The organism is Oceanococcus atlanticus, from assembly GCF_002088235.1.
Taxonomy (GTDB): domain Bacteria; phylum Pseudomonadota; class Gammaproteobacteria; order Nevskiales; family Oceanococcaceae; genus Oceanococcus; species Oceanococcus atlanticus.
In genome coordinates, this window is the sequence record NZ_AQQV01000003.1 from 230,687 (window position 1) to 461,372 (window position 230,686).

The following is a 230,686-nucleotide window of genomic DNA, read 5'->3' on the forward strand; positions in this document are numbered from 1 at the left end:
CGCTGGCAATAAGCAGACTGCTGAAAATGATGGGACGCATAATGAAACTCCTGAGAAGTAGGGGATTAGTAATCCAGAGTGATGGTGACGGTGTCCCCGTAGAGACCTTCCGGTATGGAGTTGTTGAGAACGGTTCCTGCCCATTCCACGGCAAGAATGTTGAGCGACACATTGCCGACACCATTGATAGGGCCATAGACTTCACCCCAGGCATCGGAAGCGGTGCCGTCACCCCACCCGACACGACTACCATCATTGCGAACTAAGAGCAGGTCATAGCCCACGGTGTCGCCGTTGGCATTTTTCATGGCTCGGGTGCCGCCCCACGTTTCCAAGTCGGAATGCATGCCCGTGTTGGCCGAAAGCACCCAATCCACACCCTCAGGACAGCTCACGATGACGTCGACGGTACCTGAGTCATTGACTGAGTTCAGCAGCTGATCCTCGCTCATGGTGCCGAAAGGGATGCTGCTGGCAGACAGGTCACAACTGCTGGTGACCTCCATGAAAACATTCATGGTGGTGGACTCCTGTGCCGCTTGTGCGCTGCTGACAGCCAATGCGGCCACTGCTGCGAGATGATGAAGTTTCATGTGCAACCTCCTGATCCTTGGAATTGACGCAATCTGGTGCGTCGGCGGGGTGATTATTTCCGCAGCCGTGCGGGCGGGCGTCACCAGATCTGGTGATAAGGCCGGCGTTCTGCGGTCGCTTTGTGAGCGAGGTCACAGTTACTGATTTCCCGTCACCAGAACTGGTGACGGCGTTGCATCGCGAGGGCGGGATCATCGCAACCTCAACGATTAAGCGATGTGGCGGAGCATTCAGAATGTGTGGATCGACAACAATTCAGTACCGGTTCTGGCGAACTTTGCTGGTGGTGGCTGGCACGCTTGTGGGACTTGCTGCCTGCAGTGATTCCAGTGTCGATATGGAGATGCTGGAACGAGTGCGGCAGGCTCGCTTGAAGGTTGAGGATTCCGTTCGCTTCGAAGGCGACTTACGCATTCTGGCGAATGACACCATGGCGATATCCGATGGTGATGGTGATGGTCAGGTACACATCGAAATTACCGGTGATTGGGATTGTCATGGCGAGGTCTTGGTCGCCGCGACCGACACAAGGGTTCGCGTGCATGTGCGCGGTGATGCCCAGTTGAATTGCGGGGTTGAGCAGGCTGGGCGCTCGCTAAGCAACGCAGAAAACCTCACCGATAGTCGGGTGGAGATTGTTGTCGATGGCGTCATCAACGTGGCGGATGGTTTTGATCCGTTTTCCCACGGCAGCTTTGTGCTGGTGGATGACTCTGCGTTGTTGCTGGATGATGCTGAGATGTTGCGCAGCGCCTCGCGTGACGATGGCGCGGCATCGATCGGTTTCAATGCCGCGGAAACGCCAGGTGATGCGCCCAAGGCTGTCGCCACGACGACAAACTTATCGGCGAAAACCACGCGCAGTTGCCCGGGTGTTGCTCATACCTTTGTCGGGCAATGGGGGTATGACGGCCGCATGATCTCTGCATCAAACATCGGCGTTGCTCAGCCGATGATTGCGGTGCGAACTACTTGTGATCTGCATTTTGACAATAGCGTGATCGTAGCGCCCGGTTGGACGCCTTCGTCAACTCAGCTTATTGAGCGCGATTTGTCCGATGTCAAAGCGCGTTTGCCCTCCAGGCCCAGTTACGGCGCGCTGGGGAATCGTTTAAATGGCCATCTGCTGATCGAAGGGCAGGAGGGAGTATCAGGTTTCACGTTGCTGGTTGAGACGCAAGGCACCATTACATTCGCGGGGAACAACCGCTGGACACTTATGGATGGCAATGATGGTCGCGACGTCCATGTGCGCGTCGCGCCCGCCATCTCCTCGTATGCGGAAACTGACTCGGCCGCTTGGGTCTTTGGCGGGAAAGGCGGGAAGGGCGGGGATGCCGGGAAGCTTGTGTTGCGTGCGGGGCGCCCACCAATTGATATGTCCAATGCCACGCTGGAGCTGGTCTTCGGTAAGGCTGGTGACGGTGGTGATGCTCAGGCTGAAGGTTTAGCACCGACCTACTGCCGAGGGGCACAAGGCGTGTCCGTTTTTGCACAGGGAGGTTCCGGTGGTTCAGCACGTGATGAGCTGAGCGTTCAAGGCGTAACGGGGCAACAAAATCTGAACTACAACCTCGTGCGTGCAGGGGCGCCCGGTGGAGCCATGGCCAACGGCGGTGACGGTGCTGACAACTGTTCGTCCGGCGATGGTGCTCGCGGCGGCCACGCACTGGCCATACAAGGGGTTTCGGGCGCGGAGCGGAACCAGTCTTCCACCCAGAGCGTCTGGATTCGCCCCTACGATGCACCTGCTCAGGCACGGGCTGGGCAGGGTGGTAAAGGCAGCGAGAATTACGGGCCGAGCGCTGCGGGTGACGGGGGCAAAGGCGGCATGGCTTTGGTATGGCAGAGCGAAGCGAATACGACCGCTGTGCGGGCCGTGATCAGTGCTCAGGCAGGCGCGGGTGGTGAGTGTGGTGTCGGGCCATCGTCGGGTGGCCAGGGTGGTGAGGCCAACACCTATTCCTTGGGTCTGCCAACAGGCCTGCATGCCAGCCCCAACTGGGAGCATGGCAGTTTGTCGAGTTTGGACGATGCTGCGACCTTGTTAAAGATAACAGCCGCACAAGATGCTCCAGATTGCGCCGCGCCAGCGCCGGCGGAATTCGACTTGGTGGCACTGCTGCCTATATTTGAGGGTGACCAGGGCGATACCGTGGTGTCCGCCGTCGATGTGCGGCTATCCAATCCGCCGCCCGCGGAAATCACCGTTAACTGGGCAACCCGCGACGACACGGCAACCGCAGGCGAGGATTACCTCGCCGCCAGCGGCACGCTGACCTTCGGTGGCGCTCATCCTGCGAGCCAATCCATTGCGATAACCGTCCATGGCGACACAAATACCGAGCGCGACGAATATCTGCTGATTGAGTTGAGTTCGGCCAGTGCAGGCGCGGTGCTGCCGCCTGAACCGTTACGGGTGAAAATCGCCAATGATGATCGCCCGGTTATTGTGGCTGAGGGGATCAGCTATGTTGAGTATGCGCCTTACGCCAGTGTGGATATCCGCGTTGAGGGAACGCACCCCTTGGGCGTGATTGATCTCACCTACACCACGGTCTCGGGTTCAGCGATTCTGGGGCAGGATTTTCAGGCGCACGCTGGGATATTGGACCTGTCTGGTGGAATTGGTGTGATATCCATTCCGCTAATTGACGATGTGATCTCCGAGCTTGAAGAAGACTTCTTTGTTGAGCTGAGCAGCCAAAGCGATGTGCAGATCTGGAACTCGCGTGTGCGTGTCGGCGTCCTTGATGACGATAAAATCGCACAGATCAGCGTGGCGGCCAGCTCGGTTATTGAGGATGCCAGCCCGGTGATGATGACGTTCAACATAGACCTGTCACGTGCTCAGGGCTTTCCTTTGGATGTGCGCTGTTATACACGGCCGCTGGGTGGTTCCAGTCCTGCTATGGCGGCTGCAATTCCTGATCACGATTACACGCCCGTCGATCAGGTCATAAGATTTACCCCGGGTGATCTCAGCAAATCGTGCCTGGTTCCTGTTTTGGCGGATGATCTGCTTGAATTCGACGAATCTTTCGAGCTGGTTATCGAAGACGCTCGCAGTGGCGAAGTGCTGGCAAGTGCGTTTGGTGTGATTAAGGATATTGGCGTTGTTGCTGAGGCCTCTATTTCGGATGCGCAAATCACCGAAAGTAATGTTGAAGATCGCGAGATGGTGTTTATGGTCAGCTTGGCCAAGGTTGCGCTTCGGGATGTTGATATTGCGTTCGAGACACACCCTTTAACAGCAACGGAGCATCGAGCAGGGGCGGTCGGCTCGGATTTTCGCCGTACGACAGGCTTGCTGCGTTTCAAGGCCAACGGCGCCTTGAGACAAGAAATTCGGGTGCCGATTATCGGAGATTTCGATCTCGAGCCGACTGAAACGTTTGAGGTCCGTTTATCAGCACATCAGGGTAATGTGCGTTTTGTGCGTGAAAGCGCCATCGGGCGGATTGTCGACAACGACGCCTTGCGCGTTGGTGTGAGCGATGCGCGCGGCGTTGAAGGGACTCCGGGGCAGCCAGAGCCAACGCCGTTGAGGTTCCGGGTCAGATTAAGCGAGCGCTATGAGCACGACTTGACCTTGGCTTACCAAACGGTGTTTCAAGGATATACAGCGCAATCCGGCAGTGACGTCAGGGCGACATCTGGATTCGTAAGTATCCCCGCGGGCCAGATGGAAGCCTATGTCGACATTTCGACTGTTGCGGATGTTGTGCCGGAGTCAGAAGAGCGCTTCTTTCTGGCCTTCGAGAAGCGCTATCCAGGCGATGATGTGCTTGCGCCTGGGCGGTTTGAGATTATTGGCGGCGGGGGCACGGGCTACATCACCGATGACGACACAGCGGCGCTATTGAGTATCAGTGGAGGACAGGTGCAAGAGGGCAACAGCGGGACCTCTGCGATCCCGTTTACAATCAGCGCACAGCCCGCGCCGGCTGAAACTATAACGGTCCGTGTGCGGACGCGCGACGACACAGCGACCAGCGCTGACAATGACTATGTTGCTGTCGATACCATCGTGACTCTCGATGCCGGGCTTGCCTACAGTGCAAAAACTGTCGATGTGGTCGTCAATGGCGACGCCAAAGCGGAACTCGCCGAGCAATTTGAGGTGGTCATCGATCAGGTAACGGGGCCTGCTCAGGTTTCCGTTGGAAGCGCCTACGGCGTGATTGAAAACGATGAAACCCTGGATTTTGGCGATGCGCCTGCGTCCTATCCGACGCTGGCTGCTGATGGAGGTGCCTACCACGGCAGTGTTGGCCCACTACTGGGTGTACTCCGTGATGCAGAGCCCGACGGGCAACCTCACCCGCTGGCGTTTGGTGACGATCAAACTGGTGACGATGACGAAGATGGCATTGCCTTCCATGCGGATTTGCAGCAAGGGCAGGTGAGCTTTGTTGATGTCACGGTTACAGATGGTCCGGGGTTGTTGAGCGCATGGATCGATTTCAACGGCGATGGTGATTGGTTGGACGCCGGTGAACAGGTGTTTATGGATGAGCCGGTAAGCAGCGGTACGCAAACCTTGAGTTTCACGACCCCCTTGGATGCCGATGACAATTTGGTATTCCTGCGTTTTCGCCTTTCCACAATCGCCGGGCTTACGCCCGGCGGCGGGGCTTCAGATGGCGAGGTGGAAGATGTGCAAATGCAGATTTTCCCCGCAGCACCTCCTGTTGGAGACATACGTAATGGCGCGGGCGTCTACGTCTGCCCATTTGACGCATGTGTGAATCGCATTGAACTGCTTGAAGACGATGACGATACATTGATCGTGAGCGGCTCCGGTTCTGAATGTGATGCCGTTCCCAGTGGCGCGGCACAGTGTCAGACGGCTTGTGATGTGGGTGTGGCCGGTGAAGGCAGTGACAATTGTTTCAATATTAGCGCTACGTTCTTTGGTCCCGGTGGGAATCAGACTTGGGCCGACGCATTGGGGATTTCCGTTGTGGTTACGAAGCCCGACCAAAGCTTGGTCTGCAGCATCCAGTGTGAGCGTGAATGAAACCTGATGTCAGTAGCGCGTTATCTATGGCATGTTGTACGAATTAGACCTGACAGCGTGGCGTGTTTTGTATGAACGGACCCGCGCATAATCTTTAGCTAGGAGACACCATGCTCAAGCGTCGCGAAATCGACTTCCAGATCTTTGAAATGCTGGAGGCCGAGCGCTTGTGCGCGCAGCCGGCTTTTCTGTCGCAAGACCGCGAAACCATCGATGCGATTCTGGACAGCGCACAACGTGTTGCGGACGAAACCTTCGCTACGCACACCGCGCTGACAGACGCCGAGGAGCCACAGTTCGTGGATGGGCGCGTACGCATGCGCCCTGAGGTCAAAAGTGCGCTAAACGCCTTTGTTGACGGTGGTTTTATGGGCACCAGCTTTCCCGAGCGCATCGGAGGCTTGCAGCTGCCCTACATCATCTCCCAGGTCATCAACTGGATTTTTTCGGATGCCAATGTGGGGACGGCAGGTTATCCGTTCTTGACCATGGCGGCGGCCAACCTGATCCAGGCGCATGGCAGTGACGAGCAGAAGCAACGCTACATGCTGCCGCTGATCGAAGGGCGCTGGTTTGGCACCATGTGTTTGTCGGAGCCGCAGGCTGGATCGTCACTTGCCGATATCCGTACCCGTGCGGAGCCCACGGGTGAGGGTGATTACCGCATCAGTGGAACAAAAATGTGGATTTCCGGTGGCGAACATGAGCTGTCCGAGAACATCGTGCATCTGGTGCTGGCCAAGGTGCCCGGGCAAGCTGCTGGCACGCGCGGTATTTCGCTCTTTATCGTGCCCAAGTATCGGCTGGATGAGCATGGCGCGCCGGGGCCCCGCAATGACGTCAGTCTGGCCGGGCTGAACCATAAAATGGGCTATCGCGGTACGGTCAACACGCTGCTCAATTTTGGCGAGAATGACGACTGTCGCGGCTATCTCATTGGCCAGCTCAATCAAGGGCTGGCGGCAATGTTTCACATGATGAACGAGGCGCGTATTGGGGTTGGTTTGAATGCCGCCGTGCTGGCCTACAGTGGTTACCAGCACTCATTGGACTATGCCCGCAACCGACCGCAAGGCCGGCCCGCAACACAGCGTGATCCGTCTGCGCCGCAAAGCATGATCATCGAGCATGCCGATGTGCGCCACATGTTGATGCGCCAGAAGGTTTATTCCGAGGGCGCGTTGGCCTTGTGTCTGTACGGCGCCAGTTTGGTCGACCGCAAGCAGCTCAGTGCGTCGGATGAGCAGGCGGCCGAGATTGAGCTTGAATTGTCGATTCTGACGCCGCTCATCAAAGCATGGTCGTCGCATTATGGTCTCAAGGCCAATTACTGGGGCTTGCAGATCCTTGGCGGCTACGGTTATACCCGCGATTATCCGTTGGAGCGCATCTATCGCGATAACCGATTGAACCCGATTCATGAGGGCACCAACGGCATCCAGTCGTTGGATTTGCTGGGACGCAAAGTGCTCCAGAATCAGGGCGCAGCATTTCGGTTACTGATGACACGCATTGGCGAAACGGTCAGTGCTTGCACCGGGCATCCAGTGTTGGGCGAGTATGCCTCGCAGTTGCACCAGGCGCAGATGCGGGTGCTTGAGGTGACCACGGCGCTGGGCAAGCTGGCATCTGGCGGTGGTATTGCCAGCTTGCTGGCCAACTCATGGACTTATCTCGACATGCTCGGCCATCTGGTTGTGGCCTGGATGTGGTTGCGCCAGGCGGTTGTCGCCCAGGTTGCATTGGATCAGCCGGGCGGTGATCAGGCTTATTACGACGGCAAGCGTCAGGCCTGTGCTTACTTTTATCGCTGGGAGCTACCTCAGGTGCTGATGCAAGCGGATCAGCTGCTGGCTATGGATGACAGTGTACTGACGCTGCGCGACGAGCACTTCTAAACGGCCTAGGCCGCGTCATAGTATTTGGTCATCTCAATGCGGTTGCCGCGTGCGTTCCAGCTGACCTCGTCCATGGCGAAACGGATCATGGTGATGCCGCGCCCGCTGGCCCGCAGCAGGGCCTCGGGTTCCAGTGGATCGGGCAGGTTGGAGGGATCAAAGCCTGGGCCGTCGTCTTCAATCTGAATGGTCAGACGCTGCGTGTCGCAATGGGTATCTACACGGATGGAGCGCTGCGCGTAATCGGGCTCCATAAGGCGAGCGCCAATCAAGGCCTCGTAGGTGTCCCAGTCGCCCTGATCGCGCAACTCAGAGCTGATTTCCAGGTTGCCGTGAATGAGGGCGTTCTGGAGTGCCTCGCAGACGGCGGTGTTGAAATGATCGCGACTGCTGGCCGGCAAATAGGCGCCGCACACTTCGACTAGGTGACGGCTGATGGCGCCGAGTAGTCCACGACAATTCGGAATGGTCATCACGTAGTGCCCATCACGAAACTGGATCACGAATGGGCTGTTGCGCGGCACGCTGAAATCAAGTTCGCCGACACGGCTGATGAGATCGCCAACAACGTCCTGATTGGATTCAGCCAGGCCGGCGACGGTCAGATCGAAATCAGCCGCATCTTTAAGGCTGCCACGGTGGCTGACAACATGGCCAGCGTGGCTCAGTTCCTGGTCAAGGCGCTGAATGGCAGTGTTTGTGCCATCAACGATGAGTATCTTCATCGGTTGCGTGCGTTCGCGGTGGCGAGACTGTTTTCAGGAAAGGCTTCAAGCCGGGACGCCAGTGTACCGCTATTCACGATCTCCGCCCATTCATCGGCCATGCGCCGGCACTCCGCGGTGGCGACGCGCCAGTCGGCCAAAAGGCTGTCGAGATCGGAATAGCGATTGAAGTCTTTTCTGTCGGGGATTTTCTTGTTGGGCAGCCGGGCAAGCAGCTGCTCTGAAGGTGCGATCATCAGCACCCGGTCCAGGTGATGCGCATGCGGTTTGCGCCACGGCAGGAATTTGTCCAGCCAGCCGGGCACGATGCGGGTGGAGAAATGCGGGAACAACACCAAGCCATCGTCCAGCCGGTAATCAAGGTCCATGTGGTAATCGATCAGTCCGCCATCGCGGTACATCCCCGGTGGCGCGCCTGGGATGTCCGGCTCGCCTTGCATCAGCAGTGGAATCGAGGCACTGGCACGTAGGGCAGGCTTGAGGTTGTCCGCAGTCAAGGCCACTTCGTGGCTGACGAAGGCATCTCGAAAAGGCAGAAACGGGGCATGGCCATCCGGATGGCGGAACACGGTGCGCTCCATGTGCTGGGCCAAACGTGCGCGTGAGCGCAAATTGCTCACCGCAATCGCGGCCAGTCCGGCTTTAAGCTGCCGTGGCGTTTCATGGGCCGCTTTGCCAAGGCAGCGGACCGCAATGATGTTGGGGCGCAGATAGCGATGCTTGAGCAGCTGCTCGATATGCTCATCCGGCAGCAAGGTGTCGAGCAGGTTGTTACACACGCTGCTGATCTCGGCGGCGTCCGGTTTGTCGCTGTACCGCTGTTGCAGATAGGCCTGCTCAAAACGGTCGAATGCAGCGACCGGATCGTCCTGGGCTGCGGCGGCGAAGCGCCAGCTCGAAATTGACGAGCCGACCGTGAACAGCGGGCGCTTGCGTGCGGCGAAAAACTCACCAAAAAAGTAACGATCCAAGCCCGCCAGGGCGAGCCACTTGGGGCCACCTGCGGCCCCAGCCATAACCACAAATTGCTCGGGGTTGAGACCGTCTTGCTCAATCAGGCGGCGTGCTGTGGCGCCGGCACGGATTACCAGGGCGCTCATGACTGTTCTACCGGGATGTTGTCGAGCAAAGTGGAAAAAGCTTTGAGCACACGTTTCCAGTCATCCGGACTTTCCAGGCGCAGAGAGGCGAAGCGCTGATGGTGCTGATAAGCCATGCCAAGGTGAATCATCCCGGCGCTTAGCACTGAGAGCATGGGTTTGAGCTGGCTGTGCACGGGTTTGTCGTTGTGCGAAAGCGATTCGCTGATCTGATTTGCGAATTGCCCAAGTGCATCCTCCATCACCCGCGTGAGTGTCGGGTTGCCGGACATTTCCCAGGCCAGAATTGCCATGGTTTCCGGTCGTTTGCCCAGAGCTGCAGCGAAATTGAACATGACCCGCTTGATCCGTTCACGCAGCGCCATCTGAAAAAATTCGTCATCTGGCAGATCAATGATTTCAGCTCGCGTAGGCCAGAAATCTTCACTGGTCACAAAGGCATTGATGAGACCTTCAAGGTCACCGAAGTAGCGATAGATCAGTACCTTCGCCACGCCGGTTTCGTTCGCGATGCGATTGATGCCGAGCGCCGAAAACCCTTCTTCGACCAGCAGCCTCTCGACGGTTCGAAGTATCCGGCGCTTGGTATGTTCTTTGTTTTTCTTGGTGCTCTCCATGGGCGCATGTTACCGCTGGTTACCAAGCGTTAACAACGGTCCGGTGTGCGGCTTTTCAGTTATGATCAGGCATCAAGATACCGAGCGGTAACTTAAACCTCTATCCCCACCTTCAGCTGATTGATATCCATGAGCTACAACACACTTCTTGTTGAAAACGCCGACGGCGTAACCACCATCACCTTGAACCGGCCCGAAAGTCTGAATGCGCTGTCATTTGAGCTGCTGCGTGAATTGCGCGATGCCCTTGTGGCCGCGGGCAAAGATGCTGAATGCCGCTGTGTGGTCCTGACCGGGGCAGGCCGTGGCTTCACATCAGGGGCGGACTTGAAAGACACGATGATGGAGCTCAAACCGGGTGAGCGGCCCGATCTGGGCCAGCCTTTGCACACCACCTATCACCCGGTGTTGCGTGAAATTCGTCACCTGGAAAAGCCGGTGATCGCGGCGATTAATGGTGTTGCCGCTGGCGCCGGACTGAACATCGCCCTGGCTTGTGATGTCGTGGTGGCGGCCAAGTCGGCCAAGTTGATTCAGGCCTTCGTGCGTATCGGGCTGATCCCCGATGCCGGTGGCACCTGGAGCGTGCCGCGCCTGATCGGACGTGCCCGGGCCACCCGCTGGCTGATGAGTGGCGACGCGCTTGACGCGGATACGGCATTTGATTGGGGTTTGATTACGGACGTGTTCGCTGACGACGAATTGCAGGCTAAAACACAGGCTTTGGCTGCGCGAATGGCAGCTCAGCCTACGCGTGCTCTGGCTGCGATCAAGCAGCTGATGGACAGCACATTGGACCTTGATCTTGAAGGGCAGATTGCACGTGAGGCACGCCTGCAAAGCCAAATCGGCTTTACCGATGATGCGATGGAAGGCATCAGTGCGTTTGTGCAAAAGCGTGAGGCGCGGTTCAAAGGAAAGTAAGCCCTGACAGCCGCTGGTGGCGTCTCAGTCAGGCGCCTCCAGCGTGCGCTGCCAGTACCCTACGTCCAGCCATTGACCGAATTTGAGACCCACCGACGGAAAGTGGGCGACTTTGTGAAAGCCTAAGCGTTCATGCAGGGCCACGCTGGCCGCGTTGGGCAGCGTAATGCCTGCGATCACCGCATGAATGCCGTCGCGCTGCAGTTGCTCAATCAAGTGCTGATAGAGCAGGGTGCCGATGCCTTGGCCGGCGATTTTGCGGTCCAGATAAATCGCGCTTTCCACGGAATAGCGGTAGGCCGATCGGCTGCGCCATTGATCGGCGTAAGCGTAGCCCAGGACCTGGCCTTCTGCTTCGCTGACCAGCCACGGCAAGCCCTGTGCGCCCACTGCCTCAATGCGTTGAGCAAGTTGCTCAGCCTGGATCGGAACTTCTTCGAACGTGATGACCGTGTCGCGAATAAACGGGTTATAGATGTCCGCGATGGCGGCGGCATCAGCCGCGGTGGCGGGACGTATAAGCGGGCGGCGCATGAGCTGGATGTCCGGGCGCGCAGTGTCTGCGCAAAGCGTCAGGATGACACACCCGACCGGCATCGGCGTGGGTTCGTTTAAGGCCTGCATCCGGGTTTTGGAGGCCTTGGCCTGTGCGGCAAGGTTTGGCGGTGTGCGATCGCAGTGGCTGCAACGGGAAACTTTTTGTGCGTTCACCCGGTCTAGCAAATAGGGAACCTGCTGGGCCCGCAATTCGTCCATACATGCAGTAAAAACACGGGGTCCAACGTGAAAAATTCAATTCGAATATCAATGCTCATGGTGCTGGCAACGGTGCTGGCAGCTTGTGCGACAGCAACGCCTTATCAATCCATGCAGCGTGGGGAGGGCTACAGCGACCAAAAGCTGGAAAGCAACCGCTACCGCATTCGTTTTGCCGGCAACCGGCTGACCGACAAAGACACGGTCCAAAACTATTTGCTGTTTCGTGCGGCGGAAATCACGCTCGACAATAGCCACGACTATTTCGTAACGGTGAGCCTGGAGACCGATTCAGAAACCACGCAGCAACAAAGTTTCAGCTTTGGTACCGGTTTTGGACATTGGTACTGGCATCCATTCGGCGGGGTTGGGGTCACCACCACGACCGCCTCGACGGAATACGTGGCCGAAGCTCATATCATGACGTTCAAAGGCGAAAAGCCGGCCGAGAACCTCAACGCCTTTGATGCGCGTGAGGTGATCCGAAACTTGCAGACTCAGATCGTGCGGCCTGAGAAGAAGTGATGCAGGTCCAATACACGCTGACTGCGCTGCATTGACGGGAATTCGATGGCGCGCCCTGCAGGATTCGAACCTGCGACCGTCGGCTTAGAAGGCCGATGCTCTATCCAGCTGAGCTAAGGGCGCGTAAAGAGCCGCTATTGTAGAGGAGCGGCGGTGTGGAGTCCCGCTGATGTTGATCGGGTCAACGGATTTGCAGGGCCTTGCTCTTGACGCGCCCGAACTTCAGCGTGGCCGCATCGCGCAGATAGTCGTTGAGTACCGCCCAGGGCGCTTTGTTGCCCTGGCGCGGCAGGCGGTCCGCGCCACGCCGCACGTAGCCCGAGCTCAGGCTGCCCATGATGGTGTCGTCGGTGCGCTGTGCGCCATTGGCCTGAGGTGTGACGGTGCTGGCCTTGCGCTTGTCCATCAGCGCGATCAGGCGACAGTAGTGCTCGCAAACGATATCGGCTTTGAGAGTCCACGAGGCGTTGGTGTAGCCGAAAATGACCAGCATATTGGGGATGCCTTCGATCATCATGCCTTTGTAAGCCATGCGCTCGCTGATTTCGACCGGCTCGCCGTCGATGCTCATTGCGGCGCCGCCGAACAGCTGCAGGTCAAGACCGGTTGCACTCACGACCACGTCGGCGTCGAGATGATCACCGCTGTCCAGGGTGATGCCTTTGGCGTCGAATGATTTGATCGTGTCGGTCACAATCTGAGCCTGACCACGGCGCAATACCCGGAACAGATCACCGTCCGGCACCACGCACAGACGCTCGTCCCAGGGGTTGTAGGCGGGGCTGAAGTGCTTCAGATCGACCTTGTCGCCGAGCTGACGTTTGGTCAGGCGGCGTAGTAGGCGCTTGACCACGCGTGGACGTTCGCGCGAGGCCACATACAAGGCGCGCTGCATGCCGATGTTGCGCGCTCTGGTGGCCGTGTAGACCGAGCGCGCCGGCAAAAAGCGCGACAATTTCGACCACAGCGGATCAATCGCAGGCACCGAGACCACGTAGGTTGGTGAACGCTGCAGCATGGTGACCTTGGCGCCAAGTCGAGCCAGTGACGGCACCAGGGTGATGGCGGTGGCGCCGCTGCCGATCACCACAACCTTCTTGCCCGCGCAATCGAGATCTTCCGGCCAGTGCTGTGGATGCACCAGGCGTCCCTTGTAGCGTTTAAGGCCCGGGTAGTCGGGCGTGTAGCCGGCATCGTAGTTGTAGTAGCCGGTTGCGGTAATGATATGCCGCGCGGTCCACTGCTCGACCTCGTCACTGCCTTCGCGATGGGTCGTGATCGTCCACATCGACGCACTGCTGGACCATGCCGCATTCACCACTTTGCGGCCGAAGCGGATCTTCGGGATCACGTCATACTGCTGCGCGGTTTCGCTGACGTAACGCTTGATGGACGGGCCATCGGCCAGGACCTTGGGTTCGCGCCAGGGCCGAAAGTTGTAGCCAAACGTGGACATGTCCGAGTCCGAGCGGATGCCGGGGTAGCGGAACAGATCCCAGGTTCCGCCGATGGCGTCGCGACGCTCCAGGATGGCGTAACTCTTGTGCGGCAGCTTGCGGGTCAGGTGACAGGCCGCACCGATACCGGACAAGCCGGCGCCAAGGATAAGTACATCGAATTGGGGGGACTGTGTCATAAGGTTTTCCGAGCGGCCGGCCAAACGCCGCATACTAGATGAGATTGCAGGCTGGCGCCCTCACAGGCGCTCGATAAGTGGCTTGAGTTCGCGCCAGGCTTGTTCCAGGCGTTTCTCGGAAACTTTCTGACGGGTTTTCAGGGTCTGAGCGAAGACCGATACGCGGTACTCCTCGATCATCCAGCGATAGCTCACAAGGGCATCGGGAGCACGCTGCCGGCGTTGCGCACAGCGGCTGAAGGCCTCTTTGGCACGTTGCCAGTGCGGCGTGATCAGCATCTGGCGTGAGCGATCGTCGGCGGGCTGATGGCGCCAGCGTTCGGCGCGCAGGCACAGGGCCTGCAGATAACGGGACAGGTCAGCAATATCCGGGGTGCGTTCCAGCCAGCCGGGGCTGAGCAACCAGATCAGTTGCTCGTCGATGTCCTGAGCGGCCGCATCGCCCTTGGCTGGTTTTTCGCAGCTCACCCATTGGGCCCAGTTCTCAGCCACGCGGGTCATGGCCTGCCATTGACGCTGCAACTGCTCGGCCAGTGCCTGGGTCTGGCTGATGGCTTGCTCGAACTGGGCACGTGACAGGATCTGCTCGTCGAGCTGGGTGTCACGGACCACGCGGGCGGCCAGCGAGACCAGCACATCGCCATGCCGGTGCGTTGGTGCGAGCAGATCAATAAGGTGCTGTTCGGCGGCTTCGGCCTGCGGCAGGGCTGACAGGCGTAAGACGATGGTCTGCCGCTGGGGCAAGCTTTTGACGCGCTGTTGCAGGCTTTTGTGCTGGCTCAGCAGCATCAGTCGGAGCAGGCCTTCGCGATGCTGGCAGCGCGCCTCTTCGGCATCGTCGAACAGCTGCAAAGCCACGCTGTCGGTGTCATCACGCAAACGCGGAAAGGCACGCAGGCCGCCGTCAATATCGATGCTGTTCGGCAAGGTTTCGGGCAAGGGTTCAGTCCAGCGGGTTAAACCCTGAGCGCTCCAGCGGTCATCGTGATGGGCCTTGAAAGCAGTTTTGGCCTGGCTGCCCAAGGTCTCGCGCAAGGCTTGCAGGTCTCGTCCTGCGGCCAGCTGGCCACCGTTGTTGTTGCGCAGTCGGATCCGCATGTGCAGACGATCGGGCAGGGCGATTGCGCGCAGGTCATGCTCGGTCGGACTGGGCTCGCCGCAATGGCGCTGCAGCTGGCGTGCCAGTGCGGTGTAGAAGTCACCTTGTGCAAAAGTCAGGCTCGCCAGGCATTGCTCGACAGTTTGCGATGCGGGAACAAACTTTCTGCGCTGCGCTTTGGGCAGGCCTTTGATCAACTGCTCGATCTTGTCGCCCAACAAACCGGGTACCAACCAGTCAAGGCGTTGTGGGTCGAGCTGGTTGAGCTGGGCCACCGGCACATCCAGATTGACGCCATCATCTTCATTGCCGGGGGCGAACACGTACTGGATCTTGAGATGGTGTCCGTGCATCGACAAGCGGCTGGGAAAGGCCTCGCTGAGATCGTCTTGCTGTGCATTGCGTAGATCGGCCTCGCTCATGCGCAAGCGCTGATCCAGAGCATCATCAAGCTGTCTGATCAGATCCTGGCGGTTGACTACCTCGCTGGGTAGACGCGCGTCGTACCAGGCCATGATCTCATCGTCGGCACGCACAATGCCCCGCCGGCGCAACTTGTTTTCTTCGGATTGCAGGCGTTTGGCCAGGCTCTGATTGGCCTTGAGGAAAGCGGGCGCATCGCGCCGGCCCCACTGGCCCTCGATCAGGGCGTGAAGAATAAACAGCTGGCGCGCATGCGCGCGGTCATGGCTGGCGTAGGCCACCCGACGGTCGGCGGTGAGTATCAGGCCGAACAGGCTGACCTGCTCACGCGCCATCACTTCACCGCGCTGTTTGTCCCATTGCGGCTCCAGAGCCTGTTTCTGAATCAGGTGAGCGGCGGCTTTTTCGATCCACTCGGGTTGCACCTGTGCCACGGTTCGGGCGTACACCCGCCGGGTGCTGACAATCTCGGCGGCAGCCATCCAGTTGGGACGTCGTTTGCCCAGTACGGATTCCGGGTGAATGCGCCAACGCGCACCACGCGGCCCGCGAAAATCACCGTTTTCATCATGCTGGCCAATGTGATCTAACAGGCCGCACAGCAGTGATTGATGAATACGTGATGGGTCAGCGCTTTGCTGTGTGGCTGCCTGGGGATTGTCCTTGCCGGTGTTGCTGCGGCTGAGGTCATTGCCGATCTGGCGCACCAGATCTCGCCATTCCTGCATCCGCCGGGTGTGCAGGTAGTGGCTTTTGCACCAGCGCTTGAATTCGGCGTTGCTCATGTCCTTGCGCGCCTGCTCGGCGCAATGCCACAGGTTGAGCAAGGTCAGAAAATCGGATGATTTGTCGACAAATTCGCGTTGCGCCTGATCTGAACGTTCCCGTTTTTCGGGGTCACGTTCGCGCGGATCCTGCATCGAAAGGGCGGCGACGATGGGCAGCACGTCGGCCACGCAGTGGTTGCGTTCGGCCTCGAGCAGAATGCGCCCCAGACGCGGATCGACCGGCAGCCGTGCGATACGTCGCCCGCTGCGGGTCAGTCGGCCATCACTGCGCAGTGCCTGAAGTTGATCGAGCAGTCGGCGGGCATCATTCAGGTAGCGCTGGTGCGGTGGATCAATGAACGGAAAGTCGGCTGGGTCACCCAGACCCAGATCGGCCATTTGCAACAGCACCGAGGCCAGGTTGGTGCGCAGAATTTCTGCCTCGGTATAGCGAGGCCTGGCTTCGAACTCGTCGGCATCGTACAGGCGCACGCAAACCCCGGGGGCGGTGCGTCCGCAGCGTCCTTTGCGCTGATCGGCGTTGGCTTGGGCGATCGCTTCGATCTGCAGATTCTGGATTTTGCTGCGTGGGTTATAGCGCGAGATGCGGGCCAGACCGGTATCGATGACATGACGGATGCCGGGCACTGTCAATGAGGTCTCCGCCACATTGGTGGCCAGCACCACGCGGCGCTGTTTGCCGGGGTGGAATATCTTCTGCTGGCCGGCGCTGCCCTGACGCGCGAACAGCGGCAGGATCTGCTTGTCCGGCCATTTGGCAAGACGGGGATGTCGCTCCAGATGGGTCGCGGTGTCGCGGATTTCGCGCTCGCCCGGCAGAAACACCAAAATATCCCCGCCGTCGCCGCGCCACAGGCTGGACACTTGCTGGGCGATGGCTTCGGTCAGGTCTTCGTCATCCGGTGGCGCATAGCGCAGCTCGATCGGATGGCTTTTGCCCGGCACCTCGATCACCGGCGCGTTGTCGAAATGGCGGGAAAACTTCTCCGCATCCAGCGTGGCCGAGGTGATGATGATCTTGAGATCGGGGCGCTGCGCTGCGAGCTGTCTCAGATAGCCGAGCAAAAAATCGATGTTCAGGCTGCGTTCATGCGCTTCGTCGATGATGATGGTGTCATAGCGGCTCAAGCGCCGGTCATGGCGCAGTTCGTTGAGCAGCACCCCGTCGGTGAGCAGCTTGACCCGGGTTTGCGCGCTGGTGACATTCTTGAAACGCACCTGCCAGCCCACGGTCTGGCCGACCTCTTCGCCGATTTCCTCGGCCACGCGTTCAGCCAGGGCCCTGGCGGCCAGACGGCGTGGCTGGGTGTGCGCAATCTGGCCAGCACAGCCGCGGCCGACTTCCAGGCAGAACTTGGGCAACTGGGTGGATTTGCCCGACCCGGTGGCGCCGCACACGATGATCACCTGATGGGCCTTAAGCGCCGCGAGGATCTCCTTGCGTGCCTGACTGACGGGCAGCGCCTCGGGGTAGCTCCAGGTTACCGGAACTGGGTTAGGATCGGGGTTTGAGGCGGATGACATCTGCTGCAAAGTTTGGACAGTTCGTTAATCAATCACAGGGAGACACGCCACATGGCGAACAACAAGAATTTCTGGCTCACACTGAACGTATTTCTGGGGCTGTGGTACGTCGCGGTCTTCGCGTACGTGCTGTTCATGGGTGGGGCCTGGAACGAGTGGGTGCCGATGGTGACGCTGGTTATTCTCGCCGCTCATGTGCTCGAGATTCCACTGGCCATGAAGATGTTGGCGTCGCGTAATCCGGCCCTGGGGCGTCTGATCGTGATGACCACCTTGTTCGGCCTGACCTGGTGGATTCCGGCCAGCAAAGGCATTTACCCCGCGCGTTAGGCGGGCGGGCGAGCGATACTTAATTTTTACGATCGACCGGTAATAAACGGTTGTGTATCTTGCGTTGCATCGTCAGCGCTCGCTCGCTGACGTCTCATAACCGATGCCATCGCTGTCTTTTAGATGGTGAGTTTTGCCCTCCGCTATTGATCCAACCGGTTATGAGCTTGACGGGGTGCCGATTGGGGCGTCCCGTTTTTTTTGCCCGGCTTTTGTGATCAGCTGCGTGGTGCACCCAGCGCCTGTCCCATGCGCACCACCGTGCCCGGTGCCAGGTCATCGGCCCACGCCATACTGTTTTGCGGGAACAGCAGGATCACCGTCGAGCCCATATTGAAACGCCCCAGTTCTTCGCCGCGTTGCAGCCGAGGTGTGCGTTCGCGGTAATCAAAGTCGCGGATGTTGCGGCTGTGCGGTGGGGAGATTTTGCCCTCCATCACCGTTTCCATACTGCCCACGAACAGCGCTCCGACCATGACTAGGACAAATGGCCCCAGCGCGGAGTCGAAATGCAGCACCAAACGCTCATTGCGTGCAAACAGGGCGTCGATGGCCTGGGCTGTTGACGGGCGCACGCTGAACAGGCGGCCGGGCACGAAGCGCGCGTGTGTCAGGCGCGCATCCAGCGGCATGTGGATGCGGTGATAATTGTTCGGTGCCAGGTAAATGGTTGCGAACTGGCCGTTGTCATAGGTTTTAGCGGCCGCCGCGTCGGCCAGCAGTGCCGCACTGGTGTAGGAGCGTCCCTTGGCCTGGAAGATCGTGCTGTTTTCGATCGCGCCGAGCTGACTGATGCGCCCGTCGACCGGGCACAGTAGGGCAGGTTCGGGCGCCAGTGGGCGCGCGTCCGCTTTCAACTCACGAGTGAAGAACGCATTGAAGCTGCGGTAGGCATGCGGGTCTTCCTGGCGCGCCTCGGACATGTCAATGTCGAAATGCTTAAGCAGGAAATCGATACTGGCGTTCTTGATCGCCGGGGTTTCGATCTGGGTCAGACGGTGAACCAGACTGGACAGCGGGCGCGTGGGCAATATGGCCTGGCTGGCGTGTTCGATGAGTCCAGACAGGCTCATGAGTTGATCAGCACATTCAGTGTGTTTTGCAGTTCACCCAGTTTGTGGGGTGCTGAAAAATACGCCTTGATACGCGATTGCGGGTCCAGCAGGACCAGTGCCGTGGCGTGATCCATGGTGTAGCTGTCGCCCTGATCCACCTTGATAAAGGCAATGCCCACGGCGTCGGCAAAATCGGTGACGGCGCTGGTACTGCCGGTTACGCCGATAAAGGCCGGGTCGAAGTGCGCCAGATACGGTGTCATGACCTCGGGTGTATCGCGTTCAGGGTCAATGCTGACGAAAACAAAATCGAGTTTGCTGCGCAGCTCGGCCGGCAGGTCCTTGCGCAGCTGACGCATCAGAGCCAGCGTGCTGGGGCAGATGTCGGGGCAATGTGTAAAGCCGAAAAATAACAGTTGATGACGGCCCATCGCTGTGTCTTTGTTATACGGCGTGCCGTGCTGGGTGGTCAGCTCAAAATCGGGCAGGCTGCGGGCGGGATCTAAAATCAAGCCGCTGAGCGCCGGGTCACTGTCCTGCTGCATCAGGTGGCTCATGCCGATGCCGGCGAGCAGGGCGGCGATCAGGCCGGTGACAAGTAACGCGTTAAGGTGCGGTCTGCGCATGAATTCGGGCATTCAGGTGGACAAAAGGACCGGATTATTATCACATACGCGCCCCGAATGAACTTGTTCACCAACTGACCCGCATGGCCGAACTGCACGAATTGTCGCAATTGTTGATCACCCCGCGTGATCTGATTCGCTGGGCCGCCAGTCAGTTTGAAGAGCAGGGATTGTGCTACGGCCACGGAACAGACAACGCGCTCGATGAAGCGGCCTCACTGGTGTTGCAATGCCTCAAATTGCCGCACGACCTGCCAGCCGCCTATTTTGATGCCGTGCTGACGCCTGAAGAGCGCGTGCGTGTGCTGCGCTGGATTGCCCAGCGCCGCGATGAGCGTCTGCCGCTGCCCTATATCACCGGCCAGGCCTGGTTTGCAGGCATGCGCTTTATTGCGGACGCACGTGCCTTGGTGCCGCGCTCTCCCATTGCCGAGCTGATCGCCGAGGGTTTTGCGCCGTGGCTGGGGCAGACACCCGAGCGGATTCTGGATCTGTGCACTGGAGGCGGCAGTATCGCCATCGGTTGCGCCCATGTTTTCCCGCACACGCCGGTGGATGCCAGCGATCTTTCGCAGGATGCATTGGCCCAGGCGGCGGAAAACGTGGCGCTGCATCATCTGCAAGACCAGGTCGAGTTGCTCAGCGGCGATCTGTTTGCGCCGTGCGCAGGGCGCCAATACGATCTGATCGTAAGCAATCCGCCTTATGTCAGTGCTGGTGAATATGCGGCGTTGCCGCCGGAGTTTGCGCACGAGCCACGTGGTGCGTTGGAAGCACCGGAGCAGGGGCTGGCATTGGTGCTGCGCATGCTCAACGAAGCACCGACTTATCTGAAGCCCGGTGGTGTGCTGATCTGTGAGGTTGGGGCCACGGCGTCAGCCTTGCTCGATGCACGGCCACAACTGGAGCTGAGCTGGCCTGAATTTGAACACGGTGGCGACGGGGTTTTCGTCGTCACGCGCGAGCAATTGCTCGCCGCGGGAGTCTGACGCGATGTCTGGAAATACGTTTGGAAAATCCTTCTGTGTCACCAGCTTTGGTGAATCACACGGACCGGCCATCGGCTGCGTGGTCGATGGCTGCCCGCCTGGGCTGGCCATCAGCGAGGCTGACATCCAGCGCGATCTGGATCGACGCAAGCCGGGGCAGTCCAAATATGTCACCCAGCGCAAAGAGCCGGATGAAGTCCGCATTCTGTCGGGCGTACATGACGGCGTCACCACCGGCACACCGATTGCCTTGGTGATCGAAAACACCGATCAGCGCTCGCGCGATTACGCCAAGATCGAGGACGTTTTTCGGCCCAATCATGCCGACTACGCCTACATGCAGAAGTATGGCCGCCGCGATCACCGTGGTGGTGGGCGCTCCTCGGCACGTGAGACGGCGGTGCGGGTGGCTGCCGGTGCGCTGGCGCGCAAGTTCCTCAGCGAACGCTTTGGTATCGAGGTTCGCGGTTGCCTGTCGCGTATCGGCCCTTACAGTTTCGAGGCGCGTGACTGGTCTGCAGTGAACCAGAATCCGTTTTTCTGCCCGCAGCCGGAGCAGGTGCCGGAACTGGAAAACTACATCAACAAGATTCGCAAGCTGGGCGACTCGATTGGCGCGGAAATCTATGTCGAGGCGGTGGGTGTGCCGGCCGGCTGGGGTGAGCCCGTGTTTGATCGCCTGGATGCTGACCTGGCCCATGCCCTGATGAGCATCAATGCGGTCAAGGCAGTGGCGATTGGTGATGGCTTTGATGTGGTCAATCAACTCGGTTCGCAGCACCGCGATGAAATGAGCCCGCAGGGTTTCCTCAGCAACCATTCCGGCGGTGTCGCCGGGGGCATCAGCACGGGGCAGAGCGTGACCGCGCGCATGGCCTTGAAGCCCACCTCAAGCATCATCGTGCCGGGGCAGACCATCAACGCACAGGGCGAAAGTGCCCAGGTCAGAACCACGGGGCGGCATGACCCTTGTGTTGGCATTCGGGCAACCCCCATTGCGGAAGCCATGCTCGCGCTGGTGCTGATTGATCATTGCCTGCGCAACCGCGCACAAAACGCGGACGTTTCGCCCACGCCTGGCCCGATTCCAGGCCAGCTTTGAGGTGATGCTCGCTGCAGCCACGCTGCATGCGCGGCTGTCGGCCTACTACGCCGGCTTCTATGCGGTTCTGGGCGCGCTGCTGCCGTATTTTGGTTTATGGCTGGCCGCGCGTGATCTCAGTCCGACCCAGATCGGACTGATTTTCAGTGTGCATGGCGCCACCCGTGTGGCCCTGCCACTGGCCTGGGGCTGGGTGGCCGATCGCTCCGGACGGCGCATGTGGTTGATTCGTCTGGCCAGCCTGATGGCTTTGCTGGGCTTTGTCATCCTGCCGTTTGCCCAGAGTTACACGGCGATATTGCTCGCAGTGGTGGTGTTTTCAGTGTTCTGGAACGCCACCATGCCGCAGTTCGAGGCGGTCACGCTGGGGCATTTGCGGGTCACCGGCGGGGACTACAGCCGAGTGCGCCTGTGGGGCAGTGTCGGGTTTGTGGTCGCGGTTGTTGGTCTGGGCTACTTGTTCGATGTGGTCAGCATCAACTATCTGCCCTGGATCATGCTCGCGTTTCTGGCCTGGATGGTGATCTCGGCCAGCCTGATTCCCGACAGCCAGATGCTCGCGGCACACGATGAACAATCCAGCGCCACGATCTGGGATGTGCTGCGTCAGCCGGTGGTGATGGCCTTGCTGCTTGTGGTGTTCTGCTCTCAGCTCAGCTTTGCGCCGTATTACAGCTTTTTTTCGCTGTATCTGGAGCGCCAGGCCTATCCGCCAGGCCAGATCGGCTTGCTGTGGGCCTTTGGTGTGGTGCTGGAAATCTGGGTGTTCGTGTATACCGGACGGCTGATTGTGCGCTACGGCGTGCACGCGATGATGGTTCTGGCGCTGGCCTCCACCGCATTGCGCTGGACTTTGCTGCCGCCATTTGTCGATAACGTGCCGGTATTGCTGCTGTTGCAGGCGTTGCACATGTCCAGCTTTGGGATTTTTCACGCCTGTGGGATCTATTACATCGGATCGCTGTTTCCAGCTCATTTGCAGGGGCGCGGTCAGGCCCTGTATGTGACCTGCGGATTCGGCGCCGGAGGTTCGCTGGGCGCCTGGCTGTCTGGCTGGATCTGGGAGAATCAGTCACCTGATGCCATGTATTACATGGCCGGTGGTGTTGCCGCCGCTGGCGCCGTTGTGGCTTGGCGTTTCCTATTCAATCCCGATGTTGGCGGTCAGGCGCGCGTGTCAGCGGCGCGCTGACGCGCTCTTGTTCGCACCCCCTATTGGTCCTGGGCGCAGGTCGAGGCGGTGCGCATGAAGGCGCTGGCGGCGGCGGAGGTCGCCCGATCGCGATGACGCACACTGCCCAGCTCACGCTGCATAGCCAGGCCCGGCACCCTCAATGCGACGATGTCCTTGTCGATCATGGCGCGCGGCAGAACGCTCCAGCCCAGGCCGATGTTGACCAGCATCTTGATGGTTTCCAGGTAATTGGTGGCCAGGCGCACGTGCAGCTGGGTGTTCACCCGCTGCAATGCATCCTGGATGATGCGGTGGGTGTAGGTCTGGGCATCCGGCAACACCGCCGGATAACTCGCCAGCGTGGTCAGCTTCACTTCGCTACGTCCGGCCAGCGGGTGAGCCGGGCCAACAATCACATCCAGCGGGTCGGGCCACAGCAACTGCGTGGTCAGGCGTGGGTCAGGATCCGGTGGCAGGGTGACCACAGCCATTTCCAGCGCACCGTCCAGCACCCCTTCGCAGGCCTGCTCGGAATCCATGAAATGGATGTCCAGGTCAACATCGGCGAACTGCTGGGTGAACTGGCGCAGAACCGGCGGCAGGCGGTGCAAGCCGATGTGGTGGCTGGTGCCGATCGACAGCCGTCCGCTGACATTGTTGTGCAGGCGAGACAGACTGCGGGTGGCATCATCCAGGGTCATCAAGACCTGCTGGGCGTGCGGCAGCAGGTTGTGGCCAGCCTCGGTCAGCATGACCCTGCGGCCAACCCGGTCAAGCAGTTTGTGCCCGACCTGCTGCTCCAGCGCCGCGATGCGCTTGCTCACTGCCGGCTGTGAAATATGCAGACGTTCTGCGCTGGCGGAAAACGAGCCGGTGTGGGCGATGTCGACGAAAGTTTTTAGGGCCAGGGTGTCCATAGCATTCCATATGGTTATTCAATGAATAATAACGATTCATTGGAGTTATGGTGAGGGGGCTCTTAAAATGCGCGCCTGAACACGAAGGAGCGGGTTATGGCGCCACGTACGCTGTATCAAAAAATCTGGGACAGTCATCTGGTTGAGACCGATGACGCTGGCACCGGGCTGATCTACATCGATCGCCATCTGGTGCATGAGGTGACCTCGCCGCAGGCTTTTGAAGGCTTGCGCCTGGCCGGTCGGCAGCCCTGGCGTGTTGACGCCAATCTGGCTGTGCCGGATCACAATGTGCCGACGACCAATCGCGCCGCTGGTATCAGCGATCCGATTTCCCGCGCTCAGATTGAGGCCTTGCAGAGCAACACCCGCGAGTTCGGCATCACTTTGTTCGACATGGATGATGTGCGTCAGGGCATCGTCCACGTGATCGGTCCGGAGCAGGGCGCGACCTTGCCTGGGATGACCGTGGTCTGCGGCGATTCGCACACCTCCACCCACGGCGCCTTCGGCGCGCTGGCTTTCGGCATTGGCACCTCGGAGGTGGAGCACACGCTGGCCACGCAGTGTCTGTGGCAGAAGCCTTCCAAGACCATGCGGGTCACGGTGGATGGTTCGGTGGCGCCGGGTATCACCGCCAAGGACATTGCGCTGGCCATTATCGGCCGTATTGGCACCGCCGGCGGCACCGGTTATGTCATCGAATACGCTGGCGAGGCGATTCGCAACCTGTCGATGGAAGGGCGCATGAGCCTGTGCAACATGACCATCGAAGCGGGGGCGCGGGCCGGCATGGTGGCGGTGGATCAAACCACCATCGACTACATCAAGGGTCGGCCCTATGCGCCGAGCGAGGCGCAGTGGGCGCAGGCCGTGGCCTGCTGGTCCGAGTTGCATTCGGATGAAGGCGCTCAGTTCGATGCTGAGGTCGTGATCGACGGTGCAGACATCCAGCCCCAGGTGACCTGGGGCACGTCACCGGAGATGGTGATTGCGGTGGATCAGAGCATCCCTGATCCGGCTGGCCAAGACGATGAGGTGCGGGCGGCGGGCATGCGTCGCGCACTGGAGTACATGGGCCTGGACGCCGGCACCCCGATCAGTGCGGTGAACGTGGACAAGGTGTTCATCGGATCGTGCACCAACTCGCGCATCGAAGACTTGCGTGACGCTGCGCGCATCGCGCAGGGGCGCAAAGTGGCCAGCAACATTTCTGTGGCCATGGTTGTGCCCGGTTCGGGGCTGGTCAAACAGCAGGCTGAAGAGGAGGGGCTGGATCAGATTTTCCTGGATGCAGGCTTTGAATGGCGTGAGCCAGGATGCTCGATGTGCCTGGCCATGAATGCGGACCGGCTGGAGCCGGGTGAGCGTTGCGCCTCCACCTCCAATCGTAATTTTGAAGGCCGACAAGGGCAGGGTGGGCGCACCCATCTGGTCAGTCCGGCCATGGCTGCCGCCGCTGCGGTGTTTGGCCATTTCACCGATATTCGGGGGTTGTAATGCAAGCATTTACTCAACACACCGGCACGGTTCTGCCGATGGACCGGTCCAATGTGGACACCGACGCCATCATCCCCAAGCAGTATCTGAAATCGATCCGGCGCAGCGGCTTTGGCCCGTTCCTGTTCGATGACTGGCGTTACCTGGATGCAGGCGATCTGGACACGCCGGTTGAATCGCGTCGATTGAACCCCGAGTTCGAGCTCAACGATGCGCGCTATGCCGGCGCCAGCGTGCTGCTGGCACGCAAGAACTTCGGCTGTGGTTCATCGCGTGAGCACGCGGTGTGGGCGCTGGAAAACTACGGTATTCGCTGCGTGATGGCCCCGAGCTTTGCCGATATTTTCTTCAATAACTGCTTCAAGAATGGCGTTTTACCTATTGTTCTTGAAGAGAAAGTTATCGACGCCTTGTTTGAAGAGGTGCGCGACGGCGCGCAGCTGACCATTGATCTTCCGGCTCAGACCATCAATACGCCGTCAGGGCAGAACATCGCGTTCGATATCGACGCCGGGCGCAAGGCGCGCCTGGTCCAGGGGCTGGATGACATCGGGCTGACGCTGGAACGGGCTGACGTTATCCGTGCTTTCGAGAACAAACATCGCCAGTCGCAACCGTGGCTGTTCGCAGAGTAATCACAAGGACATATTCATGACATTCAAAATCACCCTGATGGGCGGCGATGGTATTGGTCCCGAGGTTGTGGCCCAGGCGGTGAAAGTGCTGGACGTGCTGCGCACACGCCACGGCCTGGAGGTGGAGACCCAGGACGCACTGGTCGGCGGTGCCGCCTATGACGCCTACGGCGATCCGTATCCGGCCCAGACTCAGGCCCTGGCCCGCGATTGTGATGCGATCCTGTTCGGAGCCATTGGCGGGCCGCAGTACGACGATCTGCCGCGCGACAAGCGCCCGGAGTCCGGGCTGCTGGCGATGCGTGCCGATCTTGGCCTGTACGCCAATCTGCGCCCGGCGATCCTGTTCGAAGAGCTGGCCTCGGCCTCGTCGCTCAAGCCGGACATCGTGGCCGGCCTGGACATTCTGATCGTGCGCGAGCTGACCGGCGGGATCTATTTCGGCAAGCCGCGCGGCATCGAGGAGCGCAATGGCATCAAGACCGGTTTCAATACGCTGGTCTACGGCGAAGACGAAATCCGGCGTATTGCCAAGACCGCCTTCGAAGCGGCGCAGCGGCGCAATGGTCGGCTGTGCTCGGTCGACAAGGCCAATGTGCTGGATGTGTCGCAACTGTGGCGCGACACGGTCAATGCCATGGCGGCCGATTATCCGGACGTCGAGGTCAGTCATATGTACGTGGACAATGCCTCGATGCAGCTGGTCCGTGACCCCAAGCAGTTTGATGTGATCGTGACCGGCAACCTGTTCGGCGACATTCTGTCCGATCTGGCGGCAATGCTGACCGGGTCCATTGGCATGTTGCCGTCGGCATCGCTGGGTGAAGGTGGCCACGGCATGTACGAACCGGTGCACGGCAGTGCGCCGGATATTGCCGGTCAGGACAAGGCCAATCCGCTGGCCACCATCCTGTCGTTGGCCATGCTGCTGCGCCACAGCCTCAATCGGGGTGATCTGGCGGAATTGGTCGAATCGGCTGTTGCCAAGGTGCTGGCCCAGGGCCTGCGCACCGGCGATATCGCAGCCGGCGGCGATGTGGTCGGCACCGCAGCCATGGGCGATGCGGTTGCCGCGGCGATCGCCTGAAGCAGACCCTCTCAAATTCATGCAGAACGGGTTGTAAAACACCCAAAGGATTCTGAAATGCAGAAATATGACGTTGCCGTACTGGGCGCCACCGGCGCTGTTGGCAAAACCATGCTTGAAGTGCTCGCTCAGCGCGAGTTTCCGATCAACAACATCTATGCGCTGTCGAGCGAACGTTCGGCTGGCACCACGGTCGAGTTCGGCCGGCGTGAACTCATCGCCCAGAATGTGGACGACTTTGACTGGTCTCAGGTTCAGATTGGCCTGTTTTCGGCCGGTGGATCGGTGTCTGAGAAATGGGCGCCGGTCGCCGCCGAGCACGGCGTGGTGGTCATCGACAACACCTCGCAGTTCCGTTATGACGACGAGATTCCGCTGGTGGTGCCGGAGGTCAATGCAGACGCGCTGTATGGCTTCCGTAAGCGCAATATCATCGCCAACCCGAACTGCTCGACCATTCAGATGCTGGTCGCATTGAAGCCGATCTACGATGCCGTGGGCATCGAGCGGATCAACGTTGCGACCTACCAGGCTGTATCCGGCTCGGGTGCGCAGGCCATGGAAGAGCTGGCCAAGCAAACCGCCGCACTGCTGAATTTCAAAGAGGCCAAGGCCGAGGTCTATCCGAAGCAGATCGCATTCAATGTGCTGCCGCATATCGATGTGTTCCAGGACAACGGCTACACCAAGGAAGAGATGAAGATGGTGTGGGAAACCCGCAAGATCTTCGGCGACGCCAACATTCAGGTGAACCCGACCGCGGTCCGCGTGCCGGTGTTCTACGGCCATTCCGAGGCCATCCATATCGAGACACGTGAAAAAATCAGCGCAGAGCAGGCCCGTGAATTGTTGGCCAAGGCGCCGGGTGTGGTGGTGATGGATGAGCGGGCCAATGGCGGCTATCCCACGGCGGTCACCGACGCGGCGGGTAAAGACGACGTGTTTGTGGGACGAATTCGTGAAGACATTTCCCACCCGCGCGGCCTCAATCTCTGGGTGGTCTCTGACAATGTGCGTAAAGGCGCTGCCACAAACAGTGTGCAGATCGCTGAAACCTTGGTTCGCGAGCATTTCTAAGGTATAAAAAGCCCTTGAATTAACGGCAGTTTGCGGGGGCAGTGTGCGCACTAATCGATTCGTCCAGTCGGGCGCAGAGGAGCAGGTCGTAATGAATTCAGCACAGAGTGGCGGGCGGTTGGGGAACCGCCCGGGCCCTTCGTGGTTGGGCCGCAGCGCTGTGCTGCTGATTGCGGGCTTGCTTCCCGGTCTGGCCTCGGCTTTGACCGCCGGGCAGATTTCAGTGCAGAGCTACCTGAATGAGCCGTTTCGCGCCCTGGTGCCACTGCGTGCCCTGCAGGTTGGTGAGGCTGCTGAACTTAAAGTCGGCCTGGCCGATGACGAGGCTTACCGTTCACTGGGGCTCGAGAAGAGCCTGTTTCTGACCAGTCTGCAGTTTGAAGTGCGTGAGGGCACCAACGCCGAACAGGCGAACCTGGTGATTACCTCGACTGAAACGGCTAAGGAGCCGTTCTTCAGCGTGCTGCTCGCATTTGATGGGCTCAGCGGCACCTTGGTGCGTGAATACACCATCCTGCTTGATCCCAACACCGGCCAACCGCGGGGCCAGAGCGCAGTAGCGCCTGAGCCGAAAGCACCGGTGACGCCTGAGCCGGCCCCACAGCCAGAGGTTGCGGCGGCACCGGTTGAGACGCCACCTCAGCGGGCAACGCAACCTGTGAGCCGTGCGCCGACACAGCCGGTTGTACGCCAGTCTGCGCCCCAAGCTGATGCGCAGCCGTTCCGCAGTGGCGACGCCGAACGCAAGGTCCCGGTACCAACGCCCAATGTGTTTGAAGGCGACACTGCGGCACCTGCGACGGCTGATCCTGTGGCAACGACGGTTGCGTTTGATAATCAACCCGTCAGCTATGCCAGTGAATTTGGGCCGGTCAAGGCGGGCATGACGCTGTGGCAAATTGCTGCGGCGGTCCGCCCGGACCCGAGCGTGACCATGAATCAGGTCATGTGGGGGCTTTACAGCACCAACCCGGATCAGTTCGACGGCAATTTGAATTTGGTCAAACGTGGCGCTGTTTTGAAAGTGCCCTCGGTGCAGGCCCTGCGTGACGTCAGCCCGGCAGAAGCCAATGCACTGGTGGCTGATGAAGCGCAGCGTCATCGTGATGGTCTGAGCGCGGCGCCGGCGGCACGGGGCGCTGCGACCCAGCAGCTCGAGCTGGAGCAGGCCAATCCTGCGGTGGCCACACCGCGGCCAGCCATACGCCAGGTACAACCGGAACGTCAGGCGGCAGCAACGGCTGCACCGCAAGTCCCTGAGCCAACCCTCGAACCGCTGGAACTGGTTGAGGACGAGGCCGCAGAGCGCGACAGCGCCTCGGTGTTGCCTGCCGCGGATGAGGCACAACGCGCTCAGGACAATAGTGCGTACGAGCAGCTGGAAGCCCTGCCGGATGACGAGGGTGAAGCGGGTGACTACGCGGAGCTGCCAAGTTTGCCGATGGATGACGAGGCATCACAGGAGTTGGCGGCTGAGGACGCCGTGGATGCCGCTTTGCCCGCACTGGAGGATGACGCCTCCACAGACAGTGGCAGTCAGGAGTATCCCAATCTCTTTGGTCTTGGACTCGCCGCATTGGGCGTTCTGATTCTTGGCTTGCTGGTGGTGTTTGGCTTGCGCCGTCGCAATCAGGGGCAGGACCAAGGACCGGTGTCTGATTTTGCGAGCGAGCGACCACCTCAGCGCAAGCCGGTGAGTGATTTTGCTCAGGCGCCTGCTGAGGCAAGCCCATCAGATGAGCTTGCTGACACCATGGCTTTCGAGGCCACCGCGACCAGCGACCTCGATGACACATTGACCCAGGAATTCGGTGATACCGCGGTCCAGGGGGAGGTCGACGACACGCACGACTTTGATATTCCTGACCTGGATGACTTCGTCAGCGGGGCGGAGCCGAAGGCCGCAGACGACACGTTCGGAGACACCGTGCAATTTGACGAGCCCCAGGGTGGGGCGGTTGAGTTCGGTGATACCGAGGTCAAACCCGCGGCTGAGGCACCCGTCGAATCGGCGCCCGAAGAGATGGATTTCTCCGAGCTGGAGATGGACAGTGGCACGCAGACGCTGGATTTGGGCTCGGAGACCGTGTCGCTCGAGCTCAATGAAGATCCGTTGTCTGAAGCGGATTTCCAGCTTGCCTACGGTTTGTACGACGAGGCTGCACTGCTGCTGAATCGTGCTATTGAAGCTGAGCCTGATCGCCTTGAGCTGCACGAAAAACTCGCGGAAACCCATTTCGCCGCGAGCGACGCGGATAAGTTCAAGCAGGCCGCAGAGACGCTCAAAGCGCGCAACCCTGACGCCGAGACTTGGCAACGCATCGCGATCATGGGCCAGCAGCTGTGCCCGGGTGACGCGCTGTTCGGTGACTTCGAAGAGGCCGGCGATGCCTCTGTCGATCTGGATATGGCGTTCGATAGCCAGGACGAAAGTGCCGCGCCAGCTGCTGACAACAGTCCTCTTGAGTTCAGCCTGGACGACGCACCGAGTGCATCAGAGGACGTCGCGCCGCAGGTTGCGGCTGAGGACGACAATGTTCTGGAATTCAGCCTGGATGAGGCGCCTGCACCAGAGGCACCTGCTGCGGCCGATCTGGATGATGACTTTGAGGCTGACTTCGGCGAGTTTGAAAGTGATGACGCCGGCGCAGACGAGCTTCCTGATCTCGACGAGCTGAATCTGGATGATCTGGAGGCGGAGCTTGGTGACGGCGCGGAGCTGGAGCCAGCCAGCACGCCCGAGGAGACCGCGACATCGGGCCCGGGCAGCGAAGCGTTGGATGATTTCGCCGACCTTACGCTCAGTGACGTGAGTGAGACCGAGTTGGGACTCGACACCCAGACTGGCGATGCCGCTGATGTGCTTGGCACCGGTACGGATTTCCAGCTTGATGATCAGGCCTCTGACGCCGACGAGAGTGACACGGCATTTGAGCTTGAATTGGATCAACCGTCACCGAGTGATAACGCAGACGAACTCAGCCTGGCTGATGTCGATGCCTCCAGCGAGCTCGCCGACGAGCTTGGCGCGGGTGATCTGACGCTTAGCAATGACGCATCTGAGCTGTCTTTGGCGGGCGATGACGAACTCAGTTTGTCGGATGACTTCGCTGGCGCGGATGACGACCTGGATCTCGGGGATCTGGAACTGAGCGCTGATGATGACGGCCAGGCCACCGATTTCAATCTGGACGACTTGAGTCTGGAGGAATCAGCGGACCGTGCTGATTTGTCTGATCTGACGCTTGATGACGAGTCCGATTTGTCCATGGACCTGGGCGCTGAGGAGACCGATTTCAATCTCGATGATCTGGGTGGAGATGCCGAAGATGTCGCTGGTGGCGATGAGTCGGCCACCAAGTTGGATCTGGCGCGTGCCTACGTCGATATGGGTGAAAGTGATATGGCACGGAGCCTGCTTGAAGAGGTTGTGGCTGCCGGGTCTGAAGACCAGAAAGCCGACGCCCAGGAGTTGCTAAGCAAACTGTAGTCACCCTGTCTGAACTCACGGTGGTGTGGCCACCGTGGGTGCGAGGTCGGGGCCCTGAGTCTGCACTGTGATGAGCATGTCCCGAGCCCTCGTGCGGTTGATCAGTTTATTGGTGGTTGCGGTGGGGCTCATCGGTCTTGCGCCGCTGAGTCTTGCTTTACTGGCGGGTATTCTGGCGCTGTGGATTGGGCTGCTGGAGCGCGGCTTGACCGGCCTGCTGGCTCAGCGCATTTGGCGGATGCGGTGGTTTTTCCTGGCCATTGCCATCCTCTACGGCTTGGGTTCGCCGCTGGCTGATCCGTGGCTTGGTTGGCAGGAAGGTGCGTACCGCGTTGCGGTATTGATCGTACTGGTGGTTACGGTGGGCTTGTGTCTTAACCAGCTTCCCGCTCGGGAACTGTCGGATGGGATTGCCAGTCTTCTGCGCCCTTTGAAAATTGTGGGCCTACCCGTTGAGGTTTTCGCCAGACGCACTGCGGCCACACTGGATGCCGTCAACGAGATGAGCGAACGCGTTCGCAGTTTGCCGCGAGGGCGCTCTGCGTTGAATGCTGTCGCGCAAATCTGTGAGCAGGCCGAACGCTATCAAGCGAATGCCCAGCCAGATCATGCGGCCGCTGCGCCAACGGCAAGAGATTGGGCCTTCTTTGTCCTCATGGTTGTGAGCGTGGGTGTACTGCAGTGGCTGACATGAGTGAGGCGACAATCCGCATGGCTGCCGGTGTGGAGTACGATGGCCGCGCGTTTTGCGGTTGGCAAAGTCAGTACGCGGCTGGTTTGCGCACGGTTCAGGGTGAGGTCGAGTCCGCGTTGTCACGCATCGCCAATCACCGGATTAAGGTCTACTGCGCCGGGCGCACGGATACGGGGGTGCATGCCCTCGGTCAGGTCATTCATTTCGATACCCACGCACAACGCGAGCTGCGGTCCTGGCTGCTCGGCACCAACAGTTTTCTGCCCGGCGACGTCAAGCTGACCTGGGCCAAGCCAGTGGCAGATCATTTCCATGCTCGTTTTCTGGCCGTCGGTCGCAGTTACCGTTACTTGGTCCACAACCATCCGGCGCGCAGCGCGTTATGGAACGGCAGGGTGTTTGAGTGGCCCACCGCACTCGACGTCGATGCGATGAGCGAGGCTGCAAACAAGCTGGTTGGCTGGAACGATTTCTCGTCATTCCGGGGCAAGGACTGCCAGGCCAAGACACCGGTGAAATTGATGCGCCATGTTGCTGTGCATAAGCACCATCACTGGGTTGCGATAGATGTGGAAGCGAGCGGTTTCCTGCACAATATGGTGCGCAACATCGTTGGCACCTTGTTGGAGATTGGTGCTGGCGCAAAACCGGTCAGCTGGATGGACGACGTGCTGCAAGCGCGTGATCGACGTGCGGCGGGGCAATCCGCTCCACCTCATGGTCTGTATTTTATGCGCGCTGATTTTCCGGATGAATTCGATCTCCCTCACATCGTCAATGACGCATTTCTGCTTTGAACGCACATTCTGATTCAGTGCCTGATCGCACCCGGGTTAAGGTCTGCGGGCTGACCCGGGCCGAAGATATTGAGGTGGCCATTGCTGCCGGTGTTGACAGTATCGGGCTGGTTTTTTGCGAACGCAGCCCGCGTCATTTGGAGCCGCAACAGGCGCGATCCTTGGTGCGGCTTATCCCGGCGTTTGTCAGCGTTACGGCATTGTTTTTGAATCCGGAGAAAGGCCTGGTTGCTGAAGTGCTAGACCAGGTTCAGCCAGAGTTACTCCAGTTTCACGGCCAGGAGCCGGCCTCGTTTTGCGAAGCGTTCGGTCGTCGCTATATCAAGGCCATTGCCATGGGCGGGCAAGACAACGAATTGGCCTATGCGCGTCAGAATTATCCCCGGGCGTGCGGGTTCTTGCTCGATAGCCATGCGCCAGGCGCAATGGGAGGCAGCGGCAAAGCCTTTGACTGGCGCCACGCCACGGCAGCAAATCTACCGCTGGTGCTTGCTGGTGGCTTGAACCCGGGCAACGTTGGGCAGGCCATAGAACAAGTTCAACCCTGGGCTGTCGATGTTAGCAGCGGGGTTGAAGAGGCCCCGGGCCTTAAATCAGCGGTTAAAATCAAACGTTTTTTGGCGGCAGTCCATGCCGCCGATGCGTATCGCATCACACGGGAAAAATAATGAGCACAGCTAAGGCAGATCCGGTTTTTGGGCCGGACGCACGTGGGCACTTCGGGCCGTATGGCGGACGCTTTGTCGCCGAAACCCTGATGGGGCCGTTGGATGAACTCGAGCAGGCCTTTCGTTCATCCTGGGCAAGCCCGGATTTTCGCGCTCAATTCGATCGTGACCTGGCCCATTATGTTGGGCGCCCGAGCCCCTTGTATCTGGCCGAGCGCCTGTCTCGGGAACTCGGTGGCGCGCAGATCTATTTCAAGCGCGAAGATTTAAACCACACCGGCGCCCACAAGGTGAACAACACCATCGGTCAGGCCTTGCTGGCTTCGCAGATGGGCAAGACGCGGATCATTGCTGAAACTGGTGCAGGCCAGCATGGTGTGGCATCGGCGACTGTCGCCGCACGTCTTGGTCTTGAGTGTGTTGTGTATATGGGCGCGGAGGACATTGCGCGTCAGGCTCCAAACGTTTATCGCATGAAGCTGCTCGGTGCCGAAGTTGTGCCGGTGACCAGCGGTACGCGCACGCTCAAGGATGCGCTCAATGAGGCGCTGCGCGACTGGGTCACCAACGTGGACGACACGTTCTACATCATTGGCACGGTGGCCGGCCCCGCGCCGTATCCGGAAATGGTCCGCGAATTCCAGACCGTGATTGGTCGTGAGGCGCGAGCACAGTGCCTGGAGATGACCGGGCGCCTGCCTGACGCGCTGATCGCCTGCGTCGGTGGTGGCTCCAATGCGATTGGTTTGTTCCATCCGTTCATTGCCGATAAGGATGTGCGCATGGTTGGTGTGGAAGCGGCAGGTGATGGACTCAACACCACACGCCATGCGGCCTCGCTGTGCGCTGGGCGTCCCGGTGTGCTGCACGGCAACCGCACCTATTTATTGCAGGACGATAACGGCCAGGTCAGCGGCACCCATTCGGTGTCGGCGGGGCTGGATTATCCAGGCGTTGGACCGGAGCATGCCTGGTTGAAAGATTGTCATCGGGCTGAGTACGTTGGTATCGACGACAAGGAAGCCTTGGCGGCATTTCATCGGGTGACCCGTACCGAGGGCATTATCCCGGCTCTGGAATCCTCGCATGCGTTGGCTCAGGCGATAAAAATGGCGCCAACAATGTCCTCTGACCAGATTTTGCTGGTTAATCTGTCCGGGCGTGGCGACAAGGACGTCAACACCATTGCCGAATTGGAGAATATCCAGCTGTGAATCGAATCGACGCATGCTTTGAGCGACTCAAGGCCGAAGGGCGGGCGGCACTGGTGCCTTATCTGACCGCCGGTGATCCGGATGCCGAGACCACCCTGGAGTTGTTGCACCGAATGGTAGAAGCCGGTGCCGACATACTCGAGCTGGGCGTGCCGTTTTCCGATCCGATGGCCGATGGCCCTACGATTCAGCTGGCCTGTGAGCGCGCCTTGGAGGGTGGTATGAGTCTGCGCGGCGCACTGGAGATTGCGCGACGTTTCCGCATGACCAATACAGAAACCCCGCTGGTGCTGATGGGCTATCTCAATCCCGTTGAAGCCATGGGCACGGCGGCGTTCGTTGCCGCAGCCAAGGAAGCAGGTGTGGATGGTGTGCTCAGCGTGGATCTGGCGGTCGAGGAAGCGGACACGCTGGTGCCTGAGCTCGATGGCGCGGGCATTGCGCCGATCTTTCTGGTCGCACCGACCACCAGTGACGAACGCATTCGCAAGATGGGTGAGGCGGGTCAAGGCTACCTTTACTACGTATCACTCAAAGGTGTCACCGGCAGTGCGCAGCTGGATGTCGCCAGCGTGAGTTCGCGCATTAATGCCATCAAATCATTGACCGGTTTGCCGATCGCCGTTGGGTTCGGCATTCGGACCCCGGAACATGCCGCCGCTATTGCCGAGGTTGCAGATGGCGTCGTCGTCGGTAGCGCACTGGTTGAGATCGTGGCCGAACATGCGGAAGATAGAGCCCGGATGTGCCAGCTTGTGCAGGAACGCGCAGTGGCACTGGCAGACGCTACGCACGGAGCCGCGCGCGCATGAGCTGGATCGAAAAAATCATACCGTCCAAGGTCGCCACCGATGCGGCCAAAAAACACAGCGTGCCAGAGGGTGTTTGGTCGAAGTGTGGCTCATGCGGGTCGGTTTTGTACCGGGCCGAACTGGAGCGCACCTTCGAGGTGTGCCCCAAATGCAATGCGCACCGCCCGATCCCGGCGCGCAAAAGGTTGGATTTACTGCTTGATGCGGAGCCTCGGATCGAGATTGCAGCCAATCTGGAAGCCAGTGATCCGCTCAAATTCCGTGACCTGAAAAAGTATCGAGATCGTCTCGCAGCGGCTGAGAAAGCCAGTGGAGAGAAGGAAGCACTGATTGCCTATCGCGGACAGATCAAAGGTCTGGGTGTGGTGGCGTCGGCTTTTGAATTCCGCTTTTTGGCGGGGTCCATGGGCAGCGTCCTGGGCGAGAAATTTGTGCGCTGTGTGGATGAGGCGATCGAACATGCGCTGCCCCTGATCTGTATCAGCGCCAGCGGTGGTGCGCGTATGCAGGAAGCGCTGTACTCCTTGATGCAGATGGCCAAAACCAGCTCTGCGCTGGCCCGCCTGGCTGAGGCGCGACTGCCTTACATATCCGTGATGACAGACCCCACAACGGGCGGTGTGTCGGCCAGCTTGGCCATGCTCGGCGATATCAACATCGCTGAGCCGGGTGCGTTGATTGGTTTTGCCGGCCCGCGTGTGATCGAGCAAACGGTGCGTCAAAAGCTGCCTGAAGGATTTCAGACTGCGGAGTTCCTGCTGGAGCATGGCGCCATTGACATGATCTGCGACCGGCGAGAAATGCGCGACAGCATTCACAATGTTCTCGCCATGCTGAGCCACAAGGCACCCGGTCATTAAAAACAGTGCAGGTGCCCCGACGGGGCAGTCGCTGGACGCTTGGTTGAGTTGGCAGCAGCAACTGCATCCACGCGGGATCGATCTTGGCCTGGAACGCATTCGGCACGTATTTGACAGCATGGAATTGCGTGCGCAGGTTCCCAAGGTGCTCACGGTGGCCGGCACAAATGGCAAAGGCACCTGCGTTGAAGCGGCACAGGCGCTTGCTCTTGCCGCTGGTAAACGTGTTGGCAGCTACACCTCGCCGCACCTCTGGCGCTACAACGAACGCATACGTATCGATGGCCAAAGTGTCACGGATGCTCGCATCGTCGCAGCCTTCGAGCGCATTGAAGCGCGGCGCGGCGCGCAGAGCCTGACCTATTTCGAGTTCGCCACCCTGGCGGCCTTTGAGATCTTTGCGCAGGAAAATCTTGACCTGTGGATATTGGAGGTCGGCTTGGGCGGGCGTCTGGATGCGGTCAATCTGATCGACGCCGATGTGGCTGTGGTGACCTCCATAGGTTTGGATCATCAAGATTGGTTGGGTAGCGATCTAGAGAAGATCGCAGACGAAAAGCTGGCCATTGGGCGTAGCGGCCAGCACCTGTTCGCTGGGCGCAGCGTGCCTGCGGCCGCATGCCAGCGCGCGCGCTCAGCGGGTGTTGATGTCAGGTCGTTGGCCGAGAACCGGCTGGAGACATCAGACTGCCCGCCGGCTTTAGTGCGTGAAAATCTGGAGTTGGCATGTCAGGCGCTCGATGCTCTGGACATGCTGCCGCCCGCACCCGGCGCAATTTTGCGGACGTTGCAGGTTCCCGGGCGTTGTGAGCGCCATGTTTTCGCCCAGCATGAGGAAATTTACGATGTTGCGCACAATGCGGACGCCATCGCCCATTTGCTTGAGTTCCTGGGTGGTTTGCCAGCCGCTGGATCAACGGTTGCGGTGTTTTCGGCGCTGGCAGACAAACCGATAGAAGAGATGAGCGCGATGCTTGACGGCGCGGTGGATGCCTGGTGTCTGGTCGGCCTGAATGAGCCGCGTGGCTTGACCGTTGGCGCGCTCCAGCAACGTATTCGCAGCGAAAAGCCAGTGCATGCGTTTGAATCTTTTGGTGGGGCTTTGGAAGCGGCAAGAGCGATGGGCCGTAGAATAGTGGTTTGCGGTTCCTTTCACACAGTTTCAGCGGGTAAGCCTCGGCATGGATGAGTTGGTCAAACAGCGTTTGGTGGGAGCGGTTGTGCTTGCGCTGATTGCTGTGGTTTTGATTCCTTGGATGTTTGGCAGTCCGAAGGATCCGCGCATGACCATCCAGCCGAGTTTCGCCGGTACCCCGGTGCCGAATGTGGCCAATCAACGCAATGAGGTGGTGTTGCTGGAGCCACAGAGCACAAGCGCACCGCGCAGCGAGCCGGAGCCTACGCCCAGGCGCTTTCTGTCAGAGCCTGCGCCGCGCGCCATGCCCAGTCCGCAGGCGACGCCAAGCGCCGCGCCAGCCGCCACTGCAAGCCAGTCGTGGTTGTTGCAGCTGGCGAGTTACAGCAACCGCGCCGCAGCCGATGATTTCCGCAGCCGCTTAAGTAAAGATGGCTATGTGTCTTACCGCGAGCAAGTCAAAGTCGGGGCCAAAACCTACTATCGGGTGCGCCTGAAAGTGAACGGCAGCAAGGAGCAGGCCGAGGCGGTCAAGACCCGCATCGAAAAGAAGTACCGCCTGCAAGCGAAATTGTTGCCAGCACGTTAAAATCCGCGTTTTCGCTGCCGCCCAAGCCCGTTTTGATCTGGATCGATTACATCATCATCGGCGCGATCGCGTTGTCGGCGATCATCAGCCTGTTCCGAGGCTTTGTGAAAGAGGTGTTTTCGCTGTTGTCTTGGATCCTTGCGTTTTGGGTTGCCATGCGATTTGGCGCCGATGTGGCCGAGCAGCTGTTCACCATGGTTTCAACACCCTCGGCGCGGTTGATGCTGGGGTATGTGGCGACTTTCCTGGTGGTGCTGATTGCCGGTGCATTGTTCAGCCATTTCATGACGATGCTGGTCAAGCAAACGCAGCTGCAGGGCACAGACAGAGCGCTGGGACTGCTGTTTGGCGGCGCGCGCGGTGTGCTGCTGGTCACGATTGCCGTGATACTGGCCAAAATGACACCGCTGGATCAGGACCCATGGTGGACTGATTCCAGCTTGTTGAGCTATTTCGAAGAGCTGGGCCTGTGGGTCCAGGATCAGTTGCCGCCCGAGGCGGCGGCCAAGTTACAGGCGGTGCAGTCTGGCGACGTGCCCGCTATCGTGCCCGAAACCAAGAGTTAGAGTTTCAAGACTATGTGTGGAATTGTCGGAATTGCCGCCAACCGTGGGATCAATCAGGAACTCTACGATGCCTTGACGGTGTTGCAGCATCGCGGTCAAGACGCCGCGGGCATCATCACCGTGGAAAACGAAGAGTTGTTCCTGCGTAAGGAAAACGGGCTGGTGCGTGACGTGTTCAATCAGAACCATATGGTTCGTCTGCGCGGCAAGATTGGCATTGGCCACGTGCGCTATCCAACCGCGGGTTGCGCCAGTTCGGCGGAAGCCCAGCCGTTCTACGTCAATTCGCCCTATGGCATATCGCTGTCGCACAACGGCAATCTGACCAATGCCGCGGAGCTGCGCCGCGCGTTGTATCAGGAAGACCGTCGCCACATGAACACCAATTCCGATTCGGAAGTGCTGCTCAATGTACTGGCCGGTGAACTGAGCCGCCTTGGCAGTCTGACGTTGCAGCCCGACGAAGTGTTCGAAGCCATCGGCCATCTGCATCAACGCTGCCGCGGTGCGTATGCCTGTGTGGCCATGATTCAGGGCTTTGGCATCGTCGGTTTTCGCGATCCCTACGGTATTCGTCCGGTGGTCTATGGGGTGCGCGAGACGGCGCAGGGCCAGGAGCACATCATTGCCTCGGAAAGTGTGGCCCTGGATGTGCTGGGTTTCGAGCTGCTCGGCGACATCGCGCCGGGCGAGGCCGTCATCATCACCGAAAACGGTCGCTTGCTGAAGCGGCAGTGCGCTGAAAATCCGGAACTGACGCCGTGCATATTCGAGCATGTCTATCTGGCCCGTCCGGACTCGGTCATGGACGACATTTACGTGTACAAAGCACGTCTGCGCATGGGTGATCGGCTGGCTCGCAAGATCCAGCGTGAATGGCCGGATCACGACATCGACGTGGTCATCCCGGTGCCCGACACCAGCCGTACCGCAGCCGTTCAGCTGGCCAACGAGCTGGGTGTGAAGTACCGCGAGGGCTTCATCAAGAATCGCTATATCGGGCGGACCTTTATCATGCCCGGCCAGGAGCAGCGCAAGAAATCTGTGCGCCAGAAGCTCAACCCGATCGATCTGGAATTCCAGGGCAAGAATGTCATGTTGGTGGACGATTCCATCGTGCGCGGCACGACCTCGCGCGAAATCATCCAGATGGCGCGTGATGCCGGTGCGGCCAAGGTGTATTTCGCCTCCGCTGCGCCGCCGGTGCGCTATCCCAATGTTTATGGCATCGACATGCCTACGGCCAGTGAACTGGTCGCGCACGGGCGTACCGAAGAGGAAGTGCAGACCTTGCTCGGCGCCGATCGACTGATCTATCAGGATCTTGAGGGCTTGGTTGAGGCGGTGAGTAAGGGCAATCCGTCGGTCAGCCGCTTCGAGGATTCGGTTTTCACCGGGCAGTATGTGACCCAGGACGTCAGCGATGCCTACCTCAGCCAGCTTGAACTGTTTCGTTCGGACGCGGCCAAGCAGTCGCGCGGTGCGGTTGGCGACAGCAAGTTCATTGACTTGCATAACCCGGTTTGAAGCGTGAGTGACGACAAGGCGAAATCTGCGCGCTGGGGCGTATCGACTCAGGGCATCCGCGCGCACGCCGTGCAATCGGAGTTTGCCGAGCACTCACCGGCGATTTTCGCCACATCAAGCTTTACCTTCGACTCGGCCGAGCAGGCTGCCGCGGCGTTTGATGAGCGTGAGGATCGCTACATCTATTCGCGGTTCGACAACCCCACCGTGCATGCTTTCGAGCAGCGTCTAGCGGCGCTCGAAGGGGCCGAATCTGGTGTGGCCACGGCCTCGGGCATGGCCGCGATACTGAGCGTGTGCCAGACCTTTCTGAAGCAGGGCGACCACGTGGTTGCGGCCAGTGGTTTGTTTGGTTCCACGATCGGTTTGCTCAACAACTACGTGGCCAAGTTCGGGATCGAGATCAGCTATGTCGCACCTGCCGACACGGCGGCCTGGGCCACGGCGATGCAGCCGAACACCCGCCTGCTGCTGTGCGAGAGCCCGACCAACCCGTTGACCGAGATCGTCGACATCGCGGCGCTGGCCGACCTGGCCCATGCGCAGGATGCGTTGCTGGTGGTCGACAACTGCTTCTGTACGCCGGCGCTGCAGCGCCCGATCGAAATGGGTGCCGACATCGTGGTGCATTCGGCGACCAAATTTCTTGATGGGCAGGGCCGCTGCATCGGCGGTGCAGTGCTGGGCAATGCGGATCTTGTTGGCAAGCAGGTCTATGCGTACATGCGTTCGGCCGGGCCATGCATGAGTCCGTTCAATGCCTGGGTATTCCTCAAGGGATTGGAAACGCTGGAGCTGCGCATGCAGGCGCATGCCCAACGTGCCTTGCAGATTGCGCAATGGCTGCAGGCTCACGCGGCGGTGGGGCGGGTTTTCTACACAGGGCTTGAAAGCCACCCGCAGCACGCGCTGGCGTGCAAGCAGCAATCCGGCCACGGTGCCATCGTGGCGTTCGAGTTGCGCGCTGGTCAGGAGGCGGCGTTTGCGCTGATCAATGCCTGCGAGCTGGTCTCAATTACCGCCAATCTGGGGGATGCCCGAACCACCATTACCCATCCGGCGACCACAACGCATCACCGCATCGGTCCGCAGGCGCGTGCCCGCGCTGGCATTGGCGATGGCCTGGTTCGCCTTTCGGTCGGGCTGGAAAACGTCGAAGACCTGATCGCAGATCTTGAGCGTGGACTGGGCTGAGGCGACGCTGCGCGCATATTGCTGCGCCGATCCTGCACAAAAATGTGCCTTGACGCTGGAGCTGCCACAGCCCGACTGTCCGCTTGATCAGGCGGTGGATTTGCCGGCTCAACCAGGCCGACCAGCGCGGCCTCAGCTGATTCATCCGGCCAAGGTGCCGCGGCGCAAGCTCGGTTCTGAGGCGGGCCGTGTAGCCTTGGTGCACGCTGTTGCGCATATCGAGTTCAATGCCATCAACCTGGCGCTGGATGCAGTCTTGCGCTTTGCCGGCATGCCACTGGCGTTCTATCAGGATTGGGTCAGCGTGGCGCGCGATGAGGCACGCCATCATCAGATGTTGAGCGAACGCCTTGGTCAGATGGGTGCGGCGTACGGCGACTGCAGCGCTCACAACGGGCTGTGGGAGATGGCCGAGAAGACCGCCCATGATGCCTTGCTGCGTATGGCCTTGGTGCCGCGCGTGCTTGAAGCGCGCGGACTGGATGTCACGCCGGGCATGATTGCGCGGCTGCGCGAGGTGGGCGATACGGCAACCGTACAGAACCTGGAAATCATTCTTGCAGAAGAGGTGCGCCATGTGGCGATCGGCAGCCACTGGTTCCGTCACCTGTGTGCGCAGCGAGGCCTGGAGGCCGATTCAACCTTCGCCGGTTTGATGGCGCAGTACATGCCAGGCAACAAGGGGGCAGCCGGTCATTTCAATGTCGCAGCGCGGCGCGAGGCCGGTTTCAGCGAGCAGGAACTGCTCGCGCTCGGCGCATAACCGGCAGATACACAAAGGCCGCCCGGTGGGGCGGCCTTGTCGGGTGTTGGTGGAGGCGGCGTCCGCTTAGAATGATACGAATTCGCACCCGATTGTTATTCATAAGTTATTGATCGGGTAAGAAATACTCTACGCTGGTGTTACTATCGGTATCGATCAATTAGTTTCCAATTGCGCCCCTGATGATGGGTAGCAGGTTGGGTAGTAATTGCCATTTGATACGCGTTTGTAATGTGGGAATCGAACCCGCGTCCAAGGAGTGCCCAGTGCCCAGAATAAGCAAGCCCTTAGGAGCAATACAGGTAAAGCGTTTGGATAGGGTGGGGCTTAACCCTGTCGGCGGCGTAGCAGGGTTGTACCTGCAAGTGACCCCATCAGGTGCCCGGTCATGGATTCTGCGGGCCACAGTGGGGCGCAAGCGGCGCGATATTGGCTTGGGTTCATATCCCGCTGTGTCCTTGGCACGTGCCCGTGAGAAGGCAGCCGACGCCCGTGATTTAATCGAACAAGGCCTTGACCCTGTAATTGAGCGGCAGAAGGCGCGGCAAGCTCTAATGCAAGAGCAAGCAAAACGCATGACGTTTGCCGATGCGGCACGGGCGAAACATGAGGCGAAAAAGGATGAATTCCGAAACTCGAAGCATCGCGCCGACTGGATAAGCTCATTGGAGCGTCACGCGTTCGCACATATCGGCGGCATGGAAGTGGCTGACATCACACTGGCTGATGTCCTTCGAGTGTTGCAACCGATTTGGCTGGATCGCACGGAAACTGCGACCCGAGTTAGGCAACGCATGGAATCCGTTTTCACTTGGTCAATTGTTAGTGGATACCGTGAGGCGGCAAACCCTGCCGTTTGGAAAGGGGCCCTCAAGGAACTCTTGCCGGAGCCAAAGAAGGTCAAGAAAACTGAGAATCATCCGGCATTGCCGTGGGGGCGTGTTCCTGAGTTCATGGCTGCGCTGGCGGAGCGTGAAGGCTCGGCGGCCCGTGCCCTGGAGTTTGGAATATTGACCGCTTCGCGCTCTGGTGAAATCCGCAAGGCGACATGGGATCAAATCGATCTGAACACTAAGGTGTGGACGATACCGGCAAAGAATATGAAGGGCGGAAAGGAGCATCGTGTGCCGCTTAGTCCTGCTGTGGTTGCTCTACTGAAAGCATTGCCAGCATCGAACAGCAACTTCGTGTTTCCTTCGCCCAAGGGCAACATGATGAGTGACATGGGCATATCGTCGCTGGTGCGCCGTATGAATAAGCCTGTCCCCGTATGGGTTGACCCAAAGCAGAACGATAAACCAATAGTCCCGCACGGTTTTCGGTCTAGTTTCAAGGACTGGGCCCGTGCCTCGGCGGTAGGTTTTGATGATGAGGTTAGCGAACTCGCGTTGGCTCATATAAACAGTGACGCCACCCGTGCCGCGTATGCTCGCGATGAACTGTTGCCGCTGCGCAAGAGGATGATGCAGCAATGGGCCGAATATTGTGCAGGGCAGGGTGAGGGGGTTCAGCGGGCGGTTTCATGACCGCATGGCTGGCGCAGCTGAAACATGGACAAGGAAGTCCGTTGCCATGTTTCGATCTATGCGTATAGAGTGCGTCGCAATGGTTTTTGCGCGAAATATGTTGCGCCCAGTTTCTGCGCTGAAAAATAAAAACACAACAAAACAATGGGTTATAGATTTTTCGGGTAGGTCACCCAGGATTGAGCCAATTACAATAGACGGAAATCAAAGTCAAATTGGTGGCAATCCGTGATTTCAAAACCCCAGTTTCCCAAGCCGGTATCGATTACACCTGGCTGCACACGGTGGCAGCTAACCACGCTTGAAGAATACGAAAATCAGCACGGCGCGAACAATGCGCAACGTAGCCCGAACGAAGAAAGTTTTCTTACCGTTGCTCAGGTGGCAGCCCGTTACAACGTCAAGCCCGCAACTGTGTGGCGTTGGGCTCGCGAGGGGCGGAGTGCAGCAGCATGAGCGCCCAACCCGTGTATTTCGTCGCGACTAAAGACGCGAACAATAACGCCCCGAAATTTATCGTCGCCGGGCCTTTCGATAATTATCTACACGCCAAGCACATAAAAGAACTGGCTAGTCAAAAACTAGCGGTGTTCGCAGAAAGAAAGCGTATTGACGGCGATTCTGATTTTATCCTGATGGCCTAATTAACTGTGCTGTTTATCACCAGTTGAAATAGGCAAAAAAATGCGCCCGACCGGATTGGATCACCGAGCGGACGCATTGCAGGGAATGGCAACTTTCTGCGCGGTAATTATAACACACGCGCAGTTTATCCAGCGGGCAAAACTGCATGATTAAACTATCGATCCAAGAGCTAATAGAAAACATTCCAGACGGAATGAAGAACGCTAAGCGGTGGGTCTTGTGGTGCGAGGAATACAAACCCGGTAACGAGAAACCTAGCAAGGTTCCCTATTACGCGGACGGCACCAAAAGGCGCGGCACGCTTGACGCACCTGAAGACGTGGCACGCTTCGCCACTTTCGATCAGGCTTTAGTGGCCTTGAAGTCTGGCAGCTACGCCGGGCTTGCCTTTGCACTCGGGCCGGACGGGACGGGCAACAATTGGCAAGGCATAGACCTGGATAATTCCAGCAAACACCCGCACCACGCTTCAATTATCGAAGACGCTCCCGCCTACATTGAAAAGAGTCCCAGCGGTGACGGCTGGCACATCATTGGTTATGGCAAGCAGTTCAAACAGTTCGTCAACCACGCTGAAGGCATCGAATGCTATTCGGAGCGCCGGTTTTTCACCGTGTCAGGAGTCGCTGAAGGTGGCGAGCCAAATGCTTGCTTAGCCGATACAGTTGAGCAATTGCGTGCGATCTACGCCCCAGCCAAACCCGCACAGACACCGCCCCGCACGCCAAAAAACGACGCATACCGCGCCACCAATGACGCAGCAATGGCGAATCTGGCCGCATGGGTGCCAGAGCTATACCCCGATGCAATACCGCAACAAAACGGCGGATACCGCGTTACGTCTGATGCACTAGACCGCCCCCTTGAAGAAGACCTTTCATTTCATCGAGACGGCATTAAAGATTTTGGCTTGCATGACATTGGCGACCCCCACGAAGGACGCCGCAGGCCGATAGATGCCGTTATGGATGCGTTTGCACGGCGCGGAGAAACGATAGACGCAGCACAAGCCAAAGCCTGGCTTGATGAGCGCCTACAGCCGCCCACGCTGAGCTATGACGAGTGTATGGCACTAGCTCAAGACCTAGGCGCCGAAAGCTCGCCAGACGCCATACAGGAAGTTGTCGAGGCTGCCCGGCACTTGCCACGGATCGCCAAGAGCAAGATTCACAAGGCGATCAATAAGGCAGCCGGAGTAACGCTGGGCGATATACGCGCAGTAGATGCGGGCGAGCGCCACAAAGACACCACGGACGACCTGACGCACGCGCAAGCAATTGTTCTGCAAATAGGAGGCTCGAACCTTCTATACGCAAACAACAACGCCTATATGTACAACGACGCTGGCCTATGGCCACGCATAGACGACCGAGAACTGAAGCAGTGGGCCGCAAACCAGCTGAGCGCGTCTGGCGAGCCAGCAACGGCAACAAGAACCGCTGGCATTGCCGACATGCTGAAGACGTGTCTGTATGTCCGCAACCATGAGTTCAATGTCGGCCCTGCCGAATGCGTCAACTGCCTAAACGGCGAGCTTGTGCTAACTGGCTCGGGCGCTTGGGAGCTTAAACCGCATAAACGCGAGCATTACCGCACCAGCCAGATTGCCGTCGAATACGACCCTAACGCCGAAGCCCCGAACTTTGAACGCTTCCTGGGTGAAATTTTCCACGGCGACCCCGACGCCGATGAAAAGGCCGAGTTCCTACTCGCGTTTATTGGCTACACGCTCATGGCGCACTGCATTTATGAATTGTTCCTGATCCTGATCGGTTCAGGCGCAAACGGGAAATCGGTAGTTCTGTACCTGCTTCAAGAGTTGATCGGGAAAACGAATGTTTGCGCGGTGCAGCCTTCGCAGTTTGGAAACCGATTTCAACGCGCCCACCTGCACGCCAAACTGGCAAATATCGTCACTGAGATTAAACAAGGCGAGCTGATAGACGATGCCGCCTTAAAGGGAATTGTGAGCGGCGAAGCAACAACCGTGGAACACAAGAACCAGCCACCGTTTGAGTTAACCCCCTACGCAACGTGCTGGTTCGGCACCAACCACATGCCGCACACGCGGGATTTTTCCGACGCCCTTTCACGACGTGCCCGCATCCTTACTTTCAACAACACTTTCACGCCAGAAAAAGGCAACGCTGATCCACACCTACGGCAAAAGCTGAAGGCTGAGTTGCCCGGCATTCTTAACCTGGCACTTGCCGCATACGCGCGCGCTGTCCGCGATGGCTTCAAAGAGCCATCAAGCTCCCGCGCCGCACGCATGGAATGGCAGACCGAAGCCGACCAGGTGGCGCAGTTTGTCCGCGATCAATGCCGTCCAAATGATTCGGCCCGCCTCACGCCCGAGCAGATATACACGCATTACAAGCAGTGGGCTCGCAGCAACTCAATAAAGAACACGCTCGCGCATTCGCCGTTCGCAAGCAGGCTTAAACGTCTGGGTTACGCCTCATCACCCTCGAATGGTCGCAGGGTTGTTAAAGGGCTGGAGATAAACCCACCCGAGACGCCGCCAATCATCCAATGACAGAGACAGCAGAGACAGCATTTTTCTTAACTATCGCGAATGGGAAAAACAAATTTCTTAGTTCCTATTTTTCTATTTGCAAACGATGGCCGATTTTGCCGTCGCTGCTGTAGGTGGTGTCTCTGCACAAGACGTAAATTCCTTGATACATAGGTGTGGCGGACCACCCCTCCACCATAGATAAATGTAAATCAAGCACTTATAGCGCTTGAATTGCAATACCCAACAATAAAACCAACAAAAAACCAAGCTAACCCGTTAAAAAGCAAACGGGAGAACAAGTGTTTTAAGTGCAAATTCGGATCGTTACGAACTACTAAGCGGAGGCAAACAAATGCCTAGACCTAGAAAAAGACTACCCCCAGGCGCACGCGACTTCATCCTGAAAATGGCCGAAGACGCAGCACTGGCCGAAACCAAGATTGCCCGAGCGCTGGGCATGTCCTTTAGGACGTGGCGCAGGATCGTGCGCGAAGACGCAGACGCTAAAGCCCTATGGGCCGAAGCCCTGGCCATTGAACGCGACGCGGTGCTGGGCCGCATGTACCAGTACGCAATCGAAGGCGACGTTCAGGCGGCTAAGTTCATGCTTGCAGCACGCCACGGGCTGAGAGAGCAAGGCGCAGGCGGTGAAGACGGGCGTTCATCCGTAACGATCAACCTACCTGGCGCGCTCACGTCCAAACAGTATGAACGGCTGATCCAGCCAGCAGACCCGCTAGAGCTTGAGGCACCCGACCATGAATGACGAAGTGACGGTCATTCAGCCCACGGACTACCAGGCGCGCGTGCTGTCTATCCCCGAAGACACGGACATTTGTTTAGCGGGGGGGCGAGGCGGTGGTAAGACTTTTGCCGAGCTATTGCTTAGCGTGCGCCATGTCGAACAGTACGGGAAGAATGCGCGCGTCTTGATTGTTCGCAAGAATTTCCCCGACCTACGCGATTTTGAAACCGAAGCCCGCCACCTGTTCACCAGTGCATACGACAAGGTTTCATTCAATGCGCAAACGCACATGTTCAAGTTCCCGAACGGTGCAACGGTGGCGTTCGATCAGATCGAAAGCGTGGCGGATTTTTCCAAGTTCCAGGGCAAGAGCTTCAGCCTGATAATTGTGGACGAAGCTGGCCAGTTCCCCGACCCCGCGCCCTTGGACTTGCTGCGATCCTGCTTGCGCTCAAAGGCGGGCATCCCCTGCCGGTTCATCCTGGCAGCTAACCCCGGTGGCGCAGGCCATGCGTGGCTGTTTGCACGCCATGTAGTCGGACAAACCCCGTTTGTGCCGTATACCGAGCCCGCTACAGGCGCACGCTTTGTTACAGCACCTTCAACGCTCGAAGATAACCCCCACCTGGATACGCGCTATGCACGCCAGATTGAAGCCGCAACAGCGACAGACGAAGCATTGCGGCGGGCGTGGCTAGACGGTGATTGGAACATTGCTAAGGGCGCGTTCTTTGGCAGCGTGTTTAGTGACGCTCACAACGTCATAGACCCGTGGTTGGAGGTGCCGACCCGTGGCAAGTGGCGCACCTGGATTGCAGGCGACCACGGCACAGCAGCACCTTGCGTGTTCTACATCATGTGCGAAAGCCCTGGCGCTGAAGGCCCGGACGGCAATTGGTATCCAGCGGGCAGCGTGGTGCTATTGGATGAGATCGCATTTGTTGAGTCCAACAGCTTGAACAAGGGCTTAGGGCTGACCATTCCAACAATGGCCATTGAGGTGGTCGAGCAGTGCAAGCAATGGGGCGTGCGCCCTGCTGGCTGCATGGATGACGCTTGCTTCTCCAACCACGGCAGCAACAGCGGCTCACTGGCCGACGAGTACAGACGTGCGGGACTAATCCTGCACCGCGCCGGAAAGGGCGATAGAGCATCACGCTGGGAGCGTATGCGGCGAATGATGCAAGCCGCTAAAGAACGCGAAGAACCAGCACTTTTTGTCAGTCGGCGGTGCCGTTACTGGCTTGAAACAGTTCCATACCTGGATCGACACCCGCAAAGACCTGAAGACGTGGACACACGCGGGCCGGATCACGGCGCAGACGCCGCCGCGTATGGAATTTTCTACAAACCAGCGACCGTTAAGGTCAGAAAAACGAAGGGCTTCTAAATAATGAAACCAGTAGATATGCACGGCAAACGTGCGAACGCAGCAATGGGCGCAGTTAGCGCAGCAGAACGGGCAGCAATTGAGGCCGCACACGCTCCACCGAAACGCTCAATTCCTGGGCGATTCCAAACCGGAATGTTCGACCACCGCGTAGGGCTTCAAGATAAGGACCGCGAAGACCACGTTTTGCAACTAGCCCGGCGCACCTACGCCAAACCCCGCGAAGCGCTAGAAAGCATCATTAGCGCTGAGAAAACGATTCGCGCAGATCGCACCAAGAACCGCGTAGACCATGACTTGCGGGTTCACAAACTGGCCACCAAAGCGAAGGACGAACATCTGGCGGCGAGCCTGAAAGCATCCGACGAGGTTAAGCGCGCCATTGACGAAATCAACGCAACGTTCGACAAGGGCTTTCGGAGCCGTCAGACGGAAAAGCAGGCCGAAGAAATTCGCCGTCATATTAAAGAACTGAAAAGCAAAGAAGACCGCCGGGCCTTTATGGGAAGTGCGGACGAAGACGTTGTCGCCGCCGTACTAAGCTCTAAGCCCTTCCTGTGCGGACTGTCGGACACGGACGTTGTGGCGATCAGGCACGCTGCGGAAAAGCGGTGGTTCCCCGACTTGGTGGCCCGTCGCCAGAAGCTCACAACTGCAAATGAAATGCTGGACGAGATCTATCACGCAGGCATTCGTGAATTGAACAACTTCATTTCACCAGACGCAGATAAGACCGAAGAACTGGCCCGCCAAGCAGACCTAGCGGCTAAAGGCTTGCCGCCCGCACCGCACTAGGCCCGCAGCAAACGAAGCCCGGCAGCTTTCACAGTGTCGGGCTTTAGAAGCGTTTTCTAGCCCCCCAGCGTGCCGCCTCGAATATCTCAGCCTTCCGTAGATTTTTGTCGTAATCATCAAATAGAACGGCACGGATGTTATCCACATCCATGAAGTCCGCGCTAAAGCTATCGTCAAGTTTCTTGTAAATTGGCTTTAGTTGCTTTTTCGGCAGGGTTCTCAAGAACTGCAAATGCCTGAAGCTCATGTAGTGGCGCGCGTCCCACCTCTTAACATGGACGTAAATTGCGAACCCAGCTAACGCCAGGGGCGGCAAACAGAGGAGGTAGGACGGGAAAAACTGAAATACAACAGCGCACGGAATCTGAGCAACCAATGCCATCATGAAACAACTGGTGGGGTCAGTAAGCGCCACCAATCTAGCCCATCGTGCTGTTGGGAAGTCCTTCCAACTGCAATAGGCGAGCGGCAATTCTTGTTCGTATGCCAACCAGTCGAACCAAGCGAGCGCATGTTCAGCGGAGAAATGCCCCCCCGTTTCGCGAGACTCAGCCCCCTGAAAAACCGTTGTGTTCGGATTCTTGTCTTGCTCGGGAATCATGTTGCGTCCTTATGAACCCTGTCCGGATTGTCGCAAAAATAGCGTAGCTGAAACCAAGCAACCTATTTTCAGGACAAGCGATGGAACGGTTTCACCTGTTTTTCGATGAGAACAAGCGCGCAATCGTGATTGAAGATCACCCCGACGCGTTAGACCTTGCGCCATACGACAGGATGGCAACCCGCGCCCGTGGCATGGCCGACGCTCTGACGGCAGAGTTTTGGCTGAAAGCTCACGGGGGCGTGGCGATATACGCAGACGGGCGGCAAGTTGAGGTCGAGCCCATTTAGCTGACGGGATAGTCAGTCGTGGTGCCACCAAATTCGAATTTTGGTCACGAGATACCAAACCAGCCCAATCATGGTCATGAGTACGGGGACAAGCATGTCGTCTTCATTCCCATTCCCACTTTGGGCCATTCCAATTGTTAGCGCCACCCCCAACCAGAATAGTATTGATGACAAAAGAGATTGCATCTTGAGCTTCTTGCTCGTGCCTTGCGTCGTTGTCAGCGCGGCCCCCGCAGCTTTTGACTCTACGGCACTTGCGATCGGAGCACCGCACCGAAGGCAAGAGGGTGCGCGGTCTGACACTTCCGCCGCGCAGTCAGGACAATTAATCAATGGCATGGTTACCCCCAGTCAGCCAGATAAGATGACACCCGAATAATTGGCGTTCGTTATTAGTCGTTATTCGGTCAGATAAAACATACCATGCACGCGTTACCTGAGGCTCACGTTCTGAGTCACGCGCCCTTTAATCTGCGCCCATGAATGAAGACTCATGGATTCCAGCAATACGCAGGCCGGACGGATCGGGCGAAGTGTTCTGTTTCATCATGCGCCACGAACACATACACGCAATCAGGGCGGAACACACCAGCGCCGTTTGCGGATACATGCCCCCCGCTGGCTGGGTGCCTCAAAGCAAGCTGTTCGACGAAGTGACCTGTAAGGCATGCCGGGACACTCTGCAACTCGGGCAGCTCCAGCTAGACCGCACGGACCCGCAATTCAGCAGCTTTCTGGTTTATGAATGAGCCGAAATTGCGCAAAACCGCATCGTGTTGTGCTTTTCGACTAAGCCGTAATGGGAGCGCTTGCTTAATGTGGGGTGGGGGGTTGGGCGGGCCGTCAGGCCCGCCGCAACTTGTTGTTTCTAAACAACATTTGGTGGAGGCGGCGGGAATCGAACCCGCGTCCAGAAGACCTCTACCTTCGGCTCTACATGCTTAGCTCACTGTGAAGTTTTTGACCTGCGCTACCCAGTCAGCGGAGAACGCGCAAGCCTAGCTTCTGTATTGATTTAACCCTTTCACAAGAAGCCAGTGTCCAGGCGATCTCATATGAGTCGATACCCTGATCCGGCACTATGAGCAATGACCGGGAGGGCACTGGCCTATTTAGGCGGCCAGAGCGTAGTTGTCGTCGTTGGCAACTATACTTAGTTTGCTTTGGTGTTTTACGAGGGCCAAAACAACCTCGGCATGCACCTCGGGCGTCGCGAATCCTGTCGAAACCATGTCGCCCCCGGTTGCTGTGCGGCTCACAGAATTTGTGAACCCGCAGCGCTGATCATTATAGACCGGACTGCACTGCGAGAGTTCATCTGCGGTGAAAATCAGCCTTGAACTTTGAGCAGTCGCTGTTTGTCACGGGCCCAATCGCGTTCTTTGATATCGGCGCGTTTGTCGTGCTGTTTCTTGCCCTTGGCCAAGCCAATGTCGAGTTTGGCTCGGCCACGTGTCCAGTGCAGATCAAGCGGAATGAGGGTGTAGCCGGCGCGTTCCACAGCGCCGATCAACTTGTTCAGTTCGGCGCGTTGCAAAAGGATCTTGCGGGTTCGCGTAGGGTCGGGGTTGACGTGAGTTGAGGCCGATTCCAGCGGAGTGATGTGACAGCCGATCAGCCATGCTTCGGCATCTTTGATCAGCACGTAGGCCTCGGCCACGTTGGCGCGACCTTCGCGCAGGGATTTAACCTCCCAGCCTTCAAGGGCCAGGCCGCCTTCGTAGTTTTCCTCGATGGTGTATTCGTGACGCGCTTTGCGGTTTTTCGCAATTATTCGCTCGCCAGCGTTGGATTTGCTCTTTTTCATCAGTTCGGTGCGGTAAGCTTCCGGGCGTGAACAGAATCGGGGGGATTCAGTCCATTGTCGCCACTACAATTGAGCTATTGTCGCAGAAGGCTGGAAGGCCTGTCTGCGCGAGCGTGTCAGCTTGCACGTTTAGCGCCTAAACGCGTCTGAATATGCGCGGACAGGGCATGTGGCGCCTGTCGAACACGCAAGCCATTTTGGTGCTTGCGGTTGCGGCGGTAGGACTTGGTGACATCTGGCGTTTGCCCTCGCTGGCAATCAACCACGGTGGTGGCGCATTCCTGATTGTCTACGTGATCGCGTTGCTGGCGCTTGGCGCGCCGGTGCTTATGGCCGAGCTGGCATTTGGCAAGCTCGCCGGGGCGCGTTTTTCTCCTGCTAGTCGCGAAACCGTGCGTGCGCTGAAATTATCGCGCCTGTGGTTGGTTTTGATTTACACCTTGCCGTTGGCGGGCGTTGCGGTCATCGCGCTGTATGGCTCAATGGCCGGGTGGAGTTTCGGCTACGTGTTCCGTGCGGCCAGCGGCGCGACGCAAAACCTCGATACCGATACCGCCCGCGCCCTGTTTCTGGATCTGGCTGCAGACCCCGAGCGCAGCCTTGTATGGCATACCTTGTTCTGGCTGTGCGTGGGTGTCGCCAGCGCCCAGGGCTGGCGTATGGGCATTTTGCGCGCATCCATGTGGTTTGGCGGGCTGATGGTGGTTCTGGCACTCAGCCTGGCAGACACTTTGCCCACACTGCAGCGCTCGGACAATGGCCTGGATGCGCTGTTTCGGGTGCGTTGGGCGGAACTCGGCATTGATGGATTCTGGGATGCATTGGCGCAGGCCTGTTTCACGTTGAGCGTGGGGCTGGGCATTGCCTACGTGGTCGGGCGGCGGCTGGAAAATACGACTCACACTGCACGAATTGCTGTGGGCGTGGTGATGCTGGACCTGGCATTTTCCCTGGTCATCGGCACAGCGGTGGCCTCAATGGTGGGCGGCGATCAGGTTGTCAGCAGCGGCGTACAGCTGGTGTTTGTTGATCTGGTTGTTGGCCTGGGGCATGACCGAGGGGCGCAGGTCCAGTTCTTCTGCTTGCTATTGCTGCTGTCGGCGAGCTCGGCGGTGCTGTTGATCGAGCCTTTTGTTCAGTCCATTCGTGAACGTTTCCGTTGCTCGCGCGTTGCCGCCGCTGGCAGCATGACGCTGCTGGCCTGGCTGGTGGGGCTGCTCGCCATTTTCAGTTTTGGTCCCTGGCAGGACTGGGAGATCTATGGGCGTGGGGCGGTTGATTGGCTGGTCTATCTTGGCGTCAATCTGCTGGTCCCGCTGAACTGTTTGTTAATCGCCAGCTTTGTTGGGCGCGCGCTGCCTCCGGGGCTGGTGCTGGCCGCCAGTGGTTCGTCGTTGGTCGCTATGGGGCCTTGGTATATCTGGTTGCGCTTTGGCGCCCGCCTGCTGCTGTTGCTGCTGTTGCTGCACACCAGCGGTATCATGGACTTCGTTTTGGAATTTTTTCAGCCTCTCGACACCGATGTCTATCGAAACCACGGGTGATTTGATCGCCGTTGAAGTGGCCTATGCCACGCCTGAAAAACAACACTTGCTGTCACTCAACGTGCCACAGGGCAGCACGGTCGAGGAAGCCGTCCGGCGCAGCGGGATTCTGGACCTGTGCCCGGAAATCGACCTGACCGTGAACAAGGTCGGTGTGTGGGGCAAGATCGGCAAGCTGGGTCAGACCCTTGAGGCACGCGATCGCGCAGAGATTTACCGGGCCCTGAAGGCCGATCCTAAAGAGGCGCGCCGCAAAAGGGCGCGCGAAGCCTAGCGTCTGAAACCTGGGCCGTTGGCCTAGGGCAGGTTGTCGGGCGTCAGATCGTCCGGTTCAGCGGCCTCTTCGTCACCGACCATTTTGGGCGGATTGCTATCGTCGATGCGCTGCAGCAGATCGCCATCGAAGTACATGCTGACCGTGCGGCGGTATTCTTCACCCGCGCCGGTGCGGAAATACACCACATAGTCCCAGCGCCCGGGCGAAAAATCGTCCTGCACCAGCGGTGAGCCCATCAGGTAGTGCACCTGCTCGCGGGTCATGCCCGTTTCCACCTGTTGCAGTTTCTCGTCGTCGATCATGTTGCCTTGTCGCGTGTTGAGCTTGAACACCGGCGAGCAGGCGGTGGTTACAACAAGAATCAAAGGGATCAGCAAACGCATGGAAGCTACACAGTATGGGAAGGCGTGCGATAATACCGGAATAAAGAATCCGGCTCATTCGGAGAGAGAAATTGGAAACCAAGGATTTGCGCAAGGCCGGCCTGAAGGTCACCTTGCCCCGGCTCAAAATTCTCGAGATTTTCGAGAATAACCCGGACGAGCACCTCAGCGCTGAAGACGTTTATCGCCACCTCATGGAGGAGGGCGACGAGAAAATTGGTCTGGCGACGGTTTACCGCGTACTGACGCAGTTCGAATCAGCAGGACTGATTGCGCGTCACAACTTTGATGGGGGGCAGGCCGTCTTCGAATTGGAGCAGGGCAAGCATCACGATCACATCGTGTGCGTGCATTGCGGCAAGGTCGTGGAATTTGTCGACAAGACCATCGAAGACCGTCAGAAGGCTATCGCCGAGGAAAACGGTTTCATTCTCACCGACCACAGCCTGGTCATGTATGGCAACTGCCAGGGCAAGGACTGCGCCGGCCACAGCAAATAGTGCCGGGCCGCAGGTTCAAGCCTGCTGCTGCCCCAAATCAAGCATCTCACGTGCGTGGGCCCGCGTCTGGTCGGTGATTTTCACCCCGCCCAGCATGCGGGCCAGCTCGTCTATGCGGGCCTCATTTTCCAGCGCAATGACGCCGGTTTGTGTTTGGCCATTGCTGACCTGCTTGCTGACCTGAAAATGGGTATCAGCCAGGGCCGCAACTTGCGGCTGGTGAGTGACACAAAAAACCTGATAGCGTGCCGCCAGCGCCTTGAGTTGGCGTCCGACGGTTTCGGCCACGCCGCCGCCAATGCCGACGTCCACCTCGTCGAAAAGCAAGACCGGCACTGGGGATTGATCCAGGCACACCACCTGAATGGCCAGGCTGGTGCGCGCGAGTTCACCGCCTGAGGCCACCTTCGACAAGGGGCCAGCGCTCTGGCCCGGATTCATGGCCACGCGCAGCTCGATACGGTCCTGGCCATGCGGGCCGGGTGGTGCGGCGGGGTTGGGGCTGACGTCCACCTCGCAGCGCGCGTGAGCCAGGCCCAGCGGACGAACAGCCTCGGTGATCGCCTGGCTGAGCGCCTGGGCGGTTTGCTGGCGGCGCTTGGACAAGGCCAGTGCCGCATCCGCGTATTCCTGTTTGGCGGTCTCGAGGCGGGCCGTGAGTTGATCGAGATCATGCTCGGATGATTCCAGCTCGGCCAGCTCGGCGATCAGCTGTTGCCAGTAAGCACCAAGACCTTCCGGCGTGGTGTGGTGCTTGCGTGCTTGACTCTGGTAGCTGTCGATACGTTGCGACAGTGCGCGCAGGGCTTGCGGATCGGGTTCGATTTCGCCGCTCAGGTCTTCGCACAAGCCCGCCGCTTCCTTGAGTTGTATCTGGGCCTGCTGGCACAGCTCGAAGGCTTCGGCAAAGCGCTTGTCGAACGCGCTGACGCTGTCCAGACCCTGAAGCACGCCCTGAATCTGATCGTACAGGCTGCTCTCGCCGGCGTAGAGCTGTTCATGAGCTGCGCCAGCCTGCTGCAGCAGATGTTCGGCTTCGGACTGCACACGGTAATCGTGCTCGAGCTGGGTAAAATCGGATTCACTAGGTTCCAGTTCGTTCAGCTCGTTGAGCTGATAGCGCAACAACTCGCGCCGCTGGCTGAGATCCTCACCTTGCGAGAGGCGCTCGATCTGCTCCTCGATGGCCGAGAGCGCCTGGCTGGCCTGTTTCACTTTGGACAGTTCAGCATCCAGCTGACCGTAGCTGTCGAGCAGTGCGCGCTGTGCTGACGGTTTGAGCAAGGACTGATGCGCGTGCTGCCCGTGTATGTCGAGCAGATGCTCTGACAAGGCTTTGAGCTGATTCAGCTTGGCCGGCGCGCCGTTGATGAACGCACGCGAGGTTCCGGCCGCTTGAATCTGGCGCCGGATGACCAGCTCGCCGCTGTCGTCATCGGGATCGTCCAGACCATGCTGCTCCAGCCACTCACGGGCAGCCGGGTTTTCGCTGACATCGAAAATCGCGGTGACATCGCTGCGGCTGGCGCCATCGCGAACCACCGCCACATCGGCACGCTCGCCCAGGACCAGACCGAGCGCATCAAAGAGTATGGATTTGCCCGCGCCGGTTTCGCCGGAGAACACGGTGAAACCGGTGGAAAACTCAACCGTGATTTCCTGAATGATGGCGAAATCACGAATATGCAGAGACAACAGGCAGGGTTTCATGCGTCGTTGCGGTTGCGGCCCCAGTGCAGTTTGCTGCGCAGAATGCCGAAATAGTCATAGTCGGTGGGGTGAACCAGGCGCATGCTCAAGGCGCTGCGCCGGATCACCAGTTTGCCGCCGGGCGGCAGGTGACTGTCTTTCTGCCCGTCACAGGTGAACAGCGCCGGGTTGTCCGGATCGTTGGCGATATCCACGGTCAATTCGGTCGAGGCCGGCAGCATCAGGGGGCGGTCGCTCAGCGTGTGCGGGGAAATCGGGACCAGGGCCATGGCGTCCAGACTGGGGTGCATCATCGGGCCACCGCTGGACAGGGCATAGGCGGTCGAGCCGGTCGGTGTCGATACGATGATCCCATCGGCGCGATGCTGGCTGATGAATGTGCCGTCGGCGTAGGTGGAAAAGTCCAGCATGCGCACATAGCGCTGATGACGCACCACCACATCGTTGATGGCGATCTGGGCAGGATGCTCGCCCGCCGCGTCGCGGGCTTCGAGTATGAGGCGCTCCTCAACCCGGTAGGCGCCATCGAGTATGCGGCTCAGTGAATCGGAAATGTCCTGCGGTGCGATGTCGACCATGAAGCCCAGCCGACCCAGGTTGACCCCCAACAGGGGCACGCCGGAGGCGGCCAGGGCGCGGCCAGCGTGCAGCAAGGTGCCATCTCCGCCCATCACAATGACCAGATCGCAATGTTGCCCAAGGTCGGCAATGCTCAAGCTTGAGGTTTGACCTTGCAGCAAGGCCGCGCTGTCGCGATCCAGGCGGGTGGGCAGGCCACGGGAGCGCAGGTCGTCCAGCAAGCGACATCCCACGCTGGGCGCCTGCTGCGAGTCGGTTTTCACCACAACCCCTATGGTCTTGAATTCGCTCACGATCGAGGCCGAGCTCAGGAAAAGTTCGCGGCAAGCTTAGCTGATCCATGGGGAAGCTGACGAACGCTTGACTTGTCGGGTGACGATCCCCATTAATGCGCCATGGGTGATCCAGACCGCAACAGCTCCGTCGATACGGCCAATCACGCCGATCTGAGCGAGCGTGCCTGCCAGATTCTTAAGCTGGTGGTCGAGCGCTACATCATGGTCGGCCAGCCGGTGGGCTCGCGTCTGTTGTCGGAAACCAGCAGTCTCAATGTGAGTGCTGCGACCATCCGCAACACTTTGTCCGATCTGGAGCGTCTGGGGTATCTCAATGCGCCGCACACCTCGGCCGGCCGCGTGCCCACGCAGCGCGGCTACCGGTTCTTCGTCGACACCCTGTTAAGCCCGCAGGCGCCCGAGCTGGGTGAATTCCATGCTTTGCGGCATCAGTTGCTGGCGCGTTTGCAAGCCGGGGAAGAAGCCGCGAGCAGCGCCTCGCATTTGCTGTCGCAGCTCAGCCACATGGCGGCGGTGGTCTCGGTTCCGCGGCGTAATCAGTGCCGTTTGCATCAGATCGAGTTTGTGCCGCTGACCGCGCGCAAGGTGCTGGCGGTGCTGGTGGTCAATGGCAGCCAGGTGCAAAACCGTATCTTCGAAGTGTCTGAGCCGGTTTCGGCTGAACGTCTGGCCCAGGCGACGAGTTTTCTCAATGAACGCTATGCCGGACGCGACTTGCTTGCCCTGCGTGAATTGCTCAGCCGCGACGTGCGTGAGCGCTGGGAAAAGATCGATCGCATCATGCGCGAGGTCGCGGTGTTTGCTGAGCAGGTGGCCAATCCGGCATCCCGCAGCAAGCTGGCGGTTTCCGGGCGCGGCAATTTGCTGGCCGGTGATGAGTTGCTCAATCCGCAATACCTGCGAGGGCTTTTTGATGCCCTGGACCGCAAGCGCGAACTGCTCGGATTTCTCGACCGTTGCCTGGATGCGGACGGCATCCGTATCTATATCGGGCGGGAGTCGGGCTACGACATCCTCGACAATTGCAGCTTGATCACGGCGCCGTACCAGGTCGATGGCGAAATGGCTGGCGTGCTGGGCGTGATCGGGCCGCAACGCATGGATTACCGGCGGCTCATACCGCTGGTTGACGCCACTGCAGCCGCGCTGGGCGGTGTACTGAACGGTGACAACACCTCGCGTCAGTGAAAACGGCACGGTGCATGCCTTGAAAGCCGTCGGAACACCCCCAAATAGGCGCCAGCCTGGCCTGTGAGGCCGTATTCACCCACTTCTATGGAGCAAGCGCGTGCAGCAAGAGCCGAACGCCAATCCGGATCAGCCAGAGGGGCCTGATCAAACCGACAACGCGGCTGATCAGAACGTCAGTGCGGCGGGAGAGCCCAGCGTCGATGAGCTCAAGGCTCAGCTGGCCGAAGCGCAGGCCAAAGCCGATGAAAATTGGGAACGCTGCCTGCGTGCCACGGCCGAGCAAGACAATATCCGCAAGCGCGCGGAGCGCGAAGTTGACGCAGCTCGACGTTTTGCGTTGGAAAAGTTCGCACAGGATCTGCTGGCAGTATCGGACAGCCTCGAAATGGGCCTCAAAGCCGCACGTGATGCCGGTGCCGATGAAAAGTACATCGAAGGTACCGCGCTGACCGCCAAAATGTTCGGTGATGTGCTGGCGCGCCACGGCGTTCAGGTGGTCGATCCCAAAGGCGAGAGTTTTGATCCTGCCCGTCACGAAGCCATGAGTGCGGTGCCCAGTGCTGAGGTCGCACCCAACACGGTGATCGATGTGATGCAAAAAGGCTACGTGCTGAATGAGCGCGTACTGCGCCCGGCGATGGTGATCGTCTCGCGCGCGGTGCCGACCGACGGCGCTGCTTGAAAGCGCCCCGGCCATCCCCAATTTAGACACCAATCGGGCGTAACGGCCCCTTTCATGAATACAAGGCGTGGCCAGCAGCCACGCAACACGGAGTAAACAAATGGCTAGAACCATCGGTATTGACCTCGGGACCACCAACTCGTGTGTCGCGGTCCTGGACGGTGAGTCCAGCAAGGTCATCGAGAACAGCGAAGGTGAACGCACCACGCCGTCGATCGTCGCCTACGCCGACGATGGGGAAGTGCTGGTTGGTCGCCCGGCCAAGCGCCAGGCTGTCACCAACCCGACCAACACGCTGTATGCGATCAAGCGTCTGATCGGGCGTCGTTTTGAAGACGACGTGGTCCAGAAAGACATCAAAATGGTGCCCTACAAAATTACCAAGGCCGACAACGGTGACGCCTGGGTAGAAGTGCAGGGCAAGCGTCTGGCACCGCCGGAAATTTCCGCCCAGGTGCTGATGAAGATGAAGAAAACCGCCGAGGATTTCCTTGGTGAGAAGGTCGACTCCGCGGTGATCACCGTGCCGGCCTACTTCAACGACTCGCAGCGTCAGGCCACCAAAGATGCTGGCAAGATCGCCGGTTTGGACGTCAAGCGCATCATCAACGAGCCGACGGCAGCGGCGCTGGCCTATGGCCTGGACAAGGTCAAGGGCGACAAGACCGTGGCCGTGTATGACCTCGGCGGTGGCACCTTCGATGTATCCATCATCGAGATTGCCGATGTCGACGGCGAGAAGCAGTTTGAAGTGCTGGCCACCAACGGTGACACCTTCCTCGGTGGTGAGGATTTCGATCTGCGCGTGATCAACTACATCGCCGACGAGTTCAAGAAAGAGCAGGGCGTGGATTTGAGTGGTGATCCGCTGGCCATGCAGCGCCTCAAGGAAGCCGGCGAAAAGGCCAAGATCGAGCTGTCCTCGACCAGCCAGACCGAAATCAACCTGCCGTACATCACCGCCGATGCCTCCGGTCCCAAGCATCTGACCATGAAGCTGTCGCGGGCCAAACTGGAGTCGCTGGTCGCCGATCTGATCGAGCGCACCATCGAGCCGTGCAAGGTTGCACTCAAGGATGCCGGCATGTCGGCGGGCGAAATCCACGACGTGATTCTGGTCGGTGGTCAGACCCGCATGCCCAAAGTGCAGGAAGCGGTCAAGAACTTCTTCGGCAAGGATCCGCGCAAGGATGTGAACCCGGATGAAGCCGTAGCCGTAGGCGCAGCCGTGCAGGGTGCGGTGCTGTCCGGTGACGTCAAGGACGTGCTGCTGCTGGACGTGACCCCGCTGTCGCTGGGTATCGAGACGCTGGGCGGTCGCATGACCAAGCTGATCGAGAAGAACACCACGATCCCGACGCGCAAATCGGAAACCTTCACCACCGCGGACGACAACCAGTCGGCGGTCACGGTCAAGGTCTACCAGGGTGAGCGCGAGCAGGCTGCCGCCAACAAGATGCTCGGCGAGTTCAACCTGGAAGGCATTCCGCCGGCGGCCCGTGGCACCCCGCAGATCGAAGTCACCTTCGACATCGACGCCAACGGCATCCTGCATGTCAATGCCAAGGACAAGGCCACCGGCAAGGAACAGTCGATCACGATCAAGGCCTCCAGCGGTTTGTCCGATGACGAAATCGAAAAGATGGTCAAGGATGCCGAGGAGCATGCCGAGGAAGATCGCAAGTTCCGCGAGCTGATCGAAGCGCGCAACCAGGGCGAAGGTCTGGTGCACGGTGTCGAGAAGTCGCTGGAAGATTTGGGCGACAAAGTCTCCGATGAGGAGAAGACCAGTATCCAGGCTGCAGTGGACGAATTGAAGGAAGCCCTCAAGGGCGATGACAAGGACGCCATCGAAGCCAAATCCAAGGCTTTGGCGGAAGCATCGTCCAAGCTGGCCGAGCAGGCTTATGCGGCGCAGGCGGGCGAAGCCGCGGGCGGTGCAGGCGATGCTGGCGCGCCGCCGCAGGATGACGTGGTCGATGCCGAGTTTGAGGAAGTCAAGGACGACGACAAGAAGTAACGCCGCCCAGGCCGCGTAACATCAAGGCGCGAAGAGTAAGCTCTTCGCGCCTTCGTCGTTTCCGGCGCACCCGTTTCATCGCCCGACCAAACCAGCCCTACGCCCATGAGCAAGCGTGATTATTACGAGGTTCTTGGTGTCAAACGTGACGCCTCGGCCGCAGAGATCAAAAAAGCCTATCGCCGCCTGGCGATGAAGCATCACCCGGACCGCAATCCGGGCGACACCAAATCCGAAGAGCTGTTCAAGGAGGCCTCGGAAGCTTACGAGGTGCTCGCCGACGAAGAGAAACGGGCGACTTATGACCGCTATGGTCATGACGGTCTCAAGGGCATGGGTGGCGGCGGTGCCGGTGGAGCCGGTTTCGGCGATGTGTTCGGCGATATCTTCTCGGATATCTTCGGCGGCGGCGGCGGCGGACGTGGCCGTGGCGGTGCACGACGCGGTTCGGATCTGCGCTACAACCTCAGCATCACGCTGGAAGAGGCGGCCTTCGGCAAGGAGGTCACGATCAAGATTCCGCGCTGGGACAACTGCTCGCCTTGTGGCGGTTCAGGGGCCAAACCCGGGACCCAGCCTCAGACCTGTCCGACCTGTCACGGGGTGGGTCAGGTGCGCATGCAGCAGGGTTTTTTCTCGGTCCAGCAAACCTGTCCGCAATGCCGTGGTCGCGGTCAGATCATCACCGAATACTGCCCGGATTGCGGTGGTGAAGGGCGTCAGCGCAGCGAGAAGTCACTCAAGGTCACGATCCCCGCAGGGGTCGATACCGGCGACCGCATTCGTCTTTCGGGCGAAGGCGAAGCCGGCGAGTTGGGCGGCCCGAACGGTGATCTGTATGTGCAGATCGACGTCAAAACGCACAGTTTCTTCAGCCGCGAAGACAGCGACCTGATCTGTCAGGTCCCGATTGATTTTGCCACGGCGGCGCTGGGCGGTGAACTGGAAGTGCCGACGCTGGTCGGCAAAGCCAAGCTGCAAATTCCGGCCGAAACGCAGAGCCACAAGGTCTTCCGCCTGCGTGGCAAAGGCGTCAAATCGGTGCGCGGCGGCGCCACCGGCGACCTGCTGTGTCAGGTTGTGGTGGAAACGCCGGTTAAACTGAGCAAGAAACAGAAAGAGTTGCTTGAAGCTTTCCGTGACTCTCTGCAGGGCGGCGGCGACAAGCACAATCCCAAGGCCAAGTCCTGGCTGGACAAGGCCAAGGATTTTCTTGAAACACATATCAACTGACGGGCTGACATGAACAAAGCATGGCGTGTAGGTGTGCATGGCGCGGGCGGACGCATGGGCCGCGCGGTGATCCAGGCGTTGCATCAGCATCCGCAGTTGTCACTGAGCGTCGCCACGGATGCGCCCGGTTCCAGCCTGATTGGCACGGACAGCGGTGAACTGGCCGGCGTGGGTCGCAATGCTGTGCTGCTGACCGATCAGCTGGATCAGGCCGCTGCCCAGTGCGACGTGGTCATCGATTTCAGTCGTCCGCAAGGCACCCTGTTGCTGGTCGAGGCGCTGGCCGCCAGTGATGTCGCCCTGGTCACCGGGACAACCGGGCTGGCGGCGGCCGAGCAGGCCAAACTGCTTGAACTGGCGCAGTCGCGGCCGGTGGTGCAGGCGGCCAATTTCAGCGTGGGCGTCAATGTCTGCGTCAAGCTGACCGAAATGGCGGCGCGCATCATGCACGGCATGGCCGACATTGAGATCATCGAAGCACACCACAAGCACAAGGTTGATGCGCCATCCGGTACCGCTTTGCGTCTGGGCCAGGCCGTGTGCGATGCGCTGGATCAGAATCTGGATGACGTTGCGGTCAAGAGCCGGGATGGCAACATCGGGCCGCGCCCTGACGGCACCATCGGCTTTTCGACGGTGCGTGGAGGCGACATTGTGGGTGAGCACACGGTACTGTTCGCGGCCGAAGGCGAGCGCGTCGAAATCACCCACAAAGCCAGTTCCCGCATGAACTTTGCCACCGGTGCGGTGCGCGCGGCGGCTTGGCTGCGCGAACAGCCTGCCGGTCTTTACGACATGACCCACGTGCTGGGGCTTGAGTGAGCGAAGCGACGCCGGTGGTCTCCCCGTGCATCGGGGTTTGCGAGCTCAGCGACGAGGAGATTTGCCTGGGTTGCGGGCGCACGCTGCAGGACATCGCGGTGTGGTCTGGCGCAGATGAGGCGCGCCGTCGTGAGATTGTCGAACAGGCCCGACGCCGCCTGATACAGGACGCCGCCACCGGCGGCATACAAGGACAAACACAAACATGAGTCGTGAGCGATCACTGCGCAGCAATTTTGATTTTGCCAAAAGTGTGGAAGTGCGCTGGGGCGACATGGACACGCTGGGCCATGTCAATAACGCCAAGTATCTGACCTACACCGAAAGCGCGCGCATTGCGTTCTTCGACGAGGTGTTTGCCGGCGATGAGAGTTTCATGAACGGGCAGGGCCCTATCCTGGCCGGTATCAGCTGCAACTACCATCAGCAGGTGCACTATCCGGCCATGCTGGAAGCGGCGGTGGGGTTCAAGCGTATGGGCACCAGCAGCTTGGTACTGGCCTGTCCGATTTTCCTGCGTGGTCAGGACGAGGCGGTGGCGGATGTCGAAACCACCCTGGTGTGGTTCGATTACAGGGCGCAAAAGCCCATGCCCGTGCCGCAACGCCTGCGTGACCGCTTCGGGGTGTAGCTAGCTGAGCTGGCGAAATTCCAGGCTGGGCACCGAGTCCAGCCAGGCGGCATCAAAATCATCGCGCAGGTTGTGGGCGCCGATTGGGTCATCTGCCGCATAGCTGCTTATCAGATTGTCCGGGTGATTGCGCTGCAAATGCGCTTTGCGATCGGCGATCCACCAGTCGTGTGTAAAACCATGCTGGCTGCTGCTCGGTTCATGCACGCTAAAGCGTGAACTCAAACGACGCAGCAGCGCAATGAACAGATCGGCATGGGGGCGCGCATGGCGCGGCTCGCTGACCAGGACTTTGACCTTCAGTCGGCGCTCGTCCAAAAGTTGGTATTTGAGCGCATCCAGCAGCTGCGGATCACGAAACAACGCGGGTTCCATGGCCATGGTGGCAATGTACAGGCTGCCGCGTGCCTGCCCAACAAGCTCGATGGCCGCATCGCGCAAGGCAATGCGGCCCTCCACAGCCTGTGTGCGCTGCGTCTCGCTCACAGCGCCTTGGCTTGCTCGACGGCGTTGCCGATGTAGCTGGCTGGAGTCATAGCTTTAAGGCGCGCCTTGGCCTCATCGGGCATATCCAGACTGTCCACGAAAGTGGCCAGCTGATCGGACGTGATGCGCCGCCCGCGGGTCAGTGCCTTGAGTTTTTCATACGGTTGTTCAATGCCGTAGCGGCGCATGACGGTCTGAATCGGCTCGGCCAGCACTTCCCAGTTGGCGTCCAGATCGGCGGCCATGGCATCGGCGTTGGCCTCCAGCTTGCCCAGGCCTTTGTTGAGTGCCTGGAAGGAGATCACCATGTGACCGATGCCCACGCCCAGATTGCGCTGCACGGTGGAATCGGTCAGGTCACGCTGCCAACGTGAAATCGGCAGTTTTTCCGCCAAGTGGCTGAGCAGACCATTTGCGATGCCCAGATTGCCCTCGGCATTTTCGAAATCGATCGGGTTGACCTTGTGCGGCATGGTCGATGAGCCGACTTCGCCTTCCACGGTTTTCTGGCGGAAGTAGCCCAGCGAGATATAGCCCCAGATATCGCGCGACAGGTCAATGATGATGGTGTTGATGCGGATCAGCGCGTGGAAGTACTCGGCCATGTAATCGTGCGGCTCGATCTGGGTTGTGCCGGGATTCCAAGTCAGCCCCAGGCTGCCTACCACCGCGCGTCCCAGGGCATCCCAGTCGACATCCGGGTAGGCGGCGTAATGCGCATTGAAATTGCCCACCGCACCATTGATCTTGCCCAGAATTTCAACCTTGGCGAGCTGTTCGCGCTGGCGTCGCAAGCGGTGTACGAACACGCCGATTTCCTTGCCCATGGTGCTGGGCGAGGCCGGCTGGCCGTGGGTGCGCGACAGCAGCGGCTGTTCGGCCAGATCATGGGCCAGCGAGGTCAGCTTGTCGATCAGGCCATCTACGTACGGCAACACGCAGTCGCGTCGCGCGGTATCCAGCATCAGCGCATAAGCCAGATTATTGATGTCTTCCGAGGTGCAGGCGAAATGGATGAACTCCATGTTCTGAGCCAGCTCCGGGATCAGTTTGATTTTTTCCTTGAGGAAATACTCGATCGCTTTGACATCGTGATTGGTGGTGTCCTCGATGGCTTTGACGCGCTGGGCGTCTTCCATCGTGAACTTGCTGAACACGTCGTCGAGTTTTTGATTGGCCTCGTCGTCGATCGCGGCAACTTCAGCAATACCAGGCGTCGCGGCCAGTGTTTGCAACCAGCGGATTTCAACCAGCAGGCGATGACGGATCAGGCCGTACTCGGAGAAGATCTCGCGCAGTTCCCAGGTTTTGTCAGCGTAACGTCCGTCGATCGGGGACAGGGCAGTCAAGGCATTCAGGCGCATGAAGAATCGTGTTGTAAAGTCAGACCCGCTATTCTAGTCGATCGGCCCGTTCGGCTGTGGCGGGAACCTTCTGCGCGTTCCTTCCCTCCAAGCTCACAATTTGTCCAAGACACCCTGCACGTGAACGAAAACACTCTGTACCGACTGCTCAGTTTGATGGGCGCATTGATCTGTGCCGGCGCGATGGGTTTCGCGCTGTACCTTCAGCACGTTCAGGGCCTGGAACCCTGTTCCATGTGCGTGTTTCAGCGTGTGGCCATGATCGCCGCCGGAGTGTTTTTTCTGTTCGGGGCCGTGTTCGGCCCGGTCGGCCTGGGGCGCATGATCTGCACCGGTCTGGCCGGTTTGTCTGCATTGGCCGGGCTGGGCATCGCGGCGCGGCATGTGTGGTTACAGTCGCTACCGGCTGATCAGGTGCCTGCCTGTGGTCCCGCGCTGAACTACCTGATGGACGTAATGCCGTTGTGGGAGGTGGTTCAATCGATACTGCGTGGTGATGGCAATTGCGCGGTGATCGACTGGTCATTTCTCGGGCTGAGCCTGCCAGCGTGGACAGGGGTGGGTTTCTTCCTGCTCGCGGACTGGGCCCTGATGTGTATCATCCTGCCCAGGATCCTGGCCCGTCGCCAGCACGCTCACGCTTAGGCTTCACCAGGTTTTCGGCCCACTTCGTACGAGTCCACGCATGTCATTCGCCACCACTGATCTTTCCGACAAATACACTCACGCCGTGCAGGTCGCGGAGCCGATTTTTCGAGATTTCGGTGGCAAGCTGGCATTTCATGGCCCGGCAAAAACGCTGAAGCTCTTCGAAGACAACACGCTGGTTCGCGCCAGCCTGGAACAACCCGGCGAAGGACGGGTATTGGTCGTTGATGGTGGCGGTTCCATGCGCTGCGCCCTGGTTGGTGATCAATTGGGCGAGCTGGCGGTTAAAAACGGCTGGGCCGGCATATTGGTGTATGGCTGCATTCGTGATTCCGCCGTGATCGCCACCCAGGCCGTTGGGGTCAAAGCGATGGCCACGCATCCGCGCAAAAGCCTCAAGAAAGGCGTTGGCGAGGAGGATCTGACGGTCAGCTTCGCCGGCCTGACGATCGTCCCCGGGGCTTGGGTATATGCCGATGCGGATGGGGTTGTGGTGAGTGCCGAGGAGCTGCAGTCGGTCTGAGCCACTGTGCCGGTAGCTCGCGCCGCACATCCACTTCGCGCCATTGGCCGGGCAACAGACTGCCCAAGGTGATCGGTCCTATGGCGGCCCGAACCAGGCGCAAAGTGGGATGCCCAAGCGCCGCAGTCATGCGCCGTACCTGACGGTTGCGACCTTCACTGATGCGTAGCTCAATCCAGCAGGTTGGAATGGTTTTGCGCTCTCGAATCGGCGGGATGCGTGGCCATAGGTCGGGCACGTCGATGCGCCGTGCCTGGGCCGGGCGCGTGGGGCCATCCTTGAGCGCAACTCCCTGGCGCAATGAGGCCAGGGCGTCATCGCTGATCTCGCCTTCTATCTGCACCCAGTAGGTCTTCTCCAGCTTGAAGCGCGGCGAGCTGATGCGATGCTGTAAACCACCGTCGTCAGTGAGCAGCATCAAACCTTCGCTGTCGTAATCCAGACGACCTGCCGGGTACACCTCGCCGAGCGTGATGAACTCAGCCAGGGTTCGCTTTTCTCCTGATTCGGAAAATTGCGAAATAACCTGGAATGGTTTGCAAAAAGCGAGGGTCGGCAGGGCGATCTCCAGGAGGTCTGCGTCTATGTATGGTTGCCCGCAAATCCGGATGTTGTCGAGCGTGGTCAGTCCGCTTGAGGCTGCAGGCGGGGTTACCAGCTGCCGGTGTTTGGCATGTCGACCCACGGTTGCTGTGGCGGCAACGGGTCGCCGGCTTGCAGCAATTCAATCGAGATGCCGTCGGGCGAGCGGACGAATGCCATGTGGCCGTCTCGCGGTGGGCGGTTGATGGTCACTCCACCGTCGGCCAGACGTTGACAGGCCGCATAGATATTTTCGACCCGGTAGGCCAGGTGTCCAAAGTTGCGCCCGCCATCGTAGTCTTCCTGTGCGCCGTTTTCATCCGGCCAGTTGTAGGTCAGCTCAACCATGGGGCCTTTTTTGTCGCGTGCGCGCTCTAGGTCGTCAGGGGCACTCAGGAACACCAATGTGAAGCGGCCCTGTTGGTGGTCGTAGCGACTGACTTCGCTCAGCCCGAGCAGGTTGCAGTAGAAGTGCAAGGCATCATCAAGATTGGCCACGCGGACCATGGTATGGAGATATTGCATGTGGCTTGGCTGTTGCGGTGCTGAAAGGGGACGCTATGGTCGCACGTCCTAGCTGACGTCGGGGCTGTCCGAGTTGTTGCTGCGACGTTGCGTATTGAGTCGGCGCACGTTGCGATTGCTGGGTTCAAGCGCACGGCAAACCCGATTGCGACCCTGGTCTTTTGCTTGGTATAGCGCCTCGTCGGCGCGTCGTAGCAAATCGGTCGGGGTGATGTCGCCCGGGTGCAAGGAGGCCAGTCCGATGGACACGGTCCAGTGCAGGGTCACGCCGGAAGCCAGTGGCAGCTCTTTTTCCTGCATGGCCAGGCGTAAGCGCTGCGCGGCTTCGACCGCTTTGTTGGCGTCGATCTGCGGCAACAGCAGAACGAATTCCTCGCCGCCGATACGTGCAGCAACATCCGTCTTGCGCATGAGTTGGCGCATGGTGTCGCCGACAATGCGCAGAACCTGATCCCCAACCGGATGTCCGTGGGTATCGTTGATCTGTTTGAAGTGGTCAAGATCCAGCATCAGCAGGGCGAGGTCCTGCTCAAAACGCAATGCGCGAGCAAATTCCTGATCCAGCTCCGCCATGAAGTGACGGCGGTTGAATAACCCGGTCAGCGCGTCTGTGCGCGCTTGCAGGCTCAGCTTATCCTGCAGTGCCTTTCGGTCGGTGATGTCCGTGAACGCGACCACAACTTGAGGATGGTCATCCTCATCGCCGGGCATGGGAAACGCATCCACCTTGACCCAGGTCGGATTGGGCTGATTAGGGTGTTCGATGCCGAGTGTGGCATCGCGGATGGGGCGGCCGCTTTTGATGACCCGGGGCACCGGGAATTCGTGTGCTTCGAGCACCCTTCGATCTTCATTCAGGAGGCGCCAGTTGCGGTTCAGGGGTACATCACGGTCGGCCTGCGACATGCCCAGCAGACGTTTGGCGGTGGGGTTGCCGTACTCCACGCTGGTGTCGTAATTGTGAACGACTACCGCCGTAGGCAGGTTTTCCAGCAATTTTTTGAACTTGGTCCGGCTGCGTCGCAACGCGGCTTCATTGAACTTCTGTTGCGTGATGTCCTGAATCATCGAGATGAAATGCAGCGGCCGATTGCTTTCGTCGCGCACGATGCTGACATCAAGCTGGATGTAGATGATGTGACCATGCCGATGGTAGTAGCGTTTCTCCATTCGGTAGGTGTCGCGCTGCCCATCCAGCAGCGCTTGAACATAAGCCAGATCTGCACCGAGATCATCAGGGTGGGTGATTTCCTGAAAGGTCAGCGCAGTCAGTCCAGCTTCGCTGTATCCGAGCATGTCGGCCAGCGCTTTGTTGACGGTCACGAATTGACCTTTGGTGGACACGGTGGCCACGCCAATCGGAGCGGCCGCCTGGGTCAGGCGAAAACGCTTTTCGCTCTCCTGCATCTTGTCCAAGGCATCTTGCAATTCATCATTGCGCGCAGCCAGCTCATCTTTCATGCGCCGGTGATCATCAATGAAGGTAGATGCTTTGGGAACCAAAAACCACAGCACCGACGCGGTCATAACAGACACCAGCGCGGTAAAGAACTTTACCCCCGCCGACGTGGCGTACATCGGCCGCCAGATGTTGATGATCTCGATGACATGAGTGACACCGCAGGCTGTGATGAACGCGCCAAACATCAAGAAGATGCCGCGGAATTTGAGGTCAGGTTGCTTTCTGGTAAACCACAGCAGGGCCATGGGAATAGAGAAGTACGACAGCGCAATGACGATGTCGGAGCCGACCAATGTCCACAACAGGCCTGGTTTCCACAGCAGGCAGTAGCCGTGCGGCAGAAATCCGGAGTTCGCTTGCATGAACTCGCTCAGTGCCATGTTGATGTCCGTTGACGGGCTCGATGGCCCTCACGGTGCCACTCCCAGCGTGAAAACAACGTGAGGATGAGGGTGGTTTGCAAAGGGCAGATGGCGCCCGATTCCGGTACAGTGCGACAGCTTTTATTCCAGATTCGTAATAAGCGAGGGCTGAGGTGTTTGACTATATCGTTGTAGGGGGAGGTTCAGCCGGGGCCGTGGTCGCCAGCCGGCTGAGTGAAGACCCGAACGTCAGCGTGTGTCTGCTTGAAAGCGGACCGGTCGACAAAAGCGTGCTGATTCACGCCCCGGCTGGCGTCGTTGCCATGATGCCGCGCAAGAACAAGCTCAACTACGCCTTCGAGACGGTGCCGCAAAAAGGCCTTAACGGGCGCCGTGGGTATCAGCCGCGCGGGCGCTGTCTGGGCGGTTCGAGTTCGGTCAATGCCATGCTCTATGTCCGCGGTCATCGCGCCGACTACGATCACTGGTCGGCGCTTGGCAATGCTGGCTGGTCGTATGCGGAGGTACTGCCGTATTTCAAACGCTCCGAGCACAACGAAAACATCCACGATGAATTCCACGGCCAGGGCGGGCCGCTGAATGTCATGAATCTGCGCTCGCCTGGTGCGCTCAATGCCGAGTTCATCAAAGCCTGTGAAGAGCAGGGCATAGCCGCGACCGCCGACTGCAACGGCGCCGAACAGGACGGGGCGCTGGAGTATCAGGTGACCCACATCAATGGCGAACGTTGCAGTGCAGCCAAGGCCTACCTGACGCCCAATCTGTCGCGCCCCAATCTCGAGGTCATGACCCAGACCCCGGTGCTGCAAATCCTGCTGGACGGCAAGACCGCAACCGGCGTGCGGGTGAAACGCGAGGGCCAGACCCTGGACCTGCGGGCCCGGCGCGAGGTCATCGTCTGCGGCGGCGCCTTCAATTCGCCGCAGTTACTGATGCTCTCCGGGATCGGTCCGGGTGCGCATCTGCAGGACCGCGGCATCGCGGTTGCTCATGATCTGCCCGGGGTTGGCGAAAACCTGCAAGACCACATCGACATCGTGCACAGCTACCGGGCACCCAACAGTGACACCTTCGGGCTGTCTTTCGGCTTCATGCCCAAGATACTGGCCGCGATGCTGCAGTGGCGACGTCAGCGCAGCGGCCTGATCACCTCGCCGTATGCCGAGGCCGGAGCGTTTTTCCGCAGCTCGGAGGCCGACGGGCGGCCGGATCTGCAGCTGATTTTAGTCCGCGCCCTGGTCGATGATCATGGTCGAAAAATGCATCTGGGCCATGGCTTCAGCAGCCATTGCACGCTGCTCAACCCGCAGGCCCGCGGCAGCGTGCGTCTGGCCAGCAACGACCCGCTGGCGGATCCGCTGATCGACCCGTGCTTTCTCGACAACGAGCGCGACATGCGGGTGTTCAAGGAAGGTGCGCGCAAACAGCTGGCGGTGCTCAACGCGGCGGCGCTGTCACCCTGGCGTGGCGACATGCTTTACCCGTTGAATCCGGACGACGATGCCGCGCTGGAGGAGGATCTGCGCAATCGCGCCGACACCCAGTACCATCCTGTAGGCACCTGCAAGATGGGCCAGGATGACGGGGCGGTGGTCGATCATCGCCTGCGCGTGCACGGCATCGCCGGACTGCGTGTGGCCGATGCCTCGATCATGCCGACGCTGGTGGCCGGCAATACCAATGCACCCACCATCATGATCGGCGAAAAAGCCGCCGATATGATTCGCGAAGATGCCGCCTAGTTAGAGCTGCGGTCCCGAAACTGGGCCGGCGACAGGCCGGTCCAGCGCCGAAATGCCTTGGCAAATGCGCTTTCGTCAGAAAAGCCCAGGTCCTGCGCGATGGCCAGGATTTTGCTGCCCCGACTCAGGGCATCTTCGGCCAGTCGCCGCAGTTCGTGCTCACGCAGACTGCGGAAAGACACCCCGTCCTCGGCCAGTCGCCGGTTCATGTGGCGGGCGCTCAGGGCAAGCTGTGCAGCGATCTCTTCGCGTGATGCGCACGGTGCCTGGCGGATGGCCTGGCTCACCTGCACGCTGAGGCTGTGTTCGCCGAGGTTGGCGAGATGTTGATCGGCCAGTGCGCGCAGCTGATCGCGTAAGGGGGCATTGGCCTGAATCAGCGGGCTGCGCAGGGTCTGCGGTTCCAGGCACAGGCGGTAGTCCGCGCATTCGAACTGCACCGGGCAACCGAGCAAGCCCGGATAACGCTGAGGGTCGTCGAGTGCGGGGTGGGCCAGATGCAAGGCCCGAATGCCGAAATGACCGCCGGTGCTCCAGCGTCCCAGATGAACGATTCCGGCCAGCACGGCCTCGGCCCGCTGGGCCCGGCATGTGGCGTATTGCGGGCGGTAGCGCAGATGCACCGCGTCAGCCTCCTGCATCAAAGTGGCGTCACCGCCTTCGCCGATGATCGGCAGATAATCGATCAGGGCCTCCAGCGCCTCGCCGCAGGTTTCGCAACTCATCAGCAGCAGACCCGCGATATCCAGGTGGCCAACTTGCAGACTCAGGCCGAGACGGATCCCGATCAGCGGATCTTCGCTGTGCGCGCACAGGTGCTGCCACAGCGCATCCTGGGTGCTGAGCGGAATACGTTCGCGGTCCAGAGCCAGCTTTGTTGCAGGCAGACCGAGTCTGTCGGCGGCCTGCAGCAAAGCCTGGCTGTAACGCAAAGTGACGGTTGCGGTGGTCATGGTCCCGTTTTGACCGAGGCTTGTCCCGAATCAGCCGTGACCGGCAGAGGCGGAGTCCGTATTGTGCATCGATCGTATCGTTCTGGTGGAGCATTATGTACGCAGTGATCGGCGCGGGCCCCATGGGTTTGAGCATGGCTCGCAATCTGGCCAAATATGGACTGGATTTCGTGGGGTTCGAAATACATGCGGACGTGGGCGGCCTGTGGGATATCGACAGCCCGACCAGCACCATGTACGCCTCGGCCCATCTGATCTCATCCAAGCGCATGACCGAGTTCGCGGAATTCCCCATGGACGAGGATGTGGCCACCTACCCGCATCATTCACAGATGCGAAACTACTTCCAGAAGTATGCACAAGCCTTTGGCTTGTATGACAAATACGAATTTGAAACCGAGGTGGTTTCGGTGGTGCGGCAGGGCCAGGGCTGGTTGCTCACCAGTCGCCACCAGGGGGTCGAAACACAGCGGCAATTCGACGCTGTATTCCTGTGCAACGGCACCCTGCACAAGCCCAATCGCCCGACGCTGCCCGGTACATTCAGTGGCGAGATCATGCATTCGGCGGAATACAAACAGGCCGACTGTTTCCGCGACAAACGCGTGCTGATGGTCGGCTGTGGTAACTCCGGGGCGGATATCACGGTCGATGCGGTGCACGCCGCACGTTCGGTCGATCTGTCGGTGCGACGCGGTTACTACTTCCTGCCCAAATTCCTTATGGGCAAGCCGATCGATACCTTTGGCGGTCTGATCAAACTGCCGCGCCGGGCCAAGCAGATGCTCGATGCGGCGTTGATTCGCGCTGCGGTTGGCAAGCCGTCGGATTACGGTCTGCCGGACCCGGATTACCGCTTGTACGAATCCCATCCGGTCATGAACACCCTGCTGCTGCATCACATCGGTCATGGTGATGTGCGCGTGCGCGGCGACATCGCCCAATGTGAGGGGCAGCGCGTCACCTTCAAGAATGGCGAGCAGGGCGAGTACGATCTGATCGTGCTGGCCACTGGCTATGACCTGGATTACCCGTTTATCGATCCGGCCGAGATCAACTGGCAGGGCGCGGCGCCACAGCTGTATCTGAACGCCTTCCATCCGCAGGCCGATGATGTATTTGTCATGGGCATGGTCGAGGCCTCCGGCTTGGGCTGGGAAGGGCGCAACAAGCAGGCTGAGCTGGCCGCCCTGTATCTGCGTCAGCTGCGTGATGGTGCGGCCTCAGCGCAGCGTTTCAAACAGCTCAAGCAGCAGCGCTGCGGCCAGCGGCTCGACGGCGGCTATGCATATCTTCAGCTTGATCGCATGGCCTACTACGTCAACAAACAGGAGTACCTGGATGCGCTGAACGGGCACATCGCCGAGCTCAAAGTTGACCTTGCCAGCGCGGTGGCGGCATGAGCGATGCACAGGCCCGGGTGCTGATCACGGGCGCCGGCGGTTACATTGGGCGCCAGCTGGGGCAGCGATTGGCGCAGACCGGATATGTGCTCGGCATTGATCTGCGCGCCAGTGATGAGGCCGGGTTTCCCATACTGGCGCTGGATATCCGTGATCCCGCTCTGGCCGAGTTGATGGCACGCGAGCAGATCACCCATGTGCTGCATCTGGCCGCGGTGCTCGAAGACAGCGGTGACCGGGCCCGCGATTACGATATTGATGTCAACGGCACGCGCAACGTGCTGGACGCCTGCGTGGCGGCCGGGGTGCAGCATGTCTGCGTCAGCAGTTCCGGCGCCGCCTACGGCTATCACGCGGACAACCCAGCCTGGTTAAGCGAAACCGATACGCTGCGAGGCAACCCTGAATTTGCCTATTCCGATCACAAGCGACAGGTCGAGGAGTTGCTTGAAGCGTACCGGGCGCAACAGCCACAGCTGCGTCAGCTGATTTTGCGCGTGGGCACGGTGCTGGGCGCCAACACCAACAATCTGATTACCGCATTGTTCGCGCGCAAGCGCCTGATCGCGGTACGTGGCAGCGTGTCGCCGTTTGTCGCCATCTGGGATCAGGACTTGCTGGGCATTATCGAGCAGGGCGTGCGCAGCTCGTGCAGCGGCATTTTCAATGTCGCTGGCGACGGCGCTCTGAGCATGCGAGAGATTGCGGACTTGCTGGGCAAGCCTTTGCTCAATCTACCGGCGCCGCTGCTCAAAACCGTGCTGGCGCTGGGCAAGCTGAGCGGGCTAGGGCGCTACGGCCCGGCGCAGGTCAATTTCCTGCGTTACCGCCCGGTGCTCGACAACACACGCCTGAAAGGCGAGTTCGGCTACACGCCACAAAAAACATCACGCGAGGTGTTCGAATACTTCATTGAACATGCGCGCCAACGGGGAGTGCTATGAGCGTCTACATCATCACCGGCGCGGCCAGCGGGCTGGGTTGGGAGCTGGCCCAGCGGGTTTTCGCCCAGGGTCATGAGCTGGTCATGACCGATATGAACGAACAGCTTCTGGCTCAGCGTGGAGATGAACTGAACGATGCGCAGCGTGTGGTTTGCGTGGCCGGTGACATCACCGACGACACGCTGCAACAGAGGCTGCTGGCCCAGACCGAGGCCAGCTTCGGGCGCCTGGACGTGTTGATCAACAACGCCGGCATTACGCATCGCTCGCGCGTGGCCGACACCGACCCGGCGGTGTTTGCCAAAGTCATGGCCGTGGATTGGCAGGCACCGGTCAAGCTGTGCTGCCAGGCCTTGCCGTTGTTGCGCGCCAGCCGCGGGCAGATCATCAACATCGGGTCCATGGCCGGCTGGATGCCGGTGCCGGGGCGGGCGGCCTACTGCGCGGCCAAGAGCGCGTTGGCGCAGTTTTTCGAAGTACTGCGTATTGAAGTCGAAGACCAGGGCATTCGAGTGCTCAATGTGTACCCGTCGTTTCTCGACACGCCGATCGAGCACAACGCGCTGGGCGCGGATGGCCAGCCCGCCAAACATGCACGCTCCACCGTCGGGGTGATGCGCGATGCCGGCTGGATGGCCGAGCGCATCCTGGATGCCCAGGCGCGCGGCAAAGCCTGGATATTCGGTGACCGCCTGTCGTGGTTCGGCAGTGTGCTGTGGCGTGTCTGGCCCGCGCGCTACCTGCGTATCGTGCGCAAGCGTTTCGCCGTGGAATTGAGCGCGTGAGTCTGGCCTATATCGTCCTCGGCGTTTTTATCCTGTTCGCCTATACCGCCGAAGCCATGACCGGCTTTGGCAGCATCGTGATCGCCATATCACTGGGCGCATTGCTGTTTCCGATTGAATGGCTGCAAGCGGTGCTGGTGCCGCTGAACATCTGCATGACCGGCTTTCTGACCTGGCGCCACCGCCGCCACATCGACGGGCGCTTGCTGCTGCGCCTGATCATGCCCTTCATGCTGGTGGGTACGCTGGCCGGCTTCTGGCTGCAGCCGTATCTGGGAGGTGATGGCCTGAAGCTCGCATTCGCGGTGTTGATCCTGTGGTTTTCGGGCCGCGAGCTGTGGCGTCTGCGGGGCAACACGGCGATCAGGGTCAAACCGCTGTGGTGGAGTCGCGGCGTTATCACGCTGGCCGGCATCACCCACGGTCTGTTTGCCTCGGGCGGTCCACTGCTGGTTTATGGGCTGGCCGCCACCGCACTGGACAAGGCGCGTTTTCGCGCAACGCTGATCGTGGTGTGGTTTTCGCTGAACAGCCTGCTCACCGTGCTGCTGCTGATGCAGGGGCGTATTCAGCAGTCCTGGTGGGCGCTGGCCGCCTATTTGCCACTGATTCCCTTGGGTATCTGGCTGGGTGAGCGCTTTCATCACCAGGTTGATGAAGCGCGCTTTCGGGTGTGGATTTACCGCATCCTGGCGCTGGCCGGCTGCGGTCTGATGCTGGCCTCCGTGCGGCGCTTGTGGATGGCTTGATCCGCTATCATCGGCGGATGACCAATAACACTTTCAATGTCGTCTGTGACGACGCTTTGGGCCGTGACGATGCCACCGCGCTGGCCGCGCGTGTGGCCGCCGGTGAGATCAGTGCGCTGGAACTGGTGGATGCGGCCATCGCACGCCTGCAAAAAGCGCAACCTGTGGTGCATGGCCTGGCCGAGCCGGCCTACGAACTGGCCCGCGCACAGGCGCGGCAAAGTTCTGCCGCTGACACCGCCCTCGCGTTTGCGGGTGTGCCTTCTCTGATCAAGGACAATCTCGATCTGACCGGGCTGCCAACCCGTCATGGCAGTCGCGCGGTGCCGCCCGCCAAAGCCGCCAGTGATTCGGAATTCTGTCGTCAGTTCAAGGCGCTGGGCCTGATCCCTCTGGGCAAGTCCAAGCTGCCGGAATTCGGCCTCACCGCAACCACCGAGTATTCGCAGGGCGAGGCGGTTCACAACCCGTGGCATTTGGGGCACTCAACCGGTGGCTCATCCGGCGGTTCGGCTGCGCTGGTCGCCGCCGGTGTGGTGCCGATTGCACACGCCAACGACGGCGGCGGATCGATCCGCATTCCGGCCTCCTGCTGCGGTCTGGTCGGCATGAAGCCCTCCCGCGGGCGGCTGGTCGACAACCCGATGGCCAAGCGTCTGCCGGTCAATATCGTGGCCGATGGGGTGGTCAGCCGCAGTGTGCGCGATACGGCCGGTTTTCTGGCGGCCATGGAAACGCAACACCGCAATCCGGCCCTGCCCGCGATCGGGCGGGTTGAAGGTCCGGGCAAGGAACGTTTGCGCATCGGTATCGTCACCGAGCTGCCCGATGGCGGCATGGCTGACGATGAATGCGTAGCGGCGGTCCAGCAGGCCGCGCGTCTGTGCGAAAGCTTGGGTCACAGTGTGGAGCCGATGGCATCGCCATTGACCCAGCAACGCGCCGACGATTTTCTGCTGTACTGGGCGATGCTGGCGGCCGGCGTCGCCTGGGCCGGGGGCATGACCGTGGCTCGTGGGCTCGACGGCGATCAACTGGAACCTTTGACCTGGCAGCTGGCCGGCCATTTCCGGCGCAATATGCACCGCATGCCCGGCGCGCTTTGGCGACTGAAACGTGGCCCGCAGTTGCATGAACGCCTGACCCGCGGTTTTGACGTGATGCTCACGCCCACGCTGGGCCATCCGCCGCCTGAACTGGGCTGGCTCAAGCCGGACATCGAATTTGACGACGCCTGGCAGCGTTTGCGTGCGTTCGCCGCTTTCACCCCCTCGGACAACGTGTGCGGCACACCCGCCATCACGCTGCCCTTAGGCGCCAGTGCCAGTGGTTTGCCGATCGGTGTGCATTTCTCGGCCGGCCCAGGCCAGGAGCGGCGCTTGTTGGAACTGGCCTTCGCGCTGGAAGAGGCCGCGCCATGGCCGCAGTTTGCGCCGAGCCCGGCCTAAGCTAAGCCCAGCGATAGCTCAGCCCGGTTTGCGCTTCGGCAATCCGCCACCACTGGGCTGCGTCATGTCGCGCCAGGGTTCGGCGGTGAGGTTTGACCTCCACCGCCGGGCCGCGAAACTGGCGCAATCCGGCGGGCCCGTAGAACCCACCGGGTGACGGCTGCGCCGTGCTTGCGGCCAGAATGATGGGCTGTGCACCGGCTCGCGCATCCTGCCCCAGATAACGCATGGCGAAATGCATGGCAGCCTGGGCCAGACGGCCGCGCCAGTTGCGGCTGGGATGCTGCTCCCAGTTGCTGCCTATGGGGGTACGGGCGATGCCGGGGTGGGCAGCAACACTGATCACAGCCGCACCGGCCGCCTGCGACTGGGCCTGCAGCTCACGGGCGAACAGCAGACCGGCCAGCTTGGAACGTGCGTAGGCCCGGGTGGCGTCATAATCCCTGAGCCCTTTGGGATCCTCGGTATCCAGCACCGCGCCGGCATGGGCGATGCTCGACAAGGTCACTACACGTGCGGTCGGCGCCGCCAGCAACAACGGCAGCAGCTGTGCTGCAAGCGCAAAATGGCCATAAAAACTGATGCCCAGGGCCAGTTCGAAACCATCATGCGTGGTGGTCCTGACATGCGGCGGCAGCAAGCCGGCGTTGTTGATCAGGATGTCCAGTTGGTGGAGTCGGCCAAGCAGCGTCTCCGCAGTCTTGGTCACGGTCGCCAGATCGGCCAGATCGAGCGCGACAAATTCGGCGCTTAGATCTTGGTCCGCAAGATCGTGGGCCAAGGCTAGGCCAGCTTCGCGATTGCGGTCAGCGATATACACCCGAGCGCCGCGCTGGGCCAGTTCGATGGCAGTCTCCCGCCCGAGGCCACTGGCGGCGCCGGTGATCAACGCGGTTTTTCCGTCCAGCCGTGTCATGCGTGAGAGAAGCCTGCTGGCACGGGCTGATCGGTCAGTGCGCAATGGGTGCCACGAGCGCTGTACATGCTGGCCACGCACAGATTGCAGGCGGTGCATCCGGAGGCGGCCTGCTCACCGGCGGCCCAGTGCCTGGGGAGATCGGGATCATGGATCAGCACGCGCCCCAGCGCGATGCTGTCGAAGCCCGCCGCAAGCACCTGGGTCACGTCGTCGGGTGAGGTCACACCGCCGAGATAGGCCAGCGGTATGTCCACCGCCGCGCGAATACGACTTGACCACGGCATCAGATACAGCGGTTGAAACGGCTTGCGCGGCTGGCGCAAAGCCATCAGCGCCGCAATCGGGCGAAACAGGCCTTTGGCGGCGGCCGTCATCGAGGCCACCGGCAAACGATTGCCAAAAATGGTCCACGGTGCTTCCACATTCATGCCCGCGGAGAGTACGAGCTGATGCGCCCCGGCCTGTTCCAGCTCGCGACAGATCTGGATCATGTCTTCGATGCTGTTGCCGCGCCGGTGGCCTTCAACCACGCTGAGCTTGCACAACACGGCGAGGTCGTTGCCGACCGCATCCAGCACCGCTTCTAACACCTGCCGTGGGAAGCGCGCACGTGCACGCGCATCGGGCTCCTGGTTGTACAAGGGGGAGAGAAACTGGCTGAGCAGATAGCCATGCCCCATATGGATTTCCAGCGCATCGAAGCCGGCTTCACGGGCGAGCCGGGCGGCGTTGACGAATTGCGTGGTGAGGTGTTCAAGATCGGCTGCGGTGGCGGCGCGCTTGAACCAGCGTCCAATCATCATGCCCGGCGGATTCAAACCGCCCCGCGCGCTCAGCGGATAGCGGCGTTCCTCCAACTGTGGCAGGAAGCAGAACGCGCCGCCATGGGTGATCTGGGCGCAGGCCGCGGCCCCTTCGGCATGCACCGCGTCGGTCAATGCGCGCAACCGGGGCAGGGTCTGTGCATCCAGGCACACCTGATCTTCAAAAGTGCGCCCATCACGGCTGACCGCGCAGTAGGCCAGGGTGGTCATGCCCACACCACCGGCGGCCATGCGCCGGTGAAACTCGATCAACCGGTCGGTAACCCGGGCGCCGTCGGCCATGCCTTCATTGGTTGCTGATTTGATCAGCCGGTTACGCAACGACAGCGGCCCGAGTCGCCACGGTGCATAGGCCGCTGCGCTCACAGCCAGTTGACGCCCGTCATGCGGGCGGAGGCCTGCCACAGTCCGGCTGCCAGCTGCTCATCCAGCGCCAGCCCCCGCGGTGCCGCGCGGTCGGGATAGCCCCAGAATTCCAGCGGTCCTTTCGGGCCGTAATATTCCCCCCCCTTCACGTCAGCAGCGCTGGCCGCATACAAGGTGGGCAAAGCCCCTTTGGCAGCCGACTGAGCCATGAAAGCGCCAACCCAGGACATCGCGTTCCAGATGCGCCGGGTCAGCGAGATCTGCGCGTCGCGGGCGTAAAACACGTTGGTGGCGGCATAACCCGGATGGGCGGCCACGCTGATCGTATCCACACCGCTGCGGCGCAAACGCCGTTCGAGTTCCAGCGCGAACAGCAGATTGGCCAGTTTTGACTGCGCGTAGGCGCCGGGCATCGAATAGGCGCGGCGCTGCCAGTTCAGGTCGTCAAGCGGCAACTGGCCGCTTTTATGCGCCACGCTGGCCACACTTACGATGCGCGCGCCCGGGGTCTGAGAGATCAGCTCGAACAGCTGCCCGGTCAGGGCAAAATGGCCGAGGTGATTGGTCCCGAACAAGGTTTCGAAGCCGTCGACCGTTTGACTCAGCGGCAAGCCCATGACCCCGGCGTTGTTGATCAGCAGATCGAGCTGGCTGTAGCGCTCGGCAACTTGCTGCGCGGCCTGGCGTACGCTGTCCAGGCTGGCCAGATCAAGCTGCAGGCTGTCGAGCTCAGCTTGCGGGAAGGTGTTGCGGATCGTTGTGGCGGCCTGCTGCGCCTTGTCAGGACTGCGGCAGGCCAGAATGACGCGAGCGCCGGCCTCGGCCAGCCCGAGAGCCGTTTCCAGCCCCAGTCCGCTGTTGGCGCCAGTGACCAGCGCCGTTTTTCCCTGCAGCGACGGCATGTCGCGTTTTGTCCATTTGCCCATCGTGCGTCGTATCCCCTGAATCTGTGCTCATTGTGGGCTGCGACGCGGACATGCAACTCGTCTAAACGGCGCAGAGCCTGTCGTGATGCCAGGCGATATGTTCGTCGATGAAACTGGCGATGAAGAAATAGCTGTGGTCGTAGCCCGGGCGCCGACGCAACTGCAGCGCATGCCCGGCCTGCTGCGCGGCGTGTTCCAGCAACTCTGGTTTGAGCTGCTCACGCAGGAAATTGTCGGCCTCACCCTGATCAACCAGGATCGGGGTCTTGGCCGCGCCGCGTTCGATCAGCAGGCTGCTGTCATAGTCCTTCCAGGTGCCGCGATCCGGCCCCAGATAACGCGACAGTGCCTTTTCGCCCCAGGCGCATCGGGTCGGTGAGGCGATCGGTGCAAAAGCCGAAATCGAGCGAAAACGTTCGGCGTTCTTCAGCCCCAGGGTGATCGCGCCGTGGCCGCCCATGGAGTGACCAAAGATGCCGCTGCGCTGCGCATCGACCGGAAATTCGGCCTCGACCAGATCAGCCAGCTCATGGCGCAGGTAATCCTCCATGTTGTAATGGGTCGACCATGGCGTCTGAGTGGCATTGAGGTAGAAGCCAGCGCCAAGACCGAAGTCGTAGGCGCCATCGGGGTCATCAGGCACGCCTTCACCACGCGGACTGGTGTCAGGCGCAACGACGATCACGCCGTGCTTGGCCGCGGCGCGCTGCGCCCCGGCCTTGGTTACGAAGTTTTCGTCCGTGCAGGTCAGCCCGGACAGCCAGTACAGCACGGGCAAGCGGCTGTGCTCGGCCTGTTCGGGCAGATAGACCGAAAAGCGCATGGTGCAGTTGACGCTTTCGGCGGCATGTTCGAAGCGCAGCTGCCGACCGCCAAAGCAGCGGTTCTCCGCCAGGGTTTGCAAAGCACTCATGATCAGTCGTAAACCACCACTGAACGGATGCTTTCGCCCTTATGCATCAGGTCGAAAGCGGTGTTGATGTCGGACAGTGGCATGGTGTGGGTGATCAGCGTGTCGATGTCGATCTTGTTGTCCATGTACCAGTCAACAATTTTGGGCACATCGGTGCGACCGCGTGCGCCACCAAAGGCGCTGCCACGCCAGCTGCGCCCGGTGACCAGCTGGAAGGGACGGGTGGAGATTTCCTGCCCGGCCCCGGCCACGCCGATGATGCAGCTCTGGCCCCAGCCTTTGTGCGCGCATTCCAGCGCCTGACGCATCACGTTGACGTTGCCGATGCACTCGAAGCTGTAGTCCACACCGCCACCGGTCATTTCGATGATGTGCTGGGTCACGTCGTCCACATCTTTGGGATTGACGAAGTCGGTCATGCCGAACTGGCGGCCCAGTGCCTCGCGCGCCGGATTGAGATCGACCCCGATGATGCGATCCGCGCCGACCATGCGGGCGCCCTGGATCACGTTCAAACCGATGCCGCCGAGTCCGAACACCGCCACGGTCGAACCCGGCTCTACCTTCATGGTGAAGGCCACGGCTCCGATGCCGGTGGTGACGCCGCAACCGATGTAGCAGATCTTGTCGAAGGGGGCGTCTTCACGCACCTTGGCCAGGGCAATTTCCGGCAACACGGTGTAGTTGGAAAAGGTCGAGCAGCCCATGTAGTGCAGCACCGGTTTGCCTTCAAAGCTGAACCGGCTGGTGCCGTCCGGCATCACGCCCTGACCCTGGGTCGAGCGGATTGACTGGCAAAGATTGGTTTTCGGGTGCAGGCAGTATTCACATTCGCGGCATTCTGGGGTGTACAGCGGAATGACGTGATCACCCGGCTTGAGTGACGTCACACCGGCGCCAACTTCGCGCACGATACCCGCGCCCTCATGTCCCAGCACGGCGGGGAAAGCACCTTCCGGGTCATCGCCCGAGAGGGTGAACGCGTCGGTGTGGCAGACCCCGGTGGCCTTGATTTCGACCAGCACTTCGCCGGCCTGCGGGCCCTGCAGGTCGAGTTCAACAATTTCCAGCGGTTTTCCGGCGGCAAAGGCCACGGCAGCCTGCGTTTTCATTGCGCGTTCCTGAATCATGAAAAGGGGGCGCAAACAGTAGCAGACCCGGGCGCCTGATAGGCACGCGCCGGCCCGCATGCACAATCAGGAAAAGCGGCCGCGCAGGGCGGCCGCCTGTTTCATTTACTTGGGCTGAACGGTGCGCAGGTAAGGTTTGATGGTCTTGAAACCCTGTGGGAACAGTTCACGGGCTTGCTCGTCGCTCACCGCCGGCACGATGATGGCTTCATCGCCCGGTTGCCAGTTCCCCGGGGTGGCAAGCTTTTCGCGGTCGGTCAGCTGCAAGGAATCCAGCACCCGCAACACCTCGTTGAAGTTGCGCCCGGTGCTGGCCGGGTAGGTGATGGTCAGCCGCACTTTCTTGTTCGGGTCGATGACGAACAAGGAGCGCACGGTCAAGGTGTCTGAGGCCTTGGGATGAATCATGCCGTACAGATTGGCGACGCTGCGCTGCGGGTCGGCAATGATGGGGAAGTTCACCGCCGTGCCCTGGGTTTCTTCGATGTCGCTGGACCACGCCTTGTGGTCCTCTACCGAATCCACCGACAGGGCGATTGCTTTGGCGTTGCGCTGGGCAAATTCATCCTTGAGCTTGCCGGTCAGGCCCAGCTCGGTGGTGCACACCGGCGTGAAGTCCTTGGGGTGGGAAAACAGGATTACCCAGCTGTCGCCGGCCCAGTCGTGGAACTGGATGGGGCCCTGCGTGGTGTCTGCGGAAAAATCTGGGGCGATGTCGCCAAGCTGCAATGCCATGAGTGTCCTCCATGGGTGGATAATCGAGGGCATGAGACCACGCTTGTAGGCGATTGCTCCACGCATGGCGCAAAATGGAATCATTGATAATTTTCTGGAATAAGCGGCATCTGTTGCCTAGCCGCCTTCAAGTACTCTTTTGCACCATGACGCTTAAAAATCTGAGTTTGATACTGATCGCGCTGACGGCCCTGACGGGCTGTCAGTCCGGTGGACGCGACACTATTGATAGCAGCCCGGGTGGTGCCGCCCTGGGCAAAACCGAGTTGGGGGCGTGTGCGCTGGCCAGCCCGTTACGCCAGTTGCATGCCGGGCATGACCGGGCCGGCGATGCGCGCCTGCAGGCAATGATGAGCGCACAACCTGCGACTGCCGGTGCTGCGCTGTATGGTTCGGCCTGTGCAGATAGCAATGCTTTTCGTATGGGCTCTGGGGTGCATGACATGACCGGGCCCGCCGGTGACAGCATTTCAGCGGGCTATGAAGACCCCACCCACGTGCTGCGTGGCATACACTTGCGCCAGTTCGCGCGGGCTTTCGCTCTGGAATCGCCGTGCAATGGCGAGCGTGTGATCCTGGCCGTCACCGAAACCGGCTTCCTGACTCAGGGGCTGCGCCAGAGCGTGCTGGAGAAAATTGCAGCCGATCCGGAACTGTCGGCTCACTATGCCGGCGAAAACATCATGATGTCGGCCACGCATACCCATTCCGGCCCTGGCGGCGAAGCTCATCACAGCGCCTACAACCTGTTCCGGCTGGGTTATGACGCGCTGGTCCACGAGATTTACAGCACCGCCTTGTTCCGCGCGATCCAGCAGGCCCATCGCAATCTGGAAGCGCATCCGGAGCCGGGGCATGTACGCCTGGCAGTGGGCGAGTTGCTCGACGTCAACACCAACCGCTCCGAGCCGGCCTACGCCAACAATCCGCAGGCCGAGCGCGAAGCCTGGCTGGATAGCGCCGGCGAAGAGGTGCGGGTTAACAAGCGCATGCTGCAGTTGCGTTTTGACCGCGCCGATGGCCGCTCGATTGGCCTGCTCAACTGGTTTGGTGTGCACACCACTTCGGTCGGCACTCATGAGCCGCTGATCAGCAGCGACAACAAGGGACTGGCGGCGATCAGCGTAGAACGCATGATGGGCACGGACTATCTGGCGCCCGACGGCGAGGATCGCTTCGTCGCCGCATTCGCGCAATCCGATGAAGGCGATTCCTCGCCCAATCTGTGCTTTCGCGAAAACCCCTATCCGGACATCAGTATCGGTTGCGGGGTGGATACGCTGGAAAGCACCGCGGCCAGCGGGGTCAAGCAACTGGCCCGGGCGATCGAATTGTATGACGCAGGTGGGGTTGAGTTGCGTGGCGGATTGCGCAGCCGGCTGACCCATGTGCGTATGGATGACATCGAGGTCGATGATCCGGTGGTGTTGGCCAGCCTTGATCATCCGGCCGAGCTGGATAGCACGATCAAACGCACCTGCACTGCAGCGCTGGGGTTTTCCATGGCGGCCGGTGCCGAGGATAATCGCGGCCCCACGCAGGAAGGCATCGCGTGCAGCGATATCGATCCGGCGGCCAATCTGGCCGGTGACATCGAGACCGTGCTGGCGACCATCGCCGGCGGCGCGACCGGGTCCGGCTATCCGGCGTTGCCGGCACGCACCGTCGGTACGCTGCTGGGCTGTGGTCTGACCGTTGGCAGTGATGTGCTGCCGGCGCTACCCGATGTGGATTACGGCTGTCATGCCGAAAAGCCCATCCTGTTCCCGATCGGTACCACCGAGCTGATCAGCAATGCAGATCTTCCGATGCAGATTATGACGCTCGGGCAGTTGGCCATCGTGGCCCTGCCGTGGGAAGTGACCACCACCTCGGCGCGGCGTATTCGTGCCACGGTGATGGCTGAACTGGCCGAGGCGGGGATCGAACATGCCGTGGTGGCCGGTTTGAGCAACGATTTCGTGCAGTACCTGACCACCCGCGAGGAGTACGCCACCCAGCAGTACGAAGGCGCCTCAACGCACTTCGGACCGTGGACGCTGGCTGCCGTGCAGCAGTCGCTGCGACCTTTGGCCATCAGCCTGCGTGACAACACCGATGCGCCCGACGGCGTGCCGGCACCGCAGACCGCGCCAGGGCTGCCACCACGATTGCCATACCTGGCTGCCGATGCATTGATGCCCGGCACAGCCTACGGTGAGGTGCTCACAGATGCGGCCGAAGCCTACACCGCGGGTGACACCGTGCAGGTGGTGTTTGCATCGGCGCACCCGCGCAATGACGCGCTGGACAAGCTGAATCAGGCCTATCTACTGGCCGAACGCGAACAAGCTGATGGGCAGTGGCAAGTGGTCGCGCGTGAGCGCGATCCGGAACTGATCATGCGCTGGCACGCCAGCCCGGAGGCGCCGGTGGCGGGGCAGCTGATTGCCTTGCGCAGTTCGCAGATTGAAGCGCTGTGGCATTTGCCACGCAATCTGCCATCCGGGCGCTACCGGATTCGTCATGAAGGCACGGCGGTACCGCTGCTGGGTAGCGACAGTCTGGGACCGCGCACGCCGTTCAGCGGCACCAGCTCCAGCTTCAGCGTGAGCGGTCCGATGGATGACTGCCCGGGTTATCCCGCATTGTTTTGAACATATCCAGCGCGGACCTTACGGCGTTACTGCTGACCCTGCGTCTGGCCGCCACCGTCACCGCATTGCTGTTGCTTGTGGGCCTGCCGCTGGCCTGGTGGCTGGCGCGCACCCGCTCGCGGTGGCAGGCGCCCGTAGCCGCGCTGGTGGCATTGCCGCTGGTATTGCCACCGACCGTGCTGGGCTTTTATCTGCTGCTGGCGCTGGGGCCGCAGGGGCCGCTTGGCCAGCTCACCGATGCTCTGGGGCTTGGGAGCTTGGCGTTCAGTTTCTCCGGGCTGGTCATTGGCTCCATGCTGTATTCCTTGCCCTTCGTGGTGCAGCCGCTGCAAGCTGCCATGGCCTCGCTGGGCGATCGTCCGTTGGAAATTGCCGCCACGTTGGGCGCCGGACCGGTCGACCGCTTTTTCAGCGTGGTACTGCCGCTGATCAGGCCAGGCCTGATCACCGCCGCGGTACTGGGTTTTGCCCATACCCTGGGCGAGTTCGGCGTGGTGCTGATGATTGGCGGCAACATCGAGGGCGAAACCCGCGTGGTTTCGGTGCAGATTTACGATCACGTTGAAGCTCTGGCTTACGCCGAGGCGCATGGCTTGTCGGCGGTGATGCTGGGGCTTTCGTTCAGCATGTTGCTGGCCTTGTATCTGCTGCAACCACGCGGCGTGCGTGTCCGCGCATGATCAAGGCCGCTGTGACATTGCGCTATCCGGGCGCTGCGGATGATGCGCTGAAGCTCGACCTGAACTTGCCGGGGCAGGGTGTCAGCGCCATATTCGGCCCATCCGGCGCGGGCAAATCATCCTTGCTGCGTTGTCTGGCGGGGCTGCAAACCTGCCGCGCGGACATCCGTATCAATGGTGTCACCTGGCAGGACGCAACAAGCTGTATGCCAACGCACCGACGCCAGCTGGCTTATGTGTTTCAGGAGAACAGCCTGCTCAGCCATCTCAGCGTGCAGGGCAACCTCGACTACGCCATGAAACGTGCTACCGCACCGGTGTCGCAAGCCCGTTACGCCGAGTTGCTGGATATCTTGCGTGTAGGTGAGCTATTGCCACGACCGGCTGCGCTGCTCTCGGGTGGTGAACGCCAGCGTGTAGCGCTGGCCCGTGCACTGGTGGTGCAGCCAAAGCTGTTGCTGCTGGATGAGCCGCTTGCGGCGCTGGATGGTACCCATAAACGTGACATTCTCGAACTGTTGGATACCTTGCGCGATCTGATCGAGGCGCCGTTGATCTACGTCACACATGCACTGGATGAGCTGACCCGGCTGGCCGATCATCTGGTTTTGCTGGAGCAGGGCCGGGTTGTGGCGCAGGGGCCGTTGCGCACGGTGCTGGCGCGCACCGATCTGGCCCATCGCCTGGGAGATCAGGCCGGTGTGGTGATCGAGGCCCAGGTCAGCGCACGTGATCCACGTTGGCGGTTGATGCAGGTGCGCTGGGACAACGGCCAGTTGTGGTTGCGCGACAGTGGCGAAGCCCTCGGCAGTGCGGTGCGTGTGCGGATTCTCGCACGCGACGTGAGCCTGACCCTGAGTGAGCATGTCGACACCAGCATCGTCAATCGTCTGCCGGTGCAGATCAGGGAGATCAACAGCAGCGCGGAAGACGCCATGGCGGTGATTCGCCTGAGCAGTGGTCAGGCCGACATCCTGGCACGCACCACCGCGCGCTCACTGGATCATCTCGGGCTTGAAGCCGGCATGTCCGTGTGGGCGCAGGTCAAGTCGGCTGCGCTGGTGCGCTAGCGGCACGCGGTGCAACGGCGAACACAGCGACGGGTTCCGGAAATCCTTTAAGACTTTCTGCTTGGCGCGGTTCAGCGTGCAAGGCCGTGGCCGCATCCAGCCCCTGCAGCGTGCGCTGATCGCACAGCACTTCCCCGGCGCGGGCACGGTCGCACAGCCGTGCGGCCAGATTGACCGCGCTGCCGACCGCGACATATTCCAGCCGCCGGGCACCGCGTATCGCACCGATGGTGGTGCGCCCGGTGGCAACGCCCACACCCAGGCCCAGCTCGGGCGTGCTCCCGGCCAGCAAGGCAATGCCAACCTGGCGTAAATCATCAGCCAGCTGCAGGGCCCGGGTGGTGTGGTCGGGCATGGCCAGTGGGGCGCCGACCAGAATCAGTACGCCATCACCGGCGTGATCCTTGACCGTGCCACCGTGGCGCGCCGCGACCTCACCGACGCTGTTGTAAAAGCGTTCGAGCAGACCCACCACCGCGTCTGAATCATGCTGGCGGGCATAGTCGGTGAAGCCGCGCAGATCGCAGATGACCACGCTGAGCACGCGACGCTGGCGTTTAAGCGCTTCATCCATGCCTTCCTGCTGGACCAGTCGAGCCACCTCAGGTGACAGAAACTGGCGCATGAATTGCCCGCGCTGGTTCTGGATCAGCAGGTAACGCACCGAGCCGGCGAGAAAGGCCAGCAAACCCAGGGTCAGGGTGATGGGCACGATGTGGTTGCCGAAAATCAGACCACCGAGCAGAAACGGGCCGGCAATGGCCAGGGCGCGCAGGCGCACGATTTCGGCGCGGTCGATGCGGCTGAAACGCAAGGTGGTGATGGCGATGCCAGCAAGCAGAATGCTGGTCCCCAGCACCGGGGCGAACACCGCAAACTCAACCCCGCGCACGCGCACATTGCCGGCCACATCGGACATCGCCTGCTCGGGGAAAATGGCCAGATAGCCCAGGCTCAGGCCCCAGTACACGATGATCAGGATCTGTGCCGCGCGAAACAGTGCGGTGGAGGTCAGACGCAATCGTCCGGGCGGGCCGGTGCGGCCGATGCGCAGTCCCCATTCCAAACCGCAGAGTATGGCCAGTGACTCCAGTGTGGTGGTCAGCGCATCGATCAGCCACAGGCCCAGCGTGACCTCGATGTGAGGCGCCAGGGTGTCGTTGCCACTCAGAAACAGACGTAACCCGATCGCCATCAGACAGGCCGAAAGCGCCCGACTGGCCGGGTTGGCGCGGTCATTGAGAAGAAAGATCAAGCCAGTACCGGCCGTCATCAGGCCGACAACCAGAAAAGCCGTCTCCGGCGTTGCGATCATGTGTTTCCCCTGGTGGCGCGCGCTGGCGTTGCGGCGGACGCGCTGCGCCCGGCCTGTTGGTATCGGCGTGCTCAGCGCCCTCGCGGCTGCTGACGCACACAGTGTAGAACAGCCGGCGTGCCCGGGCGCGGGCCTTCGATGCGGGCAATCTCACGCTTTTGTATGAGGAAGGGGCCGGCGTATGCGGTCAGACTGCGCGGCAGCTATCAAAACTTCGAGGGGATGACGATGCAGACAGCATTCATTACCGGCGCCAATGTCGGACAGGCCAACTTGTTGGTGAAATCACTGGCGTCCAGCGGCTGGCGGGTGTTTGCAGGTGTGCTGCCCGGCGCGCCGACCGATCTGGAAAGTGGCGGCAACATCACGGTGGTGGATCAGGATGTTTCATCCGAAGAATCAGTGCGTGAGAGCGCACGTGTGGTCACCGAGGCGCTTAACGGACAGGGTCTGGACCTGCTGATGAATGTGGCCGGCGTGGCCAATATTGCGGTGGGGGTGATCGAGGCGGTTGATCAGCAGCAGCTGGAGCGCATTTTCCAGATCAACACCTTTGGTCAGCTGCGTGTGGTCCAGGCCTTCTTGCCGCTGATCCGCAAGAACGCGCCGCGTTCACGCATCGCCAACTACAGTTCCGGCGCGATCATTGCCAACCCGATCGGCTCGGGCGGCTACAACATGAGCAAGCACGCCATCCACGGCATGACCTTGACGCTGCGCCACGAGCTGGCGCCCTTGGGCATTCAGGTCACCTCGATCGTGCCGGGTGGGGTGCTCACCGGTATGTCAGCCAATGCCAAGGAACAGGTCACCCGCACCTGGAACATGCAGCCGGCCGAAATCCGCGAGATTTACGATCCGCATCTGTCCAACACCATCCTCAATGTCCTGCCTGAGATGCTCAACAAAACCGGCAGCACGCCGGAGGAAGCGCTCAAAGGCACCCTGGACATTCTGGCCAAGAAAAAATGGAAGCCGATGGAGTTGCTGGGCAAGGACGTCAAACCCATGGGCATCATGCGCCGTATGTTCTCCGACAGCAGTCTGGAGAAGATGATGCGCTCAGCCTTCAAAATTCCCAGCTACAAGGGCTGATGAACATGAATGCAGAATTGCAGGACAGCGCGCAGATTCGCGCCCATTTCGAGCGCATGGCCGCACGCACGCCCGAGCTTGCGCTGACCACCGCGGATGAGCGTATCGCCAAGCTCAAAAAGCTGCTTGACGTGGTGCTGGCCAGCCGCGCCGAGATTGTTGCCGCCGGTCAGCAGGAGCTGCGGGTTCACGAGACTGACATCGACGGTCAGCTGCTGATGATCAAGGCCGAGATCGAGTTCATCAGCAAGCACCTGGCCAGTTGGATGGCACCGCAGCCGGTGCAGGGTTCCTTAATGACCCTGGGCAAGAAAAGTTACGTGCGCCACGAAGCCAAAGGCATGGTGCTGCACGTCTCGACCTGGAACGCGCCGATTGCCGAAGCGTTTGTGATGGCCGCCGGCGCCATCGCCGCGGGCAATGCGTTTGTGCTGAAACCGTCCGAGCTGGCGCCACATTCGGCCCAGGTGCTGGCGGACATCGTGGCCAAGGCGCTGCCGGATGATGAGTTTGCCGTGTTCCAGGGCGGGGCCGAAGTCGCCCAGGCGCTGTTGGCCTGTCCGTTCAACCATATGTTCTACATCGGTGGTCATGGTGTCGGGCGTTTGATCATGAAAGCTGCGGCGGATCATTTCGCCACGGTGACACTGGAGATGGGCGGCAAGAATCCGACCATCATCGATGCCAGTGCAGACGTTAAAGACGCTGCATTCAAAACCGCCTGGGGACGTGCGGCCAACGCAGGCCAGGTGTGTGTCGCGCCGGATTACGCGCTGGTGCATGAAAGCGTACAGAGCGCGTTTGTCAGCGCCATGGGCGATGCGTTCAACGAGATGTACAACCCGCAAGGTGAGGGCTTTCAAGCCTCCAATCATCTCCCGCGCATCATCAATGCCAGGCATTTCGAGCGCATCCATGCATTGCTGCAGGATGCCTTGGACAAGGGCGCCAAGGTCGAATTCGGCGGCCAGACCGATGCCGATGATCTGTTCATCGCGCCGACCATCCTGTCCGGGGTCAGCGAGGACATGAAGATCATGCAGGAGGAAATTTTTGCCCCGATCATCTGCATCGTGCCGTTTGCCGACCGGGCCGAGGTGCCAAGCATTATCCGGCGTCGCCCCAAGCCGCTGAGCCTGTACATCTTCGCCAAGGACAGCGCGGCCAAGGATTGGTATCTGGCGCGCACCAGTGCGGGCAGCACGGTGGTCAATCACAACGTGATTCAGTCGGGCACCAATCCGTGCCTGGCCTTCGGCGGCGTCAACCACAGCGGCATGGGCCGGATCGGCGGGCATGCCACCTTCCTGGAATGCTCCAATCCCCGCTCGGTGGTTGAGGACGGCCCGCCGGTTGGTGACCCCAAGCTGATGTTCCCGCCGTATTCGGACAAGTACAAGAAGATGGTCGGCGACATGCTCAAGCGCCCGATTGTGGTCCCCAATGCGGTGGTCAACACCATCAACGGCATGATCAAGCTGGGTAGCCTGTTCCGTAAATCTTAGCCGCGCTGCTGCGCCAGCGTGGCCAGAATCTGACTGTGCTGGCGCCGCGTCAGTTGATAGCGATTGAGGAAATACAGGCTCACCGCGTACAGCACCATGATGGCGGGTGCGTAAGCCGTGGCCAGGGTTTGCGCACTTTGCTCGGCCAGCTCGGGTTGCTGGCGTGGAAACGCAATCAGATCCAGAGTGACGCCAGCCAGCAAGGCCCCGACGCCTGACGAGGCTTTGACCGAAAACACGATCAGTGATGTGAACGCACCCTCCAGGCGGCGCCCGGAATCGGCTTCCCCCTGATCGGTGAGATCGGCGATCATCGATGCGGTGATAATGTTGATGCTGATCAGCGCGGCGGTCAGGATGATGGTGAAAAAGAACAGCGCGGTGACCAGGTCCCGCGTGCCGTTTTCCGGAAACCATCCGAGCAGGCGCAAGCCGATCGGTAGCGGGCCGAAAAGCACGGCGAACAGGGCCAGGGCCATGGCCGAACGTTTCTTGTCCCACAATTTGCCGAGCATCGGTGAGACGCTGGCCGCGATGATCACCGAGATCACCATGCCCAGCGTGAGTATGCCCAGCTGATCACCATCCAGCCCCCAGAAATACGTGTTCACGTAGTAGCCCACGGCGTTGATGTAACCCCAGGCGCTGGATGAAAAAATGGCGCTGATGATCAGGGCCCGAAACGAGCGATTGGCCCAGACCACGGCAAAATCGGCGCGCAGGCTGCGTCTGGCATCCGGCGCATGCGGATTGAGCCGCGCCACGTCGCGGGTACCCCAGGCGCACAGCAGGATGGCAAGGCCGGCGAAAATCGCGCAGTACAGTGCAAATTCGGCGTAGGCAGAGGCCTGCATGCGACCGTCGACGCCGCCCGGCCCCTCATTGAAAAATGCAGTGAAGCCAACCACCGCAGCGCCCAAGCCGGCCAGCCAGCCGAACAGAAAGCGGATGCCGATGATTTCGGTGCGCTCGTCGTAATCGGCCGTCATTTCGGCTGCCATGGCGTTGCTGGGTACGGCGTACAGCGTCAGGCTCACGCGTAGCAACACGGTAAAGCCGAGCAGCCAGCAGAACAGCGCCGGGTGGCTCAGATCATCCGGCGGCGCGAACAGCAGGGCGAACGACAGCGCAACCGGCAACACCGCCAGGTACATGTAGGGATGGCGTCGCCCCAGACGGGAGCGCGTATTGTCCGATATCACCCCCATCAGCGGGTCTGTAAACGCGTCGATGCACAAGGCCAGGAAGATGGCCGCGCCCACCCAGGTGCCCGGCAAGCCGAGCACGTTGTTGTAGTAGAACAGCAGGAACACGTTGAAGGCGGTTTCCTTCACGCCCTCTGCGATCGAGCCTATGCCGTAGAAAATTCGCGTTTTATTGGGAACCATCCGTGTCTCCGTGGCAAAGCTGCAACGCTGCCGCCGCAGCCCGGCTGATCAGGCGACCAGCATCTGCCCGACCAGAGCCTTGCAGCTCTGGTGGTCAAGGTAGCGCGGCACCGCATAGGTGAAACGTGCTTCGGAGAGGGCGGCGCTGGCGATGCGATCGAGATCTTCGGCGCGCAGCTTGTCGAGCTGGCTGGGAATGCCAAAGGTCTCGTTCATGGCGCGAATGCGTGCAATGAACGCATCGGCCAGCTGTGCGTCGCTGGCATTGGCCGGGCCGGTTTTGCTGGCCCGAGCCAGGTCAGCCAGGCGATGGGCGCAATGTGACTTGGAGTAGTCGAGTACATGCGGCATGACAATGGCATTGGCCAGCCCATGCGGCACGTGATACAGCGCGCCGAAGTTGTGCGCGATGGCGTGCACATAGCCGACGCCGGCCTGGGTGAAGGCGATGCCGGCAACATGCGATGCACGCGCCATGTTTTGCCGCGCCTGCAGATTGCTGCCGTCCGCAACGGCGGTTTCCAGGTTGTCCATGATCAGGCGCACCGCTTCCAGCGCGTGCGGGTCGGTCTTTTTCATCGCATTGCGGGAAATGTACGACTCGACCGCATGGGTCAGGGCGTCCATGCCGGTTGCAGCGGTGATGTGCGGCGGCAGCCCGGTCATCAGGGCACCGTCCAGCGCGGCCGCGGTCGGCATCAGTTTGAGATCCATGACCGGCAGTTTGCGTTGCTGCTCGGGATCGGATACCACCGCTGCGATGGTGACTTCTGAACCTGTGCCGGCCGTGGTCGGCACGGCGTACAGCGGCAAAATACCCCAGAACACACGGAACAGACCGGCCATCTTGACCACCGGTTTGTTGTTCTTGGCACGGGCGCCAATCATCTTGGCGGCATCGATGGACGAGCCACCACCGACCGTGAGTATGGCATCGCAGCCGGCCTTGGCCAGGGCCTGGTAACCGGCTTCGATCTGCGCCACCGTGGGGTCGGGCTCTACGCCGTCGAAGACTTCATAGGGCAGGCCCAGCTGATCCAGTTCCGCCTTCATTTTGTCGAGCAAGCCAAGCTGATTGAGCACGGCGTCGGTGACGATGAAGATCTTTTTGTGCCCTTGCTGGGCCATGTAGCGGCACAGCTCCAGCGAGGAGTCGGTGCCTTCGAACATCTTGGGCCATTTCACCGGCAGAATCGCGGTGACCGCCTTGAAGATGGTCATGTAGATGCGCAGAAAGAAAACTTGCAAGGAAAACAACATAAGTCCGTGCCCCTGTCGTGACGTTGTTGATACGGCTCTTGGCTGACGCTCGCTCGTCATTGGCCGCTAAGGAACGGGACATTATCAACCAGCACAGTATTTGGTGGTAGTCGTAGTGTTCACAGCTTGCGGCCAGGGCCTCAAAACGGCATGGTGTGAACCACCTTTTCCAAGCATGCGAGGCGTGAGCACATGGCCAACGAGGGATACCACGAGCCGATCGAGGAACTCAGCGATGAGACCCGCGACATGCACCGGGCCATCACATCATTGATGGAAGAGCTGGAAGCGGTGGATTGGTACAACCAGCGCGTCGACGCCTGCAAGGACGCCGAGCTTAAACGCATACTCGAGCACAACCGCGACGAAGAAAAAGAGCACGCCGCGATGGTGCTGGAGTGGATCCGCCGTCGCGATCCGACCATGGACAGCGAACTGCGTGATTACCTGTTCACCGACAAACCGATCGCGCACAAATAACCGGGCCGAATGGGGCAGGCTTCAGGCCTCGCCAGCGGGCTGCCCCGGCAGCGCAAAGACGCGCTGAAAATACCCTTCACTGAGACTGTTTGCGGTCGCGTCCGCGTCGTCCACCTCGTCGATACCGGCGAGGATGCGGGCCAGGCGTTTCTTGTACTCCAGTTGCATGGCGCGACCGATTTCGATGCGCTGAGCCTGTGGGCTGCCGGCTCCGTGCATGGATTCGGTCAAGTAGCCAACGGCATTGCGCCCCATGGTCATGTTCTCGATCAGGCGCAGGATGCGCACGCGTGACTCCACGCTGACGTCGTCCCGTCCCTTGAGATATTTACGCAGCAAGCGGCCGATTTCCGGATGGTTGAGGTCCTGTTCCGATGGCAGGGTGGCCACCAGACCGCCGGCCATATCCTGGGCGATGCGGGAGACGTCATAGGGCAGCTTGGTCACGTGGTGTTTGCACACATTGGCAAGCATTTCATCGCAGATGTAAGCCCCCGAACGGGTTGCGTAACCCTGATAGCTGGACGCGATGCCGGTGCCGTAGATGGTTTCGTTGAGATGCGTCATCTCGACGATTTTGTCCTTGATGTGGCTGGCCTTTTCGATCCCGTTCATTTCGACAATTTCGGCAGCGGCTCCGGCGAGAACGTCGCCGAGGCCGGTTTTGCATACGTAGGAGCGACGGTGATAGGTGGTGAAGCGCTGCACCAGCATGGCGGCGAATTCGGTCTGTCCGTCCATGAACAGATGCGCGTTGGGGATGAACACATCGTCGAAGATGACCATGGCTTCCTGACCACCGTACTGGGCGTTGCCGACATCGATCGAGCCGTTTTCCATGGCCCGGGTGTCGCAGCTCTGACGGCCGTAGACGTAGGTGATCCCGGGCGCATCAACCGGCACTGCACCCACGATCGCGAAATCGCCATCGTCGGGTGACAGACGCATGGTCGGCATGACCACCATCCAGTGCGAATTGATGCAGCCGGTCTGATGCGCCTTGGCACCACGTATCCAAACACCCTCGTCACTGCGCTTGACCACATGCACGAACATATCCGGATCGTTTTGCTGATGCGGCGACTTGCCTCGATCACCCTTGACGTCGGTCATCGCGCCGCCGACCACGAAGTTGCCCTTGTGCATGTCGGTAAGAAAGGCGCGGAAGCGCAGATGGTGATCCGTGCCATGGGCCTCATCAAGCTCATAGGTCACCGAGTACAGGGCGTTGAAGGCATCCATGCCGACACAGCGCTGAAAGCAGGTGCCGGTCAGCTGCCCCAGACGACGCTGCATTTTGTTCTGTGTGACCAGATCCTCAGCCGAGGTGCACACATGCAGAAAGCGGCTGACGCGCTCGCCGGTAAAGGGCGACACCACACTGGCCAGATCGGGTTGCTCAATCGCTAGGTCGTAGGTGCGCGCCAGCGCATTGATGGACGGCCGGATCATCGGATGATCGACCGGCTCCTCGACAAGCTCGCCGAACAGCCAGACCTTCAAGCCGCGATTGCGCAAACTGTTGATGTAGTCCTCGCCGGTGGTGATGGCGGGCGCAGCGGCAGATACAGGCTTGTTCATGGTCTCTCCAGACAAATCGCGTGGGCAGAGTCTAAGCAAGCCTCGTTCGTCGGTCGACTCTCTGCACGACGTCTGGTTGTGCATCGCTCAGGCAGCGTTGGGCAAACCCACCGCGTTTTCCAGCTCACCCAGCGCTTCGTCCAGGTAGTCGAGCAGACGTTGAACACCGGGCAGCGTCTTGCGACAGGCCAGGATGCCGAAATCGATCTTGTCGTGGCGGCTGATCAAGGTGATGTTGAGGGCAAAACCATCCAGCACCAGCGAAGCAGGGTAGATACCGTCGAGTTCGCAACCCTGCCAGTACACCGGTGTACGCGGGCCGGGCACATGCGAAATCACCACATTGGCCACGGTGCGTTGTCCGCCGATACCGGGCAGCAGTGTCATCGCGCCAGGCCCCAGCATGGCCAGGGTGTAGGCCATCATCTGCGCTGGGGTCATGCTGCGTAACATGGCCTTGGCGTAATTCATGGAGCCCTGCACGCAAGTCAGGCGCGCCATCGGGTCGTCAAGATGGGTGCCCAGATTGGCCAAAGCCAGGCAGATTTCGTTGCCGGTTTCGCTCTCTTCACGGCGTATCGATACCGGCACCGCAGCGATCAGCGGGCTGGTCGGCAGTTCATTCAGCTCGCCGAGATAGCGCCGCAGCGCCGAGCCGCACAGGGCCAGAATGACGTCATTGGAGGTGCCGCCGGTGGTTCGGGCGATGGCCTTGATGCGTGCGCTGGAGTACGACTGCGCGGCAAAGCGACGTGAGCCGGTGATCTTGCTGTTCAGAATGCAGCGTGGCGCCTGCAGACTGCCGACCACATCGGGGTTGTGATGATGCAGATCCTGCAGGGTATGGCGAATGTGCTTGGCCACCACCGGCACCGACAGGGCGCCGCTGCGCGCGGTGGCGTACAGCTGGGCCATGCGCGCCGCCGGAGACAGCTGCGCCACCGGCGTGCTCAGACGCTGGCGCCGGTGACGTGTGCGCCGCGGGCGCATCTCCCACGGCGCGGGCATGTTGAGTGAATCAAACGGGTCTTCAGACATCGATTTCAACATCAGCCGAATGCCGGCCACACCATCCACCACCGAGTGATGGATCTTGCTGTACAGCGCGATGCGATTGTCTTCCAGTCCTTCGATCAGATAGGTCCGCCACAATGGGTAGGCGCGATCCAGGTGCGCGCTGTGCACGCGCGAAACCATGGCCAGCAATTCGCGGATGCGGCCGGGCTGCGGCAACGACAGATGCACGAAATGCTGGTGCAGATCAAAGTCGTCCGTGTCATCCCACGACTTCAAGGCCCAGCGCCCCTGCAGGCGTCGATTGAACGGGCAGGTTGCACGCGTCGATTCGCGTAAGTGGTGGGCCAGCGTGGCGGCGAAATCGGCCGGTGCGCCTTCGGGACGGTGAAACAGGCACAACGCCCCAACATGCAGGGGTTGATGGCGTCGTTCGGCGAGCAGGAACAAACTGTCGACCGGGCTGAGATACTTCATAAACGTGTCTCCCTGATCGGGCAGCCCCGCAGCGTGCCCGTTCGTGTCCAGATAATAAGCGACCCTCGCTCTGATGGCGCTGGGGCCGTGGATATTTGGGGTGCTATTCGACTATGGCGCCGCGGTATCGTTTCACCGTAACGCCGCTGCGCTGATAGCTCGGCGCTTTTTTGGCCACGTCCTTAATGGCTTTAGAAAACACGTCGATCATGACGCGCGTGTGAACGGGCCGGGCAAGATCGACGGGCACACCGTTTTTGTGGCTGGAAAAACGCACCAAAACCGCGTTGTCGGGTTTGGGCGAGCGGCCATGCACGTTCACGATGCAGATATCGGCACTGTGTGGTGCAGTCCACTCAAACTGGGTGTCGAGTGCCCGGGTGCAGACGCCCAGGGCAGATTTCAATGGGCGTTGATCGCTGTCTTCGAGATCGAGAAAAGCAACTTTGATCTGGCGCATGGGGGTCAGGCCTTGTCAGTAAAGATCAGATTGGTAGGAGGGAACTGCTCGGCTTCGGGCAGGGTTTTGGCGTGCTCGACGGCCCTATAGAAGAGCTCATCGGCAGGCACCGGTCCGAGGGTGTGACACAGGGCAACGTAAACGTTGTGAACCAGGTCGGTGAGTTGTTCAAAGCTGAGTTCGGGCATCCGGCCGCCCTGGATAATCCATCCCAGTGCCGGCGCGGCCATTTCCTGCAAGCCACCTGCAGCGGATAGCAGTTGGCCCAGGTCTTCGATGAATTCGGCCGGCGGACGACCTGTACGGGCAATCAGCTTGGCACGAATGGCGGTGAGCAGCGCCACAGCAACCTTGCTCCCAGCCCGAAACTCGGGTGCAGTGGTCTGAGGCTGAGCGCTGGCGCCTGTGCGTGCGCGGTGAACTGCCGTACGCAGTGCATTCCGCTGCCGCGCATCAAACTGCAGCGCTTGCGAGACCTCGCGCATAAAGCCAATAACATTAGGGCCCGGGTCGCTGGCGTATTTGGCCAGCCACAGATCTGCCGCCTGGGCGCCAACATGAACACCCAGCTGTTCCGACAGTATGTCGGGCAAGGCCATCTGCCACGGTAGTGCCTTAGCCATGCTCAACTCCGCGGCGCAAGACTGGCCTGAAATTCGGGATAGCCAATGTCGGCGTGCTCGGTGTAATCCAGGCCGTGTTGCTCGTGCAGGGTTGATGCACGGATGCCGATGAACATCTTGAGCAGACCGAACAAAATCAGTGCGGCGCTGAACGACCAGACAAAGATGGCACCAATGCCAAGCAGCTGGATCGCAATGCGCGAAACATTAAAAGTGTCTCCAGCGTAAAACATGCCGGCTGCCAAGGTGCCCCAAGCACCCGCAAAACCGTGAACCGGGATGGCACCGACCACGTCATCAAGCTTGAATTTCTCCAGCGCCAGGCCGGACAGCACCATGACAAAGCCGCCGGTCAAGCCCGTCAGCGCCGAAAAGCCGGCGGACATGGAGCCACATCCTGCGGTGATTGAGACCAGTCCGGCCAGGCCGCCATTTAAAATGGTCACCGCTGACATGGGCCGGCGCAGCAAGGCGGCGCACAGGATTGTGCCGATCACGCCCAGGACAGCGGCGATCTGCGTATTCATCAAGACAGTGCCAACATCTTGCGATGCGGCCAGGGTTGAGCCGCCGTTGAAACCGAACCAACCCAGCCACAGGATGAAGACGCCAAGCGAGACCATGGGCAAGTTATGCCCCGGAATGGTGCGTGGCGAGCCATCTTTGGCAAACCGCCCCAGACGTGGGCCAAGCAAAATGACGCCGGCTAGTGCACACCAGGCGCCCACAGAGTGGACAACAGTGGAGCCGGCAAAGTCGACAAAGCCGCGTTGGGCGAGCCAGCCCGAGCCTTCGTAAAAGCTGCCCCAGACCCATGAGCCGGAGATCGGGTAGATCAGTGCGGTGATCACGAATGAGGCGATCAGATAAGGCCAGAAACGCATGCGCTCGGCCACCGAGCCGGCAACAATGGTTGCTGCAGTCGCCGCGAACATCGCCTGAAACACGAAGAATACGGCTTCATTTCCGGGTGAAGAATCCGGCAGGAAGTGGTCGCTACCAAACCAACCGGTCAGATTGGTGCCGAACATCAGCCCATAGCCCAGCAGCCAGAAGCCAAGGACACCAAAGCACAGGTCGGCAAAGTTCTTCAGGATGACGTTTGTGCTGTTCTTGGCCCTGGAGCAGCCACCTTCCAGCAGCGCAAAGCCAGCTTGCATGAAGAACACCAGCGCGGCGGAGACGGCGACCCAAACGATATCTGCGGATGCGGTCAAGGTATCGCTGGCGGATGCGCTCAATGGCGCTGCTAACAACGCCAGCAGCGAGAAAATGCGGGCATTTTGGGTGGCTAGACGAGGCATGGAACGGTCCGTGTTTGCGTTATGTTGCAGCGAAGCAATTTCCAAGCCAGATTTTTGACAGTTCTATGACGCGTTGTTTTTCATGTGTTTAATTGCCTCGGAGGCAAAAAAATGACCGGTGAGCTAGGTGCGGGGGGCGCTCACCGGCCAAACGGGGACAGGGTTGGATTTCGAACAGGGGATCGCGGGAATGTCCCCGATGTGCCCCAGGCGACTTAGCTTTCGCGTGACGCCGTTTGCACCTTCAGTTCATCAACAACTTTGGCCACGCCGTCGGTGTTCTCAGTGATGGCAATCGCAAGCGCTGCCTGTTCCTGGGAGTCCACGGCACCGCTCAAGGTCACTTCGCCTTGCTCGGCATTGACGTCAATCGACAAGCCCGACACATTGCTGTTCCAAAGCAAGCGGGTTTTCACACGTGCTTTGATCGCCGCATCGTTGAAGTGCTGGGCAAACCCGCCAGATTCCGCGTTGGCCATCTCGGTTTGATCACGCTCGGTGATCTGCAGTGTGGATTCAACATCCTCCAGGCCTTCGACGCCGCGGGCGATTTCAACCGCAAGATCACGTTGGATTTCGTTGCCCACTTCGCCACTTAAGATGGCTTTGCGCTCCTGCACATCGACATGGATGTCTGTGGCCTTGAGATGTTCGCTCAGGGCATAGGCCGTGATCAGTCGACCGGTGATGTAGGCGTCAACAGTGGCTGATTTGGCATCTTCATAAGCCTGAGCCATGTCTTGCTGGATACTCTCATCCGACGACTTGTCGGTGTTTTTGTCGGCCAGCACAGGTGCACTCATGCTCAAGGCAGCGGAGGTGGCTAGAATCGTCCAGGTTTTCATTCGGCTTCTCCTTGTGAAGTTCGACTTCCAAGGCGCAAAGCGCTTGCCAGATTCTAAAATATGCTTTTAAAACAAAAATATAGATTTGATCTGATTGGCTGCACAAGGCGCTGGCAATGTGCCGTTGCAGGAAAGTGTTGGCGTCTGGCGACAAACCGCCGCGCCACGCCCGACAGGCTCCAGGCAAGCGGGCTCGCGCGCCACAATCGGCGGAATGCCGGTTTGTATGTGCCTCTTTGCAGTGTCGCAGCCTGACGACATACTCCGCCCATGAACAGATCATTGAGCTCGTGGATACTGCTCGGCTACCTTGCTGTGAGCTTCCCGTTATTGCTGGGCATCGGTCTGGGTCAGTGGTCCTTGATCGAGCTAACACGGCATAGCAAGGCCCTGGTGCAGGATGGCTCGCAAGTCACTCAGCTGGGCAACCGTTTGCGCGATGACGTGACCAATCTGGAGCGCACGGCGCGTCAGTATGTTGCGCTGGGCGACAACGAACTTCTGGTGCTGTTTTATCAGCGTATTGCGCGTCTGGATGAAACCCTTAGCCTGATGCGCGATCACGGGCTTGATCGGGATTTTGGTTTCAGCCTGGTGACCATGCGTGGACAACTGGCCGAGTTGGTGCGCCAATGGAACAAGGGTTTGCAATCTGGCAATGAGCTCTCCCAGGCGATACAGGGTGTACGTCAGCTGGGCGAACAGGCCGAAAAGCTGGTTAAGGCCGGACACGCCTCGATAAAACGAGAAACCGGCAACCTGCAGCGCGCTGCAGCGACAGCGCGCCAGCGTATGCTGATCTGTGCGCTGGGCCTGGTGCCGGTAGCTTTGCTTGCGATTTGGTTGCTCATGCGTCGGTTGCGACGGGCCTTGGCCAGCTTACGCCAGGCCATCAGCGTGATCGGACACGGTCATCAGGACAGGCCAATTCGCGTTGAAGGCCCGCGTGAACTGGTCGAGGTGGGGGAACGGCTAGACTGGTTGCGTCGGCGCCTGGCGGAGCTTGAGGGCGAAAAGGACCGGTTCTTACGTCATGTGTCGCACGAGCTGAAAACGCCGCTTGCGAGCTTGCGCGAGGCGGCCGACCTGATGGGGCATGACAGCGTCGGCATTCTCAACCCACAACAGGTGGAGCTGCGCAGCATCCTGCTCGAATCGGCCGATGAGTTGCACGAACAGATTGCACATCTGCTGGCTTACGCGGCATGGCGTCGTGAGCAGAAGCGACAACGCGCGACCGACCTTACGGCTGCAGAATTTGCCGATGATTTGCACGGACGCTTTGAACTTCAGATGCAACGACATGGTCTGCAGTGGCAGCCGGACATCCGCTGCGAACTCATTCACGGTCAACCGGCTCGCTTGCAGGAAGCCGCGGAAAACCTGATCAGCAACGCCATTAAGCACGCGCCTCGCGACAGTGCGATTGAATTCGGGCTTTGCTGTGTTGATGGCCACTTTGAATTGTCGGTGCGTGACCACGGCGCGGGTGTGCCGGATAATGAGAAAGACATTATTTTTGAACCGTTTCAGCGTGGACACCAGACCCATGAGCAAGGCATTCCAGGGACTGGTGTGGGCCTGTCAATTGTCTCGGAGTGCGCACTTGCGCACAGTGGAGAAGTTTTTGTCGAAGATGCTCAGCCGGGTAGCCGGTTTGTTTTTCGTTGGCCTGATCAGTCTTGAACTGAGCGGGTGCGCCTGGATGCCGCCACAACCCCCGTCTGCTAGCGAAACGGAATCAGCAATCGATGCGGTTATTGCCGCACCACGCGAATCTCGTCAGGCGCTATGGGATAGCCTTAAAACCGATCGGGACAATGACATAGCGCTTGCTTTGCTGCGCAGCTTGCCTGGCCATGCTGGCCATGCACCGACAACGGCGCGCGAGCAGATGCAGGCGTTGCTGGATACGGCCCAGTTAGCGTTACCAGAGCAACGTCTGCTGCGCCTGCGACTTGCCGACTTGAAGCGCGAGATGCATCTGGAGAACGAATTGCAGCAACGTGAACAGCGGCTCAAATCGCTCATAGAAATCGAACGGGATTTGCAGGGGGGTGTACGGTGAATCAGGCAAACCGGATTCTGCTGGTCGACGATGACGAAAAGCTGCGTCGCGTCCTGAGCATGCGCCTGGAGTCATTGGGTTATGCGGTTGATGCGGTGGCCAGCGGTGAACAGGCGCTGGACGCTTTGAACAACCTGGAGCCCGCATTGGTGCTGACAGACCTGCGGATGCCAGGGCTTGACGGCATCGAACTGCTGGAGCGAATCCAGGTTTTGCGCCCGGGCTTGCCAGTGATTCTCATCACCGCGCACGGGGATATCCCCGATGCGGTCCGCGCCACCCAGGCGGGGGCAGTGGACTTTCTAAGTAAACCGGTTGATCCGCAGCAGCTTGAGGAGTCCTTGGCTCGTCATGCGCGCCAGACGACCACGGCAACCAATGAAGCCTGGGCTGAGCACATCGTTACCCGCAGCCGCAACATGCTCGAATTGCTGGACAAAGTGAAGCGCGTAGCGCGGACCTCATCCAGTGTGCTGATCACCGGGCCGAGCGGGGCCGGCAAAGAACTGCTGGCGCGTGCGCTGCACAAAGCCAGTCCGCGGCAGCGTAAGGAATTCATGGCGTTGAATTGCGGTGCAGTGCCTGCCGAGCTGTTGGAATCGGAGCTGTTTGGGCACAAAAAAGGCGCTTTCACGGGTGCCAGCACTGATCATGAAGGCCTGTTTCGCGCCGCCGATGGCGGCACAGTGTTTCTCGATGAAATCGGTGATATGCCGCACGACCTGCAGGTTAAGCTGCTGCGTGTGCTGCAGGAACGCGAAGTTCGTCCGGTCGGAGAGACGCGCTCGGTGCGTGTGGATGTCCGTGTGCTGTCTGCCACACACCGTGATTTGCAGAGTTTGGTTGATGAGGGCGACTTCCGCGAGGATCTTTTCTATCGCTTGAATGTTGTCCAGCTCGCGGTGCCGCCGCTGGATGAACGGCGCGAGGACATACCTCTGCTGCTGGCCCATCAGCTCAATCTGTTGGTGCGCAAGGGTTCACCACGGCGGGTGTTTGCGCCTGACGCGGTGGAATTGTTGGTCTCGGTGCCGTGGCCTGGCAACGTACGCCAGCTGTTCAATGTGGTTGAGCAATGTGTTGCGCTGTCACCCGGTCGGGTGATCAGTCTGGCTCAGGTGCAGGATGCATTGGGGCGCAAAGCCGAGGTTAAGGCGGTGCCATCCTTTGATGACGCACGGGCGGAATTTACCCGCAAATACCTCAGTGATTTGCTGGAATTGAGTGAGGGCAACGTCAGCCAGGCCGCTCGTCTGGCTGAGCGCAATCGTACGGATTTCTACAAGCTGCTGAAGAAACACGGGATTGATCCGGGCGCGTTCAAGCGCGAAGCGGCAGAGGATCGGGCATAAAAAAACCGCGCCCGAGGGCGCGGCTTTAAGCAGGCAGAGGGTTGGCAATCAGTACGCGCTGGCGTGCATGCCGTTTTGGTATTTGAGCTCGACCCGGCGATTTTCCTGGTAGGAACGCTCGCTCTGACCGTTCACCACTGGATCCTCTTCACCCAGGCTGGTGGTGCGCAGCTGCTTCCGTGGTACGCCCTGCATCAACAGCGCATCTTCAACGGTGATTGCGCGGCGTTCGCCAAGGGCCAGGTTGTACTCACGCGTTCCGCGTTCATCAGCGTGACCCTCCAGGGTGATTTGTACCTCTGGATTGGCCAGCAGGTGGCGCGCGTGTGCTTCGATGATGGCCTGATGTTCCGGGCGCAGGCCGGCGCGGTCAAAGTCGAACAGCAAACGGGTCCGGTCAAGCAAAGCTTGCTGTTCGTTGCTCAGGGCGCGCGGGTCGGGCAAGTCATTGTCAGCTTGGGCCTGGCCTTGTGGGCCGCCCGCTGCGTAGTTCTGTGCCATCGCGTCGTTGTCGGCACTTGCCGTTTCATTAGGAGTGCTTGCGCAACCGGCCAGCAGGGCAAAACTTGCTGCCAGCGCGGTCAAAGCGAAAGTGTTGGATGTCATGTTGATCTCCCAGTTGATCAGAAGTTGTAGCGCGCGCCCGCTTCAAAGCGGTCGTCGTCGCCGGTCTGCAAAGCCAGTTGCAGGTCAAACGGGCGCGTGATGGCGTAATAACCGGCCACGCGCAATGAGGTCACGCCGTCATCAAAAACTTCGAAGTGACGGATTTCAGGATTGATTTCGAAACGCGGATCCGGGGTGGTCCAGCGCAGGCCGGCACGCAGGCCGATACCGGTGTCATCAGCCGCGCCTGCGTCGACCATTTCCAGCGACACCCCGCCATACCAGTCCAGATCGTGTTGCAGCGCTTGGTGGTACATGCCACCGAAGGTGAGCTGATCCAGGTCGCCCACGTCAGAAAACTCGCCAAACAAAGCGAACTGCCGGGCAATCTCTGCAGAGCCTGCGATACGCAGCCCGCTGTCATCTTCACGTCCCAGGTCGCGGCTGATGAAACCGCCTTCGACCGTGTTGTAGTTGTGCGCATTGGCGACGACCGGTGTCGCCAATGTGGCGGTAGCCAGACAAGCCAGCGTCAATGCGTTCTTAGTGTTCATGATTGTCCTCGTATCGGGATTGAAATTGGAATTTAGGAGGCCGGTACGATGCGATTGCCCTGGACCTCAACCTCGTCGCCCACAGACAACCCGGCGATGTCCACGCGGGTCAGCTCTACGCGCTCGCCAGACGGCATGCGCACGACAACGTCGTAGTGGGTTTTGGCGTTGCGGCGGCGATCAATTTCGCTACCAGCCACGGCGCCACCAACGGCGCCCGCTGCGGTTGCAGCGTCGTTCCCGGAACCACTGCCAAACTGGTGGCCGACCACACCGCCGATGACAGCGCCAGCCAAGGCGGCACCAGCGCGCGGTTCGCCTTTGACGGTGACCGGGGTGATTGATTCGATTTCACCGCAACGCTCGCATGCCGCTGCGCTGATCTGAGTTTCTCCATCTCCATCTGACGGCTGCTGACAAGCGCTTAAAGCGATGAGCGGCACACTGATGCACACGGCCAAAGTTGCATTTTTCATCTCAGAAACTCCCATTCAGGTTCTGCTCGACAAGGGCGCGATTAGCGTGCCAATTTGAAAAATGCTTATATAAAACAGATGGATGAGATGCCTTGATATGATGCCGGCTGCACCCATGCGTCGATGCGGTTGTGAAACTGTTGCTGATTGGCGACGTGCGGGGAAAAGCCGGCAGTGGAGCCGTCACTGGCCATGGCTGCGGCACCATTCAAGCTGTTAAGTCACTGTTTTGTTGATGATTCGTGCCGTCTCTGATCAGCGACAGCTAAGGGCTATGGTCATCCGAGGCAGGGCAGTACACTTGCCCCTCGGTTTTGGGGAGCACCGTAATGCTGGGAATTGATGCCGCGCTATGGCACCACTACTTGCTGTTGTCCACGTTCGTGTTGTGTCCGGTGATACTGCTCGGGCTATTGTTCTTGCCAGCGGCGTACGGTCGCCATGCGCAGGGACGAAGCGCAATCTGGGGGCCGGGGATTCCCACACGCTGGTCCTGGGTCATCATGGAAATGCCTTCATCAGTGGGTTTTGCGCTGATCTATTTCTACGGTGACAAAGCCACTGATGTCGTGCCCTTACTGCTGTTCATGCTGTGGCAGGCGCACTATTTCCATCGCACGTTTGTGTTCCCGTTTCGTATCCGGGTCAAACCAGGACAGACAACGCCCGCCAGCATTCCATTGATGTCGGTCATGACCAACAGCGTGATCGCGTTTCTTAATGCCGCCATATTGTCTTGGAGCAGCATTCGCGCCGACTACGACTTGAGTTGGTTAAGCGACCCAAGATTCATCCTCGGTATCGTGGTGTTTGCAGCGGGCTGGCATATCAACCGTAAAGCAGATGCTTTGCTGTCAGCGCTGCGCAAGCCAGGTGAGAGTGGCTACAAGATCCCGCATGGCTGGCTTTACGAACGTGTGAGCTGCCCGAATTACCTCGGTGAAATCACCATCTGGTGCGGCTGGGCGATTGCGACCTGGTCCTGGGCGGGGCTGGCATTTGTCTTTCTCACCATCGCCAATCTGGTGCCGCGTGCGTTGCAAAATCATCGCTGGTATCAGCAGCAATTCAGTAACTATCCACGGCACCGTAAAGCGATAATTCCGTTTGTACTTTAGATCCGTCGCGGAGCTTCAGGAATCGAGCACATCGCCAACCAGACCGTGGCGGAATGCCGCGAGTGTTAGCTCCACATCGTTGGCCACGGCAAGCTTGTCGTAAATTCGCCGCCTGTAGGTGCTGACAGTATTGGGGCTGATGTGAAGCATGTCGGCTATACGCTGGGTTGTGTGGCCAGCGGTGATTTTCAAGGCCACAGACATTTCGCGTTCCGACAGCTCATCAAACGGGGAGCGTGCAACGCCACCCACCAGGCGGGCTGAAAGATCGCCAGCAATTTCAGCCGAGATGTAGCGGCCACCAGCGTGTACGCGTCGAATGGCCTTGAGCATTTCGGTCTCTTCGCAATCCTTGCACAGAAAACCTGACGCACCGGCTGCAAACGCACGTGAAGGGTAGGGCTCGTGGGTGTGTGCCGAAACGATAATGACCTCGATATGTGGATATTCCGCCGTGATGCGCTCGGTGGCTTCTATCCCGCCAATTCCGGGCATATTCAGATCCATCAGCACAATCGTCGGCCGCAGCGCTTCGATATAGTCCAGCGCTTCCTCACCAGTGCTGGCTTCTCCGACCACCACAATGTCCTGCGCCTGGCTTGCCATATGCGAAATGGCACGGTGAATGATCTTGTGATCATCCACGCTCATGAGTCGAATCAAAAGGGCTCTCCAGCTCCACTTGGCAGCGCATACGATACGCGAATTTTATGTAGTGGAATCACTACACGACTCTACCCAAAGCGCTACATACAAGCCCGTGCTTGAGCATTAGGATCGATTCTCGTTAGCAAGTTGCATGGGTCCTTGGACAGCCCATCGGCATGACGCCAAAACATGATCGCGCACGGAATGCGGTGCTGACGCCAAATTTCAATTTCAAACTGGGGAAGGTTTTGAAAGCACTTCAAAAAGCGGTGGCTGCGGCAGTGATGCTGGGAGCCTCGGCAACAGCGAGCGCGGGTCTGTTTTCCAATTCCAAAGATGTCTACATCGTGCAGTTCAATGATCAGCTTCCGCTGGGTCAGACGGTCAGTAACCTGACCGGCACCGTTCTGGGCCTGGTTGGTCTCGACAATGCACTGTTTGAGTACGACACCGTATTGCAGGGTTTTGCAGCCGCTCTGACGCCTCAACAGGTGCGCTTGCTTGAAGGCCTGCCGCTCATTAAATCGGTCGAAAAAGATCGCGTTGTGCAGGCTGGTGCGGTTCAGAACAACCCTGTTTGGGGTCTGGACCGGGTCGACGAAACCGACCGCCCCATGGATGGCGAATACGCCTACGTTGATAGCGCCGGTGCTGGCGTTCATGTCTACATCATCGACACGGGCATCAACCCTAACCATCAGGAATTTACGGGCCGCGTAGGCGCCGGTCAGAACTTTGTCAGTTCTGGTCCGCTCGATGGCCTGCTTGGCGGTTTGCTTGGTGGCCTGCTGCCGCTTGACTTGCTCGGCGGTGAAGTTGACCCGGACAACTGGGAAGACTGCAACGGCCACGGCACTCATGTTGCTGGCACCGCTGCCGGAACTCAGTATGGCGTTGCCAAGCTGGCGACTGTGCATGCCGTGCGCGTACTCAACTGCGCCGGTTCGGGCACGGGTTCGGCGGTGATCGCCGGTATCGAGTGGGTGGCCGAAAACGCTGAATACCCTGCGGTTGTGAATCTCAGCTTGGGTGGCGGCGCTTCGGATGCCGAAGACCAGGCCATTGCCAATCTGTTCAATGCGAATGTGTTGCCGGTTGTCGCCGCTGGCAATGACAATGCGGACGCGTGCAGCACGTCGCCCGCTCGCGCTCCCGAAGCTGTGACCGTTGCCTCGACGGCGAGTGACGACTCGGAATCCAGCTTCAGTAACCATGGAACCTGTGTGGATATTTATGCCCCAGGCTCCAGCATCGTTTCAGCCGACTATGCAAACAATAGCGGAACGGCGAATCTCAGTGGCACATCGATGGCCTCCCCCCATGTTGCTGGTGCAGCGGCGCTGATTTTGGGCGAAACCCCCAGTCTGAATTCAGCGGACGTAGCTGCTGCTTTGATCAGTAACGCGACGGTGGGCAAGGTTGCTCGTAGTCCAGCCGGTGCCGGCACGCCCAATCTACTGTTGAATACTTTTCCTCAAGGTACCAAACAGTAAGTCGACACCACATACTGGCCTGCGCGCCGGTGTGACACACCACTGAGATGTTTATGCCCCGCTACGGCGGGGCTTTTTTTGCCCGCTCAGGCTTGTTTTTGTCGGCCCAGGGATTATGGTTGGCGCATGAAATGTCTCATTGCGTCTGTGCTGTTTGTGGGCTCGGCATCAACGGTGTTCGCGGACACTCCACGTCAGGTCGACTACCAATTCTGGGAAAACGCCAAGTTGGCCGGGCGCGCTCTGGCCTGTGGTGACGCCGCAGGCAAGGCAAGTATCCGCAGTGCCAGCCGCAGGTTAAGTCATGCGCTGGGCAGCGAACATACTGAATCGCAGTGGATGCAACGCTTTGATGACAAAGTCAGGCTTCATCACCGCTTTGCGCTGCGCGCCAGCCCGGAGCATCGCGGTTGTGACCGCAATGCCAACGCCATTAAAGATAGCCTGCGGCGGACCCGCGTGATCGCACCGCAACCCTAGAACACCGAGCCTGGCGGCAGGCTGCTTAGCGCCCTGTGAGGGCGCGCTGGAAGAAGTCCAATTGATCGGCCAGTGCACGCTCACGATCTTTTCCGACGTAAATATCAAAGTGGCCGATGTCGTACTGCTTCAATTCGACGTTCGGTCCGGCTTTGCGCGCAAGCTTTACCGCCGCGGCGGCCGGCGCAACACTGTCTTTGGTGCAGGCCTGAATAAGGATCGGGCATGCCAGCTTACGTGCTTTGGTGATCGGTCTATAGGTGGCCAGATAAAGGGCCAGCCGTGCGCTCATTTCATTGCACCAGCCGGACGGCGTTATCGCACCGTAACCACTGAGCGCATCATGGCTGCTCATCGCCGCAAACTCACCCGGAGCGGCAACCAGGGGCACGGTGATGGGCTGCATGCCGAGCAGCCCGCGAAGTTGATCAACGCTGCCATATGCGGCCAGTTTGGCAAGGCGACCGACGCCTGCGTAACGGACCATCTCCAGCGATGCGGCCAGACCGTCAACCATGGGCCCTTGCGCAGACGCCGCTGCGATGCTGGCGTCGTTGGCTGCGGTGGTGAGCACATGGCCACCGGAGAATGAGGTGCCCCACAAACCCACGCGAGCCGGATCCACACCGGGCAACTCGCGCGCGAAAGCGACGGCGGCACGCCAATCCTGCAATTGTCGCGAGATGCTCAGCAGTTGGCGTGGCTCACCGTCGCTGGCACCGAAATGACGATAATCGAACAGCAACACCGTGAAGCCATGATCGGCAAATACGGTCGCGAAGGGCTCCAGGCCTGCGTCACGTGTTCCACCCAAACCATGGGCCATCACGATGACCGCGCGATTGGGCTCTGTCGGGGTATACAACCAGGCGCGGCATTGTGTGCCCTGGCTGGAAAACTCGATGTCGCTGCGTGCGTGCTGGGTCATGGTGCGGCCTTGCTGATGTGTTGTAGTGGGTGTCTCGTCCAGCGCGCAGTGTACTGTGCCTCGCGCGGTGGCTAAAGCGCAGGGCGTGTCGCGCCGATCTGCGCCATCAGTGCGCGCAAATCCTTGCCGAGGCGCAGCTGCAGGTCCTGCGGGTGTATGGCAATGCGCAAGGGCAGATGCCCTACCTGGGCCAGTGCCAACTGGGTGCGATTCCAGGCCCGCAGTGCATGTTCGCGGAGACTGGTGTCCGCTTCGAAGCCTAGCAGGGCCTGGTGTTCGAGCCGACCCTGGTCCACACACAATTCACCGCGGGTGATTTCGACACGTCGATAGCCCGTGCTCTTCAGCTCCGCGAAGGCGATCTGACCCAAAGCCCATGCGGGGGGTACGTAAACCTGAGGCTTACCCAGTTCCTGATCGACAAACCATTGGGCGGCATCGCGCATAAGCTGGCCGATTTCGTTTGCATCCAGCGCCAGATGCTCCGCTACGTCGCGCGACACCAAAGCGGCATGCACGCGATGGCGCCAACCTCGAATCTGCCGTGCGCGGTGAAACCAGCCATGTGCGGCCAACTCGTGACCGCTGGCTTGCCAGTCTCGCAGCACCGCAATCTGGTCGGCTGTCCAGCGCTGTCCTGGCACAACCAGAAGCCGGACGTTGCCCAGCGCATGTCTATCCACCAGGCTCAAAATATCAGCCACCTGGCGCAAGGTGTGCGGCATCACATCATGAATGGACAGTCGGGTATCAAGGCGGATCGGCGCGCTCATGTGAGGTGACGACGGACCAAGGTGATCCATTGTTCAACCGTTTCCTGATTGAGCCGTTCGGCCGCCTCGCGGGCCTGTCGGGCGCGCGTCTGCCATTGGCTGGCCGGCAACGCTTGCACCCGACGTAAGGCGCTGGTCACGCTCTCATCACGGGTTTGTACTAACAAACCGTCACGCAGTTTGGGCCAGTCATGTATGCCCGCGCCTTCGGCGACCAGTGCAGGGCGCCCCCGGGCCATGGCTTCCAGCGCGATGGTGCCAAAGGTTTCCAATGCCGATGGCAGGACCAGAAGATCGCACTCATCCATCAACGCGCGCAGTTCCGGACGGCTCAGCCAACCCCAGAACTGGACATTGGGCAGATCACGCGCCTGACGCTCCAGCTTGCGGCGCAGGGGGCCGTCGCCGGCGATGGAAAACTGAATGTGCGGTAGCTGTCGCGCGGCCGCCACCACGTCCGCGACATTTTTCTCCGGTGCAAGGCGTCCGGCAAACAGCACGTGGCGCAGGCTGGCGCGATGGGCCAGGCGCGGCACGTCGAGAAAACACGGCGCGAGCGGCGTGCCCATCACATCGGTCTGGCGTGCACCAAGCCGCTCGACCGTTTCTATCAGCGCACGGTTGTGAACCATCACGCTACGGCTATGACGGCACAGTACGCTGTTGGTCAGCGTCAGGTAGCCATTGGCGACACGGCGCGAAAGCGGGTTCCAGTAAAGCCGGGAAAGCTCTTCGAACTGGGTGTGAAACGCGCTTAGAAAGCTGCAGCCAAAACGCTTGGCCAAGGACAGGCCGAGCAAACCAAAGGGCCCCGGTGTGATGGCAATCACCACATCGGGCTGCTGGGCGGCAAACTGTGCCCACAATTTAGGCACATTGGGAGTGAGCAGTTTTTGCGTGGGATCACCGGGCAGCGGCAGCGCCATCTGCAAACGCTTTTTCAGATGGGGTTGGTACAGATCGGCCACAACACCGTGCGCGCGCAGGTGGTGGCACAGATCCTGGTAGTAGCTGCCGGCGCCGTTGCGTTCGGGCAGTGCGTCGGAAAAAAAAGCAATGCGCAAAGGACGCTGTACGCGGGCGCTGGCATGTTGAACCAGTCCCAGCGCCGGGGATGCGGGCAGGGCAAGAGGAGAGTCCATGATCAAGAGGCCTTGTTCTGCGACGGGTAGGTGGCGGCTTTGAGTGCTTGATAAGCACGATGTGTTTCGGCATCGGCGCGCAGTTTTTTGGCGTGCTGATGTGGGCTAGACGTGGCCGACGTGGCAGCGCATTGCGCTTCGAGCTGGATGAGTAACTCCGCGTCCAATGGCAGCGCCAACTCGCGCGCTAGACGGGCGATCTCAGCCGGGCCATCAAGGCGCAGCGCATCCATGTCAACCACGCTGCTGCGCGTGCCATAGCGCTGCATATGCTCAAGCAGATGTTGATATTGCTCGCGGTACATTCGGGCAAAGCGTTGCTGAATCAATCGCTCATCAGGATCGACACCGAACAGCGCCTGGCCCTCGCGGATGGCACTGAGTTGAGAGCTCAAACCGGCATCGGGATCGCGGATGCACAGCACGAAACGCGCATCGGGAAACAGTTTGGCCAACGGCTGTGCCCAGGCGCCGAATGCGGCGTTTTTGGACAGCAAACGACGCGGGTCCTGATACAGATGTTTTTGCAACATGCGGCGGTAGAAGGTGAGCAGCTCTTCGCGCTCAGCATCGGGCATGCCGCCTGGACGCGTTAAGCCCCACACGGATTCGCTGTAGGGAAACGCCAGCACCGCCAGAAAACAACCAGCGGCGGGAAGCAGGGTGAGATAGTCCTCTTCGGCCGCATCCAGGCCTATCTCATGGATATCGTCCAGCGAACCGGCCAGGCTCCGGGTGAGATAGGAAAGGGCGCGCGAGGCCAAGCCGCCCAAACGCTGATCGGCTCGGCTCAGCGCATCAATCAGCCGGCGCTGTGAGATCGATGGCGCCAGGACCGCCTGCCACAAACTGAAGGTCGACCATTGGCTCTGATCACGCGCCAGCGTGCGGTGTAAAAAGGTGGTGCCGCTGCGCGGTAACCCGAGGATGAACACGGGCTGTTCGATGTCGACATCACGATATTCGGCAAACAGCAGCTCATCCAGCGCAAAGCCGAGCCAGTGGGTCGCCTGCAGCAGCAGATACGGCGGCACACCCACGGCCAGCGCGGCAACGCGGCGGGCCGAAAGCGGGGCGCCCGGATGCTGACCGGGCCGGATGGCGCGCGCCAGCCAATCGGCGTGGGCGCGCAGACTGCGCTGAGCGTTGGCCTTCATGGGCGCGCATGTTGGCCCCGCGATGTTTCAGGCAGATGACGGCCGCACACAGCCGTCATCGCAACGACATGCTATTGACGCAATGCCGCAGGCAGATGCTTAACGATCCATTCGAAATCGCGCCGGGCTTCGGGCAAGAACGGCACTAACGTGGGCCAAATGTGCAGCAGACCATCGCGCTCAAGCAGTTCTACTGCGACGCCGCCGGATCGGGCCTGGGCAACCAATTTGACAGTATGGTCATACAGGCATTCGTCGCGACTCACGGTGATGACCAGCGGTGCACAGTTGCTCAGATCGGCCAACGCCGGTGAGGCCCGTGGATCGAGGCGACTGGCCTGTGTGGGCGTGTAGGCCATGCGGAAATGATCGATCAGGGTTTCGCTCAGCATCGGATCAATGCGGTCGTGACGCGCATGGCTGCCGCCTTCAAGGCTCATGTCGGTGGCCGGCGACAGCGCCAGGCAGGCGCAGGGCTGGGGCAAGCCCGAATCGCGTGCGCCAATCAAAAGGCTCAGCGACAGAGAGCCACCGGCCGAATCCCCGCCCACCAGGATCGATTCGGCTGGCACCCCGTCAGCAAGCAGGGCGCGATAAACCGCCAGTACGTCATCCGGGGCGGCGGGGAAAGGGTGTTCCGGGGCAAGCCGGTAACGCGGCAGGATGACTCGCGCATTGATCCGCTGGGCGAGTCGGCTGCAGAAGTTGTAGTAGGTTTCCGGCATGCCGGCGACATAGCCGCCGCCGTGGATATAAATCAGCGTGCGTGTGGTGTTGTCAGCCTCCAGGGTGGCGCACGGCACGCCACCCACATCGCTTTTTCCGATGCGGTAACCCGGCGCCAGACGCAAGGGCAAGGCCGGGCGCACCACTTTGCGAAAATGCGCCACCGAATCGGACAGCTGGGCCGGGCGACGTTTGATGGTGATCTTGGACAGTGTCCGGAAAATATGCAGCCGCAGGCTCATGAAAACGGTCTTGTTGTGGGCTCAGCCCTGCATCTTAGCCCACTGACCTGGTGCGGGTTAAAGCGTTTTCAGGTATTCGATCAAAGCACGGCGCTCGGCGTCGCTGAGCACGGCCGTGAAGGCGTGCCCGGTGTTGTCCTGCGAGTACAGATTGGTGTTGTAGACCTTGCGGTTCTCAATTTGCTGATCGGTCAAAGGCATGACGTTGAGCTCGTCCAGCGAAAGATTCCAGCTCAGGGCGATGTTCGAGTAAAGGAAATCAAGCAGCGGCTGCAACGGCGACTCCTGGGCATCGCCGGTCAGATTAACCGGTAGCGGATTGCAGCTGAGCAGCGGTGCGCTTTGGACCGCATCCTGCAGGCAGTCTAGTTCGGTGTATTTCCAGCCCAGCCGTTGATGATCGTAGGCACGTTCAAGGTCGGTATCAAATCCGCTGACCACCCGGCCTTCAAGTCCGGGGGGCGGCGGTGCCGATTGGCGTACCCAGATATCCGGACGCTCGCTGGCTGGGTCGAGCACGCCCCACACATTGGGCACCGAGGCGTTGTGGAAATAGGGTGCCGATGCCCATACGCCATACAGCGGCGGTGCCAGCATTACCGGCGTGTTGTCCGGGGTATGACCAGCCGCGCCTATGCCACAGGCCAGAAAAACGTTGTAGTCAAAAGCCGTTTCGGTGGAGCCATCGGCATTGCGCAAGGACTGCATGGCCTCGGCATAGGCCGGGTCGGTGCCGATGGTGGTCAGCGCTGTGATGTTGGCCGCCACACCTTCCAGGCGTGGATCGGGCAGAAAGGCGGGATCGTTGACGAAGCGCGGTGCGTATGCGCCATGACAGCTGGCGCAGGAACCGTTGCCGCGGTTTTGCGGTGCTGGCACCGGGTTGTCGAGCGAGTCGGCCCACAGATCTTTGGCGTGAAACAGCACCGCACCCTGTTGCGCCAGTGCTTCATCAATGGGGCCGGGGTAGGCCGGCGCCTTGAGCGACTCGGCCCAGATCTGGAAGGCATAGGCCGACTCATCAACCCAGGCCACCGCATCCGATGGACCACCAATCAGTGGATAGTAGGCCGCCATGTCGATGCGTGCCGAATCCATAGGCAGCACCGCGCCATGAAATTTCTGCGGGCGCGAGCCCATGTTCCACCACGGCGGACTTTTGATGTTGCCAATCGCCTGACTGAGCAGAATCTTGGTGTTGCTGAATTCCTGCGGGTTGCCATTGTTAAAGGCGATGAAACCGACCTGAAATTGATCAATGGCGCCGGTGCCGCGATTGGCTGCAATGGTCAGCGGCACACCCGACAACAGGCCGAAGGGCAACGCGCCAACACTAGCGAAATCGCGAAATGCTACGGTGAAATCGCCAATCGTCCCGGCACCGCCGTAAACCACCTGGCTGGCTTCGCCCTGGCCCTGAATTTGGCCGTCATGACAGAACGAGCACAGCTTCACCCCGATGGTGCCAGTCCAGTTGCCATCGTTGTCGCGCAGCTGGGTCAGCCCGATGGGCAGCTGCCCGCTGCCGCCGTTGTGATCGTTGGGGTCTTCGCCGGCAAGCGGGTAGGGATTGGGTGCCTGGCCCAGCGGAGAGCCGTAACGCTGTGCAACCAGCTCATCAAAATTGCTTGGCCGCGACAACGGCGGCTGAGCGTAACCGGTCCAGCTGCGCCACAGGTTATTGTATTGATCTGCACTGAGCGTCCAGAGCGAAGCTTCGCTGTTATATGAAGTCGGATCCAGGGGGTTGATGCCGCTGCGCGCATCACCGCTGAACATGTGCGCGGTACCGGGCTGGCCCTGGCCGCGTCCGATCAGCTCACCCTTGGCGTACAGCTGCCGGTATTCGCCGCAGGTATTTGGCCGACGTGCCTCGTTGATGCTGCAATCCATCCAGGGTGTGTTGAATACCACGGCGCCGGCCAGTTCGCTGCCCCGCTGAATCAGTGTGCGGGGATCGGCGGGCAGCGCGGTGTCATCCGGCGCGCCCTCGCAGACCTCGGCCCATAGATGGCCACCACGCTTGCTTCCGAGCAGGCCAAGATTGTCGCTGCCACTGTTGCCTGGCGTGGTCGATTCACCGCATTGCGATGCATCATCCCAGCAGGCCAGCAGATCGCGCACGGCGTTGTAGGCAGCTGAATCCACCGGCCACAGATTATCGCCACCAGAATGTGAACGCTCGCCGCTGCCTGACGGCATGGTCATGATCAGATTGCTCTCGACACCGCGCCCCATCTCATCCCAGCCGGCATAGATGCGTGCGTAATCATCTTCGCCGTCGCTGGACAGCATCAGGCGGCGACCGTCATCGACATCCGCCACGCCGCCGGGCACGTGGCATACGCGACATATCTCGAAATGCTCCTGGGCGCGTTCAAAGCGGGCTTGCGCATTGCCCCCGCCAGGGCTCGGCGAGGCACTCGGTGCTGGGGAAGATGACCCTGCACTGGGCACCTCACCGGAGTACTGGCCGCCTCCGCAGGCGCCAAGCAAAGTGCCCACAATGACAACAGCTGGTGATATACGAAACGAAACCATGATCAGACGATCCTGAGGGTGCAAACGGTTATGCATTGATGATCTGCAGGCGATAAGATTCAGACTGGATCATAAGCATGAACTGACATTAGTCAAATAAGGCTCTTATCGCTATGATGCCCGCATGAATGCGTTGACGCCTCCCGTTCTCGACCCCGCGGCCGTTGCCAAAGTGCCAACCCAGAATCGGGCCAAACTGCGCTTTGAAGCGGTGCTGCTGGAGTCGGAGCGTTTGCTCGCGCAGAGCGGGTTGGAACGCTTCTCCATTCCGGTTCTGGCGGAGCGACTCGATATCACCCGCGGCAGCATCTATGCCTATTTCCCCACTCACTACGCCATTCTCAATGAGCTGGTGGGACGCTATCTGGCGGAAATGGAAACCATGTACCGCAATCAGTACGACGATCTGATTCGCAGCCCACTGATCGAAAGCGTGCGCCGGGTTGTGCATCAGGCGGTCGAGTACCACAACAACCGACCGGTCGCCCGTCTGCTCATGCTGGGCGGGGCGGTCACCGATGCCAGCTATCGCGCCCAGGAAATGCTTCTGGCCCGACTCGGGCACATGGGGCGCGAGATCTGGGAGCAGCACGAAGGCAGCCAAGGCATACCCGAAGATGTCGACATCTTTACCGTGTCTGTGGATCTTGCGGTGGCCTGCTTCCGGCGCTCGGTGTTCCAGTTTGGCGAAATCACGCCGGCGTATCGCGATGCCGCGATCCGCGCCATGTACGGTTTTCTGGAGGCCTATCTGGACCCGTAATACGAGGCTCCGGGCCGCTTTTTAATTTCAACGGATGTCACCAGCATGACTGAATTGCAACAAGAACAATCACCGTTGGCCAGGCTCTACCACTGGGAGACACAGGCAGCGCAGGACGTTCATTTCGTCCAGCCGGTGGGGCAAGGCAAAGTTGAGGAAATCACTTGGCAGCAGGCCATGGACCAGGCGCGCCGTGTTGCCGCCTATCTGTTGTCACTGGATCTGCCGCCACGCAGCCAGATTGCATTGCTGGGGAAAAACTCGGCGCACTGGCTGATCTCGGACTGGGCCATCTGGATGGCCGGCCACGTCAGCGTGCCGCTTTACCCCACACTCAACGCGGATACGGTCGGCTACATCCTTGAGCACAGCGAGGCACGGGTGCTGATGCTTGGCAAACTGGATGACTGGGACGCCATGAAACCCGGCGTGCCATCCGACATGCCGGTGATCCGTTTGCCGTTGTCGCCGCAGACCGAAGGCCAAAGCTGGGAGGACATCGTGGCGCAGACGGCGCCGCTGAGTGGCCAACCCGATCGTGACCTGGATGAACTGGCCACCATCGTCTACACCTCGGGCAGCACCGGACGGCCGAAAGGCGTGATGCAGAGCTTTCGTTCATTCCAGGTCTGTGCGCTGCGCATGGCAGAACAATTCGAAGTGTTCGGCGTTGGCGCGGTCAGCCCCAACGACCGCATGCTGTCGTACCTGCCATTGGCCCACGTGGCCGAACGTCTGGTTGTGGGCAACAACTCCAATTATTTTGGCATGCAGGTGTTTTTCGCTGAGTCGCTGGACACCTTCCTCACTGACCTGCAGCGCGCGCGACCGACCATCTTCTTCTCGGTGCCGCGTCTGTGGACCAAGTTTCACCTCGGGGTGTGCGACAAGCTGCCGCTGAAGAAACAGAAAATCCTGTTCAACATCCCGTTGCTCGGCAAAAAGCTCAAACGCAAGGTCCTGGAGGGCCTGGGGCTGGCCGAGGTGCGTATGGCGGTGACCGGGGCGGCGCCGCTGCCGCCAGCCATTATCGACTGGTATCGCGGTCTCGGCCTGGAGCTGCTTGAAGCTTACGGCATGAGTGAAAACATGGCGTATTCGCATTTCACGCGGCCTGGGCAGGCGCGTACCGGGTATGTCGGCCACGCCAATCCCGGGGTGGAGTGCCGTATCGATGCGCAGACCGGTGAAGTGCTGGTCAAGAGCCCGGGGCAGATGATGGGCTACTACAAGAACCCGGAAGCGACGGCGCAAAGTTACACCGAAGACGGCTATTTCAAGACTGGCGACATGGGCGAGCTGGACGATCAGGGCCGCCTGCGGATCACCGGGCGAGTCAAGGATCTGTTCAAGACCTCCAAGGGCAAGTACGTGGCCCCGGTGCCCATCGAAAACAAGATGGGTGCACATCCGCGCATCGAGGTGATCTGCGTGTGTGGTGAAAATCAACCCCAGACACATGGACTGGTGCTGTTGTCGGAAGACACGCGCAATGAACTGGCCAGCGGCGCACTTGAGCGCAAAACGGTCGAGGACGATTTACTCGCCCATATGGAGCGGGTCAACAGCAGCCTCGATCCGCATGAACAAATGGCTTTTTTGGTCTTCGTGCGTGAACCTTGGACGATCGAAAATGGACTGCTGACGCCGACCATGAAAATCAAGCGCAATGTGATCGAACAAACCTACGAGCCCATGGTTGCGCAATGGAGCCAGTCCAATCAGCGCGCAATCTGGGAAGCGCAATAAGGCAATGATGAGCCGCAAGGGAGACCGGCACATGAAGCAAATCTATGCCCTGGGCACCGCCGTGGTTGTGCTGAGCTTTTTGGCTGGCTGCAGCACGCAGCCGGTCAAAGCCTGGCAGCGCGGCGATCTGGCCCGTCCGGACATGCAATGGGATGCGGCCCTGGTGCGCGAGGCGGAAATCCGCGATCACACCTATGTCAGCAAGGAAGCCGCATCGATGGGGCCGGCCCTGGGTGGCGGCGGCTGCGGGTGCAACTGATGACTCGCTTGAAGACCACACCGTCGCTCGCCGCGTTGACCGGCGCACTCGCAGCCCTGCCGGCCTATGCTCAATCTGAGGCCGACAACACGCGCGTGGGCTACCGCTACAGTCATTACAGCGAAGCCGACCTGCCGGCAGCGCGCGCAGCTGGTGGAGGCGCCAGCGAACGCTACGAAATTCGCTCGCACCAGATCGACCTTGCGCAGCGCCTCAATGCCAGCTGGACATTGGATGCCGGGTTGATGATCGAGACCATGTCAGGCGCGAGTCCGTGGTTTGTCATGCCCGGCGCACAGAACGGTGCGCCGGTTCAGGTCATGTCGGGGGCGAGCATCACCGAGGAGCGCTACGCGCTCAATCTGAAAGCCCAACGTGACGATCAGGGCATGCGCCGCTGGGCGGCGCAGCTCGGCGCGTCGGACGAGGATGACTACAACTCCGTATCGGCAGGCGTGAGCATGGAGCTGGACACCGATCAGCGCCGCCGCACCTGGTCGGCCGGCGTGGGCTTTTCCGACGACACCCTCAAACCAACCGACGGTGGCAGCGCGACCTATCCCGAACGTATCGTGCGGGCCAGCAAGCAGAGCTGGTCGGCATTTGCCGGTGTCAGCCAAATCCTGAGCCCGCAGACCGTGGCCCAGCTCAGCCTGGCCTATGGCTACGACGACGGTTTTCTATCCGATCCCTACAAGCTGGTGTTTGTGAATGGCCAAACCGAGGCTGATCGGCGACCAGATGAGCGTCATCAATGGGCCTTCAGCGCACGGGTTCGGCATTATCTGGCCAGCATGCGCAGCGTCTTGCGGGCGGACTGGCGTCATTTTCGCGATGATTGGGACATCCACTCAGACACCGTCGAGCTGGGCGCCTGGCAGCGTCTTACAGCACGCCTGCGTCTGGGCTTGTCGGCACGCTGGTACCGGCAAAGTCAGGCCGAGTTTTACGCCCCGTATTTCGAGCAGACACCGCAAAATGGCCTGATCAGCAGCGATTACCGCCTGAGTCCCTACGGCGCTGTGAGCTGGCGCGGTAGCGTGGATTACATCGGTTCGCGCTGGACGGCCAGCCTGGCCATTGAAAGCTACGACAGCGACGAGGACTACGCCTTGCGCACGGTTCGGGTGGCCAATCCCGGCTTGGTCGATTTCAGCGTGATCAGCCTGGCGTTCAGTTACAGCTTCGGCCAATCGCCAGTGGCGCCCGCCACATCCGAGGTGCAAATGGTCCCGCTGACACCCTAAAGCTTGCGATAACCAAGCGGTGTCACGCCGGTCCAATCCTTGAACGCGCGGATGAACGCACTGGATTCCGAATAACCTATGGTTTCGGCGATCTGCTCAATGCTGTAACCGGATTCGCTGAGCAAACTGATGGCAACGTCGCGGCGAGCACGGGTTTTGACCTGGGTGAAGTCCGCGCCCTCCTGATTCAGACGCCGCCAAAATGTCTGCGGGCTGAGCTCCAGTGCGCGAGCCACGTCCTGTGAGCGTGGCATGCCACGCCCATGCTCAAAGCTTTTGAGGATCACCCGTCGGGCTGCGTGACTGACACTGGTGTTGTGTATCGGTGTGAACAGATCACGCGGCGCACGGTGGATGTACGCGGTCAGGCTGCTGAGATCCTGGCGTATCGGCACCTCGAGGTGTTCACGTTTCATGACTAGGGCAATCTCGCGGCTGTCGAAACGCACCGGTGCACTGAAAAAAAGATGACGGTACTCATCCGCCCACTCGGGCGCGGCGTAATCCAGGTCCACACGCTGCAGTGGGATACGTGTGCGCCCCAGCCAGCAGAAATAGCGGTGCGCGGTCATGATCGAACTTTCGATCAGATAGGGTGCGGTGGTCTGCGGGCGCTGCTGGCGGCGCAGGCCGAATGTGACCTGATGCTCGTCGGCTTCAATAAAATGAAACAGATCGGTGGTGAGCAAGTTGGCCGAGCTGGCAAAACAGCGCATAGCTGAAAGCAGATCCGCCTCATGCAGGGTGGAGCGGGTGATCAGCTCGAAGGTGCCGAGGCGCTGCGGGCGCGACATCAGGCCTAGGCACTCATCATCCATCACGCGCATGAGCTGCTGGATCAATTTGACGAAATCATCCAGGGCCACCCGCGCACGCGAGCGTTCCAGCAGGTGAGGGGAAATGCCCGATGATTTGAGGATGCGGTTGACATCAAACCCGGCGCGCCGGGCACCTTCGGTGGCGCTGCGAACAAACGGTACCGCAATGGTGATGTCTTTCATTCCATCATGCTGTCGCACTGGAGTGAAATGTCAACATTCACAAAGGTCGCTAAAAACAGCAGACAATAAAAAAGCGGCTTAAAGCCGCTTTTTTGGGTTTGGTCGGGGAGGCAGGATTTGAACCTGCGACCACCTGCACCCCATGCAGGTACGCTACCAGACTGCGCTACACCCCGAAATAGATGCCGCCGCGTCGCGACGGGCGGGCATTATACCTTGGTTAAAGCCAGAATGGCTTCAAGTTCCGAACGAATTGCACTCAATTCGGAGGTTGGTTCGCCAGAAGCAGCGACACCGGGTTTGCCATTTTGCTTGAGCTGCTTGCGCGCACCATCAATGGTAAAGCCCTGCTCGTAGAGCAAACTGCGAATGACGCGGACGATTTCAACATCCTGGTATTGGTAATAACGCCGGTTGCCACGGCGTTTGACCGGTTTGAGCTGCGGGAATTCTTGTTCCCAGTAGCGCAGCACATGCGGTTTAACCAGGCACAATTCGCTGACTTCGCCAATCGCGAAATAGCGCTTCTCAGGAATTTCCGGAAGATCAGTTTCAGTTATTGCCGCTTGAGCGCTGTGCATCTCCGCCTTCCACTTGTGCTCGCAGTTTTTGTCCCGGACGGAAGGTGACGACACGGCGCGCAGAAATCGGAATTTCTTCGCCGGTTTTCGGATTGCGCCCGGGACGCTGATTTTTATCGCGTAATTCGAAGTTGCCAAAGCCGGAAAGCTTGACCGGTTGTCCCGCTTCCAGCGAGGTCTTCACTTCCTCGAAGACCCGGTCAACAAACTCTTTGGCTTCCCGCTTGTTCAGACCGAGCTGGAAGAACAGCGAATCAGCGAGTTCGGATTTAGTAAGCGCCACGCTAGTCCCTGATCTGTGCCCCAAATTCCCGTTCGAGTCCGGACGTCAGCTTCTGTATGGCTGCGTCTACGTCCTCGTCGGTAAGCGTGCGGGAAAAATCCTGAAATATCAAGCCCAAAGCGACGCTCTTGCATCCTTTAGGTAAGGCATCGCCGGTAAATACGTCAAACACGCGAACCTCACGCAGGATATCGCCCGCCTGTTTCTTGACATATTGAATGAGGTTTTCCGCTGCAAGTGTCTGATCGACCAGCAAAGCCAGGTCACGACGCGAACTCGGTGTTGCGGTGATCGGACTGAGCTTGGGCAGCTCCAGCGTGTCTACAACACGACGCTGAATCTCGAAAAGCAAAGGGCTGTGGGGCAGATCCAGGGGCTTTTTCAGGCGTGGATGAATCTCGCCCAGCACACCCACACACTCACCATCCAGCAGCAGACTGGCGCTGCGGCCAGGGTGCAGGGCCGGGTGCGGGTTCTGGTCGGACCATTGCAGGGCTTCGGCCTTGTCGCCCAGCAACGCCGTTACATCGGCCTTCAGGTCGTAGAAGTCGACATTACGCTTGGTGCTGGCCCATTGCTCGGGCTGAGCCAAGCCACTGATCAGACCGGCCACACATTCGATTTCTTCGATGCGGTCATCACGCTTACCGTATTTGCGCCCCAGTTCGAACAGCCGGATGCGCTCCTGTTGGCGTGCCGCATTGTGTTTCCACACGGGAATCAGACTGGCCCACAAGCTGCGGCGCATCTGGGCCATTGCCGCCGACATCGGGTTGTCGAGCATGACCGGCGCCAAGGCGCTGTCACCATTCAGCGCATCGTCGGTGCCGCTGTCGGCGAAACTGAAGCTGACCGCTTCGTGGTAGCCGCGCGCAACCAGCTCGCGGCGTATGCGGCTGGCTGCATCTGCACGTGGTGCGCTCAGGGCCACACCCACGCGACGCTCACGCCCCGGCAGATTGTCGTAGCCATGAATGCGTGCGATCTCTTCAACCAGATCAATGGCCTCGTTCAGATCGTAGCGGTGACTGGGCGGCGTAACCTTGAGCAAAGCGCCGTCGGACGTCACCGTGCATTCCAGCTTGCGCAGAATATCGACCATCGCCTCAGGTGCTACGGGGGAACCCAACAGGGCTTGCACCCGCTGCGCTGAAAGTTCAATCTGCGGCGGCGTCCATGCGGTCGCTTCTTCAATGCTGGCGGGGCCGGCCTGGCCACCGCAGATGCTGATCAGCAGATTGGTCGCACGATCCAGCGCCAGCTCCTGCAGGCTCGGATCCACGCCGCGCTCAAAGCGCTGCAGCGAATCGGAAGAGAGCTTGAAGCGGCGGCCGGTGCCAGCCACTGCTCGCGGTGTGAAGCAGGCGCTCTCGAGCAACACATCGGTGGTTTTCTCATCGACCGAGCTGTCCAACCCGCCCATGGCGCCGGCCAGTGCGACAGGCGCGCGCTTGTCAGCGATCACCAGCGATTGCTCATTGAGTTCGATGGCTTGCTCGTTGAGCAGTGTCAGCGTCTCTCCGGCGCGAGCCCGGCGTACACAGATATCACCCTCAAGCTTGCTCAGATCGAAGGCATGCATGGGCTGCCCCAACTCCATGAGTACGTAGTTGGTCACATCCACCAGCGGATTGATGCTACGCAGTCCGGCACGGCGCAAGCGCTCTGCCATCCATAGCGGGGTGGCCGCCGTGCGATCCAGGCCCCGTACTACACGCCCGGCGTAACGGCGGCAATCTGCCGCGTCTTCAATGCGAATGACTGGTTTGTCCTCAAGGGACACTAGCGGAGCGCTGGCGTCGAACGGGCGCGTCATGTCCACGCCGGTGAGGCAGGCCAGTTCGCGAGCCACACCGCGCACACTGAAGCAATCGCCGCGATTTGGCGTCAGTGCAATGTCCAGAATACTGTCATCCAGTGCCAGCGCATCACTGAGCGCGCTGCCAACCGTCAGTTCCTGTGGCAACTCAATGATTCCGTCGGTCTCATCCATGCCGAGCTCGCCACCGGAACACAGCATGCCGAAGGATTCCTGGCCACGAATCTTGCTTTTCTTGATTTTGAAATCACCCGGCAGGCGCGTTCCGATGGTGGCCAGAGCGACTTTAATGCCGGGCCGCGCATTGGGCGCGCCGCAGACGATTTGCAGCGGCTGATCCTGCCCGGCATCAACTGAGCAGACCTGCAGACGATCAGCATCCGGGTGACGTTCGGCATTGAGGATTTCGGCAACAACCACACCGTCGAGCGCAGGGGCCGCGGGCTCAAGGTCGTCGAGTTCAAGCCCGGCCATGGTCAGCACTTCGCCGGCCTGAGCCGCACTCAACTTGGTTTCGGCCCATTCACTGAGCCATTGATATGAAATTTTCATGGAGATTTACGCCTGTGCAAACGAGCGAAACTGCTTGAGGAACCTCAAATCATTCTCAAAAAACTGACGTAAATCATTGATTCCATAATAAAGCATGGCCATGCGCTCAATCCCGAAGCCGAAGGCGTAGCCGCTGTAATTGTCGGGATCGACACCCGCTTCGCGCAGCACATTGGGATGCACCAGGCCACAACCAGCCACTTCCAACCAGCTGCTTTGGCCGTCGCGCTGGACGAACTCGATATCGACTTCCGCAGAAGGCTCAGTAAAAGGGAAGAAGGAGGGGCGGAATCGAACGCGCACGTCGCGATCGAAGAACGCGTTGAGAAATTCCTCCAGATCGGCGCGCAGGTCGGCAAAACTCACATCGCGTGCCACGTACAAGCCCTCAAGCTGAGTGAACATGGGGCTGTGCGTGCGATCAGAATCGCAACGATAGACCCGCCCAGGGGCCACCACGCGCACGGGTGGCGTGCTGTTCTTGAGGGTACGAACCTGCACCGGCGAGGTATGAGTGCGCAACAAATGCGACTCGCCATCAACATAAAACGTATCGTGCATGGCCCGCGCCGGGTGATCCGGGGGGAAATTCAGGGCCTCGAAGTTGTGATAGTCATCTTCGATTTCCGGGCCTTCGGCCACCGAGAAGCCGGCGCGCTGGAAGATGTCGACCATGCGCTCACGAATCAGGGTCAGCGGATGCACGCCGCCTGCCGATTCACCACGCCCCGGTAGGCTTATGTCGATACGCTCGGATTCCAGCGCTTCGGCCAGCGCTTTCTCCTGCAAGCTGTCGCGCCGCGCATTGATAGCTGCCTGCAAATCCTGCTTGAGGCGGTTGACCTCCTGGCCCAGTGTTTTGCGTTCGTCGGGCGTTGCGTCCTTGAGGCCATGGAGCAGGGCGGTGACTTCGCCTTTTTTGCCCATATAACGGACGCGTAGCTCATCCAGCGCCTTGAGGTCCTGTGCGGCATCAACGGCCGCCAGTGCGCTTTCGCGCAGGCTGTGTGTGTTCGACATGGTGATGAGGTCTGATGGCAAGCAATAAAAAAGGGAAAGACGGCGGGCCGCCTTTCCCTTGTGAACAGCATCGCGGCAGCGCTAAAGCGCAGCGCGGTTTGGTCAGAGTGCGGCTTTGGCTTTTTCGACCAGGCCAGCAAACGCCGCAGCATCATGCAGTGCCAGATCAGCAAGTACCTTGCGATCCAGCTCGATGCCGGCTTTGCTCAAACCATTCATGAATTTGCTGTACGACAGTCCGTTGGCCTTGGAGGCAGCATTGATGCGCACAATCCACAGCGCACGGAACTGGCGTTTTTTCTGACGACGGTCGCGATAAGCATATTGACCGGCCTTGAACACCGCCTGACGGGCGGTTTTATAGGTCCGGCTGCGCGCGCCGTAATAGCCTTTTGCGGCTTTTAAAACTTTCTTGTGCCGCGCTTTGGCGGTCACTCCACGTTTCACTCTGGGCATTTTCTATTTCCTTTGGTGAGGTTGTTGTTAGAAGACGTCAAGGCAATGCCTATGGCCTTGGAGCGTCTTTGCGGGCAAGCCCGCAGCAAATCAGCTGACTGATTTACAGGTTCGGCAACATCTGTTTGACCGCGGCGACGTCGGACTTGCACACCATCGCGTTCTTGTTCAAGTTGCGCACGCGCTTGCGGTTCTTCTTGGTCAGAATGTGCCGCTTATGGCTTTGTGCACGCTTGAAACCGTTGGCCGTTTGGCGAAAGCGTTTGGCTGCGCCACGGTTGGTTTTCATTTTTGGCATTGGACTTCCTAGGGTTTATACGGGACTTCAGGATTTCCTTGGCGCCATCACCATGACCATTTGCCGACCTTCCATCTTCGGCATCTGCTCAACCTGCGCCAATTCATCCAGGTCCTGTTTCACACGTTCAAGGAGTTTCAATCCGATTTCCTGATGGGCCATTTCTCGCCCGCGGAAACGCATTGTCACCTTGATCTTGTCGCCATCCTCCACAAAGGACACTAGGCGACGCAGTTTGGTCTGGTAATCCCCTTCCTCCGTATTCGGACGGAATTTGATCTCCTTGACCTGTATCTGTTTCTGTTTTTTGCGGGCGGCTTGCTGCGTCTTGTTCTTCTGGAACAAGTACTTGCCGTAATCCATCAATTTGCAGACGGGCGGGCGGGCCTGCGGTGCAACTTCCACCAGGTCGAGACCGGCTTCGGCTGCTTTTCCTAACGCCTCTTCCAGTGAAACGACGCCCAACTGCTCTCCGTCGGCACTGACGAGCCGAACCTCCCGTGCGGTGATTTCATTATTCCGCCGGTCGTGTTTTTCTGAGCTGATGCTTTTGACTCCGTAAAAAACGAACTAAGGCCGTGATGCCTCGTCGGACAGCCTGTCAAGGAACGCGTCGACCGACATGGTTCCAAGGTCAGCTCCGTCACGCGCACGCACGGCCACTTGATTATTTTCGACTTCGCGGTCTCCCAGCACGACGACGTACGGGATACGTTGAATAGAAAGCTCGCGGATTTTAAAGCCGATTTTCTCGTTTCTCAAGTCCGCGCGGGCGCGAAAACCTGCTTGAGTCAGGCGCTCGACCACGGATTTGGCAAAATCAGCCTGCCGATCGGTGATGTTGGCCACCACAACTTGCTCTGGAGCCAGCCACAACGGTAGGGCACCGGCATGGTGCTCAATCAGTATGCCGATGAAGCGTTCCATGGAGCCCAGGATGGCACGGTGAATCATCACCGGCACCGCGCGCTCGCTGTGTTCGTTGACATATTGCGCATCCAGACGGCCAGGCATGGAGAAGTCCAGCTGGATGGTGCCGCACTGCCAATCACGCTCCAGACAGTCGCGTAAGGTGAACTCGATCTTGGGGCCATAAAAGGCGCCTTCGCCGGGCTGCAGGCGATAGTCCAGACCCTTGGATTCCAGGCAGCTTTTTAGCGCAGCCTCGGAGCGGTCCCACAGCTCGTCGCTACCCACGCGCTCTTCCGGGCGGGTCGACAGCGCCAGAGTGACGTTTTCGAATCCGAAATCCTTGTACACATCAAAGGTCAGGTCGATGAGCTCGGCCACTTCCGACTCAATCTGGCCTTCGGTGCAGAAAATATGCGCATCGTCCTGGGTAAAGCCGCGCACGCGCATCAGCCCGTGCAAGGACCCGGACAGCTCATTGCGGTGACAGGAACCGAACTCGGCCATGCGTAGGGGCAGGTCGCGATAGCTCTTAAGGCCCTGGTTGTAAATCTGGATGTGGGCCGGGCAGTTCATCGGCTTGATCGCGTATTCGCGGTCTTCTGATGCGGTCATGAACATGCCACTGGCGAATTTGTCCATGTGGCCGGACTTTTCCCACAGCACTTTGTCGATCACTTGCGGGGTTTTAACTTCTTGGTAGCCGGCCGTGCGCAGGCGCTGGCGCACGTAGTTTTCGATCACGCCATAAACCCGCCAGCCGTGATCGTGCCAGAACACCATGCCAGGCGCTTCTTCCTGGAAATGGAACAGGTCAAGGCGCTTGCCCAGCGTGCGGTGATCGCGTTTGGCGGCTTCTTCCAGCCGGTTGAGGTATTTCTTCAGCGCTTTTTTGTCGGCCCAGGCCGTGCCGTAAATGCGCTGCAGCATTTCGTTGCGTGAATCGCCGCGCCAGTAGGCGCCGGCCACTTTCATCAGTTTGAAATGGCCAAGCTTGCCGGTGGACGGCACATGCGGGCCACGGCACAGGTCAACGAAGTCATCCTGACGGTACAGGCTAATGTCTTCGTCGGTGGGGATCGAGGCGATGATTTCCGCCTTGTATTCCTCACCCATCTCACGGAAGTAGTCGACCGCCTCGTCACGCGCCATCAGCTCGCGGGCCACACTGTAGTCGGAGGCCGCGAGCTCGGCCATGCGCGCTTCGATCTTTTCCAGATCCTCCGGAGTGAACGGGCGCGAGTAGGCGAAATCGTAATAAAAGCCGTCGTCGATGACCGGACCGATGGTGACCTGAGCTTCGGGATACAGCTGTTTTACCGCATGGGCCAGCAGATGTGCGGTGGAATGGCGGATGATATCCAGGCCTTCCTCATCCCGCGTGGTTACGATGGCCAACTCAGCGTCATCTTCGATGACATGAGAGGTATCAAGGAGTTGTCCATTGATGCGCCCGGCAAGAGCCGCTTTGGCCAGCCCAGGACCGATATCCTGAGCAACCTCGGCAATGGAAACCGGACGATCGAATTCGCGACGGGAGCCGTCGGGCAGGGTGATGCTGGGCATGCTGTTTCTCGCTGTCAGTGGCGGCCCCCACGACAGGCCGCGTGATCGGGACGGATGCCCCAACGTGGAAAGGGCGCGAATTGTAAGCACAGCAGCGGCCCTCATCAAGGCAAAGCCGCGTGCCACGGTTGATGTGGCAAAGCACGTTAAGATGCGGGTTTTTCCAATAGGGGCGGAGCATGAGCGAAAAAACTCAGCGCGAATTCGATCTGGTGGTGTACGGTGCGGCAAGTTTTGTGGGGCGTTTGCTCACACGTTATTTGTGCGAAACCTACGGGGTCGATAAAGACCTGAAGTGGGCTCTTGCCGGGCGTAACGACGCGAAACTCAAGGCTGTCGCCGAAGAATTTGGCGCCCAAGACCTGCCGCGCATCATCGCCGACGCGCAAGATGGGCCGGCATTGCGTGACATGGCCGGCAAGACCAAGGTGGTCGTCACCACGGTTGGGCCTTACGCACTTTACGGTTCTGAGCTGGTTGCCGCGTGCGTGGAGCAAGGCACGGATTACTGTGATCTGACCGGCGAACCGCAATGGATGCAACGCATGATTGATGCGCATCAGGATGGCGCCGAGCGCTCCGGCGCGCGAATCGTGCACAACTGCGGTTTCGATTCGATTCCGTCCGATCTTGGCGTGTGGTTTACCCAGCAGCAGGCCCAGGCCGATTTCGGCAGCCATTGCGAACAGATCAAGATGCGCGTGAAAGCGGCCAAGGGCGGGGCCAGCGGCGGTACCGTGGCGAGCCTGCTCAATGTGGTTGATGAAATCAAAAAAGACCCGGCTCTGCGTAAAGTAATGCAGAACCCGTATGCAGTGGCGCCGCAGGGCATGCGCAGCGGCGTGCGTCAGCCCAATGTCCAGGGCCCGACATTCGACAAGGATGCCAACGCCTGGCTGGGGCCGTTTGTCATGGCCGGCATCAACACCCGCGTTGTGCATCGCAGTCACGCGCTGCTCGGGCGTCCGTGGGGTGAGGGTTTCCTGTACGACGAGGCCATGATGGTCGGCCGCGGTCCGGGCGGCGCGCTGCGCGCAACCGCTGTTGCCGGCGGCCTCGGTGGATTCATGGTTTTGGCCGCGCTCAAGCCGACGCGTGCTCTGCTCAACAAGACGGTGCTGCCGCAGCCTGGCGAAGGCCCAAGCCCGCAGGCGCAGGAAGCCGGTTTCTATGACCTGCGCTTCTTTGGCCGTACCCCCAGTGGCGAGACCCTGCAAACCAAAGTCACCGGCGATCGCGACCCTGGCTACGGCTCGACCGCCAAGATGCTGGGTGAATCGGCGGTTTGCCTGGCCCGGGATATCGGCGAGAAACCGGGCGGCTTCTGGACGCCCAGCACCGCCATGGGTGATGTGCTGATTGAGCGCCTGAATGCGCGTGCCGGCCTGAGCTTCGAACGCGTCAGCTGAACCGCGCTAACAACAACTGCGGGTGTTACAGCCCGCAGTTGTTCTTGGAGAAGACCTGGTCCGCGCGGTAGCTGGAACGCACCAGCGGGCCGGAGACCACTTCAAGAAAACCGCGTTCCAGGCCCCATTCGCGATATTTGGCGAATTCATCGGGCGTGACGTAACGCTCCACCGGCAAGTGGTTGCGGGTCGGGCGCAGGTACTGGCCAAACGTCACGATGTCCAGGCCGGCCTCACGCATGTCGTCGAGGGCGGCGAGAATTTCGTCGTCGCGCTCCCCCAGGCCCAGCATCAGGCTGGTTTTGCTCAGCACGTCAGGGCGGAATTGCTTGGCGTGGCGCAGCACGTCCAGCGTTTGTTCGTAGGAGGCCCTCGGATCGCGGACCGGGTGGGTCAGGCGGCGCACCGTTTCCAGATTCTGGGCGAACACTTGCAGTCCCGAATCCACCACGGTTTCGACGCACTCATGACGACCCTGGAAGTCAGGGGTCAAGGCTTCCACTGCGGTATCCGGATTCATGTCGCGGATGGCGCGGATGCAATCGGCATAGTGTTGGGCACCACCGTCGGGCAAATCGTCGCGATCCACCGAGGTCAACACGATGTACTTGAGGTTCATCAAGCGCACAGAATTGGCCGCGTTGTCTGGCTCGTCCTTGTCCAGCCAGCCACCCGGATTACCGGTGTCGACCGAGCAGAAACGACAGGCCCGTGTGCACACTGCGCCCATCAGCATGATGGTGGCCGTGCCATGCGACCAGCATTCGCCGATATTGGGGCATTTGGATTCTTCGCAGACCGTGGCCAGCTTGTGTTCCTTGACGTTTTTCAAGGTGTCGAAGTAACGCGGATCGGAGGGCAGCTGAGCGCGTAGCCATTTGGGTTTCTGGCCGCGTGGCACGTCGCCCGCGTTGCGGTCGTGCTTGATGCCGTCCTTGATCGCGTTAAAGCCTTGTGGTGCGGTGTATTTCTCACCGCTAACCACCACAGGAATGCCTTTGAAATCGCTCATGCGTGAAGTATACGCCGATGCCTGCGGAGACGCGGCAACGCACCGTTATACTGCGTCTCCAAGCATTGCTTGCTGCACAAGATCAAGGAAGAGACGTGAAAAAATGCATTTTTGCCGTGCTGGTGGTTTTGGCGACGCCGGCGTACTCCAAGGTTTCAGCGGAACAAGCTGCTCGTCTTGGCCAGGATCTGACCCGGATCGGCGCTGAAAAAGCCGCTGCGCCCGCTACGCCGCATGGTTTGTCGATTCCGGCCTACGCCGGGGGCTTCAGCAAGCCCAACGATTCGAATACGGCGCAGGTCCCGGCTGACCCCTATGCCGCCGATGAACCGCTGCTAGTGATCGACAGCAGCAACGCCGGGCAATACGCGGACATCCTCAGCGTGGGGCAGCAGGCGCTGCTGAAAAACTATCCCACGACATTTCGTATGCGGGTGTATCCCACACGCCGCAGCGCGGCCGTGCCTGAGCATGTCGCCCAGGCGACACAGGCGAATGCCACGGCGGTCGAACTTAAACCAGGCGGCAATGGCTTTACCGGAACCGCGCATGGCTTCCCCTTTCCGATACCTGCATCGGGGCAGGAGTTGATCTGGAACCATATGGCACGCTACCGCACAACCGGGTTTCGCGGATTCACCAACAGTGCGGCGACCACATCCAGTGGTTCCTATGTGGTCGAACGCGCCTATCTGGAGGCCGTCATACAGTACGGTAACCCCGATATCGCGTTGGGGGATTGGGACAACGACCTGGCCATGATCCTGCGCAAAGTGGTTGCTCCGGCGAACAAAGCTGGCGACACCGTATTGCTGCATGTGCCAATGGACCGCGAAGCCGACGACATACAGATATGGTCTTACAACCCAGGTACGCGCAAAGTCCGCCGCATTGCCGAGGTGGGGTACGACAACCCGGCACAGGATGGCTTGATTACGCATGATCAGGTCGACATGTTCAACGGTCCGCTGGACCGCTACAACTTCAAGCTGATCGGCAAAAAAGCCGTGCTGGTGCCGTATAACAATTACGCGCTGCACAGCCCCGATGTGAAGTACGCCGATATCGTGCACAAAGGCCATCCCAACCCGGATTTGCTGCGTTATGAACTGCACCGCACCTGGGTCCTGGAAGCCACCATCAAAGACGATGTCTCACATGTTTACAGCAAGCGTGTGATGTATCTGGACGAGGACAGTTGGCTGATTCTGCTCGCCGACATGTATGACCAGCGCGGTGAGTTCTGGCGCACGTCAATGGCATTCGCGCTGCAATATCCGCAAATTCCTCTTCCGGACAACTCGTTGCAAGCCCACTTTGACCTGCAGTCTCGTCGTTACGTGATGCTCAACATGCAGAATGAAGAGCGTACGCCGATGAGCTACAACCATGTTGCGCCGCCAAGCCATTTCACGACCTCGGCCCTGAAGCGCTTTGCGACTCAGCAGCACCGCTAAATCGTGCGTATTGGAGTCGATCTGGGCGGCACCAAGATTGAGGGGGTCGTGCTCAACGGAAACCAGGTGGTTGCGCGCCTGCGGGTGGCCACGCCGCAAGGCAACTATGCGGCCACCCTTGATGCCGTCAGCGCGCTTGTGGACGCGCTGGAACAACAGACCGGGCAACGTGCGCTGCCTTTGGGGCTGGGGCACCCAGGCTCGATTGACCCGCACAGCGGCCTGCTGCGCAACGCCAACTCAGTGTGCCTGAATGGACGCGCGCTCAAACAAGATCTGGAGGCGCGACTTGATCGGCCGCTCGCGCTGGCCAATGACGCCAACTGTCTGGCCTTGTCTGAGCTCTACGATGGCGCAGCGCGTGGATTGCAGTCTGCGTTTCTGGTCATTTTAGGCACGGGTGTGGGCGGCGCAGTGGTCGCCAATGGCCAATTGCAGCAGGGGTTCAATGGCCTTGGTGGCGAATGGGGCCACAACCCGTTGCCCTGGGTTACAAAGCAAGAACTGCCAGGCACAGCGTGCTGGTGTGGTCAACACGGTTGTCTGGAAACCTGGTTGTCAGGGCCCGCTCTGTCGTTGCTTCACGCAAACGCGGGAGGCATCGCCGGGGATGCGCGGGCCATAGTGGCGCAAGCCGAGCAGGGGGACGCCATAGCGCGCGCATCGCTGGAGGCGTACAGCCATCGTCTGGCGCGAGCGCTGGCCGCGGTCATCAATCTGCTAGATCCGCAGATCATCGTGCTGGCGGGTGGTTTGTCGCAGGTCCGCACGCTGTATCATGACGTGCCTGCACTGTGGTCGCGATGGGTTTTCGCAGACCAGGTGCAGACCCCGCTGGTCCCTGCCGTTCACGGCGACGCGAGTGGCGCATTGGGCGCCGCCCGCCTTGGAATTGAGTGCTAACAGGCCCTGACTATGTTGCAGCTGTTTACCTATTACCGCAGCGTTTCCGCCCACCGCGTGCGAATCGCCCTGAATTACAAAGCCGTACCGTACAACTCGGTCTACATTGACGAAGACATCGGCGAGCAGCACAGCGAAACTTATCTGCGCCACAACCCGCAGGGTCTGGTGCCGGCTCTGGTGGTGAATGATCAGCTCACCATCACCCAGTCTGCGGCCATCCTCGAGTTCCTGGAAGAGTACTACCCGGAACGTCCGCTGCTTCCGAAAGACACGTTTGATCGTGCCCGGGTGCGCTCGTTCTGTCAGGTCATGGTGGCCGACATGCAGCCGTTCAACATCCTGCGCACCTACTACTATCAGCGCGATGTGATGGGCATCGACAAGCAGGCCCGGCGTGATTGGTACGAGCACTGGATGCACAAAGGGTTCGAGGCGCTGGAATCGTTACTGCACAAGCATCTGGAGCCCGGCGCCTACTGCCATGGCGACAAACCGACCCTGGCCGATGTGTGCCTGGTGCCGCAGATCAGCAACGCACGTCAGAACGATCTGGATCTCAGTGAGTACCCGACGTTGCGGCGCATTTACCGCACCTGCATGTCACTTTCAGCATTCCAGTCGGCCGATCCGGAAGCGCAACAGGATCGACTCGACCGCGCTGTGGCGGGGCGCTAACACCGGGTCTGACAAGCGAAAAAACATCACGGTTGTTCGCGTGGGTGACGTCCTATAGGCTGCCCTCAGGCTCCGGGTTGTAACCAGCGCGGAAAGCGCAGTCCCGGATTGTCCGCAACGGAGGGACCGCGTTGAACCGCATCAATCAGACCGACCACGACCTGCGCATGGCGCAGGTGGAATCCATCGCAGCCAGCCGTCACAACGGCGATGAGCGCGAGCAGGTCATAGGCTTTGTTCGCAGTTATTTCGAATCGGTTCCCGACGAAGTCCTGGCTGGATTGCATCCACCAGTGCTTTACGCCGTGGCCATTGGTCACTATCGCTTCAGCCAGCAGCGCGCCCCCGACCAAGACCTGGTGCGCGTGTTTCGCGCCGGGCGTGATAACCCGGATCACGGCGTCGATGCGTGCGTGCTCGAGACGACCGTGCGCGATTGTCCCTTTCTGGTCGACACCATCGCCATGGCGGTGCGCGCGGCAGGAGGTGTTATCCGCTGGCTGATTCATCCAGTGCTGGTGGTACAGCGCGATGCTGACGGGCACATGCAGGGGGTTGGAACGTCCTTGCACGATGGGCCGGATATGGAATCACTGATCCATATCCATTTTGATGGTTTGGTTGATGAGGCGGAGTTCCGTGCTCTGGAGCAACGCGTTGCCGAGGTCCTGCACGATTTACATACCGCAGTGGCCGATTATTTGCCGATGCGCGAAAAGCTGGCCGAGCGCGTAGACGAGTTGTCGACAGTGCCGCCCGGCATGGCCAGCGAAGATATCGTTGAGGTCGCCGAGTTGCTGCGCTGGCTGGACCTGGACCACTACACCTTTCTCGGCTATAGCGAGGCGCGTGTGGTAGGCGAGGGCGAAAACGCCCGATTTGAGCCGGTTGCCGAGGCCGGGCTGGGGCTTTATCGCGATCGCGGTGATGAGTTTGACTGGATTGCGCCGGCCTCTGAACTGGATAAGTACGCCGGCTCACGGCGCCCGGTGATTATCACCAAGGCCGACGTACGCTCGCACATTCATCACGATGAATATCTCGACGCCATCTCGGTCAAGCGGTTTGGGCCGCAAGGTGAGGTCGTGGGTACCTGCCGCTTCATCGGCTTGTTTTCGACCGAGGTCTACAACTCCCTGCCAAAAAACATTCCGGTGCTTCGGCGCAAGATCGATTGGGTGATGCAGCAGGCCCAGTCGCGTCCCGGCAGTCATGCCCACAAACAGTTGCAGGAAGTGCTCAATGGGCTGCCCACCGACGAGCTTTTTCAGAGCAGCGAGGAAGAGTTGCTGGAACTTGCCCTGGGGGTGCGCGCGCTGCGCGAAACGCAACGCCTTCGGCTGTTCGTACGGCGCGATCGCTACCGTCGTTTCTTCTCATGCCTGGTGTATCTGCAGCGTGATCAGTACAACGCCGAAGTGCGCGAGCGTATGGCGCGCCTGCTGCAGCAATGGTTAAACGGTCGTGACCTGGAATACCACGTCACCTTGCAGCGTGATGCGCTGGCACGGGTGCAATTTATTGTGCGTAGCGAGAGCGGTGCCGACGCGCAGCTCACCTGCGAGGAAATGGAGCTGCGGCTGCAAGAAGCCACCCGCTCATGGGATGACAGCCTGCGAAATTATCTTGCTGCGATTCTTCCTGACAGCGATGCGCGCAGGCTGGCTGACCGCTTTCGTGGTGCCTTCCCGCTGAGTTATCGGGAAAACGTTGCCGCACTCGAGGCCGCTACCGATCTGCAATACCTAAACCGCCTCAATACAGACGAGACACAGCTCGTACGGCTGCTCGACAAGCACCACGGCGAGTGCGATTTGCGCCTCAAGTTGTATGCCTATGAGGCGCCGGCCAGCTTGTCTGCTGTGCTGCCGACGCTGGAGAATTTCGGCCTCACCGTGGTCACCCAACGCCCCTATGAAATTGGTGCTTCCGGCGCGGCAAGCCTGTGGGTGCAGGAGTTCGATCTGATACAAACGGGCGTGTGCGCGTTGCCTACGGAGCGCATGCGCACTTTGTTTGAAGACGCTTACATGCGGACATTGAACGGTGAGCTGGAAGATGATGGCTTCAATGCACTGATTCTCAATGCCGGTTTGACCGGACGCCAAGCCGCGTTTGTGCGGGCCTTGTGCAAATACCTATTGCAGACAGCCTGGCCCTATAGCCAGAGCTATATCGAAAGCATTCTGGTCAGCCATGCCGACATTACCGCCAAGCTGGTTCAACTGTTTGAGGCCAGCTTTGACCCGCATCGGGCGCCACAGGCCCGCGACAGCGAGGTTGAAAAGCTCAGCGGTGAACTCTACAACGCGCTGGATGCCATCAGCAGCCTGGATGTAGATCGCGTTCTACGCGCTTACCTCAGCGTGATTTCGGCGTGCTTGCGAACCAACTTCTTCCAGCGCACCGACCAGGGCAAGCCCAAGCCTTACATCAGCTTCAAACTGGACCCGCGTCAGATCGATGAGTTGCCACGACCGCGACCGATGTTTGAAACCTTTGTCTATTCGCCGCAGGTGGAAGGTATTCATCTGCGCGGCGGCAAGGTGGCGCGTGGTGGCTTACGCTGGTCAGACCGGCGCCAGGATTTCCGGACCGAAGTGCTTGGCCTGGTCAAGGCGCAGATGGTTAAGAACGCGGTGATTGTGCCGGTCGGTGCCAAAGGTGGCTTTGTGGTTAAGCAGACGCTGGCCGGCCTCGATCGCGACGCGATTCAAAAGGCCGGTATCGCCTGCTACAAAACCTTTATCCGGGGCTTGCTGGATATTACGGACAACCTGGTCGACGGCCATATCAGTGCGCCCGTTGATGTGGTCCGTCAGGATGACGATGACCCTTATCTGGTTGTTGCCGCGGACAAGGGCACCGCCAGTTTCTCAGATATCGCCAACGGGGTGTCGGCCGAATACGGCTTCTGGCTTGGCGATGCGTTCGCCTCAGGTGGTTCTGCCGGATATGACCACAAGAAAATGGGGATTACCGCACGCGGCGCATGGGAGTCGGTCAAGCGCCATTTCCGCGAGCTGGGGCGCGACTGCCAACGCGAAGATTTTACCTGTGTAGGCATCGGCGATATGGCGGGCGATGTTTTCGGCAACGGAATGTTGTTGTCGCCCCACACACGACTGATCGCCGCCTTCAATCACCTGCACATTTTCATTGACCCTGACCCAGACGCTTCGCGCAGCTTCGATGAGCGCAAAAGGCTGTTTGAGCTGCCGCGCTCGAGCTGGAGCGACTACCGCAGTGAGTTGATATCTGCCGGCGGCGGTGTTTTCGAGCGCTCCGCCAAACACATTGAGTTATCACCACAAGCGCGACAAGCCCTGGGTATCTCGCATACGCGACTGACGCCAACCGCGCTGATCCACGAAATCCTGCAGGCACCGGTTGACCTGCTCTGGAATGGCGGCATCGGCACCTACGTCAAGGCCCGCCAGGAAAGCCATCAAGATGTCGGCGATCGCGCCAACGATGGGCTGCGCGTAAACGGCCAGGAATTGCGCTGCAAAATTGTTGGCGAGGGCGGCAATCTGGGCATGACCCAACTCGGGCGTATCGAATTCGCGCTGCATGGCGGCCGCGTCATCACAGATTTCAATGACAACGCCGGCGGCGTCAATTCTTCGGACCGTGAAGTCAATATCAAAATTCCGTTGAACAAACTGATGGCCGAGGAAAGTCTGGCCGTCGGTCCGCGAAATGCCTTGCTTGAGAGCATGACTCAGGACGTTGCGAACGGCGTTTTGCGCGATTCCTACCTGCAGACCCAGGCCCTGGCGTTGATGCAACGGCGCGCCGCATTGCGCATGGATGAGCACAGCAACTTCATGCGCTTGCTCGAACGTGACCAGCTGCTTGACCGCGCCATCGAATTTTTGCCCGACGACGAAACGCTGGCGCAGCGGCGCGCCGCCCAGCAAGGCCTGACGCTGCCAGAGCAGGCCGTATTGGTCTCGTACAGCAAAATCGGCCTGTACGAGCAGATTCTGGAAAGCAGTTTGCCGGACGATCCGCGGCTTGAGCGTGACCTGCTTGAATATTTCCCCCAGGCCATGCGCAGCCAGTATCAGACAGCGCTGTGCCAACATCGCTTGCGCCGCGAAATCATCGCCACCCTGGTCACCAATCAGACCGTCAACCGCATGGGGGCCACGTTCGCCCGCCGTTTGGCCGAAGACAGAGGGGTCGGCGCGGATCGGGCGGCACGTATGTATCTTGCCGCACGCGACATTTTCGCTTCGGAGAGCCGTTTTGCAGCGGTTGAGGCCACCGATGGCGAGCTTGGCACTGAAGTGCAGTACGATTTAATCGAACGCATTGTCGGCCTGCTTAAGCACGCCAGCCAATGGCTATTGCGCAACGCGCCGGCCCAGGCCGGTCTGGATGACATGGTGGCGCGCTACCGGCCAACCGTGGAGGCGCTGGAGACCGCGCTTCATAGTGTCTTGCCCCAGGAGTACACACAGCAACACACGCGCACACAGCAGACCATGGTTGAGCGCGGTGCCAGCGATGAGCTGGCCGCACAATTCGCCAATCACAGCATCATCGGATCGGCGCTTGACGTTGCCATTCTGAGCGAACAATGCGGCTTTGCCACAGCCGATGTGGCACGCGAGTATTTTCGAGTGGGTGCGATGCTGTCGCTGCCCTGGTTGCTTGCGTCGATCAACCAGCTGGACGCCGAGAATCGCTGGCAGGCCTTGGCGCGGAACAATCTGCGCGAAGACGTCTATGTGCAGCATCGCCAGGTTGTTGCCCGCGCACTGCAATGTGAGGGCGATTGCGCAACTGCGCGGGTCGATGCGTGGCAGACGCAAGCCGCACAACAGCTGGAATTTACCGCCACGCGTCTGGCTGAGCTCAACGCGCTCGGTCAGCCTGATTTCGCTGCGCTGACTATCGCAATGGGAGAGCTTCAACGCCTGAGCCTGTAGAATTCGGGCATGCAAAAGACTCTCGAACAATTCGTTGGCAACACACCGCTGGTTCGCCTTCAGCGGTTGATGCCCGACGCATCCCGCGCGGCTGGCAATACGCTGCTGGCCAAGCTGGAAGGCAATAACCCAGCCGGCTCGGTAAAGGACCGACCGGCCCTGTCGATGATCCAGCGCGCCGAACAGCGTGGCGACATACGCCCCGGAGATCGGCTAATCGAAGCCACCAGTGGCAACACAGGGATTGCTTTGGCCATGGTCGCGGCCATGAAGGGCTATCGCATGACTCTGATCATGCCGGAGCACCTGTCCGCCGAGCGCCGCGCCAGCATGAAGGCCTTCGGTGCCGAGCTCATCCTGGTCAGCAAACAGGACGGCATGGAAGGTGCGCGAGATCTGGCTCTGGCAATGCAGGCGCGCGGGGAAGGGCGGGTGCTCGATCAGTTCGCCAATGCCGACAATCCGCTGGCCCATTACGAGGGCACCGGGCCGGAAATCTGGCGCGAAACCGAAGGCCGGATCACCCACTTCGTGTCGTCTATGGGCACCACGGGCACGATCATGGGGTGCTCACGCTTTCTCAAAGAACAGAACCCGGATATCCAGATCATCGGCGTTCAGCCTGAAGGTGAATCCTCGATTCCGGGCATACGGCGCTGGCCTCAAGCCTATCTGCCGAAGATTTACGACGCCCAGCGTGTCGATCGGGTCATGGAAGTGACCCAGGACGATGCCGAACAGTGCATGCGCGCGTTGGCCGAACAGGAAGGTATTTTTGCCGGCGTGTCCTCGGGGGGCGCCATGCATTGCGCCCTGCAGATTGCTGCCGAGGAACGTGATGCGGTGATTGTCAGCATCGTCTGCGACCGCGGTGACCGCTACATTTCCACCGGCGTTTTCCCCGCCTGAGCCGTTCCAGACTATGAGCCGAAAAAAGGTCAACCGCGAACCGCGGCAGGGTGAAGTGCTGGACCTGACCCACGATGGGCGCGGGGTTCTGCGCCACGAGGGAAAGACGGTTTTTGTCCCCGACGTGCTGCCGGGAGAGGCGATCACCTACCGCGCCATGCGCCGCAAGCGCAGCTTTGATGAAGGCGAGCTGCTGGAGCTGCACAGCCGCCATGCCGACCGGGTTGAACCGCAGTGCGCACATTTCGGCGTTTGCGGCGGCTGCGTGTTGCAGCATCTGGCCCCGCAGAGCCAGTTGGCGTTCAAGCAGAAGCATCTGGCCGATGTGTTCAGCCGCATCGGCCAGGTCAGCCCCAAACGCTGGCTGGAGCCACTGACCGGGCCGCACTGGGGTTATCGCCGCCGGGCGCGTCTGGCGGTCAAGTATGTGCATAAGAAAGAACGCGTTCTGGTCGGCTTTCGCGAACGTGGCAAGCCCTATGTGGCAGACATACAGCGCTGCGAAGTGCTCGACCCGCGGGTTGGCCATCGCCTGGAGGAACTGGCCACGCTGATCGCCGGCATGGATGCGCGCGAGAGCATTCCGCAGATCGAAGTGGCCATGGGCGATCAGCATGTCTGCCTGGTCTTTCGTCATCTCGAGGCGCTCAGCAACGATGATGTCGAGCGTCTGCGCCATTACGGACGCGACACCGGCCTGTGGATTTACCTGCAGCCCGGCGGCCTGGACAGCGTGCATGCGCTGGAAGACGATGCCCCGGTCTTGCGCTATGCGCTGCCGCAGTACGAGGTCGATCTGGAGTTCACCCCGATCGATTTCGTCCAGGTCAACGCCGAACTCAATCAACGCATGATTCCGCATGCCCTGGCGCTGCTGGATCTGCAGCCGGAGGACCGCGTGCTGGAGCTGTTTGCCGGACTCGGCAACTTCACCCTGCCGATGGCAAGAGCGGGTGCTCGGGTGATTGCGGTGGAGGGCGACGACGGCCTGGTTGAACGCGGTCGGGCCAACGCAAACCGCCAAGGCCTGGATGCCGAGTATCACGTGGCCGACCTGTTCCAGCCGCAGCAGGGCGCACCGTGGTTGCAGTCCGGCTTCAACAAGGTGCTGCTCGATCCGCCCCGTGCCGGTGCTGAGCAGATCCTGCCCGAACTGCTGGCCAAAAAGCCGCAACGCATCGTCTACGTATCCTGCCATCCGGCCAGCCTGGCGCGTGATGCCGGCATCATTGTCAATGCCGGATACCGCTGCAGCGAGGCCGGTGTGATGGACATGTTCCCGCACACCGGTCATGTCGAGTCGATTGCCCTGTTTGAACGGCGTAGCTGATGCGACTGGATATCGATCTGAGCGCGCAGCGCCTGAGCCTGCATGATCACGATGGTCAGTTGCTCGCCGCTTATCCGATATCCAGTGCACTCAACGGTCCCGGTGAGACCCACGGCAGCGGTTGCACGCCGCGCGGGCGGCATCGGGTGCGCGCATGTATCGGCCGCGAGGCGCCTGCCGGGGCGGTGTTTGTCGGGCGGCGCTGGACCGGTGAAATATTCAGCACCGAGCTGGCAGAGCAGCACCCCGAGCGCGACTGGATCCTCAGCCGCATACTGTGGCTGGGTGGTCTTGAACCCGGCATCAACCGTTACGCGCAGGTCGACACCCAGTCACGCTTCATCTACATCCACGGCACCGCCGACGAAGCGCTGCTCGGCCAGCCGGTGTCGCACGGCTGTATTCGTATGGCCAACGATGACGTGATAGCCCTGTTTAACCGGGTTGAGGCGGGCTGCGCGGTGGATATTCATGAATAAACGCATGCTCGGCCCGATCATGATGGACCTGGAGGGGCCGGTGCTGCAGCCGCACGAGGCGCAGCAGCTCCAGCATCCGGCCGTCGGCGGCGTGATCCTGTTTACCCGCAACTACCAAAATCCGGCCCAGCTCGCCGCGTTGACTGCGAGCATCCGTGAGCAACGGGCCGAGTTGCTGATTGCCGCCGATACCGAAGGTGGTCGTGTACAGCGTTTTCGGGATGGTTTCGTGCAGTTGCCCGCCGCGGCCGATCTTGGCCAGCTGTATGCACGCGATCCACATGTCGCGGTGGATTGCTCATTGGCCTTTGGCTGGATCCTGGCAGCGGAATTGCGCGCGGTCGACGTCGACCTGGCTTTCGCACCGGTGCTGGACATCTGCGGCGGAGTCTCTCAGGTGATCGGCAATCGCGCGTTCGCCACCGACCCGAACGCAGTGATCGCCCTGACACAGGCCTTCAGCGACGGTTTTGAACGCGCCGGCATGGCCTGTACCGGTAAACATTTTCCCGGGCATGGCTATGTGACGCCGGATTCACACGTCGAGCTACCGGTGGATATGCGCAGCTACGCCGAACTCGATGCTTGCGATCTTCAGCCCTACCGCGCGGCGATACAGGCTGGCTTGCCATCGGTCATGGTCGCGCATGTGCTGTACAGCGCCATCGACGCCCATCCGGCCAGCATCAGCGCCTGGTGGATTGGTGAGGTGCTGCGCCGTCGCCTGTGCTTTACCGGCGCCGTGTTCAGTGATGACCTGAGCATGGGCGGACTGGCCGACTACGGGGATGCGGTGGCGCGCACGTGCTTGGCGCTCAACGCCGGCTGCGACATGATTCCGCTGTGCAATCGCCCGCAGGACGTGGCGCAGGTCTTAAGCGAGGCCGGTTTGAGCCCTGATCCTGAGAGTCAGGCACGGCTTGACGCCTTGCGCCGACCGCGTTCGTATCGGGGGCTGGATGCGCTGCGAGCAAGCCCTGATTACTCACATTATTTCAATGTCCTGCAGGACAATATGAATGTAAAGGTTGAATTTTGATTCAGGACATCATCGAGTTTTACCAGACCAGCCACTGGATTTACCGTGTCTTCACCGTGGTCTTCATCGTCGTCACCATCAATCTGCTGGTGCGGCTGGTGCTGGTGCGTCTGCACAAGAAAGTGCGCGACAGCGAAACCATCTGGGACGACGCGTTATACGATGCGATCAACCCGCCGTTGCGCTTCTTGATCTGGATTATCGGCATCGGGATTGCAGCCGATTTGGTCGAACCCCTGAGCGACGACACCATTTTTGCCTACATTGATCCGGCGCGCCGGGTTGCTGTAATTGGCACATTTGCCTGGTTTCTGGTGCGCCTGATCAAGAAGGTTGAATCGGCGGTGCTGATTCGCGCCCAGATGCGTGGTGAAACCATCGACCGCACAACGGTCGAGGCCATGGCCAAACTGATCCGCCTTAGCGTCATCATCACTGGCGTGCTGGTGGTGCTGCAAACGCTGGGCTTCTCGATTTCCGGCGTACTGGCCTTCGGCGGCATCGGCGGTATCGCAGTGGGTTTTGCTGCCAAGGACATGCTTGCCAATCTGTTCGGCGGCCTGACCGTGTACATGGACCGACCCTTTTCCGTTGGCGACTGGATCCGCTCACCGACCGTGGATATCGAAGGCACGGTCGAAAACATCGGCTGGCGAAGCACGCGTATCCGGCGTTTCGACAAACGACCGATTTATGTGCCGAATTCCTTGTTCACCAGTATCGTGGTGGAAAACCCATCGCGTATGACCAACCGGCGCATCAACGAAACCATCGGCATCCGCTATGCCGACGCCACCCGCATGAACAAGATCGTTGAGGATGTGCGTGCCTACCTGAAGGGCCATGATGCGATCGATCAGAATCAGACCATCATCGCCAACTTCAACGCCTATGGCGCCAGCTCGCTGGATTTCTTCATCTACTGCCTGACCAAGACCACGAACTGGGTGGAATATCATGAGGTCAAGCACGCCGTTCTGATGGATGTGCACGACATCGTTACCCGTCATGGTGCTGAGTTTGCGTTCCCCACACGAACCCTGCACATGATTCCGGAAAACCCCGAGGCTGCGAGCAATGAATGATTTCCTCCACCAGGCGGAAAACACCCTGGAGCATGCCGACATTCTGGTCGATGAAGGGGAGGTCAAAGCCTGTTGCGACGCCATGGCGCAGGCTATTCATGACGATTTGTATGATCGCGACCCGGTGATTCTATGCGTCATGCTCGGCGGCATGTATGTGACCTCGGAAATCACCAAACGGCTACGTTTCCCGTTCGAGCTGGATTACCTGCAGGCCAGTCGCTACCGCGGCGAAACCAGCGGCGGTGAGCTGGTGTGGAAGGTCAGCCCCAGCGTCAGCCTGGAAGACCGGCATGTGCTGGTGGTGGATGACATCCTCGATGAGGGTCACACCCTGACGCACATTCTGGCCTGTCTGGAGCAACAGCGGCCGGCCTCAGTGTCGACTGCCGTGCTGGTCGAAAAACAGCATGATCGGCGTGACCCCAAGCAGCGCGCAACCTATGTCGGGGTTAAGCTGCCTGACCGTTATCTGATCGGCTGCGGCATGGACTATCGCAACTACTATCGTCAGCTGCCGTATATCGCAGCCCTGAGGGCGATGTAATGCTGGGACTCATTGGTGGTACTGGACTCAACCGTCTACAAGGCCTGGTCATCGACGAGCAGCGCAAGCTGTCGACCCAGTACGGCAGCCCCTCAGGCGCGGTTCACCTGGGCCAGCGGGACGGGCAGAAGATCGCGTTTCTGCCGCGTCACGGACATGGCCACAGAATTCCGCCACATGCCATCAACTACCGCGCCAACCTGTTTGCATTGAAGCTGGTTGGGGTCACCCACATCATCGGCGTGGCTGCTGTGGGCGGTATCGGCGCGCACATGGCACCGGGCGAGCTGGTCCTGCCGGATGACATCATCGACTACACCTGGGGCCGGCAGCACACCTACAGCCTGGGTGCCCAGGACCCGCTACGCCACATTGAATTTGCTCCGCCGTACGATGCGGGCCTGCGTGAGGCCCTGCAACACAGCGCCAAGCGCCAGAACATCAAGATGATGCCCAGCGCAGTTCACGGCGTAACCCAGGGGCCGCGCCTGGAAACGGCGGCGGAAGTGCGCCGTATGGGCCGGGACGGCTGTGACATCGTCGGCATGACCGGCATGCCCGAGGCCGCGCTGGCGCGTGAGCTGGATATCCCTTACGCCTGTCTGGCCGTGGTGGTGAACTGGGCCGCCGGTGTTGGTGCAGGCGACAGCATCCATGCAGAAATCGAAAAATTCGTCGACATCGGCATGGACAAAGCCCTGCGTGTGATCCAGGACTTGCAGCTCAGCTGACAGTCACGCTCAGGCGTTACTGCGCGGCGTTTTGTGCACCGATGGCTGTGAGGCGGGCCAGCACGCCGATGCGCGGGTGGTCGAAGTAGGCCAGCTTGCCATCGCGCAGGCGACGTTCTGCCTTGAGGCGGTACTGACCGACCTGATCGCGGTAATACTCGCGCTGCCCATCTGGCGTCATGTTGACGGCAAAAGCCTCTGGCGCAACGCGCAGGTAACTCAGATCCATCGACAGCATGGGATGAATCTGATGCTCAAACTGGATCCAGCCAAACAGGGTTTCGGTTTCAACCGGCGGTGCCAAATCCGGCTGGCTACGCCAGTAATCCATGCTGCTCATGGCTGCCGGGCGACTGTCGCGCGCGATCAGACGCAGACGCTCACCGTCATGAATACGCAAGGGCGGCGTTGTGCTTTTCTGCGCGATGCGCAGGCTATGCTCGGCCAGGACCCGATAGCGGCTGGTTGCATTGAGGCGTCGCGCAGCCGACTGCAAGCTGGAGTTCTGCACCGACTGGACGATCACACCGCGTGATTGCGCGGATTGCACGATCTGGATCGGGACATCGCTGAGCGGCACGCCGGGATCACTGTCGATCGCCAGCATTTCGGGCCAGTCCAGCGCGCGGTAGGTGCCCGTTTCAGCGGGATCAAAAGCCGCTTGCATATCGCGTTCGAAGACCAGGATATCCAACTGCCATTCGGCAGCTTGGGCGTGGCTGGCGCTCAGGACCAGAGCAAGGAAAAGCAGGCGAAGGAAATGCGTCATGCGCACATTATTGAGGGATCAGCGCGAGGAGTACAGCGCGCTGTTGCCAGTCGCGAGGTGCACCCTCTACCAGTGACGCTCCTGATTGGTGATTGAGCCGTTGTTGTCAGCATCCCAACGCCGCTGCCCGGTATTGGTAAGTTCTAGAATGCCATCTGTGGCTTGGCGTCCACGGGGTGTAGCGCGCAGCACAAAGCTCTGGCTGGTCGCGTCTGTGAGGGCCAAGCTGTAATACAACTGCGCATCCCTAATCTGTGCGATATCCAGCGGTAGATCCGGTGGATCACCGTCTGGCGTGTAGCTGCCATGGTCGGTGTAGACCCGCTGCATGTGGTGGGCTAGTACCAGCAAGGCCGATTGCCCGGTGTGGCGACGCGTTTTGGCCAGCTGCGATTGATAGGAAGGGATTGCGAGCGCGCTGAGTATGGCCGCCAAGACCGCCGCGACGAGCACGCCAAGCAAGCTGAAACCGATCTGTTGATGGGGCAATCGCGTGCGCATCAGTTTCTACGCAGCTCCCGCCAACTCAGACGTTGATCCCAGTCCGGCGCGCAGCGCCCTTCAACGAAAGGCCCGGGCGTTCCGCCGGTTGTCACCGGCGTACCCGCAAACAATCCGCCAAGCGCCGCCAGTATGTCGCCAAGCAAGGTGTCGAGAACCAGCTTGGTGGTGTTACAGACCAGGTCAAGCACACCACAGGTGAGCGGCGCCACAAGCACGTCAAGCAAAGTGCTGATCAAGGGGTTACCAAGCAGGCCGTTGAGGTCGGTCAGAATGCCCAGATCAAGCGCCAGTGGCAGGTAGGGCCCACCGAGGACATCAAATTCAGCGGTGCCGCTGGTATCAATGATTACCGGCGCCGTAAGCAAGCCGCTGCCAGTACCGCGCATCATGTAGCTGTCGTCTCCGGCGATGTCCGCAATGATGAAGGTGGAGGCCGAGGTATCGCTGTAGATTTCGTAGCTGTCGTTGCCCGCGCCATCAACTATGAGTGCGGCATTCTCGGGCAGAATCGGGATCAATCCGGTGGGCCCAAGCAGCGGATCAGTCAAGCCGGTCACCAGATTGAGCAAACTGGTCAGGACCGGTAATCCTGTGATGGTGCCAATCAGAGCGCCAACCTGGCCATTCAAGATGCTTTGCGGGGTCGCCGTTGTATTGGTATTGATGCAGTACTCGTTGTCGATGCTGGTCTGCGAGAGCAGGGCGGTGTTGAGTATCGTAATGACCGTGCTGCCCGCATTGTCCAAGCCGATGCGGCCAACTTTGAAATTGGTCAGAGATTCGAGCAGCCCGTGCACGTCATGGGTTACATCGCGCAGGACTTGTCCTGTGATATCGGCGCGGCTGACATCGGCAACGTCTGCAACAAGGAACGTGTCCTGACCGCCGTTGCCGTTGAAGTACACCGTCATATTGTCGCCGGTCGCAGGGCATGCCGTCGGGTCCCAGCCCTGAAAGGACAAGTCAATGTCCAAAACACCGGCATTGAGGCTTAGTTCAAGCAGACCCTCGCCCAGGGCAATGACGTCGTCACCGGGCGTTCCGGTGATGCTCAACACGGGCCGGAAGAGCTTGCGAAAGTGACTTTGCACGACGCTGCGCGACATCTCCGACGCACCGACGCCGCGTGCCGTGACACGGTAAATCGCACTGTTGTCGGCGCTGTCGTACGACAGTTGCTCAACAATGTACCTCGGCTGCTCGGCAACACCGTTCAAGCTGCCGTTGTAGGCGGTCGATCCGGCCCAGCTGGTGTCATCCCAAGGGTCGGGAATGCTCGCTGCGGTGCGTTCCCAGATGCGCACGATCGCGCCGTCCGCCGCGGTAACGTCGATGTAGCCGGCTGCCGGCGGGGCGACATCACTGTGACCACAGGCAAATGGCAGAACGGCCAATTGATCTTCGGCATGACGCAGCGCCGTCTCGGCCGCTTGAAAGGCCAGTTCATGGTCGCGCATGTTGCCGGCCATGGTCTCGTCCAGTGTGGTCATGGACATGGCGCTGATGCCGATAATTGCAAGAATGATCAGCATCATCATGCCAACCACCAAAGCGATACCTTTTTGCGCCTTGGGCTTGCCGCAGCGTGGTGGGATTTTGCGGTTCATGAGACACGGTTCCTGATGCTGACAACGGCTGAAAAGGCGCGGCGCATGTAACCATCCGAAGGTGTCATGGTCTGACCCCAGAAGGAAATCGGTGCAGGGGTTTGATCAACCACTTCGCGTTCGCTGCGAATCAGTAATCCCAGCTTGATATTGAGAACCTGCGACCAGCTCACGATGTCGTCGGCGTCGACGTAGGTGTCAGTGCTGTTGTCACCATTGCTGTCAACGCCGAAAGAGACCTGAAGGTTCTCAACCCCACGGACATACACGGTGCCGTTGCGCAATAGCGCGGGTGTGCCATCGGTGTCCTGTCCCAATGACCAGGTCACTTGCTCTATGCGATAGATCTCAGCGCCCTGGTCATAGGCTTTGGACAGGGTCGAGCGCACATTGCCGGGCACCATCGCGCCACCGGCATCATGCAGCAGTGCGCCGCTGATGTGTGGGCTGCTGCCATCGACCTGGAACGCATCCACGCTGTCGCAATCATTGACGACCACAACATCACCCTCTACCAATCCGCTGGTGGGACTGACGCTCAAGGCTGAGCTGGCCGAGGACATCGGCGCAAGCAGTTCAACAGGGTCCTGATTGGCCAGCACCAACGTCACGCTGTCGGAGCCAGCGGGTCCGTCGTTGTCTGATCCGGCGATCGACGTAGCGGCCAGATCCAACCAGGTTGCCGATGCATTGAGCGCACTGATCAGCAGGCCGGCTTGGCTCTGACATCCCCAGAATCCGCTCATACGCACATCAAATCCGATGCGATCCAGGGCCAAACGTGCGGTCTCCTGAATCTGTGAGCTGGCCTCGGTGGTGTGCATCGTACGCTTACTGCTCAGATACATGGTCAGGATCCCGCCTATCAATATCAGGCCGAGCACCATGCTGATCATCAGCTCGACCAGGCTGAAACCGGCGTTTTGGCGCGCGCAAGCAACGCTCATGGCTGAAACTCAAGGGTGAAGCAGGACAAGGCTCCAAGATCTTCATCGACACAGTCGCTGCCGTGTCCGTCGTTGCGTTCGTCCTTCCACATCACGCGGATACGAAAAACGTCGCCGCCCTGACGTTCTACCGAGCCGCCACCCAGCGGTAAATCGCGGGCATTGGTGGTATTCCACTCGTGTATATCGAGTTGCGCAATTTGCTCGGGTGAACATCCATTCGTTGCACAACCCGGGTTGGCGGGGGTGGTGGATATGCTGTCGTAGGCGCCGGCCGCAACGCCGGCTTGATTGGCCCGGATGCGGTCAGCCAGATCGTAGGCCTGTATCACGGCCAGGGTGCGCAGGTGGGCGCTTTGATTCAGGCGCAAGCCGGTCACTTGCATGGACGCGGAGCCCATCAGGCCAATGCTGAACACCAGCAGAGTGATGAGGACTTCCAACAGGGTCATGCCGCCCTGCAAGCTCGGTGAGGAGGGGCGATGGGTCATCATGACGTTTAACCTGCGCTGCAGGCGTCCGCGTTGGCTGCATGCTGGGTGACGCGTATGCGTCCTATAACGCTCAGGTCAATCGCACGTGCGCCACCACGATCGCGTTGCTCACAGAGCATGAATTGACCCGCTGCACTCGGTTCACCGAGCGCATTGAATGCCACTGAGGTGGCAAGCCCGGAGGAACCCGTCAGCGTTCTGGGGCCTTCCAGTGGTGGGGCCTCAAACAGGGTTGTGCCTTCGCTGGTTACCACCAGCCAGCCGGATTCCCAGCCACCGGCATCGGTGGCACACGCATTTGAGTGCTCAGCCACCCGGCACACCGAGACAGACGCCCCGCGCTTGACCGCTTCGCTACGTGCCAAACGCAGCGCGCCTACCAAGGTGTTGGTCTGACTGGAAAGTCGATTGGTTTCCAGGGTCTGGGTCAGCCCCGGCACGCCAAGTGTGAATGTTATCGCTGCAATGACCATGGCGAATATTGATTCCATCAGCGTGAATCCTCGCGCTCTGGAAGGCATGGCAATCGCTTTCGTAGCAGCCAGTCGTGACGTCATGTCGTGTACCTGGAATCAGTGTGATTTCACCGTATCCAGTGCGACATGAGGAAATTGTAAAGTTATGACTTTGGGGATAGCCCGGAGGTCACTTTTACTGATCAGAGAACGGCTTGCGACTCACCGCAGCAACCGCGTCACCTTGTGCATAGTGAATGCCAATTTTCTGCACCAGTTTGAGCAGATTCTCGGAATGAACCTGCGTCACCATGCTTTGTTTGCCCAAGGTATAAACAATGCGATGCAGGGACTCGGTGGCCAGTCGCTCCACCGCGTCGGTGTCGATCTGGCGTGTCAGCAGGGGATCGAAGCGCACCAGCTGCACCGGCAATTGTTTGATCAGCTCGTAACTGCCCGGGCGCGTTGATACACCCGACAGGCTGAGTCGGCACCCCACCTGGCTCATGGTGTGGCAGAACGATCGCACGCTGCTGATTTGTCCCTGAACATCATTTTCATTGAGGTCAAAGCAGATTTTGTCGGGTTTCACACCACTGGATTTCAGATGTTCAAATAGAAAATCCAGAAAATGTGGCGATTGCATGCTGCGAACGGACAATGGGATGCTGCAAAACGCCATCGTAGCCAGCGTATCGGCGTCCTGCGCCAGTTGATTGAGCATGCGCGCAACCATCCAGCGATCGAGCTGCTGGACCAGATCATGTCGCGCTGCGATCGGCATAAACGAGGCCGCGGGTAGCTCAACGCCTTCGTCGTCCTCAAAAGACAACACGGTATCAAAGGCCTGTGTGGCTTCGTTGTTCTGTTGCAGGGGCTGTATTTTCTGGGTGGACAGCCGGAAGCGGTCCTGTGCCAACCCTTGGGTTAAGGCTGCGAGCCAACTGCGTTCATCGCGCAATGGCTGACGCCGTGTTTGAATTTGCGAGGCTGATACGCGTCCACCGCCCTGTTGCTGAGCCTGCTGTGACAGTTCGCTGGCCTGACGCAGCACGTCAACTGCGCGGCCACTTTGTCCGCTGACATGAACCAGCCCGATACTCACGCTCGCCGCATGCTGCTGATCGGCGTGCTCGAATTTCCAACTGCTGATGTCGGCTCGCAACAGTTCCGCGACCACTTGCGCCTCAGCCGGATCAGCGGTGTTGAGCAGGACCGCAAATTTGTCATCGTGTAGACGATAAACCGGATTGGGCTCGCCAACATCGCTTTGTATAAGCCGGCTGAGCTGACGCAAAAATTCATCACCTGCAGCTTTGCCGCTGGTCTTGTTTAGCGTGCTCATCCGGTCAACATCAAGATAGAGCAGGGCGAAGGTGGTGTTGTCTGTTTTGGCCGCTTCACAACGCGCCTGAAGCTCTGCTTCGAAGGCCAGGCGACTCAAGCAACCTGTCAAAGCATCACGTTCAGTTGCTGCCGGATTGTTGTCTTCACGCGTAGCTTTGCCGCGACGGGTCGCGTGGAGTACCAGAACCATCGCCGCGCTGTTGTCCGGGCCAGCCTGCAACACGCGGCGGCTGATCGCAACGGGCCAATTGCGCTGCTGGGCGTCGCGCACGGTTGCAAACAGGGGCGGCTCATCTCGCTGAGAGACGTTCGTGGCGGCTTGAGCCAAATGCCCGAGCGGACGTTTGCCACGCCGATCGAGCACGTTGAAGGTCTTATCGAAGGGGCGGTTTTGCGCTTGCGCAAGGTTATGACCGCACAGTGTTTCAGCGGCACGATTCAGGTATTGAATCTGCCCATCGGCATTGGCGACCACGACAGCATCGGGCAAGGCATCGACCACCGCCCAGCCCGCATCATCATCGCGTGACGCCGAGCGTGCCTGCTGAGCGGCCTGAAAACCTGCATCACGTTTGAGCAACTCGCGCACACGCGCGTGCCGAAGGTTCAGAAGCTGGCTTAGAACAACAAACTCAGCACTACCACCAACCTCGACCGGCGTATCGTCTGCGCTGCTGTCAAGCTGGCGGATCAGCCGCCGCAATGGTGTGATCGACAGTCGCGTGGTCAGCAAGTGGTAGAGCAACACCGCGCATGCCAGCAGGCCAAGGCTGGCCAGCAAGGCCATCCAAAGGCTGCGCGGCAAACCCGCCCACTGCGCCTGGCTGTCACCAAGGATCAGCAGTGTTTTGCCACCCCCCAACTCATACCGGGTGGTGTCGCCGATGCGCATGCCCGCTATGACATTGTTGCTGTCGTCCAGGCCAGCCAAGCCGACATCAGTCAAGGTTTGTTCCAATTTCTCCTGGCTCAGGCTGTCATCAAGCTTCGCCAGCGCGGCGATGCGCGTGTCCCAGTCAGCAACAAGGCTGCGTGCCTGGAGCTTGCGCTGTTCGGCGTCGCGCTTGAGTGCTTGGGCGGCAGCAGCCAGGCGTGCATCAACGCCGCTTGGCTGAGTGAGCGCTACGCCGGCCTTGAGCCCCGGTAAGTTGGTAGCCAATACCCGAGCATCGGTGCCCACAAGTACAAATTCGCCGGTTGAGGGCTGTTTGAGCGCAGCCGGCATCAGCGTCGGATCAAGCAGTACCGCGCTGACCCCGACCAACCGCTCACCACGGCGCAACGGGATCAGGCAAGCCATGACATCCCGGTCCAGATACGTTTCGCGATACACGCCGGACCAGAAGCAGCCACGGTGCCGGTGAGATTGCAGTGCGAGCAGCCAGATGCCGGTGTCTTGTTCAACCGATGAAACCATGACTTGTCCAACGGGTTCTGAAGTCTCCGCGGACGCCGTGTTGCTCAATTGCCAGTAAATAGAGCTGATGCGCTGAGGCAGAGGCTCATTGATGTCAGGCGCGCAAACATCAAGCCAGTCGCCAGATGAACCGCAGCGCTTGGCTGCGCTGAAATAGCGAGGATCAACCCACAGAGCGGCGCCTACAATGGCTTGGCTTTGTTGCGCATTCGCCAATATAGCTCGGCCCACGGCCATGCTTCTGTTGCGCTCTCCCCATACGCTGTCCACGGCCGCATTCAATGCGACGCTGAGGTTTTGAGCCCCCTCAAAAGCGGCTTGAAACGATGCGCGCAGCACGTGTGCTTGCTCTTGCTCCAAGGCTTCATGAGTTTGCTGGAGCGGGGCATACAGCAGCTGCATGTTGACCAGCACTGCGGCACCGCCAACCAATGCGATAAGGCTGAGGTTACGTGCGAGCACACTGAAGCGCAGGCTGCGCAGACCGGGCAGTTTGACACTGCTATGAGGAGGATTTTCGAGTGCACTCATGGCGTAACGTTAGCAATTTCGTGCCGACACCATAAGCACCCGCGCCCAAAGCACGCACATGGCTCTGCCAGAGGGCTTTTGAATTAAGAGTTCAGCTCACTGAAACGTCGGAGGTCACGCTCAAATTCAGCTTCGAGTTTGTTGCGCTCTGCGCGCATTGCATCCAGCGCAGCCTGACTGCTGCGCACCACGGTTTCATGCTCCAGCAACTGATTTTGCGCTTGTGCCGACACCGTTTGGCCGGCGCGCAAGGTTTGCTCGATACGCTCACGCATTGTGCTCAGCGCGTCTTGGCTCTGCGCCAGAGCGCGTTCCGCAATGGCAAGGCGTGCATCGAGCACTGCAAGCTGTTCGTTGCGACGAGCTACGATTTCGTCGGTGTTGGCGTAACGACTAAGCAACTGCTCATCCTGGCGGCGTTGCGCCTCCTTGCTTTGAGCATCAGCGGCTTGTCGGATTGTCTCATCCGCCGCGTCTTCCGAAGGGGTGCCCAGTATGCTGACCACACCGTGCTCATCGACAACCTCGATATCCGTCTGGGTGTGTTTAGCCGGCAGGTGATCGCTGTAATGAACTTGGCCTTGCTGGTCGACCCAACGGTAGGTCTTTGCCGCGCTAGGCTGTGCACTCATCACAGCCAACGCAGCCCCACACAACAGGTGGGCAAAACCGATACGCATCCATGCATTCCGTATTTCTGAATGCATCGATGATAGCGCATCAATCAGCCAGGTGTGGGGCCGCTCAGTGCCGTCAGTACGCTTACAATCGCCTCACGCCGGTCGCTCAGTTTAAGCATGGTGAGCTGGATATCCAGACGTTTGTCGCCATGCAGGCGGTACAGCCTGGGGTTGGACTGAATCAGGCCTATGACACGCTCTGGGTCGATCGCATCCGGATTGCCGAAATGCAACCGCGCGCCCTCATCCATGGCCTCAATGCGAGCCAGTTGCAGCGGCTCTGCAGCGACCCGAACAGCATGCACCACGAACAGGTTCTCGCTGGCCTCCGGCGGGAGGCCAAAGCGGTCGATCAGTTCAATCTTGAGTTCGTCAAGTTCAGCGGCCGTGGTGGTGTTGTTGATGCGCTTGTACAACACCAGACGAGTATTCACGTCAGGGATGTAGTCATCCGGCAGCAGGGCAGCAACGCCAAGATCAACCTCCACGCCCGCACCGTCATCCAGACCCACGTCTGGGATTTCACCGCGCTTGAGCGCGCGCACGGCGCGATTGAGCATGTCGGTGTACAAGGTGAAACCGATTTCCTGAATCTGGCCGCTTTGCTCTTCGCCCAGCAGTTCGCCGGCACCGCGTATTTCCAGATCATGGGTGGCCAGCTGGAAACCGGCGCCAAGCTCACCCATGGCCTCAATCGCGGCCAAACGCTGTTCTGCATCCTTGGTCAGCTGACGCTTGTCCGGCACCAACAGATAGGCGTAAGCGCGGTGGTGTGAACGCCCGACACGCCCACGCAACTGGTGCAACTGGGCCAGTCCCAGATGATCCGCCCGGTTGATGATGATGGTGTTGGCGTTGGGGATGTCGATGCCCGATTCGATAATGGTGGTAGCGACCAGCAGATTGAAGCGGTTGTGATAGAAATCCAGCATCACCTGCTCAAGTTCGCGCTCATTCATCTGCCCATGGGCCACCGCGACGCGGGCTTCCGGCACGATCTCACGCACCTCATCGGCAATGCGCTGTATGTCCTGCACGCGGTTGTGCAGAAAATAGATCTGGCCGCCACGCTTAAGCTCGCGCTGGCAAGCCTCGCGGATGACCGCATTTTCCCATTCGCTGACAAAGGTTTTGATCGCCAGCCGGCGGGTTGGCGGTGTGGCGATGATCGACAGATCACGCAGTCCGCTCATGCTCATATTGAGCGTGCGCGGGATCGGTGTAGCGGTCAGCGTGAGCATGTCGACCTCGGCCCGCAACGCTTTCATGCGCTCTTTGTGGCGCACCCCGAAGCGCTGTTCCTCGTCGATGATGACCAGGCCCAGATCCTTGAATTTGACGTCTTTCTGGAGCAGCCGGTGGGTGCCGATCACGATGTCGACCTGACCGTCGGCGAGCTGAGCGAGCAGGCCGTCCTGCTGCTTGGCTGATTTCAGCCGCGACAGCCCCTCCACGCGGATCGGCCAATCGGCAAAACGATCCAGAAAAGTCTGCAGATGCTGGCGCGCGAGCAGGGTGGTGGGCACCAGGACGCAGACCTGACGCCCGGCCTGAGCGGCGACAAAGGCGGCGCGCAAAGCGACTTCAGTCTTGCCGAAGCCGACATCGCCGCAAACCACCCGGTCCATGGGCTGGGCCCGGGCCATGTCGCCCAGCACATCGCCAATGGCCTGGGCCTGATCTTCGGTCTCGGTGAACGGAAACCCGCTGGCAAAGCGTTCGTACTCGTAGATGTCGGCTTCGGTTTCGCGCCCCTGGCGCGCCGCGCGTCGGGCCTGAATCTCGAGCAGCTCTGCGGCCACATCGCGGATACGTTTGGCGGCTTTTTCGCGGGTCTTTTTCCAGCGGTCAGAACCCAGCCCATGCAACGGCGGATGTTCCGAATCGCCACCGGTATAGCGGTGCACCAGATTCAGACTGGTGACCGGCACGTAGATGCGGTCGCCGCCCTTGTATTCGAGGGTCAGAAATTCCTGCTCGAGATTGCCGACATCCAGCTTGCTCAAGCCCTGGTACAAACCCACACCATGATCGCGGTGCACCACCGGCATGCCGATGGACAGGTCATTGAGATCTTTGAGCAGGGATTCGGCATCGCGGCCGGCCTTGCGCTTGCGGCGTACCGGCGGGCGAGGGCCGAACAGATCACCCTCGGTCACAACCCGGATTGCACCGTCCTTGAGGCTGCAGCCGCGCTCAAGATTGCCGGCGGTGAGGCCGTAGCGGTTACGCGCCGCAATAAAATCCGCCCAGCTGTCCTGACGCTTGGCGGTAATGCCATGCTCGCCAAGCACCTCCGCCAGCTTTTCGCGACGGCCGGCGGAGGCGGCCACAAAAAGGACCCGCTCGGCAGACTCGATGGCCTCGAGCACGCGTTTGGGGTGCTCCGCTGACACCGTCTGGGCGCTGATCTCAAGCGCTGCAGCAGGTGCCGCGGCCTCGGCGCGGTGCGCCGCGAAGCCGGCCATGGCCTCGCGCGCCTGTTGCGGTGACAGAAAAACCTCTTGCGGCGCCAGCAAGGGGCGCTCGATATCGTGCCCGCGTTCGTCATGCCGCGAGATGATCTGATCCCAATGCTGCTGCAAGGCGCTGTCGTCGCAGCACAGACTGACCATGCATGTTTCAGGTAGATAATCGAACAGCGTGGCGGTGCTGTCGAAGAACAGCGGCAGGTAATACTCGATGCCGCCAGGCGCCACGCCCTTGCTGATATCGGCATAGATGCGGCTACGGTGAATGTCGCCGGGGAAACGCGTGCGGTAGCGTTCCCGGAAGTGCTCGATGGCGCTCTTGTCGAGTGGCACTTCACGCGTCGGCAGCAGGCGAATGGCCTCGATCTTGTCGCTGGAACGCTGGGTGTCCGGGTCGAACAGGCGGATGCTGTCGACCTCGTCATCGAACAGGTCGATACGAAACGCCGAGCGCTCCCCCATCGGGAAGATATCCAGGATGGAGCCGCGCACCGCGTATTCACCATGGTGATAAACCTCACCCACGGCCGAATAACCGGCCGCCGCCAGACGGCTGCGTTCCTGTTCCAGATCAAGCCGCTGGCCCTGTTTGACGAACAGGGCGCGTTGGCCGAGGTAATCCTGCGGCGGCAGACGCTGCATCAGACACGACGGCGATGTCACGATCACGCCGCTGTTCATCTGGCCCAGCTGATAAAGCAGGCCAAGCCGTTCGGAAATCAGCTCCTGATGCGGCGAATATAGGTCGTAAGGCAGGGTTTCCGGGTCCGGAAAATGAACCACCTCCAGCCCGTTGGCATAGAAGCGCAGCGCCTCTTCCAGACGATAGGCGTCCTGCTCGTCAGCCGCCACGACCAGCAGCGGTCTCCGGCTGCGCTGGGCTGCATCACACAGCCCGGGCGCCAGACGGTCAATCGGGTAACGGCCGTAATTCGCCGGCGGGGTGTCGGTACTCACGAATCGATCTGATACCGCTTGGCCAGTGCCTTGCGCGCGTCATACGCCTGTCGCGCGATCTTCACATCGTCCATGAAGTGCTGCAGTTCATTCATGTGCAGCGCTTGTGGCCCGTCGACCAATGCCACCGAAGGCTTGGGGTGAAAATCGACCAGCACCATGTTGGCGCCGGCAATCACACCCTGTGCGGTGGCATGAAACACGTCGAGCAAACCGTCCGGCGCGCGTGAACGTGTGCCCACCGAGTGCGACGGATCGATACACACCGGCATGCGGGTCAAGCGCTTGACCACCGGCACATGCGAGAAATCGACAAAATTGCGGTGCGGGTCGCCCATATTGGTTTTCATACCGCGCAGGCAGAAAATCACGTTGCTGTTGCCTTCACTGGCCAGATATTCGGCCGCATTGAGTGATTCTTCCAGGGTGATGCCGAAACCGCGCTTGAGCAGCACCGGAAACTCCTGCTGTCGGCCCACCGCCTTGAGCAGTTCGAAGTTCTGCGTATTGCGCGTGCCGATCTGCAGCATCACTCCGGTGGGATGACCGGTTTTCTCCAGCGCGGTGTAGATCTCGTCGATGTGCTTTTCGTGCGTGATCTCCATGGCGATCACCTTCATGCCGTGCTTGCCGGCCAACTCGAACACCCACGGCAGACACTCCGCACCATGGCCCTGGAAGGAATACGGATTGGTCCGCGGTTTGTAGGCGCCCATGCGGGTGCACACCTGGGCATCACCCTGCAGCTGGGTCAGCGCGTGCATCATCTGATCCACATGCTCAGGCACATCCACCGCGCACAGACCGGCGAACACGTTCAGGTTGTCCTGGGCGAAACGCACGCCGTTGTAGGTGAACTCGCTGGGGCGCTGATCGTCGGCATGGCGGCCCAGAATGCGATAGGCCTCGGAGATGCGCACCACACGTTCAACACAGGGCAGGGCCGCCATGTCATCACGTGGCAGCGTGGCGGTGTCACCAAGCAGATAGATCTCGGTCAGCACCTGCTGGGCGCCTTTGACCTGATGAACGCGAAAATCGACGTTGTCCAGGCCATCAAGCTGCTGGAGCAGGGCGCGGTAATCGGCACTGCCGTGATCGGTGTTGGGATGAAGAATCAGAATCATGGTGCAAGCTCTTCGGTGCGCAGCAGGGCATCGACCTTGGCTGCACAAATCAAATCGTTCTGGGTGATGCCCGAGGCCGCGTGGGTGGTCCAGTACACCGTGCACGCGCGATACCCGAAATGGATATCCGGATGATGATTTTCCTGATGGGCGATCCATGCCACCGCATTAACGAACGCGGTGACCTGATAATAATTGCGAAAGCTGAAACGGGCGCTCAGCGCTGGCGACTGATCCAGCGTGTCGACGTGCCAGCATTCGGCCAGTGCGTTCAAGCCGGCCTTTAGCGCAGGCTGATCAAGCGGCGCAATGCCGCCTTCGCAGGCCACGCAGCGTTGTTGATGCAGGGCAACTTCGCTCATGCTCAGCCCGTCTCGCCGTCAATCAGGGCGCGCAAACATAGCAGTGACCACGGTCAAGCTCAATTTGTGGCGCATGCATATTGCATAATGCGGCCCTTTGCACGGGAGCGCCGATGAAGTCGAATGACAACCTGATCTGGATCGACCTGGAAATGACCGGGCTGGATCCGCAACGTCACCGCATCATCGAAATCGCCACCATCGTCACCGACAAGCACCTCAACACCCTGGCCGAAGGGCCGGTGCTGGCCATCCACCAGCCTGACGCCGAGCTCGACGCCATGGACGACTGGTGCACGCGCACGCACACCGGTTCAGGGCTTGTTGCCCGCGTACAAAGCTCGAATGTGAGCGAACGCGAGGCCGAACAGCAAACGCTGGATTTTATTGCGCGCTTCGTAGATAAAGGTGTATCGCCGATCTGCGGCAACAGTATCGGGCAGGACCGGCGTTTTTTGGACCGCTACATGCCCGAATTGGAAGCCTATTTCCATTACCGCAATCTGGATGTCAGCACGCTCAAGGAACTGGCCCGGCGCTGGGCACCTGAGGTGCTTGCGGGTTTCAACAAACAATCAACCCACCTGGCGCTTGACGATATTCGTGATTCCATCGATGAATTGCGCCACTACCGCAGCCATTTATTCAAACTGGGCGCCGATTAACAATCGATATCGCCCATAAAAAAGGCCGGGATAACCGGCCTTTTTTATACCTGATCAGATCGCCAGGGTTTCCATCTTGCCACCTTTTTCCAGGTGATCCGCGACCCAGCGAGGCTTGCGCCCCCGTCCTGTCCAGGTCTGCGAGGGGTCTTTGGGATTGCGGTACTTCGGCGCAACAGAGCCTTTGCCACCTTTGCTGCCCTTGCTGGCACTGCGCCCCGGCAGGTCATCCAGGGTCATGCCATGCTCGGCCAACAGTGCTTTTACTTTGTTGACGACTTCGCGCTTTTGTTCCTGCTTCTTACGCACCATTTCCGATTGAATATCGGCTTGCAAAGCGGCCAGCTCTTTTACGCCCAGTTTTTTCAGATCCATACCTGTTTTCCGTTTTGACATTTGTATTTAAAGCCTCAATTTGCTTGATGCGGCGGCGATGATACGAGTTTTCTATCGATTTCGATAGGTTTGCGGTATTTGCAGATCACAGTCATATGACGAAAACCGCAATATCTGAGTTCCCTCGAACAAGCACGCGCAGACCCAATCAGGCACGGGCGTTGAACCACTTCCTGCTCACTTTGCTCTATTCTTTCAGCCCATCGCTCGCGAGATGATCAGCATGAACGTACTGGTTCTGGCTTTGACGACGGCACTGCTCAGCAGTGTTATGACCTGGTGCGTGGCTTATCTGCTTTACCGTGCCCGCATGCGTGCGCAAATCACGCAATTGCGCCTGGAGCTGGCCGAGGAGCTGGAAGAACGCGTGCGCCGTGGTGCGCTGGCTGCGGGCGAGGAGTTGCTGCCGGAATTTCGCCGCGAGGTGACCGAAGGCTTTCGCGAGGCCATGCGCGGTGTGGCCCGCGGTGACATGGCCAAGGAAATGGCCCGCACCGGCGCAGAAATTGTCGGCGGAAGCCTGGACACGCTATTCGGCGCCGCCAAGAAGCGCAGCACCTTCCGCCCCTGGTAAACCGCCTCAGCGCTGTTCGCTGATGGCCGCTTCAGCGCGGCGCGGCCAACGGCTCACCGCCTGCTCATAAAGACTCAGCAAGGTCGGCACCAGAATCAGCACCAGCGCCGTGGCAAAGGCCAGGCCGAATGTGATCGAGGTGGCCATCGGAATCATGAAACGTGCCTGCAGGCTGGTTTCAAACATCAACGGGGTCAGCCCGGCGATGGTGGTCAGCGATGTCAGCATCACCGCGCGCAGGCGCTGACAACTGGCTTCGATCAAAGCCTCCTGGACCTCAAGGCCTTTCTCGCGCAGCTCCTTATAAAAGGCGACCAGGATGATCGAGTCGTTGACCACAATGCCAGACAGGCCGAAGAACCCGAACAGCGACAGAATGGTCAGATCCAGTCCCATCAGCCAGTGACCGAACAGTGCACCGACCAGACCGAATGGAATGATGCTCATCACCACCAGCGGCCAGCCGTAGGAGCCAAAGACCCAGGCCAGCACCAGATAGATCATGGCCAGACCGTAAATCAGCCCCCGCTGCATGTCGCCCAGCGTCGCGGCCTGATCCTCGGCCTGACCGGTGAAGGCAAATTGCACCGGGTAGCGGGTTGCCAGCTCGGGTAGCACCTTGCTCTGCAGGTCCGCGCGGATCAGGTTGGCATTGGCGATGCTTTCAATCACATCACCGGTGACCTTGATCGCCAGCTGCCCGCCGGCATGGCGCAAACGCTCAAACCCGCGTCGTGCATGCAGATCGACAAGATTGCCCAATGGCGCCGTCTGGCCGCTGGGCAGGCGGATGGGCAGGCTGTCCAGGCCGCGCAGATGGTCGCGCTCTGCATCCGCGCCGGTCACCCGCACTTCCACCTCGTCACCGGCGATCTGGATGATCTGCACGATTTCGCCTTCAAAGCTGGCGCGCAGCTGTTTGCCGATGTCGGCAGTGCTCAGGCCCAGCGCTTTGCCCACCGGATTGAGTTCAAAAATGACTTGCTCGCGGCCGTACGGAGTGTCGTCCTCCACGCCGGCCACACCCGGCGTCGCGCTCAGCACTTCGGTAAGTTCAAGCGCGGCCTGCTTGAGCGCGGTGGCATCGTGCCCGCTGATGCGGATTTCCAGGTCGCGGCCGGGCGGCCCCAGAGACGGCTCAAACACGCCGAAGCTGTCCATTTCTGGGCGTCGCACCACTCGTGATTCCAGCTCCTGGATGAACTGGGTGTTGCGCACATCACGGTGATCGGATTCCAACAGTTCGATCTGGATATGGGCGTATTGATCACCGGTGCGGGTGAAGTTGGTCCCCGGCTGTATCGCCATGCCCAGGCGCGTGACCGCCGTACGCACCAGACCGCCCCCCAGGGCCTCATCGGTTGCACGAATCTGGGCTTCGATCTCAGCCATGTAGCCCGACATGCGCTCGCGCGGTGTTCCGGCGGCGAAGCCGGCATTGGCAATCAGCATGTTGACTTCGGGGGTGGGGAAGAACACGAAGCCGATGCGCCCACCGGCCATCAGGCCAAAAACCAGCATGAGGGAGCTCAGTGCACCCGCAACCACCAAACGGCGGTGATTCAGCGCATGCCGGATGACCGGCCGAAAGATCTCATCGCGGAAACGATCAAACGCTGCATTGAGGCGGCCTCGCAGGGCGCTCTCGGGGCGGTGATGCTGACCAACAAACGCGTGCCGCAGGTGTCCCGGAAGAATCAGGAAGCTTTCGATCAGGGAGGCGATGATGACGCATACGATCACCCAGGGGATGGCCCCAAGTATCGCTCCGATGTAGTCACCGATCAGCATCAGTGGCAGGAAAGCGGCAATGGTCGTCAGCGACGACGATATCACCGGCCAGAACATGCGCCGGGCACCACCTTCGGCGGCCTGCAGAGGTGCACCCCCTTGCTGGTAGTGGGTGAGGGCGTCTTCACCGACCACGATGGCGTCATCCACGATGATGCCCAGCGCCATGATCAAGGCAAACAGTGAAATCATGTCGATGCTGCCCCCGATCAGGTACAGCACCATCAGGGTGGCCATAAACGATACCGGGATGCCCACGGTGACCCAAAAGGCAACCCGCCCGGTCAGAAAAACGAACAGGATGAGCACCACCAGCACCAGCCCACTGGCGCCGTTCTTGACCATCAGGCTGATGCGTTCCTGCAGCGGCTTCCATTGTTCGTCATACACGCTGATTTCAAAGCCAGGCGGGATCTGCTGGCGAAAATCGGCCAGCCAGCTGTCGACCGTGCGTGCCATGTCCAGCGTATCGTCCGTGGACGAGCGATACAGGGCCAACTCCACCGCGGTCTGACCGTTCATGCGCATGGTCAGCGAACCATCGCGAGCGCGCCGCGATACGGTGGCCACATCGCCCAGTGTCAGGACGCTGCCATCGGCCTGGCTGTACAGCGGCAAACGTTCGAAGCCGAGTTCCGAACGGCGCTTCTCGACGGCGCGCAATTCGCGCGAAATATCCGCCTGCCCGAGTTCACCGGCCGGCACATCCTGGCTCTGGCTGCGCACGCGTGCCGCAATATCCGGCAGCGACAAGCCCAGTTCATGCAGGGTCTGGCGCTCAACCTGAATGGCGATTTCCTCTTCCGGCAGACCGATGATGCGGATTTCCGCAATGCCTTTGGCCAGCAGCTCCTGCTCCATGCGCCGGGCAATCGGGCGCAGCTCGGCCAGGCTTTCCGAGCCGGTCACCACCAGGCGGCTGATCAGTTCGCGGTTTTCCAGAATCGTGATCACCGGATCTTCGGCATCCTGCGGCAGGTTGCGAATTCCGGTAATCGCCTGATCCACCTCATCGGCAGCGGCGTTGAGGTTGGTGCCAGTTTCAAACCGCAGCCACACGCCGCCCCAGCCACGCTTGGACACCGAGGTCATTTCGCGCACCCCGGCGATGTTGCGCACCTTGTCTTCGATAACGTTGACCACGGCTTCTTCAACGTCTTCGGCACTGGCGCCGCTCCACGGCACCACGATGTTGATGTAGTCGATGGAAAAGGTCGGAAACAGCTGGGTGTTGAGCTTGCTCAGTCCCCACAGCCCCGCCATCAGCATCATGACCATCAGCAGATTGCAGGCCACCGGATGCTGGGCGAACTGTCCGATCAGATCATTGCGGTGGCGCCCCGCTGCATCGCTTTCATTCATCGCTGATGACCTGAACCTTCAGACCGCTGATCGCATTGGGCAGCTGTGTGGTGATGATGCGATCGCCGGCCTGAATGTCGGCGCTGCGCACCAGCAGCTGCGGCGGGCTTGATAGCCCATCCTCGGCGCTATGAAAGTCGCCCAGATTCTCAACCGTCAGACTCTCCAGACGGCCGTCATCCCTGACCCGAAAAACACGGGAAAGGTCATACAGCGCCGTGAAGGGCACCGCCACGGCCTGCGCCTGGGGCGGCAGATCCAGCTCCAGACTGACATTGGCATCCACTGCAACCGCGGCGCCGGCCACCCGGAAAAACGCGTACTGCCCCCCGCCGCCCGCGCTGGCGGCCAGGCGCAAGAACTGGGCCGGCAGGCGCTGCCCAGCCGACATCACCTGGGCGCGAATGAGCTGCCCCTGCTGCAGGGCCTGTTTGAGCGCGGGGACATAGCGATTCGGCACTTGGGCACGAATTTCCACGCGCGACTGATCATAGACGTCGATCAACGGCTGCCCCGGAGTCACCCGGTCGCCCGGCGCCACGTGGGTTTGCACCACGGCGGCATCAAACGGCGCGACGATCTGGGTACGCTGCAAATCCAGCTCGGCGCGCCGCAGCTGCGCCTCTGCGCTGGCTACCTGCGCCTTAAGCTGGCGGGTTACGGCATCGGCCTGCTGCACCGCAAGTCGGCGCTGTTCCAGTGCAATTTTCTGGCGCTGGTGATTCTGCTTGGTGGAATCAAGCTCGGCCTCCGACAAAACCCCTTGCTGGCGCAGACGCACCGCCCGAGCAACCGCGCGCTCGGCCAACGACAGCAAGGCTTGTTCATGCTCCAGCGCGGCCTTGTTGCTGCGCCGCTGTTCGGCGTCCAGGGCCAACTGGGCCTCGGCCTGGGCCAGTTGGGCGCGCGCCTGACTGAGCGCAATATCCGCTTCTGCCGGATCCAGTTCGATAAGCAGTTCGCCGTGTGGTCGGTGATCCCCCGCCAGCGCATGCACAGCCAGCACGTCAGCCGCCACGGCTGCGGTCATGCGCGCCCGCGCCGGAGACTCCGCCGTGCCGTACAGCAGCAGGCTGGGGCGGCGCGGCGCGGGCTCCACCGTGATCGCCCGTACCGTGTACACCGGCTCCTGCGGCGGATTGACCTGAGCATCCGGCTTGGTTACGACAAGCAGGCTGACCAGCACCACGGTCAGCACCGCGATGATCAGCGCGGCGAGATTTTTGCTCAGTCCAAAAGGCAGTTGTGTGGTCGGCATCGATGTCAGAACGGGAAGAGGGTCAGATCAGGCGGCCTCGGCCACCAGCAGTGATTCGAGTCCGGCAGCCAGCATGTCGCGCTGGGCTTCGGCGCAGTCCAGCTTCATCAGCTCGCGCCGTAACAGCGCGCCACCCGGCCAATGTTCGAGATACCAGGTGATGTGCTTGCGGGCCACGCGCACACCGCCTTGCGGGCCGTAAAACGCGTGCAGCGCCGCGATGTGCTGATTGATGGTTTCGGCCTGTGTTTGCAGTGCTGGGTCAGGCAGGTCTTGCTCGGCATCGAGCAGGGCGCGAATCTGGGCGAACAGCCAAGGACGCCCCTGCGCGCCACGACCAATCAGCAAGCCATCAGCACCGCTGTGCGCCAGCACCGCGCGGGCCTGCTGAGCGCTACTGACATCACCATTGGCCAACACCGGAATGCTGACCGCGCTTTTCACCGCCCGAACGGTGTCGTGCTCGGCCTCGCCACGATAGGCGTCAGCACGGCTGCGCCCATGCAGAGCCAGGGCCTGAATGCCACAGTCTTCGGCCAGCCGGGCAATGCGCAGGGCGTTGTTATGCTCGCGGGTCGGTCCGGTGCGAAATTTCAGTGTGACCGGCACATTCACCGCTTTGACCACGGCCTCAAGAATCTCGGCCACCAGCGGTTCATCGGCCAGCAAGGCCGACCCCGCCGCCTTGCGGCACACTTTTTTGGCCGGACAACCCATGTTGATGTCGATGACTTCGGCGCCCAGATCAGCGTTGCGCCGTGCCGCGTCGGCCAGCATCTGCGCATCGCCGCCAGCGATCTGCACGATGCGCGGCCCAGCCTCACCGGTGAAGTCCATACGCAGCCGCGATTTGCGCGAGTGCCACAAGCTGGCATCGCTGGTGAGCATCTCCGCCACGGCATAGCTTGCGCCCCATTCGCGGCAGATCTGCCGGAACGGGCGGTCGGTGATGCCGGCCATGGGCGCGAGCGCGACCGGGCCATCGAAGGAGTAAGAAGCGAGCTGCATCCGCGTATTGTAAGGAATTGCGCCAAGCCCGCCGCAGGCAGAACACCGTGGCAGCTGCATTTCAGGCAAAACACCTATGCTGCGACGATCAAGTCGGGCTATAATTCGTCGGATCGCGGGGGCTTTCGCCCCCCTTTTTTTGCCCACAGTTTGTGGACCTGCGAGGGATTGTCCGGATTTGAGTCGTAAAAGCGCTATTCTCGCCCTGGCTGACGGGACCGTTTTTGAAGGTCAGGGATTTGGTGCCGACGGTCATCGCGTCGGTGAAGTTGTCTTCAACACTGCCATGACCGGTTATCAGGAAATCCTTACGGATCCGTCCTACGCCGGCCAGTTCGTGGTGCTGACCTATCCGCATATTGGCAATGTGGGGGTCAACCCGGAAGACGCCGAATCAGATGGTTTGCACCTGGCTGGGTTGATAACCCGCCTGCCGCCGCGCAAACCTTCCAACTGGCGCACCACGCAGACGCTGGAAGATTACATGGCCGAACATGGGCGGCCAGGGATCTGCGACATCGACACCCGCCGCCTGACCCGGATCCTGCGCGATCACGGTGCCCAGAACGCCTGCCTGGTGGTCGGTGATGAACTCAGCGCGGAGCAAGCCATTGCCAAGGCGCAGGCTTTCTCCGGCATGCAGGGTGCGAATCTGGCCAGTGAAGTCAGCTGCAGCGCCGCACATGCCTGGGCCGAAGGCTTGTGGCGGCAGGCACCGGCAGCACCCAAATACAAAGTCGTGGTCTACGATTTCGGCGTCAAGCGCAACATTCTGCGCGAGCTGGTACATCTGGGTTGCGACCTCACCGTGGTGCCGGTCTCGACACCGGTTGAAGAAGTGCTGGCCATGAAACCTGATGGCGTCATGCTCTCCAACGGCCCCGGCGACCCCGAACCCGTCAGCAATGGTATCGCTGCGGCCAAACGCCTGATGGCTGAAAAGCTGCCCGTTTTCGGCATCTGCCTGGGTCATCAGATCCTGGCGCTGGCCAGCGGTGCCAAGACGCTGAAGATGAAGTTCGGCCACCACGGCGCCAACCACCCAGTCCAGGATCTGGACAGTGGCCAGGTCTGGATCAGCTCGCAGAACCATGGGTTTGCAGTGGATGAGTCCAGCCTGCCAGACACCCTGCGTGCAACCCACCGCTCGCTGTTCGACGGCAGCCTGCAGGGCATTGCCCGCACCGACTGCCCGGCATTCAGCTTCCAGGGGCACCCGGAAGCCAGTCCCGGTCCGCATGATGTCAGCCCCTTGTTTGCACGCTTCGTGCAGATGATGGACGCCGCCTGAACCCACCATGATTTTCGCGTCCGCTCATTAGAGCGGGCGTTTGCTCGACGAGAACGATGCCCAAAAGAACCGACATCCAAAGTGTACTGATCATCGGCGCCGGCCCGATCGTGATTGGCCAGGCCTGTGAGTTCGACTACTCCGGTGCTCAGGCCTGCAAAGCGCTGCGTGAAGAGGGTTACCGGGTAATTCTGGTGAACTCCAATCCGGCCACGATCATGACCGACCCGGATCTGGCCGACGCCACCTATATCGAACCGATCACCTGGCAGGTGCTGGAAAAGATCATCGACAAGGAGCGCCCGGACGCGCTACTGCCGACGATGGGCGGCCAGACCGCGCTGAACTGCGCGCTGGATCTGGCCCGCGAAGGCGTGCTCGAGCGCTATGGCGTGGAAATGATCGGCGCGTCGAAAGATGCCATCGACATGGCCGAGGACCGCGAGAAATTCCGTGAGGCAATGAACGAAATCGGCCTGGAATCAGCTCGCAGCCTGCTCGCGCACACCATGGAAGAAGCGCGCGAAGCACAAAAGGAAATCGGTTTCCCGACCATTATCCGGCCGTCCTTCACCATGGGCGGTTCCGGCGGCGGCATCGCCTACAACCCGGAAGAGTTCGAAGAGATCGTGGCCCGCGGCCTGGATCTTTCGCCCACCGATGAGGTGCTGCTGGAAGAATCGCTGCTCGGCTGGAAAGAGTATGAGATGGAAGTGGTGCGCGACCGCGCCGACAACTGCATCATCATCTGCTCGATCGAAAACTTCGACCCCATGGGCGTGCACACCGGCGACTCCATCACGGTGGCGCCGGCGCAGACCCTGACCGACAAGGAATACCAGATCATGCGCGACGCCTCGCTGGCGGTGCTGCGCAAGATCGGCGTCGACACCGGGGGCTCCAACGTTCAGTTTGCGGTCAACCCCAAGGACGGACGTCTGGTCATCATTGAGATGAACCCGCGCGTGTCGCGCTCTTCGGCCCTGGCCTCCAAGGCCACCGGCTTCCCGATCGCCAAGGTCGCCGCCAAACTGGCCGTCGGCTACACCCTGGACGAGCTGCAGAACGAAATCACCGGTGGCGCCACCCCGGCATCGTTCGAGCCAGCCATCGACTACGTGGTCACCAAGGTGCCGCGTTTCACCTTCGAAAAATTCCCTCAGGCCGATGCCCGTCTGACCACCCAGATGAAATCGGTGGGCGAGGTGATGGCAATCGGACGCAGCTTTCAGGAATCGCTGCAAAAAGCCATGCGCAGCCTGGAAATTGGCTCCTACGGCTTTGAAACCCAGGTCGCCGGGCTGGCCGATAACGAGCGCGATGAACGCATTCGCGAGGAACTCTCGGTCCCGCAAGCGCACCGCCTGTGGTACGTCGGCGATGCCTTCCGGCATGGCTACAGCCTTGAAGAAGTACATGAATACTCCTCCATAGACCCTTGGTTCCTCGAGCAAATTCAGGAAATCATCGAGGCTGAGAAGGGGCTGGTCGGGCGCAATCTGCTGGATCTGGGCGCGGATGAGCTGTTCCGCCTCAAACAACTCGGCTTTGCCGACCGCCGCCTCGGCAACTTGCTCGGCAGCGATGAGGCCACCGTGCACCTGCGCCGCAAGGAACTCGGCGTGCGTCGCGTGTTCAAGCGCGTTGACACCTGTGCGGCCGAATTCCCGACCTCCACCGCATACATGTATTCGACGTTCGAGCAGGAGTGCGAAGCCGCGCCCAGCGAACGCAAGAAAATCATGGTGCTGGGTGGCGGGCCGAACCGCATTGGCCAGGGCATCGAATTTGACTACTGCTGCGTCCACGCCGCACTCGCCCTGCGTGAGGATGGTTATGAAACCATCATGGTCAACTGCAACCCGGAAACCGTCTCCACCGATTACGACACCTCCGATCGTCTGTACTTCGAACCGCTGGTGTTCGAGGACGTGATGGCGATCGTCGAACTCGAAAAGCCGGTCGGCGTGATCGTGCAGTTTGGCGGACAAACCCCTCTCAAACTGGCCCGCGCACTGGAAGCGGCAGGCGCGCCGATCATTGGCACCTCGCCCGATTCCATCGATCTGGCCGAGGACCGCGAACGCTTCCAGCAACTGGTCGAAGAACTCAAGCTCAAGCAGCCCAAGAACCGTATCGCCAATTCCTCCGATCAGGCTCAAGTTCTGGCTGAAGACGTTGGTTTCCCGCTGGTCGTGCGCCCGTCCTACGTGCTGGGCGGTCGTGCCATGGAAGTGGTCTACGACCTGGAAGATCTGCGCCGCTACATGGACGAAGCCGTGCGCGTGTCCGAATCCAGCCCGGTGCTGCTCGACCGCTTTCTGGAGAGCGCCATCGAAATTGATGTCGATGCGGTCAGCGATGGCGAAAATGTCGTCATTGCCGGAGTCATGGAGCATATCGAGCAGGCCGGCGTGCATTCCGGCGATTCCTCATGCTGCCTGCCTCCGCATTCGCTCAAGCCGGAGATTGAGGCAGAACTGTGCAAGCAGGCCACCGCGCTGGCCCGCGCATTGGGCGTCAAAGGCCTGATGAACACGCAGTTCGCAGTGCAGAATGACGAGGTCTACCTGCTTGAGGTCAACCCGCGTGCATCGCGCACCGTGCCGTTCGTGTCCAAAGCCATCGGTGCGCCGCTGGCCAAGATCGCGGCCCGCTGCATGGCCGGCCAGAGCCTGCCGGATCAGGGCTTTACCGAAGCCGCGCGCCCGCCATATTTCTCGGTCAAAGAATCGGTCTTCCCGTTCAACAAGTTCCCGGCTGCCGACCCGATTCTGGGGCCGGAGATGAAATCCACCGGGGAGGTGATGGGTATTTCGCGCAGCTTCGGCGCTGCCTTTGCCAAGGCCCAGGTCGCCAGTAACGTGAATTTGCCCACCTCCGGCGGCGTGTTACTGTCGGTGCGTGACAGCGATAAAGCTGCTTTGGCCAGCCTCGGTCGCAAGCTGGCTGACCAGGGCTTCACCATCTATGCCACGCGCGGAACTGGCGTGGTTCTGGCTGAAGCCGGCATTGGCTACGAAAAGATCAACAAGGTCAAGGAAGGCCGCCCACATTGCGTTGACCTGATCAAAAACGGCCAGGTTGCGCTGGTGGTCAACACCGCTGAAGGCAAGAAATCGATTGCCGAATCGCATTCGATTCGCTCCGCAGCCCTGCATCACAAGGTGGCGTATTTCACCACCATCGCGGGTGCCGATGCGGCTTGTCTGGCCATGGACTATCTGGACAATTTCGAAGTGAATCCGCTCAAGGATCTGCACGGAGAACTGAACGTATGAGCAAAACGCCCCTGACTGTGCGCGGCGAACAGCTGCTGCAGGACGAACTCAAACGACTGAAATCCGAAGACCGCCCGCGTGTGATTGCCTCCATCGCTGAAGCGCGTGAGCACGGCGACCTGAAAGAGAACGCCGAATATCACGCCGCGCGTGAGGAACAGGGTTTCATCGAAGGGCGTATCGCCGACATCGAAGGCAAGCTGTCCAACAGCCAGGTAATCGATGTCACCAAGCTGCCGCAGAACGGTAAGATTGTGTTCGGGGTCACCGTGGATCTGGTCGACGTCGACACCGAGGAAGAACTCAGCTATCGCATCGTGGGTGAGGATGAGGCCGACGTCAAAGCGGGTCTCATTGCGTTCTCGACGCCGATTGCACGCGCCCTGTTGGGCAAGGAAGAGGGCGAAGAGGTTGCCGTGCAGGTGCCCGGCGGCACCCGTCGCCTGGAAGTCCTGGAAGTGCATTACAAATAGCATGCGCCGATGAAGCGCCGCGGCTCCAGCGGGCGCTGGCTTGACCGTCAGCGCAAGGATCAATTCGTCAAACAGGCCCAGGATGGCGGCTGGCGCTCTCGCGCCGTGTTCAAACTGGAAGAAATCGACAAGCGCGACCAGCTCATACGGCCCGGCCAACGCATTGTCGATCTGGGCGCTGCGCCCGGAGGCTGGTGCCAGTACGCCGCACGCAAGCTCAAAGGGCAGGGCACCATCATCGGTCTGGATCTGTTGCCGATTGATGCGCTCGACCATGTCGAGCTTATCCAGGGCGATTTTCTGGATGACGAGGTGCTCGCCGAACTGTCCGACAAGGTCCAGAACAAACCGCTGGATCTGGTGCTCTCGGACATGGCGCCCAATTTCAGTGGTATCCGTGATGCCGATCTGGCCCGTTCCTATGAACTTGCGGAATTGGCGCTGGATTTTGCGGTCAAACACCTGGGTCAAGGCGGTGCTTTTCTGGTCAAGGTTTTTCAGGGCGCGGACTTCGAGTCATACCGCGATCAGTTGCGTGCCGCCTTCGCCAAAGTTGCCATACGCAAGCCCGGAGCATCACGTGCCGAAAGTCGTGAGTTGTATTTGCTGGCACGCGACCCCATAAGTGATCACAATGAGCAAGAGCAAGACTGATATTCCGTTGCGGAATTCCCTGGAGCGCAAGTGAACGATCTCGCCAAAAACCTGTTGCTGTGGATAGTCATCGCCGTCGTGCTGATGGCGGTGTTCAGCAGTTTTTCCCCCAACGCGGGTGTCGCTGAGTCGATCAGCTACTCGCAGTTCCTGCAGCAGGTTGAGAATGGCAACATTCGTCAGGTCTCGCTGGAAGGGCAAAACATCCGCGGGGAAACCTCGGGTGGGATGCGTTTCTCGACCTACAGCCCGGAAACCAGCAACGAAGCCATGATTGGCACCTTGCTCGATCACAATGTGTCGATCGTGGGCGAGCCGCCCAAAGGGCAGCCGTTGCTGCTGCAGATTCTGATTTCCTCATTCCCGATCCTGCTGTTGATCGCGGTGTGGGTGTATTTCATGCGCCAGATGCAGGGCGGTGGCGGCCGCGGCGGCGCGTTGAGTTTCGGCAAAAGCCGGGCACGCATGCTCAATGCGGACCAAGTCAAAATTACCTTTGACGACGTGGCAGGCGTTGAAGAAGCCAAGCAGGAAGTCTCCGAACTGGTTGATTTCCTCAAGGATCCGGCCAAATTCCAGCGCCTGGGCGGTAAAATTCCGCGCGGCGTGCTGATGGTCGGCTCACCCGGTACTGGTAAGACCCTGCTGGCCAAGGCCATCGCAGGTGAGGCCGGAGTGCCGTTCTTCACCATTTCCGGCTCCGATTTCGTGGAGATGTTTGTCGGTGTCGGCGCATCACGTGTGCGCGACATGTTCGAGCAGGCCAAAAAGCAGGCGCCGTGCATCATCTTCATCGATGAAATCGATGCGGTAGGTCGTCATCGTGGCGCCGGTCTGGGCGGCGGTCACGATGAGCGTGAGCAGACCCTCAACCAGCTGCTGGTCGAGATGGACGGTTTCGAAGGCAACGAGGGCATTATTGTCATCGCCGCGACCAACCGTCCGGACGTGCTCGACCCGGCGCTGCTGCGCCCGGGTCGCTTCGACCGTCAGGTTGTGGTGCCGCTGCCGGATGTGCGCGGCCGCGAGCAGATTCTCAAGGTTCACATGAAGCCGGTGCCGCTGGCTGGCAACGTTAAGCCGGACATTCTGGCCCGCGCGACCCCTGGTTTTTCCGGCGCCGACCTAGCCAACCTGGTCAACGAAGCTGCGTTGTTCGCCGCGCGGGCGGACAAACGGCTGGTCGACATGGATGACTTCGAGCGCGCCAAAGACAAGATCATGATGGGCGCCGAGCGCAAATCCATGGTCATGTCCGAAGACGAAAAGCGCCTCACCGCCTACCACGAGGCCGGGCACGCGATCGTCGGCCTCAAATCCAAGGAACATGATCCGGTCTACAAGGTCACGATCATTCCGCGTGGTCGGGCCCTCGGCGTCACCATGTTTCTGCCCGATGAAGACCGCCACAGTTACACCCGTCAGCGCCTGATGTCGCAGCTCGATTCGCTGTTTGGCGGGCGCATCGCCGAGGAAATGATCTTCGGCGCGGATGCGGTCACCACCGGGGCGTCCAACGATATCGAACGGGCCACCGACATTGCCCGCAAGATGGTTACCAAGTTCGGTATGTCTGATCGTCTTGGGCCACAAAGCTACAGCGAAGAAGACGGCGAGGTCTTTCTCGGCCGCAGTGTGACCCAGCACAAGCAGATGTCGGATGAAACCGCGCATGTGATTGATGAGGAAATCAGTCGCCTGATCGATGACAGCTACAAACGCGCTCAGACCATTTTGAAAGATCACGAAGAGATCTTGCACATGATGGCCGATGCGCTCATGAAGTACGAAACCATCGATTCCAAGCAGTTGGCTGAACTCATGCAAGGCCGTCCGCCGGGGCCGCCCGACAGCTGGACCGACAATGACAACAACGGCAATGCGCCGCAGGCCAGCAGTGATGACGCGGCCGATGCCAAGGCCAAGCCTGACGTGCCACCGCCGGGTGCAGACCCGGCTGGCCAGCACTAAGGCCGAGATGACAAGCACCGCCCGCTTTGCCGGGCGGTTTTGTTTATGAGCCAAAGCGATACAGCGCGCGCGGTGCGCATCGATAAATGGCTGTGGGCCGCGCGTTTCTACAAAACCCGCAGCCTCGCTGTGGATGCCATCAAGCAGGGCCGGGTGCAGTGCAACCGTGAGCGCCCCAAGCCCAGCCGCATGCTGCGCGTTGGCGACGCGCTGGTGATCGAGAAGGGCGATCTGCGCTTTGAGATCGCGGTGTTGGAGGTGTCCGAGCAGCGCGGGCCGGCACCCGTCGCCCAACAGCTTTACCGCGAGTCCGAAGAAAGCCGACGCCAACGCGAGCAGCAGTCTGCACAACGCCGCGCTCAACGCCTGAGCGCACCACTGCCGCCACAAACACGGCCCGACAAGCACGCACGCCAGCGCATCCGACGCTTGCTGGGCAAATAAAAGGGCCCCGCAGGGCCCTTGGCAGTTTATCCGTTGATGATGCTGTTCAAGGTTTCGCTGGGACGCATGACCTTGACCAGTTTCTCGGTGTCAGGCCAGTAGTAGCCGCCGATATCCACCGCTTGCCCCTGTACAGCGTTGAGCTCTTCGACGATGCGCTGTTCGTTGTCGGCCAGCGCTTTGGCCAAGGTCTCAAAATGCGCTTTGAGCTCCGCGTCTTCGTCCTGAGCAGCAAGGGCTTCAGCCCAATACAAAGCGAGATAGAACTGACTGCCACGATTGTCCAGCTCGCCAGTGCGGCGTGACGGACTCTTGCCACTGTCGAGCAGCTTGCCCGTGGCTTCATCCAGGGCTTTGGCCAGCAGATTGATGCGCGGAGAATCATACTTTTCCGCCAACCCCTCAAAGCTCGCGGCCAGCGCCAGAAATTCACCCAGCGAATCCCAGCGCAGATGGTTTTCCTCGACCAGTTGCTGCACATGTTTCGGCGCGGAACCGCCGGCACCGGTTTCGTACAGACCGCCGCCTTTCATCAGCGGCACGATGGACAGCATCTTGGCACTGGTGCCCAATTCCATGATCGGGAACAGGTCCGTGAGATAGTCACGCAGAATGTTGCCGGTAGCGGCGATGGTGTCCATACCCCGCACGCAGCGCTCCAGGGTGTAGCGCATGGCACGAACCTGCGACATGATCTGGATATCCAGCCCCTCGGTGTCATGATCCTTGAGGTAGGTTTCAACCTTCTTGATCAGCTCGTTCTCGTGCGGGCGATAGGGATCCAGCCAGAAAACCACCGGCATGCCCGAAGCGCGGGCGCGATTGACTGCCAGTTTGACCCAGTCGCGGATCGGCTCATCCTTGACCTGGCAGGTTCTCCAGATGTCGCCCTGTTCAACCTGGTGCGACATCAACACCTCACCGGTGGCATTGTCCACCACCCGTGCCTCGCCATCCTGCGGCACCTCGAAAGTCTTGTCGTGCGAACCGTATTCTTCCGCCTTCTGCGCCATCAGGCCGACGTTAGGCACGGTACCCATGGTGGCCGGATCAAACGCACCATTGGTTTTGCAGAAGTTGACCACCTCCTGATAGATGCGTGCGAAGGTGCTTTCGGGAATCACCGCTTTGGTATCTTTGGGGCGGCCGTCGGCGCCCCACATCTTGCCGCCGGCGCGGATCATCGCCGGCATCGATGCGTCCACGATCACGTCGTTGGGGGCATGCAGGTTGGAAATGCCCTTGGCCGAATCGACCATCGCCAGCTCTGGGCGGTGCTCATGGCAGGCATGCATGGATTCAATGATCTCTTCGCGCAGCGAACCGGGCAGGGCCTCGATCTTGCTGTACAGGTCGACCAAACCATTGTTGACGTTGACGCCCACTTCATCGAACCAGAACTTGTGCTTTTTAAAGGCGTCTTTGTAGAAGGTACGCACGGCATGACCGAAGACGATAGGGTGCGAAACCTTCATCATCGTGGCTTTGACGTGCAGGGAGAACATCAGGCCGGTCTTGCGCGCATCTTCCAGCTGTTCTTCGTAAAACTCGACCAGCGCCTTCTTGCTCATGTACATGCTGTCGATGACTTCCCCGTCAAGCAGGGGAATCTCCGGCTTAAGCACATGCACATCACCATCCTTGGTGACCAATTCCATACGCACGCTGCAGGCCTTGTCTACGGTGATCGATTGCTCGCTGTCGTAGAAATCGCCATGCCGCATGTGGGCAACGTGAGTGCGAGAAGCCATGCTCCATTCACCCATGCTGTGCGGGTTCTTTTTGGCGTAATCCTTGACCGCCTTGGGCGCGCGTCGATCGGAGTTGCCTTCGCGCAGAACCGGGTTGACCGCGCTGCCAAGCACTTTCGAATAGCGCGCTTTGATGTCCTGGTCTTTTTCGTCCTGCGCATCCACCGGATAATCCGGAATTGCATAACCTTGCTGCTGCAACTCAGCGATGGCACTTTTGAGCTGTGGCAGCGATGCGCTGATGTTCGGCAATTTGATGATGTTGGCGCTAGGGTCTTGGGTCATGTCACCCAGTTCTGCCAGCGTATCGGGCACACGTTGTTCTTCGTTCAGATATTCCGGAAAGGCTGCGAGGATACGGGCAGCCAAGGAAATATCCGTGGACTCCACCTCAATGCCGGTCGGCGCTGAGAACGCCCTCACGATGGGTAGAAACGAGGCCGTGGCCAGCATCGGAGCTTCGTCGGTAATCGTGTAGGTAATGGTCGGTTTTTCAGCGCCCACAGTGGTCTCCAGTCGTGGTTTGTACGAGTGCGATCCGGTCTCCGTATTCTACGCCTTCGGCGCCTGCTTATGGGCCTTCAGGCCGATTCGCATTGCTTAAGAGAGATGCGCCGCGCTTGAGTTCCGTCATTGTTGCGTAGCGCGCTTGGCGCCCTCGCGCTGACGCAGGGCAAGCAGACTGCTGCCGACCACTAGCAAAGCGCCGACGATACTTAGGGCATCCGAGCGTTCATTCCAGATCAGCCAGCCCCACAAGGCTGCAAACACCACAACCAGATAATTGAAAGGCGCGACCTGGGCAGCCGGCGCCAACGCGTATGCGCGTGTCAGGCAAATCTGGGCCAGTGTCGCGCAGCCGCCTGCCATGGCCATGAGGAGCAGGGCGCGTGCATCAGGCATCTGCCACATCCATGGCAATGGCAGGGCTGAGATCAGCAGGCTCAGAGCAGTGAAATAGAACACGATGCGCAGCGCCGGTTCTGTGCGCGCCAGACGGCGGATGGCAACGAACGCCCCTGCCGCCATCACACCTGAGGCCAACCCGACCAAACCAACCCAGCCAGCTGCGGCCGGGTTGGAGGGGCGCAGAATCAGACTGACGCCGATAAAACCGACCAGCACCACCGGTATGAGACCAGCGCTTGGGCGCTCTTGCAGCCACAGCCAAGCGATAAAAGGCACATACAACGGTGTGGAATAGTTGAGCAACATGGCCTCGGCCAGCGGCATGTGTGCGATCGCAAAAAAGAAACAGTACATGGCCGATAATCCGATCACGCAGCGTGCGATATGCATGCCCAGACGCTCGGTGCGAAGCTTCGCTGCGCCGTGGCGCAACAGCACCGGAGCCAACGCAAGCAGGCCAAAAGCGTTGCGCAGAAACACCACCATAGCGTTATTCAACTCGGTTGCCGCAAATTTGATGGCAACCCCCATAAGGGCAAAGCAGAACGCTGCGCCGAGTCCAAAAAGGCCGGCGCGACGAATCGCAGAAACGGAAGAAAACGGGGATAGCGCGCGCTGTGGCATGATGGTGTTTTTGCCGCACTGCGGCCCTGTACCGACGATTTGATGCGCAAATGACCCAACGCAAAGCTGAGATTCTACTGGTAGAAGACAATGCCGCCGATGTTCGGCTGGCCGAAGAAATCTTCAAGGAGGGCGGACTCTCCTTCAATATGCAGGTCGCACGCGATGGTGAGCAGGCCTTGGCTATGCTCAGGCGTGAAGGTGAGCACGCAGATCTGATCATGCCGGACTTCGTCCTGCTGGATCTCAACTTGCCGCGTAAGGACGGTCGTGAAGTACTGGCCGAGATCAAACAGGATCCGAGGCTCAAACGCATCCCAGTGATGGTGCTGTCGACCTCGAATGCGCCGCGTGACGTGTTGACCTGCTACGAGCTGCAAGCCAACGCTTATATCTGCAAGCCTGTCGATCTGGACGAGTTCATTGATCTGGTCGAGTCCATCCAGGCATTCTGGATGCGCTTCGCAGAATTTCCGCCCAAGGACTAAGCATGGACAAGTTAATGGTGGCCATCGCCGCGTTCTACGGGATGTCAGGCGTTGCCATGGGTGCGTTTGCCGCGCACGCCCTGAAAAAACGCCTGGACGATTACGCCCTGGATATTATCCAGACCGCAACGCAGTATCAGATGATCCACGCGATCGCGATGCTGGCGATTGTGGCTCTGGCGCATGCGGGCAGCTTTGAATTGCGGACGCCGCTTTGGTGCTTCGTGATTGGCGTGGCTTTGTTCAGTGGCAGCCTCTACGTCCTGGCGTTGACCGGCATCAAACCGCTCGGCGCGATCACACCGATTGGCGGCGTACTTTTGCTGCTGGGATGGATTGTGTTGATCGTCAAAGCGGTTAAAGTCGCACCCAGCATCTAACCCGCATCTACGTCGCTGTGTGTTGAGCAATGAATTGCTCTGCCGCAGCGGGTGTGTCGAGTGCCTCCGGCAACGCCACGACCTGACATTCAATGGTGCAGGACATGTCGTCCGCAAGGACCTGAAGAATGCGAGCCACCACGTCTTCACCAGCTGAAGACGGTAACGTTGGCAACAACAGGGCGAAGCGCGCATTGCCAAGATAGGCGAGGGTATCGAGATTGTGCCGCGTGATGGTTCGCACCGCGCGTGCAAGCTCGATCAAACGCGCTTCGGCCGCATCCAGTCCCTTGTCAGCCACCACCTCAGCCACTTTCTCCATGTGCAAGATGACCACGCAAGATGAGGCTGCGCTGCCGCGTGCTCGCTCGGTTTCGTCACAAAGGCGGTTGTACAAGGCTTCGCGGCTAAAGCAGTCAAAACGGGTATCGATCAACTGCAAAGGGTAGTGCCCCTGCAAAGCGGCATCCATCTGGTGCCGCCATAACGCGCCACCAACCAGGCATACCAGCATCGCCGCGCCCATCAGCACGATGCGACTGCTTGCGGCCGCGGCGGGATCGAGAAACGGGCCACCAAGCGCACCCAGCGGATACAACACCTGGGTCCATTGCAAAATGCTGACCACAAGCCACGCCGCACAGATCACAAACGCGACGCTGAGCGCAGAGCGGCTGGGCAAAATGAAGAAAGAGGCCAGCACCATGGCGGGAAACAAAACCGCAAAGGGCCCGAATACACCACCGAAGAACTCATACAAGCCGGCCAGATGAAGGATCTCCCACAAACACACGGCAGCGGCCAGCATGCGTAATTTATTAAGGGCCTCACGCGGCGTGCGCCTGTACCAACCACGGAAGATCAAGGCAAGCGTCAGGATGCCGTTGGCGATCAGGGCTTCGACGAAAAGCAGCCAGAACACGCGGCTGCTGGCGGAACCCGTCGCAACCGCAGTAGACGACTGATCGAGCAAAGCCAGCATCAGCAGTAAGGCGCCCAGACCAACCCAGTTGAGCAGGCTTACGGTGCGCAGTACTGCCAGATAGTGCTCGGGCTGAGCGACTTTGCTGGGACTGTTTTGAAGTGTCTGCATAGTGTCGATCATCCCTTAGGGGCGGCAGTCCTTGGGCAGATGTTGTGGCGCGATATTGGGCGAGCTGCAGCGCCAACGCAGCACACTGCTATCGGCCGCAGTACTGGGCGTGAACAGCAGTTGCCCGAATTGAAGCCCAGGATCATCAAGGCTGACCTGGATAACGCCGTTTTCGATCACTTCGATGCCACTGACGTAACGCCCGGCATATTGGCCTGGGGCATCCAGCGCAACCGCGGCGTTGGATGCAGGCAGCTGGCCGGTTTGGGCCCAATGTTCATCCACCGCACGACGCACAGGCCCGACGATACCCAGCGCCTCACTCAGTTTGGCGCGGTTGGCGTAGTTCATATACGTCGGCAGCGCGATGACAAGAATGATGCCGATCACAAACACGATCGTCAGCAACTCAATCAGCGTAAAGCCGAGCGCTCGCGCGCGGCGATCCGACGAGAGCTTTGATGTAACGCGGGTATTGGCGTTGCCCGCAAACGATTCGACCACGACGGCACCTGTGGAATGATGGGCCAGAATCAATCAGTAAGCCCATCATCCCCAGGCGACGTAAAGTTATTGTGATTTTTGTCCTGCCAGATACAGCCAGGTGCTGAGCACCGTATCCGGGTTGAGCGACACTGACTCGATACCCTCGTCGAGCAGCCACTGCGCCAGATCAGGGTGATCCGACGGGCCCTGACCACAGATGCCGACATACTTGCCGGCTTTCTTGCAGGCCTGGATGGCCATGTGCAGCAGGGCTTTGACCGCCTCATTGCGCTCGTCGAACATGTGCGCGATCAGGCCGGAGTCACGGTCCAGGCCCAGCGCCAGCTGGGTCATGTCATTGGAGCCGATGGAGAAACCATCAAAGTGTTCCAGGAACTGATCGGCCAGCAGGGCATTGGACGGCAGCTCGCACATCATCATGATCTTCAGATCGTCCTTGCCGCGCTCCAGGCCAAACGACTTGAGGATGTCGATAACCTTCTGTGCGCCACTCACGGTGCGCACGAACGGCACCATGATCTGCATGTTGGTCAGGCCCATTTCCTCGCGTACATAACGCACCGCACGGCATTCCAGCTCAAAACAGGCCTGGAAGCTCGGATCGATATAGCGTGAGGCGCCACGGAAGCCGATCATCGGGTTCTCTTCGTGCGGCTCGTACTGGCGTCCACCAATCAGATTGGCGTATTCATTGGACTTGAAGTCGGACAAACGCACGATGACCGGTTCGGGTGCGAAAGCGGCCGCGATCGAAGCCATGCCCTCAGCCAGGCGTTTGACGTAGAAATCAACCGGATCGGCGTAAGGCGCCGACAGTTTGCCGATGGTCGATTGCAAATCCGGGCTTTGCTTGTCGAATTCAAGCAAGGCTTGGGGGTGCACACCGATCATGCGATTGATGATGAATTCCAGGCGCGCCAGCCCCACACCGGCATTGGGGATCGAGGCAAAGTCGAATGCGCGATCCGGATTGCCGACGTTCATCATGATTTTCAGCGGCACCGGCGGCATGTCGCCGAGATCAACCTCGTCCACGGCAAAATCAAGATTGCCCTCGTAAACGAAACCGGTATCACCTTCGGCACACGACACGGTGACCTCGTCGCCGTCTTTCAGCGTGGTGGTCGCATCGCCACAGCCCACAACGGCCGGAATGCCCAGTTCACGCGCGATGATCGCAGCGTGACAGGTGCGCCCGCCGCGGTTGGTGACGATGGCGGCGCAGCGCTTCATCACCGGCTCCCAATCCGGGTCGGTCATGTCGGTGACCAGCACATCGCCAGGTTGTACGCGCGCCATTTCCGAAATGTCGCTGACATTGCGAATCACGCCGGCTCCGATCTTCTGGCCAATGGCGCGCCCCTCACTGAGCACCGCGCTGCGACGCGACAGGCGGTAACGCTGCAGGCTGCCCGAACCGGCGCGGCTCTTCACCGTTTCCGGGCGGGCCTGAAGAATGTAGAGCTTGCCGTCGATGCCGTCCTTGCCCCATTCGATGTCCATCGGACGACCGTAATGCTGCTCGATGGTTAGGGCCTGCTGGGCCAGTGCCTCGGCTTCCTCATCGTTGAGGCTGAGCAAAACACGCTGATCCGCCGGCACGTCGACAAATTCGACCGTCTTGCCCAGGCTGCGATCCGCGGTGTAAACCATCTGCGTGGCCTTGGCGCCGACATTGCGACGCAGGATGGCCGGGCGATTGGCGCGCAGATTGGGCTTGTAAACGTAGAACTCGTCAGGATTCACCGCGCCCTGAACCACGCCTTCACCCAGACCAAAGGCCGAAGTGATGAACACCACATCCTGGAAGCCGGATTCGGTGTCGATGGTGAACATCACGCCGGATGCGCCCTTGTCCGAACGCACCATGCGCTGGATACCGGCCGACAGCGCAACCTGCTCGTGCGCAAAGCCCTGATGCACGCGGTAGGAGATCGCGCGGTCGTTGTACAGCGAGGCAAACACTTCCTTGATCGCGGCCAGCACGTTGTCCAGGCCGTTGACGTTGAGGAAGGTTTCCTGCTGGCCGGCAAACGAGGCTTCCGGCAAATCTTCCGCGGTGGCCGAGGAACGCACCGCAACGGACACGCCTTGCTCGCCGGCGAGCTGCGCATAGGCTTCGCGGATATCCGCATCCAGCTTGGCCGGGAAGGGCTGGTCCATCACCCACTGACGGATGGTCTTGCCTGTCTGCGCCAGGGCAACCACGTCTTCCGGGTCGAGTTTGGCCAGCTCGCTCTGAATCCGATCGGCCAGACCGTCATGGTTGAGAAACTCACGGTACGCATCCGCGGTGGTGGCAAAACCATCCGGCACACTCACGCCAGCTGATGCCAGATTGGAAATCATCTCGCCCAGGGAGGCATTCTTGCCGCCCACGCGCTCGACATCACCCATGCCCAGCTCACGAAACCAGATTACGTACTTGTTATCCACGAGTTACCTCTAGATGATGGTGTGTGTTGCGGCCTTCGCGACGTCATCTGCCACCACTGCGAGTAACACCCGACATGCCGAAAAAACGCAAAGTGTTTTTTCTTTCCGACCGTACCGGCATCACTGCAGAAACGCTGGGCAACAGTTTGTTGTCCCAGTTCGATGACATCGAGTTCCAGCGCACAACGCTTCCGTTTATCAATTCGCCGGAAAAAGCCCGGGCCACAGTTGAGACCATCAACCTGGCTGCGAGCAACGGCGAGCCCGTCATTATATTCAGTACGACGGTCAACAACGAAATCCGCAGCATCCTGCGCCAGTCCCAGGCGAGCTTTTTTGACCCGTTTGACAGCTATGTCCCGGAGTTGGAAAAGGTTTTGCAGGAGAAGTCGCTGCACGTCGAAGGGCGCGCTCACGGCATGCCGGACGTCGGACGCTACGAATCGCGCATCGACGCGATGAATTTTTCCATGCATCACGACGATGGTCAGACCCGCAAGGGTCTGGAGCGCGCAGATGTGATCGTGCTCGCGCCATCGCGCTGCGGCAAGACACCGGTGTGCCTGTACATGGCGCTGCAGCATGGTTTGTTCTGCGCCAACTACCCACTGACCGAGGACGACATGGAAACCCGTCGTCTGCCGGAACATTTGATGGAGTTCCGGCACAAGCTGTTTGGCCTGATTCTCAGCGCCGAGCGTTTGCAACAAATCCGCGAGGAGCGCCGCCCGGGCAGCCGTTATGCCTCGTTGCAACAGTGCCTGTTCGAGCTCAACGAAGCCGAGCAGATGTACCGCCGCTTCGCCATCCCGTTTGTGGATTCCACGGCCATGTCGATCGAGGAAATTGCCACCCTGATCATGCATGAGAAGGGCCTGCGCAGGCAGACATTCTGATGACAATTCTGGATTTACCCAACTGGGAACATCTTGGCCGCCCGCGCAGTTTTGCCGGCTTGATGAATCTGTGGGAAAGCAATTTCCAGCGCATGCAACGGCTGCTGCCGGACCTTAATTTGAAGGTCGATCAGGCGCGCTCGATCAGCCAGTCGGATTCCCCGCTGTATCTCGACATCCTGGAACGCAATCCCTACACCTTGACCCTGATGCTGACCTACCGGCTGGCGGATCAGACCGAGACCCCACGCCTGCGCGTGCGCATTTATCGCGATGCCGGGGTCGCCCAGGCCATGGATGCCGAGCCGGCCGAATTCGGCGAGAACCTGGACCGGCAATGGGAGCGCAATCTGTTGCTCAACAAATGGTTGGATTACTGCCTGGAGCATGGCCACGGCTTTGCCTTGGCCGACCACGTTTCGTAGGGCGGCTCGGTCAGCGCTTGCGCAGAATGTCAGCGACCTGGATGGTCGATGACAAGCGATACATGGATGTGCTTGAGCGCGTCTGCGCAAGCGCTGACCGGGCCGTGAGACGGCCCAGATTAGCGGCCGCCAATCAAATCCAGAAGCTCCCGCGTTTTGGTCTCAACCAGCGCCTTGTCGGCGCGGCTTTCCACATTCAGGCGAATCACCGGCTCGGTGTTGCTGGCGCGCAAATTGAAGCGCCAGTTGGCAAACTCCACGCTCAGGCCATCGACGCGGCTGACTGCCTTGGCCTCGCCGCTGTAGCGCTCCGCCACACGCTCGATGGTCGATTTGGCATCGTCCACGGTGCGGTTAATTTCGCCGCTCGACGGGTAGGCTGCGATGCGCTCCGAAACCAGAGTGGACAAGCCGGCGGCGCGCTGACTGACCAGTGCCGCGACCATCAGCCATGGAATGTTGCCGTTGTCGCAGTACGCGAAATCACGGAAATAATGATGCGCGCTCATCTCGCCGCCATAGATGGCATTGTTGTCGCGCATGATCTGCTTGATGAAGGCATGACCGGTGCGCGCTTCAATGGCCTGGCCGCCAGCGGCCTCGACAATATCGATGGTGTTCCAGGTCATGCGCACGTCGTAGATCACATTGGAACCCGGATGTGTCTCCAGCAAAGCCTGGGCAAGCAGACCAACGATGTAGTAGCCCTCGATGAACTCACCGTGCTCGTCGAACAGGAAGCAACGGTCGAAATCACCGTCCCAGGCGACACCGAAATCCGCCTGGTGCGCACGCACCGCATCGGCAGTGGCCTGGCGGTTCTCCGGCAGAAGCGGGTTGGGGATGCCATTGGGGAAACGCCCATCCGGTTCATGCTGGATGCGAATAAACTCAAACGGCAGGTGAGGGGCCAACGCATCCACGATCGCCCCGGCCGGACCGTTGCCGGCATTGACCACGATGCGCAGCGGCTTGAGCTCGAAGTCGGCCACGTAGCCGAGCAGGTGCTGGATATAGGCCTCGCGATGGGCCAGCGGTTTGAGCTGCGGTGCGTGTGCCGGGCAGTTCGTGTCATCGACGGCAACCAGCGCTTCGATCTCGCCCAGGCCGCTGTCTGCACCGATGGGGCGTGACTGCTCACGCACCAGCTTCATGCCGTTGTAATCCATGGGATTGTGGCTGGCCGTGGTCATGATGCCGCCGTCCATGGCGTATTCAAAGGTCGCGAAATAGACCTCCTCGGTGCCACACAGTCCGATGTCGTAAACCTCGACGCCCTGATCAATCAAACCGAGCGCGACCGCATCACTGAGTTCTTTGCTGGTCAGGCGTACATCCTGTCCCAGCACAACTTTTTCGGGCTTGATGACTTGCGCGTAGGCGCGGCCGATACGCCAGGCGATATCACGATTGATTTCGTCGCCCAGACGTCCACGGATGTCATAGGCCTTGAAGGCCGGCAGCTTACTCACACAATGTCCTTGTCCGACCGTGGTCGGCATTCATGATTTGTTCAAACGGTATTTGCGCACCAGGGTGCGCAACTGATCGTAGCTCAAGCCCAGCGCCTGCGCGGTCTGCCCCTGATGATGGTGATGATCGGCCAGGGCTTTTTTCAGCACATCCACTTCCTGCTCTTCCATGAAGGCCTTGAGATCGAAAGGGTAACGCGGCAGTGCAACAGCCTCTTGTGTTTGCGTGCTGGTTTGTGACTGGGTCTGCGGTCGATAGGGCGATGCAAACGGGTCAAAGATCAGGTGGCGCAGTGGTCTGTCGGCGGCCTCGTGCCGATACACCGAGCGCTCGACCACATTGCGCAGTTCACGCACATTGCCCGGCCAGGCGTAGTCGAGCAGGGCGGCCTGCGCCCCCGGGGCAAACCCGGCGAACACGTCGCGCTCCAGTTCGCTGGTCATGTGCTGCGCAAACTGCTCGGCCAGCAGCAGAATGTCATCGCGTCGCGCCCGCAGCGGCGGCAAGGTCACTACGTCAAAGCTCAGGCGGTCCAGCAAGTCGCCACGAAAGCGGCCCTGTTCCACCGCGCGCGGCAAATCCTCGTTGGTGGCGCCGATCACCCGCACCGAGATCTTGCGCGTTTCACTACTGCCCAGCGGTTCGAATTCGCCGTATTCGATCACCCGCAGCACTTTTTCCTGCAAGCGCGACGACATGGTCGCCAGCTCATCCAGAAACAGACTGCCGCCATCGGCAGCCTCGAAGCGTCCAGGACGGGCGCGCTGAGCGCCGGTGAAGGCGCCGGGCACGTGGCCAAACAGTTCGGCATCCAGCAGGTCTTCGCTCAGTGCTGCGCAATTGAGCTTGAGGAAGGGCTTGTCCCAGCGCGGTGAAAGATAGTGGATGCGTGCGGCGAACAACTCCTTGCCTGTGCCGCGCTCACCGATCACCAGGGCGGAGCGCTCAAGCTCGGCCAGGCGCGAGGCCGCTTCGACAGCCTCGAGAAAGGCCTCGGATTCTCCGAGCAGGACAGGCAAAGGACTTGTTGGCATGGGTTGAAATTACCACTTATTGGTTTTATTCACCACAACGTGTTGGCTCACCGCTCGCTAGAAAATATTTTTTCTCTATATTTCAATCGCTTAAGCGCCCAGCAAAAGTTGGCACGCCGCTTGTTATCTCTATGCCAAGAACATCACCAGCAGGAGATCAACATGGGCAAGCTCACCACACTTCGCATCATCGGCCTGGCCAGCATTCTGGGCCTTGCGCCGCTGACCGCGGCCGCACAGTCGGTCGATGACGACACCATCATGCGCATCAAGCATGAACTGACATCCAGCATCCCGGTGGGTGGGGTGATCGCACTCGAGCAGCTGCGTGATGCGCGAAATCTCGCATCCGAAACCCCGCTGACCGCCGCCACGCGGCCGCAGCCTACCCAGCAGCCGCATCCGGCCGCTACTATCGAACACCTGTAACGGAGAGCCTCATGGGCGTTTATTCACGACTTTCGGACATCGTCAACTCGAATGTCCACGCATTACTCGACAAGGCCGAAGATCCGGCCAAGATGGTTCGCCTGATCATCCAGGAGATGGAAGACACCCTGGTTGAGGTGCGCTCGGCCTCGGTCAAGACCCTGGCTCGGCAGAAGGAAATCAACCGCGAACTCAAGCAATTCAATGAGGGCATCGCGGAATGGGAAGCCAAGGCCGAACTGGCCATGAGCAAAGACCGCGAAGATCTGGCCCGCGGCGCGCTGATGTACAAGAACCAGCTGGTCGAAAAGCGTGACCTGCTGGCCGAAGAGCAGCAGATCGCCAAGGAACAGGTGGAAAAGCTGGATTCCGATATTCGCCAGCTCAATGCCAAGCTCAAGGACGCCAAGGCGCGCCAGCGCAGCCTGCTGATGCGCAAGGACAATGCCGGCACCCGCCTCAAGGCCAAGCAACAGATGGACGATGCACGCCTGGATGATGCGCGCACCAAGTTCGAAGCTTTTGAGCGTCGCATTGAAGGCCTGGAGGCACAGGTCGAGGCCGAGGAACTGGGCCAGGGTGACGATCTGGAGAAAGCATTCTCAGAGCTGGAAGCAAACGACGAAGTGGAGGCCGAACTGGCCCGTCTGCGCAAAAAGCTTAAGCCTGAAGCCGATTCCTGAGATCATCTTGCCAATCATCCCAAAGAGAACATAAATGGACGTTGCATCGGAGCTTCTATTTGTGCCGGCGGTGCTGTTCCTGGTCATCGTGGTGCCCTTGTGGCTGGTGTTTCACTACATGACCATCTGGAAACGCGACCGCCGCCAGCAGAAACTCGAAAATTCCAGCCATTCCGACCTGCATGCAAAGGCGGACCTGATGGAAGAACGTCTGGACGCGATTGAAAAACTTCTCGATGTGGATACGCCCGACTGGAGGTCGCGCACATGAGTATTTTCAAAGAACTGTCAGAAATCCGCCGCGATCCCGACAACGGCATCCTGTTCGGGGTTTGCGCCGGACTCGCTGATTATTACGGCTGGCGCCGCCGCACCACGCGTCTGGTGGTTTTCCTGCTGGCCTTCTTCATCAACTGGCCGATCATTCTGGCCTACGCCATTTCGGTGTTCGTGTTCCCCACGGTGGATGAGAAGCTGCCCACGCCGAAACGCGGGCAGGGCGCAACAAAACAGGCTACCGACGCTGAGCCTGCACGCCCTCGTTACAATGGCCCGCTGCGCGAGCGCTATGCGCGTATCGAACGCCGCATGCGCCGCGTCGAGGCCTATCTGCACGGCAATGAACATCAGCTGCGCGCCGCATTTCGGGATCTGGAGACCGGATGAGTTCAACACCTGAGCAACATCAGAAAACGGTGGCCGAGTCTGCCGTCAGCGAACAGATTTACAAGATCTTTCCGAATGATTTGAACTACAACGGCAATGTGTTCGGCGGGCTGATCATGGCCCAGATGGACCGCATTGCGGTTGTCGTGGCCGAGCGCCATTCCGGCAAGCTGTGCGTCACCGTGGGGGTCGACGCGGTGCAATTCATCCAGCCGGCCACCGGTGCCGACACGCTGATCTATTCGGCATCCTGCAACCGCGCCTGGAACACCTCGATGGAAATCGGCGTCAAGGTCATGGCCGAGCTGTCACGCAGCGGCGCACGCCGACATATCCTGTCGGCCTACCTGACCTTCATCGCGCTGGATGACAACGACAAGCCCAGCCCGGTCCCGGCGGTGGTGCCGCACAGTGAAGCCGAAGTCCACCGTTTTCAGGAAGCCGCACTGCGACGAGAAGCACGCTTGGCCCACGCACATGAGCTACAGCGCGTACGCGCCGCGCGCGCGAACAACCCCGCCGCGCACTAGAGACCAAGCCAGCAGCCCGGGCGCCATGTAAAATGCGCCGCTCATTTGCCACACAGTCAATGCCATGAGCACTCTGGTCCTGCTTCGCCACGGTCAAAGCCAGTGGAATCTAGAAAATCGTTTCACCGGTTGGGTTGATGTCGACCTGACCGAACAGGGCCGGGCCGAAGCGGTTGCCGCTGGGCAACTGATGAAGGCCGAAGGCCTGCATTTCGATGTGGCCTTCACCTCGGTGCTCAAGCGGGCGATCCGCACACTGTGGACCGCGCTGGACGAGATGGATGCGATGTGGCTGCCGGTGCAACGCTCGTGGCGACTGAACGAGCGCCATTACGGCGCACTGCAGGGCCTGAACAAGGCCGAAACGGCCGCCCAGCACGGCGAAGACCAAGTCAAGATCTGGCGTCGCTCCTACGACGTGCCGCCTCCGGAAATGCCGACCAGCGATGCCGGTCACCCGGTGCATGATGCCCGCTATGCCAGTCTCGACAACCGCGTGCTGCCAGGTACCGAGTCGCTCAAACTGACCCTCGAGCGGGTTCTGCCGTTCTGGTTCGACGCCATCGCCCCTGAGCTTAAGCAGGGCCGCAATGTGCTGGTCACGGCGCATGGCAACAGTCTGCGCGCGCTGTACAAGTTCCTCAATCAGGTGTCGGACGAAGACATCCTGGAGGTCAACATTCCCACCGGCATGCCGCTCAAGTTCGAACTGGACGACGAGCTGAACGTTGTGCAGTTCGGCTATCTGGGCGATGCCGATGCCGTGGCCAAAGCGGCGGCAGCGGTCGCCAACCAGGGCAAAGCCTGAGCCACAGCATGCGCATCGCCTACATTGGCCTGGGTGTCATGGGCGGCCCGATGGCGGCACATCTGTGCTCCGCCGGGCATACGCTGCGGGTCTACAACCGCACCCGCAGCAAAGCCGAAGCGTGGCAACAGCGTCACGGCGGCCAGGTCTGTGACAGCCCCGCGCAGGCCGCCGAGCAGGCTGATGTGCTGATCACCTGTGTTGGCAATGACGATGATCTGCGCGAGGTTTGCCTGGCGGCAGCACACGGCGCCTACGCCAGCCTGCCATCCGGCGCTCTGCACATCGACCACACCACCAGCTCGGCGCAACTTGCCCGCGAGCTGGACAGCCAGGCGCGCAGCCACGGCCTGCGTTTCGTCGACGCACCGGTGTCCGGCGGACAGGCCGGCGCCGAGAACGGCGCACTCAGCATCATGTGTGGCGGCACGCAGGGCGACTACCAGGCCGCGGCTGCGGTGTTCGGCGTCTATGCGGCCAGCCATGCCTTGATCGGCCCCAGCGGCAGCGGCCAGCTGACCAAAATGGTCAACCAGATCTGTGTGGCCGGGGTGGTACAGGGACTGGCTGAAGGTCTGAAGTTTGGTGAGCGTGCCGGTCTCGACATGAGCCAGGTGCTGAGCGTCATCGAAAACGGCGCCGCCAGCTCTTGGCAGATGAAAAACCGCGGACACAGCATGCTGGAGCGCGCATTCGACTTCGGTTTCGCCATCGACTGGATGCGCAAGGACCTGGGCATCGTGGCGGCCGAGGCCGAGCAGCTCGGCGCCGCGCTGCCCATCACACGCCAGATTCAGCGCTATTACGATGAACTCAGTGCGGCCGGGCGTGGGCGTCAGGACACCTCGGTGCTGATTGCGCGCCTGGACAACGACGACGAGACGGCATGAGCAAAGCCTTTGAAGATGCGGCGTTCATGCATGGCGAGGATGCGCGCCCGCTGCGCATCCTGGCTGAGTATCTGGAGCCCAAGCAGCGCCTGCGCGACAACCGCATTGAGCGCGCCATCACCTTCTGGGGCTCGGCGCGCATTCAGGCCGGCGATGACCGCGTCGGCGACGGTCGCGACTACTACGGCATGGCCAGTGATCTGGGCAAACGTCTGGCCGAGTGGACCATGCACACGCATGACAGCGGGCAGCGCTACCACGTCCTGACCGGCGGCGGCCCGGGCATCATGGAGGCGGCACACGCCGGCGCCGCTGAGGTCAATGCGCGGCTCAACGTGGGCTTCAACATTTCACTGCCGTTCGAACAGCGCGCCAACCCCTATATTCCGGACGATCAGGTCTTCGAGTTCCATTACTTCTTCACCCGCAAGTTCTGGTTTCTCAACCTGTCGGCCGCACTGGTGATTTTCCCCGGCGGCTTCGGCACTTTGGACGAGTTGTTCGAGTTGCTGACCCTGACCCAGACCGGCAAAACCCACGCGCGCCCGATCGTGCTGTTCGGGGAAAGTTACTGGCGCGAGGTGATCAATCTGGAGGCGCTGGCGCGCCAGGCGCTGATCGCGACCAAGGACCTGGAGCTGGTGCGCCACGTGGACTGTGTGGACCGGGCGTTTGACATCCTGACCCACAGCTTGCAGTAGACCCGGTTCAAGCGTCGCTGGCGGCGGTTGCAATCGCCATCGCCAATTCCAGCGCCTGCTCGCCGTTCAGACGTGGATCGACCTGCGAGCGGTAACGCTGTTTGAGATCTTCGGCGCTCAGCGCACGTGCGCCACCAGTACACTCGGTGACATTCTCGCCGGTCAGCTCCAGATGCACGCCGCCCAGGCGGCTGCCCAGCTGTCGGTGCACCCGGAAGGCGGCCAGCAACTCACCCAGCACATGGGCGAAATCACGGGTTTTGAGGCCATCCCCGGTGGTTTGGGTGTTGCCATGCATGGGATCGCACAACCACAAAGCCGGGTGACCACTGGCGGCCACCGCTTCGATCAAACCAGGCAACTCATCTTCAATCCGCGCATGACCAAAGCGATGGATCAAGACCAGACGCCCCGGTGTGCGCTGCGGGTCGAGCAGGGACAGCAGACGCAGCACATCATCAGTCGACAGCCCCGGCCCCAGCTTGACCCCGACCGGATTGGCAATGCCACGACAGTATTCGACATGCGCACCGTCGGGCTGGGCCGTGCGCATGCCGATCCACGGCATGTGACATCCCAGGTTGTAGTGATCGGGACCAACAGCGTGGGTCAGGGCAGCCTCATACTCCATGACCAGCGCTTCGTGCGAGCTGAACAGCTGAATCCGATCCAGGTGAGCCAGCCGCTGACCGGAAAGGGTTTCGAAATAGCCCACCGCATTTTCGATCTCGGCGACCAGACGGGCATATGCCTGGGCATGAGGGGTGTGCTGCATCCACGCCAGATCCCAGTTTTCCGGGTGGTGCAAATCTGCAAAACCACCGTCGATCAGGGCGCGTACATGATTGAGACTGAGCGCAGCCAGGGCATGACCTTCAAGCAGGCGCAGCGGCTGCGGCGTGCGCGCCTCGGCGGTAAATTCCGGCGCATTGACCAAATCGCCACGAAAACTCGGCAGTTCGACACCGTCGCGGGTTTCGGTGTCGGCCGAACGTGGCTTGGCGTACTGGCCTGCAAAACGGCCTATTCGCACCACCCGCTGTTTGAGCCCGTGGGTCAATACCAGACTCATCTGCAACAGCACACGCAAGCGATTGGCAATGATGTCGCCACGGCATTCGTCAAACGACTCGGCGCAATCACCGCCTTGAAGCACAAAACATTCGCCGCGTGCAGCGGCCGCAAGTTCCGCGCGCAGCGTGTCGATCTCGCCCGAGGTCACCAGCGGCGGACGCAGGGCCAGCGTATCGGTGGCGCGCTTGAGCGCATCGGCGTCCGGATAGCTTGGCTGTTGCAGGATAGGGCGATCACGCCAGCTGTGAGGTGTCCAGAGAGACATGCGCAGGTTCGTTCAATGATGGGGTGTGCATTATCGAATTCCTGAACCCTTTTGCCCAATTCGTCAGGCGCATTAAACTGCGCCCATGCTGCCGGAACGCATTGCGCACGAGCGCCTGACCCAAGACCTGGCGACCCTCAATCAAGCGCTGGGGCGCCAAGACAGCCTGCCGCGTTTGCGCTTTGATTTGCGTGGCCGCTGCGCCGGACTGGCCTTGCCCCAGCAATGGACGATCCGATTGAACAACGCGCTGTTGCAGGAGCACGGCGCCGAATTTGTCGATGACACCGTCCCGCACGAATTGGCCCATCTGGTGGCCTATGCTCATCACGGTCGCCGCATTCGCCCGCATGGCGCGGAATGGGCAGCGCTGATGGGCGTGCTCGGGCGCCCGGCCACGGTGTGTCACAACTACGCTGTCAAACCGGCGCGACAGCTAACTCGCCACACCTATCATTGCGTGTGCCAACGCCATGAACTGAGCAGCATCCGCCATGCCCGCGTGCTCAAAGGCCAGCGCTATCAGTGTCGCCGCTGCGGCCAGCCGCTGTGCCCGGGTGACGGCCCGCATGGCAGTTGATAATGTTGCCGGTCACAACAAGCCGTCTTTCTGGAACGCATCGCCGATGAGCAAAATTCTTGCGCTCGCCGTACTCTCCCTGCTGACGGGCTGCAGCACCGTCAATCATCTGGTGCAGAGCCCGTTGCGCTGGGTCGGCCTGGCCGACAGCGCGGCCCCGGGCATCGATCAGGCGCGCCTTGCCAAACATATCGAAACCCTGGCCTCGGACCGTTACGAAGGACGACAGCCGGGCACCCCCGGCGAAACCCACAGCGTCAACTATCTGACCGAGGCTTTCGCGGCGGCAGGCGCCGAACCGGGCCATCCCGATGGCGGCTATGTGCAGAACGTGCCTTTGGTCGGCCTCACCGCGCAGACCGATGTCGGCATGCAGATCAACGGCAAACCGCTGCCACTGACCCTGCAGTCCGACGTGGTCGCGTCGACACGCCGAGTCGAAAAGCTGGTGCGTGTGCGCAAATCGCCGCTGGTCTTTGTCGGTTATGGGGTGCAGGCGCCGGAGTATGACTGGGATGACTACAAAGGCATGGACATGCGTGGCAAGACCTTGCTGATGCTGGTCAATGACCCGCAGATTCCGGACCCGGCTGCGGCCGACGGGCTTGATGCGCAACGCTTCAAAGGCCGCGCCATGACCTATTACGGGCGCTGGACGTACAAATACGAAATCGCCGCCAAACTCGGCGCTGCGGCGGTGCTGGTGATCCACGAAACCGGCCCGGCAGGCTACCCCTGGGGCGTGGTGTCTGATGGCATGGGTCAGGAACATTTCACGTTGGACGCGGCCAATGGCAACAGCGACAAAGTGGCGGTTAACGGCTGGATTCGTGACACCACAGTACGCCGCCTGATGTCCGCGGCCGGGCTGGATTTCGACCAGCTCAAAGCCGCCGCTGTGCGTGACGACTTCACCCCGGTCAGCCTGCCCGGGCAGGCCAGCTTTCAGATCAGAAACCGCATCCGCAAGGTCCAGTCGGCCAACGTGGTGGCGCGGATTGAGGGCAGCCAAAAACCCGACGAGCTGATCGTGTTTACCGCGCACTGGGATCATCTGGGCCGCGACCGCAGTCTCAACGGCGACCAGATCTTCAACGGCGCGGTCGATAACGCCACCGGCACAGCCGGCCTGATCGAACTGGCCCAAGCTTTCGCGGCGAACCCCGCCGAGCGCAGCGTGCTGCTGCTCGCCGTCACGGCTGAAGAGCAGGGTCTGCTTGGCGCTGCGCACTATGCCGCCAATCCGCTTTACCCGCTCGGTCAGACGGTCGCCAACATCAACATGGACGCCATGAACGTATGGGGTCGGACCGAAGACGTGGTTTTGGTGGGCAAGGGGCAGAACACGCTGGAAGATGATCTCGCCGCCGCCGCACATGGCCAGGGGCGCACGGTGGTGGATGAGCGCACACCGGAAAAAGGCTTTTACTTCCGCTCCGATCATTTTGAATTCGCCAAACGCGGTGTCCCGGCGCTGTACGCCCGCAGCGGCACGCGTTTTGTCGGGCGCGATGCTGACTTTGGCGCTCGCATGCAGCAGCAATACATCGCCAACGACTACCATCAGGTCAGCGACGAAGTAAAAGATGATTGGGACCTGTCAGGTCTGGTTCAGGATCTGCAGCTGCTCGAAGCCGTCGCTCGCCGCGTGGCCGCCGCACCCGGCACCCCGCAGTGGAAAACCGGCTCGGAGTTTTCCCGTCCCGCCACCCGGCACCCTTGATGTCCGATCCCTCCGATTGAGGATTAAGTGATGAAAACAGTCGACCGTCTGGAATTGCTCAAAGACACCGTTCAAAACGCCATCGACAATGGTGCGACCAGCGTGGAACAGGTCCATCAGTACATTGCCGCACTGCCGTTCGAGACACTGGAGAAACTGGGTTTCTTCGAAGAGCGCGCCGGCCAGCTCAAAACCAAACAGGCGGACACCATCGGCATCGCCTACGATGCGGTGCGCACCATCAACCGCCAGGTTGGCCAGATTTTTTCCGATATCTTCGGTCAGATCGAAGATGTCCAGATCATGGCCAAGAACATGGCCAAGCGAGGTAAGCGCGGCCAATGACAAACGCTGATCCAGCCCACCGCAGCCGTGTCAGGCTGCGATGAAGTACCGTGCCAGCAATCTGCAACGGCTCAGAAATCGCAGCTTCGATGTGCTTATCGTTGGTGGCGGCATCAACGGTGCCGTTGCTGCGGCCGCACTGAGCGCGCGTGGTGCTTCGGTCGCCCTGATCGACCGCGGCGATTTTGCCGGCGGCACCAGTCAGCATTCCTCGAATCTCGCCTGGGGCGGTATCAAGTACATGGAGACCTGGGAATTTCCCCTGGTCCGCGCCTTGTGCATGAGTCGCAACCGGCTGATCCGCAGCTACCCGTCGACCGTGCAGGAGATGCGCTTCTACACCACTATCGAGCGCGGTTTTCGCTGGCACCCGTTCATGCTCTACATGGGCACCTGGTTGTACTGGCTGATCGGCAATGGTTTTACCCGCATGCCGCGCTTGCTCGGCCCCAAACGCATCGCCGCCGAAGAGCCCAAGGTTGACACCAGCAACGCGGTTGGCGGCTTCGAGTACTCCGATGCCTACCTGCACGACAACGATGCGCGCTTTGTATTCAATTTCGTGCGCTCGGCGCTCAGTCGTGGTTGCATCGCGACCAATTACGTAAGTTTCAGCGGCGCCACGCGCCAGGACGGCCACTGGCAGGCCCGCGCCCACGACGAGATCAGCGGTGAGGATTTCGCCATATCCGCCAAGGTGCTGATCAACGCTGCCGGTCCGTGGGTGGATCAGCTCAATGGTGTGACCGGCCAGACCACCGAACACCGCCATGTGCTGTCCAAAGGCATCCACCTGATCGTTGATCGGATCAGCCCGCACCGCCGCGTGCTGACCTTTTTTGCCGACGACGGACGCCTGTTTTTCGCCATTCCCATGGGCAACAGAACCTGCATCGGCACCACCGACACCAAAGTCGACAGTGCCAATGTGCGCGTCACCGATGAGGATCGCGACTTCGTTCTCGACAACATCAACAAGCGGCTCCAGCTGGATCGACCGCTGACCCCGGATGACGTGATTGCCACGCGTTGTGGGGTTCGACCGCTGGTGGTCAAAGGCGGCGATCAAAACTTCGATGACTTCCTGCAACTGTCGCGCAAACACGCGGTGGACGTGGATGGCGAACGTGGTCACATCAGCATCTTCGGCGGCAAACTGACCGATTGCATCAATGTCGGCGAAGAGATCTGCGAAGAAGTGCAGGCCCTGGGCGTCGCGCTCAGCCACGCAGACTTCCGCTGGTATGGCGAGCCACCGGATGAGGTGCGGGATGAATTCTTTCATCAGGCCGAACTGATGAATCTTGACAGCCTGACCGCCGCCGAATCGAGCGAACCGCTCAGTACGCGGCTGTGGCGCCGCTATGGGGCTCACGCCATCGGTTTGCTTGAGAACATCCGCGAGGACCCACGCGAGGCCGAGGTTCTGATCAAAGGCACCGAGTACATCCGTTGCGAGCTTCGGCAAGCCGCGCGACGCGAAATGATCGTCAAGCTGGAAGATTTTCTGCGTCGGCGCTCAAAAATCGCGCTGGTCGAACGCCCGGAGGTCATTCGCAATGCGCCCGGCCTGATCGAAGCCTGCGAAATCCTGTTCAAGGACCAGGCTCAGGCCCGCATTGATGAATACTTCGCTCAGGACGCGGGCTGATCAAAGCGGGGCAGGCGCCCAGTGGCGCCTGCCCCAAAGCACTAGAACTGATAGGTCAGACCGAGTGAATAGTTGGCCGGTTTGCCGTACCGGTACTGCTCGAAGAATGCGACCTGACTGTAGTAGGTCTCATCCGTGACGTTGTCGGCGTTGAGCTGCACCGACAGTTGCGCGTTGATGTCGTAACGCGCCATCAGGCTGACCAGCGCATAGGCATCCTGTTGCAGGCGCTCGTCCTCGCCGGTGATCGGATTGGCCAGCACATCGGAATACACATCGTCCTGCCAGTTCACGCCGCCACCGAGGGTCAGCTTTGGCAAGGCCCGCCAGGTCGTGAACAGCTTGACCAGATTGCGAGGCTGATCGGTGTTGACCTTGTTGTTGTCGGCATCCTCGGCGCGGAAGCTGGTTACGCTGAAGCTGATGTTCCAGTCTGCGGTGAGGGCACCGATGGCCTCGAACTCAACGCCCCGCGAGCGGGTGCCGTCAACCTCACGATAGGCCTGCTCAAGATCATTGCCGGGCACTGTCTCACCCGGCACAGCCTGGGCCAGATTGTCCTGTTCGATCAGGAAAAGGGACAGGGTAGTTTCCAGCGCCTGATCAAGAAAACGGCTCTTCAGACCCACCTCGTGACTGCGCCCGACCAGCGGATCAAGATTGGCGGCGTTGATGTCGCGTTCGTTCTGCGGCTGGAAAATTTCCGTATAGCTGGCGTACAGCCGATGCCGCGGCGTCAGGTCGTACAGCACGCCGGCATAGGGAATCAGGACATCATCGTCACCGTAGTCCAGGGCGGCGCCGTACTGGGTGCCGCGCTGCTCCCAGCTGGCCAGGCGGAAGCCCCCGATCACATTCAGGCGATCGCTCAAGCTGAAGCGTGATGCGGCATAGAAACCGGTCTGCTTGGTGGTCAAATCGACCGCCACGTCAGTGGTGTCGGACCAAATCGGTTCAGCGAAGGAGCCGTCCCATTCAAAGAAATTGCCAACGCTGTCCAGCTGGGCGTAATCCGGTGCGAAGGTGTTGTCACTGGAGTCCTGTTCGCTGTGCAGCGCGCCCAGCACGAGCTGATGCACGCGACCCAGCCAGGCAAATTCGCCTTTGAGCTGTAGATCAAAACTGTGTTGCTCATGGGCGCCCTGACTGCGATACGGGTAGGCAGGCAGGCCGTAAGGCGAATTCTCGATCTCACCGGTCTGCTGATTGACCGTGCCGTTGAGGTAAAGCAGACGCACCTTGGCGGCGTTGTCGATGTAATTGTAGTTGGCGTTGAGCTGCCAGGCATCGGACAGTGCGTGCACCACGCTGGCGAAATAATTGGTGTTGGTGGTGTGCCAGCGGGTCCAGTGTGCCGCCGTGGTGGTTGAGCGCGGCCAATTTGTGCGACTGCCATCGCTGAACCAGTTGGGCAGGGCGCCCCAGCTGGCCGCGTATGGATCGCTGTCCTGACGACTGGCGCCGACGCGCAACAGGGTATCGCGCCCCATGTCCGCTTCCAGCACCCCGTAGAACACGCTCTTGTCGTCTTCGTACAGGTCCATTTCCGCTTCGCCACGTTCCATGCGCGCGATCACACGACCACGAACGCTGCCGCTGGCATTCAGTGCCGCGCCCACATCAGCGGTCAGCTGGCGGTTGTTCCAACGTCCGTAGCTGGCATTGACGTGGCCTTGCAGATCGGTGAAGTCGGCACGCTTGCGGACCAGATTGATCGAGGCCGATGGATCACCGGCACCGGTCATCAGCCCGGTCGCACCACGGACCAATTCGATGCGTTCGTAAATCGCCGTGTCGGCAATGGTTTCGCCGGAATCGCCGGCCAGACTCCAGGCCAACGGCACGCCGTCGATCTGATAATTGCGGATCTCAAAGCCACGCGCGAAGAAGGTATTGCGCACATCATCAATTTCGCTGGTGGAAACACCTGGCGCGTAACGCACAACCTCGTTGATGGTGTCGAAGTCGCGGTCGCGCAGTTGCTGTGCCGTGATCACAGACACCGATTGGGGCGTGTCCTGCGGCGACAAACCCAGACCGGTGGCCATGTCGGTCTCTTCTTCCAGCAGGTAGGAGCCGGTGACAACGACGTTGTCCAACTGGGTTTGCTGATCCGGGTTTGCGGGTTCTGCAGCCTGAGTTGCAAATGCAACACAAACAGCAGTCGGCGCGAGGAGGGCGCTTCGATACATGAAAGCCTCGATAGGTTATTGGGGATATGAATAACAATGATTCTTATTAATAAACGCAACGTCAAGAGGCTCCGGCCTTGGTGCTGGCCGGTTAATGCGAATCATTCCTTTTCTGTTATGCTCCGCAGCCCGTTGCCCTAAGCTGTTGTTGTCCATGCGCAAAACCCTGGTTCTACTGCACCGCTGGTTTGGCCTGTTCATTGCCGGTTTTCTGATCATCGCTGGCTTGACCGGTGCGGTCATTTCCTGGGATCACGAGCTGGATGAATGGCTCAATCCGCAGCTGTTCGAATCGTCAAGCCAGGGTGAGTTGCTGCCCGTGCTGGAGTTGGTGAAGCGGGTCGAAGCAGCGGATCCCCGGGCGCGGGTCAGTTTTTTCTCACTGCACCAGGAACCCGGCCACAACGCCGAAATTTGGGTTGATGCCACGATCGACCCAGAAACCGGCCGGCGCCACGCGCTGGACTACGACCATGTCTTTGTTGATCCCGTCAGTGGCGAAATACGGGGACAGCGTCTATGGGGCAAGATTTCGCTGGCCCCTGAACACCTGATGTCGTTCCTGTACAAATTGCACTTCACGCTGCATCTGCCGGAATGGCGCGGCACCGACCGCTGGGGTGTGTGGTTGATGGGTGCAGCGGCGCTGGTCTGGCTGATCGACAGTTTCATCGCTTTCGTGCTGACCTTCCCGCGCCGTCGTCGCAGCGCGCACACCAGCACATCATGGCGCGCACGCTGGGCACCGTCATGGCGGATACGCCGCGGCGCCTCGGCCTACAAACTCAATTTCGATCTGCACCGTGCCGTCGGATTGTGGGTCTGGATCGTGTTGCTGACGCTGGCTTTCACCTCGTTTTCGCTGAACCTGTACCGCGAGGTCTTCTATCCGGTCATGTCCTTGGTCTCAGAGACCACGCCCGGACCGTTTGAAACGCGCAGCCCGACGCCGCTGCACGAGCCAGTCGAACCAGCCATCAGCTGGCCACAGTTGTTCGCCACCGCGCGTGCGGATGCACACAACAAAGGTTGGCCTGAACCGCTGGGTGATGTGTTCTACAGCGACAATTTCGCGGTCTTCGGCGCACGTTTCTTTTTTGCTGGTGACGACCACGCCAGCGGCGGCATGAAAATTAAGAGCCTCTACTATGACGGCCGCAGTGGTGATCTGATCGGCGAAGAAGTGCCCTGGGAGGGCACCGCTGCGGACGTTTTCAATCAGCTTCAGTTTCCGCTGCATTCAGGACGCATACTGGGCTTGCCCGGACGTATCCTGATGTCGGTGATGGGCCTGGTTGTGGCCATGCTGTCGATCACAGGCTTGGTGATCTGGTGGAAAAAGCGCCGCGCCCGCATCAGCATGCGGCGACGCCACCCGCAGCAGCGCGATCAGGCCTTCATCGAGCCCCAGACCTCTCAAGGCTCCTAAGCGCGCAGAGTCTGACGCGGCACCCACACCACGTCACCTTCAGCCGGCACCATGAAACCGCCATAGCGGTGCAGGGCGCGATCTGCGCTCAGCGCATCCAGCGCCGGCTGCCCCTCAGCAGGCTTGCGCCCGTAACGCTGGCGCGCCAGCGGGTGATCCTCAACCACGACGACCTGACCCTGCTCGTCGAAGTACAGATGAAACTTGTCCATGAATGCGCATGCTGGAAGGGGGCCTACCGCTTAATACGCAAACGCAAGGAAATCCGGACATGGCGCGGCAAATTTTTCGAGCCGGCAAGCGTCTGAGCTAAAGTGCGCGGATGAAAAGCTATCGCTACTACGACTTCCTGGTCGCCGGCATGGTCGGCGTGCTGCTGTGCTCCAACCTTATCGGACCGGGCAAGGTGGCGATGCTGGATCTGCCTTTGCTGGGGCTGGTGACATTTGGTGCGGGCAACCTGTTTTTCCCGATTGGCTATATCTTCGGTGATGTGCTGACCGAGGTGTACGGCTACGCGCGCGCTCGCCGGGCGATCTGGGCCGGCTTCGCCATGATGCTGTTCGCCAGCTTCATGGCCTGGATCGTGGTCAACATTCCGATCGATCCTGCCGAACCGTACAACCAGACTTTGCAACCGGCACTGGAAACCGTGTTCAGCAGCACCCTACGCATCGTGCTGGCCAGTATTCTGGGCTACTGGGTCGGTGACTTCGTCAATTCCTACGTGATGGCCAGGATGAAAGTCTGGACTCAGGGCCGCCATCTGTGGATGCGCACCATCGGTTCGACCATCTGCGGCCAGGGGGCGGATTCCCTGATCTTTTATCCGATCGCCTTCGGCGGTCTCTGGAGCACTGACACCATGCTGGCGGTGGTGGCCTTCAATTTCGCATTCAAGGTCATGGTCGAGGTGCTGTTCACGCCGCTGACCTATGTGGTGGTCAACGCGCTGAAACGGGCCGAAGGAGTCGACACCTTTGACGTCGACACCCATTTCACACCGTTCTCGCTGCGCGATGAGGGGCGTAACCAGCCATCGTGATGACGCCCTCAGGCTCAGGTTCTGAGCCTGAGGCGGAGTAAACTGCGGCCATGGACGATTCGGCAAGGTTTTCATGGCAAGGCTTTCAGGCGGCGACCGCGCAGTGGTTTGAACGCACGCTGGGTGCGCCAACCCCGGCCCAGACTGATGCCTGGCCGCATATCCAGGCCGGGCGCGACGTCCTGGTCGCCGCACCGACCGGTTCGGGTAAGACCTTGGCCGCATTTCTCGCCGTTATCGACAACCTCGTCGAAGAGGCCGGGCAGGGGCCGCTGCCGGTCGAAACGAGGGTGCTCTATGTCAGTCCGCTGAAAGCGCTGTCCAACGACATCCGCAAAAATCTGCAAAGCCCCCTGAGCGGCATCGAAGATGCGTTGCTGGAACAAGGCCGCCCGCCCGCCCAGATCACCGCCATGGTACGCACCGGCGACACCAGCCAGCGCGAACGTGATCAGATGCGCCGACAGCCGCCGCATATTCTGGTCACAACACCGGAGTCGCTGTTCATCCTGCTCGGGTCCGAGTCAGGCCGAGCCATGCTGTCGACGGTGCGCAGCGTGATCGTGGATGAAATCCACGCCGTAGCAAGCAACAAGCGGGGCGCGCATCTTTCACTCAGCCTGGCCCGGCTGCGCGCACTGTGCGGTGGACAGATCCAGCACATTGGCCTGTCTGCAACCCAGAAGCCCATCGATAGCGTGGCGCGCTTTCTCAGCGGCGAGCAGCCCTGTCAGATCATCGACAGCGGCCACAGCCGGCAACGCGATCTGGCCCTGGAACTGCCCGGTTCGCCTTTGAGCGCGGTGATGGCGGCTGAGGTCTGGGGCGAGGTCTACAGCCGCATTGCCGAGCTTGCTCAGGCTCACCGCACCACGCTGGTGTTCGTCAACACACGACGACTGGCCGAGCGGGCCAGCCGCCATCTGGCCGATCAACTCGGTGAGGAACTGGTCGCTGCACACCATGGCAGCATGTCCAAGGAGCACCGACTGGATGCCGAACAACGGCTCAAAAGCGGCTCTTTGCGTGTCCTGGTTGCCACCGCTTCGCTGGAACTGGGCATTGATATCGGTGAGGTCGATCTGGTCTGTCAGATCGGTTCCCCGGGCGGCATCAACGCTTTTCTGCAGCGTGTCGGGCGTTCCGGACACGCGGTCGGCGCCACCCCCAAAGGGCGATTGTTTCCGACCACCCTGGACGAGGCAGTGGAGTGCGCCGCATTGCTGGCGGCGGTGGAGCGCGGTGAACTGGACGTCCTGAACCAGGCCGACGCAGCCCTCGATGTGCTGGCCCAGCATCTGGTCGCCGAAGTCGCTGCGCGTGAATGGGAGCAGGGCGCACTGCTTCAGCTGGTCCAGTCCAGCTGGCCATACCACGCACTCACCCCGGGCCGGTTCGAAGACGTGATCCGCATGTTGTCCGAGGGCTACAGCAGCCGACGGGGACGGCGCGGGGCCTACATTCATTGGGACCAGGTCAATGGCATGCTGCGTGGCCGACGCGGCGCCCGACTGGTCGCCCTGACCAATGCGGGCGTCATCCCGGATCAGTTCGACTATGACGTGGTGCTGATGCCGCAAGGCTTCAAGGTCGGCACGCTCAACGAAGACTTCGCCTTCGAAACACTGGCCGGCGACATTTTTCAACTCGGCAACCAGTCCTACAAGGTGCTCAAAACGGAAAGTGGTCGCGTGCTGGTCGAAGACGCCCACGGCCAACCGCCGACCGTGCCGTTCTGGCTGGGCGAGCGCCCCGGGCGCAGCGACGCCTTGTCGAGCGCCGTCTCAGCCTTTCGGCGCGAAGTGTCCGAGCACTATCAGCAGGGTGAGGACGCTGCGCGGAACCAGCTCATGCAGGCCTATGGCCTGACGGCCGATGCGGCCAGCCAGCTGGTGCAGTATCTGGCCGCCGGTGAAGCTGCATTGGGCGCCATGCCCAACCATGACACCATCGTTCTGGAACGGTTCTTCGACGAAACCGGCGACATGCATCTGGTCGTGCATTCGACCTATGGCTCGCGGATCAACAAGGCTTGGGGGCTGGCCCTGCGCAAACGCTTTTGTCGCAAGTTCAATTTCGAACTGCAGGCCGCGGCGCTGGAAGACAGTATCGTGCTGTCGCTAGGTGTTACGCACAGTTTCCCGCTGGCCGAGGTGGCCAGTTACCTCAAACCCGAAAGTGTCCGCAGCGTACTCGAACAAGCCTTGCTGGATGCACCGATGTTCCCCACACACTGGCGCTGGAATGCTTCAATCGCACTGGCGATCCGGCGTCATCTGGGGCATCGCAAAACGCCCCCGGCCTGGCAACGCAATGATGCTGAGGATTTGATGGCCGTGGTGTTCCCGGACCAGATTGCGTGCGCGGAAAACCTCAGCGGCAAACGTGATATTCCCGATCATCCGCTGGTCAGCCAGACCATCAACGACTGCCTGTTTGAACTGATGGATTTGCCCGGGCTGGAAAAGGTGCTGCGCGGGCTGGGCGACGGCTCGATTGCATTGGTGTGCGCCGACCTCACCGCACCGTCGCCGCTGGCGCAGGAGATCCTCAACGCCAGACCCTACGCGTTTTTGGACGACGGGGATGCCGAAGCCCGTCGCACCATGGCAGTTGCCCAGGGCGCGGCTTTGCCGGTTGAAGATGCGCGTGCACTGGGGCGCCTCGATGCCCAGGCCATCGCCCGGGTGCGCGAAGAAGCCTGGCCCAGTCCGCGTGATGCCGATGAATTGCACGATGCGCTGGTTATTCACGGGGGGTTCAATGACGACGAGGTCAAACCCTGGATGCCCTGGCTCGAACCATTGATGGCGCAGGGCCGCGCCGCGCGGGCCGTGCTGCCACAGGGTGGTGCCTTGTGGGTGGCCGCCGAGCGCTGGCCACAGCTGCATGCCGTCGTCCCCGACGCCTGTTGTGAGCCGCAGCTGAAACAGCTGAGCGTCAGCCCGGATGCAGAGCCCTTGCGTGAGCTGGTGCGCGGGCGCCTTGAAGCCTGCGGACCAACCAACGCGGCACAGATGGCCGGGCTGCTCGGACAGCCGGAAAGCGCCATAGATCAAGCCCTGATTGCGCTGGAAAATGAGGGTTTTGCGTTGCGCGGCCAATTTGATCCGGCACTCGATGACAGCCGCGAACAATGGTGCGAACGACGGCTGCTGGCGCGCATCCATCGGCACAGCCGGGACCGCAAACGGTCCAGCATTCGACCAGTTTCAGCGCAGGTTTTTCAGCGCTTCGTGCTGCATTGGCAGGGCATAGGCGACGAACGCCCGGAAGGGCTGGACGCCATACTCGCGGCCATGGAGAAGCTCGAGGGCTACAGTGCGCCGGCCCAGGTGTGGGAGCAGCACATCCTGCCCGCGCGCATCGCGCTGTATCTGCCGGCGCAGCTCGACAGCCTGTGCGCCGCCGGCAAGCTGACCTGGGCGCGCATCGTGGCCAAGAGCTCCGGCGCAAAAGGGCGCGGCCCGGTGCGCAACACACCGATTGCCTTCGCTCCGCGCGAAACGCTGGCCTGCTGGATGCCTGTGAACACACCGCAGTCGGAGCTCACCGCCAATGCCGCACGTGTGCTGGCCGCGCTGGAGCAGCGTGGCGCGGCCTTTTTCAGCGATCTGGCGCAATGTACCGGCTTGCTGCGTGCTCAGCTGGAACAGGCCCTGGGTGAACTCGTCGCGGCCGGGCAGATCAACGCAGACACCTTCGCCGGCTTGCGCAGCCTGATCACACCCAGCAAAACCAAGCCGCGCAGCGCGCCGCGCACGCGACGGCGCCAGCCGCTGTTTTCCGGCGCCCAGGACGCCGGTCGCTGGTCGTTGTTGCAGACGGCGCAACCACCGGATGACGACGAGGTGATCGAACACATCCTGTGGACAACCCTGATGCGCTACGGGGTGATCAGTCGAAGCCTGCTGGAGCGTGAGGCTGTGCGCCCCGCCTGGCGGCGCATGTTGCAGCGTGCCTGGCGGCTGGAAGCGCGCGGCGAGATTGCCGGCGGTCGTTTCATCGACGGTATGGCCGGCGAGCAATTCGCCTTGCCCGAGGCGGTGGAAATGCTCAGGTCTATGAACACACGCCCGGCCTCCGGCGAGATGCTGCGCCTGAGTGCCTGCGATCCGGCCCACCTCAGCGGCCGTGTGCTGGCCGGCCCCAAGATCACCGAGCAGGCCAGCAATCTGGTGGTGTACCGCGACGGCGAATTGCTCGGCTGGATGCAGCGCGGCAGCCCAGAAACCGCACGCGACCTGAGCGAAAGTGATCGCCTCAAAGTGCTGGCCACGCTGACTGGCAACAGTCAGTTCGGCCAGCGCGGCTTACCCCGTCGTCACAGCAGCTAGCCGTTTTTGCGTGGCTCGAAAGCAATCATGAGACCACGCGAGTCTTCGATCAGAAACGGCTCATGCTTGAGCGCAGGGGTGACATCAATGCGCATGCGCATACCGCGCTCGTACCGCCCCAGCGAGGCGCGCGCCACGCCGAAACGCTCAACACTCAAGGCCTGGGAGAAATTTTCCACATAGCGGAATTCACCCGGCATATCGATCACGTAGTGATCATTGCTCAGGCGCACACGGTAATCGGGGATCGGGCCTTTGCCGAACACGCCAATGCGCACGCGACCGTCCAGCACGCCGTAATCAAAAGCATCCACGGCGTGCACCTTGCGCGCGCTGCTGGCCGGGGCTTCGGCATCCGCTCCGATCAGAGACTCGCTGCCACCGGTTAAGCCATCCTTGAGCGGAATCTTGCGCCCGCCGCGCTCAAACAGACCGGCTTCACCCGCGCTGTCATCGTTTTGGCTATCTACCGTTTTGCCTTCGCGTGCAGGGCGATCATCGATCACGGTGTCTTGCATGTCGACTTGCTTGATCGCCGGTGGCTCGGCCGACAAGGCAGCTTGCTCCTGTGACGGCATCTCCTGCGGCTGCGGTGCGTCTTCTTCGCTCTGCGACAGCAGATAAACCGCACCACCGGCACCCGCCACCACGAGAACTGAGAGCACAACATACAGGGCAGCGTTGCCACGCTGACGGCGAACAGGGCTAGTTTGAATCATGGTCGTCGGCAAACTCAGGGGCGGGTTCCAAAGTGTAGCGATTTTGACCGCGGTTGTTGGGCAAGTTCCGGTCACTGGTGAGCAAGTCGATGAAATTTCGCACCGACAGCCTGCTAGACTCCGCGTCATAATTCTGTCTCGGAACCCCGCTATGAAACTGATTACCGCGGTTATCAAACCCTTTCTGCTGGATGAAGTTCGTGAGGCCCTCTCAGCCGTTGGCGTCAACGGCATGACGGTAACCGAGGTCAAAGGCTTCGGTCGTCAGAAAGGCCATACCGAACTCTACCGTGGCGCGGAATATGTGGTTGATTTCCTGCCCAAGACCAAGCTCGAACTGGCCGTCAATGACGATCAGCTGGATGCCGCCATCGAGGCCATCCAGAAAGCAGCCTGCACCGGGAAAATCGGTGATGGCAAAGTTTTCGTGTCGACACTGGAGCAGGTCATCCGCATCCGTACCGGTGAAACCGGCGCGCAAGCCATCTAAACTGCTGCAGCAGTCATCAAGCCGGCGCGCATCACGCCGGCTTTTTTATGTACGCCACATTATCAAAACACCGATGAACGAAGTCGAATCCGTGCGCATCCACGACAGCCGGCTCGTCCTGGACGACGGTGAGGTGTTCGTGCGTCAGTGGATACCGAGCCGTGCAAACGCACTGCCACCGCTGGTCCTGTTTCACGATTCGCTGGGCTGCGTGACGCTATGGCGCGACTTCCCCGCAGCGCTATGCACGACCCTGGGGCGGCGCATTGTGGCCTATGATCGACTGGGTTTTGGACAATCCAGCCCGCGGCTCAATCGCCCTGAGCTGGATTTCATCGAACACGAGGCTGCCGTGATATTTCCGGCGCTGTGCGCGCAGCTCGGACTGACCGAGGTGGTGACCTTCGGGCACAGTGTAGGCGGCTGCATGGCACTGGCCGCAGCCAGCCGCCATCCGCAGCGCTGCCGCGCGGTGGTTTCCGAAGCCGCCCAATCCTATGTGGAGGAGCGCACGCGCGATGGCATACGCGCAGCGCAAAAGGCCTTTGCCGATGAAACCCAGCTGGCCAAACTGGCCCGCTATCACGGCGACAAGGCGCTCTGGGTGCTCAAGGCCTGGACCGACACCTGGCTGGATCCCGCGTTCGCCAACTGGAGTCTGCAACCCGAACTGGCCACGCTGACGTGTCCTGCACTGGTTATTCATGGCGACCGTGACGAATACGGTTCGGTCGACTTCCCGCGCCGCATAGGACAAAGTGTGGCGGGCCCGGCACAGGTCGAAATCCTTGAGCAAACCGGGCACATCCCGCATCGTGAACAGCCGGAGCAAGTGCTGAAGCTGGTTGCCCGGTTTCTGAATACGCTCGAAAATCCAGCAGCCTGAGCGTCCCGCTACAACAGCAAGAGCTGATGCCATGAACGCGCTGTCGAAAGTCCTGATCTTCAAAATCCTCGCCACCGTGGTGGTCTGGTGCGTGCCCCTGATCCTGTTTCCGGTCTCGCTGCTGCAGGCGATCGGTTTTCCCGAACAGCCCGGATACATGTTTGTACGCATGCTGGGCTGGGCATATCTGGCTCTGTGCGTGGGTTATGCCTTTGCGCTGAAGGAAGCCCTCAACGGGCGGCGTTTGATGGGGCCGATCTGGGTCGGCTTGGTCAGCAATGGTGGCGCCTGTGCCTACCTGTGTTTCTATGGCTTGTCGGGTGCTTGGAGCGACTGGTCTGCCGCGCTTCAGTTCATCGCCTGGAGCTCCGCGCTGGCGACTGCCCTGATCACCTTGGGGTTGTACACCTTCGGCCTACGTGGCAGCGCACCTATCGTGCGCTAGGCGGCCACGCGCCACGATCAAACTAAACTGACAAGATCAGCGTTTCAGGCTGCCGTCGGCCAGCGCCCGCAGCAGCGTTTCGCTGGCGCTGTCACCCGGAAAAAAGCTCTCCACGCGCAGTTCGTCCGTGGTGATGTCCTGAGCCGTGCCAAAGGTGGTTATGGTGGAGAATAGGCTGATGGTATGGCCGGCCGCGCACAGCTCCATGTTCATGACTGGCGGCAGGTGCGCCGACAGGTCAGGGGTCTTCCAGCGTGACGGGGTATCCGGATAGCTCAGCACCTCCTCAAGCAGGGCCAGCAGCTGCGGGTGCTCGTGTGCCTCCCGGAAGGTGCGATTGATCATCACCGGCGCGATCTCCTCAAAGTTGCGGATATACGGCCGCAAGCCTTGCGGATGAAAGGTCAGCTTGAACACATTTGGCGGCTCTTGCGGCGCAATTTGGGCCCAGATCTGGCCGATGTCACCAATCAGGCTGAACAGGCGTAGAAGGGCTGAATTGGGCTGCAGCATCTTCCAGTTTGCATCCACCAGCACTGCAGGGAAGGGTTCATGGTGGGTCAGGATCAGGTCTAAGGCTTTTTTGACCGGCGCCATGTCCGCATCGCTCAGGGGATTGGCCGCGTACACCGCTGCGAACCCCGCCGCACCCAACATGCGGTTGCGCTCGCGCAGCGGCAGTTCCAGCGATTCGGCCAGTTGCAGGACCATGTCGCGGCTCGGCTTCGAGCGCCCTGATTCCAGAAAGCTGACATGGCGCTGCGACACATCGGCATTCACCGCCAGATCAAGCTGACTCAGACGGCGAAATCCGCGCCAGTAGCGCAACAGATCGGGGAAGCCGGAAACTTCGGCAGCCAGGGTGCTCATGCGGTGATCCTCATCAGGCGTTGGGTCATTAAGCCGTGGCGGCTGAATTCTGTCTATTACCTGATGCGTAATTGATGAGCGACCGCCGGCGCGCTGAGATATCCCCTCACCAAACGAGGACACAAGCATGAAAGCTCTACTGATCGCTGTGCTGATCGCGTTTTCCGCCTTCACCGCATGGGTGATGGCACAGGTTGGCTATGTCGGCATCTGGACCGGCGCTTTGGCCAACCCCGGCAGCGAGCAGGTGCTCGTTGATCTGGTCATCGCTTGCGCGCTGATCTGCGTGTGGATGATCAAGGATGCCCAGCAACGCGGTGCTCAGGCCTGGCCATTCGTGCTCATCACACTAACCGCCGGTTCGTTCGGCCCCTTGCTGTATCTGCTGCTGCGGCGTCCGCAGGCGGCTTGAACTGCGCCACAAAAAAGCCCCGGGATCCTCGCGGACACCGGGGCTTGTGCATGTCCCGGCCCAGCCGGGAAACAAAGTTGTCTTACTGCGGGAACAGCGCGCCCAGCTGCTGGGCAAACATCATGTCGCCGTCGAGCTGAATCTTACCGGTCATGAACGCGGTCATGCCGTCCAGTTCGCCGGTCAGCATGGCGACCAAATCTTCGTCTTCCATGGTCACGGCCACGGTGTACTCGTCGACCGAACCTTCTACCACCGTGCACTCGCCGTTCTTGATGGTGACGGTACGCGGGGTGGAGCAGTTGAACTGGATCACGGCATCAACACCGGCCGCCGCATCGGCATTCAGTTTGCTCGGCATCGCGCCAAAGATATCGTCCAAAGTCATAAGTCTTCCTGAGTGTCTGTTGACGGTGTATGCAGGATGCAACGTCGCGTTACTGCAGCGCTGCGTTCCCCCCTGATTACCCGCCGGGTCTATGGGAGTCCCGAGTCTAGCCCACGTCCGGTAAAAACAAAACCGGTAAGAGGGCTTACTTTGTCACCATTCGGTGACACTTCCATTTTCGTGGTCAAACTGTGCTAAGTTCCGGCGCTCGCGGGCAGGTGTTACGGATATTTGATAATCCTGATTACCCGCCGCCATGACACCCGCCGGCCGATCACCCGGCGTCTCGGCGAAAGGCCCCAGAGCCCTTCGCAGCGTGAGGACAAGCATGCAATTTACATCTGAACACGAAGACATCCGCCGTACCGTCAAACGCTTTGTTGACGAGGTCATCAACCCCAATGTCGATGACTGGGAAGCGTCCCAGACCTTTCCCGCCCGCGAAGTACTGGCCAAGGCCGGTGAACTGGGCATACTGGGCATCAACAAGCCGGTCGAATACGGCGGTATGGGCCTGGATTACAGCTATCAGATGGTCTACGCCGAAGAGCTTGGCAACGCACATTGCGGCGGCATCCCCATGGCCATCGGTGTGGTCACCGATATGGCCACGCCCGCGCTGGCCCGGTTTGGCTCTGACGAGCTCAAACGCGAGTTCCTGGCGCCGACCATTGCCGGCGAGCGGGTCTGTTCCATCGGTGTGTCCGAGCCCGGCGCCGGCTCCGATGTGGCCAACATCCGCACCACGGCGGTCAAGGATGGCGACGATTACGTCATCAACGGCACCAAGATGTGGATCACCAACGGCACTCAGGCCGACTGGATCTGCCTGTTGTGCAACACCTCCGATGGCAGCCGCCATGGCAACAAATCGCTGATCATCGTGCCCATGGATGCACCGGGCATTGAAGTGGCGCAGAAGATTCACAAGATCGGCATGTGGTCATCCGACACCGCACAGCTGTTCTTCGACAACGTACGGGTTCCGCAGCGTTATCTGATTGGTCAGGAAGGTGCTGGCTTCATGTACCAGATGATGCAGTTCCAGGAAGAACGCATTTTTGGCGCGACCAGCATTCTGCGCGGGATGGAGCAGTGTGTGGAACAAACGCTGGACTACACACGCCAACGCCAGACCTTCGGTCAACCGCTGATTCACAACCAGACGGTGCATTTCCGCCTGGCCGAACTGCAGACCGAAATCGAAGCGCTGCGCGCGCTGTGCTATCAGACCTGCGAGGATTACCTCAATGGCAAGGACGTGGTGAAGCAGGCGTCCATGGCCAAGCTCAAGGCCGGCCGGCTGGCCCGCGAAGTGGCCGATTCCTGCCTCCAGTACTGGGGCGGCATGGGTTACACCTGGGAGAATCCGGTGTCGCGTTTCTTCCGTGATGGCCGCCTGATTTCCATTGGCGGCGGCGCGGATGAAATCATGCTGGGTATCATATGCAAGCTGATGGGCAGTTTGCCCGGTAAACAGAAATAACCAAGCAGGGGAGACGGGCCGTATGCCGGTCATAGCATCCAAGATCGACGTCCATTCCGACGGCTTTAAAACCAACCGCGAAGACATGCTCGCGGCCATTGCCAAATTGCGCGAAGTCGAAGACAGCGTGCGCGGTTCCGAGGAAAAGCGCCGAGAGCGCTTTGAGCAGCGCGGCCAGTTGATGCCGCGCGAGCGCGTAGCCCTGATGCTGGATCGTGGCTCGCCGTTTCTTGAGCTGTCGACCTTGTGTGGCTACAAGGAACACGATGACAAGGACGGCTCGCTGGCCGGCGGCAATCAGATTTGCGGCATCGGCTATGTGTCGGGCACGCGTTGCATGCTGGTGGCCTCCAACAGCGCCATCAAGGGCGGCACCATGTCGCCCTGGGGGGTGCAGAAAACCCTGCGCATCCAGGAAATTGCACTCAAGCAGAAGCTGCCGGTGATCTCCATGATCGAATCCGGCGGCGCCAACCTGCCGTATCAGCTGGAAATGTTCATCGAAGGCGGACGCACATTCTGCAACCAGGCCCAACTGTCGGCCGCCGGCATCCCTCAGATCACCGTGGTGCATGGCTCGTCAACGGCAGGTGGCGCCTACATGCCAGGGCTGTCGGACTACGTCATCATGGTGCGTAACAAGGCCAAGGTGTTCCTGGCCGGGCCGCCGTTGCTCAAGGCCGCCACCGGCGAAATTGCCAATGACGAAGAACTGGGCGGGGCGGACATGCACGGCACCGTGGCCGGCACCTGCGAATATCTGGCCGAAGATGATGCCGATGGCATCCGCATCGCCCGTGAAGTGGTGGCCAAGCTGGACTGGAACAAGGCCCCAGGCCGTCCCCCGCGCAAAAGTTTCAAGGCGCCGCGGCTGTCTGCCGACGAGCTGGCCGGCGTGGTCCCGGTCGACTACAAGAAACCCTACGATTGTCGCGAGGTGATCGCGCGTCTGGTCGATGATTCCGATTTCACCGAGTTCAAGGCCGACTTTGACCAGCAGACCATCTGTGGCCAGGCCAAGATCGAAGGTTGGCCGGTCGGCTTGATCGGCAATAACGGACCGATCAACACCAAGGGTGCCAACAAGGCAGGGCAGTTCATCCAGCTGTGCTGTCAGGCCGACATCCCGATCATTTATCTGCAGAACATCACCGGCTACATGGTCGGCAGCGAATCCGAACAGGCGGGCATCGTCAAGCACGGCTCGAAGATGATTCAGGCCGTGGCCAACGCCTCCGTTCCGCAGATCACTTTGGTCATCGGCGGTTCTTTCGGGGCTGGCAACTACGGCATGTGCGGGCGCGGTTTCGGGCCGGATTTCATTTTCGCCTGGCCCAACAGCCGCACCGCAGTAATGGGCGGCGAACAGGCTGCCGGAGTTATGGCCATCGTCAGCGAAGGCAAATTGCCGGAGGCCCAGATCGAGGCCATGAAGCAGAACATCGTGCGCCTGTTCGATGAGCAATCGCACCCCTTTAAGGTCTCAGGCCACATGATTGATGATGGTCTGATCGACCCGCGTGACTCTCGCCGGGTGCTGGCCTACACCTTGTCGATCTGTCGTGATGCTCGCCACCGCGAGGTGGTCAGCAACAGCTTCGGCATCGCCCGTCTGTAAGCGGAGGGACAGCCATGCAATTGAGCCACGAACACGAGGAAATCCGGCGCACCACGCGTCGCTTCGTCGAGGACGAAATCAACCCCAATGTGGAAGCCTGGGAGCGGGCCGGGGAGTTTCCCGCCCATGAGGTGTTCCGCGGGCTGGGCGAACTGGGTTTGCTCGGCATCACCAAGCCGGAAAATGTCGGCGGTCTGGGCCTCGACTATTCGTTTCAGGTGGTCTTCGCCGAAGCCCTGGGGGCCTGCACCTGCGGCGGGATTCCGATGGCGATCGGCGTGCAGACCGACATGGCCACCCCGGCGCTGGCACGCTTTGGTTCCGATGAACTGCAGCAGGAATTTCTGGCCCCGGCGATCGCCGGCGAGCATGTGGCCGCGATTGCGGTCAGCGAACCCGGCGCCGGCTCTGATGTAGCCAGCATCAAGACCAGTGCCCGCCGCGACGGTCATGACTACGTCATCAACGGCCAGAAAATGTGGATCACCAACGGCACTCAGGCTGACTGGGCCTGCATGCTGGTCAACACCTCGGAAGGCGCCGGCCACAACAACAAATCACTCATCGTGGTGCCGCTGGACGCCCCCGGCGTGCAGCGCGAAACCAAGCTCGACAAGCTCGGCCAGCGCTCGTCTGACACCGCGATCATTTTCCTCGACGGTGTGCGCGTTCCAGCAAGCAACCTGATCGGCGAGGAAGGCAAGGGTTTTACCTACCAGATGCTGCAGTTCCAGGAAGAGCGTTTGTTCCTCTCGGCCAGCATTCTGGAGGCCATGGAACGGGTGCTCACGGACACCATCGATTACACCCGTCAGCGCAAGATCTTTGGCAAAGGCGTCATCGACAATCAGTACGTTGCCTTCACCATTGCCGAGCTAAAAACCGAACTCGAAGCGGCGCGATCGCTGGTCTGGCGCGCCACCGCTGATCTGGTGCGCGGCGAAGACGTCTCGGTGACCGCCTCCATGGCCAAACTCAAGACCGGCCGTCTGGCCCGCCAGATCACCGATACCTGCCTGCAGTTCTGGGGCGGGCAGGGCTATATGTGGGAAAGCTCGGTCTCGCAGTTCTATCGCGACCTGCGCCTGCATTCCATTGGTGGCGGGGCCGACGAAGTGATGCTCAGCATCCTGGTCAAGCGACTTGGCCTCAAAAGCGAACTCTGAAAACGAACAATGACAAGCGAGATCTGATTCGTGCGCTCGATTCAAAAGGTATTGATTGCCAACCGCGGTGAAATCGCCGTCCGTATTATTCAGGGTGCGCGCAAACTGGGGTTGCGCACCGTCGCGGTGTACAGCGACGCGGACCGTCACGCGCGGCACGTGCTGGAAGCCGACCAGGCCGTACACATTGGCCCCTCCACCGTGGCGGAATCGTATCTGCGCGCGGATCGGCTGATAGCAGCCGCCAAGGCGGCCGGCGCACAGGCCATACACCCGGGTTACGGCTTCCTCGCCGAAAATGCCGATTTTGCTCAGGCCTGCGCCGACGCCGGCCTGGTCTTTGTTGGCCCCAGCCCGGATGCAATTGCCCTGATGGGCAACAAACGTGCGTCCAAGATCAAGATGATCGACGCTGGCGTGCCCTGCGTACCGGGCTATGAAGGTGCGGATCAGGACGATGCCACCTTGCTGCAGGAAATCGGCAAGATTGGCTTCCCGGTCATGATCAAGGCTGCAGCCGGCGGCGGTGGCCGCGGCATGCGCCTGTGCCACAGCCAGGATGAAGCCGCGGCGCAAATCCGCTCGGCGCGCTCCGAGGCGGAATCCGCCTTCGGCAGCGGCGAACTGATCCTGGAGAAAGCAGTGATCGGCGCACGTCACGTCGAAATCCAGGTGTTCGGTGATCAGCATGGTCAGGTCGTGCATCTGGGCGAACGTGACTGTTCGGTACAGCGCCGACATCAGAAAGTGGTCGAGGAAAGCCCGTCACCGGCAGTCGACGAAGCCCTGCGCGCTCGCATGGGCGAGGCGGCCGTGCAAGCAGCCCGCAGCATCGACTATCAGGGCGCCGGCACGGTCGAGTTCCTGCTCGGGGCTGACGGGGCGTTTTATTTCCTGGAAATGAACACACGCTTGCAGGTCGAGCATCCGGTGACCGAGCTGGTAACCGGCGTTGATCTTGTTGAATGGCAGTTCCGCATCGCTGATGGCGAGCCGTTGCCGCTGAGCCAGGACAACATCACCCAGCAAGGCCACGCCATTGAAGTGCGCCTGTGCGCCGAGGACAGCCGCCATGGCGACGTGCCGCAAACCGGCCCGGTGCTGCGCTGGCGGGTGCCGCAAGGCGAGGGCGTGCGCATGGATCACGGTCTGGTCGAGGGCGGCGAGGTCAGCCCGTTCTACGACTCCATGCTGGGCAAGCTGATCGTGTACGGGCATGACCGCGAAGCGGCGCGCCTGCGCCTGCGCCGTGCCCTGGTCGACACCACCCTGCACGGGGTGATCAGCAACATCGATTTTCTGCAGCAGATCATCCAGGAAGCCGATTTCGCCAGTGGCGATTTCCACACCGGCTACATTCCTGCGCACTTTCCGGATGAACAGCGTGCCGCCGAAACACCGGATGCCGCGCACTGGGCGGTGGCCGCGATGGTGCTGTACTGGGATGACACCTGGCAGCTCTACAGCGAGGCCGACTTCGCCACCGACATGCTCGGCTGGATGAGCGCCAACCGCAGCGAGCAATATCTCAAGCTGCGCTGGGAGGATGTCGAGCAAACCGTCTACCTGCTCAACGAAGGCGGGCGTCGCTGCACGGTCCGCGTGGGTGATCAACAATTCCATTTTGACGTCGATGCCTGCGACGGTTTCGAGCGTCAGTTCTATTTCGAAGGTGTGCGCCGCAGCGCCCGCTATACCCGCCAGGATCATCAGATCTGGGTCAGTTTTGACGCCCGCACCTGGTGCTATGCCGATCTCACCCTGGTGCCACCGGCACCGCCGGAGGCCGGCAGTGATGGTCGCATCTGCGCCAACAGCGACGGCAAGTTGCTGGATGTCGCAGTTCAGGTCGGTGATCAGGTCGCGCCTGGCCAGACCATCGCGGTGCTGGAAGCCATGAAAATGGAGTTCCAGCTGACCACACCGGTGGCTGGCCGCGTGGTGGCCGTCAATGCCAGCGCTGGTGATCAGGTCGCCAATCGCCAGCTGATTGTGGAGCTCAGCGTCGAGGAGAACGATGACGCCTGATGGCGAACACAGCCTCGGGACCATTCGTGCGTTCGCTTTCGTCCACATCCCCAAGACCGCGGGCACGGCATTTCGGGTCGCCGCCACCCGCCGTTTTGGGCAAGACGCGGTACATCTGCACTACAAGCCGCAGAATCCGCAAACCTCGGCGCTCATCCGTGCCAGCGTGCTCGATGACAAACCACAAGCGTTCGCCGATCACTTTCTCAACGGTGAGCCGCAGATGCTGTGCGGCCATTTCGCCGCGCGCAGCTACCTCGATATCCTCGGCCGCAAGGTTCACTGGTGCACCGTGATTCGAGACCCGGTCGAACGGGTCCTGTCCGACTACGCGCATATCCTCAAGAAGGCCGCTGACCCGGACAAGCGGCGTCGTTCACTGCCGCTGGAGACGTTCATCGAACGCCCCAACCAGATCAACAAACAGCACGACCTGCTTGAAGGCCTGACGCTGGATGATTTTGCCTGGATCGGCGAGACCGAAAATTTTGCCGCCAGCGTGATGGTTTTCAATGAACGCTTTGGCATGAACCTGCCGGTACCGCGGGTCAACATTGGCAACTGGGATTTGCTGCAGGGCGCCGACCAGGACAAGGACCTGCGCGCGCACATCGCCAAACTGAATCAGCGTGACATCGCGCTGGTCGAAACACTCCGCCAACACCCCTGCGTGCAACAGGCACGCCAGCACGCGGCGCAAGCCGCATCACAAGCTACAGCGGGTGACGCATCCAACCCTGCGCATCCAGGCTCAGATACTCACCCTGACGCTCGGTCCAGTCACTGAGCACCAGCCGCGTTCGCTGCGCATCAAACGCGTGTTCGGCCGGACGATGGGTGTGACCATGAATCAGCAGGCGACAGGCCGGGTGTGCGTCAAAAAAAGCACTCACGGCCTGCGGCGTGACATCGAGAATGTCCTCGGGCTTGAGACGGGTCATTTCACGCGCACTGCCGCGAATCCGTGCCGCGATGCGCAGCTTCAGCGTGCGTGGCAGTCGACGATAAAGCCATTGCAACCACGGCCAACGCACAATTCGCCGAAAACGCTGGTAGCCAACATCATCCGTACACAGCACATCACCATGCATGAACTTGATGTCGCAGCGCCCTGGCGGCGAAAAGGGTTCGCTGACCACGCGCGCACCGCTGGCCTGTTCAAAGCCCGCCCCGCATAAAAAATCACGGTTGCCGCAAATGAAGGCAATGGGGACGCCATGCCGGGTCAGCCCCCGCATGGCCGCCAGTTCGTCCGCGTAGAGTGGTGCCGAGACATCGTCATCGGCCCACACTTCAAACAAATCACCCAGGATGTAAACAGCCTCAGCCTGGCGGGCCGGGCCGTTCAGATAATCGATAAAACGGGCGCTGATCGCAGGTCGCGCGGGATCCAGATGAAGATCCGACAACACATGCAGCGCCACGGGCCAGCTTACTCGGCAGCAGCCGGGGCATCCGGCGTGGTGCTCGGCGTGGGCTGCGGCACCCGCGAGATGCTTTCAATCACCACCATGTCCTGCGGCACATCACTGCGGAAACGACCGCCGGGGCCGGTTTTGACCGCGGCAATGGCATCCACCACGTTCATACCATCCACCACTTCGCCAAACACGGCATAACCCCAGCCGTGCATGGTCGGCGCCCGGTGATCCAGGTTGCTGTTGTCGCGGTGATTGATGAAGAACTGTGCCGTGGCCGAATGCGGATCCGAGGTACGTGCCATGGCGATGGTGCCGCGCATGTTCTTGAGGCCGTTGTCAGCTTCGTTCTTGACCGGCGACGCCGTGCTCTTTTGCGCGTAGTCGGCGGTGAAGCCACCACCCTGAATCATGAAACCGGCGATGACCCGATGAAAGATCGTGCCGTCGTAAAAGCCTTCGTCCACGTAACGCAGAAAATTGGCCACCGTTTCCGGCGCCTTGTCATCGGCCAGGGCAATGCGGATGGTGCCCCGGTTGGTTTCGATATCCACCAGAGTCTGGGCGTGAGCAGTTGCAGTCATCAAAATTCCAGTCAGCAGTAGTCCGAGAAAACGGATCATGAAGAGTCCTTATTGCACGGCATCCAGTGCATGGCGGATGTAATCCACCCCACAGCCGGATTGGGGAACGGAAAGTCGGCGGCGCCAGATCTTCGCGCCGGGACGGCCATTGTACAGGCCGAGTATGTGTCGGCTGACCTGTTTGACGGGGGCGCCGCGCTGTTGTTCCGCAGCCACGTAGGGCAGCAGCGCCTCGACCACCTGCTCACGACTGGGTGCATGCATCTCACCGAAAAGGCGCTGATCCACCTCGGCCAGGACGTAGGGATTCTTGTAGGCCGCCCGGCCAAGCATCACGCCATCCAACGTTTCGAGCTGGCTTTGGGCCATGCCCAGATCCTCAATACCGCCGTTGATCACGATGGTCAGCTCAGGGTAAAGACGCTTGAGCGCGTGAACCCGCTCGTACTGCAGCGGCGGTATCTCGCGGTTTTCCTTGGGGCTCAGGCCATTCAGCCAGGCTTTGCGGGCATGCACGATGAACACGCGGCAACCGGCTGCAGCCACGCTTTCAATAAAGCCATGCAAATGCTCGTCCGAATCCAGCTCGTCAATGCCCAGCCGACATTTGACCGTCACCGGAATATTCACCTCAGCCTGCATCGCCGCCACGCAGTCGGCCACGCGCTGTGGCTCGGCCATCAGGCAGGCGCCAAAACGACCGTTCTGAACCCGATCACTGGGACAGCCGCAGTTCAAATTGATTTCGTCGTAGCCGTAGGCCTGGCCTTCGCGGGCCGCGTAGGCCAGCGCATCCGCTTCGCTGCCACCAAGCTGCAAAGCCACCGGATGCTCGCTCGCATCAAAGCCCAGCAGATGGTCACGATCACCATGAATAATGGCGTTGGCCGTCACCATTTCGGTGTACAGGCGCGCATGCCGACTGAGCAGACGGTGAAACACACGGCATTGCGTAGTGGTCCAGTCCATCATCGGCGCAACACAGAAGCGCCAAGGCGAGGTCGGATGAGAGTCGGCAGTCACGGGTACAAAGGCTAGAGCTGAGTTGTCGATGCTGACCATCATCAGCAATGCGGTAGGTACTCGACGGGCGAGCAGGGGCGTTATTGTACGCGATCAGTCTGCATGTGCCGGGCTTGCCAAGTATGGGGCTATCCCACAAAAAACGCCGCCGTATCGAATACGGCGGCGCTGGAGTTTTTGATTGCCCGACTTAACTTTCGGTCGGAGGATCAACCAGTCGGCCTGCGGTACAGAACTCATGGATGTAGAGCTTCTCACCCAGATCCAGCGACAGCAGGCCTGAACTGATGGACAACTGTGCGCGGCTGTAAGGCTTAGTTGTCTTGTAGCCGATGAGCGCATAGCCCGCATCCGTGCTCAGCTGATTGGTCGACAACCCAAGAAGCGACAAACTGCTCGTGGTGACCTTGACGCCGCTCTCCTGGACCACATCGCCCAACAAGGTTTGTACGGACAGCGTCGACAGCACACCAAGCTCAAGCAATGACGGCGGGAAGGACACAGCGAACACGGCGTAATGGCCGGCCGGCATGGTCTGCCCATCCGGCAGATTGACGATCACATCCATGGAATTGAGCAAACCACCAAGACCCGACAACGCTTGCGTCACCACGGCGGCCGTACGCAGATCCCCATCAAGGGCCAGTACGCTGTCAGACAACCCATTGAGCAAGTTGTCGACGCTGTCACCCGACAACAGGGCCAGCAAATTACCAAGCAGACCTCCGACCAGGCCGTTTGCGCCGATCTCGATATAAGCACCCGCATTGAACGAGGTTGACTGGCTGCACACGAAGCCTTTAGCCGGTGAGCTTGGATTGCCCGCAACAACCTTGATGCCTTCCATAATGGCGCCGCCAACAATGCCCGTGTTGGGGAATCCGCTGTCTGTATTGTTGTCGCCGCCGGTGTACTCGCCGCCCGGATTGTAGCCGTCGTTGCCATCAACGCCGCCTGAGGCCCGCGTGCCGCCACCATCTGAACCGCAGGCGGTAAGAAGTCCCAAAGCCAAGGCGCAGGCGATCACATTCGCTCTTGCGAAAGAAGAGTATTCCACTATCAAATCCTTTTGATAAATCAATTATTTCCGTATCAAGCCGTAGCTTGCGGGGCGATCTTTTGGGCCGCGATGTGAAGAAAATGTGAAGACGCAGTTTCACAGCCTTTGCGGGCCTGCTGAGCACACTGAAAACAACCTCGCAAAGCCTTGAGCGTCAAGCCATTGACGGTATTAGACCCGATCCTAAGTCAGCCACGTCCCGACCGACATGGGATGCATCAACGGGCAGGAAATGCGCCCTCATTTGCACATAAAAAAAGCCAACCACCTCAGTGATCGGCTCCTTGGGTTGCCACAAGCTCAAGGCCAGATAGGCCCTGCCAAACTGTCGCCGCAGCTACAGCCCACCCGCCATAAAACCGCCATCCGCAGTCAGGCATGTGCCCGTGACATAGCTGGCCGCTGGTGAGGCAAGAAACAGCACTGCCGGTGCGATCTCATCGGGCTCGGCATAACGCTTCATCGGAATCAGAGGCAAAACGCTGTTCAGGATTTGTTCGTTTTCGGTCAAGGCCGAGGCGAATTTGGTTCGGGTCAGGCCCGGCAACACCGCATTGCAGCGAATGTTGAAGGCCGCACATTCCTTGGCGAAGGCCTGCGTCATATTGATCACCGCGGCCTTGGTAATCGAATAAATGCCCTGAAAATTGCCCGGTCGAATGCCGTTAATGGAAGCGATGTTGACGATCGCACCGCCGCCTTCACGTTTCATGACTCGACCAGCCATCTGGCTCATCAGATAGTAACCACGCAAGTTCACCTCAACGGTCTTATCAATGGCTTCTACCGGCGTATCCAGTACGTTGCCAAAATGCGGATTGGTGGCCGCATTGTTGACCAGGATATCGAGCTTGCCGAACTCCTGGTCGATTCTCGTGATCAGGCCCGTCATCTGCTCCAGATCGCCAGCGTGACAGGCGAAAGCTGAAGCCTTGCCGCCGGCTGCCTGAATTTCGGCGCAGACCCGGTCTATGCCGTCCTGCTTGCGGCTGGATACAACGACGTGGGCACCTTGTGCGGCGAGCAGTTTGGCCGTGGATTCGCCAATGCCCCGACTTGATCCGGTGACCAGCGCAACCTTGCCATCCAGTGAAAATAGCGCACTCATTGATTTGTCTCCTTCGCAAATGAAAAACCCCCGTTGCCGAGCGGTCAAACGGGGGTTTCTGATTGAGTTTGTTTTTAGAACACGTAAACAGGGCCGGACGCGTCTTTCGCCAGGCTCTTGCCACCCTGGCTCTGAAGTTGTGAACCAATACTCAGGGTGTAGCGTCCGGCATCCAGTCCTTCCAGAATCAGCAGCGCAGGGTTCGCACCGGACTTCCAGTTGGCCTTGACGGTCGAACCGGACTCATCGGTCAGCCTCATGTGCTGATTGCCCTGTGCAGGATCGACCGGCTCACTGAACATGACCGCGATACCGTCGCTGACCCGCTCACCGCGATCCAATGTTCCGGCAAACAGCACGCTCAAGGCTCCGTTCGCATCAGACCACCATGCGGTAAGCGCTTCCGGTGTGGGTGCCTTGCGTGCGGTGGGGCGTGGCTGCGCCGCCGCGGTCGGCTTGGGAACCGGCTTGGCGCTCGGTTTCGGCGTGGCCGCCGGCTTGACCGTCGGTTTCGGCGTGGCTTTCAGTGTGGGCTTGGGCGTTGGTTTTTGTGTGGCTTTGACTGGCGTTGGTGTCGGGCTTGCAGCGGCTGCCACGCTTTCTGCAGCGTCTTTATGGTTGCTTGCCACATCGTCCCAATGCTCTTGCGTGCTGTCCCAATTGTCGCTTTGAGTATCCCAGCTGTCGGTATCGCTGGACCAGTCTTCATCAGCGCTGGGAGCGCCCGGTTGTGCCCAGGCATCGGCATCATCGGAGGGGTCACTGCCAGCTTCGGGTGCGCGCGCCGCGAGCTCGGCGCGGGATAACACCCGCGCCGGCTCAGCTGCCGCAATTTCACGACGTGCACTGGCTGAAAAGACGTCCTTCACAGACAGGGATTTTTCCGTTTCCTTCGAACCTTCGTCCGAACCAAACTGCATATCCATGCCGAAGTAGGTCACTGCCGCGATCACTACGATGACAACCGCCACCATGATCAGGCCAGTCCAGTTGGTCGGGACTACGGTATCGCCCCCGGATGCTGCCATAACACTCCTCCATTAATTGCCAAGCGGCCGTTTCCACGGCCTCTGGGAACCGCTGACTGTCTCCACAATGCCTGAATGCGCATGCCGGTCCTCATCACGCATTCACCCGCCCGAGCGAGCCAACCTGCTGCGGGCATCATGGACGGCTAACTATCGTGCAAGCGCCGCTTTGCGTCAACGAAATGGCGGCTTTTCGGACGCTTAAACACAGATGACCTCGGTAACAGTGTCAAAGGCCAGGGGGAACACGGCATAATGTGCGGCTAACTGGCGCTCTTGCGCCACATTCAGTTTGATCGGAGTGAGTCCCCACGTGATACAACTCAAGGCCGAATCGCTGCTGCCGACGCGTTTCGGTCAGTTTCGTATGCAAGTGTTCGAAAGCACTGAGGATGGCAAGGAACAGGTCGCCCTGAGCATGGGCGAATGGCAACCCAGCGATGCCGTGCTATGCCGTCTGCACTCGGAATGCCTGACCGGCGATGTACTGGGCAGCCTGCGCTGCGATTGCGGCCAACAACTCGAGCACGCGCTCGCTCGTATAGCAGCCGAAGGTCAAGGCGCGTTGCTGTATCTGCGCCAGGAAGGGCGCGGCATTGGGCTAGCCAACAAGATCCGGGCCTATGCGCTTCAGGATCAGGGAGCCGACACCGTAGAGGCCAATGAAAAGCTTGGCTTTGCACCTGACCACCGCGATTACGCTATCGCCCTGGAAATGCTCAAGTTCCTGCGCATTGCCCGCGTGCGCCTGATGACCAACAACCCGCGCAAAATCGCAGCGCTGGAAGCCGGGGGCGTGGACATAGTCGAACGCCTTCCGCATCAGTGCGGGGCCAATCCACACAACGAATCCTATTTATTCACCAAGGCCAAGAAGCTCGGACACATGCTGGACATGTCGCAGGCCAGGCCCGCATCGCAAAGCGACGAGAACTAAAGCCATACATCACAACCGCCTGAACTGGCGCGTTGTGGTCTGTCAATATTCATCGGATTTTCGCTATGAGCCTGTTTGACCTCGCCCGCGGCACCCTGTTTCGCATGGATGCTGAGTCCGCCCACGCGGCGACCATACAGATGATGCGGCGCCTTCCGCGTATGAGTGCGAGGCTGATGCGCGCTGACGCAGCGTTGCCAAGAGAATGCATGGGGCTGCATTTTCGCAACCCGGTTGGGGTGGCCGCTGGGCTGGATAAGAACGGCGAATGCATCAATGCGCTGGCCGCCATGGGCTTCGGCTTTATCGAAGTCGGCACCGTGACACCGCGCCCGCAAGATGGAAACCCGCGCCCGCGCATGTTCCGATTGCCAGAACATGAAGCGGTGATCAATCGGCTCGGCTTCAACAACAAAGGTGTTGAGTATCTGTGTCGACAGGTTGAGCACGCACGTCGCGATTGTGTTCTGGGCATCAATATAGGCAAGAACGCAACCACACCCAACGAACGCGCTGCCGACGATTACCTGCACTGCCTGCAGCGTGTCTATGCGTTGGCCGATTACGTCACCATCAACATATCCTCGCCCAACACCAAGAACCTGCGTGATCTGCAGCAAGGTGATGCCCTGGCCACGCTGCTGCAGGCACTCAGCATGAAACGCGATCAGCTGGCTGTTGAACACGGCCGTCGCGTACCCCTCGCGGTCAAGCTTGCCCCCGACATGAGCGCCGAACAAATCCAGGCCAGCGCCGCCATCATTGCGGACACCGAACTTGATGCGGTGATCGCAACCAACACCACGCTGTCTCGCGAGGGCGTTGCAGGGCATCGTTATGCCGACGAAAACGGCGGACTCAGCGGCAAACCACTGCAAAACCTGTCACAGCGCTGTTTTGAGCAGTTGCGCAGTGCCTTGCCTGAGGAGATTCCAATGATTGGCGTAGGCGGTATTCATGACCGTGAATCCGCGCGCCAACGCTTCGCCGCCGGGGCGCAGCTGGTGCAGGTCTACACCGGATTTGTCTATCACGGCCCCGATTTGATCGAGAGTGCAACACAAGGCGCCCACGACGCCGCCCTGGCCGAAACCGCCTGAGCGGGTCAAATCCTTGCGGTACACTAGTCGGCCGGTATCGCCCCACCGGGGGCTACGGGGCATAGGAGGCGCTCTTGCGGGAATACGGCTTTCTGTTTCTTCTTATCGCCAGCAGCGAGGCGCGCGGGCGGCGGCTCATGCACGGCTGCCAGCAGGCTCTGCAAGTCAAAGATCGGGCGCTGATCGCACACCGCTATACCGATCGTGCCACGGCAGAAGACTTCGAACTGGCATTGCCGGCGACTGATTTCGATGCGCGCCGGGAATACGGCTGTTTCATGCTCGACTGGAGCCACAAAGAGACCCGTTTTGGATTGGGCGTCGAAGTTGATCGCTGGCTGGACGGCGGACTGAATGTGCTATGCCAGGCCTCTACCGGATTGATCGAGCCAGCTCGTCGCCGCTACCGCCACCATACCCGCGTGGTCTATGCGCCGGGTGGTAAAGACCCAATGGCCTGGCTGGAACGCATGCTGGAGCGCCGCAACCCCAAAGTTCGGCAGCTCGGCCTGGGTTTTGAGGATACGCAGACCTTGAATGGCCCAATAGAAGGTCTACGCCTGTCTTCGGATGTTGAGCGCGCGGTGACACAGCTAAGTGGCTGGATGCGCCTGAATTCACCACCGGCACTGGTGGCTGCGTGACATGAGCCAGAAGTCCGAATCCAAACTCAAATCCAGGCGGCGCAAACGGCGTGAAGTAGAGCCGCTAAAGGTCAACCTGACCGTTGCCGTGCGTTTTGGCGAGGACGACGAAGATCGCGTGGTGCTGCTGGATGACCGAGAGGTCCACATGATTGGCAGCATATTTCGCTACCGTGACAAAATCGCCCGCTACACCGTCACCGGCCTGTTTCGTGCTGCCATGCTCCAGCCCAAAGTGGCGGCCAAGCTGGTTCCGGCACTCCGCACACGTCGAAAAAAAAACTGATCCGTACATGCAAATTTTCAACCTGTTTATCGGCACCGTGGCCAGCACGATGTCGATCGTCGTCCTTGTTGTCGTGCTGATGCACTACGTCTATCTCGACTTGAAGCCCGAGCTGATGCGCAGCATTCCCAAGCTTTGGTTGACCGCGATTGTTTTTGGCGCTCTGGGCGCAGCAGGCTGGTTCAGCGCCTGGGCACGCGCTCGCGAACATCGCTTTAAACTGCTGATAGAGGCTGGCATGGCCATCGTCGGCGGTCTGAGCATCGCCCTGCTTGTCGCGATTTACCGCTAGCGGCTATGGACTTCAACTGGAACCCGCCGCGCAAGTTCTATTGGGAAGGCGCGGTGATCGCCGCGGTCGGCCTGATGCTATTAATCAACCTGCTGCACTGGCACGGTGCGGTGGCTCTGATGACCCTGCCTGGCGCCCTGATCATGACCGGCGCCGGTGTCGGGCTGCTGCTGTGGACAGGCGATAGCCGGCTCACGCAGTACGCCGCTTTGGGTGCCGTTGTAACCGCGCTCGCCTTGCCGTTTCTGGCCCTGTCAGGCGAAGCCTTGAACGCCTTATTTTTCGCTCTCGCGTTGATCGCCGCCTACCTGGCCGCCGCGCGGGTCAGTCTTTATAACTATCCGCGAATCGCGGGCGCACCGGACGTTGCAGGTCATCTCAAAGCACTGGCCGTGATTGCCATGGACGAGGCCCTGATGGCCTGGTTCAAGCTGGTTGCCCGCGCCCCGCGAGGGCAAGATGCGGTGCGCATTGCCGATGAACTGGCACGCTGGGAGGACTATCTTGGTCGAACGAACTGGCGCAACGCCCCACACGCATGGCATGAAACCCCGCCGGACCTGATCAAGGTGGACAGCCGTGACCGGCGTGTTATGGGCAAGTCATTCCGCCACATCAGCTTTGAAAGCGGCTATGCGCCGGACAGCGACATGCCCGGGGCAACGCGTTGGTTGTCGTATGAGAACAATCGAACAGCTCACGCCTGGGTGCTGGAGCACGCTGGTGCTGCACGCCCCTGGTTGGTGTGCATTCATGGCTACCGTATGGGTAGCCCGATGGCTGATTTGAAAGTCTTTGACCCGGATTTTTTTCACCACAAACTCGGCCTCAATGTGGTTTGTCCCATACTGCCGCTGCATGGCCCGCGCAAGAAAGGCCTGATGTCGGGAGAAGGGTATCTGGAAGGCGACTTTATCGATTTCCTGCATGCGGAACGCCAGGCGCAGTGGGACATTCGTCGCATTCTCAGTTGGCTACGGCTGGTCAAACACGCGCCCCGCGTCGGCGTGTATGGCGTCAGTCTGGGTGGTTACAACACTGCTTTGCTGGCCGGCCTTGATGATGACCTGGCCTGCGCCGTGGCGGGCATTCCAGTCACCGACATCGCACAAACGCATTGGCGGCATTTTCCGCCGCTGGAACTAAAAATGATGGAACGCCACGGCGTTACCCTCGAGCGCGTGCAAAAAGCCTTGTCCGGCGTCAATCCGCTGAACTTCCCGGTCAAGCTGGAGTCGCACCGCCTTGGCATCTACGCCGGCAGCGTTGACACCTTGGTGTGGCCGGATCAGCCATTGAATCTACAAAAGCACTGGGGCTCAGCACGTCTTAACTGGTATGACGGCTCACATATGAGCTTCGCAGGCGAACGCGCCGTTACACGCACGCTGACAGAAACATTCAGCAACGCAGGACTGATGAATAACACCGCATGAAACAACGCCAATACCTCAAAGACTACCGTCCCAGCGACTGGCAGATACCGCACATCCAGATGCATTTTGATGTGCAGGATGCGCATGTACTGGTCCACACGCGGATGGAGCTTGTCGCGGTCGGCGATGGCACACAGACCCTGGAGCTGGATGGCCGTCAAATGGCTCTGGTGGAAATTCGCATCGACGGCGAAGCGCTGAGCCCCGAGGCCTACCAGTGCGACGACGCCTCACTGACGATCAAGGCGCCCGGCGCGCGTTTCGTGCTGGAAAGCACGGTTAAGCTCGATCCGTTTAACAACACCAGCCTGGAAGGTCTTTACGCCGCGGGCGGCATACTTTGCACCCAGTGCGAATCACACGGCTTTTCACGCATCACCTATGCGCTCGACCGCCCCGACGTCATGTCGGTGTTCAATGTAACTATCGAAGCCGACAAAGGTCGGTACCCGATACTGCTGGCCAATGGCGAGCGTAACGCCCAGCAGGAACTGCCCGATGGGCGTCATCGTGTCAGCTGGTCAGACCCGCATCCCAAACCCTGTTACCTGTTTGCCGTGGTTGCCGGCGACATGGCCTGCAAGACGCGCCCCTATATCACCAGTGAAGGGCGCGAAGTCGATATCGCGTTTTATTGCGATCACGGCATTGAGGAGCGCATGGATCACGCCATCGATTCGCTGGTTCGCTCAATGCAGTGGGACGAACAACGCTATGGCCTGGCTTATGACCTCAACACCTATTCAGTGGTGGTCGCCGGCGCCTTCAACATGGGGGCCATGGAGAACAAAGGGCTCAATATCTTTAACCCCAAGTACGTGCTGGCCAGCCCGGAAACCGCCACCGACGCCGATTTCGCCGCGGTGGAAGCGGTTATAGGTCACGAGTACTTTCACAACTGGACGGGCAACCGCGTCACCTGCCGCGACTGGTTTCAGCTCAGCCTCAAAGAAGGCCTGACCGTGTTCCGCGATCAGCAGTTTTCGGCAGATTGCGGTGCAGGTCCGGCGCAGCGCATTGAACAGGTCAAGTTCCTGCGCGCGCGTCAGTTCGCCGAAGATGCCGGCCCATTGGCGCATCCGGTGCGTCCTGAATCCTATGTAGAGATGAACAATTTCTACACTGTCACGGTTTATGAGAAAGGCGCCGAACTGGTCCGCCTGCTGCATGCCCTGGAAGGTGAAAGTGGTTTCCGTCGTGGCATGGATCTGTATTTCGAACGCCACGACGGCCAGGCTGTCACCATTGAAGACTTCCTCGCGGCTCATGGCGATGCCAACCAGCTCGACATCAGCGGCCTTCAGCGCTGGTACGGTCAGGCCGGCACTCCGCAGGTCAAAATCACGGAAAGTTGGGACAACGGTCACTACACGCTGGATTGTGAGCAATCGATTCCCAGCAATCCGAGTGCCGACGCAGTCCTCATCCCCATCCGCGTAAGTCTGCTCGACAGCCGCGGCCAGGCCATGATCGACGGCCAGGTCTTGCGCTTCGATCAGCCGCAGCAAGGTTTTAGCTTCGACCTGCCAGAACGCCCAGTGCCGGTGCTGTTCGAAGCTTTGTCGGCGCCCG

General features: G+C 60.1%; 212 protein-coding genes, 2 tRNA genes and 1 other RNA gene (2 of these 215 cut by a window edge). 121 read left to right on the top strand and 94 right to left on the bottom strand.

Annotated features, from left to right (window positions below):
- Window positions 1–40 carry the 5' end (the start) of a Csu type fimbrial protein gene (locus ATO7_RS12020; RefSeq protein WP_158523193.1) on the bottom strand. 491 nt of this gene lie to the left of the window's left edge, so only the first 40 of its 531 coding nucleotides appear in the window; its start codon is at window positions 38–40; its stop codon lies off the left edge, out of view.
- A 25-nt stretch (window positions 41–65) separates the two neighbouring features.
- Window positions 66–593, bottom strand: a complete 528-nt coding sequence (locus tag ATO7_RS12025; RefSeq protein WP_083562030.1) for a spore coat protein U domain-containing protein — start codon at window positions 591–593, stop codon at window positions 66–68.
- 122 nt (window positions 594–715) lie between these two features.
- Between ATO7_RS12025 and ATO7_RS12030 the strand changes: the two genes are divergently transcribed.
- Window positions 716–5,617 carry a Calx-beta domain-containing protein gene (locus ATO7_RS12030; RefSeq protein ID WP_146680325.1) on the top strand — a complete coding sequence of 1,634 codons (4,902 nt, stop codon included), beginning with the start codon at window positions 716–718 and terminating at the stop codon, window positions 5,615–5,617.
- A gap of 110 nt (window positions 5,618–5,727) precedes the next feature.
- A complete protein-coding gene (locus tag ATO7_RS12035; RefSeq protein ID WP_083562032.1) occupies window positions 5,728–7,515 on the top strand; it encodes an acyl-CoA dehydrogenase in 1,788 nt (595 codons plus the stop codon).
- Window positions 7,516–7,520: 5 nt separating this feature from the next.
- Here the strand turns inward: ATO7_RS12035 and ATO7_RS12040 are convergent, their stop codons facing one another.
- Genes ATO7_RS12040 through ATO7_RS12050 form a run of 3 tightly spaced genes read right to left on the bottom strand, consistent with a single transcriptional unit; the run spans window position 7,521 to window position 9,957 of the window.
- The gene (locus tag ATO7_RS12040) at window positions 7,521–8,240 is read right to left on the bottom strand and encodes an ATP-binding protein (protein ID WP_083562033.1); all 720 of its coding nucleotides are present in this window, start codon (window positions 8,238–8,240) and stop codon (window positions 7,521–7,523) included.
- A complete protein-coding gene (locus ATO7_RS12045; RefSeq protein ID WP_083562034.1) occupies window positions 8,237–9,340 on the bottom strand; it encodes a hypothetical protein in 1,104 nt (367 codons plus the stop codon). Before ATO7_RS12045 ends, ATO7_RS12040 begins: the two co-directional genes overlap by 4 nt.
- A complete protein-coding gene (locus tag ATO7_RS12050) occupies window positions 9,337–9,957 on the bottom strand; it encodes a TetR/AcrR family transcriptional regulator (protein ID WP_083562035.1) in 621 nt (206 codons plus the stop codon). The genes ATO7_RS12045 and ATO7_RS12050 overlap by 4 nt, the downstream gene beginning before the upstream one ends.
- 129 nt (window positions 9,958–10,086) lie before the next feature.
- Here ATO7_RS12050 and ATO7_RS12055 point away from each other — a divergent pair, with 129 nt between their 5' ends.
- Window positions 10,087–10,881, top strand: coding sequence for an enoyl-CoA hydratase-related protein (locus ATO7_RS12055; RefSeq protein ID WP_083562036.1), 795 nt, complete (start codon window positions 10,087–10,089; stop codon window positions 10,879–10,881).
- A gap of 24 nt (window positions 10,882–10,905) precedes the next feature.
- Here the strand turns inward: ATO7_RS12055 and ATO7_RS12060 are convergent, their stop codons facing one another.
- Window positions 10,906–11,415 (bottom strand): arsinothricin resistance N-acetyltransferase ArsN1 family B, encoded by a 510-nt coding sequence (locus ATO7_RS12060; protein ID WP_083562857.1) that lies wholly within the window; start codon window positions 11,413–11,415, stop codon window positions 10,906–10,908.
- Between the two features lie 249 nt (window positions 11,416–11,664).
- Between ATO7_RS12060 and ATO7_RS12065 the strand changes: the two genes are divergently transcribed.
- Window positions 11,665–12,162 carry a CC0125/CC1285 family lipoprotein gene (locus ATO7_RS12065; RefSeq protein WP_206044914.1) on the top strand — a complete coding sequence of 166 codons (498 nt, stop codon included), beginning with the start codon at window positions 11,665–11,667 and terminating at the stop codon, window positions 12,160–12,162.
- A 46-nt stretch (window positions 12,163–12,208) separates the two neighbouring features.
- Here the strand turns inward: ATO7_RS12065 and ATO7_RS12070 are convergent.
- From ATO7_RS12070 to hrpA, 3 genes are all read right to left on the bottom strand, one after another.
- Window positions 12,209–12,285, bottom strand: a tRNA-Arg gene (locus ATO7_RS12070).
- Between the two features lie 58 nt (window positions 12,286–12,343).
- Entirely contained in the window at window positions 12,344–13,798 is a 1,455-nt protein-coding gene (locus ATO7_RS12075) for a flavin-containing monooxygenase (RefSeq protein ID WP_083562037.1), read from the bottom strand.
- Window positions 13,799–13,858: 60 nt separating this feature from the next.
- Window positions 13,859–17,632: an ATP-dependent RNA helicase HrpA gene (hrpA, locus tag ATO7_RS12080; protein WP_083562038.1), complete on the bottom strand. Its 3,774-nt coding sequence runs from the start codon at window positions 17,630–17,632 to the stop codon at window positions 13,859–13,861.
- Between the two features lie 51 nt (window positions 17,633–17,683).
- Between hrpA and ATO7_RS12085 the strand changes: the two genes are divergently transcribed.
- Window positions 17,684–17,962 (top strand): hypothetical protein, encoded by a 279-nt coding sequence (locus ATO7_RS12085; RefSeq protein WP_083562039.1) that lies wholly within the window; start codon window positions 17,684–17,686, stop codon window positions 17,960–17,962.
- Between the two features lie 218 nt (window positions 17,963–18,180).
- Here ATO7_RS12085 and asd read toward each other — a convergent pair whose 3' ends face one another.
- The gene (gene asd, locus ATO7_RS12090) at window positions 18,181–19,035 is read right to left on the bottom strand and encodes an archaetidylserine decarboxylase (RefSeq protein WP_083562040.1); all 855 of its coding nucleotides are present in this window, start codon (window positions 19,033–19,035) and stop codon (window positions 18,181–18,183) included.
- On the bottom strand, window positions 19,032–19,643 hold the full coding sequence (locus ATO7_RS12095) for an SCO family protein (protein ID WP_158523194.1): 612 nt from the start codon (window positions 19,641–19,643) through the stop codon (window positions 19,032–19,034). Before ATO7_RS12095 ends, asd begins: the two co-directional genes overlap by 4 nt.
- A gap of 83 nt (window positions 19,644–19,726) precedes the next feature.
- Here ATO7_RS12095 and prmB point away from each other — a divergent pair, with 83 nt between their 5' ends.
- From prmB to ATO7_RS12110, 3 genes are read left to right on the top strand one after another with little or no spacing between them, the layout of a single operon-like run.
- The gene (gene prmB, locus ATO7_RS12100; RefSeq protein ID WP_083562042.1) at window positions 19,727–20,632 is read left to right on the top strand and encodes a 50S ribosomal protein L3 N(5)-glutamine methyltransferase; all 906 of its coding nucleotides are present in this window, start codon (window positions 19,727–19,729) and stop codon (window positions 20,630–20,632) included.
- A gap of 4 nt (window positions 20,633–20,636) precedes the next feature.
- Window positions 20,637–21,734 (top strand): chorismate synthase, encoded by a 1,098-nt coding sequence (gene aroC, locus ATO7_RS12105; protein WP_083562043.1) that lies wholly within the window; start codon window positions 20,637–20,639, stop codon window positions 21,732–21,734.
- A gap of 4 nt (window positions 21,735–21,738) precedes the next feature.
- Complete coding sequence (locus tag ATO7_RS12110; RefSeq protein ID WP_083562044.1) at window positions 21,739–22,926, top strand: MFS transporter; 1,188 nt, start codon at window positions 21,739–21,741, stop codon at window positions 22,924–22,926.
- A gap of 20 nt (window positions 22,927–22,946) precedes the next feature.
- On the opposite strand, the gene ATO7_RS12115 is transcribed toward ATO7_RS12110, so the two are convergent.
- Entirely contained in the window at window positions 22,947–23,825 is an 879-nt protein-coding gene (locus tag ATO7_RS12115; protein ID WP_083562045.1) for a LysR family transcriptional regulator, read from the bottom strand.
- A 96-nt stretch (window positions 23,826–23,921) separates the two neighbouring features.
- On the opposite strand from ATO7_RS12115, the gene leuC reads away from it, so the two are divergent.
- The 23 genes from leuC (at window position 23,922) to ATO7_RS12230 (ending at window position 50,055) form a co-directional block, all read left to right on the top strand.
- Window positions 23,922–25,325, top strand: coding sequence for a 3-isopropylmalate dehydratase large subunit (gene leuC / locus ATO7_RS12120; protein ID WP_083562046.1), 1,404 nt, complete (start codon window positions 23,922–23,924; stop codon window positions 25,323–25,325).
- Entirely contained in the window at window positions 25,325–25,960 is a 636-nt protein-coding gene (gene leuD / locus ATO7_RS12125) for a 3-isopropylmalate dehydratase small subunit (RefSeq protein ID WP_083562047.1), read from the top strand. Before leuC ends, leuD begins: the two co-directional genes overlap by 1 nt.
- A 37-nt stretch (window positions 25,961–25,997) precedes the next feature.
- Window positions 25,998–27,047, top strand: a complete 1,050-nt coding sequence (leuB, locus tag ATO7_RS12130; protein ID WP_083562862.1) for a 3-isopropylmalate dehydrogenase — start codon at window positions 25,998–26,000, stop codon at window positions 27,045–27,047.
- A gap of 57 nt (window positions 27,048–27,104) precedes the next feature.
- The gene (locus ATO7_RS12135; protein WP_083562048.1) at window positions 27,105–28,124 is read left to right on the top strand and encodes an aspartate-semialdehyde dehydrogenase; all 1,020 of its coding nucleotides are present in this window, start codon (window positions 27,105–27,107) and stop codon (window positions 28,122–28,124) included.
- Between the two features lie 91 nt (window positions 28,125–28,215).
- On the top strand, window positions 28,216–31,614 hold the full coding sequence (locus ATO7_RS12140; protein ID WP_083562049.1) for a FimV/HubP family polar landmark protein: 3,399 nt from the start codon (window positions 28,216–28,218) through the stop codon (window positions 31,612–31,614).
- Between the two features lie 76 nt (window positions 31,615–31,690).
- Window positions 31,691–32,308, top strand: a complete 618-nt coding sequence (locus ATO7_RS12145) for a hypothetical protein (RefSeq protein ID WP_146680326.1) — start codon at window positions 31,691–31,693, stop codon at window positions 32,306–32,308.
- Window positions 32,305–33,105, top strand: coding sequence for a tRNA pseudouridine(38-40) synthase TruA (gene truA / locus ATO7_RS12150; RefSeq protein ID WP_083562051.1), 801 nt, complete (start codon window positions 32,305–32,307; stop codon window positions 33,103–33,105). Before ATO7_RS12145 ends, truA begins: the two co-directional genes overlap by 4 nt.
- A 17-nt stretch (window positions 33,106–33,122) precedes the next feature.
- On the top strand, window positions 33,123–33,773 hold the full coding sequence (locus ATO7_RS12155) for a phosphoribosylanthranilate isomerase (protein WP_083562052.1): 651 nt from the start codon (window positions 33,123–33,125) through the stop codon (window positions 33,771–33,773).
- Window positions 33,773–34,987: a tryptophan synthase subunit beta gene (trpB, locus tag ATO7_RS12160; protein ID WP_083562053.1), complete on the top strand. Its 1,215-nt coding sequence runs from the start codon at window positions 33,773–33,775 to the stop codon at window positions 34,985–34,987. The genes ATO7_RS12155 and trpB overlap by 1 nt, the downstream gene beginning before the upstream one ends.
- Window positions 34,984–35,799 (top strand): tryptophan synthase subunit alpha, encoded by an 816-nt coding sequence (trpA, locus tag ATO7_RS12165; RefSeq protein WP_083562054.1) that lies wholly within the window; start codon window positions 34,984–34,986, stop codon window positions 35,797–35,799. The genes trpB and trpA overlap by 4 nt, the downstream gene beginning before the upstream one ends.
- Complete coding sequence (gene accD / locus ATO7_RS12170; RefSeq protein ID WP_083562055.1) at window positions 35,796–36,659, top strand: acetyl-CoA carboxylase, carboxyltransferase subunit beta; 864 nt, start codon at window positions 35,796–35,798, stop codon at window positions 36,657–36,659. Before trpA ends, accD begins: the two co-directional genes overlap by 4 nt.
- A 43-nt stretch (window positions 36,660–36,702) precedes the next feature.
- Entirely contained in the window at window positions 36,703–37,848 is a 1,146-nt protein-coding gene (locus ATO7_RS12175) for a bifunctional folylpolyglutamate synthase/dihydrofolate synthase (RefSeq protein ID WP_083562056.1), read from the top strand.
- Window positions 37,841–38,383, top strand: coding sequence for an SPOR domain-containing protein (locus tag ATO7_RS12180; RefSeq protein ID WP_083562057.1), 543 nt, complete (start codon window positions 37,841–37,843; stop codon window positions 38,381–38,383). The genes ATO7_RS12175 and ATO7_RS12180 overlap by 8 nt, the downstream gene beginning before the upstream one ends.
- A gap of 32 nt (window positions 38,384–38,415) precedes the next feature.
- Window positions 38,416–38,949: a CvpA family protein gene (locus tag ATO7_RS12185; RefSeq protein ID WP_083562058.1), complete on the top strand. Its 534-nt coding sequence runs from the start codon at window positions 38,416–38,418 to the stop codon at window positions 38,947–38,949.
- Between the two features lie 12 nt (window positions 38,950–38,961).
- A complete protein-coding gene (gene purF, locus ATO7_RS12190) occupies window positions 38,962–40,476 on the top strand; it encodes an amidophosphoribosyltransferase (RefSeq protein WP_083562059.1) in 1,515 nt (504 codons plus the stop codon).
- 3 nt (window positions 40,477–40,479) lie between these two features.
- Window positions 40,480–41,670: an O-succinylhomoserine sulfhydrylase gene (locus tag ATO7_RS12195; protein WP_083562060.1), complete on the top strand. Its 1,191-nt coding sequence runs from the start codon at window positions 40,480–40,482 to the stop codon at window positions 41,668–41,670.
- On the top strand, window positions 41,651–42,433 hold the full coding sequence (locus ATO7_RS12200; RefSeq protein WP_276206693.1) for a ferritin-like domain-containing protein: 783 nt from the start codon (window positions 41,651–41,653) through the stop codon (window positions 42,431–42,433). The genes ATO7_RS12195 and ATO7_RS12200 overlap by 20 nt, the downstream gene beginning before the upstream one ends.
- A 266-nt stretch (window positions 42,434–42,699) precedes the next feature.
- Window positions 42,700–43,959, top strand: coding sequence for a tyrosine-type recombinase/integrase (locus ATO7_RS12205; RefSeq protein WP_240499473.1), 1,260 nt, complete (start codon window positions 42,700–42,702; stop codon window positions 43,957–43,959).
- Window positions 43,960–44,411: 452 nt separating this feature from the next.
- Window positions 44,412–44,603 carry a hypothetical protein gene (locus ATO7_RS12210; RefSeq protein ID WP_083562062.1) on the top strand — a complete coding sequence of 64 codons (192 nt, stop codon included), beginning with the start codon at window positions 44,412–44,414 and terminating at the stop codon, window positions 44,601–44,603.
- A gap of 146 nt (window positions 44,604–44,749) precedes the next feature.
- Window positions 44,750–47,143 (top strand): phage/plasmid primase, P4 family, encoded by a 2,394-nt coding sequence (locus ATO7_RS16830; RefSeq protein WP_146680327.1) that lies wholly within the window; start codon window positions 44,750–44,752, stop codon window positions 47,141–47,143.
- A gap of 334 nt (window positions 47,144–47,477) precedes the next feature.
- Window positions 47,478–47,891, top strand: coding sequence for a hypothetical protein (locus tag ATO7_RS12220; RefSeq protein WP_158523196.1), 414 nt, complete (start codon window positions 47,478–47,480; stop codon window positions 47,889–47,891).
- A complete protein-coding gene (locus ATO7_RS12225) occupies window positions 47,884–49,260 on the top strand; it encodes a phage terminase large subunit (protein ID WP_083562084.1) in 1,377 nt (458 codons plus the stop codon). The genes ATO7_RS12220 and ATO7_RS12225 overlap by 8 nt, the downstream gene beginning before the upstream one ends.
- 3 nt (window positions 49,261–49,263) lie before the next feature.
- A complete protein-coding gene (locus ATO7_RS12230) occupies window positions 49,264–50,055 on the top strand; it encodes a hypothetical protein (protein WP_146680328.1) in 792 nt (263 codons plus the stop codon).
- Window positions 50,056–50,098: 43 nt separating this feature from the next.
- Here the strand turns inward: ATO7_RS12230 and ATO7_RS12235 are convergent, their stop codons facing one another.
- A complete protein-coding gene (locus ATO7_RS12235) occupies window positions 50,099–50,656 on the bottom strand; it encodes a hypothetical protein (RefSeq protein ID WP_083562088.1) in 558 nt (185 codons plus the stop codon).
- An 80-nt stretch (window positions 50,657–50,736) separates the two neighbouring features.
- On the opposite strand from ATO7_RS12235, the gene ATO7_RS12240 reads away from it, so the two are divergent.
- Window positions 50,737–50,946, top strand: coding sequence for a hypothetical protein (locus ATO7_RS12240; protein ID WP_083562090.1), 210 nt, complete (start codon window positions 50,737–50,739; stop codon window positions 50,944–50,946).
- Between the two features lie 880 nt (window positions 50,947–51,826).
- Here ATO7_RS12240 and ssrA read toward each other — a convergent pair.
- Together ssrA and smpB are read right to left on the bottom strand one after the other, a co-directional pair.
- Window positions 51,827–52,187: a transfer-messenger RNA gene (gene ssrA / locus ATO7_RS12250) on the bottom strand.
- 89 nt (window positions 52,188–52,276) lie between these two features.
- Window positions 52,277–52,753, bottom strand: a complete 477-nt coding sequence (gene smpB, locus ATO7_RS12255; protein WP_083562093.1) for an SsrA-binding protein SmpB — start codon at window positions 52,751–52,753, stop codon at window positions 52,277–52,279.
- Between the two features lie 167 nt (window positions 52,754–52,920).
- Here smpB and ATO7_RS12260 point away from each other — a divergent pair, with 167 nt between their 5' ends.
- A complete protein-coding gene (locus tag ATO7_RS12260; RefSeq protein ID WP_158523197.1) occupies window positions 52,921–54,297 on the top strand; it encodes a sodium-dependent transporter in 1,377 nt (458 codons plus the stop codon).
- Window positions 54,275–54,571, top strand: coding sequence for an RnfH family protein (locus tag ATO7_RS12265; protein ID WP_083562097.1), 297 nt, complete (start codon window positions 54,275–54,277; stop codon window positions 54,569–54,571). The genes ATO7_RS12260 and ATO7_RS12265 overlap by 23 nt, the downstream gene beginning before the upstream one ends.
- A gap of 23 nt (window positions 54,572–54,594) precedes the next feature.
- On the opposite strand, the gene ATO7_RS12270 is transcribed toward ATO7_RS12265, so the two are convergent.
- The gene (locus ATO7_RS12270; protein ID WP_083562099.1) at window positions 54,595–54,957 is read right to left on the bottom strand and encodes an outer membrane protein assembly factor BamE; all 363 of its coding nucleotides are present in this window, start codon (window positions 54,955–54,957) and stop codon (window positions 54,595–54,597) included.
- 71 nt (window positions 54,958–55,028) lie between these two features.
- Between ATO7_RS12270 and fur the strand changes: the two genes are divergently transcribed.
- Entirely contained in the window at window positions 55,029–55,457 is a 429-nt protein-coding gene (gene fur, locus ATO7_RS12275; protein ID WP_083562100.1) for a ferric iron uptake transcriptional regulator, read from the top strand.
- Between the two features lie 15 nt (window positions 55,458–55,472).
- Here fur and recN read toward each other — a convergent pair whose 3' ends face one another.
- Together recN and ATO7_RS12285 are read right to left on the bottom strand one after the other, a co-directional pair.
- A complete protein-coding gene (recN, locus tag ATO7_RS12280; RefSeq protein ID WP_083562102.1) occupies window positions 55,473–57,167 on the bottom strand; it encodes a DNA repair protein RecN in 1,695 nt (564 codons plus the stop codon).
- Window positions 57,164–58,039, bottom strand: a complete 876-nt coding sequence (locus tag ATO7_RS12285; protein ID WP_083562104.1) for an NAD(+) kinase — start codon at window positions 58,037–58,039, stop codon at window positions 57,164–57,166. Before ATO7_RS12285 ends, recN begins: the two co-directional genes overlap by 4 nt.
- 102 nt (window positions 58,040–58,141) lie before the next feature.
- Here ATO7_RS12285 and hrcA point away from each other — a divergent pair, with 102 nt between their 5' ends.
- The 7 genes from hrcA to ATO7_RS12320 all read left to right on the top strand — a co-directional run bounded on the left by hrcA (window position 58,142) and on the right by ATO7_RS12320 (window position 64,621).
- The gene (gene hrcA / locus ATO7_RS12290; protein ID WP_083562106.1) at window positions 58,142–59,230 is read left to right on the top strand and encodes a heat-inducible transcriptional repressor HrcA; all 1,089 of its coding nucleotides are present in this window, start codon (window positions 58,142–58,144) and stop codon (window positions 59,228–59,230) included.
- Window positions 59,231–59,330: 100 nt separating this feature from the next.
- Complete coding sequence (gene grpE / locus ATO7_RS12295; RefSeq protein WP_083562108.1) at window positions 59,331–59,915, top strand: nucleotide exchange factor GrpE; 585 nt, start codon at window positions 59,331–59,333, stop codon at window positions 59,913–59,915.
- Window positions 59,916–59,982: 67 nt separating this feature from the next.
- Complete coding sequence (gene dnaK, locus ATO7_RS12300; RefSeq protein WP_276206694.1) at window positions 59,983–61,935, top strand: molecular chaperone DnaK; 1,953 nt, start codon at window positions 59,983–59,985, stop codon at window positions 61,933–61,935.
- A 105-nt stretch (window positions 61,936–62,040) separates the two neighbouring features.
- The gene (dnaJ, locus tag ATO7_RS12305) at window positions 62,041–63,168 is read left to right on the top strand and encodes a molecular chaperone DnaJ (RefSeq protein ID WP_083562112.1); all 1,128 of its coding nucleotides are present in this window, start codon (window positions 62,041–62,043) and stop codon (window positions 63,166–63,168) included.
- Window positions 63,169–63,177: 9 nt separating this feature from the next.
- A complete protein-coding gene (dapB, locus tag ATO7_RS12310; protein ID WP_083562116.1) occupies window positions 63,178–63,990 on the top strand; it encodes a 4-hydroxy-tetrahydrodipicolinate reductase in 813 nt (270 codons plus the stop codon).
- Window positions 63,987–64,199, top strand: a complete 213-nt coding sequence (locus ATO7_RS12315) for a DUF1289 domain-containing protein (RefSeq protein ID WP_083562118.1) — start codon at window positions 63,987–63,989, stop codon at window positions 64,197–64,199. The genes dapB and ATO7_RS12315 overlap by 4 nt, the downstream gene beginning before the upstream one ends.
- Window positions 64,196–64,621, top strand: coding sequence for an acyl-CoA thioesterase (locus ATO7_RS12320; RefSeq protein ID WP_083562120.1), 426 nt, complete (start codon window positions 64,196–64,198; stop codon window positions 64,619–64,621). Before ATO7_RS12315 ends, ATO7_RS12320 begins: the two co-directional genes overlap by 4 nt.
- Here ATO7_RS12320 and ATO7_RS12325 read toward each other — a convergent pair whose 3' ends face one another.
- Complete coding sequence (locus ATO7_RS12325) at window positions 64,622–65,107, bottom strand: DUF7931 domain-containing protein (RefSeq protein WP_083562122.1); 486 nt, start codon at window positions 65,105–65,107, stop codon at window positions 64,622–64,624.
- On the bottom strand, window positions 65,104–66,471 hold the full coding sequence (gene purB / locus ATO7_RS12330) for an adenylosuccinate lyase (protein WP_083562124.1): 1,368 nt from the start codon (window positions 66,469–66,471) through the stop codon (window positions 65,104–65,106). Before purB ends, ATO7_RS12325 begins: the two co-directional genes overlap by 4 nt.
- 120 nt (window positions 66,472–66,591) lie before the next feature.
- On the opposite strand from purB, the gene ATO7_RS12335 reads away from it, so the two are divergent.
- The gene (locus ATO7_RS12335; RefSeq protein WP_240499474.1) at window positions 66,592–67,116 is read left to right on the top strand and encodes a disulfide bond formation protein B; all 525 of its coding nucleotides are present in this window, start codon (window positions 66,592–66,594) and stop codon (window positions 67,114–67,116) included.
- A gap of 40 nt (window positions 67,117–67,156) precedes the next feature.
- Entirely contained in the window at window positions 67,157–67,642 is a 486-nt protein-coding gene (rraA, locus tag ATO7_RS12340; protein WP_083562126.1) for a ribonuclease E activity regulator RraA, read from the top strand.
- Here the strand turns inward: rraA and ATO7_RS12345 are convergent.
- The 3 genes from ATO7_RS12345 to ATO7_RS12355 all read right to left on the bottom strand — a co-directional run bounded on the left by ATO7_RS12345 (window position 67,548) and on the right by ATO7_RS12355 (window position 70,591).
- Entirely contained in the window at window positions 67,548–68,201 is a 654-nt protein-coding gene (locus ATO7_RS12345; protein WP_083562871.1) for a pseudouridine synthase, read from the bottom strand. The genes rraA and ATO7_RS12345 overlap by 95 nt on opposite strands.
- Window positions 68,202–68,293: 92 nt before the next feature.
- A complete protein-coding gene (locus ATO7_RS12350) occupies window positions 68,294–68,749 on the bottom strand; it encodes a VOC family protein (protein ID WP_083562128.1) in 456 nt (151 codons plus the stop codon).
- A gap of 48 nt (window positions 68,750–68,797) precedes the next feature.
- Window positions 68,798–70,591: a diguanylate cyclase gene (locus ATO7_RS12355; RefSeq protein WP_083562130.1), complete on the bottom strand. Its 1,794-nt coding sequence runs from the start codon at window positions 70,589–70,591 to the stop codon at window positions 68,798–68,800.
- A gap of 155 nt (window positions 70,592–70,746) precedes the next feature.
- Between ATO7_RS12355 and ATO7_RS12360 the strand changes: the two genes are divergently transcribed.
- Window positions 70,747–72,336, top strand: a complete 1,590-nt coding sequence (locus tag ATO7_RS12360) for a GMC family oxidoreductase (RefSeq protein ID WP_083562132.1) — start codon at window positions 70,747–70,749, stop codon at window positions 72,334–72,336.
- Here the strand turns inward: ATO7_RS12360 and ATO7_RS12365 are convergent.
- Window positions 72,333–73,289: an AraC family transcriptional regulator gene (locus ATO7_RS12365; protein WP_083562134.1), complete on the bottom strand. Its 957-nt coding sequence runs from the start codon at window positions 73,287–73,289 to the stop codon at window positions 72,333–72,335. The genes ATO7_RS12360 and ATO7_RS12365 overlap by 4 nt on opposite strands.
- Before the next feature lie 95 nt (window positions 73,290–73,384).
- On the opposite strand from ATO7_RS12365, the gene ATO7_RS12370 reads away from it, so the two are divergent.
- The 5 genes from ATO7_RS12370 to ATO7_RS12390 are packed head-to-tail and all read left to right on the top strand — an operon-like array spanning window position 73,385 to window position 78,618.
- Window positions 73,385–74,692 (top strand): flavin-containing monooxygenase, encoded by a 1,308-nt coding sequence (locus ATO7_RS12370; protein WP_083562136.1) that lies wholly within the window; start codon window positions 73,385–73,387, stop codon window positions 74,690–74,692.
- Window positions 74,689–75,636, top strand: coding sequence for an SDR family oxidoreductase (locus ATO7_RS12375; RefSeq protein WP_083562138.1), 948 nt, complete (start codon window positions 74,689–74,691; stop codon window positions 75,634–75,636). The genes ATO7_RS12370 and ATO7_RS12375 overlap by 4 nt, the downstream gene beginning before the upstream one ends.
- The gene (locus tag ATO7_RS12380; protein WP_083562140.1) at window positions 75,633–76,421 is read left to right on the top strand and encodes an SDR family oxidoreductase; all 789 of its coding nucleotides are present in this window, start codon (window positions 75,633–75,635) and stop codon (window positions 76,419–76,421) included. The genes ATO7_RS12375 and ATO7_RS12380 overlap by 4 nt, the downstream gene beginning before the upstream one ends.
- Window positions 76,418–77,170 carry a sulfite exporter TauE/SafE family protein gene (locus ATO7_RS12385; RefSeq protein WP_083562142.1) on the top strand — a complete coding sequence of 251 codons (753 nt, stop codon included), beginning with the start codon at window positions 76,418–76,420 and terminating at the stop codon, window positions 77,168–77,170. The genes ATO7_RS12380 and ATO7_RS12385 overlap by 4 nt, the downstream gene beginning before the upstream one ends.
- Before the next feature lie 17 nt (window positions 77,171–77,187).
- Complete coding sequence (locus tag ATO7_RS12390) at window positions 77,188–78,618, top strand: amidase (RefSeq protein WP_083562143.1); 1,431 nt, start codon at window positions 77,188–77,190, stop codon at window positions 78,616–78,618.
- Between the two features lies 1 nt (window position 78,619).
- Here the strand turns inward: ATO7_RS12390 and ATO7_RS12395 are convergent, their stop codons facing one another.
- The 6 genes from ATO7_RS12395 to ATO7_RS12420 form a co-directional block, all read right to left on the bottom strand.
- A complete protein-coding gene (locus ATO7_RS12395; RefSeq protein WP_158523198.1) occupies window positions 78,620–79,534 on the bottom strand; it encodes an SDR family NAD(P)-dependent oxidoreductase in 915 nt (304 codons plus the stop codon).
- Window positions 79,531–80,727 (bottom strand): NADH:flavin oxidoreductase, encoded by a 1,197-nt coding sequence (locus ATO7_RS12400; protein WP_206044916.1) that lies wholly within the window; start codon window positions 80,725–80,727, stop codon window positions 79,531–79,533. The genes ATO7_RS12395 and ATO7_RS12400 overlap by 4 nt, the downstream gene beginning before the upstream one ends.
- Window positions 80,724–81,653 (bottom strand): oxidoreductase, encoded by a 930-nt coding sequence (locus tag ATO7_RS12405; protein ID WP_083562147.1) that lies wholly within the window; start codon window positions 81,651–81,653, stop codon window positions 80,724–80,726. Before ATO7_RS12405 ends, ATO7_RS12400 begins: the two co-directional genes overlap by 4 nt.
- A gap of 61 nt (window positions 81,654–81,714) precedes the next feature.
- Window positions 81,715–82,566, bottom strand: coding sequence for an S-formylglutathione hydrolase (gene fghA, locus ATO7_RS12410; protein WP_276206695.1), 852 nt, complete (start codon window positions 82,564–82,566; stop codon window positions 81,715–81,717).
- A gap of 2 nt (window positions 82,567–82,568) precedes the next feature.
- Window positions 82,569–83,678 carry an S-(hydroxymethyl)glutathione dehydrogenase/class III alcohol dehydrogenase gene (locus ATO7_RS12415; protein ID WP_083562878.1) on the bottom strand — a complete coding sequence of 370 codons (1,110 nt, stop codon included), beginning with the start codon at window positions 83,676–83,678 and terminating at the stop codon, window positions 82,569–82,571.
- Between the two features lie 123 nt (window positions 83,679–83,801).
- Window positions 83,802–84,431, bottom strand: coding sequence for a peroxiredoxin (locus ATO7_RS12420; RefSeq protein WP_083562148.1), 630 nt, complete (start codon window positions 84,429–84,431; stop codon window positions 83,802–83,804).
- A 146-nt stretch (window positions 84,432–84,577) separates the two neighbouring features.
- Between ATO7_RS12420 and ATO7_RS12425 the strand changes: the two genes are divergently transcribed.
- Genes ATO7_RS12425 through modC form a run of 3 tightly spaced genes read left to right on the top strand, consistent with a single transcriptional unit; the run spans window position 84,578 to window position 88,817 of the window.
- A complete protein-coding gene (locus ATO7_RS12425; protein ID WP_158523199.1) occupies window positions 84,578–87,067 on the top strand; it encodes a neutral/alkaline non-lysosomal ceramidase N-terminal domain-containing protein in 2,490 nt (829 codons plus the stop codon).
- Window positions 87,064–87,747 (top strand): molybdate ABC transporter permease subunit, encoded by a 684-nt coding sequence (modB, locus tag ATO7_RS12430; protein WP_083562152.1) that lies wholly within the window; start codon window positions 87,064–87,066, stop codon window positions 87,745–87,747. The genes ATO7_RS12425 and modB overlap by 4 nt, the downstream gene beginning before the upstream one ends.
- Window positions 87,744–88,817, top strand: coding sequence for a molybdenum ABC transporter ATP-binding protein (gene modC / locus ATO7_RS12435; RefSeq protein ID WP_083562154.1), 1,074 nt, complete (start codon window positions 87,744–87,746; stop codon window positions 88,815–88,817). The genes modB and modC overlap by 4 nt, the downstream gene beginning before the upstream one ends.
- On the opposite strand, the gene ATO7_RS12440 is transcribed toward modC, so the two are convergent.
- Window positions 88,792–90,132: an adenylate/guanylate cyclase domain-containing protein gene (locus ATO7_RS12440; RefSeq protein ID WP_083562156.1), complete on the bottom strand. Its 1,341-nt coding sequence runs from the start codon at window positions 90,130–90,132 to the stop codon at window positions 88,792–88,794. The genes modC and ATO7_RS12440 overlap by 26 nt on opposite strands.
- A 228-nt stretch (window positions 90,133–90,360) precedes the next feature.
- On the opposite strand from ATO7_RS12440, the gene ATO7_RS12445 reads away from it, so the two are divergent.
- Window positions 90,361–91,227, top strand: a complete 867-nt coding sequence (locus ATO7_RS12445) for an SDR family NAD(P)-dependent oxidoreductase (protein WP_083562880.1) — start codon at window positions 90,361–90,363, stop codon at window positions 91,225–91,227.
- A 5-nt stretch (window positions 91,228–91,232) separates the two neighbouring features.
- Window positions 91,233–92,732: an aldehyde dehydrogenase family protein gene (locus ATO7_RS12450; RefSeq protein WP_083562882.1), complete on the top strand. Its 1,500-nt coding sequence runs from the start codon at window positions 91,233–91,235 to the stop codon at window positions 92,730–92,732.
- Here the strand turns inward: ATO7_RS12450 and ATO7_RS12455 are convergent.
- Window positions 92,729–94,120, bottom strand: coding sequence for an MFS transporter (locus ATO7_RS12455; protein WP_083562159.1), 1,392 nt, complete (start codon window positions 94,118–94,120; stop codon window positions 92,729–92,731). The genes ATO7_RS12450 and ATO7_RS12455 overlap by 4 nt on opposite strands.
- A 48-nt stretch (window positions 94,121–94,168) precedes the next feature.
- A complete protein-coding gene (locus ATO7_RS12460) occupies window positions 94,169–95,380 on the bottom strand; it encodes an iron-containing alcohol dehydrogenase (RefSeq protein WP_083562161.1) in 1,212 nt (403 codons plus the stop codon).
- A 192-nt stretch (window positions 95,381–95,572) separates the two neighbouring features.
- Here ATO7_RS12460 and ATO7_RS12465 point away from each other — a divergent pair, with 192 nt between their 5' ends.
- On the top strand, window positions 95,573–95,860 hold the full coding sequence (locus tag ATO7_RS12465; RefSeq protein ID WP_083562163.1) for an encapsulin-associated ferritin-like protein: 288 nt from the start codon (window positions 95,573–95,575) through the stop codon (window positions 95,858–95,860).
- Between the two features lie 21 nt (window positions 95,861–95,881).
- On the opposite strand, the gene ATO7_RS12470 is transcribed toward ATO7_RS12465, so the two are convergent.
- The 6 genes from ATO7_RS12470 to ATO7_RS12495 all read right to left on the bottom strand — a co-directional run bounded on the left by ATO7_RS12470 (window position 95,882) and on the right by ATO7_RS12495 (window position 102,164).
- Window positions 95,882–97,441, bottom strand: a complete 1,560-nt coding sequence (locus ATO7_RS12470; RefSeq protein WP_083562164.1) for a 4-hydroxyphenylacetate 3-hydroxylase family protein — start codon at window positions 97,439–97,441, stop codon at window positions 95,882–95,884.
- Between the two features lie 87 nt (window positions 97,442–97,528).
- Window positions 97,529–98,932, bottom strand: a complete 1,404-nt coding sequence (locus tag ATO7_RS12475) for a WS/DGAT/MGAT family O-acyltransferase (RefSeq protein ID WP_083562166.1) — start codon at window positions 98,930–98,932, stop codon at window positions 97,529–97,531.
- A gap of 103 nt (window positions 98,933–99,035) precedes the next feature.
- Window positions 99,036–99,392 carry a hypothetical protein gene (locus tag ATO7_RS12480; RefSeq protein WP_083562168.1) on the bottom strand — a complete coding sequence of 119 codons (357 nt, stop codon included), beginning with the start codon at window positions 99,390–99,392 and terminating at the stop codon, window positions 99,036–99,038.
- A 5-nt stretch (window positions 99,393–99,397) separates the two neighbouring features.
- Window positions 99,398–100,015 carry a hypothetical protein gene (locus tag ATO7_RS12485; RefSeq protein ID WP_146680331.1) on the bottom strand — a complete coding sequence of 206 codons (618 nt, stop codon included), beginning with the start codon at window positions 100,013–100,015 and terminating at the stop codon, window positions 99,398–99,400.
- Between the two features lie 2 nt (window positions 100,016–100,017).
- The gene (locus ATO7_RS12490) at window positions 100,018–101,319 is read right to left on the bottom strand and encodes an ammonium transporter (protein WP_083562884.1); all 1,302 of its coding nucleotides are present in this window, start codon (window positions 101,317–101,319) and stop codon (window positions 100,018–100,020) included.
- A 215-nt stretch (window positions 101,320–101,534) separates the two neighbouring features.
- Window positions 101,535–102,164 carry a BON domain-containing protein gene (locus ATO7_RS12495; protein WP_083562172.1) on the bottom strand — a complete coding sequence of 210 codons (630 nt, stop codon included), beginning with the start codon at window positions 102,162–102,164 and terminating at the stop codon, window positions 101,535–101,537.
- Window positions 102,165–102,434: 270 nt separating this feature from the next.
- On the opposite strand from ATO7_RS12495, the gene ATO7_RS12500 reads away from it, so the two are divergent.
- From ATO7_RS12500 to ATO7_RS12510, 3 genes are read left to right on the top strand one after another with little or no spacing between them, the layout of a single operon-like run.
- Complete coding sequence (locus ATO7_RS12500) at window positions 102,435–103,850, top strand: sensor histidine kinase (protein ID WP_083562174.1); 1,416 nt, start codon at window positions 102,435–102,437, stop codon at window positions 103,848–103,850.
- A gap of 19 nt (window positions 103,851–103,869) precedes the next feature.
- Entirely contained in the window at window positions 103,870–104,232 is a 363-nt protein-coding gene (locus ATO7_RS12505) for a hypothetical protein (protein WP_146680332.1), read from the top strand.
- Complete coding sequence (locus ATO7_RS12510) at window positions 104,229–105,584, top strand: sigma 54-interacting transcriptional regulator (RefSeq protein ID WP_083562178.1); 1,356 nt, start codon at window positions 104,229–104,231, stop codon at window positions 105,582–105,584. The genes ATO7_RS12505 and ATO7_RS12510 overlap by 4 nt, the downstream gene beginning before the upstream one ends.
- A gap of 48 nt (window positions 105,585–105,632) precedes the next feature.
- Here ATO7_RS12510 and pal read toward each other — a convergent pair whose 3' ends face one another.
- Genes pal through ATO7_RS12525 form a run of 3 tightly spaced genes read right to left on the bottom strand, consistent with a single transcriptional unit; the run spans window position 105,633 to window position 107,220 of the window.
- Window positions 105,633–106,190, bottom strand: a complete 558-nt coding sequence (gene pal, locus ATO7_RS12515) for a peptidoglycan-associated lipoprotein Pal (RefSeq protein ID WP_083562180.1) — start codon at window positions 106,188–106,190, stop codon at window positions 105,633–105,635.
- Window positions 106,191–106,207: 17 nt separating this feature from the next.
- Window positions 106,208–106,744 carry a hypothetical protein gene (locus ATO7_RS12520; protein WP_146680333.1) on the bottom strand — a complete coding sequence of 179 codons (537 nt, stop codon included), beginning with the start codon at window positions 106,742–106,744 and terminating at the stop codon, window positions 106,208–106,210.
- 32 nt (window positions 106,745–106,776) lie between these two features.
- Window positions 106,777–107,220, bottom strand: coding sequence for a glycine zipper 2TM domain-containing protein (locus ATO7_RS12525; protein ID WP_158523200.1), 444 nt, complete (start codon window positions 107,218–107,220; stop codon window positions 106,777–106,779).
- A gap of 521 nt (window positions 107,221–107,741) precedes the next feature.
- On the opposite strand from ATO7_RS12525, the gene ATO7_RS12530 reads away from it, so the two are divergent.
- Window positions 107,742–108,338, top strand: a complete 597-nt coding sequence (locus ATO7_RS12530; RefSeq protein WP_158523201.1) for a DUF1295 domain-containing protein — start codon at window positions 107,742–107,744, stop codon at window positions 108,336–108,338.
- 15 nt (window positions 108,339–108,353) lie between these two features.
- On the opposite strand, the gene ATO7_RS12535 is transcribed toward ATO7_RS12530, so the two are convergent.
- Entirely contained in the window at window positions 108,354–108,989 is a 636-nt protein-coding gene (locus tag ATO7_RS12535) for a response regulator (protein WP_206044917.1), read from the bottom strand.
- Between the two features lie 245 nt (window positions 108,990–109,234).
- Here ATO7_RS12535 and ATO7_RS12540 point away from each other — a divergent pair, with 245 nt between their 5' ends.
- Window positions 109,235–110,479, top strand: coding sequence for a S8 family peptidase (locus tag ATO7_RS12540; RefSeq protein WP_158523202.1), 1,245 nt, complete (start codon window positions 109,235–109,237; stop codon window positions 110,477–110,479).
- 126 nt (window positions 110,480–110,605) lie between these two features.
- Window positions 110,606–110,959: a hypothetical protein gene (locus ATO7_RS12545; protein WP_083562190.1), complete on the top strand. Its 354-nt coding sequence runs from the start codon at window positions 110,606–110,608 to the stop codon at window positions 110,957–110,959.
- A gap of 25 nt (window positions 110,960–110,984) precedes the next feature.
- On the opposite strand, the gene ATO7_RS12550 is transcribed toward ATO7_RS12545, so the two are convergent.
- From ATO7_RS12550 to ATO7_RS12575, 6 genes are all read right to left on the bottom strand, one after another.
- A complete protein-coding gene (locus ATO7_RS12550; RefSeq protein ID WP_083562192.1) occupies window positions 110,985–111,887 on the bottom strand; it encodes an alpha/beta hydrolase in 903 nt (300 codons plus the stop codon).
- A 71-nt stretch (window positions 111,888–111,958) separates the two neighbouring features.
- Window positions 111,959–112,660 (bottom strand): DUF2334 domain-containing protein, encoded by a 702-nt coding sequence (locus ATO7_RS12555; RefSeq protein WP_158523203.1) that lies wholly within the window; start codon window positions 112,658–112,660, stop codon window positions 111,959–111,961.
- Window positions 112,657–113,802, bottom strand: coding sequence for a glycosyltransferase (locus tag ATO7_RS12560; protein ID WP_083562196.1), 1,146 nt, complete (start codon window positions 113,800–113,802; stop codon window positions 112,657–112,659). Before ATO7_RS12560 ends, ATO7_RS12555 begins: the two co-directional genes overlap by 4 nt.
- 2 nt (window positions 113,803–113,804) lie before the next feature.
- Window positions 113,805–114,959 (bottom strand): sulfotransferase, encoded by a 1,155-nt coding sequence (locus tag ATO7_RS12565; protein ID WP_083562198.1) that lies wholly within the window; start codon window positions 114,957–114,959, stop codon window positions 113,805–113,807.
- Window positions 114,960–115,030: 71 nt separating this feature from the next.
- Window positions 115,031–115,927, bottom strand: a complete 897-nt coding sequence (locus ATO7_RS12570) for an alpha/beta hydrolase (RefSeq protein WP_083562200.1) — start codon at window positions 115,925–115,927, stop codon at window positions 115,031–115,033.
- A gap of 57 nt (window positions 115,928–115,984) precedes the next feature.
- Window positions 115,985–118,504: a c-type cytochrome gene (locus ATO7_RS12575; RefSeq protein ID WP_146680335.1), complete on the bottom strand. Its 2,520-nt coding sequence runs from the start codon at window positions 118,502–118,504 to the stop codon at window positions 115,985–115,987.
- 88 nt (window positions 118,505–118,592) lie between these two features.
- Between ATO7_RS12575 and ATO7_RS12580 the strand changes: the two genes are divergently transcribed.
- From ATO7_RS12580 to ATO7_RS12595, 4 genes are read left to right on the top strand one after another with little or no spacing between them, the layout of a single operon-like run.
- On the top strand, window positions 118,593–119,231 hold the full coding sequence (locus ATO7_RS12580) for a TetR/AcrR family transcriptional regulator (protein ID WP_083562204.1): 639 nt from the start codon (window positions 118,593–118,595) through the stop codon (window positions 119,229–119,231).
- Between the two features lie 45 nt (window positions 119,232–119,276).
- Window positions 119,277–120,980, top strand: a complete 1,704-nt coding sequence (locus ATO7_RS12585; RefSeq protein ID WP_083562206.1) for an AMP-binding protein — start codon at window positions 119,277–119,279, stop codon at window positions 120,978–120,980.
- Between the two features lie 31 nt (window positions 120,981–121,011).
- On the top strand, window positions 121,012–121,239 hold the full coding sequence (locus ATO7_RS12590) for a DUF4266 domain-containing protein (protein WP_083562208.1): 228 nt from the start codon (window positions 121,012–121,014) through the stop codon (window positions 121,237–121,239).
- Entirely contained in the window at window positions 121,239–122,486 is a 1,248-nt protein-coding gene (locus ATO7_RS12595) for a DUF3570 domain-containing protein (RefSeq protein WP_158523204.1), read from the top strand. The genes ATO7_RS12590 and ATO7_RS12595 overlap by 1 nt, the downstream gene beginning before the upstream one ends.
- Here the strand turns inward: ATO7_RS12595 and ATO7_RS12600 are convergent.
- The 10 genes from ATO7_RS12600 to thrS all read right to left on the bottom strand — a co-directional run bounded on the left by ATO7_RS12600 (window position 122,483) and on the right by thrS (window position 130,971).
- Window positions 122,483–123,487, bottom strand: a complete 1,005-nt coding sequence (locus ATO7_RS12600) for an AraC family transcriptional regulator (RefSeq protein ID WP_083562212.1) — start codon at window positions 123,485–123,487, stop codon at window positions 122,483–122,485. The genes ATO7_RS12595 and ATO7_RS12600 overlap by 4 nt on opposite strands.
- Window positions 123,488–123,586: 99 nt before the next feature.
- Window positions 123,587–123,663 (bottom strand) — tRNA-Pro (locus tag ATO7_RS12605).
- Between the two features lie 33 nt (window positions 123,664–123,696).
- A complete protein-coding gene (locus tag ATO7_RS12610) occupies window positions 123,697–124,068 on the bottom strand; it encodes a MerR family transcriptional regulator (protein WP_083562214.1) in 372 nt (123 codons plus the stop codon).
- Window positions 124,040–124,351, bottom strand: a complete 312-nt coding sequence (locus ATO7_RS12615; protein WP_083562216.1) for an integration host factor subunit alpha — start codon at window positions 124,349–124,351, stop codon at window positions 124,040–124,042. Before ATO7_RS12615 ends, ATO7_RS12610 begins: the two co-directional genes overlap by 29 nt.
- Window position 124,352: 1 nt before the next feature.
- The gene (gene pheT, locus ATO7_RS12620; protein WP_083562218.1) at window positions 124,353–126,722 is read right to left on the bottom strand and encodes a phenylalanine--tRNA ligase subunit beta; all 2,370 of its coding nucleotides are present in this window, start codon (window positions 126,720–126,722) and stop codon (window positions 124,353–124,355) included.
- Between the two features lie 6 nt (window positions 126,723–126,728).
- Window positions 126,729–127,742, bottom strand: coding sequence for a phenylalanine--tRNA ligase subunit alpha (gene pheS / locus ATO7_RS12625; protein ID WP_083562220.1), 1,014 nt, complete (start codon window positions 127,740–127,742; stop codon window positions 126,729–126,731).
- Between the two features lie 102 nt (window positions 127,743–127,844).
- Window positions 127,845–128,198, bottom strand: a complete 354-nt coding sequence (gene rplT / locus ATO7_RS12630) for a 50S ribosomal protein L20 (protein WP_083562222.1) — start codon at window positions 128,196–128,198, stop codon at window positions 127,845–127,847.
- A gap of 103 nt (window positions 128,199–128,301) precedes the next feature.
- Window positions 128,302–128,496, bottom strand: a complete 195-nt coding sequence (gene rpmI, locus ATO7_RS12635; protein ID WP_083562224.1) for a 50S ribosomal protein L35 — start codon at window positions 128,494–128,496, stop codon at window positions 128,302–128,304.
- Between the two features lie 27 nt (window positions 128,497–128,523).
- A complete protein-coding gene (gene infC / locus ATO7_RS12640) occupies window positions 128,524–129,042 on the bottom strand; it encodes a translation initiation factor IF-3 (RefSeq protein WP_083562226.1) in 519 nt (172 codons plus the stop codon).
- Between the two features lie 24 nt (window positions 129,043–129,066).
- Window positions 129,067–130,971, bottom strand: coding sequence for a threonine--tRNA ligase (gene thrS / locus ATO7_RS12645; protein ID WP_083562228.1), 1,905 nt, complete (start codon window positions 130,969–130,971; stop codon window positions 129,067–129,069).
- A 179-nt stretch (window positions 130,972–131,150) separates the two neighbouring features.
- Between thrS and ATO7_RS12650 the strand changes: the two genes are divergently transcribed.
- On the top strand, window positions 131,151–132,380 hold the full coding sequence (locus ATO7_RS12650) for a saccharopine dehydrogenase family protein (protein ID WP_083562230.1): 1,230 nt from the start codon (window positions 131,151–131,153) through the stop codon (window positions 132,378–132,380).
- 25 nt (window positions 132,381–132,405) lie between these two features.
- On the opposite strand, the gene lipA is transcribed toward ATO7_RS12650, so the two are convergent.
- Window positions 132,406–133,392, bottom strand: a complete 987-nt coding sequence (gene lipA, locus ATO7_RS12655) for a lipoyl synthase (protein WP_083562232.1) — start codon at window positions 133,390–133,392, stop codon at window positions 132,406–132,408.
- A gap of 95 nt (window positions 133,393–133,487) precedes the next feature.
- Here lipA and ATO7_RS12660 point away from each other — a divergent pair, with 95 nt between their 5' ends.
- The 11 genes from ATO7_RS12660 to ATO7_RS12710 all read left to right on the top strand — a co-directional run bounded on the left by ATO7_RS12660 (window position 133,488) and on the right by ATO7_RS12710 (window position 147,490).
- On the top strand, window positions 133,488–134,849 hold the full coding sequence (locus tag ATO7_RS12660) for a DUF1329 domain-containing protein (RefSeq protein ID WP_206044918.1): 1,362 nt from the start codon (window positions 133,488–133,490) through the stop codon (window positions 134,847–134,849).
- A gap of 3 nt (window positions 134,850–134,852) precedes the next feature.
- On the top strand, window positions 134,853–135,752 hold the full coding sequence (locus ATO7_RS12665; protein WP_169712864.1) for an ROK family protein: 900 nt from the start codon (window positions 134,853–134,855) through the stop codon (window positions 135,750–135,752).
- 12 nt (window positions 135,753–135,764) lie between these two features.
- Window positions 135,765–136,430: a maleylacetoacetate isomerase gene (gene maiA / locus ATO7_RS12670; RefSeq protein WP_206044919.1), complete on the top strand. Its 666-nt coding sequence runs from the start codon at window positions 135,765–135,767 to the stop codon at window positions 136,428–136,430.
- Window positions 136,431–136,561: 131 nt separating this feature from the next.
- The gene (locus ATO7_RS12675; protein ID WP_146680337.1) at window positions 136,562–141,370 is read left to right on the top strand and encodes an NAD-glutamate dehydrogenase; all 4,809 of its coding nucleotides are present in this window, start codon (window positions 136,562–136,564) and stop codon (window positions 141,368–141,370) included.
- Between the two features lie 9 nt (window positions 141,371–141,379).
- The gene (gene cysM, locus ATO7_RS12680; RefSeq protein WP_083562240.1) at window positions 141,380–142,279 is read left to right on the top strand and encodes a cysteine synthase CysM; all 900 of its coding nucleotides are present in this window, start codon (window positions 141,380–141,382) and stop codon (window positions 142,277–142,279) included.
- Window positions 142,280–142,292: 13 nt separating this feature from the next.
- Window positions 142,293–143,609, top strand: a complete 1,317-nt coding sequence (gene rlmD, locus ATO7_RS12685; protein ID WP_083562242.1) for a 23S rRNA (uracil(1939)-C(5))-methyltransferase RlmD — start codon at window positions 142,293–142,295, stop codon at window positions 143,607–143,609.
- On the top strand, window positions 143,609–144,088 hold the full coding sequence (locus ATO7_RS12690) for a L,D-transpeptidase (RefSeq protein WP_083562243.1): 480 nt from the start codon (window positions 143,609–143,611) through the stop codon (window positions 144,086–144,088). The genes rlmD and ATO7_RS12690 overlap by 1 nt, the downstream gene beginning before the upstream one ends.
- Window positions 144,081–145,127, top strand: a complete 1,047-nt coding sequence (gene nagZ / locus ATO7_RS12695; RefSeq protein ID WP_083562245.1) for a beta-N-acetylhexosaminidase — start codon at window positions 144,081–144,083, stop codon at window positions 145,125–145,127. The genes ATO7_RS12690 and nagZ overlap by 8 nt, the downstream gene beginning before the upstream one ends.
- Window positions 145,124–146,212: a mechanosensitive ion channel family protein gene (locus ATO7_RS12700; RefSeq protein WP_206044920.1), complete on the top strand. Its 1,089-nt coding sequence runs from the start codon at window positions 145,124–145,126 to the stop codon at window positions 146,210–146,212. Before nagZ ends, ATO7_RS12700 begins: the two co-directional genes overlap by 4 nt.
- The gene (locus ATO7_RS12705) at window positions 146,205–146,759 is read left to right on the top strand and encodes a hypoxanthine-guanine phosphoribosyltransferase (RefSeq protein ID WP_083562247.1); all 555 of its coding nucleotides are present in this window, start codon (window positions 146,205–146,207) and stop codon (window positions 146,757–146,759) included. Before ATO7_RS12700 ends, ATO7_RS12705 begins: the two co-directional genes overlap by 8 nt.
- Window positions 146,759–147,490: an S-methyl-5'-thioinosine phosphorylase gene (locus ATO7_RS12710; RefSeq protein WP_083562250.1), complete on the top strand. Its 732-nt coding sequence runs from the start codon at window positions 146,759–146,761 to the stop codon at window positions 147,488–147,490. Before ATO7_RS12705 ends, ATO7_RS12710 begins: the two co-directional genes overlap by 1 nt.
- Before the next feature lie 16 nt (window positions 147,491–147,506).
- Here ATO7_RS12710 and ATO7_RS12715 read toward each other — a convergent pair whose 3' ends face one another.
- The 11 genes from ATO7_RS12715 to ATO7_RS12765 all read right to left on the bottom strand — a co-directional run bounded on the left by ATO7_RS12715 (window position 147,507) and on the right by ATO7_RS12765 (window position 161,158).
- Window positions 147,507–148,259 (bottom strand): CsiV family protein, encoded by a 753-nt coding sequence (locus ATO7_RS12715; protein ID WP_083562252.1) that lies wholly within the window; start codon window positions 148,257–148,259, stop codon window positions 147,507–147,509.
- 66 nt (window positions 148,260–148,325) lie between these two features.
- Window positions 148,326–148,760 carry a type IV pilin protein gene (locus ATO7_RS12720; RefSeq protein WP_083562254.1) on the bottom strand — a complete coding sequence of 145 codons (435 nt, stop codon included), beginning with the start codon at window positions 148,758–148,760 and terminating at the stop codon, window positions 148,326–148,328.
- Window positions 148,760–150,370, bottom strand: coding sequence for a pilus assembly PilX family protein (locus ATO7_RS12725; RefSeq protein WP_083562256.1), 1,611 nt, complete (start codon window positions 150,368–150,370; stop codon window positions 148,760–148,762). Before ATO7_RS12725 ends, ATO7_RS12720 begins: the two co-directional genes overlap by 1 nt.
- Entirely contained in the window at window positions 150,367–151,317 is a 951-nt protein-coding gene (locus ATO7_RS12730) for a PilW family protein (protein WP_083562258.1), read from the bottom strand. Before ATO7_RS12730 ends, ATO7_RS12725 begins: the two co-directional genes overlap by 4 nt.
- Window positions 151,314–151,811 (bottom strand): type IV pilus modification protein PilV, encoded by a 498-nt coding sequence (pilV, locus tag ATO7_RS12735; protein WP_083562260.1) that lies wholly within the window; start codon window positions 151,809–151,811, stop codon window positions 151,314–151,316. The genes ATO7_RS12730 and pilV overlap by 4 nt, the downstream gene beginning before the upstream one ends.
- A 5-nt stretch (window positions 151,812–151,816) precedes the next feature.
- Entirely contained in the window at window positions 151,817–152,368 is a 552-nt protein-coding gene (locus ATO7_RS12740) for a GspH/FimT family pseudopilin (RefSeq protein WP_083562262.1), read from the bottom strand.
- Window positions 152,369–152,462: 94 nt separating this feature from the next.
- Window positions 152,463–155,561 (bottom strand): EAL domain-containing protein, encoded by a 3,099-nt coding sequence (locus ATO7_RS12745; RefSeq protein ID WP_083562264.1) that lies wholly within the window; start codon window positions 155,559–155,561, stop codon window positions 152,463–152,465.
- Between the two features lie 83 nt (window positions 155,562–155,644).
- Window positions 155,645–156,193: a DUF4124 domain-containing protein gene (locus tag ATO7_RS12750; RefSeq protein ID WP_158523206.1), complete on the bottom strand. Its 549-nt coding sequence runs from the start codon at window positions 156,191–156,193 to the stop codon at window positions 155,645–155,647.
- A gap of 92 nt (window positions 156,194–156,285) precedes the next feature.
- On the bottom strand, window positions 156,286–159,669 hold the full coding sequence (gene mfd / locus ATO7_RS12755) for a transcription-repair coupling factor (protein WP_083562267.1): 3,384 nt from the start codon (window positions 159,667–159,669) through the stop codon (window positions 156,286–156,288).
- Window positions 159,666–160,796 (bottom strand): 3-deoxy-7-phosphoheptulonate synthase, encoded by a 1,131-nt coding sequence (locus ATO7_RS12760; protein ID WP_083562269.1) that lies wholly within the window; start codon window positions 160,794–160,796, stop codon window positions 159,666–159,668. Before ATO7_RS12760 ends, mfd begins: the two co-directional genes overlap by 4 nt.
- Window positions 160,793–161,158, bottom strand: coding sequence for a 4a-hydroxytetrahydrobiopterin dehydratase (locus tag ATO7_RS12765; RefSeq protein WP_083562271.1), 366 nt, complete (start codon window positions 161,156–161,158; stop codon window positions 160,793–160,795). Before ATO7_RS12765 ends, ATO7_RS12760 begins: the two co-directional genes overlap by 4 nt.
- 113 nt (window positions 161,159–161,271) lie before the next feature.
- On the opposite strand from ATO7_RS12765, the gene orn reads away from it, so the two are divergent.
- Complete coding sequence (gene orn, locus ATO7_RS12770; RefSeq protein WP_083562273.1) at window positions 161,272–161,823, top strand: oligoribonuclease; 552 nt, start codon at window positions 161,272–161,274, stop codon at window positions 161,821–161,823.
- A 54-nt stretch (window positions 161,824–161,877) separates the two neighbouring features.
- Here orn and ATO7_RS12775 read toward each other — a convergent pair whose 3' ends face one another.
- Window positions 161,878–162,198: an H-NS histone family protein gene (locus ATO7_RS12775; RefSeq protein ID WP_146680339.1), complete on the bottom strand. Its 321-nt coding sequence runs from the start codon at window positions 162,196–162,198 to the stop codon at window positions 161,878–161,880.
- Window positions 162,199–162,442: 244 nt separating this feature from the next.
- Between ATO7_RS12775 and ATO7_RS12780 the strand changes: the two genes are divergently transcribed.
- Complete coding sequence (locus ATO7_RS12780; protein WP_146680340.1) at window positions 162,443–162,793, top strand: hypothetical protein; 351 nt, start codon at window positions 162,443–162,445, stop codon at window positions 162,791–162,793.
- Between the two features lie 6 nt (window positions 162,794–162,799).
- On the opposite strand, the gene ATO7_RS12785 is transcribed toward ATO7_RS12780, so the two are convergent.
- The 3 genes from ATO7_RS12785 to dusB are packed head-to-tail and all read right to left on the bottom strand — an operon-like array spanning window position 162,800 to window position 168,212.
- Complete coding sequence (locus ATO7_RS12785) at window positions 162,800–165,946, bottom strand: efflux RND transporter permease subunit (RefSeq protein ID WP_083562279.1); 3,147 nt, start codon at window positions 165,944–165,946, stop codon at window positions 162,800–162,802.
- Window positions 165,939–167,204 carry an HlyD family secretion protein gene (locus tag ATO7_RS12790; protein ID WP_083562282.1) on the bottom strand — a complete coding sequence of 422 codons (1,266 nt, stop codon included), beginning with the start codon at window positions 167,202–167,204 and terminating at the stop codon, window positions 165,939–165,941. The genes ATO7_RS12785 and ATO7_RS12790 overlap by 8 nt, the downstream gene beginning before the upstream one ends.
- Before the next feature lie 27 nt (window positions 167,205–167,231).
- Window positions 167,232–168,212, bottom strand: coding sequence for a tRNA dihydrouridine synthase DusB (gene dusB, locus ATO7_RS12795; protein ID WP_146680341.1), 981 nt, complete (start codon window positions 168,210–168,212; stop codon window positions 167,232–167,234).
- A 178-nt stretch (window positions 168,213–168,390) separates the two neighbouring features.
- On the opposite strand from dusB, the gene carA reads away from it, so the two are divergent.
- Genes carA through ATO7_RS12825 form a run of 6 tightly spaced genes read left to right on the top strand, consistent with a single transcriptional unit; the run spans window position 168,391 to window position 176,326 of the window.
- Window positions 168,391–169,503: a glutamine-hydrolyzing carbamoyl-phosphate synthase small subunit gene (gene carA / locus ATO7_RS12800; protein ID WP_206044921.1), complete on the top strand. Its 1,113-nt coding sequence runs from the start codon at window positions 168,391–168,393 to the stop codon at window positions 169,501–169,503.
- A 56-nt stretch (window positions 169,504–169,559) separates the two neighbouring features.
- Window positions 169,560–172,784: a carbamoyl-phosphate synthase large subunit gene (gene carB / locus ATO7_RS12805; RefSeq protein WP_083562288.1), complete on the top strand. Its 3,225-nt coding sequence runs from the start codon at window positions 169,560–169,562 to the stop codon at window positions 172,782–172,784.
- The gene (gene greA, locus ATO7_RS12810) at window positions 172,781–173,257 is read left to right on the top strand and encodes a transcription elongation factor GreA (RefSeq protein WP_083562289.1); all 477 of its coding nucleotides are present in this window, start codon (window positions 172,781–172,783) and stop codon (window positions 173,255–173,257) included. The genes carB and greA overlap by 4 nt, the downstream gene beginning before the upstream one ends.
- Before the next feature lie 9 nt (window positions 173,258–173,266).
- Window positions 173,267–173,911, top strand: coding sequence for an RlmE family RNA methyltransferase (locus ATO7_RS12815; RefSeq protein ID WP_083562291.1), 645 nt, complete (start codon window positions 173,267–173,269; stop codon window positions 173,909–173,911).
- Between the two features lie 30 nt (window positions 173,912–173,941).
- On the top strand, window positions 173,942–175,882 hold the full coding sequence (gene ftsH / locus ATO7_RS12820) for an ATP-dependent zinc metalloprotease FtsH (RefSeq protein WP_083562293.1): 1,941 nt from the start codon (window positions 173,942–173,944) through the stop codon (window positions 175,880–175,882).
- A gap of 45 nt (window positions 175,883–175,927) precedes the next feature.
- On the top strand, window positions 175,928–176,326 hold the full coding sequence (locus tag ATO7_RS12825) for an RNA-binding S4 domain-containing protein (protein WP_083562295.1): 399 nt from the start codon (window positions 175,928–175,930) through the stop codon (window positions 176,324–176,326).
- 26 nt (window positions 176,327–176,352) lie between these two features.
- Here ATO7_RS12825 and ATO7_RS12830 read toward each other — a convergent pair whose 3' ends face one another.
- Together ATO7_RS12830 and ATO7_RS12835 are read right to left on the bottom strand one after the other, a co-directional pair.
- A complete protein-coding gene (locus ATO7_RS12830) occupies window positions 176,353–178,581 on the bottom strand; it encodes an NADP-dependent isocitrate dehydrogenase (RefSeq protein ID WP_083562297.1) in 2,229 nt (742 codons plus the stop codon).
- A gap of 126 nt (window positions 178,582–178,707) precedes the next feature.
- A complete protein-coding gene (locus tag ATO7_RS12835; protein ID WP_083562298.1) occupies window positions 178,708–179,610 on the bottom strand; it encodes a DMT family transporter in 903 nt (300 codons plus the stop codon).
- Between the two features lie 50 nt (window positions 179,611–179,660).
- Between ATO7_RS12835 and ATO7_RS12840 the strand changes: the two genes are divergently transcribed.
- Both ATO7_RS12840 and ATO7_RS12845 read left to right on the top strand, forming a co-directional pair.
- Complete coding sequence (locus tag ATO7_RS12840; protein ID WP_083562300.1) at window positions 179,661–180,098, top strand: response regulator; 438 nt, start codon at window positions 179,661–179,663, stop codon at window positions 180,096–180,098.
- Between the two features lie 2 nt (window positions 180,099–180,100).
- Window positions 180,101–180,478: a DUF423 domain-containing protein gene (locus ATO7_RS12845; RefSeq protein ID WP_083562302.1), complete on the top strand. Its 378-nt coding sequence runs from the start codon at window positions 180,101–180,103 to the stop codon at window positions 180,476–180,478.
- 7 nt (window positions 180,479–180,485) lie between these two features.
- Here ATO7_RS12845 and ATO7_RS12850 read toward each other — a convergent pair whose 3' ends face one another.
- From ATO7_RS12850 to ppsA, 3 genes are all read right to left on the bottom strand, one after another.
- A complete protein-coding gene (locus tag ATO7_RS12850; protein WP_158523208.1) occupies window positions 180,486–181,571 on the bottom strand; it encodes a diguanylate cyclase domain-containing protein in 1,086 nt (361 codons plus the stop codon).
- 15 nt (window positions 181,572–181,586) lie between these two features.
- A complete protein-coding gene (locus ATO7_RS12855; RefSeq protein WP_146680342.1) occupies window positions 181,587–182,075 on the bottom strand; it encodes a pilin in 489 nt (162 codons plus the stop codon).
- A 66-nt stretch (window positions 182,076–182,141) separates the two neighbouring features.
- A complete protein-coding gene (gene ppsA / locus ATO7_RS12860) occupies window positions 182,142–184,514 on the bottom strand; it encodes a phosphoenolpyruvate synthase (protein ID WP_083562308.1) in 2,373 nt (790 codons plus the stop codon).
- A 74-nt stretch (window positions 184,515–184,588) separates the two neighbouring features.
- Here ppsA and ppsR point away from each other — a divergent pair, with 74 nt between their 5' ends.
- Together ppsR and ATO7_RS12870 are read left to right on the top strand one after the other, a co-directional pair.
- On the top strand, window positions 184,589–185,410 hold the full coding sequence (ppsR, locus tag ATO7_RS12865; RefSeq protein WP_083562309.1) for a posphoenolpyruvate synthetase regulatory kinase/phosphorylase PpsR: 822 nt from the start codon (window positions 184,589–184,591) through the stop codon (window positions 185,408–185,410).
- Complete coding sequence (locus ATO7_RS12870; RefSeq protein WP_206044922.1) at window positions 185,410–185,835, top strand: DUF1249 domain-containing protein; 426 nt, start codon at window positions 185,410–185,412, stop codon at window positions 185,833–185,835. Before ppsR ends, ATO7_RS12870 begins: the two co-directional genes overlap by 1 nt.
- Before the next feature lie 119 nt (window positions 185,836–185,954).
- On the opposite strand, the gene ATO7_RS12875 is transcribed toward ATO7_RS12870, so the two are convergent.
- A complete protein-coding gene (locus ATO7_RS12875; RefSeq protein ID WP_083562897.1) occupies window positions 185,955–187,307 on the bottom strand; it encodes a phosphohexomutase domain-containing protein in 1,353 nt (450 codons plus the stop codon).
- A 30-nt stretch (window positions 187,308–187,337) separates the two neighbouring features.
- Complete coding sequence (pspF, locus tag ATO7_RS12880) at window positions 187,338–188,342, bottom strand: phage shock protein operon transcriptional activator (RefSeq protein WP_083562311.1); 1,005 nt, start codon at window positions 188,340–188,342, stop codon at window positions 187,338–187,340.
- 162 nt (window positions 188,343–188,504) lie between these two features.
- On the opposite strand from pspF, the gene ATO7_RS12885 reads away from it, so the two are divergent.
- From ATO7_RS12885 to ATO7_RS12920, 8 genes are all read left to right on the top strand, one after another.
- Window positions 188,505–188,771, top strand: a complete 267-nt coding sequence (locus ATO7_RS12885; protein ID WP_083562313.1) for a hypothetical protein — start codon at window positions 188,505–188,507, stop codon at window positions 188,769–188,771.
- Between the two features lie 11 nt (window positions 188,772–188,782).
- Complete coding sequence (gene pspA, locus ATO7_RS12890; RefSeq protein WP_083562315.1) at window positions 188,783–189,454, top strand: phage shock protein PspA; 672 nt, start codon at window positions 188,783–188,785, stop codon at window positions 189,452–189,454.
- A 34-nt stretch (window positions 189,455–189,488) separates the two neighbouring features.
- Window positions 189,489–189,725 carry an envelope stress response membrane protein PspB gene (gene pspB, locus ATO7_RS12895; RefSeq protein ID WP_083562316.1) on the top strand — a complete coding sequence of 79 codons (237 nt, stop codon included), beginning with the start codon at window positions 189,489–189,491 and terminating at the stop codon, window positions 189,723–189,725.
- Window positions 189,722–190,120: a PspC domain-containing protein gene (locus ATO7_RS12900; RefSeq protein WP_083562318.1), complete on the top strand. Its 399-nt coding sequence runs from the start codon at window positions 189,722–189,724 to the stop codon at window positions 190,118–190,120. Before pspB ends, ATO7_RS12900 begins: the two co-directional genes overlap by 4 nt.
- Complete coding sequence (locus ATO7_RS12905; protein ID WP_083562320.1) at window positions 190,117–190,650, top strand: acyl-CoA thioesterase; 534 nt, start codon at window positions 190,117–190,119, stop codon at window positions 190,648–190,650. Before ATO7_RS12900 ends, ATO7_RS12905 begins: the two co-directional genes overlap by 4 nt.
- A gap of 73 nt (window positions 190,651–190,723) precedes the next feature.
- A complete protein-coding gene (gpmA, locus tag ATO7_RS12910) occupies window positions 190,724–191,458 on the top strand; it encodes a 2,3-diphosphoglycerate-dependent phosphoglycerate mutase (protein WP_407938470.1) in 735 nt (244 codons plus the stop codon).
- 8 nt (window positions 191,459–191,466) lie between these two features.
- Entirely contained in the window at window positions 191,467–192,348 is an 882-nt protein-coding gene (locus ATO7_RS12915; protein ID WP_083562325.1) for an NAD(P)-dependent oxidoreductase, read from the top strand.
- Window positions 192,345–193,049 (top strand): LOG family protein, encoded by a 705-nt coding sequence (locus tag ATO7_RS12920; RefSeq protein WP_083562327.1) that lies wholly within the window; start codon window positions 192,345–192,347, stop codon window positions 193,047–193,049. Before ATO7_RS12915 ends, ATO7_RS12920 begins: the two co-directional genes overlap by 4 nt.
- Window positions 193,050–193,056: 7 nt before the next feature.
- Here the strand turns inward: ATO7_RS12920 and ATO7_RS12925 are convergent, their stop codons facing one another.
- Window positions 193,057–194,388, bottom strand: a complete 1,332-nt coding sequence (locus ATO7_RS12925) for a 3-deoxy-7-phosphoheptulonate synthase class II (protein ID WP_083562328.1) — start codon at window positions 194,386–194,388, stop codon at window positions 193,057–193,059.
- 85 nt (window positions 194,389–194,473) lie between these two features.
- Between ATO7_RS12925 and ATO7_RS12930 the strand changes: the two genes are divergently transcribed.
- Genes ATO7_RS12930 through ATO7_RS12945 form a run of 4 tightly spaced genes read left to right on the top strand, consistent with a single transcriptional unit; the run spans window position 194,474 to window position 198,687 of the window.
- Window positions 194,474–194,968, top strand: a complete 495-nt coding sequence (locus tag ATO7_RS12930; protein ID WP_083562330.1) for a SprT family zinc-dependent metalloprotease — start codon at window positions 194,474–194,476, stop codon at window positions 194,966–194,968.
- Between the two features lie 46 nt (window positions 194,969–195,014).
- Window positions 195,015–196,691, top strand: a complete 1,677-nt coding sequence (locus ATO7_RS12935) for a M28 family peptidase (RefSeq protein WP_083562332.1) — start codon at window positions 195,015–195,017, stop codon at window positions 196,689–196,691.
- A gap of 30 nt (window positions 196,692–196,721) precedes the next feature.
- The gene (locus tag ATO7_RS12940; protein ID WP_083562334.1) at window positions 196,722–197,036 is read left to right on the top strand and encodes a hypothetical protein; all 315 of its coding nucleotides are present in this window, start codon (window positions 196,722–196,724) and stop codon (window positions 197,034–197,036) included.
- A 40-nt stretch (window positions 197,037–197,076) separates the two neighbouring features.
- Window positions 197,077–198,687: a glycerol-3-phosphate dehydrogenase/oxidase gene (locus tag ATO7_RS12945; RefSeq protein WP_083562336.1), complete on the top strand. Its 1,611-nt coding sequence runs from the start codon at window positions 197,077–197,079 to the stop codon at window positions 198,685–198,687.
- Between the two features lie 41 nt (window positions 198,688–198,728).
- On the opposite strand, the gene ATO7_RS12950 is transcribed toward ATO7_RS12945, so the two are convergent.
- Window positions 198,729–200,786 carry a TonB-dependent siderophore receptor gene (locus tag ATO7_RS12950; protein WP_206044923.1) on the bottom strand — a complete coding sequence of 686 codons (2,058 nt, stop codon included), beginning with the start codon at window positions 200,784–200,786 and terminating at the stop codon, window positions 198,729–198,731.
- A gap of 247 nt (window positions 200,787–201,033) precedes the next feature.
- Here ATO7_RS12950 and ATO7_RS12955 point away from each other — a divergent pair, with 247 nt between their 5' ends.
- On the top strand, window positions 201,034–202,308 hold the full coding sequence (locus ATO7_RS12955; protein ID WP_083562340.1) for a PepSY-associated TM helix domain-containing protein: 1,275 nt from the start codon (window positions 201,034–201,036) through the stop codon (window positions 202,306–202,308).
- Here the strand turns inward: ATO7_RS12955 and ATO7_RS12960 are convergent.
- Complete coding sequence (locus ATO7_RS12960) at window positions 202,305–202,520, bottom strand: hypothetical protein (RefSeq protein WP_083562341.1); 216 nt, start codon at window positions 202,518–202,520, stop codon at window positions 202,305–202,307. The genes ATO7_RS12955 and ATO7_RS12960 overlap by 4 nt on opposite strands.
- Before the next feature lie 110 nt (window positions 202,521–202,630).
- On the opposite strand from ATO7_RS12960, the gene ATO7_RS12965 reads away from it, so the two are divergent.
- Together ATO7_RS12965 and ATO7_RS12970 are read left to right on the top strand one after the other, a co-directional pair.
- Window positions 202,631–203,353 carry a queuosine precursor transporter gene (locus ATO7_RS12965; protein ID WP_083562342.1) on the top strand — a complete coding sequence of 241 codons (723 nt, stop codon included), beginning with the start codon at window positions 202,631–202,633 and terminating at the stop codon, window positions 203,351–203,353.
- A gap of 50 nt (window positions 203,354–203,403) precedes the next feature.
- Complete coding sequence (locus ATO7_RS12970; protein WP_083562343.1) at window positions 203,404–207,690, top strand: DEAD/DEAH box helicase; 4,287 nt, start codon at window positions 203,404–203,406, stop codon at window positions 207,688–207,690.
- On the opposite strand, the gene ATO7_RS12975 is transcribed toward ATO7_RS12970, so the two are convergent.
- Window positions 207,687–208,355: a hypothetical protein gene (locus tag ATO7_RS12975; RefSeq protein ID WP_158523209.1), complete on the bottom strand. Its 669-nt coding sequence runs from the start codon at window positions 208,353–208,355 to the stop codon at window positions 207,687–207,689. The two genes, ATO7_RS12970 and ATO7_RS12975, sit on opposite strands and share 4 nt — an antisense overlap.
- Window positions 208,356–208,560: 205 nt before the next feature.
- Between ATO7_RS12975 and ATO7_RS12980 the strand changes: the two genes are divergently transcribed.
- From ATO7_RS12980 to ATO7_RS12990, 3 genes are all read left to right on the top strand, one after another.
- Window positions 208,561–208,899, top strand: coding sequence for a P-II family nitrogen regulator (locus ATO7_RS12980; protein WP_083562345.1), 339 nt, complete (start codon window positions 208,561–208,563; stop codon window positions 208,897–208,899).
- Between the two features lie 73 nt (window positions 208,900–208,972).
- Entirely contained in the window at window positions 208,973–209,785 is an 813-nt protein-coding gene (locus tag ATO7_RS12985) for an alpha/beta fold hydrolase (protein ID WP_083562346.1), read from the top strand.
- A gap of 31 nt (window positions 209,786–209,816) precedes the next feature.
- A complete protein-coding gene (locus ATO7_RS12990; RefSeq protein WP_083562347.1) occupies window positions 209,817–210,230 on the top strand; it encodes a hypothetical protein in 414 nt (137 codons plus the stop codon).
- A gap of 36 nt (window positions 210,231–210,266) precedes the next feature.
- Here ATO7_RS12990 and ATO7_RS12995 read toward each other — a convergent pair whose 3' ends face one another.
- Complete coding sequence (locus tag ATO7_RS12995; protein WP_146680345.1) at window positions 210,267–211,100, bottom strand: helix-turn-helix domain-containing protein; 834 nt, start codon at window positions 211,098–211,100, stop codon at window positions 210,267–210,269.
- Between the two features lie 127 nt (window positions 211,101–211,227).
- Between ATO7_RS12995 and ATO7_RS13000 the strand changes: the two genes are divergently transcribed.
- Window positions 211,228–211,512: a DUF2834 domain-containing protein gene (locus ATO7_RS13000; RefSeq protein WP_083562351.1), complete on the top strand. Its 285-nt coding sequence runs from the start codon at window positions 211,228–211,230 to the stop codon at window positions 211,510–211,512.
- Between the two features lie 82 nt (window positions 211,513–211,594).
- Here the strand turns inward: ATO7_RS13000 and ATO7_RS13005 are convergent, their stop codons facing one another.
- Entirely contained in the window at window positions 211,595–211,900 is a 306-nt protein-coding gene (locus ATO7_RS13005; protein WP_083562353.1) for an SCP2 sterol-binding domain-containing protein, read from the bottom strand.
- 328 nt (window positions 211,901–212,228) lie between these two features.
- Here ATO7_RS13005 and ATO7_RS13010 point away from each other — a divergent pair, with 328 nt between their 5' ends.
- From ATO7_RS13010 to ATO7_RS13030, 5 genes are read left to right on the top strand one after another with little or no spacing between them, the layout of a single operon-like run.
- Window positions 212,229–213,386, top strand: a complete 1,158-nt coding sequence (locus ATO7_RS13010) for an acyl-CoA dehydrogenase family protein (RefSeq protein ID WP_083562355.1) — start codon at window positions 212,229–212,231, stop codon at window positions 213,384–213,386.
- Between the two features lie 22 nt (window positions 213,387–213,408).
- Window positions 213,409–215,004, top strand: coding sequence for an acyl-CoA carboxylase subunit beta (locus tag ATO7_RS13015; protein ID WP_083562356.1), 1,596 nt, complete (start codon window positions 213,409–213,411; stop codon window positions 215,002–215,004).
- 14 nt (window positions 215,005–215,018) lie between these two features.
- Window positions 215,019–216,170, top strand: coding sequence for an acyl-CoA dehydrogenase family protein (locus tag ATO7_RS13020; RefSeq protein WP_083562358.1), 1,152 nt, complete (start codon window positions 215,019–215,021; stop codon window positions 216,168–216,170).
- Between the two features lie 30 nt (window positions 216,171–216,200).
- Window positions 216,201–218,198: an acetyl/propionyl/methylcrotonyl-CoA carboxylase subunit alpha gene (locus tag ATO7_RS13025; RefSeq protein WP_083562360.1), complete on the top strand. Its 1,998-nt coding sequence runs from the start codon at window positions 216,201–216,203 to the stop codon at window positions 218,196–218,198.
- A complete protein-coding gene (locus ATO7_RS13030) occupies window positions 218,188–218,985 on the top strand; it encodes a sulfotransferase family 2 domain-containing protein (protein ID WP_083562362.1) in 798 nt (265 codons plus the stop codon). The genes ATO7_RS13025 and ATO7_RS13030 overlap by 11 nt, the downstream gene beginning before the upstream one ends.
- Here ATO7_RS13030 and ATO7_RS13035 read toward each other — a convergent pair.
- The 6 genes from ATO7_RS13035 to ATO7_RS16835 form a co-directional block, all read right to left on the bottom strand.
- Window positions 218,912–219,622 (bottom strand): UDP-2,3-diacylglucosamine diphosphatase, encoded by a 711-nt coding sequence (locus ATO7_RS13035; RefSeq protein ID WP_083562364.1) that lies wholly within the window; start codon window positions 219,620–219,622, stop codon window positions 218,912–218,914. The genes ATO7_RS13030 and ATO7_RS13035 overlap by 74 nt on opposite strands.
- Window positions 219,623–219,630: 8 nt before the next feature.
- Window positions 219,631–220,200, bottom strand: coding sequence for a peptidylprolyl isomerase (locus ATO7_RS13040; protein WP_206044924.1), 570 nt, complete (start codon window positions 220,198–220,200; stop codon window positions 219,631–219,633).
- A gap of 48 nt (window positions 220,201–220,248) precedes the next feature.
- The gene (gene dusA, locus ATO7_RS13045; protein ID WP_407938469.1) at window positions 220,249–221,265 is read right to left on the bottom strand and encodes a tRNA dihydrouridine(20/20a) synthase DusA; all 1,017 of its coding nucleotides are present in this window, start codon (window positions 221,263–221,265) and stop codon (window positions 220,249–220,251) included.
- 148 nt (window positions 221,266–221,413) lie between these two features.
- Window positions 221,414–222,280 carry a hypothetical protein gene (locus ATO7_RS13050; RefSeq protein ID WP_146680346.1) on the bottom strand — a complete coding sequence of 289 codons (867 nt, stop codon included), beginning with the start codon at window positions 222,278–222,280 and terminating at the stop codon, window positions 221,414–221,416.
- Window positions 222,281–222,620: 340 nt separating this feature from the next.
- The gene (locus ATO7_RS13055; protein ID WP_083562370.1) at window positions 222,621–223,391 is read right to left on the bottom strand and encodes an SDR family oxidoreductase; all 771 of its coding nucleotides are present in this window, start codon (window positions 223,389–223,391) and stop codon (window positions 222,621–222,623) included.
- Between the two features lie 74 nt (window positions 223,392–223,465).
- Window positions 223,466–224,419, bottom strand: a complete 954-nt coding sequence (locus ATO7_RS16835; protein ID WP_146680347.1) for a hypothetical protein — start codon at window positions 224,417–224,419, stop codon at window positions 223,466–223,468.
- A gap of 301 nt (window positions 224,420–224,720) precedes the next feature.
- Between ATO7_RS16835 and ribA the strand changes: the two genes are divergently transcribed.
- The 7 genes from ribA to pepN all read left to right on the top strand — a co-directional run.
- Complete coding sequence (gene ribA, locus ATO7_RS13065) at window positions 224,721–225,356, top strand: GTP cyclohydrolase II (protein WP_240499475.1); 636 nt, start codon at window positions 224,721–224,723, stop codon at window positions 225,354–225,356.
- Window positions 225,357–225,421: 65 nt separating this feature from the next.
- On the top strand, window positions 225,422–226,456 hold the full coding sequence (locus ATO7_RS13070) for a quinone-dependent dihydroorotate dehydrogenase (RefSeq protein ID WP_083562374.1): 1,035 nt from the start codon (window positions 225,422–225,424) through the stop codon (window positions 226,454–226,456).
- 74 nt (window positions 226,457–226,530) lie between these two features.
- Window positions 226,531–227,100 carry a nucleoside/nucleotide kinase family protein gene (locus ATO7_RS13075; RefSeq protein WP_083562376.1) on the top strand — a complete coding sequence of 190 codons (570 nt, stop codon included), beginning with the start codon at window positions 226,531–226,533 and terminating at the stop codon, window positions 227,098–227,100.
- A gap of 1 nt (window position 227,101) precedes the next feature.
- Window positions 227,102–227,386 (top strand): hypothetical protein, encoded by a 285-nt coding sequence (locus ATO7_RS13080; RefSeq protein WP_083562378.1) that lies wholly within the window; start codon window positions 227,102–227,104, stop codon window positions 227,384–227,386.
- Window positions 227,387–227,393: 7 nt separating this feature from the next.
- On the top strand, window positions 227,394–227,678 hold the full coding sequence (locus ATO7_RS13085; RefSeq protein WP_083562380.1) for a hypothetical protein: 285 nt from the start codon (window positions 227,394–227,396) through the stop codon (window positions 227,676–227,678).
- Between the two features lie 5 nt (window positions 227,679–227,683).
- The gene (locus ATO7_RS13090; RefSeq protein ID WP_083562382.1) at window positions 227,684–229,114 is read left to right on the top strand and encodes an alpha/beta hydrolase family protein; all 1,431 of its coding nucleotides are present in this window, start codon (window positions 227,684–227,686) and stop codon (window positions 229,112–229,114) included.
- On the top strand, window positions 229,111–230,686 hold the 5' portion of the coding sequence (gene pepN / locus ATO7_RS13095) for an aminopeptidase N (protein ID WP_083562384.1). 980 nt of this gene lie beyond the right edge of the window; 1,576 of the gene's 2,556 nt are visible here — the first part of the coding sequence; it begins with the start codon at window positions 229,111–229,113; its stop codon lies beyond the right edge, outside the window. Before ATO7_RS13090 ends, pepN begins: the two co-directional genes overlap by 4 nt.

What these genes read in the sequence shown, in the direction of transcription:
- ATO7_RS12025 (WP_083562030.1), bottom strand. Translation starts at nt 593, where the DNA reads ATGAAACTTCATCATCTCGCAGCAGTGGCCGCATTGGCTGTCAGCAGC.
- ATO7_RS12035 (WP_083562032.1), top strand. Translation starts at nt 5,728, where the DNA reads ATGCTCAAGCGTCGCGAAATCGACTTCCAGATCTTTGAAATGCTGGAG.
- ATO7_RS12040 (WP_083562033.1), bottom strand. Translation starts at nt 8,240, where the DNA reads ATGAAGATACTCATCGTTGATGGCACAAACACTGCCATTCAGCGCCTT.
- ATO7_RS12045 (WP_083562034.1), bottom strand. Translation starts at nt 9,340, where the DNA reads ATGAGCGCCCTGGTAATCCGTGCCGGCGCCACAGCACGCCGCCTGATT.
- ATO7_RS12050 (WP_083562035.1), bottom strand. Translation starts at nt 9,957, where the DNA reads ATGGAGAGCACCAAGAAAAACAAAGAACATACCAAGCGCCGGATACTT.
- ATO7_RS12055 (WP_083562036.1), top strand. Translation starts at nt 10,087, where the DNA reads ATGAGCTACAACACACTTCTTGTTGAAAACGCCGACGGCGTAACCACC.
- ATO7_RS12060 (WP_083562857.1), bottom strand. Translation starts at nt 11,415, where the DNA reads ATGCGCCGCCCGCTTATACGTCCCGCCACCGCGGCTGATGCCGCCGCC.
- ATO7_RS12075 (WP_083562037.1), bottom strand. Translation starts at nt 13,798, where the DNA reads ATGACACAGTCCCCCCAATTCGATGTACTTATCCTTGGCGCCGGCTTG.
- hrpA (WP_083562038.1), bottom strand. Translation starts at nt 17,632, where the DNA reads ATGTCATCCGCCTCAAACCCCGATCCTAACCCAGTTCCGGTAACCTGG.
- ATO7_RS12085 (WP_083562039.1), top strand. Translation starts at nt 17,684, where the DNA reads ATGGCGAACAACAAGAATTTCTGGCTCACACTGAACGTATTTCTGGGG.
- asd (WP_083562040.1), bottom strand. Translation starts at nt 19,035, where the DNA reads ATGAGCCTGTCTGGACTCATCGAACACGCCAGCCAGGCCATATTGCCC.
- ATO7_RS12095 (WP_158523194.1), bottom strand. Translation starts at nt 19,643, where the DNA reads ATGCGCAGACCGCACCTTAACGCGTTACTTGTCACCGGCCTGATCGCC.
- prmB (WP_083562042.1), top strand. Translation starts at nt 19,727, where the DNA reads ATGGCCGAACTGCACGAATTGTCGCAATTGTTGATCACCCCGCGTGAT.
- aroC (WP_083562043.1), top strand. Translation starts at nt 20,637, where the DNA reads ATGTCTGGAAATACGTTTGGAAAATCCTTCTGTGTCACCAGCTTTGGT.
- ATO7_RS12110 (WP_083562044.1), top strand. Translation starts at nt 21,739, where the DNA reads ATGCTCGCTGCAGCCACGCTGCATGCGCGGCTGTCGGCCTACTACGCC.
- ATO7_RS12115 (WP_083562045.1), bottom strand. Translation starts at nt 23,825, where the DNA reads ATGGACACCCTGGCCCTAAAAACTTTCGTCGACATCGCCCACACCGGC.
- leuC (WP_083562046.1), top strand. Translation starts at nt 23,922, where the DNA reads ATGGCGCCACGTACGCTGTATCAAAAAATCTGGGACAGTCATCTGGTT.
- leuD (WP_083562047.1), top strand. Translation starts at nt 25,325, where the DNA reads ATGCAAGCATTTACTCAACACACCGGCACGGTTCTGCCGATGGACCGG.
- leuB (WP_083562862.1), top strand. Translation starts at nt 25,998, where the DNA reads ATGGGCGGCGATGGTATTGGTCCCGAGGTTGTGGCCCAGGCGGTGAAA.
- ATO7_RS12135 (WP_083562048.1), top strand. Translation starts at nt 27,105, where the DNA reads ATGCAGAAATATGACGTTGCCGTACTGGGCGCCACCGGCGCTGTTGGC.
- ATO7_RS12140 (WP_083562049.1), top strand. Translation starts at nt 28,216, where the DNA reads ATGAATTCAGCACAGAGTGGCGGGCGGTTGGGGAACCGCCCGGGCCCT.
- ATO7_RS12145 (WP_146680326.1), top strand. Translation starts at nt 31,691, where the DNA reads ATGTCCCGAGCCCTCGTGCGGTTGATCAGTTTATTGGTGGTTGCGGTG.
- truA (WP_083562051.1), top strand. Translation starts at nt 32,305, where the DNA reads ATGAGTGAGGCGACAATCCGCATGGCTGCCGGTGTGGAGTACGATGGC.
- trpB (WP_083562053.1), top strand. Translation starts at nt 33,773, where the DNA reads ATGAGCACAGCTAAGGCAGATCCGGTTTTTGGGCCGGACGCACGTGGG.
- accD (WP_083562055.1), top strand. Translation starts at nt 35,796, where the DNA reads ATGAGCTGGATCGAAAAAATCATACCGTCCAAGGTCGCCACCGATGCG.
- ATO7_RS12180 (WP_083562057.1), top strand. Translation starts at nt 37,841, where the DNA reads ATGGATGAGTTGGTCAAACAGCGTTTGGTGGGAGCGGTTGTGCTTGCG.
- purF (WP_083562059.1), top strand. Translation starts at nt 38,962, where the DNA reads ATGTGTGGAATTGTCGGAATTGCCGCCAACCGTGGGATCAATCAGGAA.
- ATO7_RS12210 (WP_083562062.1), top strand. Translation starts at nt 44,412, where the DNA reads ATGAGCGCCCAACCCGTGTATTTCGTCGCGACTAAAGACGCGAACAAT.
- ATO7_RS16830 (WP_146680327.1), top strand. Translation starts at nt 44,750, where the DNA reads ATGATTAAACTATCGATCCAAGAGCTAATAGAAAACATTCCAGACGGA.
- ATO7_RS12220 (WP_158523196.1), top strand. Translation starts at nt 47,478, where the DNA reads ATGCCTAGACCTAGAAAAAGACTACCCCCAGGCGCACGCGACTTCATC.
- ATO7_RS12225 (WP_083562084.1), top strand. Translation starts at nt 47,884, where the DNA reads ATGAATGACGAAGTGACGGTCATTCAGCCCACGGACTACCAGGCGCGC.
- ATO7_RS12230 (WP_146680328.1), top strand. Translation starts at nt 49,264, where the DNA reads ATGAAACCAGTAGATATGCACGGCAAACGTGCGAACGCAGCAATGGGC.
- ATO7_RS12235 (WP_083562088.1), bottom strand. Translation starts at nt 50,656, where the DNA reads ATGATTCCCGAGCAAGACAAGAATCCGAACACAACGGTTTTTCAGGGG.
- ATO7_RS12240 (WP_083562090.1), top strand. Translation starts at nt 50,737, where the DNA reads ATGGAACGGTTTCACCTGTTTTTCGATGAGAACAAGCGCGCAATCGTG.
- smpB (WP_083562093.1), bottom strand. Translation starts at nt 52,753, where the DNA reads ATGAAAAAGAGCAAATCCAACGCTGGCGAGCGAATAATTGCGAAAAAC.
- ATO7_RS12260 (WP_158523197.1), top strand. Translation starts at nt 52,921, where the DNA reads ATGTGGCGCCTGTCGAACACGCAAGCCATTTTGGTGCTTGCGGTTGCG.
- ATO7_RS12265 (WP_083562097.1), top strand. Translation starts at nt 54,275, where the DNA reads ATGTCTATCGAAACCACGGGTGATTTGATCGCCGTTGAAGTGGCCTAT.
- ATO7_RS12270 (WP_083562099.1), bottom strand. Translation starts at nt 54,957, where the DNA reads ATGCGTTTGCTGATCCCTTTGATTCTTGTTGTAACCACCGCCTGCTCG.
- recN (WP_083562102.1), bottom strand. Translation starts at nt 57,167, where the DNA reads ATGAAACCCTGCCTGTTGTCTCTGCATATTCGTGATTTCGCCATCATT.
- hrcA (WP_083562106.1), top strand. Translation starts at nt 58,142, where the DNA reads ATGGGTGATCCAGACCGCAACAGCTCCGTCGATACGGCCAATCACGCC.
- dnaJ (WP_083562112.1), top strand. Translation starts at nt 62,041, where the DNA reads ATGAGCAAGCGTGATTATTACGAGGTTCTTGGTGTCAAACGTGACGCC.
- dapB (WP_083562116.1), top strand. Translation starts at nt 63,178, where the DNA reads ATGAACAAAGCATGGCGTGTAGGTGTGCATGGCGCGGGCGGACGCATG.
- ATO7_RS12320 (WP_083562120.1), top strand. Translation starts at nt 64,196, where the DNA reads ATGAGTCGTGAGCGATCACTGCGCAGCAATTTTGATTTTGCCAAAAGT.
- purB (WP_083562124.1), bottom strand. Translation starts at nt 66,471, where the DNA reads ATGCGCCTGAATGCCTTGACTGCCCTGTCCCCGATCGACGGACGTTAC.
- rraA (WP_083562126.1), top strand. Translation starts at nt 67,157, where the DNA reads ATGTCATTCGCCACCACTGATCTTTCCGACAAATACACTCACGCCGTG.
- ATO7_RS12350 (WP_083562128.1), bottom strand. Translation starts at nt 68,749, where the DNA reads ATGCAATATCTCCATACCATGGTCCGCGTGGCCAATCTTGATGATGCC.
- ATO7_RS12355 (WP_083562130.1), bottom strand. Translation starts at nt 70,591, where the DNA reads ATGGCACTGAGCGAGTTCATGCAAGCGAACTCCGGATTTCTGCCGCAC.
- ATO7_RS12365 (WP_083562134.1), bottom strand. Translation starts at nt 73,289, where the DNA reads ATGACCACCGCAACCGTCACTTTGCGTTACAGCCAGGCTTTGCTGCAG.
- ATO7_RS12370 (WP_083562136.1), top strand. Translation starts at nt 73,385, where the DNA reads ATGTACGCAGTGATCGGCGCGGGCCCCATGGGTTTGAGCATGGCTCGC.
- ATO7_RS12375 (WP_083562138.1), top strand. Translation starts at nt 74,689, where the DNA reads ATGAGCGATGCACAGGCCCGGGTGCTGATCACGGGCGCCGGCGGTTAC.
- ATO7_RS12380 (WP_083562140.1), top strand. Translation starts at nt 75,633, where the DNA reads ATGAGCGTCTACATCATCACCGGCGCGGCCAGCGGGCTGGGTTGGGAG.
- ATO7_RS12390 (WP_083562143.1), top strand. Translation starts at nt 77,188, where the DNA reads ATGACCAATAACACTTTCAATGTCGTCTGTGACGACGCTTTGGGCCGT.
- ATO7_RS12395 (WP_158523198.1), bottom strand. Translation starts at nt 79,534, where the DNA reads ATGACACGGCTGGACGGAAAAACCGCGTTGATCACCGGCGCCGCCAGT.
- ATO7_RS12405 (WP_083562147.1), bottom strand. Translation starts at nt 81,653, where the DNA reads ATGGGCAAATGGACAAAACGCGACATGCCGTCGCTGCAGGGAAAAACG.
- fghA (WP_276206695.1), bottom strand. Translation starts at nt 82,566, where the DNA reads ATGAGTGCTTTGCAAACCCTGGCGGAGAACCGCTGCTTTGGCGGTCGG.
- ATO7_RS12415 (WP_083562878.1), bottom strand. Translation starts at nt 83,678, where the DNA reads ATGAAAACGCAGGCTGCCGTGGCCTTTGCCGCCGGAAAACCGCTGGAA.
- ATO7_RS12420 (WP_083562148.1), bottom strand. Translation starts at nt 84,431, where the DNA reads ATGGCATTGCAGCTTGGCGACATCGCCCCAGATTTTTCCGCAGACACC.
- ATO7_RS12425 (WP_158523199.1), top strand. Translation starts at nt 84,578, where the DNA reads ATGACGCTTAAAAATCTGAGTTTGATACTGATCGCGCTGACGGCCCTG.
- modC (WP_083562154.1), top strand. Translation starts at nt 87,744, where the DNA reads ATGATCAAGGCCGCTGTGACATTGCGCTATCCGGGCGCTGCGGATGAT.
- ATO7_RS12440 (WP_083562156.1), bottom strand. Translation starts at nt 90,132, where the DNA reads ATGATCGCAACGCCGGAGACGGCTTTTCTGGTTGTCGGCCTGATGACG.
- ATO7_RS12445 (WP_083562880.1), top strand. Translation starts at nt 90,361, where the DNA reads ATGCAGACAGCATTCATTACCGGCGCCAATGTCGGACAGGCCAACTTG.
- ATO7_RS12450 (WP_083562882.1), top strand. Translation starts at nt 91,233, where the DNA reads ATGAATGCAGAATTGCAGGACAGCGCGCAGATTCGCGCCCATTTCGAG.
- ATO7_RS12455 (WP_083562159.1), bottom strand. Translation starts at nt 94,120, where the DNA reads ATGGTTCCCAATAAAACGCGAATTTTCTACGGCATAGGCTCGATCGCA.
- ATO7_RS12460 (WP_083562161.1), bottom strand. Translation starts at nt 95,380, where the DNA reads ATGTTGTTTTCCTTGCAAGTTTTCTTTCTGCGCATCTACATGACCATC.
- ATO7_RS12465 (WP_083562163.1), top strand. Translation starts at nt 95,573, where the DNA reads ATGGCCAACGAGGGATACCACGAGCCGATCGAGGAACTCAGCGATGAG.
- ATO7_RS12470 (WP_083562164.1), bottom strand. Translation starts at nt 97,441, where the DNA reads ATGAACAAGCCTGTATCTGCCGCTGCGCCCGCCATCACCACCGGCGAG.
- ATO7_RS12475 (WP_083562166.1), bottom strand. Translation starts at nt 98,932, where the DNA reads ATGAAGTATCTCAGCCCGGTCGACAGTTTGTTCCTGCTCGCCGAACGA.
- ATO7_RS12480 (WP_083562168.1), bottom strand. Translation starts at nt 99,392, where the DNA reads ATGCGCCAGATCAAAGTTGCTTTTCTCGATCTCGAAGACAGCGATCAA.
- ATO7_RS12485 (WP_146680331.1), bottom strand. Translation starts at nt 100,015, where the DNA reads ATGGCTAAGGCACTACCGTGGCAGATGGCCTTGCCCGACATACTGTCG.
- ATO7_RS12490 (WP_083562884.1), bottom strand. Translation starts at nt 101,319, where the DNA reads ATGCCTCGTCTAGCCACCCAAAATGCCCGCATTTTCTCGCTGCTGGCG.
- ATO7_RS12495 (WP_083562172.1), bottom strand. Translation starts at nt 102,164, where the DNA reads ATGAAAACCTGGACGATTCTAGCCACCTCCGCTGCCTTGAGCATGAGT.
- ATO7_RS12500 (WP_083562174.1), top strand. Translation starts at nt 102,435, where the DNA reads ATGAACAGATCATTGAGCTCGTGGATACTGCTCGGCTACCTTGCTGTG.
- ATO7_RS12505 (WP_146680332.1), top strand. Translation starts at nt 103,870, where the DNA reads ATGCCGCCACAACCCCCGTCTGCTAGCGAAACGGAATCAGCAATCGAT.
- pal (WP_083562180.1), bottom strand. Translation starts at nt 106,190, where the DNA reads ATGACATCCAACACTTTCGCTTTGACCGCGCTGGCAGCAAGTTTTGCC.
- ATO7_RS12520 (WP_146680333.1), bottom strand. Translation starts at nt 106,744, where the DNA reads ATGAACACTAAGAACGCATTGACGCTGGCTTGTCTGGCTACCGCCACA.
- ATO7_RS12525 (WP_158523200.1), bottom strand. Translation starts at nt 107,220, where the DNA reads ATGAAAAATGCAACTTTGGCCGTGTGCATCAGTGTGCCGCTCATCGCT.
- ATO7_RS12535 (WP_206044917.1), bottom strand. Translation starts at nt 108,989, where the DNA reads ATGAGCGTGGATGATCACAAGATCATTCACCGTGCCATTTCGCATATG.
- ATO7_RS12545 (WP_083562190.1), top strand. Translation starts at nt 110,606, where the DNA reads ATGAAATGTCTCATTGCGTCTGTGCTGTTTGTGGGCTCGGCATCAACG.
- ATO7_RS12550 (WP_083562192.1), bottom strand. Translation starts at nt 111,887, where the DNA reads ATGACCCAGCACGCACGCAGCGACATCGAGTTTTCCAGCCAGGGCACA.
- ATO7_RS12555 (WP_158523203.1), bottom strand. Translation starts at nt 112,660, where the DNA reads ATGAGCGCGCCGATCCGCCTTGATACCCGACTGTCCATTCATGATGTG.
- ATO7_RS12560 (WP_083562196.1), bottom strand. Translation starts at nt 113,802, where the DNA reads ATGGACTCTCCTCTTGCCCTGCCCGCATCCCCGGCGCTGGGACTGGTT.
- ATO7_RS12565 (WP_083562198.1), bottom strand. Translation starts at nt 114,959, where the DNA reads ATGAAGGCCAACGCTCAGCGCAGTCTGCGCGCCCACGCCGATTGGCTG.
- ATO7_RS12570 (WP_083562200.1), bottom strand. Translation starts at nt 115,927, where the DNA reads ATGAGCCTGCGGCTGCATATTTTCCGGACACTGTCCAAGATCACCATC.
- ATO7_RS12575 (WP_146680335.1), bottom strand. Translation starts at nt 118,504, where the DNA reads ATGCATAACCGTTTGCACCCTCAGGATCGTCTGATCATGGTTTCGTTT.
- ATO7_RS12580 (WP_083562204.1), top strand. Translation starts at nt 118,593, where the DNA reads ATGAATGCGTTGACGCCTCCCGTTCTCGACCCCGCGGCCGTTGCCAAA.
- ATO7_RS12585 (WP_083562206.1), top strand. Translation starts at nt 119,277, where the DNA reads ATGACTGAATTGCAACAAGAACAATCACCGTTGGCCAGGCTCTACCAC.
- ATO7_RS12590 (WP_083562208.1), top strand. Translation starts at nt 121,012, where the DNA reads ATGAAGCAAATCTATGCCCTGGGCACCGCCGTGGTTGTGCTGAGCTTT.
- ATO7_RS12595 (WP_158523204.1), top strand. Translation starts at nt 121,239, where the DNA reads ATGACTCGCTTGAAGACCACACCGTCGCTCGCCGCGTTGACCGGCGCA.
- ATO7_RS12600 (WP_083562212.1), bottom strand. Translation starts at nt 123,487, where the DNA reads ATGAAAGACATCACCATTGCGGTACCGTTTGTTCGCAGCGCCACCGAA.
- ATO7_RS12610 (WP_083562214.1), bottom strand. Translation starts at nt 124,068, where the DNA reads ATGCACAGCGCTCAAGCGGCAATAACTGAAACTGATCTTCCGGAAATT.
- pheT (WP_083562218.1), bottom strand. Translation starts at nt 126,722, where the DNA reads ATGAAAATTTCATATCAATGGCTCAGTGAATGGGCCGAAACCAAGTTG.
- pheS (WP_083562220.1), bottom strand. Translation starts at nt 127,742, where the DNA reads ATGTCGAACACACACAGCCTGCGCGAAAGCGCACTGGCGGCCGTTGAT.
- rplT (WP_083562222.1), bottom strand. Translation starts at nt 128,198, where the DNA reads ATGCCCAGAGTGAAACGTGGAGTGACCGCCAAAGCGCGGCACAAGAAA.
- rpmI (WP_083562224.1), bottom strand. Translation starts at nt 128,496, where the DNA reads ATGCCAAAAATGAAAACCAACCGTGGCGCAGCCAAACGCTTTCGCCAA.
- thrS (WP_083562228.1), bottom strand. Translation starts at nt 130,971, where the DNA reads ATGCCCAGCATCACCCTGCCCGACGGCTCCCGTCGCGAATTCGATCGT.
- ATO7_RS12650 (WP_083562230.1), top strand. Translation starts at nt 131,151, where the DNA reads ATGAGCGAAAAAACTCAGCGCGAATTCGATCTGGTGGTGTACGGTGCG.
- lipA (WP_083562232.1), bottom strand. Translation starts at nt 133,392, where the DNA reads ATGAGCGATTTCAAAGGCATTCCTGTGGTGGTTAGCGGTGAGAAATAC.
- maiA (WP_206044919.1), top strand. Translation starts at nt 135,765, where the DNA reads ATGTTGCAGCTGTTTACCTATTACCGCAGCGTTTCCGCCCACCGCGTG.
- cysM (WP_083562240.1), top strand. Translation starts at nt 141,380, where the DNA reads ATGCAAAAGACTCTCGAACAATTCGTTGGCAACACACCGCTGGTTCGC.
- rlmD (WP_083562242.1), top strand. Translation starts at nt 142,293, where the DNA reads ATGAGCCGAAAAAAGGTCAACCGCGAACCGCGGCAGGGTGAAGTGCTG.
- ATO7_RS12690 (WP_083562243.1), top strand. Translation starts at nt 143,609, where the DNA reads ATGCGACTGGATATCGATCTGAGCGCGCAGCGCCTGAGCCTGCATGAT.
- nagZ (WP_083562245.1), top strand. Translation starts at nt 144,081, where the DNA reads ATGAATAAACGCATGCTCGGCCCGATCATGATGGACCTGGAGGGGCCG.
- ATO7_RS12705 (WP_083562247.1), top strand. Translation starts at nt 146,205, where the DNA reads ATGAATGATTTCCTCCACCAGGCGGAAAACACCCTGGAGCATGCCGAC.
- ATO7_RS12710 (WP_083562250.1), top strand. Translation starts at nt 146,759, where the DNA reads ATGCTGGGACTCATTGGTGGTACTGGACTCAACCGTCTACAAGGCCTG.
- ATO7_RS12715 (WP_083562252.1), bottom strand. Translation starts at nt 148,259, where the DNA reads ATGACGCATTTCCTTCGCCTGCTTTTCCTTGCTCTGGTCCTGAGCGCC.
- ATO7_RS12720 (WP_083562254.1), bottom strand. Translation starts at nt 148,760, where the DNA reads ATGCGCACGCGATTGCCCCATCAACAGATCGGTTTCAGCTTGCTTGGC.
- ATO7_RS12725 (WP_083562256.1), bottom strand. Translation starts at nt 150,370, where the DNA reads ATGAACCGCAAAATCCCACCACGCTGCGGCAAGCCCAAGGCGCAAAAA.
- ATO7_RS12730 (WP_083562258.1), bottom strand. Translation starts at nt 151,317, where the DNA reads ATGAGCGTTGCTTGCGCGCGCCAAAACGCCGGTTTCAGCCTGGTCGAG.
- pilV (WP_083562260.1), bottom strand. Translation starts at nt 151,811, where the DNA reads ATGATGACCCATCGCCCCTCCTCACCGAGCTTGCAGGGCGGCATGACC.
- ATO7_RS12740 (WP_083562262.1), bottom strand. Translation starts at nt 152,368, where the DNA reads ATGACGTCACGACTGGCTGCTACGAAAGCGATTGCCATGCCTTCCAGA.
- ATO7_RS12745 (WP_083562264.1), bottom strand. Translation starts at nt 155,561, where the DNA reads ATGAGTGCACTCGAAAATCCTCCTCATAGCAGTGTCAAACTGCCCGGT.
- ATO7_RS12750 (WP_158523206.1), bottom strand. Translation starts at nt 156,193, where the DNA reads ATGAGTGCACAGCCTAGCGCGGCAAAGACCTACCGTTGGGTCGACCAG.
- ATO7_RS12760 (WP_083562269.1), bottom strand. Translation starts at nt 160,796, where the DNA reads ATGATTCTGATTCTTCATCCCAACACCGATCACGGCAGTGCCGATTAC.
- ATO7_RS12765 (WP_083562271.1), bottom strand. Translation starts at nt 161,158, where the DNA reads ATGAGCGAAGTTGCCCTGCATCAACAACGCTGCGTGGCCTGCGAAGGC.
- orn (WP_083562273.1), top strand. Translation starts at nt 161,272, where the DNA reads ATGAAGTCGAATGACAACCTGATCTGGATCGACCTGGAAATGACCGGG.
- ATO7_RS12775 (WP_146680339.1), bottom strand. Translation starts at nt 162,198, where the DNA reads ATGGATCTGAAAAAACTGGGCGTAAAAGAGCTGGCCGCTTTGCAAGCC.
- ATO7_RS12780 (WP_146680340.1), top strand. Translation starts at nt 162,443, where the DNA reads ATGAACGTACTGGTTCTGGCTTTGACGACGGCACTGCTCAGCAGTGTT.
- ATO7_RS12785 (WP_083562279.1), bottom strand. Translation starts at nt 165,946, where the DNA reads ATGAATGAAAGCGATGCAGCGGGGCGCCACCGCAATGATCTGATCGGA.
- ATO7_RS12790 (WP_083562282.1), bottom strand. Translation starts at nt 167,204, where the DNA reads ATGCCGACCACACAACTGCCTTTTGGACTGAGCAAAAATCTCGCCGCG.
- dusB (WP_146680341.1), bottom strand. Translation starts at nt 168,212, where the DNA reads ATGCAGCTCGCTTCTTACTCCTTCGATGGCCCGGTCGCGCTCGCGCCC.
- carB (WP_083562288.1), top strand. Translation starts at nt 169,560, where the DNA reads ATGCCCAAAAGAACCGACATCCAAAGTGTACTGATCATCGGCGCCGGC.
- greA (WP_083562289.1), top strand. Translation starts at nt 172,781, where the DNA reads ATGAGCAAAACGCCCCTGACTGTGCGCGGCGAACAGCTGCTGCAGGAC.
- ATO7_RS12815 (WP_083562291.1), top strand. Translation starts at nt 173,267, where the DNA reads ATGAAGCGCCGCGGCTCCAGCGGGCGCTGGCTTGACCGTCAGCGCAAG.
- ATO7_RS12825 (WP_083562295.1), top strand. Translation starts at nt 175,928, where the DNA reads ATGAGCCAAAGCGATACAGCGCGCGCGGTGCGCATCGATAAATGGCTG.
- ATO7_RS12835 (WP_083562298.1), bottom strand. Translation starts at nt 179,610, where the DNA reads ATGCCACAGCGCGCGCTATCCCCGTTTTCTTCCGTTTCTGCGATTCGT.
- ATO7_RS12840 (WP_083562300.1), top strand. Translation starts at nt 179,661, where the DNA reads ATGACCCAACGCAAAGCTGAGATTCTACTGGTAGAAGACAATGCCGCC.
- ATO7_RS12845 (WP_083562302.1), top strand. Translation starts at nt 180,101, where the DNA reads ATGGACAAGTTAATGGTGGCCATCGCCGCGTTCTACGGGATGTCAGGC.
- ATO7_RS12850 (WP_158523208.1), bottom strand. Translation starts at nt 181,571, where the DNA reads ATGCAGACACTTCAAAACAGTCCCAGCAAAGTCGCTCAGCCCGAGCAC.
- ppsR (WP_083562309.1), top strand. Translation starts at nt 184,589, where the DNA reads ATGCCGAAAAAACGCAAAGTGTTTTTTCTTTCCGACCGTACCGGCATC.
- ATO7_RS12870 (WP_206044922.1), top strand. Translation starts at nt 185,410, where the DNA reads ATGACAATTCTGGATTTACCCAACTGGGAACATCTTGGCCGCCCGCGC.
- pspF (WP_083562311.1), bottom strand. Translation starts at nt 188,342, where the DNA reads ATGCCAACAAGTCCTTTGCCTGTCCTGCTCGGAGAATCCGAGGCCTTT.
- ATO7_RS12885 (WP_083562313.1), top strand. Translation starts at nt 188,505, where the DNA reads ATGGGCAAGCTCACCACACTTCGCATCATCGGCCTGGCCAGCATTCTG.
- pspA (WP_083562315.1), top strand. Translation starts at nt 188,783, where the DNA reads ATGGGCGTTTATTCACGACTTTCGGACATCGTCAACTCGAATGTCCAC.
- pspB (WP_083562316.1), top strand. Translation starts at nt 189,489, where the DNA reads ATGGACGTTGCATCGGAGCTTCTATTTGTGCCGGCGGTGCTGTTCCTG.
- ATO7_RS12900 (WP_083562318.1), top strand. Translation starts at nt 189,722, where the DNA reads ATGAGTATTTTCAAAGAACTGTCAGAAATCCGCCGCGATCCCGACAAC.
- ATO7_RS12905 (WP_083562320.1), top strand. Translation starts at nt 190,117, where the DNA reads ATGAGTTCAACACCTGAGCAACATCAGAAAACGGTGGCCGAGTCTGCC.
- ATO7_RS12915 (WP_083562325.1), top strand. Translation starts at nt 191,467, where the DNA reads ATGCGCATCGCCTACATTGGCCTGGGTGTCATGGGCGGCCCGATGGCG.
- ATO7_RS12920 (WP_083562327.1), top strand. Translation starts at nt 192,345, where the DNA reads ATGAGCAAAGCCTTTGAAGATGCGGCGTTCATGCATGGCGAGGATGCG.
- ATO7_RS12925 (WP_083562328.1), bottom strand. Translation starts at nt 194,388, where the DNA reads ATGTCTCTCTGGACACCTCACAGCTGGCGTGATCGCCCTATCCTGCAA.
- ATO7_RS12930 (WP_083562330.1), top strand. Translation starts at nt 194,474, where the DNA reads ATGCTGCCGGAACGCATTGCGCACGAGCGCCTGACCCAAGACCTGGCG.
- ATO7_RS12935 (WP_083562332.1), top strand. Translation starts at nt 195,015, where the DNA reads ATGAGCAAAATTCTTGCGCTCGCCGTACTCTCCCTGCTGACGGGCTGC.
- ATO7_RS12940 (WP_083562334.1), top strand. Translation starts at nt 196,722, where the DNA reads ATGAAAACAGTCGACCGTCTGGAATTGCTCAAAGACACCGTTCAAAAC.
- ATO7_RS12945 (WP_083562336.1), top strand. Translation starts at nt 197,077, where the DNA reads ATGAAGTACCGTGCCAGCAATCTGCAACGGCTCAGAAATCGCAGCTTC.
- ATO7_RS12955 (WP_083562340.1), top strand. Translation starts at nt 201,034, where the DNA reads ATGCGCAAAACCCTGGTTCTACTGCACCGCTGGTTTGGCCTGTTCATT.
- ATO7_RS12960 (WP_083562341.1), bottom strand. Translation starts at nt 202,520, where the DNA reads ATGGACAAGTTTCATCTGTACTTCGACGAGCAGGGTCAGGTCGTCGTG.
- ATO7_RS12965 (WP_083562342.1), top strand. Translation starts at nt 202,631, where the DNA reads ATGAAAAGCTATCGCTACTACGACTTCCTGGTCGCCGGCATGGTCGGC.
- ATO7_RS12970 (WP_083562343.1), top strand. Translation starts at nt 203,404, where the DNA reads ATGGACGATTCGGCAAGGTTTTCATGGCAAGGCTTTCAGGCGGCGACC.
- ATO7_RS12980 (WP_083562345.1), top strand. Translation starts at nt 208,561, where the DNA reads ATGAAACTGATTACCGCGGTTATCAAACCCTTTCTGCTGGATGAAGTT.
- ATO7_RS12985 (WP_083562346.1), top strand. Translation starts at nt 208,973, where the DNA reads ATGAACGAAGTCGAATCCGTGCGCATCCACGACAGCCGGCTCGTCCTG.
- ATO7_RS12990 (WP_083562347.1), top strand. Translation starts at nt 209,817, where the DNA reads ATGAACGCGCTGTCGAAAGTCCTGATCTTCAAAATCCTCGCCACCGTG.
- ATO7_RS12995 (WP_146680345.1), bottom strand. Translation starts at nt 211,100, where the DNA reads ATGAGCACCCTGGCTGCCGAAGTTTCCGGCTTCCCCGATCTGTTGCGC.
- ATO7_RS13000 (WP_083562351.1), top strand. Translation starts at nt 211,228, where the DNA reads ATGAAAGCTCTACTGATCGCTGTGCTGATCGCGTTTTCCGCCTTCACC.
- ATO7_RS13005 (WP_083562353.1), bottom strand. Translation starts at nt 211,900, where the DNA reads ATGACTTTGGACGATATCTTTGGCGCGATGCCGAGCAAACTGAATGCC.
- ATO7_RS13010 (WP_083562355.1), top strand. Translation starts at nt 212,229, where the DNA reads ATGCAATTTACATCTGAACACGAAGACATCCGCCGTACCGTCAAACGC.
- ATO7_RS13015 (WP_083562356.1), top strand. Translation starts at nt 213,409, where the DNA reads ATGCCGGTCATAGCATCCAAGATCGACGTCCATTCCGACGGCTTTAAA.
- ATO7_RS13020 (WP_083562358.1), top strand. Translation starts at nt 215,019, where the DNA reads ATGCAATTGAGCCACGAACACGAGGAAATCCGGCGCACCACGCGTCGC.
- ATO7_RS13030 (WP_083562362.1), top strand. Translation starts at nt 218,188, where the DNA reads ATGACGCCTGATGGCGAACACAGCCTCGGGACCATTCGTGCGTTCGCT.
- ATO7_RS13040 (WP_206044924.1), bottom strand. Translation starts at nt 220,200, where the DNA reads ATGACTGCAACTGCTCACGCCCAGACTCTGGTGGATATCGAAACCAAC.
- dusA (WP_407938469.1), bottom strand. Translation starts at nt 221,265, where the DNA reads ATGATGGTCAGCATCGACAACTCAGCTCTAGCCTTTGTACCCGTGACT.
- ATO7_RS13055 (WP_083562370.1), bottom strand. Translation starts at nt 223,391, where the DNA reads ATGAGTGCGCTATTTTCACTGGATGGCAAGGTTGCGCTGGTCACCGGA.
- ATO7_RS16835 (WP_146680347.1), bottom strand. Translation starts at nt 224,419, where the DNA reads ATGGCAGCATCCGGGGGCGATACCGTAGTCCCGACCAACTGGACTGGC.
- ATO7_RS13070 (WP_083562374.1), top strand. Translation starts at nt 225,422, where the DNA reads ATGAGCCTGTTTGACCTCGCCCGCGGCACCCTGTTTCGCATGGATGCT.
- ATO7_RS13080 (WP_083562378.1), top strand. Translation starts at nt 227,102, where the DNA reads ATGAGCCAGAAGTCCGAATCCAAACTCAAATCCAGGCGGCGCAAACGG.
- ATO7_RS13085 (WP_083562380.1), top strand. Translation starts at nt 227,394, where the DNA reads ATGCAAATTTTCAACCTGTTTATCGGCACCGTGGCCAGCACGATGTCG.
- ATO7_RS13090 (WP_083562382.1), top strand. Translation starts at nt 227,684, where the DNA reads ATGGACTTCAACTGGAACCCGCCGCGCAAGTTCTATTGGGAAGGCGCG.